Here is a 230,686-nt window from a genome sequence, read left to right as displayed (position 1 = left end):
ACACATCGAAGTTGACTGCCAACTGGTAATAGGTGCGCTCCAGCAGCGGATAGTCGAACAGCCACATCGTCTGCGGCACCTCGCCGATCAGGCCTTTGGTCACCGAGGCGCTGTCGAAGTGGCGGAAAATGCTCAACAGCGCGTTGTCGTTGCCGGCCCACAGGGTCGACCAGCTGGGCGCCGGCAAATCAGCGTAGCTGTCGCGGCGCAAGGCTTCGTATTCGTTTCGTTTGTCACGGTAGTTGCGCCACAGGCTCRGTACGCTGCCGACGTCATCGTTCTGCCCGGGCATGGCCAGCAACGGCGTGGCCTGGCCGCGATAGTTCGGGTCAGTGATATAGAGGTCATGTTCCGGCGCCTGGAACAGCGCCCAGAAGTTGTCACGGATCACGTCGGTGGCGATCTGCCCACGGCACACCGGGCCGCGAATAAACGTGCGGACGAAGTATTCGGCGTTATCGAGCATGAACTGATAACGCGCCTGCGCCGGGATCGCTTCAAATGTGGCGAACGGGTTGGCGCGGCTCTGCGGGCCGTAGCCCGGCAAGGCATTAACCTGCCAGTTACCGCTATAGAACAGACTTTTGACCCGCGCCATTTTCGCCGCGCTCAACGGATAGGTGATGTGGGTCTTGTGCACGATCACCCCTTGCACCGGCCACAAGCGGTAATACACCTGAGTGCCCGGATCATCGTTGGGGCGACGGGTGGCGATCAGGTCGATTGGCTGCCCGGTCGGCGTGCGCGAACGTACCCACTGGAAATAATGGCCCGGCTCGCCGTCCTTGAAATAGATATGCGCAAGGTACCAATGCTCGTACAACCAGCGACCGACCAGACTTTGCCGTGCGCCGGGAGTGTTGAGCAGGTTTTCCCACTGGACGATCTGCAGCGCCTCTTTGGTGCTTGGCGCCAGGCCTTGTTCGTCAATCGGCGCACCCGAGGCCAGCCAGCGTTGCAGCGTCTGATATTGCTGATCGGTCAGCCCGGTGACTGCCAGCGGCATGCCTTCTTTCGGATGCGCGCCGGCATAGCCTTCGAACTCGGCGGGCATCGCGCACAGGTTTTCGCGGTTCAGACCCAGCACGATGTCTTCCGGGAGCTTGGCGTTCGGCGTCAGTGGCGTCTTGTGTCCAAGTTCTAGCATGCGCGCCATCAGCGCAGCCTGGCTGCCTTGGGCATCGAGCACCGAATAGAAGTCTTTTTGCTGCCAGGCACGTTTACCGAAGGCATCGTAAAACAGTCGGGTGGTGGGTGCCGCTTGTGTGCGCTCGCCGTCGTAGACCGGCATTTTGCTCGCACCACGGGCCGCGCCCTCACCGCTGCCCAGATTCAACTGGCAGGCCGAGTCGTAACAAGCATGGCAGGCCACGCACTTCTCGGTGAAGATCGGTTGGATATCACGGCTATACGAGATCGTGGGTTCCTGCGCAACGGCGCCCCAGCTTAGAAGCAGCAATAAAATGCTGATGACGCGGTACGACATGCCCTTGATCCCGATCCAGAAAAAAACGCCGCGATTCTACAGTATGACGTTCGTACCAACATGAGCGATATTCATGCAAAAGTCCCATATGCTCTAAAAGCGCACAGGTTTGCTATGATCCCGCTCCTTCGTAATGGTCTTTCCGAGTAGTCCAAATGTCCGATCGCAGCGTCCGCCTTCAAGCTCTCAAGCAAGCTCTCAAAGAGCGCATCCTGATACTCGATGGCGGTATGGGCACGATGATCCAGAGCTACAAGCTCGAAGAGCAGGACTATCGCGGCAAACGCTTCGCCGACTGGCCGAGTGACGTCAAGGGCAACAACGACCTGCTGGTCATCAGCCGTCCGGACGTGATCGGCGGCATCGAGAAAGCCTATCTGGATGCCGGCGCCGACATCCTCGAAACCAACACGTTCAACGCCACGCGCATTTCCATGGCCGACTACGGCATGGAAGAACTGGCGTACGAGCTAAACGTAGAAGGCGCACGTCTGGCGCGCAAGGTTGCCGACGCCAAGACCGCCGAGAACCCGGCCAAGCCGCGCTTCGTCGCCGGCGTGCTCGGCCCGACCAGCCGCACCTGCTCGCTGTCGCCCGACGTCAACAACCCGGGCTACCGCAACGTCACCTTTGATGAACTGGTGGAAAACTACACCGAAGCCACCAAAGGCCTGATCGAAGGCGGCGCGGATCTGATCCTGATCGAAACCATTTTCGACACCCTCAACGCCAAAGCGGCGATCTTCGCCGTGCAAGGCGTGTTCGAAGAGCTGCACATCGAACTGCCGATCATGATTTCCGGCACGATCACTGACGCCTCCGGCCGGACCCTGTCGGGGCAAACCACCGAAGCGTTCTGGAACTCCGTGGCGCACGCCAAGCCAATCTCGGTCGGTCTCAACTGTGCGCTCGGCGCCAGTGAGCTGCGTCCGTACCTGGAAGAGCTGTCGAACAAGGCCAGCACCCACGTATCCGCGCACCCGAATGCCGGCCTGCCGAACGAGTTTGGCGAGTACGACGAACTGCCGTCGGAAACCGCCAAAGTCATCGAAGAATTCGCCCAGAGCGGCTTCCTCAACATCGTCGGCGGTTGCTGCGGCACCACCCCGGGGCACATCGAAGCCATCGCCAAAGCCGTCGCCGGTTACGCGCCGCGTCAGATTCCGGACATTCCGAAGGCCTGCCGCCTCTCGGGTCTGGAGCCGTTCACCATCGATCGCAACTCGCTGTTCGTGAACGTTGGCGAGCGTACCAACATCACCGGTTCGGCCAAGTTCGCCCGTCTGATCCGTGAAGACAACTACACCGAAGCCCTCGAAGTCGCCCTGCAACAGGTCGAGGCCGGCGCGCAGGTGATCGACATCAACATGGACGAAGGGATGCTCGATTCGAAGAAGGCCATGGTGACCTTCCTCAATCTGATCGCCGGTGAACCGGACATCTCCCGCGTGCCGATCATGATCGACTCGTCGAAATGGGAAGTGATCGAAGCCGGCCTCAAGTGCATTCAGGGCAAGGGCATCGTCAACTCGATCAGCATGAAAGAAGGCGTCGAGCAGTTCATCCATCACGCCAAACTGTGCAAACGCTACGGCGCGGCCGTAGTGGTGATGGCGTTTGACGAAGCTGGCCAGGCCGACACCGAAGCGCGCAAGAAAGAAATCTGCAAACGCTCCTACGACATTCTGGTCAACGAAGTCGGCTTCCCGCCGGAAGACATCATCTTCGACCCGAACATCTTCGCCGTCGCTACCGGTATTGAAGAACACAACAACTACGCAGTGGACTTCATCAACGCCTGCGCCTACATCCGCGACGAACTGCCGTATGCGCTGACCTCGGGCGGCGTGTCCAACGTGTCATTCTCGTTCCGTGGCAACAACCCGGTGCGTGAGGCGATCCACTCGGTGTTCCTGCTGTACGCGATCCGCGCGGGCCTGACCATGGGCATCGTCAACGCCGGGCAGTTGGAGATCTACGACCAGATCCCGCAGGAACTGCGCGACGCCGTGGAAGATGTGATTCTCAACCGCACGCCAGAAGGCACCGACGCCCTCCTCGCCATCGCCGACAAGTACAAGGGCGACGGCAGCGTCAAGGAAGCCGAGACCGAAGAGTGGCGCAGCTGGGAGGTCAACAAGCGTCTGGAACATGCGCTGGTCAAAGGCATCACCACGCACATCGTTGAAGACACCGAAGAGTCGCGCCAGTCGTTCGCCCGCCCGATCGAAGTGATCGAAGGCCCGCTGATGTCCGGCATGAACATCGTCGGCGACCTGTTCGGCGCCGGCAAAATGTTCCTCCCGCAAGTGGTGAAATCCGCGCGAGTGATGAAGCAGGCGGTGGCGCACTTGATCCCGTTCATCGAACTGGAAAAAGGCGACAAGCCGGAAGCCAAAGGCAAGATCCTCATGGCAACCGTGAAAGGCGACGTGCACGACATCGGCAAAAACATTGTCGGTGTGGTACTTGGTTGCAACGGCTATGACATCGTCGACCTTGGCGTGATGGTCCCGGCGGAGAAGATTCTGCAGGTCGCCAAAGAACAGAAATGCGACATCATCGGTCTCTCCGGCCTGATCACGCCGTCGCTGGACGAAATGGTTCACGTTGCCCGTGAAATGCAGCGCCAGGACTTTCACCTGCCGCTGATGATCGGTGGCGCGACCACTTCCAAAGCGCACACGGCGGTGAAGATCGAGCCGAAGTACAGCAACGATGCCGTGGTCTACGTGACCGACGCCTCCCGTGCAGTGGGCGTGGCGACGCAGTTGCTGTCGAAAGAATTGAAGGCCGGTTTCGTCGAAAAGACGCGTCTGGAATACATCGATGTGCGCGAACGTACCTCGAACCGCAGCGCCCGCACCGAGCGCCTGAGCTACGCAGCGGCCATCGCCAAGAAGCCACAGTYCGACTGGGCCAATTATCAGCCGGTCAAACCGACCTTCACCGGCAGCAAGGTACTGGACAACATCGACCTCAAGGTCTTGGCCGAATACATCGACTGGACGCCGTTCTTTATCTCTTGGGACCTGGCTGGCAAGTTCCCGCGCATCCTCGAAGATGAAGTGGTCGGTGAGGCCGCCACCGCGCTGTACAAGGACGCGCAGGAGATGCTCGCCAAGCTGATCGACGAGAAGCTGATCAGCGCCCGTGCGGTGTTCGGCTTCTGGCCGGCCAATCAAGTACATGACGACGACATCGAACTGTACGGCGATGACGGCAAGCCATTGGCCAAGCTGCATCACCTGCGCCAGCAGATCATCAAGACCGACGGCAAACCAAACTTCTCGCTGGCTGACTTCGTAGCGCCGAAGGACAGCGAAGTGACCGACTACGTCGGTGGTTTCATCACCACCGCCGGCATCGGCGCCGAAGAAGTGGCCAAGGCTTATCAAGACGCTGGCGACGACTACAACTCGATCATGGTCAAAGCCCTGGCCGACCGTTTGGCCGAGGCCTGCGCCGAGTGGCTGCACCAGCAAGTGCGTAAAGAGCACTGGGGTTATGCCAAGGACGAAGTGCTCGATAACGACGCGCTGATCAAAGAGCAATACAGCGGCATCCGCCCTGCTCCGGGTTACCCGGCGTGCCCGGATCACACCGAGAAAGCGGCGCTGTTCGCCTTGCTCGATCCGCAAGCCGAAGAAATGCGCGCCGGTCGCAGTGGTGTGTTCCTCACCGAACACTACGCGATGTTCCCGGCGGCTGCGGTCAGCGGCTGGTACTTCGCCCACCCGCAAGCGCAGTACTTCGCCGTGGGCAAGGTCGACAAGGATCAGGTGCAAAGCTACACCTCGCGCAAAGGCCAGGAGCTGAGTGTGACCGAGCGCTGGCTGGCGCCGAACCTCGGCTACGACAACTGAAACCCGCCACGGATCTGGGAGCTCAGTCCCAGGTCCGTTCAGGCATTCATTGGCGTCTTGAGGGCCCCGGTTGCGGTGATGATGGCGCGGGTGGTGCATCGATAACCACCGTCGCCAGCTTTTGCAATTCCGTTCGGGACAGTTCCTTCAGCCTGTCGGCGCGTGCCAGCGCCAACTCGATCTCCAGCAGGTTCATGGCCTCTAGATAGCGCTCGCGCGACGCTTCATCGCCGTGTTTGTCCGGATGGGCGTCCTCGACCTCTTCCAGGCGTTGTGTGGCGTTGCGTTCCAGTTCGTCGAAAACGTCAGGGTAAATATCTTTCAGGTAACGGCTCCAGTAGTCACGCGAAATCAGATCGTCCAGAAACAGGCTGGACGCCTCATCCGCCAATACCGCAGCCCGAGCATTGATCAAGCGCTGCCCGCTGATCGGCGTGTCGTATAGCGAGTGTTCTGGCTGACCCGGCAACTCCAGCCCGTCCGGCCAGCCGCGAGTCATGCCAAGCCGGTAACGCAGGCGGATTTGCGCCCGGTCTTGATGGCGTCCGGCGACTTCTGCCAGCCTGTCGACCCGTTCCAGTCGAAACAGCCGCCGAGTCAGATCGAGCAAGGCTCGCCCGCGAAGGTCCGGACGGTCGTGCGGAATATCGCGCAGTGCGGTGTATTCATAAGCGCGAACCTCCAGCTCGCTGAACGTCAGGATTCGGCCATCCGGACACGCACCGTGCGTCTCGGCGTTGTGGAACATCAATTCGCGCAGTTCGCTGTTCTCACTGGCAGCCTCCATGACACGCCACAACCGATGGGTCAGTTCGGCGCGCGCAATCCGGAAGTCCTGGGCATAACGCAACAGGTAGATCAGCTGAAAAAAGCGCTCGTGATTGGGCTCTTCCGCCAACCGCGTCCAAAGGGTTGTTCGCGTGGAGGCCAATGCCGGCGGAGCACCCGCAAGCCAGGGATTCAATGCTTCAGGCGATATAGCCAGAGCCGGATTAGAGACGGGTTCGACGGGCGCCACCACGGCATATATGTCAACGCCGACAGCCCCCTCAGCAGAACCGTTGCTGTCACTGCCCGACTCTGAAAAACCGCTTTCGTCGATGCCGAAGACGTGCGCGTCAATCATGCCGTCAATGTCCTCACGCGCAATGCCCAGTATCTCTGGAGCGTGGTTGACGCGGCTTTGGAACCTGAGTCGCTGTAACGCGTGAAGTGACAGTTCAGTGTTCTCAGACAAGTCCGTGCCCGCGATCAGTTGCGCGTGACTACCGTCGAAGAGTTCATCGGGAATCTCGGTAATGTCGTTGCCACTGAGGTTCAACGTCCGCAGGTTTGGCGCCTCGAGTGCTCCACCGGGCCAATCAATCAGCTGGTTGAAGCGCAGATCAAGCGTTTCGACAGCACCTGATCCAGGCGGGTTGAAAACCTGAAGTTCGTTATAACTGAGGTCGAGCCAGCGCAACCGGATACTACCGAGCAACGGATAGACGCTGGTGGCGCTGGACAGGTCGCAATATTGCATTTCCAGACGTTCCAGCTGACTCATGCGCAGCAGTGGCTCTGGAACAGCCGTCAGCCCATTGCCACTCAGTCTCAATGTCCTGAGATTGGCAAAGGCTCCCAGAAAACCGGATGCGCCGGCGGAGGTCATACCCACACCACTCAGATCCAGCGTGGTGACGCTCGCAAGCGGCACCGTCAGGCTTGGCAAGTCGCCAGTCTGCAAGCCCTCAAGGCCAAGTGTCAGCCCTTCTGCACCGGGGCTATGTCCGAGTCCCGCACGCCAGGCTTCGCGGATACGTACCGCCGCGCGGGAACGGCTTTGCGCAGATACTCGGCGCTCGCCCGTGGGTACACCCCGCGTAAACAGCCAGCCATTCAACTGCCGGGTCAGCCCTTCGCAAGCCTGATGCCATTGAGCGATCTGCACATCTATTTGCCCACTGTTCAATCCTGTTTCACGCAGGTTCTGCAATACCTGCACGGCGCGCTCCTGCGTCATGCCCGGATGCAGGCGCTGCAGATCCGTAAGTCTCCCGGCTTCGCCCGGGGATGCGATACGCTGTTCGGGAAGCACCAATAACAGGCTCGTCAACGACCAGCCCGACTGGCTCGGCAAAATGTTGTCCGGGACGGGCTCCTCGGCAAAACGTGCGAGTGTGCCTTCGGGTAACACAAAGCTGTGTTCGATGCGCTGCAACGCGGCGTTCAGGGCAACCGCACCGGCAGGACTGAAAGCATTGCCGCTCAGATTGACTTTCATCAGCGCGTGCGGATCGGCCAAGGCTTGTGGCGGGAGCGCTGCGATCGCGTTGTCACGCAAGTCGAGCCAGTACAACCGCTCGAGACGCTCGGCACCGGCAGGCCAGGCTTGCAACCGCGTCGCCCTGAGGTTCAGCGCCTGAAGGTGGCGGAAGGCGCTTACATCCAATTGGCCCAGCGGGTTTGCTTGCAGGTTCAGGCTGCCGAGTCGTTGCAAGCCATTGAATTGTGCCTGCACCGCCGGGGTGATCACGATGCTGTTGGCCGATAGGTCGAGTTGTCTCAACGCTGGCAGATCAGCGGCAGCGAACGGCAACTCGGTGAAGTTGTTCCCCGTCATGACCAGCGTTTCGGTTGCACTGAACCCCCGGATAAAGGCGCGCGCCTGTTCGACGGGAACGTCCAGTTGCCCCAGACGCAGCGTGCGGACATGGGCAAAGCTGCCGGCCGGCAATGCTGGCAATTCGATGATCTGCTCCACGCCTGCCTGTTCAATCAGCCCCACTCTCGATACAGGCAATTCAAACGTGGCAATGTCGCCGGGCACGCCATAACGTTGGCGGATGGCGGCATTCCAGCTTTGCTTGAGGGCGCGTAAAGTCCCCGCGTTGCGCCCCGTTGCCCATTGCCAGCGAAGCCCTGCAGAGCGCATCGCCTGCGGATGCGCCGGCATATGAAATTGGGCAAAGATTGCGTCGTGTTCAGCCCTGAGTCGGGTAATCGCCGTCATTCTCGCCTCGGGCGTTGTCCATGCGGCATCGAAGCTCGCCGGTAAGGGATCGAGCAGATCGGGCAAGGTCGCCATGAAGTCCAGCTCCGCCCGGCAATACTGGCTGACCATCTGATTCAGATCGACCAGATGGCCGAGTTCACCGGAGTAGTTGCGGACATATTCGTAAGCACGCATGAACTGCGCCGGAGCCAGCGCCGCCCAGTCCAGCGACAGTCCGGCCCAGAGCCGCTCTTGTCCGCTATACAGGGATTCGGGCAACGCGCGTATCGCGCTGTGCGTCAGATCCAGACGTTCCAGTTGCGCGAGCCGCTCGACGTACGCCGGCCATTGCCATAACGCATAGGGCGCGTCGATGCGCAAGGAGCGCAAGTACCGCAAAGGGCTCAGATCCAGCGCATGCAGGCTTCTGGCGTCGAAGCCGGCATAGTCGAGATGTAGCGTTTCCAGCGACGTAAGCGTACCCAGCGTTGCCGGAAAGTCCGCTGCCAGTGCTGGCGCATGGGTGGAAAAGCGCAGACTGACAAGCCGGGGCAACCGGGCGACCGCCGACGGCACTGAAGTGAGCGGCCGGGTTCTGGACGATAGATATTCCAGACCACGCTCAAGGTTGCCTATCGACAGATGGGTCACCTCGGGAAATTGCGCCAGAAAGGCATCCGCATTGGCGTCCGTCAAGCCGCTGCCAGCCACCGACAGCTCACGTATGTGTGCAAAAGAAGTGTTCAGCTCTGGCAACGGCGCATCACACACCAGCGCCAAGCGTGCCGCGTCCGGAACCTGCGCGGCGAGCGGCGCATTGCGCCATGCGTCGCGCACGGCCTGGGCAAACCGCGCCCTGCCCTGTGCAGCCTCGCTGCCGGACGGACCGGCCTGCCACTGGTCAAGCGCAGCGTTGAGCCCTTCCCACTCACGTTGGCGCATCTGCAACACCGAGAAGATTTGCTGGTCGGTCCGGCCACGTTGCTGCTGGAGAAATGCCTCCGCCTGTTGCGGGCCCGGATAGAGCTCCATCACCCGCACCCAAAGCGAGGGAAGCAGGCCGGAGCCACGCCCGCTCGCGTAATAGCCCTTCAGCGTGGCGCCGATTCGGCTCGGTGCTTTGAACCGCTTGGCCTGTGGCGCCAGCAATTGCGCAACGCCCTCACGGTGCTTGAACGCAGACTCGATAACCTTGCGCTGCAACGCATGACTTCGGCTGCCATCGCTCAATCCCATCGCGGCGGCATTGTCATCGGACAGCACGCGCATGATCGCGCGGTAAAAGCTGTCAGCCGGTCTGGGCGTGCTGTTGAGCGGTTGCCCTCGATCGTCGAAGGCCTGGTAAAACAGCCCGTCCTTGATTAGATACTTTCGGTTGGCTGCGGTGTTTTCACCGAGGCTGTCGAGCAACGCGCCAGTCGGACTGCCCGCGCGAATTTCCAGACGTAACGACTGCGGCCAGCCCGGTAACTTTGACATCGCATGTAAGGCGAGGCGGCGGCTATCCGCCGACGCGAGGTTTTCGCTGTGCAAACCGGCAAATGCACGCGTCTGGCGGCCGCGACCGGCATGCCAGCGCGCTTCTTCAAGCATGTTCAGCGGTGCCCGCCTGGTTGTGTCCAGACGCACCCGTTCCGCCGGTGTGGCGTGATCGAGCACATCCTGCGCGGCGGCCTCGCTCAGACCAGGCGTTTCGCGCCGCAGGATACGCAGGCGAACACTGTCCGGCTCACTGCTGCGGTACAGGCTGTCAACAATCGAAGCCTGGCGCGTATAAACATGCTCCGTCAGCTGCTGGCCGAACGCCTCGGGCCGCGCTACACGAAATTGCGCGGTTTCCCTGCCAAGCAAATAGTTGATCTCATTCTCTTCCAGTGCCGCAAGAATCCGTTCGGGCATTTGCCCATTCAGCACCTGTGTGCGCGTGAGCTGGATCGCTGGCATGATGCTGACTCCGGGCACGGCTTTTTCGCTGCCATAGCGAATCGACGGCCCTGACAGCTCGGGGCCGGCGAAGACCTCCAATACCCGATCGTAGGGCCAGCGCGGCATTTGCGTGACCAGCGGCAAAGCCAGCAAATAACGGTCATCAATCGGTGTCGCGCCGCGCAATTGCTCGATCATTTGCACGGCTTGTGCATCAGCTTTGAACAAGCGCAGGGCGTCGCGCAACTCGGGCGGCGCGGACGCGTGATCCAGGTGCATCTTGCGTAAGCTGTTTTCGCTGACGCCGCTGACATCGGCCAGCGTCAGCAACATTTCATCAGAGAGCCCATCGGTCACATGCCCCATGCGCCGCAACAGCGTCAGGCGATTCCAGCTCATCGGTTGTTCCAGCGTATGGCGCCAGGCACCCTGGCCATTGTGTTGCAGCACTGGCTGGTAAGCGTTGGGCTCAGCGGGATGTTTGATCCGCCACTGCGCTGTGCTCGGATCGACAATCAGTTCGTAGACCTTTTCGCCCTGACGCAGGTAAGTCTTGCCGTCGAGTTGATACCGGCCCGACTGATCCGGCCCGGTCGCGTCACTCAAGCTGATGTCTTGCTGGTAGCTGCTGAGGTCGGGGTTCCACAGGCGTGTTTCGCCGTTGGGCAAGGTCACCGGGTGCAAGTCCTCGATCACCGGCTCCGGCTTGACCGCGCCGAGCTTGCGAAGACCTGCCCCGGCGGCGCTCATTACACCGAGGAGTGCGAGGTTTTCCGCGACATCGATCAAATGCGCCTTGGCTGCGTGCTTGTCGCCCTCACTCCATTCGAGCGCGCCCTCGAAGGTTTCGTACAGCAGTTGCCCCGCCATGATCGCCAGCATGACCTCGCCGAGTACCGGCACGAACATGGACACCAGGTTGAGCACCAGCAGCCCGACTTGCAGCAGGGCCGCAAGTTTTGCATCGCGCACCTTGGCGTCGATGTCACTCGACGGCACCGCATGACTACGGGCATCGGCCAGCACTTTTTCGCAATGCTGCGTATAGAGCCTGGCCCAGAGGTCGCTGTTTTCAGCCCATGGATCGCGCTCATTGTGCGCCATGATCGAGACGGCAATATAAGGATCAGGCTCTGGTTCCATTGGCGGGTACTCAGGTGGCAACTCCTTGAAATCGACAAAAGCCGACAACATACCGAATGCCGCCGGAACTCTGCGCCAGGGCGACGAAATGATATTCGGCGGCGAATCGGCTGACTCGCGCACGAACTGACTGAAATAGTAAGGGCGCTGGTCATAATCCAGGAACTGGCTGATGAATTGCTGGTACGGCGTCGGCCCGGCACTCTGCTCCGCTTGTGCATCCCGGGCGATCAACCGACGCTTGAACGTCTCCTCCATTTGCGTACCGGTGTAGCGCTTCAGCGGATGCTCGGGATCATTGGGCACGTAGACAATGACTGCTTCAGGGGCGCGGCGCCTCTGGCCAATAGCAAAAGCGACGCAGCCGGTCAGTCTGTGCCGCATCAGACTCAAATCATGAAACCAGACCTGCCTGCCGCTCACCTCAGGATGTTTTTCACCGTCGATGACCGAGACGATCATCGCGTGTTCCTCAGACCGAATATCCTTGGTCAGCAACGCTTGCTCGGCCGCCGCCCGCATGGCGGCTTTCTGGCTGGCAATGAACTGCGAGCGCAATGTCTTTGCCAGGTCTGGGTCGGCAGTGTGGAAAAACGCCTTGAGATACGCCTGGTACTTCGCGCCAAGATCCAGATGACGGCACAAACGCAGAAACTCCATGACGGTCAGGTTGACCGTTACGGGCGCAAAAGTACCAGCCGTGGTGGTTTCTTCCTCAAAACCCGAACTGTCGTGAAAGGCACCGGGCAGGCATTCGCGGATTTCGAAATTATGCAGTGCAGCCTGAAGCATCGTCAGGTTCAAGACTTCGAACGAGCCGATTTCCACACTGAAAATACCCATGGTCAAAGAACGCCGGAGGCTGAGGAACGTCTTGTCGACATCGACAGTGACCTTGCAGCGCTCTTCCAGCGCTTGCGTCAGTAGCGGGCGGGCAAACGCGTCGATGTCCTTGAGCGGAGACATTGTTTTGTCCAGTGCAGACTGGGCCAGGACACTGTTCCTGAAACTGCTGTCCAGCGCCTGGCGTTGCTGCGACGACGCTTGTCTGTACCAGGCCGGTATCACTGGCCTGGCCTGTCTGATCTCATCCTTCCTTTGCGCAGCAGCGTCGACCAGCCATTGCGGAACCGCGCCTTCGAGATACTCAGCGTGGAGACTGCCCGTGACCACAGGTTTGGCTGGTTTGTCGTTGACCTGCTGGGGGCTGGAATCGGGGGACATACATCGCTCCTGTAAATGGAGCGTCAGCAGACCATCCCGGGCGAACGCCTCTGCGGTACATAGTTATCGCCCCATGACGCAGTTGTAACGATATGTCTGGGCGACCACCTCAGGCGCATGCGCGTATGTTGACTATGCTTGTAAGGCACGACTATCGAAGAGGGATTTATGGACGATCCAGTCGACAACAAACCGCCGACCTTCTGGCAGATGCTGCACAGCGTGATGGCGGCGGCGTTCGGGGTGCAGAGCGGCAAGAACCGGGCAAGGGACTTCACCCATGGCAAACCCAGCCATTTCGTGATGCTGGGCATTCTGTTCACGGCGGTGTTTGCGCTGACGCTGTTTGCCATCGTCAAACTGGTGCTGCATTTCGCCGGGGTCTGACGCGGTCAGCGCATCAGGGTCTGCAAGGTGAAGGGGTAGCGATACGACGCCGGTTGCCCCTTGGCCGAGAGCTTGCGGAAATTCACGCCGTAGTCAGGCGACGTGCCCATGGCCAGCATTTGCCGGGCGTGCGCTTTGTCGATCAATTGCAACAAGGGAATCTGCCGGTCACGGCCGCCGTAGTGATTCAAATCGACGCCCTGCTCAACATCATGCAACTCGACCAACGCCCAGCCGCCCAGGGTGAAATGCCCGCCGACCAGCGCGCTCAAACGCCCGTCAACCAACGCCTGCAAGGCCGCCGGTGAGGTATTGACCGCACTGAACAAGGCATCTTTGCCGGGGACTTTGCCGGTCTCGGCGTAAGCGCGCATCGCGCCGAAGGCCATTTCATCATTGGCCGACCACACCAGCGACACCTTCGGGTAGCGGGCAAACAGCTGTTTGGCCTGCTCATAGGCGCGCTCTTGGGTCCAGCCGCTGTAGACCAATTGGCGCAGACGCATCTGTGGGTGTTCGGCCAGCGCTCGCTGCATGCCGCGCTCCCGCAATTGCGCCGAGGGGGTGACCTTCAACCCGGAGAACGCCAACACTTCAATCGGCTCAGCAGCGGGCGTCGACGGGTGCAGGCGGATCAGTTCCTTCATCATCAGGTAACCACCCTCCTCGTCGTTCGGCACTAGGCTGCCGATGCGGTCGTTCCGCTCACCGACCAGCGCTTGCTGGTCAGGTGTCAGCGCCGCGTTGACCATAAACAGCTTCACGCCGCTGTTCTCGGCCAGACGCAGAATTTGCGGGGCGACGTATTGTTCGTTGACGAACACCAGGTACTCGGGACGATTCGGCCCCTGCAACGCGATGCGCGCCTGAGCCAGGGTCAGTTCGGGCTGACGTTGGGAATAGAGAATCTGCAGATCGATGCCCAGATCATGGGCGGCCGCCTGCATGAACTGCGAATAGCTGACCCAGAATGCTTCCTGCGTCGAGCCCGGATTCAAAAACAGCACAGACTCTGCCCGCGCGCTGGTCTGAAACAGCGCGCCGAACAACAGAAGACTGATGTGGACAAACTTGAACATGAAGCATCCAGGCCCAAGGAAAAATGGCCGCGCATTATAGCCCTCGTTCCACCGGCTATTGATGCCTGATCCCGTTTTTTGTCCGACAATCTGTCGGAAGCGGGCCCGGATGGGTCGTTTACTGATGACTGACCCAGAATACCGCTGTCCCTACTACGAGAATGATCAGGAACAAAATGGCCCACGCATCGACACTGCTGTCGCTTTTTCTTGCCTTGGTCGGATTGCTCATTGCATCGCCTCTTGTCGGTTTTATCGGTGATTGCAGAAAGACTCGACCACAGTTAAGACGATGATTGTCCGCACGACAAATGTGGGTTAGTTGACAGCCATTCTCGTTAGGCGATTTGGTTCTTTACATATACTCAAACATCACTTTTGCGCATAACTGCAAACGGGTATATTGCCCCGGCTCCGTTAGGGAGTGCGCGGCCGTGCGCGCAGAATTGCAGAGGCACAATCGGACTCCAGCAAGCGAAAACGCAGTGCTACTCCGAATGGCCCAAGCCTGAGAACAGGACTTATATGTACGTATACGACGAGTACGATCAGCGGATCATCGAGGACCGCGTCAAGCAGTTCCGTGATCAGACCCGACGCTATCTGGCAGGTGAGCTGAGCGAAGAAGAATTCCGCCCCCTGCGCCTGCAAAATGGCCTGTACATCCAGCGCTTCGCGCCGATGTTGCGTGTGGCGGTGCCTTACGGCCAGCTGACTTCGCGTCAGGTGCGCATGATGGCCAAGATTGCCCGCGACTACGACAAGGGCTACGCCCACATCAGTACGCGGCAGAACGTGCAGTTCAACTGGCCCGCGGTGGAAGACATCCCGGACATTCTGGCTGAACTGGCCACCGTGCAGATGCACGCGATCCAGACCAGCGGCAACTGCCTGCGCAACGTCACCACCGACCAGTTCGCCGGTGTCGCTGCGGACGAAGTGATTGATCCGCGCCCATGGTGCGAGATCGTCCGTCAGTGGACCACGTTCCACCCCGAATTCGCCTACCTGCCGCGTAAGTTCAAGATCGCCGTCAACGGTTCGACCGCTGACCGTGCGGCCATTGAAGTTCACGACATCGGCCTTGAGCCGGTGCACAACGCCGCTGGCGAACTGGGCTTCCGCGTGCTGGTCGGTGGTGGCCTCGGTCGTACTCCGGTGGTTGGCGCGTTCATCAACGAGTTCCTGCCGTGGCAGGATCTGTTGAGCTACCTCGACGCCATCCTGCGCGTGTACAACCGCTACGGCCGTCGCGACAACAAATACAAGGCGCGGATCAAGATCCTCGTCAAAGCCCTCACGCCGGAAGTGTTCGCGCAGAAAGTCGATGCGGAAATGGAACACCTGCGCGGTGGCCAGACCACACTGACCGAGGCTGAACTGCATCGCGTCGCCAAGCACTTCGTCGACCCGGACTACAAGGCGCTGGACAACCAGACCGCGCAACTGGCCGAGCTGGACAAAGAGCATCCAGGCTTCGCTCGCTGGCGCACCCGCAACACCCTGGCGCACAAAAAGCCGGGCTACGTGGCCGTGACCCTGTCGCTGAAACCGACCGGCGTTGCCCCGGGCGACATCACCGACAAGCAGCTCGACGCCGTCGCCAATCTGGCCGACCGCTACAGCTTTGGTCAACTGCGCACCTCGCACGAGCAGAACATCATTCTTGCCGACGTCGAGCAAAGCCAGTTGTTTGCTCTGTGGGGTGAGCTGCGTGAAGGCGGTTTCGCCACGCCGAACATCGGCTTGCTGACCGACATCATCTGCTGCCCTGGCGGTGATTTCTGCTCGCTGGCCAACGCCAAGTCGATCCCGATTGCCGAGTCTATCCAGCGTCGCTTCGACGACCTCGACTACCTGTTCGACATCGGTGAGCTGGACCTGAACATCTCCGGCTGCATGAACGCTTGTGGTCACCACCACGTCGGCCACATCGGCATCCTCGGGGTGGACAAGAAAGGCGAAGAGTTCTATCAGGTCTCCCTCGGCGGCAGCGCCAGCCGTGATGCGAGCCTGGGCAAGATCCTCGGCCCGTCCTTCGCCCAGGAAGCCATGCCGGACGTGATCTCGAAGCTGATCGACGTGTACGTTGAACAACGTACTGAAGACGAGCGCTTCATTGACACCTACCAGCGTATTGGCATCGACCTCTTCAAGGAACGCGTCTATGCAGCGAATCATTAAGAACAACGCGGTCGTCGACGAAACCTGGCACTTGCTGCCCAAGGATTTCAACATCGACGAGATCAGCAACTGCGACGACCTGATCGTGCCGCTGCAACTGTGGCGTGAACACAGTCGCATGCTCAAGGCTCGCGACGGTGGTCTGGGTGTGTGGCTGGACGCCGACGAAGAAGCCGAGGAAATCGGTGAAGACGTCGCCGAGTTCCAGGTGATTGCCCTGAACTTCCCGGCGTTCACTGACGGCCGCAACTACTCCAACGCCCGTCTGCTGCGCGACCGTTACGGTTTCAAAGGTGAACTGCGGGCGATTGGTGACGTGCTGCGCGATCAGCTGTTCTACATGCACCGCTGTGGTTTCGACGCCTTTGCCGTGCGTGCGGACAAAGACCCGTACGAAGCTTTGGAAGGTCTCAAGGACTTTTCGGTGACCTATCAGGCCGCCACCGACGAACCGCTGCCGCTGTTCCGTCGCCGCTGAAGGTTTGCTGCGGACAAAAAAACGCCGGTCATGTGACCGGCGTTTTTTTATGCCTGCTCGAATTACCAGAAGCGCTGCTGGGTCAGACGACTCCACCAGCTCAGCAGTACGCGGTCGACCGAGCCGCTGGCGGCCATGCCAATACGTTCCTGCAAGCTTTTGCGCTCGGCGTAGTGCAGGTGGTAGACCTCAGCCTTTTTCGCCCGGTCGGCCAGGTATTCATCGCTGGTCTTGAGTTCATCGACCAGTTGTTTATCCAACGCCGCGACGCCGAGCCAGACTTCACCGGTGGCCACATCGTCAATGGCCAGTTGCGGGCGATAGCGGGCCACGAAGTTCTTGAACAGTTGATGGGTGATGTCCAGGTCTTCCTGAAACTTCTCCCGGCCCTTCTCAGTGTTTTCGCCAAACACGGTCAGGGTGCGCTTGTACTCACCGGCGGTGAGGACTTCAAAGTCGATGTCGTGTTTCTTCAGCAAGCGGTTGACGTTGGGCAGCTGTGCAACCACGCCGATCGAGCCGAGAATCGCGAACGGCGCGCTGATGATCTTCTCGCCGATGCACGCCATCATGTAGCCGCCGCTGGCCGCGACCTTGTCGATGCACACGGTCAACGGTACGCCGGCCTCGCGGATACGCGCCAGTTGCGAGGACGCCAGACCATAGCTGTGAACCATGCCGCCGCCGCTTTCCAGACGCAGGACCACTTCGTCCTTTGGCGTGGCGAGTGTCAGCAACGCAGTGATTTCGTGGCGCAGGCTTTCGGTGGCGGAAGCTTTGATGTCGCCGTCGAAATCGAGGACGAATACGCGGGATTTGGCGTCAGGTTGTTTCTTCTGCTTTTTCGCGCTTTTTTCGGACTTGGCTTCGCCTTTGCGCAAAGCCTTGAGCTGATCCTTGTCGAGCAACGTCTGCTCCAGGCGCTCACGCAGGCCCTTGTAGAAATCATTGAGTTTGCTGACCTGCAACTGACCGGCCGATTTGCGCCGGCCCTTGCTGCGCAATGCGGCAAAACTGGCAAGCACCACCAGAATGGCAACTACCAGGGTGACGGTCTTGGCCAGGAAGCTGGCGTATTCGGTGAAAAACTCCACAAAGACTCCTTAAACGATGCGCGGATGTGAGACACACGCGGGATGGCTCCAGCATACCCATGCGTCGGCTTGTCGGCCAGCCGTGAAACCTCTGGCAACACCCCTGTAACGGGCATTTCAAACAAGCGTATGTTTTTTCATTGACAGCTACCCGTCATCCTCATAACCTCGCCACAACCTTCAACGTACCGGGATGACGCGGACGTGGGCAGCATCTACTTGATACGACATGGCCAGGCCTCCTTTGGTGCAGACGACTATGACGTCCTGTCGCCGACCGGTGTGCGTCAGGCAGAAATCCTCGGTCAGCACCTCGCTGAACTGGGCATCAGCTTCGATCGCTGCCTCGCCGGTGACCTGCGTCGCCAACAGCACACGGCCACCAGCGCGCTGGCGCAATACGCCGCCAAAGGCCTGCCGGTGCCGACCCTGGAAACCGATTCTGCGTTCAACGAATTCGATGCCGACGCGGTCATTCGCGCGCTGCTCCCGGACATGCTGGCGGACGAGCCGGAAGCCCTCGACATCCTGCGCAACGCCGCACAGAACCGTGGCGAATTCCAACGGATTTTCGCCTTGATCATCGAGCGCTGGCTGGCCGGCACTTTTGACACGCCGGGGCTGGAAAGCTGGCTGGGTTTCGTCGAACGGGTTCAGGCCGGACTGCAGCGAATTCTTGAACAGGCTGGCGACAAACAGAAAATCGCCGTGTTCACCTCCGGCGGCACCATCACCGCCCTGCTCCACCTCATTACGCAAATGCCTGCCAGACAGGCCTTTGAATTGAACTGGCAAATCGTCAACACCTCGCTCAACCAGCTGAAGTTCCGCGGTCGCGAGGTGGCTTTGGCCTCCTTCAACAGTCATGCACACCTGCAGCTGTTGAAGGCTCCGGAACTCATCACTTTCCGTTGAGTCCGGTTAACTGTGAACCTTGCTGTAATCAACCTCATAAGGATCGAACCATGACCTCCGTAGCCGATGCCGTAAAAGCAATGCAAGCCAAGTTCAACCCAGCCGCTGCTGCCGGTCTGGATCTGGTTTTCGGTTTCAACATCACTGACGAAGACAAGCAGTACTCGCTGATCGTCAAAGACGGCACCTGCGATATCCAGGAAGGCGAGAACCCGGACGCCAACTGCACGCTGGTACTGGATAGCGAAACCCTGAAAGGTATCGTCAGCGGTGAAACCGACGGCATGCAGGCTTTCATGGGCGGCAAGCTGCGCGTTGAGGGCGACATGATGCTGTCGATGAAACTGTCCGAGCTGTTCCCGTCGTAATAGCGACGTTCAGCGGCATAAGAATCCCGCCTTCATGGCGGGATTTTTTCATTCGCGCGCTCAAATTTACTGCGCATTCCCGCTCTCACATTCTGTTGCCATGCCGTCGGCGGCAATGGCCGGCAGCGTGTTGATGGCCAGCCGCAAGGCCAGGCTCAAAGGTAATTTGACGGGTAAAAACTGAATCATGAACAGCATCTTTGCTTGTCAGGCCAATGCCATGTCCTTCAACAACCGGGTATCCAGGCCAAACCTTTCTTGAGAGACCATCTTGAACTGCCCCTCTGCCAGCTCGCAGCTCACCAGCAGATTCCAGGAATACCGAGTCGCCGCCGAGGGGATCAGCACAAACGGATGTTCGGCCAGCAGCGCCTCGGCAAACAACTGCTGATTGGGTGAAGGTCGGGCAGGGCTTAACCAGTACGGATTCGGCACCTCTTCCGGCTGCACGATTCTGACCTTGGCATCGCTGATGACTTCAAAGCACGTCAGCACGTACGGCTCACTGTCGAGCGCATCAAAACTGTTGTTGGCTGCCACCTCCAGAATGGCCGAAGACGGATCGACTGATGCATAAACGACTCGCCGGCCAGGCACATTCCATCGACCTCCATTCAGTTCTGAGCCTATCCCGCTGTCCCACGTAGTCCCGTAAACCTCGGGATCCAGCCGCCAGGCATACCAGTGCTCGTCCCAAGGCAAGGGATTCATGGGTAAACCCCGGACATGATCTGCCACAAATATTGTTCCACCATCTGGAAACCCAGTGGATGTCGGATAAATTCCAATGGCACGCGGCCGCTCAGATAAGGGCTGGGTTTCTGCATCCATACCTCCGCCCGCGATTGCCCGGCGAATGCCCGAGTGGCCATCTCCAGCACCAGCGCATATTGGTAGGCGACGACACTCTGTTGCGGGTCAAGCCGTACCGGTTTGCCTTCCTTCATGAGCCGGCGCACGGTTCTTACAGACTTGCCGGTGATACGTTTGACCATGTCTTCGCGCAGATACAACTCGCAAGTTGAAAGCATGTTGACGACATCGCTCAGCTCAAAGCCCTCGTCGGTAAGGCGGATGATCAGCAGGGCATCGTCACCGATGTTCTGGCCGTTCACGAGCAGATCGACAGGCTTGCCCGCGACCTTCTTCAGCCCCGTCAGCCGGGGCGCTTTGGGTGTGGGCATCGCGATATCCTCCATGGGGCATCTGGCGCGATCGTCGATCCAGAAATTGCGCAGGGAATAAACAGAGGTTTCATGCTCAATGTGTGGGGTACGCATAATTGATCCTTGATCTGGGAGCCTGAGCGTTCAAGCCGCTCAGCGACTTCAATGTCAGGACCGATGCTATAGATCGCGCTTCCGACGACCAACCTGAAAAGGTCGTCGGAAATATCCCCTGCTTGCCGCAAAACCCTGCATTTTCCGTAGGACGTAAACACAAAAATCCTGCCAGCAGCTGCCGCAGTGATCACTCACATCCAGCCACCACTGCCGCCCGCCTGGCTCTAAGCCAGGCGCGACTGTGCAGCAGCCTCGGCGACACTTTAAGCAATAAAAAATCACCACATTCAAACCACTGAACATAAGGCGCTTGGTCGCCGCAGAAACATTGGCTGACAGAACGTTGACCTCGATCACTGGCGCGTGGGTGGTCACTGATTAATCTCGCGGCTCAATCGAAGGCCAGGGACGGCTCAGCGAGAGCCCACGGCCGAATCCACTCAAGGAAGAGCAATCATGCGATCACTCAACATCATTCTGCTGTCGTCAGCGTTCAACGGCCTGACTCAACGCGCCTGGCTGGAACTGCGCGAGGCCGGGCACTCACCCAGCGTTGTGCTGTTTACCGATGAACAGGCCGTGTGCGAACAGATCGAACACAGCGGCGCGGATCTGGTGATCTGCCCGTTCCTCAAGGACCGCGTGCCGCAGGCGCTGTGGAGCAACACCGAACGGCCGGTGGTGATCATCCATCCGGGTATCGTCGGCGATCGAGGCGCCAGTGCCCTCGACTGGGCGATTACCAATGAACTGCCAAGCTGGGGCGTCACCGCGTTGCAGGCAGTTGAGGAAATGGACGCCGGCCCGGTGTGGGCCACCTGCGAATTCAACCTGCCGGCGGGCCTGCGCAAATCCGAGCTGTACAACGGCCGGGTCAGTGATGCGGCGATTCGTTGTATTCGCGAAGTGGTGGAGAAATTCATCGAAGGGTTTGAACCGGTTGCCCTCGACTATGCCGACACGAAAGTACGCGGACGCTTGCAGCCGAACATGAAGCAGGTCGACCGCAGCTTCAGCTGGCACGATTGCGCACGCTTTATCAAACGCTGCATCGATGCTGCCGACGGCCAGCCCGGCGTGTTGGCGAGCCTCGCCGGCGGTCAGTATTACGTGTACGACGCGCACCTGGATTCGCGTAGCGGCATGCCCGGCGAGATTCTCGCGGTGCATGACGATGCGGTGCTGGTCGCCGCCGGTGATCAAAGCCTGTGGATCGGCGCGCTACGGCGCAAACCGCAACCTGGCGAAGAGACCTTCAAGCAACCGGCGCGGCACGTGCTGGCCGGGCAACTGGCCGAGGTGCCTGTGCTGGACTGGTCGATCGCCACGCAGCCGTTCAGTAACGAAGCTTATCAACCGATCCGCTACCGGGAATCCGGCATCGTCGGTGAGCTGACCTTCGAATTCTACAACGGCGCCATGAGCACCAAGCAGTGCCAGCGCATGGTCGCCGCGCTGCGCTGGGCCAAATCCCGTGATACCCAGGTGTTGTTGATCAAGGGTGGGCGCGGCAGTTTTTCCAACGGCGTGCATTTGAACGTGATTCAGGCCGCGCAGGATCCTGGCGCCGAAGCCTGGGCGAATATTCAGGCAATCGATGATGTTTGCGCAGAACTGCTGACGGCCCGGCAACTGGTGGTCAGTGGCGTCACCGGTAACGCGGGCGCCGGTGGTGTGATGCTTGCGCTGGCGGCCGACATTGTCTTTGCCCGCGCCGATATCGTGCTCAATCCGCATTACAAGAGCATGGGCTTGTACGGCTCCGAATACTGGACCTACAGCCTGCCCCGCGCCGTCGGCCCGGCAATGGCCGAGCAATTGACCCAGGCTTGCCTGCCGGTAAGCGCGGTACAGGCGTGGCAACTGGGCATGGTTCAGGAAATCGGCCCGCGCTGCCCGGACGAGTTTGCCCTGTGGTTGCTGCAACGGGCCAACAGCGTGGTGAGCGATCCGACTTACGCGGCGGTACGCGAGCGCAAGGTGCGGGTTGATCAGGTATTGATCCAGCAATGCCGCGAAACCGAGCTGCAGGAGATGCAGGAAGACATGCTCTACAACCGTAATCAGTTTGCCGAGAAGTGCCGAAATTTTGTCTTCAAGCGCAAGGTGTGTGGCACGCCGGCGCGGTTGATTGAAGAGTGGGCGCGGGTGCGTTCGGTTGAGTTGGCCAGTTGATTTCGCGGTGACTGCTTTCCCCTCACCCTAGCCCTCTCCCTAGCCCTCTCCCAAGGGAGAGGGAACCGAGACGGGGATATTGGCGATCTTCACCGACCTGAGGGTCTTGCTTTGAATCCATAATCGACGCGATCTTTCAGGTCGATGTATGACGCCAGACACCTCGGTCAGTCCCCTCTCCCTCCGGGAGAGGGTTAGGCGGGCGGCGATCCGATGAGGGGCTTTTGCCTTTACAATGCCCGCCACCTCAAACACCGGCCCGCCCATGGACATCGATCTCGCTCGCACCTTTCTGGAAATCGTCCGCCACGGCAGCCTCGCCGCGGCGGCGCAGAAGCTGTTCGTCACGCAAACGGCGATCACCGCTCGCGTGCAGAAACTCGAAAGTCAGCTGGGCAGCACGCTGTTCGTGCGTAACCGCGCCGGGGCGAAACTGACGCCCAATGGCGAGGCTTTTGTGGTTTACGCCAATCAACTGGTGCAAACCTGGGAAGCCGCGCGCCGCGACCTGCCGCTGCCCGAGGGCTATCACAACGTGCTGCACATCGGCGGCGAAGTCAGCCTGTGCAACCCGTTGATGCTCAGTTGGGCGGCGGAACTGCGCGAGAAGATTCCCGGGCATGCCCTGCGCATGGAAATTCGCGACGGCGAAAACCTCCTACGCCAACTCGAACTCGGTGTGCTCGACGCCGCACTGGTCTACCAGCCGGAATACTGGCCAGGCTTGCAGGTCGAGCAAGTGCTGGAAGAAAAACTGATCCTGGTGCGAGCCCCCGATCGTCCCGATCCCTACGTCTACATCGACTGGGGCCCGGACTTCCGCCGCCAGCATGACGCGGCCCTGCCGGAAAAAGCCAAAGCCGCGCTGAGTTTCAACCTCGGCCCGCTGGCCCTGCAGTACATTCTCGAACACGGCGGCAGCGGCTATTTCCGTACCCGAGTCGTGCGTACTTACCTGGAAAGCGGCGCCCTGGAAGCGGTGACCAAAGCCCCGGAGTTCGGCTATCCGACTTACCTCGTGTACTCACGCGATCGCGATTCGGCGACGCTGCAGCAAGCCTTCCATCTGCTGCGCGAAGTGATCCGCACCGATGATGACTGGTCGCAACGCTGGAACCCGCTGAGCTGACGCGGCGGCTTCACAGCCGATCATGGCGCATGTGCCATTGAGGTCCGGCCTGCACATACGGCCGGATCGGCTAATCTGCCGGGTATAACAACAATCCCGCAGGTGATGCAGTGAGGCAGACCACCGAGGCATTTCGCAGCCGCTATCGTGCGGCCATTCATCCGCTGTACAACCCGTGGCTGCACGGCGCCTTCGTGCTGCTGTTCGGTGTGTTGGCCATTGGTGGTTTCTGGAGCAGCGTGCACCAGGTCAGCCTGCTGGAATGGCTGACGGTGCCGTTGACCCTGTTGTTTTTCAATTTCGCCGTGTACATGGTCCATCGTCATCTCGGCCACCACAAAAAGACCTTCGCGAAAATGTTCTACGCCCGGCATGCCGGCGATCATCACAGCTTCTTCACCCCCGGCCACATGACCTACGACAGCGCCCGCGACTGGCGAGTGATTCTGTTCCCCGCGTGGCTGATCGTGCTGCACACACTGCTGATCACCCTACCGTTGTGGTGGCTGCTCGCACAGGTAGACGCCAACGTGGCCGGGTTGTTTGGCGGCTGCATGGTCCTTGGTTATCTGACTTACGAGATATTCCACGCCTGCGAACACCTGCCGCCGCACAACCCGCTGACCCGCCTGCCGTGGATCCGCCAGATGCGCCACTTGCACGAGCTGCATCACCGCCGCGAGCGCATGCAGGAGCGCAATTTCAACATCGTTTTGCCGCTGATGGACTACCTGTTCGGCACCCTTTACCGGGAGCCGGAAATCACCCTTTTGAGCGATTCGAAAATGCCCATGACCCGCCTGCAACACCCGATCGATATCGCTGGTGAACCCATCGCCGTGCTGGCCTATGCCGCCAGTGTCAGTCGCTGGCCGGAGTGGCACCCCTCGTCGCTGAAAATCGATGGTGCGCAAGGCCCGTTGCATGCCGGCGCGCGCTTCGAAGAGGACATTCATGCCGGCGGGCGCGCGGGCCATTTGCGCTGGGAAGTCACCGAATACCTGCCCGGCCGGCGCTGGTGCGCGCGGGCGCAGGGCGATCATGGTTTGTCGCTGCTGCTGACCTATGAATGCAGCCCCGAGGGCAGCGGCACGCGTTTTGTGCGCACGCTGGATTATCGCTTCGACGGACTGGGCATGCGCATCGCCAATCGCTTGCTGCTCAAACGGCGCATCGAGCGCGAATCCGCCGCATCGATGCTGGCGCTGCGCGACATGGCCTCAGCGAGGGCCAGCGCGTGAAGCTGAGACATCTGCTGTTGTTGCTGGTCCTCATCGTCATCGGCTTTTTATTGTTGATGCCCACCAGGGTCGAACCCGTGGCCTGGACGCCGCCGCCAGCGCCATCGCTGACAGAAGGTCTCTACGCCGAGAACCAGAAACTCAAAGGCGCAGCGCAGGTCGGGCCGAGCGACATCGAAGGGCCGGAAGCCTTGCTGCTGGAAAGTGACTTCCTGATCACCGGGCTGCACGACGGCCGACTGATCCGCACCAGCCTCGACGGCCAGCAACGCAAAGTACTCGCCGACACCGGTGGCCGCCCGCTGGGCCTGGCCCGGCATCCGAACGGCATGCTGGTGATTGCCGATGCGATCAAGGGTTTGCTGTCCCTTGATGCGCAGGGTCAGCTGGTGCCTTTGACCACGGCGGCCAATAGTCTGGCCTTCGGTTTTACTGATGACGTCGCCATCGACAAGTCCGGGCATTACGCCTATTTCAGCGATGCTTCCAGCCGCTGGGGTTATGGCCATGACGGCGAAGCAATCATCGAGCACGGCGGCGATGGACGCCTGCTGCGCTATGACTTCCAGAGCGGCAAAACCAGTGTCCTGCTGGACAAGCTGGAGTTCGCCAACGGCGTGACCCTCGGCCCGGATGACGCCTATGTGCTGGTCAACGAAACCGGCGCCTATCGCATCAGCCGCTATTGGCTGACCGGGCCGAAAGCCGGCACTCACGACCTGTTTATCGATAACTTGCCGGGGCTGCCGGACAACCTGGCGTTCAATGGCAGCAATCGGTTTTGGGTGGCGTTGTATGCGCCGCGCAACAAGCTGCTAGACACCACCGCAGGGCATCCATTCGTGCGCAAGATGATCGTGCGGGCTTTGGCGGTTTTGCCTAAGCCGGTGGAGAAGCGCGGGTTTGTCCTGGGGCTGGATCTGGAGGGCAAGGTAATTGCCAATTTGCAGGATGCCAGCAGTGGCAACTATTCGCCGATTACCACGGTGCGCGAGTATGGGCCGTGGTTGTATTTCGGCTCGTTGAAGGCGACGCATATGGCGCGGATGCCGTTGGATGTGGCCCTGAAGTGAATCTGGCAACTTTGTGGTGAATGCGCTGACGCATTCGTCGGAACGCCGCCCGGAGCAGGCTCGCTCCCACAGGGTTATTTGCTGACCACAGCATTTGGGCTCAACGCAATCCACTGTGGGAGCGAGCCTGCTCCGGGCGGCGTTCCGACGAAGACGGTCTGTCAGTTGCTGGACTTGTCGAACTTGTCCGGATCTTCGTCTTCGGGCAGATCCTCATCCGGCTCTTCGGGATTGGCCGTGGTATGCGCCGGGCTGTTCGGTTCGGGATGCGTGGGAACCGGGTCGAATGCGCCCTGCTCTTCACTGGGGAATTTGGGATCGTTCATAAGGCACCTCGCAATGAGTCGGATGGAAGACTCTGTACATTCGAGGTGCCGGTCGTGGCTGTCGTTCCCGTCAATCCGCAACCGCAGGTCGGCGGGTCAACCGGGCTTCAGGATCGCGCCTGTAATTGCTCGACGATCTTGTCTTTGACCTGCAAGCGCTTCTCTTTGAGTTTTTTCAGCGTGTCGTCGCTGGGAGCATCCGAGGTGGCAGTCTCGGCCTTGACTACGTCGGCGTCCGCCTGGGAATACTTGTTGATCAGTGCGTCCAGATGTGGATCCGCGGTGCGTTTTTGCTGGATCTCTTCCTTTGTAAGCTTCAAGTCCTGAAACAGGTCATGGGGAACCGGCATGGAACACCTCCGTCAGTTGATCGGCTGGCCAACGCGACCGATTGCGCTGGCCAGTTATCAGAATGGCCTCGGTTGCACGGTTCTGTCGACCACCTGTCAGACCAGCGGTGTCCGTTCGTCGCCCTGTCGCAAATGCGATCAAACCTTTGCTCGTCGTGTTCCCTCCATTGGTTAACACCAACAAAAACTGCGTGGAGATACACCAATGGACGGATTCAACCTGCGTCATCTGGTTCTGGCTGTCGCGTTGAGCAGCGGCATGGGCAGCGCTTTCGCTGCAACTGACAATGACTTCGTCGATAACGCCGCGGCCGGTGGTATTGCCGAAATCGAAACCAGCCGCCTCGCCCTAGAAAAAAGCCAATCGGCTGACATCAAAGCGTTCGCCAACATGATGATCACCGATCACGGCAAGGCCAACGATGAGCTGGCGACTATTGCCAAGGCCAATGACATCGAAGTGCCGGACGAAACGACGCTGGTCAAACAGGCCAAGGAAAAGATCCTCGATATGCGCGATGAGTCCTTCGACGCCGCTTACGCCAATAATCAGGTGAAGGCTCATGAAGAGACCATCGAGCTGTTCAAGAAACAAGCCAATACCGTGACGGATGACAAGGTCAAAGGCGCCCCTGAACTGAAGGCATTTGCACAGAAAATGTTGCCGGCGCTGGAGAAACATCTGGCAGCGGCGAAAGAGCTGCAGGCCAAACATCCTAGTAAGTAAAAGCTTTACCCTCACCCCAGCCCTCTCCCGGAGGGAGAGGGAGCCGATCGAGGTGGATGTTCGAGTTACGCCGACCTGAAAGTCTTGCGTCGAACTCAGGTTCTGAATAGACCCCGATCGGCTCCCTTTCCCCCTCGTCTTTCCGGAGAGCGAGACGGAGCCGATCGTGTTGAATGTTCGAGTCACACCGACCTGAAATCCAGAGTTGAACCTGGCTTTTGAAAGGCACCGAGATCAGCTCCCTTTCCCCTCGCCCCCTTGGGGGAGAGGGCTGGGGTGAGGGGGATCGATGTCAGCAACACCACAAACCCAAAGCAAAAAAAAGGCCGCATCCAGATAGATGCGGCCTTGTCATATCCGCCGAAATCAACCGCCATCGGTATCAATATCGGCATCCGTCTCCTCCCCCGGCTTCGCCCGATCCGGTTGCGGTTCGAAGCCCGGACTGAACTCGTTGTCGTTGTCCGTGTGCTTGTTCTTCTGGTCCACTGCCGGGTCTGCGCTCTGCGCCTGACCATCCTCGCCCTGCTGCTGCGTCGGCGCCGGCTGCCCCTGCACCTGCGGGTCAATCGCTGGATCATTGCGGTTAATCGGTTCGCCAGATTGACTCTGTTGCCTGGTTTGCTCGTTCATGGCCACCTCGTTGGTCAAAACACCCCCGACACACATCCGTCGGGTGTCAAAGATTCGAAGCCTGGCCCGCGCCAACGTTCAAAACTTCGCCGCCCGCTTGAGGGTGCCAGTCGGAACGCCGCAATTACCGGCTCAAGGCCCGCGCGAGAAACGGCGCGGTTTTGCTTTTCTTGCTCGCCGCAACCTTCTGCGGTGTACCCGCCACCACGATTCGACCACCCTGATCCCCCGCGCCCGGCCCGATGTCGATCACCCAGTCACTCTGCGCGACCACGCGCATTTCGTGTTCGACCACAATCACCGTGTGCCCCGCCGTCACCAGCGTATCCAACTGCTCCAGCAACCGATCGACATCACGCGGATGCAGCCCGGTGGTCGGCTCGTCCAACACATACAAGGTCGCGCCGCGCTGATTGCGCTGCAACTCGGTGGCCAGTTTGATCCGCTGCGCTTCGCCACCGGACAACTCCGTGGCCGGTTGACCCAGGCGCAGGTAACCCAGGCCAATATCGCGCAGCACTTCCAGTGACCGGCGAATCCCCGCTTGCTCGGCAAACACCGTCACCGCTTCCTCGACGGTCAATTGCAGCACCTGCGCAATGCTCAAACCCTCCCAGAGAATCGCCAGGGTCTGCGGGTTGTAGCGCGCGCCATGGCAAGTCGGGCACGGCGCATAAACACTGGGCATGAATAACAACTCGACACTGACAAAGCCTTCACCCTCGCAGGTGGCGCAACGGCCCTTGGCGACGTTGAAGGAAAACTGCCCGGCGTCGTACCCAGCGGCTCGTGCCGCGTCGGTCGCGGCGTAGAGCTTGCGCACGCTATCGAACAACCCTGTGTAAGTGGCCAGATTGGAGCGTGGCGTGCGGCCGATGGGTTTCTGGTCGACCTGCACCAGTCGCTTGATCGACGCCAGCCCCGACGTCACCTGGCCGCTGCTGATCTGCGGCGCGTCGTCCTCGAGGCTGAGTTCTTCCGGCTCGCTGTCCACCGTCGGCCGCCCTAACTGCGCGCCGACCAGTTCCAGCAGGGCCTGACTGACCAGACTCGACTTGCCCGAGCCGGACACGCCAGTCACCGAGGTGAAGCAACCCAGCGGAAATTCGGCGCTGAGGTTATTCAGGTTGTTGCGGGTGATGCCATCAAGTTTCAGCCACGCCGTCGGTTTGCGCGCGGTGCGTGCCTGGCGCTGCGCTTCGGCAAACAGGTAGGCGCGAGTCTGCGACTGTTCGATCTCGGCCAGACCTGCCGGCGGGCCGCTGTACAGCACCTGCCCACCCTGCTCGCCCGCCGCCGGGCCGACGTCGATCAGCCAGTCGGCGCGGCGCATGGTTTCCACATCGTGCTCGACCACAAACAGCGTATTGCCGTCTGCCTTCAAACGCTGCAACGCCTCGAACAACGCCTCGCCATCGGCCGGGTGCAAACCGGCGGAGGGTTCGTCGAGCACGTAGATCACCCCGAACAATTGCGAGCCCAGTTGCGTCGCCAGTCGCAAGCGCTGCAACTCACCGGACGACAGCGTCGGGGTGCTGCGCTCCAGCGCCAGATAACCGAGGCCCAGATCGGTCAGGGTGCTGACCCGCTCCAGCAGATCCTCGGCGATGCGCTGCGCCGCCAGGCGTTTCTCCAGCGACAGGTTTGGCGTGTGGCGCACGTCTGGCGCGCTGCCGTGGCCGCTGGCGCCGTGGGCCACGCGTTGCTGGCGGGCCTCGCGGGTTTGCGCGTGACTTAAGGTCTCGCCGGTTTCTTCAGCGTGTTCGAGGTAGCTGGCCGCCGCCACCGGCCGCAGCACCTCGGCCACTTGCAGCAATGGCATCTGCGACAGCTCACCGATGTCATACCCGGCAAATGTCACCGACAACGCTTCACGTTTCAGGCGTTTGCCATCGCATAACGGACAAGAACTGCCGAGCATGAACTGCGAAACGCGCTTTTTCATCAGCGCACTTTGCGAGTGAGTAAACGTGTGCAGAATGTAGCGCCGGGCGCCGGTGAAGGTGCCCTGGTAACTAGGCTCCATCTTGCGTTTGAGGGCGACGCGGGTTTCTTCCGGGGTCAGCCCGGCGTACACCGGCACGGTCGGGGTTTCTTCGGTGAAGAGAATCCAGTTGCGCTGCTTTTTCGGCAGTTTTTTCCACGGGATGTCGACGTCGATGCCCATGGTCACGAGGATGTCGCGCAGGTTCTGCCCCTGCCACGCCAGCGGCCAGGACGCCACCGCGCGCTGGCGGATGGTCAGGTTCGGGTCCGGCACCATCAGCGCTTCGGTGACCTCGTACACCCGGCCGAGGCCATGGCATTCGGGGCACGCGCCTTGCGGGGTGTTCGGCGAGAAGTCCTCGGCATACAACATCGGTTGCCCCGGCGGATAACTGCCGGCGCGCGAATAGAGCATGCGGATCAGGCTCGACAGCGTGGTCACGCTGCCCACTGATGAGCGCGTACTCGGCGTGCCGCGTTGCTGTTGCAGGGCCACGGCCGGCGGCAGGCCTTCGATGGAGTCGACATCCGGCACGCCGACCTGATCGATCAGCCGTCGCGCGTACGGCGCCACCGACTCAAAGTAACGGCGCTGGGCTTCGGCATACAAGGTCGAGAACGCCAGTGACGACTTGCCAGACCCGGACACCCCGGTGAACACCACCAGCGCATCGCGGGGAATGTCGACATCAACGTTCTTCAGGTTGTGTTCACGGGCGCCACGTACCCGGACCATGCCGGTGGGCGCTTTGGAGGTGCGTTTGGAAGTCATCGACCTGCCTTTGTGAAGGAATGTTCTACGCTCAGCTACCGAGCACCACCCGAATCATCTGCAACATGGCCTCCGGGCTGTACGGTTTGCCAAGCAAGTGCGTGTCAGGGCTTAACTGGTGATTGCGTGAAATGATGTCGCGGGTGTGCCCGGAGGTGAACAGCACCGCCACCGGCGGTGTCTGCACCTTGGCCCAAGCGAACAGGTCGGAGCTTTTGATCAGCCCCGGCATGACCACGTCAGTGAAGATCAGGTCCACCTCGACACCTTCGAGGAGCATTTGCATGGCCGCATCGCCATGACYGGCGGTCAGCACGCGATAACCCTCCTCGCGCAACAATTCGACCGCCGAAGCGCGCACGGCGTCATTGTCCTCGACCACCAGAATCGTTTCGTGGCCGCCGCTCTGCTGCCTTTGCAGGCCGGGCGCCTCATCAAGGATCGGCCGCAGACTGCGCGGGAAGTACAACTGCACCCGCGTGCCCTCGCCGAGGGTGCTGGTGATCTCGACATGCCCGCCGCTCTGTTTGACGAAGCCAAACACCATGCTCAAGCCCAGCCCGGTGCCCTGACCGTCAGCCTTGGTGGTGAAGAACGGCTCAAACACTTGCTCGAGAATATCTGGCGGGATGCCGGCGCCGGAGTCACTGACCGCGACGCGGACAAACTCACCGGGAACGATGCCTTTACCGGCACAGAACTCGCGTTCGAGTCGCACGTTGGCAGCGCTGAGCGCAATGGTGCCCTCGCCCTTCATCGCATCGCGAGCATTGATCGCCAGGTTGAGAATGGCGTTTTCCAACTGGTTGCGGTCGACGTTGATGTGCCACGGCTTTTGCGGCAGTTGCACGTCGATCTGAATAGTCTCACCCAGCGCACGCTGCAGTAATTCGCCGACACCTTCGAAAATCTGCTGCGGGTTGCACACCGCCGGCGACAGAGGCTGGCGCCGGGCGAACGCAAGCAATTGCGAGGACAGCTTGGCGCCGCGCTCGACTGCTGCCAGCGAGGCGCTGACGCGGCGCTGCACGTTGGCATTGTTCGGTTCATGGCGCGCGAGCAGATGCAGATTGCCGGCGATCACTTGCAACAGATTATTGAAATCGTGGGCGACGCCGCCGGTCAGGCCACCAATCGCTTCAAGCTTCTGTGACTGGCGCAACTGCTCTTCAGCCGCCAGCCGCGCCTCGACTTCTTCGCCCACGCGCTGTTCGAGGTTGCGGGTAAATTTGAGCAGGGATTCTTCGGCGATCTTGCGTTCATGAATGTCGATCAGCACGCCGGGAAAGCGCAACGGCGCACCGTGTTCGTCGAACTCACAGGCGCCACTGGCCAACACCCAGGAATAACTGCCGTCACTGCGCCGCACGCGATACTCGGCGTTATACGGCTCACCGGTCTGCACGGAATGGGCGACGCGCTCTTGTACCCAGGCGTGGTCATCGGGATGGATGCGCGACTCGGCGATGTCCTGGGCCAGATTGCTCAGGTCATGCTCCGGCGGATAGGAGAACGTGCGAGCGAATCGCTCGTCTGCCGACAACGTGTTGTTTTTCACGTCCCAGACAAACGAGCCGAGCAAGGCCCCGGCATTCAACGCCAGACGCACCCGCTCGTTGTCGGCGCGGTAAGCGCTTTCGGCTTCCTGACGCCGGCGTTCGGAGTGCATGAACTCGGTGGTTTCCACCACCATCGCCATCACCCCGGCCGGCTTGCCGTCATCATTGGCCACCGGGCTGTAATACAGGTCCATCCAGACGTCTTCGGGGACGCCATCGCGCAACAGCACCAACTCTTTATTGCGAAACGACAAGGTGCCGCCGGCCAGGCAGGTATCGACCACATGCCGGTTGAAATCGGCGACTTCCGGCCAGCCCAGCTCCACCGGCGCACCGAGTAGATACGGGTGCCGACCACCGGCAAATTTCGAATAGGCATCGTTGTAGATCATGTACCCGGCATAGCCCCAGAGCATGACCATCGGCAGCGGCGACGCCAGCATCAGTTGCACCGCGCTGCACAGGCTGGCCGGCCAGCTGTTCAGCGGACCGAGTTCAGTATGGCTCCAGTCGAACGCACTGATGCGCCCGGCCATTTCGCCTTTCCAGCCGTCACAACCATGGCTATCGGATAAAAACTGCATCGACTGACTCAGTGTCCTGTGGTGATTGCCCGATAAATCGCGACGCCATAACGACGCGACGCCCGTCTGTTTCGAGCGCCTCCAGTCGCATTGGTTTCATATGATATATAGCCGATTTCATCCGCGCCCGGAACCTAAACCCCGATCAGGTGCTTGAGCGGGTGGTAGCCGGTTTTCATTTTGGCGGCGGCGTCGAGAATGGCCTTCTCGATGCCGTTCAGATGCGTGCAGGTCAGCTCGATGGCGGCGCTCTGATTGCCGGCCTCGATGTATTCGATCAGGCGCAGGTGTTCGTTGTCGCGGCAGACTTCATGGCTGTCGTCGTCCAGCGCTGCAGCGTACAGCGAAGCGCGGGAGATCAGTTTCTGGAACCAGTCGAGCAGCACCGGGTTATTCAGGCTGCACGCCAGTTTGATGTGGAACTCACCGAGCAGATGGATCAGCCGTTCGTGATCGCCCGCCGCGTGGGCTTCATCTTCCAGCAGCAGGTGTTCGCGCAAATCCTGCATCGCCGCGCTGTCCTTGCGCCGGCACAGTTCGGTAACGATGCCGATCTCGATCAGCCGGCGGGTTTCAAACAGCGAGCGGAGCTCTTCATTGCTCGGCAGCGACACCGATGCCCCTTTATTCGGCTCGGTGGTGACCAGTCCATCGGCCTCCAATTGCTTCAATGCCGCGCGCACCGACGTGCGGCTGACCTTGAATAATTCGGCCAGCGAGGCCTCACCCAGTTTCATCCCCGGGCGCAACGAACGCTTGCTGATCGCCTCGTAAACCCCTTGGTAGACGCGGTCGACCGTGGTTTCCGGTTTCTTTTCGGTCATTTGGGCACTCCTTTAACGTCGAGCAACTGAGTGCCACGCAGGATATAGCCTTCGGCTTCGAGATGCAGGGTCTTGATTGCACGTTGAGTGCGGATCAGCCATCGAGGCGGTGTCGCGCTACTTGTCTGCTCGTTGCAAGCAGGACATATGTGCCGGGAGGGGGCGGTGAGCAGGCTCACGCGTACATTTGATCTTTCCCACGCAGCGCGTGGGAAAGATCTTACCGGGCTCAGTCAGTGCCGTACTTCGGCGAGCGCGGGCCGTATAGCAGGCCTGCCCGGTGTCCGGCCGAGAGCAGACGATTGCTCGCCACACCGGCAATCGGGTAGCCGGCATCGGTGGAGCTGTTGATGATCTGCTTCACTGCCGCCGAGATCAGCATGCCGACGATACCGCCGGCATTGCTATTGCCACCCTCTTCGCTCGACGCCCGGGCCGAACCGGTCCACAGCGTCGTGCCACTTTTCAGGTCGACCAGTTTCGCCGTCGCGGTCACTGCCGTTTCGCTGCTGATCACCATGTAGCGCGTACCGTATTCGGTCACGGTGATGTACAGCGCAGCGTCCGCACCGAAGATTTCCTTCAGTTTGCCTGGCGGTGCCTGGTGGATGTCGTCCGGGGTGCTCAGACCGTTCTGGCGGAACGTCTCATCAACCAGCGCAATCGGCAGCACGTAGTAACCGGCTTCGGCCAGTGGGAAGGTCACCTGCGACAACAGGCTGTACGACGCCTTCACATCCGGCGAAGTGTTCAGCGGAGGCAGCACCAGAATGGTTTTCGGCCGCGCCTGTTTGTAGGCCGAGTAATCCACGGTCTTGGGCGCAACGCAGCCGCCCAGCACGGTCAGGGCCAGACCGGCGACCAGCAGTTTCAAGGTGCGCGCGATCATTTCGCGTCTCCGGTCTTGGCGTTTTTGAGCAGGAAATCCATGTACGTCCCAGACTCGGGGAACAGGGTTTTCTCGGTTTTGAACTGCTGCACCATCTGGTCGTCCTTGCCCATGCTCAGATAGAGCAGGCCAAGGTGCGCGTGGTAACCCGGCGGCACAGCCTTGCCGGTGGAGCGGATTTTCTGCAGGTCACGTTCCAGCGCTTCGGCCTGGGCTTCTTTCGGCTCTTCGCCTTTGAAGTATTCGTAGACCTGGGGCTCGTAACCTTCCCACTGGTACAGGGTTTGCGGGCCGGAGGCACAACCGGCCAACAAGGCGCTGGCGGCCAGCGTCAGCGCCATCAGCGCGCGCGACAAAGTCAGATTCATGGGTGTTGCTCCTTGCAAGGGGCGTCGATCAGTTGCCCGGTTTCCAGGCACCGGCGTTCATGCCATCGACCAGACGATTGATCGCCTCGCGCATGGCCAGATCCAGTACTTTGCCGTTGAGGGTGGAGTCGTAGGCAGCGGTGCCGCCGAAACCAATGATTTCGCGGTTGGACAAGGCGTATTCGCCGGCGCCCTGGGTCGAATAGACCACTTCGGAGGTACTGATATTGACGATATTCAGGTTGACCTTGGCGTAGGCCACCTGAGTCTTGCCACGGCCGAGGATGCCGAACAGTTGGTGATCGCCGGTCTCTTTGCGGCCAAACTCGGTGACGTCGCCGGTCACCACGTAATCAGCACCTTTCAGACGCTGAGCCTGGCCCTTGATCGCCGCTTCCTGCTGGATTTCGCCCATGTTGTCGCGATCCAGCACGCTGAAGCGGTTGGTCTGCTGCAAATGGGTGATCAGGATGGTCTTGGCCTGACCGCCGAGACGGTCGACGCCGTCGGAGAAAATCCCGCGCATATAGCTGGAGCGGTTGTCGAACTTGCCCACGGCCATTGGCACGCGAACGCCGGTCCAGACTTGTGTGGCGCTTTCAACCTTGGCCACCGGCAGCGCGCGGGAGCTTTCAGTGGCGCAACCGGCGAGTGTGCCGGCAATCGTGCCGAGCACGGCAATCGCAACGCCTGAGACCAGCATCCGGGAGATCATTCTCACTGAGTATTCCTTTTGAAAAACGGGGATGCCCCGACACGGCAAGGCGCTCGGGAGCTGAAAAGGGGCGGCATTATGACAAAGTGCCATCATTCGTGACAGGTTTTTTTGACGCCAGTGAATTGGCTGTTCCGGACTTGATCGTTCCCACGCTCTGCGTGGGAATGCAGCCACGGACGCTCCGCGTCCGCTGTGACGCGGAGCGTCACGGGAGGTGTTACCACGCAGAGCGTGGGAACGATCAGATCAGGGCGCGCTAATGGAAATCGCGGCTCTGCACGCGGATGCCATTGAGCAGCGAGCTGAGGTCGCTCAGGCGGCCGGCGATCAGGTGGCGCACTTCGCCTTCGCGCTCCCAGCGGCCGTCGACTTTCAGCAGTTGCGAGCCCACCAGCACTTGCCGTTGACGCTCGGCCAGATCCCGCCAGACCACCACGTTGACGTTGCCGAACTCATCTTCCAGCGTCACAAAGGTCACGCCACTGGCGGTGCCCGGTCGTTGCCGTCCCGTCACCAGCCCGGCGATGCTCACCGGTCGGCCATGTTCGACTTCAAGCAACTCCTGCGAACTGCGGCAGCGCCGGGCTTTGAGTTCGCCGCGCAACAGTGCCAGCGGATGCGGCCCCAACGTGGTGCCGACGGTGCTGTAATCGGCGTGCAGATCCTCGCCAACGCTGGGTTTGGGTAGTACCACCTCCGGCTCCTCCTGACTCGGCAACCCGGCAAACAGGCCCAGCTGTTTCTGCACCCCGGCGACTTCCCAGCGCGCCCGATGCCGATGTCCGGCCAGGCCACGCAACGCCCCGGAATCGGCGAGCAACGCCTGCGCCCGACTGTCGAGCGCCGCCCGCTCGCCCAGGTCGGCGACATCGGCAAATGCCCCGCGCGCGCGCGCCGCTTCGATGCGCCGGGCATCGTCCTCGCGAAAACCCTTGATCATCCGCAGGCCCATGCGAATCGCCGGTTGCGCCGTCGTGGTGGTTTCCAGGCTGCAATCCCAGTCACTGGCGCGCACGTCGACCGGGCGGATCTGCAACTGATGGCGGCGCGCATCCTGGAGAATCTGGTCCGGGCTGTAGAAGCCCATTGGCCAGCTATTGATCAACGCGCAGGCGAACGCCGCCGGTTCGTGGCACTTGAGCCAGCAACTGGCGTAAGTCAGCAAGGCAAAACTGGCGGCGTGGGACTCGGGAAAACCGTAGCTGCCGAAGCCTTTGATCTGCTCGAAAATCTGCGCGGCGAACTCCGGCGTGTAGCCGTTCTTCTTCATGCCGGCGGCGAGGCGTTCCTTGTGCGGTTCCAGTCCACCGTGGCGTTTCCACGCAGCCATCGAGCGACGCAACTGATCAGCCTCGCCGGGGCTGTAATCGGCGGCGACGATGGCGATCTGCATCACCTGTTCCTGAAACAGCGGCACGCCGAGGGTTCTTTCCAGAACAACCTTGAGTTCTGGTGACGGGTAGGTTTCCTCTTCTTCCTTGTTCCGGCGACGCAGATACGGATGCACCATCCCGCCCTGAATCGGTCCCGGGCGGACGATGGCCACCTCAATCACCAGATCGTAGAACTTCGCCGGTCTCAGGCGCGGCAGCATCGACATCTGCGCCCGCGACTCGATCTGGAACACGCCGATGGTGTCAGCGCGGCTGATCATGTCGTAGGTCGGTTTGTCTTCGGCTGGAATCGTCGCCAGGCTCAGATCCAGATTGCGATGGTGGCGCAGCAGGTCGAAGCAGCGGCGAATCGCGCTGAGCATGCCGAGGGCGAGAATATCCACCTTGAGCAGGCCGACTGCATCGAGGTCATCCTTGTCCCACTGAATGATCGTGCGCTCGGCCATGGCGGCGTTCTCCACCGGCACCAGCGTGTCCAGCGGCTGCTCGGAAATCACAAAGCCGCCGGGATGCTGCGACAGGTGCCGGGGGAAACCGATCAACTGCCCGGTCAGGCTCAGCACCCGGCGCAGCACCGGGCTGTCCGGGTCGAAACCGCCTTCGAGCAAACGCGCGACCGGCGGTGTTTCATCGCTCCAGTGGCCGCAGCAATCAGCCAGTGCGTTGATCTGATCCGGCGGCAGGCCCAAGGCCTTGGCCACGTCGCGCACCGCGCCGGCAGCGTGGTAGGTGCTGACCACCGCCGTCAGTGCCGCACGACCACGGCCGTAACGGCGAAACACGTATTGCAGGACTTCTTCGCGGCGCTCGTGCTCGAAATCGACGTCGATGTCCGGCGGCTCGTTGCGCTCCTTGGACATGAAGCGTTCGAACAGCAGCGTGGTGCGATCCGGATCGATTTCGGTGATGCCCAAGGCAAAACACACCGCCGAGTTGGCTGCCGAACCACGGCCCTGACACAGAATCTTCTGCTCGCGGGCGAAGTGCACCACATCGTGCACGGTGAGAAAGTAGCTTTCGTAACCGAGTTCGGCGATCAGCTTCAGTTCATCGTCGATCTGCTTGAGCACTTTGCCTTGCGGCCCCTGTGGCCAGCGCCAGGCGATGCCCTCTTCGGTCAGATGCCGTAGCCAGGAACTGGCGCTGTGCCCCTCCGGCACCAGTTCTTTCGGATACTGATAACGCAACTCGCCCAGGTCGAAGGTGCAGCGCCGGGCCAGGCTCATCGACTCATCCAGCAGAGCCTGCGGATACAACTCGCGCAACACTTCGACACTGCGTAAATGCCGTTCGCCATTGGGATGCAGGCGTAACCCCGCCTCGGCCACCGGCACGTGATGACGGATCGCAGTCATGGTGTCCTGCAAGGCACGCCGGCCACGGGCATGCATGTGCACATCGCCGCTGGCCACGGCAGGAATCTGCAACTCGGCGGCCAGCCCCGACAATGCCGCCAACCGCTGCTGATCGTCCTGGCCACGATGCAATTGCACTGCCAGCCACAACCGTTCGCCAAAGGTCTGCTGCAGCCATCGCCCCTCCTCCACGTCATCAAGCGAGTCCGGCACCCACAACACCAGCAACCCCGGCAACGGCTCGGCGAAGTCTTCGCGCAGCACCTGATACTGGCCTTTCTGCGTGCGCCGTCGGGCGCGGGTGATCAGGCCGCACAGCGCTTGATAGCCCGCCAGATTCTCCACCAGCAGCACCAGTTTCGGGCCGTTTTCGATACGCACTTCGCTGCCGATGACCAGCGGCAGCTCCACCGATTTCGCCGCTTGCCAGGCCCGAACGATCCCGGCCAGCGTGCATTCATCGGTGATCGCCAGTGCGTGATAGCCGTGCTTTTTTGCACGCTGGAACAGTTCCAGCGCACTGGACGCACCGCGTTGAAAACTGAAGTTCGACAGGCAGTGCAGTTCGGCATAACCGTCGTTCATGCAAACCAGCCCTGCAGCCACAGCGGACCGCCCTCACCTACCGCCCGATAAGCCCAGCCCTGCTGACCGGCGCGGTTCTGGATCAGGTAATAATCGCGACGCACGTCGTCACCGTCCCACCAGCCGGACTCGATGCGCTCCGGGCCCATGAGAATCCGCGCCGAACCTTCCGCCACGCTTTGTGGCTCGCCGAGCAACCAGCCCGGACGATGCACGTTCGGCAAGCCTGCGCAGCGTTGTTTATCAACGCCGTGCTGCCACGCGCACTCGGGACGATGATCGGCCTGAAAACGCAACCCCTGCACCGCGTCATCGCCCAAGCGCGCACGCAGGCGTTCGCGCAACTGCTCCCACGGCAAGGTCTGCTGCGGACGGTCGTCGAACAGTTGCTGAAACTGCGGCACGAAACTCGGCAGGTCCTCGGCGCGCAGACGAAAGCCGCGCACGGGCGCCTCGACTTGCACTTGTTCCAGCCGGCCACGGGCCAGTTCGAAGAGCATCGCCGGATCACGTTCGGCGCTGAGCAGGCCGACCTTGATGATGCTGTCCGGCAGCCCGGCGTGTTCCAGGTGCAGATCGAAACGCTGCACGCCGCTGTCACGCCCGCAGAGGAACGCCGACAGATCGCCGGTCAAACGGCGTAACGGGAACAACAGTGCCTGATGGGACTGCACGTCAAAGTTGAGTTCGATGCGTACGTCGAAACGATCCGGCGGCAGGTAAAACGCCAGCGCCAATGGCCGCGCGCCGAACAGCGTGTCGAGATGCTTGAGCATCTGCGCTTCGAAGCGCCGGGCCAGCGCCTGACGCGGCAGGCTCTGCACCTGACTGAGATTGCGCAGGCCCATGCGCGACAACGCCGTGGCCACTGCGGGTTCCAGACCGACACGGTCGACCGGCAACTGACCGAGATGATGCTGCAAGGCCTCGCCGTCCGGCACCACCAAGCCGTCATAGGCGTTGGCCAGCACCCGCGCCGCCACGGGATTCGGTGCCGCGACGATGCGATGGCGGAAGCCCAGGTCGGTCAGTTCCCGGCGCAGTCGTGCTTCGAACTGCGCCCACGAACCGAACAGACCCAGGCTGGATTCGATCTCGAACACCACGGTACGCGGGTAATGCACGCTGACCTGCGAACTGAAACGGTAGGCCCACGCAGCGAGAAACTGCTGCCAGTGTTCGACCTCGGCGGCCTCGTAATCAGCCGTGGCAAAGCCTTTGCTCATCGCCTGCGCAGCGGTCATCGACTGGCCTGCGCGCAAACCAAGCTTGCGCGCCGCCGGGTTGACCGCTTGCAACACCCGGCGCTGGGCCGGTCCGTTAAGCAGCACCAACGGTTCATCGGGATCGGGACGCTGACGCAGCACGGCGTCCAGGGCCAATTGCGGAAACAGGATACACACCCAGCGCATGCTGACCTCAGTGCCCCACAGCAAAGGCAATCGGTGCCGTACGCGCCAGCCCGCCACGGCACTTGAGTACGCGCAACTGTGCAGGTCTGGCGTCGATGGCAATGCGTAACGCCGCCGGTGACGGGTTGATCGCTTCGCTCAACGGGCGCCAGGCAAACGCCAGGGTCTGACCGGTTTCCGCCGCCACCTGCAAACGGCGCAACGCGCGATCATCAGCCTTGTGCGGCCAGCACAGCACCGCGCCGCAACTGCCCGAACGTAAACATTGTTCCGCCGCCCACAAGGCATCGCGCTCGGTGGCCTGGATCACCGACAACTGGCGCAGATCGACCCCGGCGCTTGCCCACGCCTGCGGGTACGGCACGAACGGCGGCGCCACCAGCACGATGCGCTCGCCCGCCGCCGACAACCGCGCCAGCGTCGGCCAGACCAGCTGCAGTTCGCCGACACCGGGACCGGCCAGGAGGATTTCGCTCAACGCCGCTTCCGGCCAGCCACCGCTGGGCAGTGCCGCGTCCAGCGCGGCGTGGCCGGTCGGCTGCGGGCTGGCGGCCGGTGGCGCAGGCCGGCCTTTCCAGACCTGGCCGCCATTGAACAGCGTATCCAACGCAACGACGGCGCCCATCAGCCTTGCCTCACCAGACCGCAAAACACCCCTTCGATGGCCAGATCCTGATCGTCACGCACGACAATCGGCTGATACGCCGGGTTGCGCGGCAACAGGCGCACTGCATCGCCCAGCCGTTCGAAACGTTTGATGGTGACTTCACCGTCGAGGCGCGCTACGACGATCTGGCCGTTGAGCGCCTCGGGATTGCGCTTCACGCCGACCAGATCGCCGTCGAGAATGCCGTCCTCGATCATCGAATCGCCCTGCACCCGCAGCATGTAATCGGGCGTACGGGAGAACAGCACCGGGTCGAGCAGCAAGCGGCTATGGATGTCGGCATCGGCGCCAATCGGCGCACCGGCAGCGACGCGGCCGAGCACGGGAATGTCGAGCAATTCCGGGCGCGCCGGCTGCCCGAGCAGGCGAATGCCACGGGCCTGATGCGGATTGACCTCGATAAAACCGGCTTCGGTGAGCGCGAGTACATGCTTGCGCGCCACGCTGCGCGAGGCAAAACCAAAAGCCTCGCTGATTTCAGCGAGGCTTGGGGGCTGACCGTGTTCGGCGATTCGATCGCGGATAAAAGTCAGAATGGCAGTACGGCGGGGAGTCAGGTTCGTCATGGAGTACATTTGTACTCCTGTAGGATTTTCCTGACAAGCACCGCAGGTCGGCCCAGGCCGACGCAGGAGTTGCCGAAGGTTCGGCAGCGCCTGCATTGATCTTCAATGGTCACTTGATCAGGGTGAAGTGGCCTGCCGATACTCGCGTGGGGTAAACCCGGTCGACGCCTTGAACTGGCGCGTGAACGCGCTGTGATCGGTGTAGCCGCATTGCAGCGCCACGTCCGTAATCGGCAGATCGGTGTGCAGCAATCGATGCGCATGCTCCAGGCGTACTTTCTGGATCATCTGCCGTGGCGTCAGGTGGAATACCCGTTTGCAGTAACGCTCCAGTTGCGCCACGGAAATGCCGGCGATGCGGGTCAGTTCACCGAGGGTCACGCGGCGATTGAAATTCGCGCGAATATGCTCATCGACAGCCGCCAGCCGCTCGAATGCCGGGTGGGTTTCGCTGGCCGATTGCAGGTCCACCGAAATCCCCGCCAGACCAATAATCACCCCGTCACGGTTATACAGTGGCTGCTTGTGCGTCAGGCACCACCCCGGTTCGCGGCTGCCGTACAGATGCAGTTCGAGCTGATCCTCCAGCACAAAACCCTCCTCCAGCACCTTGCGATCCTGCTCGGTGTAGCCCGGCCCGAGTTGCGCCGGAAACACCTGCGCGCTGGTCTTGCCCAGTAACGGACGCAAATCCTTCAAGCCACAGCGCTGCACCAGCGTGCGGTTGGCAAGCACGTAACGGGCCTGCACATCCTTGATGAAAATCGCCGCATTGGGGATCACATCAAGCATCGGCAACAACAGCGCTGCGCCGGCCAAGAGTTCCTCCAGTGTCTGCGGACGCTGGCCATTCATGCCTTGAGCGAGGATCGAAAACGCCTGCTGCATCAAAGATTCCCCTCGTAACGTGGACAGACCAAATGCCCGTCATGCGCCGTTCGCCCGCAGATTGCAGCATCGTTCGCGGCGTGTCGAGGGCCATGTTTTATCGGCGTCATTGTGCTGATTTCGTCATCGAAGCCAGCAAAAAACATCAATCGCCGCGAGGTCGATGAGTTCAAAGTCTGGCCGTCCCAGTGACACAACTGCCTATCCAATAACTCACAAGAAGGCGATGCCATGTCAGGCCAAGGCAAGTTCAAAAAACAGCTTTCACTGATCGACCTCACATTTATCGGGCTGGGGGCGATCTTCGGTTCCGGCTGGTTGTTCGCGGCCAGTCATGTGTCCGCCATTGCCGGCCCGGCGGGGATTTTTTCCTGGCTGCTGGGCGGCTTCGCCGTGTTGTTGCTGGGCATCGTCTATTGCGAACTCGGCGCTGCACTGCCGCGTGCCGGCGGCGTGGTGCGTTATCCGGTTTACTCCCACGGGCCGCTGCTCGGCTACTTGATGGGCTTCATCACCCTGATTGCGTTTTCCAGTCTGGTCGCCATCGAAGTGGTCGCTTCGCGCCAATACGCAGCGGCGTGGTTTCCCGGCCTGTCCAAAGCTGGCACCGGCGATCCGACGATTCTCGGCTGGCTGGTGCAGTTCGGGCTGTTGTGCGTGTTCTTCCTGCTCAACTACCGCAGCGTGAAAACCTTCGCCAAGGCCAACAATCTGGTCAGCGTGTTCAAATTCATCGTGCCGTTGCTGGTGATCGGGGTGCTGTTCACCTTCTTCAAACCGGCCAACTTCGAGGTGCAAGGCTTTGCCCCGTTTGGCCTGTCCGGCGTCGAGATGGCCGTGTCGGCGGGTGGCATCATTTTCGCGTATCTGGGCCTGACGCCGATCATCTCAGTGGCCAGTGAAGTGAAGAATCCGCAGCGCACCATTCCCATTGCGTTGATCCTCTCGGTGCTGCTGTCGACACTGATTTACGTGCTGCTGCAAATGGCCTTTCTCGGCAGCATCCCGACGGAAATGCTCGCCAACGGCTGGGCCGGAATCAGCAAGGAATTTGCCCTGCCGTACCGCGACATTGCGCTGGCGCTGGGCGTGGGCTGGCTGGCGTATCTGGTGGTCGCCGACGCGGTGATCTCGCCGAGCGGCTGCGGCAACATCTACATGAACGCGACCCCGCGAGTGATCTATGGCTGGGCGCAGACCGGGACCTTCTTCAAGGTCTTCACCCACATCGATGAAAAGTCCGGCATCCCGCGCCCGGCGCTGTGGCTGACCTTCGCCCTGTCGGTGTTCTGGACGTTGCCGTTCCCGTCGTGGGAGGCGCTGATCAACGTGGTCTCCGCTGCGCTGGTGTTGAGCTACGCCGTGGCGCCGGTGTCGGTGGCTGCGCTGCGCCGCAATGCGCCGGACATGCCTCGGCCGTTCCGGGTCAAGTGCATGGGCGTGCTCGGGCCGGTGTCGTTCATCATCGCCGCGCTGATCGTCTACTGGTCGGGCTGGAGCACCGTGTCGTGGCTGCTCGGTCTGCAGATCCTGATGTTCGTGGTCTACCTGCTGTGCGGTCGATTTGTACCAACCGCTCACCTGAATCTGGCCAGCCAAGTGCGTTCCTCGGCGTGGCTGATCGCCTTCTACGCGGTGACCATCGTGCTGTCGAAACTCGGCACCTTCGGCGGCCTCGGCATCCTCGCCCATCCATTCGACACCCTTGTCGTCGCGGCGTGTGCCACCGGCATTTACTACTGGGGCGCGGCGACCGGTGTACCGGCGCATCTGCTGCGCCTGGAAGAGGACGACGAGGACAGCGAAATCGCTGCCCCCGCCTCGACCGTCTCTGCGCGCCCTGCTGGCGCCTACTGAAATCATCCAACGGGACATGTTCATGAAACGAGTACACGTGATTGATTCCCACACCGGCGGTGAACCGACGCGCCTGGTAATGAACGGCTTCCCCGAGCTGCCCGGCAACAGCATGGTCGAGAAGCGCGATGCGCTGCGCACTCAACATGATCAATGGCGCCGCGCCTGCCTGCTGGAACCGCGCGGCAATGATGTGCTGGTCGGCGCGTTGTATTGCGAACCGGTCTCGGCGGACGCCACTTGCGGGGTGATCTTCTTCAACAACGCCGGCTACCTCGGCATGTGCGGCCACGGCACCATCGGCCTGATCAACTCGCTGCAGTACCTGGGGCAAATCGAACCGGGCGAGCACAAAATCGACACCCCGGTCGGCCCGGTCAGCGCCACGTTGCATGACGACGGAACCGTCACCCTGGGCAACGTCCCCGCTTATCGCCATCGCCAACAGGTGCCGGTGGATGTGCCGGGTTACGGCCGCGTGTTGGGCGACATCGCCTACGGCGGCAACTGGTTTTTCCTCGTTTCCGAGCACGGTCAGACGCTGACCATGGACAACGTCGAACACCTCACGGCGTACACCTGGGCCATGCTCAAGGCCCTCGAAGACCAAGGCATTTACGGCGAGGACGGCGCGGTGATCGATCACATCGAACTGTTCGCCGATGACGATCAGGCCGACAGCCGCAACTTCGTCATGTGCCCCGGCAAAGCCTACGACCGCTCCCCGTGCGGCACCGGCACCAGCGCCAAACTCGCCTGTCTGGCCGCCGACGACAAGCTGCAACCCGGCGCAACCTGGGTGCAGGCAAGCATCACCGGCAGCCAGTTCGAAGGTCGCTTCGAATGGCAAGGCGAACGCATCCGCCCGTACATCACCGGCCGCGCCTACATGACCGCCGACAGCACCTTGCTGATCGACGAAGCAGACCCGTTCGCGTGGGGCATCTGAACCGCCACGCTGACTTTTCACCTCAATTTGAATGATGTGCCAAGGAGTTAAAACAATGAGCGACAACATCTTCACCGGTTGCATGCCGGCCCTGATGACCCCGTGCACCGCCCAGCGCAAACCGGACTTCGACGCGCTGGTGGCCAAGGGTCGCGAGCTGATCGATATCGGCATGAGCGCCGTGGTTTATTGCGGCTCCATGGGTGACTGGCCGCTGCTGACCGAAGCCGAGCGTCAAGAAGGCGTGGCGCGTCTGGTCGCGGCAGGCATTCCGACGATCGTGGGCACTGGCGCGGTGAACTCACGCGAAGCGGTTTCCCACGCGGCCCATGCGGCGAAAGTCGGCGCGCAGGGTTTGATGGTGATTCCCCGCGTGCTGTCTCGCGGCGCTTCGGTCACCGCGCAAAAGGCCCATTTCGCCGCGATTCTGCAAGCCGCGCCAAATTTGCCGGCGGTGATCTACAACAGCCCTTACTACGGCTTTGCCACCCGCGCTGACCTGTTCTTCGAACTGCGCCGCGAGTACCCGAACCTGATCGGCTTCAAGGAATTCGGCGGTGGCGCCGACCTGCGTTACGCCGCCGAAAACATCACCTCCAAGGACGATGACGTGACCTTGATGGTCGGCGTCGACACGCAAGTGGTGCACGGTTTCGTCAACTGCAACGCCACCGGCGCCATCACCGGTATCGGCAACGCCCTGCCCCGCGAGGTGCTGCAACTGGTCGCGCTGAGCAAGCAAGCGGCCAAAGGTGACGCCAAAGCCCGGCGTCAGGCGCGGGAACTGGAATCGGCGCTGGCGGTGCTGTCGTCGTTCGATGAAGGCTGCGACCTGGTGCTGTATTACAAGCACATGATGGTGCTCAACGGCGACAAGGAATACACCCTGCATTTCAATGAAACCGATGCGTTGAGCGACTCGCAGCGGCGGTATGCCGAGAAGCAGTATTCGCTGTTCCGTCACTGGTACGAGAACTGGTCGGCGGAACAGAACTTCGCCTGATCACGTCCCCCTCACCTGCCGCGAAGCCTTGTGATTCGCGGCAGGCCTCCCTCTTTTTATCAGGAAGACACCATGACTTTGACGGGCCACATGCTGATCGGGCAGCACATGATTGCCGGCAATCGCAGCGCCATTCGCGGGATCAATCCGGCTACGAATGAAACGCTGGAACCGGCGTACGCCGGTGGAGCGGCCGAGCATGTCGAACAGGCCTGTGCGCTGGCCTGGGCAGCGTTCGATGTTTATCGCGAGACAACCCTGAATGTCCGCGCTGAATTCCTGCAATCCATTGCCGAAGAAATCGAAGGCCTCGGCGATGAACTGATCGACCGTGCCCACGCCGAAACCGGCCTGCCGCACGCGCGTCTGCTAGGTGAACGCGGGCGTACTTGCCAACAATTGAGAATGTTCGCTCGCACGGTCCGCGCCGGTGAATGGCTGGATGTGCGTGTCGATAGCGCGCAACCGCAACGTCAGCCGTTGCCGCGCGCCGACCTGCGTCAACGGCAGATCGCGCTGGGGCCGGTCGCGGTGTTTGGCGCGAGCAATTTCCCGCTGGCGTTCTCCGTGGCCGGCGGTGACACCGCAGCGGCGCTGGCCGCCGGTTGCCCAGTGATCGTCAAGGCGCACAGTGCGCATCCCGGCACCAGCGAACTGGTCGGCCGCGCCGTCGCTCGGGCGGTAAAAAACTGTGGTTTGCCGGAAGGCGTGTTCTCGTTACTGTACGGTTCCGGCCGCGAAGTGGGCATTGCGCTGGTCACGGATCCACGGATTAACGCAGTGGGTTTCACCGGCTCGCGTAGCGGTGGTCTGGCGCTGATGCAAGCGGCGCAAGCGCGGCCCGAGCCGATTCCGGTGTACGCGGAAATGAGTTCGATCAATCCGGTGTTGCTGTTTCCGGCGGCGCTGGATAAACGCACGCAAGCATTGGCGGAAGGGTTTGTGGCTTCGCTGACATTAGGCGCGGGCCAGTTTTGCACCAATCCGGGCTTGGTGATTGCCTTGAAAGGACCGGCGTTGGACAAGTTCATCGCCGCCACCGCCGAGGTGATTCAAAGCAGCCCCGCGCAGACCATGCTGACACCCGGCATCTTCAGTGCTTACGAGTCTGCCGTGAATGCACTGGCCGAAAATGCCGCTGCACGCATCACTGGCATCGGTCAGACCGGCAACGGCCCGAATCAATGCCAGGCCCATGTATTCGTGACCGAAGCCGCCGACTTTCTCGCCGATCAGCGCCTGCAAGCCGAAGCCTTCGGTGCGGCGGCGCTGATCGTGCAATGCAGCAATGAAGCGGAAATACGCCAGGTCGCCGAACACCTGGAAGGCCAGTTGACCGCGACGTTGCACCTGGATGAGCCAGACCTGCAACAGGCCCGCGCTCTGCTGCCGACGCTGGAACGCAAGGCCGGCCGGTTGCTGGTCAACGGCTGGCCAACCGGCGTCGAGGTGTGTGACGCGATGGTGCATGGCGGGCCTTTCCCGGCCACCTCCGACGCCCGCACGACTTCGGTCGGTACCGCGGCGATCCTGCGGTTCCTGCGCCCGGTGTGCTATCAGGACTTCCCGGACAGCTTGTTGCCTACCGCACTGAAACAGGCCAATCCGCTGCAATTGCGCCGTCTGCTCGATGGCCAAAGGGAAGCGCAGCACCATGGCGAATAACGGCTCCCACGACATCGCCGTGGTCGGCGCCGGCATCATCGGCGTCGCCTGCGCACTGCGTCTGGCTCGCCAAGGGTTGCGCGTGGTCGTGATCGATCAGCAGCAACCCGGCCACGGCGCCTCGTTCGGCAACGCCGGGCATCTGGCGACCGAGCAGGTGTTTCCGATTGCCGACGTGTCCATCCTCAAGCGCCTGCCGGCCATGCTGATGGACCCGATGGGGCCGTTGCGACTGGACTGGAAATACCTGCCGCGCGCCCTGCCATGGTTCACCCGCCTGCTGCTGAATCTGCGCCCGGTGTCTTTTCAGAACACCGTGGCGGGTTTGCGCGCGCTCAATGAAAACAGCCTGGACGCCTGGCAGCGCTTGCTCGCCGACATCCAGAGGCCGGACTTGCTGAAGATCGATGGTTCGCTGCTGGTGTTCGAACGCCCCGAATCGCGTCAGGCCATCCAGGCATTACAGGCTCGCCTGCATCAGCAGCAGGTACCGGTCGATTACTGGCAGGCCGGCGCCATCCGCGAAACCGCGCCGCAACTCAGTGAACAGATCCAGGGCGGTTTGTTCTTTCCACGCACCGGGCACTTTATCGATCCCTTCCGCGTGGTGTGCGAACTGGTCGAAGCGGCCAAGGCCAGCGGCGTGAGTTTTGTCCAGCAACAGGTTCAGGGCGGCTACGTGCAGGAGCACGGGGTTACGCTGACCACTGGCAATGGCGGCCTGACTGCCAGCCGCGTGCTGATTGCCTGCGGCGCACATTCAGCAAAACTCACCGCCGCCCTCACCGGCAAAAAAGTCCCACTGGACACCGAGCGCGGCTATCACCTGATGCTGCCGCAGGAACACGACCGACTGCCCTTCCCCGTGACCTCGCTGGAGCGCAAATTCATCATGACGCCAATGTCCGAAGGGTTGCGCCTGGCTGGCACGGTTGAATTCGCCGGACTGGAGAAACCACCGAACATGGAGCGTGCGTGGCAATTGCACCGGTTGAGTCAGGGCTTGTTTCGCCAGGATCTGAATGCTGAAGCAGCGACGCCGTGGATGGGTTTTCGACCGTCATTGCCCGATTCATTACCGGTGATTGATCAGGTGTGCGGGGGCAAGGTGTTGCTTGCTTTTGGGCATCAGCATCTGGGGCTGACGCAGGCGGCGGTGACGGCGGAGATGGTGGTGCGGATGGCTTTGCCTGCGACTGCAAAAGAGGCCTGCTGGCTACCACTCAACGAACATTACAGGCTCGATCGTTTCTGAAAGGAAGTCTCTGACCCACCAGCCTGCTTTCCGGCGCAGGCTGATGGCCGCGCACTGGCAGATCGGCAGGCGTTACAAAGGCATTAACCAGTGCCGCTCAATGGTCCATCCCAGAAAAACCCTCGCGCCCTCTTCTTTCTGGCGACTCAACGTCAGCCGATGCCCGGCAGCGGCAACACGCAAGCCAATCATGGCAGGCAGAAACCTTTCGCGGAATTCGCTGGATTGCGCTGCAAAATGCGACTCGACGCTGTTGAGTGCAGCACGCAAGAGCTCGCCATCCAGCATCGACAAGTAAAACATCATCTGACGCCAGGCATACGCCGTGTTCTTCAACATCACCAGACGCGCATGGTAATGCGTGATGTGCATTTGTTGTCGCTTGCAAATCCACTCGAAGCACGCCAGCGCCAGCGCGCTCAAACGATGATGCAGCAGTGTTTTCAGGTTCAATTCGCCGAACAGGAGCGCGAGGTTTTGCGTCGTCAGAATCTGCTGCTGCTCGAGTATCGTGCCGTTGACCGCTGGCCGCCACGTGCCAAAGGTGGCGTTTGCACGCTGCGCGCACAGCGTCGCCAATGCATCACGGCTGTTGCTTCTGCGCCGCGATCGGCGCTGATCGGGAAGGCCTGCCAGGCCATCCGTATCAATGTCGTAATAACGAGCGTAAAGCGTTCCGGCTACAAATCTGGCCGTTTGCCTGGCCGCTCTCGTGAACTTGTTGGAGAACGCGCCCATAAAAATGTCAGCCGCCACCTCATCGACGAAAGGAAGATCCAGCTTCGCCGTTTCAGCTAGTGAAACAAACTCCTGCAGTAGCTTGTTCGGAAGAATGGCCTGCGGAAACGCCGACAGGGTCATTGCAGAGGCCTCGACCAACGCCTGCCTGGCACCCGTGGCGGAGATAGCACTCGCCTCACGCTCACCCTCTAAAGCCGCGACCCATGGTAGCTCGGCAATTTTGACCTGACTTTGCAGGTTGAGCAGCAGCAACGAGCGCCGACGACGGAAAGCACGATACGTCGCCCCCGCCAACGACTGCAGCATCCCGTCCCGGTATACGCTGCTACAGATTTGCGCTGTCATTGCAGGCAGAACCTGCGCCACGGTATCGGCGGATGAGATCAAGCCATGATCAATCAACTCGGCGATGGTTCCCTTGCGGCAACGCTCGAGGCGGCGGCGAACCGCAGGCGGAATTATCACCCCAAGGGGCAGCCGGTGACGATTCGCCTCCTCATCGGTGATCGGTTCAAGCAACGGCGAAAAGTCACTGATGCCGTCCGAACCCGGGTAATTTGCCAGACGTGCCGAGACAGCCCGGGCGATCAAATGATGCCCGGGGGCCGCCACATGTTGGCGCTGCTCTGCTCGTTTAAGGGAATGTGCGGCGGATTCGGGATGCCCGTGTTTGGCCACAAAGTCATCAACAATGCGCCGGATGCGACCGACCTGGCGGCCCGTCAATGATGCTTGATCACGCAAACACTGACCGAGCAACGCAAACAGTTCCGCGGCCCGGGTCTTGAAGGGACCGTTGCTGCGGTGTTCAGCACTACAGGTCCGATCGATCTGCGCGCCGAGTGCCGTTGCGCGTTCGAACCAGCCTTCAGGAAAATGTCTGCAAGGCCAGCCATCCTGACAGGTCAAAAGAAACAGTGAGACTGCAGCGTCGTAGAGAGGCAGACGATTTTCAACTACATGCTTCTGGACGGCCAGACGCGGTTGAGCCAGTTGCCGGTTCAGCCGCTGCCTGACACTGGCACTATCAAAAACATGTACCTCAGCCGTGGAAATCGGCGGCTCGTCAACGGCAGTCGGGAAGAAACGCAGGCGATCGAAGAAAGGCGCGATCTGCTCGATCAGCGTTCGCGCCTCGTCAGCACGCTGATGCCGCAAAAGCCATGACACTGTCAGCAGTGCGGCTTCCTCCGGAACGTCAATCTGATAGGTTCCGTTCGCCAAACGCTCTTGCAGCGTTGCGACGCCCACATCCGACAGATGCCAGATATTGAGATCGAACCGTTCATGACCAGCGCGAATACCGGGGATCGACGCGGCCAAGTGACGTTCATAGGCAGTCAAAGCACCACCGGCCAGAAGTTGCCCGGTGGCAAATCCACCCGTCGCCACGTCCAGCGTGACCCACTGCGGCAAATCGGCGAACGGCACACGTGAACCGTACTGTGCGCTGCCCTGCATCAGGTGTTCGACCACCCGCTGCCAGCGCTCGACCCGGTTGCGTGCCTGCGGGTCAGCGTCGCGCTGTGTAGCGGCCAATGCTCGTGAGAGCTGGAACACCGCATAACCTGCATTCACGCCATCGTGCTCGCCGAACTCACCGTCGTCCCTGGACATACTTCCTTGTGACCCTGCAATGTAATGGGTCCGGGGGCTGGATTCGAACCAGCGCCCACCCGGTTAAGAGCCGAGTGTTCCACCGCTGAACTACCCCGGAACAGAGCGCGCATTGTCGACCAGCCACGAAGGAATGTGAAGCCCGGTGTCTGTTGCGAGACAATTCGCGCGCACGAGCTGAAACGAGCACGCCGTTACTATCTTCGGGGAGCGGTCCTGTCACTCTTGACCTCGTATCGAGGCGCGTCCGTCATGGCAGTCTTTTTCTGTTTAATGGCGTCCGTCGTCGAAGTTCAGCCAGATAGGAATAGGCAATGCTCGAAGATAAACCGGCATAGGTGCCCCGTTTGCTGATCGCTACCATGGACTCAGACCTGACCCAATGGGAGCTCGACATGACTCACGCTAAAACCCTGTTCATCACCGGCGTCAGCAGCGGTTTCGGCCATGCGCTGGCCAATGAAGCCATTGCCAACGGCCACCGTGTCATCGGCACTGTGCGCAATGAAACCGACCTGAAAAACTTCCAGGCACTGTCCCCGGACAACGCTTACGGGGTGGTGCTGGACGTCACTGATTTCGAGCGGATCGACAGCGTCGTTATGCAGGTCGAAGCCACTCACGGCCCCGTCGACGTTTTGGTCAACAACGCCGGATATGGCCACGAAGGCATTTGCGAAGAATCACCGCTGCAAGACATGCGTCATCAATTCGACGTCAACGTGTTCGGCGCGGTGGCGGTGATCAAAGCGTTTCTGCCCTTCTTTCGCCAGCGTCGTGCGGGGCACATCCTCAATATCACCTCCATGGGTGGCACCATTACCATGCCGGGCATCGCTTACTACTGCGGTAGCAAATTTGCGCTCGAAGGGATCTCCGATACCCTGAGCAAGGAGCTGCAGCCGTTCAACATCTTCGTCACTGCCGTCGCACCGGGTTCGTTCCGCACGGATTGGGCGGGCCGTTCGATGCAACGCACCGCGCGCAGCATTGCCGACTATGACGCCAGTTTCGATCCGATCCGCAAAGCCCGCGAAGAGAAAAGCGGCAAGCAACTCGGCGACCCGCAAAAGGCTGCCCAAGCGATGCTGCAGATCATCGCCAGCCCGACACCACCGGCCCATTTGCTATTGGGCAGTGACGCCTTGCGTCTGGTCCGTGACAAACTGAAAAATGCTGCCAGCGAGATTGACCAATGGGAAGCGCTGAGCCGGTCCACCGATCATTGAGAGAGGATGTGATGACGCAGGTCGATGCAGGCACCGCGCGCATGGTGCAGCTCATGAAAGCCCTCGCACCGATCGAGGGCTACAACCTCAGCGCCCTCGAAGGCGTGCGCTTCCTGCGTTCGAATCGCCCCCTGACGCGCACCCCGGTGCTGTATGACCCCGGCATCGTGATTCTCTGCCAGGGCCGCAAACGCGGCTATCTGGGAGAGGACACCTACGTCTATGACGCCCAGCACTATCTGGTGGTCTCGGTGCCGATCCCTTTCACCATGGAGACCGATGCCACTGAGACCGAGCCGATGCTCGCGATCTACATGCACCTCGATTTCCAGTTGGCCAGCGAGTTGATGCTGCAAGTGGATGACGTGCATGGCCCAAGCGATGCCCCGCCCAAAGGTATGTATGCCTCGCCGATGGACGTTTCACTGCGGGCAACCACCCTGCGTTTTCTGGAAGCGATGAGCGTTGCCGGCGAAGCGCAAATCCTCGGGCCGGCACTGTTGCGGGAAATCTATTACCGCATCCTGACCGGCGAGCAAGGTGGCTCCATGCGCGCCGCGCTCAACCGGCAGGGACATTTCGGCAAAGTGAGTCGTGCGATCCGCAAGATCCATAGTTGTTATCAGCAGCGACTCGACGTCGAGCAACTGGCCCATGAAGCGAGCATGAGCGTGCCGAACTTCCACCTGCACTTTCGCAGCGTGACCGACACCTCACCCATGCAGTATTTGAAGTCGACGCGTTTGCATCAGGCGCGCCTGTTGATGTTGCGCCAGGCCATGAGTGCCTCGGCAGCCGCCTTCAACGTTGGCTATGAAAGTGCTTCGCAATTCAGTCGTGAGTTCAAACGCTTCTTCGGCAGAACGCCACAGGCAGAGATCGAATGGATGAAGGCAACGTATGCACTGCCATTGCCAACCACACCGTCGGAGTATGTTTCGTCGCATTGACGGTCACGCCACAAACGAAAAGCCTGCTTTTCAGGGCAGGCTTTTTTCGTTGTGTGTAGCGGTGAGCGCTGAAGGTGCACTAGTCGTAAAACGCCTCAACCAACACCCGACTGCCGACAAAAAAACTGTCCGCCACCAAGCGCAACGGCTGCACATCCAGGTCACTGGCCTTGTCGCCAATCAACTGCTGAAAATGCCGATACACCGCTGCGTACTCACCCTCCTCCGACACCGCTTGGCGCACACCGTCAATGCTCAACAGCGCGCCGCCGTTATCCAGGCGCAACACGCCTTCAGCGCAACGCACCTCAATGCTCCACAGCTCATCATGCCCATGGTCAAAATCAAACTCTGCGCGCACATCGAGGCAGCGCGGGTCGGACATTTTGATCGACGCGGCAATTGGCGACTGGCAGTTGCTTGGCACGCGCAGTTCAGCCGATTCGACAAACAACGGCAGCGCCAGCAAATGAGTGACGATCGACAAGGCATTGATGCCCGGATCGAATACGCCGAGGCCGCCGGGTTGCCAGATCCAGGCCTGACCGGGGTGCCATTTGCGCACGTCTTCTTTCCAGTCGATCTGCACGCTTTGCAGGGTGCGCGAGGCGAGCCAGTCGCGGGCGGCTTCGATGCCGGGCGCGTAGCGTGAGTGCCACGCAAACAAGGCGCTGACGCCCTGCCCGGCAGCCTGATCGACCAGCGCCAGCGCCTCGCCCAAGGTGGCGCACGGCGGTTTTTCCACCAGCACGTGTTTGCCGGCGGCCAGTGCCTGCTGCACCAGCGCAAAACGACCTTGCGGCGGCGTGCAGAAGGCAATCGCATCCACCGGCGGACCGTTTTCCAACAACTCGCTCAAGGACTGGAAGTTCTCCACGCCCGCGCAGGGTTTGCCTTGAGTGGCGACGGAGACCAAGTGGAAAGCGGGATTGGCGTTGATCGCCGGGACGTGTTGATCCTGGGCGATCTTGCCGTAGCCCACCAGACCGAGACGGATTGGTTGCATCAATGACTCCTGTTTTGATTTTGTTGTCGTCAGTGAACCGGGAGATTACCTGCAAACGCCACGAGCGTCTGTCCGCGCAATGTCACAACGACGCACAGGATCAGGCAAGGATTGCACAGGAATGCACTACTGCCCGCAGCGCTGAACAAGCAACAATGCCTTACGACAAACCGATTGAGGATGTTCCCATGCTTGTTCAAGCCTACGGTGCCCACGCTGGCGACAAACCCCTTGAGCCGATGCAGATCAACCGCCGCGCGCCGGCCGCCCATGATGTGCAGATCGACATCGCGTTCTGTGGTATCTGCCATTCCGACCTGCACCAGGTACGGGCGGAATGGGCCGGTACGCAGTTCCCGTGCGTACCGGGGCACGAAATTGTCGGTCGCGTTTCGGCCGTCGGCGCGCATGTCGCCGATTTCAAGGTCGGTGATCTGGTCGGCGTCGGTTGCATCGTCGACAGCTGCAAACATTGCGATGACTGCGAAAGCGGGCTGGAAAACTACTGCGACGGCATGATCGGCACCTACAACTTCCCGACCCCGGATGCACCGGGCTGGACGCTGGGCGGCTACTCGCAAAACATCGTCGTGCATGAACGCTACGTGCTGCGCATCCGTCATCCCGAAGCGCAACTGGCCGCCGTCGCACCGCTGCTGTGTGCCGGCATCACCACCTACTCGCCGTTGCGCCACTGGAACGCTGGCCCGGGCAAAAAAGTCGGTGTGGTCGGCATCGGCGGCCTCGGCCACATGGGCATCAAACTGGCCCACGCCTTGGGCGCCCACGTTGTGGCGTTCACCACCTCCGAATCCAAACGCGAAGCGGCCAAAGCCTTGGGTGCCGATGAAGTAGTGGTATCGCGCAATGCCGAAGAAATGGCCGCCCACGCCAAGAGTTTCGACTTGATCCTCAACACCGTCGCCGCGCCGCACGATCTCGATGCATTCCTCGTGCTGCTCAAGCGAGATGGTGCGTTGACGCTGGTGGGTGCGCCGGCCACCTCGCACCCTTCGCCGAACGTGTTCAATCTGATCATGAAGCGCCGCACGATTGCCGGCTCGATGATCGGCGGCATTCCGGAAACCCAGGAGATGCTGGATTTCTGCGCCGAGCACGGCATCGTTTCCGACATCGAACTGATCCGCGCCGACCAGATCAACGACGCCTACGAGCGCATGCTCAAGGGTGATGTGAAGTATCGTTTCGTGATCGATAACGCCACGTTGGCCGGCTAAGCCTCAGCGCCCATTGGCCATTAAGTGCGGCCAATGGGCCATTGAATTCCGTCGCCGGGATTTGACAGGCCCGACGTTGCTCGCCAGAGTCGCACCCCTTTGCCTGCCATCAAGGGGTTGCCGTTGAACGAACAGACATTGTCCATGCGCCTTGAACGCGTGGCCGCCCACGTGCCGGCCGGTGCGCGACTGGCCGATATCGGCTCGGATCACGGCTATCTGCCGGTGGCGCTGATGCGTCGTGGCTCGATCACTGCGGCAGTGGCTGGTGAGGTTGCGGCGACGCCGTTCCAAGCGGCTGAACGCACCGTGCGCGAGAACGATCTGCAACAGCACATCAGCGTACGCCGGGCCGATGGTTTGGCAGCAATCAAACCTGACGACGGCATCACCGCCGTCAGCGTCTGCGGCATGGGCGGCGAAACCATCCGCGACATCCTCGACAGCGGCAAGGCTCACCTCAGCGGCCAGGAACGTCTGATCCTGCAGCCCAACGGCGGTGAACAACCCCTGCGCCAGTGGCTGATGGAAAACGGCTACCGCATCCTCAGCGAAGAAGTGCTGCGGGAAAACCGCTTCGACTACGAAATCATCGTCGCCGAACGCGCCGAACCGGTGAGCTATTCCGACCAGGAACTGTACTTCGGCCCCTTGCACCTGCAGACCCGCAGCCCCGCATTCCTGACCAAGTGGCAGCACAAACTCCGCCACAAGCAAAAGACCCTGAGCCATCTCGCTCGCGTGCAGCACAATCTGCCTGAGCAAAAGCTGCAGGACATCACCCGACAAGCACGCTGGATCAACGAACTGCTGGCCTGAGCGCCAGCGTTTCGCGCCAGGATCACCTGAGTCCTCACGCCCTCATTTGATACACCACATCACAAATGATGTACCTCAAGCCCCATTTATCAATTCCCGCCTGCCTCTTAAAGTCCTCTCCAACAGCCGCCCATCACTCCGACGGGCCAGCGACTGGAGATACCCCAAATGCCTTTCATCAGCGTACGTATCACCCGTGACGGCGTGACCCGGGAGCAGAAAGCCCAGGTCATCAAGGAAATCACCGAAACGATGCAGCGGGTGCTGCACAAGGATCCGAAACTCACCCACATCGTGATCGAAGAAGTCGACACCGATAACTGGGGTTATGCCGGCATTACCACCACCGAATATCGCCAGCAGTTGGCGGACTCGCAGTCATGAGCCGGGCCGTGAAAATCGATTTCGTCTCGGATGTCGTTTGCCCCTGGTGTGCGTTGGGCGCCACCGCTCTGGAGCAAGCGATCCGCAACCTGGCAGGCGAAGTCGACGTGGATTTGACCTACAAACCGTTCGAACTGAATCCGGACATGTCCGCCGAAGGTGAACACGCCATCGAGCACATGATGCGCAAATACGGACGCAGCGCCGAGCAAGTGGCGGATCGCAACGCGATGATCGTCGAACGCGGCGAGCAGATCGGTTTTCACTTCGACCTGGAAAAACGCAGCCATTTCCACAACACCTTCGACGCCCATCGACTGCTGTTCTGGGCCGCCRCCCAAGGACGTCAGCGTGAGTTGAAGCAGGCCTTGCTCAAGGCCTACTTCACTGACGGCAAGAACCCGAATGACCACGCCACGCTGGTGACGCTGGCAGAAGCAGTCGGACTCGACGGCCCGCGTGCGCAAGCGCTTTTGGCCACCGCTGAGTTCAGCCAGCCAGTACGTGAACTCGAACGGTTTTATCAGCAACGCGGCATCGATTCGGTTCCGGCCATGGTCATCGATAACAAACAGGTCATCCCCGGTTCCCAATCCGTTGCTTATTACGAGCAAGCGCTACGTCAGGCAGCACAGGTTGCGGCTCACGCCTGACCTTCGAAATCCGTTTATTCAAACCATCCAGATTGCATGAGGAAACATCATGAGCACGTCCAAGAAAGTTGTAGTGATTACCGGCGCCTCGCAAGGCATTGGCGCAGGCCTGGTCAAGGGATTCCGTGAGCGCGGCTATCAGGTTGTCGCGACCTCGCGCTCGATCAAGCCTTCCTCTGACCCGGACATTCTCGCCGTCGCCGGTGACATCGCCGACCCGCAGACCGCCGAGCGCGTGATCCGCGAAGCCGTTGCACGTTTCGGACGTATCGACACGTTGGTCAACAACGCCGGGATCTTCGTCGCCAAGCCTTTCACTGAATACAGCCAGGAAGACTACGCACAAGTGGTGGCGACCAACATGAGCGGCTTCTTCCATATCTCGCAACTGGCGATTGCCGAAATGGAGAAAAACGCCAGCGGCCATATTGTCAGCGTCACCACCAGCTTGGTCGACCACGCGATTGACGGCGTGCCGTCGGTGCTCGCTTCGCTGACCAAGGGTGGCATCAACGCGGCAACCAAGTCTCTGGCCATCGAGTACGCCAAGCGCGGCATTCGGGTCAACGCGGTATCGCCCGGCATCATCAAAACGCCGATGCACGGCGAAGAAACTCACGCCGCCCTCGGCAGCCTGCACCCGGTCGGACATATGGGCGAGATCGATGACATCGTGCAAGCGATCCTCTACCTGGACGGCGCGAACTTCGTCACTGGCGAAATCCTCCATGTCGACGGTGGTCAAAGCGCTGGCCATTGATACCTCCCTGCTGCATCGTCGGTGTGTACCGGCGGTGCCGCTTCATGAGATAAGCCTGAAGATGAACCGTCAGTTGATCCTCAGGCTTATCCCATGAAGCGCCACTTTGAAGACTTGCAGTTAGGCAGCATCGAACTCTTTTGCCTCGCCGCTGAAGCCGGCAGTTTCACCGCCGCCGCCCAGCTCGCTGGGGTTACACCGGCCGCCGTGAGTCGGTCGATTCTTCGCTTGGAAAAGCGCTTGGGTTCACGCTTGTTTGCCCGCACTACCCGCAGCATTCGCTTGACCGAGGCCGGTAGAAACTTTTTCCTGCAGTGCAGCCAGGCCCTGACCCAACTGGTCGAAGCGCAACAAGAAGTCATGGGCGCACAGACCTCACCGTCCGGTCAGTTGCGCATCAGCCTTCCCACCACTTACGGCCATCACCGTATCCTTCCGCTGCTGCCGAAATTCCGTGCGCTCTATCCCGACGTCACCGTCGACATCCACTTGGGCAACCGCAATATCGACTTCGTCGGCGAAGGCTACGATCTGGCGATCCGCGTCCGCGCCCAACCGGACTCGACCATGGTCGCGCGCCTGTTGGAGGATGCAAAACTGGTAGTGGTCGCGTCTCCCGACTATCTGAAAAAGGCTGGCACACCGCAGACGCTGGAGGATCTGCTGCAACATGAATGCATTCAGTTCGAACTGCCGAGCAGCGGACGGCGAATATCTTGGCTGTTTCAGGAACACGGGCAGGATCGTGAAGTGTATTCCGACGGCGGCTACTCCTGTTCCGATGATGTGCTCGGTGGCGTGACCTTGGCCAAGCATGGCGCCGGGGTCTTTCAGACCTACAAATTCATTGTCGAAAAAGAACTGGCCGACGGCAGCCTCGTCGAGGTTCTGCAACCTTACGCCGGGCGCTCGCGACCTTACACCTTGCTCTACCCGCACGGCCGGTATGTGCCGCAACGGGTCAGGGCGTTTGTYGATTTTCTGCTGCAGTTTCGTGATGAGTGGGCCGGTTAACGCGGATTAAATCGGCGCAACAAATGACAAAAGCCTGCTTTTCAGGGCAGGCTTTTGTCCGGATCGCGCAGGCTTACTTCTGCTGAGCGGTCAGCGCCGAGTAGCTGTTCATCAGGTTGCGGTAGTTGGGGATGCGCTGCGACAGCAGGTTGCCCAAGCCTTCAATGTCGTTGCGCCAGTCGCGGTGCAGCTCACAGGCTACCGAGAACCAGTTCATCATCTGTGCGCCGGCCTGGGTCATGCGGCTCCACGCGGCTTGCTGCACGGTGGTGTTGAAGGTACCGGAAGCGTCGGTGACCACAAACACATCAAACCCTTCTGCCAGCGCCGACAAGGTCGGGAACGCTACACAGACATCCGTTACCACACCGGCAATGATGATCTGCTTGCGGCCGGTGGCTTTGATCGCCTTGACGAAGTCTTCGTTGTCCCAAGCGTTGATCTGGCCTGGACGAGCGATGTACGGCGCGTCCGGGAACATCTCTTTCAGCTCTGGCACCAGCGGGCCGTTCGGGCCTTGTTCGAAACTGGTGGTGAGGATGGTCGGCAGTTCGAAGAACTTCGCCAGATCGGCCAGGGCCAGCACGTTGTTCTTGAACTCGTTTGGCGAGAAGTCCTGCACCAGAGAAATCAGGCCGGTCTGGTGGTCGACCAGCAGCACAATGGCGTCATCTTTGTTGAGGCGGTTGTAGGTTGGAGTGGTCATGATTTGCTTCCCTTTTGAGTTTTTGAAGTTGTTGTTGCGTTCAAGTTGGGTACAGATTACTGACGCACAGGGACGGGATAAATCGGCTGAAAAGCGTTTATCCGTCAACTCAAAAAGGACAATCTCTAGCGACCACAATCGCGCCACTTCGCCCACGAGCGCGTGCTGTTGAGCAAGAAATTGCGCGCCGCGTGCATCCTGATTTCGAGCACTCGCTCACTAACGGGCATGTGCCGAAGCAGCTGCCCTCACCCTAGCCCTCTCCCTCAGGAGAGGGGACCGATTGGGGGAGATTGGCGATGAACGCCTACGTGCAATAGCGCCGGTGAATCCAATACCGCCAAGCATTGCCGATGCCCGCGTAATCGACGCGACCTTTCAGGTCGATGCATAACGCAAGACACCTCGGTCGGCTCCCTCTCCTTCCGGGAGAGGGCTGGGGTGAGGGGCTGCGGTTGTAGCGTCGAGCTCGGCTTACAAGGTGTAGGAAATCCCCACCTGCACGGTTCTTGGTGCACCTGGATAGGCGTAGACGTTACCAAAGGCGCCCTCTTCATAATCGCGGTCAAACAGGTTTTTCAGGTCAAGGTTGAGCCGCACTTTCTCGTTGACCTTGTAGAAGCCGAGCAGGTCGACAACGGTGTAACTGTCCATCGAGAACGCGGTATTGGCGGTTTGCCCGGCACGCTGATCGACGTACTTGAGTCCGGTGCCCAGGCCCAGGCCTTTTAGCGCACCGTCCTGAAACTCGTAGACGTTGAGCAGACTGAAGCTGTTTTGCGGAATGTTCATCAGGCGCGTGCCAGAGCGGATCACATTGTCCTTGGTCACCTCGGCATCGACGTAGGCGTAGCCGCCGATCACCCGCCATTCGGGTGTCAGGTTGCCGGCGACGTTCAGGTCAAAACCACGGCTGCGCACTTCTCCGGCGGCGACGCTGAAGGTCGAGTCAACCGGGTCAGTGGTCAGCACATTGCGTTTTTCGATCTGGTAGATCGCGGCATCCACGCTCAACTGATGGTCCAGCGCTTCCCACTTGATGCCCATTTCGTAGGACTTGCCTTTCTCCGGTGCGAAGCCTCCGCCCGTACGACTCGCGCCGGTATTGGGCTTGAACGAGCGCGCCGTGTCGGCATAGATCGCCAGGGTCTCGGTCAGGTCGTAGGTCACGCCGAGGCGTGGAGTCACCGCGTTGTCACTGGCCTGCCAGTTTTTGCCGCCCGGCACATAGGTTTCATAGTCGTGCTCGAAACGCTCAAAACGTGCGCCGGCCAAGACCTTCAGACGCTCGGTCAGCGCGACCTGATCCTGCACAAACGCGGCGTAAGTCTTGAGGTTTTCCTTGTCGTGGGTTGGCGTGCGCGTCAGTGCCGGACGCGACTGGCCGTAGACCGGATCGAAGATGTCGATCGGGTAGGCGCCGACCGCGCCGCTGGAGCGCTGAATGATCGACTTGTAGTCATAATCTTCATACTCAATGCCGGTCAGCAAAGTGTGCTGCAGGCCACCGGTGCTGAAATGCCCGGTCAGATTGAGCTGCGTGTCCTTGTCGGTCCACTCCAGTTTGCGATAGTTGAAGTTGCGCCCCAGGGTTCGACCGTCATCGGCAATGCCGTTGGCCTCGATCGCATTGCCCTCAAGCGAACCGTCGAGCCACTGGAAACCACCGCCCAGCGTCCAGTCATCGTTGAGCAGATGTTCGAAGCGCAGTTGCGCCATGTTGTTGTCGTTGTGCAATTTGCCGGCGTCTTTTTCGCCGAAAAACGTGTCACGCGAGGCGGTGCCGATCTGCTTGGCGTAACGCGTCACGCCGCGATCCAGCGGATGATTGTTGCGCATGAAATCACCCTCGAAGATCACCCGGGTGGCATCGCTGGCCTGCCAGGTCAGCACTGGCGTGATGCCGTAGCGCTCAGTCTCGACGTGATCGCGGAAGGTATCGCCGCCCTCACCCACCACGTTCAGTCGATAGGCCAGGCGCCCCTCTTCATCCAGCGGGCCGGAGGCGTCCAGGGTGCCGCGCTTCATGCCTTGATCGTTCAACTGGCTGCCCAACGTGACCGTACGCTCGGCCAACGGCTGCTTGGAAACGACATTGAAGGTGCCGCCCGGATCGCCACGGCCGTAGAGCATGGTTGCCGGCCCGCGCAGCACTTCCAGACGCTCGATGGTGTTGGCGTCGGGCATGTTCGGGTAGCCACGATTGATCGGGAAACCGTTGCGATAGAACTCGCCCGTGGTGAAGCCACGCACAGTGAACGTCGTCAGCCCCTGCCCGCCGAAATTGTTCGCCCGGCCCACACCGCCGGCATAGTCCAGCGCATCTTGCAGACGCGTGGCGCCGAGGTCTTCGACAGCATCCCTGGTCACTACGCTGATCGATTGCGGGGTTTCATGAATCGAGGTGTCGGTACGGGTAGCACTGGCGGAACGTGTGGCGCGGTAACCCTGCACCGGGCCGTCGGCCCGTTCGTAATCCGCTGTACCGACCACGTCGGTCGCCTCCAGCTCTAGCGCTGCGGGTGTTGATTCGGCCTGTTCGGCCCATGAGGAAGGGGACAACGCCTGCAGCACGCAAATTGAAAGCAGAGTACGACGCATGAAATGAAAACCTTACGAATAGGCCAGAACGAAGGGTAAAACCGCCAGCAAAACGCGGCGATGGTATACCAAGCGCTCCGTTATTGAAACTTATTCCCATTCGTATATTTAACCGATCGAGTGCCGACAGGTAGGTCACCCATTGCGTCGCACAAAAATCTTGGTCAAACGTGCAATAGTTGTTTCGTCATCGCCATCGAGGTCTCCAGCGACTGCCCGGTACGCTGCAACTTGTTCAGCAAACTCGCGCCCAACCACAGCTGATACAAGGTTTCCGCCAGATGCCGGGCATCGCCTTTGGGCAGGCTGTCTTCGGCCTGACCCTGTTCGATGCAAAGCGCAATGCGCGCCACCACTTGCTCGGCGCCATCGCGCAAGGTGAGGCGCATCGACTCCGACAGGTCGGCGACTTCGGCACTGAGTTTCACCACCAGACACTCATCGCCGTGGCCTTCGAGGGTGCAGCGGTTCTGCCAGCCCTGCCAGTAATCCATCAGCCGCTCGTACGCGCTCAGTCCTGGCAGCGTCAGGCGCCGCTCCATGTCGGCGAGGTAATCGACGAAGTAATCCGCCAGCAATGCCTGGCCGTACAGTTCTTTGGATTTGAAGTAGTGATAGAACGAACCCTTGGGCACACCGGCGGTTTGCAGGATCTCGTTGAGGCCGACACTGGTGAAGCCCTTTTCGGCCATCATCCGGTGGCCGGTGTCGAGCAAGTGTTGGCGGGTGTCGTCGTAGGTCGGTTTCATGGGGCGCGAATTACCAGGCAATAGACCAGTCGTATTTTCGGAGGAACGGAAGTTTGCCATACCTGTCGATGAAAAACCTTCGGATAAAAAATTACTAGACGACTGGTCTAATTGGAATCTATGCTGCGCCCCGACAAACGTTTTCTGACCGGTGTGGCCGATGCGCGAATGTTTCGCCCAATCGAAGACGCCCAACCTACGCAAGGTGCTCTATGAAAATCTTGATGGTTCTGACTTCCCACGATCAACTCGGCGACACCGGCAAGAAAACCGGCTTCTGGCTGGAAGAGTTCGCCGCGCCCTACTACGCGTTCAAGGACGCCGGCGCCGACGTCACCCTGGTTTCGCCAGCCGGTGGCCAGCCGCCGCTCGACCCGAAAAGCGATGAGCCTGATGCTCAAACCGCCGAGACCGATCGCTTCCGCCAGGATCCGGCCGCACAACAGGCACTGGCCAACACCGGCCGCTTGGCCGACGTCAACGCTGATGACTTTGATGCCGTGTTTTACCCGGGTGGCCATGGCCCGCTGTGGGATCTGGCCGAAGACAAGCAGTCGATCGCGTTGATCGAAGCGTTTGACCGCGCCAACAAACCCCACGGTTTCGTCTGCCATGCGCCTGGCGTATTGCGTCATGTCCTTACCGCTGACGGCAAACCGCTGGTGCAGCATCGCCAGGTCACCGGTTTCACCAACGCCGAAGAAGAAGCAGTCGGCCTGACAAAAGTGGTGCCGTTCCTGATCGAGGACGAATTCCAGCGTCTCGGTGGTTATTACTCGAAAGTCGCTGACTGGCAGGTTCATGTGGTCGCCGACGGGCAACTGGTCACTGGCCAGAATCCGGCCAGTTCCGCCGCCGTCGCCGAGAAACTGCTGAAGATGCTCGGCTAAAACCTCGTACAACCCTTCCAAACGCCGGGTGCGTCTTGCCCGGCGTTATTTTTTCGCCCAACCAATAGACGACTGGTCTAATAAGCCACAAACAAGGTCATCCATGAACCACAGCAGTTTCTTCACCCCCGCCAAACTGGGTCATCACACCCTGAAAAACCGTATCGTCCTGCCGCCCCTCACCCGCCAGCGCAGCACGCAACCGGGCAATATCGCCAACGAGCTGATGGCCGAGTATTACCAACAGCGCGCCGGCGCCGGTCTGCTGGTCACCGAAGGCACACAAATCGAACCTCGTGGCCAGGGTTATGCGTGGACGCCGGGTATTCATACGCCTGAGCAAATCGCCGGATGGCGCGAAGTCACCGACGCCGTGCACGCCGTGGACGGGGTGATTTTCGCCCAGTTGTGGCACGTTGGCCGTGTCTCGCACACCGCGTTGCAGCCCAACGGCGCAGCTCCGGTTTCAGCCTCCGCCGTGGCTACCGACCGCGTCAGCGTGTTTATCGAAACCACGCCCGGTGCCGGTGAACTGGTCACCCCGTCGGCACCTCGCGCACTGAGCACTGATGAAGTTCAGGAGCTGGTTCAGCTGTATATCCAGGCTGCGCGCAACGCGATGGATGCCGGTTTCGACGGCATCGAACTGCATTGCGCCAACGGCTATCTGGTCAACCAGTTCATCTCGGCCCACAGCAATCTGCGCACCGATCAGTACGGCGGCTCGCTGGACAATCGCCTGCGTTTTCTGCGCGAAGTGGTGGCCGGTGTTGCCGAATGCATCGGCAAGGAAAAAGTCGGCGTGCGCTTCGCCCCGCTGTTCACCACCACTGATGAAGCGCGGACCTATTTGGGCATGGTCGAGGAAGACCCGCACACGACTTACATCGAAGCGATCAAAGTGCTGCAGGACGTGGGCATCGCCTATCTGTCGATCGCCGAAGCCGATTGGGACAACGCCCCGGCGATGCCATTGACGTTTCGTCAGGCAGTACGCGCAACCTTCAGCGGCGCGATCATTTACGCCGGGCGCTACACCGCCGAATCCGGGGCGCAACTGCTCGACTCCGGGCTGGCGGATCTGATCGCTTTCGGCCGCCCGTTCATGGCCAACCCCGACCTGCCGGCGCGCATTGCCAATGACTGGCCGTTGAACGCGCTGAACCCGGCGACGGTGTATGGCGGCACCGCCGAGGGCTATGTGGATTACCCCGTTTATCCCGGCTAACCCTTTCCACGCGGCGTCAAGCGCTCCCGCAACAGCGGGAGCGTTCATCCGAGTCAGAGTGCAAGCCCTTGTGGGAGCGAGCCTGCTCGCGAAAGCGGCGTGTCAGTCAGCCAAAATGTTGAATATGACGCCGCCTTCGCGAGCAGGCTCCCTCCCACAGGGGAGATCTGAATATCACGCAATTCACCGCACAAAAACCTATACACAAACTACAATCTGTACAACTATCTGGATTTAGCACTTAAACGTCCACGCGGCAGCCTGCTGCCTTTACGCTGAATTCGTGAAATGAACAAAACCCGTCGGTTGTGCCTGGTGCTGGGTGACCAGTTATCGTTTGATCTGGCGTCATTGGCCGGACTGGATAGCGAACACGACCGTGTGCTGATGGTCGAGGTCATGGAAGAAGCCACCCATGTCGCCCATCACCCGCAGAAGATCGCGCTGATTTTCAGTGCCATGCGTCACTTTGCTCAGGCGCTGGAGAACCAGGGCATCCACGTGCATTACGTGGCCCTCGACGACCCGCAGAACAGCGGCTCGGTGCTCGGCGAGCTGAAGCGCTGGCAGGCTTTGTTGCAGGCCAGCGAGTTGCACGTGACGGAGTGCGGAGACTGGCGCCTGGAGCAATCGCTCAAAGCATGTGGTGTGCCGATCCACTGGCACGCCGACGGCCGCTTCCTGTGCAGCCGCGATGAGTTTCGCGCTTGGGCCGCAGGCAAAAAACAGTTGCGCATGGAATTCTTCTACCGCGAGATGCGCCGCAAAAGTCGCCTGTTGCTCAACGGTGACGGCACGCCGGTCGGCGGCGCGTGGAACTTTGACGCCGAGAATCGCAAAGCTTTGCCGAAAACCGTCAAGGCACCCTACCCGGCCGGTTTTGCCAACGATGCAATCACCGTCGAAGTCCTCGCCTTGGTAAAACACCGTTTCGCCAGTCATTACGGCAGTCTGGAGGACTTCAACTATCCGGTGACGCACGCCGATGCGCAGGCGCTCTGGGCGTACTTTCTCGACTACGCCTTGGCCGGCTTCGGCGACTATCAGGACGCCATGGCCAGCGACGAGCCGTTTCTGTTCCATGCGCGCATCAGCGCGGCGCTGAACATTGGCTTGCTCGACCTGCGCCAGCTCTGCGCTGATGTGGAGTCGGCCTATTGGTCCGGCAGCATCGCGCTGAATGCTGCCGAAGGTTTCATCCGCCAACTGATCGGCTGGCGCGAATATGTCCGTGGCGTTTACTGGCTGCACATGCCCGAGTACGCCGAGGGCAATGCATTCGCCAACCAGCGGCCATTGCCGGAGTTCTACTGGACCGGTGCTACCAAAATGAATTGCATGCGCCAGGCCATCGGCCAAAGCCTCAAACACGCCTACGCCCATCACATCCAGCGCCTGATGGTCACCGGTAATTTCGCCCTGCTCGCCGGCATCGCGCCGAAGCAGATCTGTGAATGGTATCTGGCGATCTACATGGACGCGTTCGATTGGGTCGAACTGCCCAACACCCTCGGCATGGTCATGCACGCCGATGGCGGTTACCTCGGTTCCAAGCCTTATTGCGCCAGCGGCCAGTACATCAACCGGATGTCCGACTACTGTCGCGACTGTGCTTACTCCGTGCGCGAAACCACGGCCGACAACGCCTGCCCGTTCAACGCCCTGTACTGGCATTTCCTGATGCGCCACGCCGACCTTCTACGGAGCAATCAGCGCATGGCCATGATGTACAAAAACCTCGACCGCATGCCGCCAGCCAAACAACAGGCACTGTGGCAACGCGGCCAACAGTTGCTCGACACGCTGGATAACGGCGACTCGTTATGAAAACGCACGCACCCGTGCCCCGCGTGCAACTTAAACAGGGCGCCCCGGGTCAATGGCTCACAAAGCTTACGAAGCAACCTGGGTGTTCGCTTGAAACACGCCTATTTAACGCAGACCAATAATCAAGGCATGAGGGGTGGATATCCTGAAACAGCTTACTCGCGAGGAGCTTGAGTCCGAGGTCACGCGCCTGCGCCTGGCCGTCAAAGCGACCTGCGACGCCGTCTGGGACTGGAATCTGACAACCCATCAGATTGTCTGGAACGACGCGTTGGAACAGGCGTACGGCTATGCCCCCAGCGCCATCGAACCGACGTGTGACTGGCGCTTTGCGCAGATCCACCAGCAGGATCGCGCGCGGGTCGAGACTTCGATTCGGGCGGCGATGGCGGGCACAGGCACCACCTGGAGTGCCGAGTACCGCTTCCGCTGTCAGGACGGATCCTACGCCGAGGTGCTCGACCGCGGGCATCTGATCCGCAATGCCGACGGCAAAGCCGAACGCATGATCGGGGCCATGCTCGACCTGACCCGTTCGCGAAGTGCCGAAACCGCACTGCGCAAGAGTGAAGAGCGCTTCAGTACCATTCTGGAAACCATCGAAGCCGCGTTCGCCATCGTCAAAGTCAAATTCGACGCCGACGACTACCCCATCGATTACTGCTTCGTTGAAGCCAACCCGGCGTTCGAGCGTCAGGCCGGGGTCAACCTGCGGGGCAAGTGGGTCACCGAGTTTGCGCCCAACCTGGAGAAATTCTGGTTCGAGACTTACGGCCATGTGGCCAAGACCGGCGAGCCGGCAAACTTCGAGAACTACGCCAATACCTTCGAACGCTGGTTCGACGTGCGCGCCGTCCGTGTCGGTGACCCGGCCGATCGGCAGATTGCGATCTTCTTCAGCGACGTCACCGAGCGCCGCGACGCGCAGGAACGCTTGCGCGTCAGCGAGGCGATCGCTCGGGAAAACGTCGAACGGGTCCAACTGGCCTTGGCCGCCGGCGCCATTATCGGCACTTGGCACTGGCACTTGCCCACCGATCGTTTCTACGTCGACGAAGCTTTCGCCCGGGTCTTCAACCTTGACCCGGCACTGGGCCGCGACGGTCTGAGCCTGGAGCAAGTGGTAGTCACCGTGCACCCCGATGACCGCGAGGGGCTGACAATGGCAATCAATGACGCCCTTGCCCGCGGTGGCGCCTATTCGCATCAGTACCGAGTGCGCGGTGCGGATGGCAAATACACCTGGATCGAAGCCAACGGACGCGTCGAATGCGCCGAGGACGGCACGCCTTTACGCTTTCCCGGCGTGCTGATCGATGTCGAAGACCGGCGCAATGTCGAAGACGAACGTGACCGGGTCACCGCCGCTTTAAAAGCGCTCAACGACACACTGGAACAACGGGTCTCGGCGCGCACCGCAGAGCTGATGCAGGCCGAAGAGAAGTTGCGCCAATCGCAGAAAATGGAAGCCGTCGGGCAACTCACTGGCGGTCTGGCCCATGACTTCAACAACCTGCTGGCGGGGATCTGTGCCTCTCTGGAGCTGATGGAAAAACGCATCGCCCAAGGTCGTCTGAAGGACATCGACAAATACATGCTGATCGCCCAGGACGCCGCCAAACGCGCGACTGCCCTGACCCATCGCCTGCTGGCGTTCTCCCGCCGGCAGACCCTCGATCCTCGGCCGACTGAAGTCAACGCACTGATTGCCGGCATGACCGAACTGATCCAGCGCACCGTCGGCCCGAGCATTCGCCTGAAGACGGTCGTTGCCGCCGATCTGTGGCCGGCGCTGGTCGACGCCAGCCAACTGGAAAACGCTTTGCTCAACCTGTGCATCAACGCCCGTGATGCGATGCCCGATGGCGGCAGCATTACCGTTGAAACCGCGAATCGAACCTTCGATGCTGAATCGGCGCGCATCAGGGAGATGCCCGAAGGGCAATACCTGTGCCTGTCGGTTGCCGACACCGGTACCGGTATGAGTGCGGAGGTCATGGCCAAGGCGTTCGACCCGTTTTTCACCACCAAACCGCTGGGCCAGGGCACCGGGCTGGGGCTGTCGATGATCTACGGTTTCACCAAGCAATCCGGCGGCCAGGTGCGGGTGCAGTCGACCGTGGGGCAAGGCACCATCATCTGCATTTACCTGCCGCGCTACCGCGGCGAAACGCAGCGCAATCACGATGACACGCACAACTCGGCAACCTTACCGGCAAAGGCCGGTGAAACCATCCTGATTGTCGACGACGAACCCACCGTTCGAACGCTGCTCAAAGACGTGCTGAACGACCTCGGCTACAACCTGCTCGAAGCGGCCGACAGCGTTGAGGGACTGGAAGTATTGCGTTCCAGCGCGCACATCGATTTGCTCATCACCGATGTCGGCTTGCCGGGCGGCATGAACGGCCGGCAGATGGCCGATGCGGGCCGGGAAATCAGGCCGAGGCTGAAGACTTTGTTCATCACCGGGTACGCGGAAAACTCAGTGATCGGCAACGGTCAGCTCGGCCCGGGCATGCAGGTACTGACCAAACCGTTTGCCGTCGACACGCTGGTGTCAAGGGTCGGTGGCCTGCTGTCCATCGACGTTGAGTGAGGGTTGCGCAGCGGATGTCATGAACCTGTTGCGCCCTGCCGTTTTCGCTTGATACAGCGCTTGGTCGGCGCACTCGATCAGAGCGCTCACCGGCTCCAGGTGCGCACCGCGCGCAGCGGCGATGCCGATGCTCAGGCTCACACGAGCCACCGGACTGGTGGGGTGGGCAATGTTGGCTTGCTGCAGGCGCTCGATAATCAGCTGCGCCACCACCGCAGCGCCGCCCATATCGGTGTCGGGCATGATCACGGCGAACTCTTCGCCGCCGTAGCGCGCCACCAGGTCCGACGGTCGCCGCACACACTCATCCAGCACGCTACCGACGGTTTGTAGACAAGCGTCGCCGGCAACATGCCCGAAGGCATCATTGAAGCGCTTGAAATAGTCGATATCGATCATCAGCAAGGCCAGTGACGATCCGTCGCGCTTTGCCCGACGCGCCTCTGTGGCCAGGGTCTGGTCGAAGCAGCGCCGATTCGCCAGCCCGGTCAGCGCATCCTTCATGGCCAACAACTCAAGTTGCCGATTGGAGCCGAGCAACTGCTGCTGAGCGATGCGCAGTTCGCCTTCAACCTGGGTCCGACGGCGGATGTCGAGGATCAAGAACCAGCCGATCAGACCGGTGAGCCCCAACAGCCCCGCCACCACCACCGCCGACAGCAGTGCCTCGGTTCGCCACGCCTTGAGCGCTTCACGCTTGCCGATGGCGACCGTGGTGATCAGTGGCAACTTCTCACTTTTGCGGAAGGCGTAGAGGCGTTCGACGCCATCCAGGCTGGAGGTATAAGACGCGGTGCCGACCGATTGATCGACCAGGTACTTGGCGTAGATCGGCGACTTGGAAAAGTTGCGGCCCATGTCCTGCTCGCGGAAGGGATAGCGCACCAGCAACGTACCGTCGGTATAGGACAAGCCGATGGCGCCGTCCTGGCCGATGTCGAGTTTGCCGAACAGGCGCAGAAAGTTTTCCACGCCCAGGGTCACGGCCACAACCCCGGCGAACTCGCCGCGATCATTATTGAAACGGCGGCTGACGGTGATCACCCACTCCTGATTGGAACGGCTGCGGATCGGTGGCCCGATAAAGGGTTCGCGGCTCGGATCGGCGCGATGATGAATGAAATAGGCTCGATCACTGCTGTTGGCACCGACCGGAATCGGCCGGTTCGACGACATCAGCCAATGGCCATGGCGGTCATAGATGGTGATACCGCTCAGTTGTGGCATCAGCGGTTGCTGGCGGTTGATCAGGGCACTCAGGCGCTGAATCTGCGCGGGGCCACTGCCTTCGGTCTCCAGGCGTTCGACCAGCCCGAGCAACAGCAGCGAACTTTGCCGGACAATGCCTTCGGAATAGGTCTCGAGTGCTTGGGTCAGGTTCAACCCGTGCACGTTGACTTCCTCCAGCGCGCGATCGCGCGAAGACAGCACTTTCCAGATGGTCAGCGACGCCAGGGAGCAGCCGATGACCAGCAGCAAGAGGATGACGAGGTGTGTATCACGCTTCACGAAAGTACCTAATGGAAAGTCCGGTTTCCGGTTCCGGCCGTTACTGATTCAAGGCAATAACAGCGGTCGTATGTCCTCGACCGGCGCAAGGATACAAGTAGCGCGTCGAACGTGCAGCAACCGTATGACGGAACGTCGTTTTCAGCCCCTTGGTGTTGTTTCGCAACGACACGGCAGCGGCCTGCAACTTATATTCACGGGCGCAGGTCATTAGGCTTGCTGAGGTTGAATCCATCCGCAAACCTCGAACATTGAAGACACCGCCGTGGCCGCTGACCTCGATCGCCGCAACAACCTGTCCCTGGACAGCCTGAACTTTTTCCTCGCCGACGTGCGCGACGGCCTCGGCCCCTATCTGGCCATTTACCTGTTGGCGGTGCATCACTGGGAGCCGGCCAGCATTGGTCTGGTGATGACCATCGCCGGGGTCGCTGCGCTGATCACCCAGACACCCGCCGGCGCCTGGGTCGACAACAGCCGGCGCAAACGTGCGTTGATTGCGATCGCCGCGCTGGTGGTGACCGGAAGCTGCCTGGTGCTGCCATTCGTGACGTCGTTCACTTGGGTGGCGCTGACGCAAACCTTGAGCGCAATGGCCGCCTCGATATTCGCCCCGGCCATTTGTGCGATTACCCTGGGCATGACCGGGCCACGGGCGTTCACTCGGCGAACCGGGCGCAACGAAACCTTCAATCATGCCGGCAATGCCTGCGCCGCACTGCTGGCCGGTATATTTGCCTACCTGTTCGGCCCGGTGGCGGTGTTCTATCTGATGGCGGCCATGGCCCTGGCCAGTGTCATTGCCATCGCCTGCGTTTCGCAAGCAGCCATCGACCATGATCTGGCGCGCGGACTGGATCCGGCCGACGCCAGCCACCGCCAGCCTTCCGGTTTGTCGGTGCTGCTGAGCAACCGGCCGCTGTTGCTGTTCGCCATTTGCTGTGCGCTGTTCCACCTCGCCAATGCGGCGATGTTGCCGTTGGTCAGTCAAAAACTCGCGCAAGCCAATTTGCAGATGGCCACCCCGCTGACCTCGGCCTGCATCGTCGCCGCTCAATTGGTGATGGTGCCGGCGGCATTACTGGTCGGGGCGAAAGCCGATCTGTGGGGGCGCAAGCCGCTGCTGCTGGCCGGATTTCTGATCCTGCCCTTGCGCGGCGTGCTCTACACGCTGTCAGACGATGCCTATTGGCTGGTCGCGGTGCAACTGCTCGACGGCGTCGGCGCAGGCCTGTTCGGCGCCTTGTTTCCGATCATGGTCAAAGACCTCACCCAGGGCACCGGTCACTTCAACATCAGCCTCGGTGCACTGACGACAGCCTTCGGACTGGGCGCAGCGCTGAGCAACGGCCTCGCCGGGTTCGTTGTGCAGGAGGCTGGTTACAGCGCGGCGTTTCTGACCCTGGCCGGTATTGCGGCGGTGGCGGTTGTGTTGCTTGGGATCGGGGTGCCGGAAACTCAGCGCAGTGGCGGGCGGGCTGAGACCGGGGTGGTCGAAGCCAGCGCTGAATCCTCAGCGTAATCCATATCCCGTCCCTGCCCTCTCATCGCCGTCAAATCGTGTTTGCGCGGCATTAAAAATCCAGGACTCAGTGGATCAGGCAAGCAATCCAGAGGAATGCACTTCGGCGCCGAGGCGCTGACCGAGAGAATGTTCGTGCACAGGCTCAGACGAATAAACCCTCAATCGCAAGGACATTCCAGTGAAAGGTTTTTGCTTGGCCTTCGGGCTGCTCTTCAGTACTTTTTCAGCCATGGGAGCCGATATGTCGAACGGCGCAGACAACTTCTACACCAGCGATAAAGTGACCGTGGAAAAGGTCACCTTCAAGAACCAGTACGGAATGAAGGTCGCAGGCAATCTGTTCAGCCTGAAGAACCTTGACCCACAGTCAAAAAATGCCGCGATCATCGTCGGCCACCCGATGGGCGCAGTGAAAGAGCAAAGCGCCAATCTCTACGCGACCAAAATGGCGGAACAGGGTTTCGTCACGCTGTCGTTCGACTTGTCCTTCTGGGGCGAAAGCGAGGGCCTGCCACGCCAGTCGGTTGCGCCGGACATTTATGCCGAAGACTTCAGCGCAGCGGTGGACTTTCTCGGCACTCGCCCACTGGTCGATCGCGAGCGTATCGGCGTTATCGGTATTTGCGGCAGCGGCAGCTTCGCCATCAGCGCCGCCAAGATCGACCCACGTTTGAAGGCGATTGCCACCGTCAGCATGTACGACATGGGTGCTGCCAACCGTAACGGTCTCAAACATTCGCTCACGCCAGCGCAACGCCAATCGATCATTGAACAGGCGGCGCAGCAGCGTGACGCGCAGTCCTGGGGCGGCCCGGTCCGCTACACCGGCGGCACACCGCTCAAACTCACTGGCAATGCCGTGGGTGACGAGTTCTACGATTTCTACCGCACCCCGCGTGGCCAGGTCACCCCGGCCGGTGCTTCGCCGCAGACCACCACCATGCCGACGCTGATCAGCAATGTGAAGTTCATGAACTTCTACCCGTTCAATGACATCGAGAGCATCTCCCCGCGCCCGCTGCTGTTCATCGCCGGTGCTCAGGCGCACTCCCGCGAGTTCAGTGAAGACGCGTACCAGCGCGCGGCCGAGCCCAAAGAGCTGCTGATCATTCCAGGGGCCGGCCATGTCGACTTGTACGACCGGGTCAACCTGATTCCCTTCGCCAAATTGACCGAGTTCTTCAGCCATAACCTGAAGTAACGTCATCGCAACGCAGCCAGCGCTTTAAAGTGCAGACACGACAAAGCCTGCTTTTCAGGGCAGGCTTTTCGTTTGCAGCACGTCGGCTTACTTCTGCTGAGCGGTCAGCGCCGAGTAGCTGTTCATCAGGTTGCGGTAGTTCGGGATCCGCTGCGACAGCAAGTTACCCAGCCCTTCAATGTCGTTGCGCCAGTCGCGGTGCAACTCACAGGCCACCGAGAACCAGTTCATCATCTGTGCGCCGGCCTGGGTCATGCGGCTCCACGCGGCTTGTTGCACGGTGGTGTTGAAGGTGCCGGACGCATCAGTCACCACAAACACATCAAACCCTTCCGCCAGCGCCGACAAGGTCGGGAACGCTACGCAGACATCCGTCACCACACCGGCAATGATGATCTGCTTGCGACCGGTGGCTTTGATCGCTTTCACAAAATCTTCGTTGTCCCAGGCGTTAATCTGGCCTGGACGAGCGATGTACGGCGCGTCCGGGAACATCTCTTTCAGCTCTGGTACCAGCGGGCCGTTCGGGCCTTGTTCGAAACTGGTGGTCAGGATAGTCGGCAGTTCGAAGAACTTCGCCAGATCAGCCAGGGCCAGCACATTGTTCTTGAACTCGTTTGGCGAGAAGTCCTGCACCAGGGAAATCAGGCCGGTCTGGTGGTCGACCAGCAGCACGATAGCGTCGTCTTTGTTCAGGCGGTTGTAGGTTGGAGTGGTCATGGTGTGCGTCCCTTTTCAATGTTGGAAGTTGTTGTTGCGTTCAAGTTGTGTACAGGTTACTGACGCATCAAAAAGGGATAAATCGGTTGAAATGGGTTTCACCGTCAACCTGAACAGGACAATTCAATGACGGTATTCTCTTTGTTCCCACGTTGAAGCCAGCAAATTCAGGGTTATTAGCTAATAACACCTTCATTAAACCGTCGCTCAAACGTTGTACTAGGATAGGATCCAAGTCTGCGGTTTTTCGTCGACCAAGGAGATCGTCGACAGGGCTGCAGACGTTTTTGAATTAACGCCTCTCAGGGATGACACGCATATGAATTCACACTTGTTCCCCCACATCGGCAAGGTCATCGCCAGCACCGGCAGCCGGCACTTTCCGCGCATGCTGCATGACCTGATCCTGACGCAACTGGCGGTCGACGCCACGCACATCCGGCAGATGCGTGTCGAACCGGTGAGCCGCGCGTCGAGCCGCAGTGAGCCGGAGCCACTGAAAGAGCCGGCCCTGCTCGCCGAAACGGTGTTTTCCGAACACAGTGCGGCGGCTCACCATTTACAGAATCCGCCGGCCGCGACCAGTGCGGACGCCTCGCAACTGCACCTGACCCGGCGCAAGGACGGCTATCGCTATGTGATTTCGGTGTACCGCAACGGCGAGTCGCAGCGCTTTTCCGCGCAGGAGCGCAGCCTGTTGCAGGACATTTCCCCGGTGCTGCTGCCGATGGTGGAAAAACACATCAACGCCCTGCAACCGGCCACCCCTGATCCACAAATTCCCTCCGAAGCAGCCGAAGGCAGCGGCCTGGAAACCTTGCGCCTGCGCTTTGACGAGCGCCTGGAGCAACTGGGACTGAGCCTGTCGAACCGCGAAACCGAAGTGTGTGTCGGCCTGCTCGCCGGCCGCACGGCGCCGGAACTGGCGGAGCAATTGGCGTTGAAGGTCAACACCGTCGAGAGTTATCTGAAACGCGCGGCGATCAAGTTGGGCATCAGCGGGCGGCATTCGTTGATGCGCTGGATGTATTCGCCGTTGGAGGCGTTGGCGTCGAGTGCGGCTTGATACGCCGGGATTAGCGAAGGCTTGGCTTTTTTGGTGGTGTCAGTGAGATTCCCCCCTCACCCCAGCCCTCTCCCCCCAAGGGGGGCGAGGGGGAAAGGGAGCCGATTTTTGTGGTTTTCAAAACCTGAGTTCGACTCGGTAGTTCACGTCGGTGCATCTTCAGCAAACACCGCGGTCAGTCCCCTCTCCCACTGGGAGAGGGTTAGGGTGAGGGCAATCCTGCGACGTGCTCCAATGCCTGATTCACCGCCAATTCCCCCAACATCACCACTTGCGCAATACCCAGCAAGGTATTGCGATGCGGCCCCTCCAGCATCCCGGCAAAATCAGACAACATGACCGAGGCGGATGCCAGCGATTCACAGGCGTTTGCCAGCAGGGATTCGGTATCAATTTGCGGGTTGACCCGGAACATAACATTGGGCGTATAGGGCGTGGCCATGATGTTGGCCGCAGTCACCGGCGGATCGGGTGTCTTGGACATCGGCTCAAACTCCTTCTGCGCAGCGAGGGAGCAGGCTCCCTCACGCGGCCGTTTCGCAATTAATTGGGCAAGCGCTGATTGTCGAGGACGCGACTCACCACCAATTCACTCAACATGATCACCTGTTGCAGGATCAGCATCTTCTTGCGGTGCGGGCTGTCGATCGAGTCGGCAAGGTCGCGGGCCATGTCACTGGCCGATGACAGCGATTCGTAGGCTTCAACCAGCAGGGTTTCGTCGTCGACGGTGGGGTCGATCAGGTAGATCTTGCCGGTTTTGCGGGTGGGCTTTGAGGTTTTGAGCGCGGACGGATTGAGGTAGAAATTGATCGCCCGTTCTGTGGCCTCTTTGATGTTTTGAGGTTCCAGTGCGGCGTCGTAGGGGATCGGATCGCTGTCCGGAGGGTTCGGCGTAACTTTGAACATATTCATCTAATTCCTGAAATAGGGCCGCGACCGTTCTCTACTAAAAGAAGGGTGGCGGCTGTGCACAGGTTAGTAGACCGGTGGAATTAGCAAGACCGGCGCGCCCGAGGGCGCCCTGCGCACAACCACCATTGAGTGCAGGCAGAGACGCACCTGACTAAATGGAACTCATGCACTTACTAATACCAATCGGGCTACTAAACCCGACCACTGATAGGCAGTGGCAGGGAAACGATAGAGCCCATGGGATAAGCGCACAAGCCGGCGGATTCTGGCGTACGCGTAGGTAACGACGCAAGGTGTTGTAGGCGGTATGACGTAACGGGTCGTGTAATTTAAACGCGCTCACGGCGTGGTGTTTATTGATGGAAAAACTGGATCGTGGTGGTTTCAGGTTTTGCGGTGTGTCAGTTGGATCTACCCCCTCACCCCAGCCCTCTCCCCCAGGGGGGGCGAGGGGGAAAGGGAGCCGATCTTTGTGCTGTTCAAAACCTGAGTTCGACTCGGTATCCCACGTCGGCGTATCTCCAGCAAACACTGCGGTCAGTCCCCTCTCCCTCTGGGAGAGGGTTAGGGTGAGGGCAATCCCGCGACGTGCTCCAATGCCTGATTCACCGGCAATCCCCCCAACATCACGACCTGTGCAATGTCCAGCAGGTTTGATGAGGGGCCGCTTTTAATCCCGCGCCAACGCCTCGATCGGATCAAGCCGCGAAGCATTCCGCGCCGGCACAAAGCCAAACACAATCCCGATCAACGTCGAGCACACCACCGCCGTCAACACCGACGCCAGCGAGAACACCATCTCCCACTCCTTGATAAACACCGAAAACAAATGCCCGATGGCATACGACAGGGAAATGCCGATCGCCCCGCCCAACAGACAAACCATCACCGCCTCCACCAGAAACTGTTGACGAATGTCCGACTGCCGCGCCCCCACTGCCATGCGAATACCGATCTCGCGGGTCCGTTCGGTCACCGACACCAGCATGATGTTCATCACCCCGATACCGCCGACCACCAGAGAAATCACCGCAATCAGCGACAGCAGCAACGCCAGCGAGCGGCTGGTTTTCTGCACGGTCTGCAAGACGCTGTCGAGGTTGTTGGTGAAGAAATCCTTGGTGCCGTGGCGTTGCAGCAGCAGTTGGGTGACGTGCTCTTCCACCACTTTGCTCGGCTGGCCGTCCTTCATGCGCACGCTGATGCTGTCCAGATAACGCTGGCCCAACACCCGCCCGGCCGCCGTTTCGTAGGGCACCCAGACGTTGAGGGTCTTGCCCGAGGCAAACAGGCTTTTATCCTGCGCGGCCACGCCGATCACTGTGCATGGCAGGTTGCCGATCAGGATCACCTGGCCCAACGGGTCGACATCCTGGCCGAACAGGCGCTGCCGGGTGTTGTGATCGATGACCACCACCTGCGCCTGGCGCCGCGCATCGCTTTCGCTGAACGGGATGCCCGCGGCCATTTTGATCCCGCGCACCTTGAAGTACTGATCGCTGACGCCGTTGACCTGCGCATCCAGATCGATATTGCGATAACGCAACAACAGGCTGCGGCCGATCATCGGCGTGGCGCTGTCGACGTAGTACAACTGATTCAGCGCGGTGACGTCGGCCGGCGTCAGGGTTTCAATGGCGGCGGCACGTTTGTCGCCATAACTGCTGCCGGGGTAGACATCGATGGTATTGCTGCCAATCGCGGCGATGTCCTTGAGCACGTAGTTTTTCGCGCCCTCCCCGACCGCCGAAATCGACACCACCGACGTGATGCCAATGACGATGCCGAGCATGGTCAGCAAGGTACGCATGCGGTGCGAGATCAACGCCACCCACGCCATGGCGAACGCCTCTTTGAACAGCCCGAGACTGGCGACCAGGCGACGCGAAGCGGTGGCTTTCGGTGCCACCGGTTCTTCGCTGAGCAGGTGCGTGGTATCGCGTTCGTTGCTGCGGTCGCTGAGGATTTCGCCGTCGCTGACTTCGATGATGCGCTCGGCATTGGCCGCCACTTTCGGGTCGTGAGTGACCAGAATCACCGTGTGCCCCGCCGCGTGCAGCTCCAGCAGGATGCGCATGACCTCCTTGCCGCTGGCCGTGTCGAGGGCGCCGGTCGGTTCGTCGGCGAGGATCACTTCGCCGCCGTTCATCAAGGCGCGGGCGATACTCACGCGCTGTTGCTGACCGCCGGAGAGCTGGCTCGGCCGATGCGTCAAATGGCCTTCCAGACCCAGTCGCGCCAACAACTCACGGGCACGGGCATGGCGTTGAAGCTGTGGCGTACCGGCGTAAATCGCCGGCATCTCGACGTTGTGCATTGCGCTCAAATGCGGCAGCAAGTGGTAACGCTGGAAGATGAAACCAAAGTAGTCGCGACGCAGCTCGGCCAGGGCCTGATTGTCCAGATCGCGGGTTTCCTGGCCGTTGATCCTGTAGCTGCCGGCGGTGGCGTAATCGAGGCAACCGAGAAGGTTCATCAGCGTCGATTTACCGGAACCGGAGGCACCAATGATCGCCACCATTTCCCCGGCATTGATCGTCAGATTGATGTTGTTCAACGCGAGAAACTCGCGGTCGCCAGCGGTGAAACTGCGGGTGATGCCGCTCAGCTGTAGCAGTGGCTCAGTCATGCTCAGGCCCCCGCCACATTGGTCAGCGGATCACCGATCACCACGCGGTCGCCTTCTGCCAGACCGGCGTTGATCTGCACTTTGACGTTGTTGTTGATCCCGGTCTGCACGTTGCGCGACTGCGCGTGGCCCTTGGCGTCGAGTACGCGTACCGGGAAACTGCCGTCGGCATTGCGCGGGCCGAGCGCCGCCACCGGCACGGTCAGCACCGACTTGGCGGTGTCGAGGATAATGCGCACCTGCGCGGTCATCGAGATGCGCAGGCGATGGTCGGGATTGGGCACCTCGAACAACGCGTTGTAAAACACCGCGCTGCTTTGCTTAGGCGTGCCGGCGGGCGGTGTTTCAAGAAAGTTCTGCGGCGCCGGGTCCGTGCCGCGCAGTTTCGCGTAGTAGCGTTTGTCCTCGCCGAGAATGGTGAAATACACCTCTTGCCCCGGGGCGATGTGAATCACGTCGGCTTCGGACACCTGCGCCTTGACCGTCATGGTGTCCAGATCTGCCAGTTTCAGCAGGACCGGCGCCAGTTGGCTGGCAATCACCGTTTGCCCTTCCTGCGTGACCACGCCGACCACGTCGCCATCAATCGGCGCGACAATCCGCGTGTACGCCAGATTGACCTTGGCCGTGTCGATCTGGATATGCGCACTTTTGATCTGCGCATCCAGCGACATCAGGTTGGCCTGCTGCACCTGATAGTCCGACTCGGCGGTTTCAAAATCCTGGCGCGAGATCGACGCGTCGTCCTGCAAGTTCTTGTAGCGCTCGTAAATCGCTTTGGTTTGCCTGAGCTGAGCCTGGGTCGCGCGTTTTTGCGCTTGCAGGTTTTCCTCATCAACCTGGGCCTGACGCAAAGTGTTCTGCAACACCAGCGGATCGATTTCCGCCAGCCACTGCCCTTTCTTCACCTTGTCGCCAACCTTGACCTTGAGCGACTTCAATTGCCCCGACACTTGCGCGCCGACGTCCACTTGTTTGATGCCTTCGAGCAACCCGGTGGCGAGAACCGCGTTTTCAATGTCACTGCGTTCCACCGGCGCGGTCAGGTATTGCGGCGCCTCGGCCGGTGCCTGCACCGTGTAGAAAGCCAATCCCGCTACTGCCACTAACGCTAAACCCATACCGACTTTGCGCAACTTCGACTTTTCCATAAATAACCACAAGTCCGTTCAGGGGTGAGCCCGGCCAGCAGCCGGGCTCTGGTAGATAAACAACAATCAGGAAACCACTTGGCCGGCCGGCACTTTCAGGCCGTCATGCCACCACGCCGCGAGACTGAAAACGTTGGGCGTCTTGAGAATCGTGAAGTGGTTGCCCGGCCCGTACCACACCGCCAGATCCGTCACCTGGCGTTGCCAGCCTTCGACCATCGCCGCTTGCTCACGCTGATTGCCCCACGCATCCAGCGTCGGGTCATCGACCAGCGCCAGCCGCACCGGCCCGGTGTAGGCCAACTGCGGTTGATAGACCGTGCGCAAGGCTGTGGCGAAGGTGCGGACCGGGCCGTGCATGGCCTGCGCTGACGAACGCGCAGACAACACACCGGCGCGCACCATGCCCTCGTGCAACAGGCGCATTTGCGTGGTGTCGTCAGCCTCGGCGAACGCCAGCGGGTCGATGCCCAACGACTTGCCGCTGGACAGTTGCAGCGTCTCGATCAAGCGTTCCAGCGCGGCAGTCGTGGTGTACGGTTTGCCCGCCGTACCGTTGCCGCCGGGCGATTCGCTGTCGATCAGGGTCAACGACGCCACCTCACGCCCCGCCGCCTGCAACTGCGCGGCCATGGCATGCGCGACCCAGCCGCCGAAGGAATGGCCGATCAGGTGCACCGGACCTTGCGGATACAACTGCTCGACCGCTTGCAGATAGCACTTCGCTGCCGCTTCAACCTGGCTGTGCGGCACGCCGCTGCCATCGAGCCCGCGCGGTTGCAGGCCGATGATCGGCCACTCCGGGCCCAAGGCCTCGGTCAGGTGAATGAACCCGGTGACACTGTCGCCCGCCCCCGGCACGCAGAAGATCGGCGCATGCCCGGCGTGCCCGCTCTGAATGGTCAACAGCGGCTGATAGGCCTCTGGCTCCGGAACCTGCGCAGCGGCCATAGCCTGACTCAAGGCCTGACCGAGCGCCTGAATATCCGGAGCTTTCATCATGCTGCGGTGATCACCCGGGACATCGATGCAGCGCAGCAAACCTGTACTGATCTTGTTTTCCCAACCACGGGTCGGACTCGGCTGCGCCTGCCCCGGCATCAGTGCCTGAGCGCGGAACAAGTGCACCGGCTGACTGGCCGGGCTGACCCGGTAATGCGCCAGCGCCAGGCCATGAGCGGCCTCACGATCGAAGTAACTCCAGGCATCCGCTGCACTCAGTGCGGCCAGTTCCGGGTCAGGCAATTGCTGTTCGCAGCAGCGCTGGAACAGCTCATCGAACGCAATGCGTTCGACTTCAGCCTCAAGCCGCTCGACCTCAGCCAACGCCGGCAGCCCTTCTGCACCGCGCATCTGCGAACGCGCGCGGCAGTGCTCCAGCAACTGATGCTTGTCGCGATGCGCGCCGCTCCAGCGGGTTTTATCCTGACTGGCCGGATGCGGCGCGTAGGTATCGAGCAGGGCGACAAACGCCACCGTCTCATCGAGACCCAGCAACTGCTGAGCGATTTCATACGCCAGCAAGCCACCAAACGACCACCCGGCCAGACGATACGGCCCATGCGGTTGTACCGCCCGGATAATCCCGACCATCCGCGTGGCCATGCACTCAAGCGTGCGCAGCTGCGGCTGCCCCAACGGCACACCGGGCAAACCGTAAATCGCAAACTGCCCCTCGATGTGCATCGCCAATGCCGGGAAATACACCTCCCTGCCGCTGAACTCATGGATCAGGAACAGCGCATCGCCGCCCTCGCCCGGCCGCACCACAACCAGTCCTTCCGGCTGTTCGGGCGCGGCATGGCGTTGACCGAGCAATGCGGCCAGCGACTCGACACTCGGACGCTGGAACAGCTCCGCCAGCGTCACCTGTTGCCCCGCACGCTGCAGCAGGTTGACCAGACGAATCGCCAGCAGCGAATGCCCGCCTAATTCGAAGAAGTTGTCGTGGCGTCCGACCTGATCGACATTCAGCACCTCAGCCCAGACCCGCGCCAACACGGTTTCGACCTCGCCTTCAGGTGCTTCGTAATGTCGGCTGAGTACCGCGTCGAGGCCCGGCGCCGGCAGCGCCTGACGGTCGATCTTGCCGTTGGGACTCAAGGGCAGGACGTCGAGCGCAACAAACGCACCCGGCACCATGTACTCGGGTAACTGCTCAAGAATGAACGCGCGCAGCATGTCGATAGCCGGAGCAGCGCTGCCCTCGCGCACTGTGAAATACGCGACCAGACGCTCGTCGCGCATCAGCACGACCACCTCGCGCACACCCGGGTGCTGGATCAACCGCGCTTCGATTTCACCGAGTTCCAGGCGCAAGCCGTGCAGCTTGACCTGGAAGTCATTGCGCCCGAGGAATTCGAGGTTACCGTCCGCGCGGTAACGCACCAGATCGCCGGTGCGGTACAAGCGGTCCCCGGGCACAAACGGACTGTCGATAAAGCGCTCGGCCTGCATCTGTGGCAGTCCCATATACCCTCGCGCCACGCCGATGCCGCCGATGTGCAACTGGCCAATGACGCCGAGCGGTACCGCTTGGTCATGCGCATCAAGCACGTACAAACGGGTGTTACAAATGGCCTTGCCAATCGGTAATTCGGTGGATGGCACGGGCATGTGCGGTTCCAGTGTCCACGCGGTGCTGTCGACCGTGGCTTCGGTCGGGCCATACACGTTATGCAGGCGTACCCACGGCAGTTGCTGGCGCACTTCGCGGGCCAGGGCCGCCGTGAGTTCGCCGCCACCGCAGAACACATCGGTGAGGCTGGTGCATTCACTGACGTCTTGCAGCTCGAGAAATTGCTGCAACAGCGCCGGCACGAACTTGACCACCGTGACCCGCTGCTGACGAATCACTTGCGCCAGGTATGCCGGTTCCCGGTGACCTCCCGGCCGTGCCAGCACCAGACGCACACCGGCCGTCAGTGGCCAGAAGAATTCCCACACCGAACCATCGAAACTGAATGGGGCTTTCTGCAACAACGCGCCCTCTGGAGCTGGCGGGCAAATCTGCGAGCCCCAATGCACCAGATTGCACAAGCCACGATGTTCGAGCATCACGCCTTTTGGTGTGCCGGTCGAACCTGAGGTGTAGATCATGTACGCCAGGTTCGAAGGACTCAGACCTGGCACTTGCGGATCGTTTTCCGACTGGTCGTGCCAGGTGCATTGGTCAAAGTCGATCAGCACTGCCCCGGCCTCGGCAAACAGCGATCGCGTGGCCGTCTGCACCAGCACCGCCACCGGCGCGCAATCCCTGAGCATAAAGTCCAGGCGCTCCGCCGGATAAGCCGGATCCAGCGGCACGTACGCGCCGCCGGCCTTGAGAATGCCGAGCAGCCCCACCACCAGATCAAGCCCACGCTCGACGCACAGCGCCACCCGCGCATCCGGCCCGACGCCTTGCTCACGCAGGTGATGCGCGAGGCGGTTGGCACGGACATTCAGCTCGCGATAGGTCAGGCTGTGTTCGCCCGACTGCACGGCGATGGCGTCCGGCTGACGCCGCACCTGTGCTTCGAACAGGCTCTGCACCGGTTGCTCGACCGGGCAATCAAGCGCCGTCGCGTTGAAGTCGCCGAGCAGGCGTTGCTGCTCATCATCGGCAAGCAACTCGACTTGCGCCAAAACCGCCTGGTCATCACTGACCAGCGCCGCCAGCAAGCGCTGGAAGTAACCGACAAAACGCTGCACGGTCGACTCATCGAACAGCGCGGTGGCGTAGCGCAGCGAGCCACGAACCCCGTGCTGGCTTTCGCCCAGACTCAGCGACAGGTCGAACTTCACAAAGTGATTTTCCCCGGCCAGGCCTTCCAGCGTCAGCTCGTCGAGTGCCAGGGCTGGCGCCACGCTGCTGTCCCAGCTCAGCAAAGTCTGGAACAACGGTGTGTGGGAAAGGCTGCGCAGCGGTCGGGTGACTTCCACCACGTGTTCGAACGGCAGATCCTGATGCGCCTGCGCGGCCAGCGTCTGGGCCTTGACCCGCGCCAGCAGCGCTGCCCCCGTCAGATCACCCGAGGTATCGATGCGCAGCGCCAGGGTGTTGACGAACATGCCGATCAACCCTTCGATTTCGGCGCGGGTACGGTTGGCGACGGGCGAGCCGATGACCACATCGGACTGCCCGGACAGACGCGTAAGCAGCATCGCCCAGGCGCTCATGATTACCATGTACGGCGTCACGCTGTGGCGCTGACACAACGCCTTGAGACCGGCGCTGGTCTGCGCGTCCAGTACGATCTCGACACTGCCGCCGCGGTGATCCTGTTGCGCCGGCCGTGGTCGGTCAGTCGGCAGGCTCAACAATGCCGGGGCGCCGGCCAGGGTCTGCTGCCAGTAATCACTCTGGCGCTGCAACACCTCGCCGCTCAGCCAGCGCCGTTGCCATACCGCGTAGTCGGTGTATTGCAAGGCCAGCGGTGGCAGCGGATCGTCCTCGCCACGGCTGAACGCCTGATACAGCGCCATCAATTCATGGGTCAGCACGCCCATCGACCAACCGTCGGAGATGATGTGGTGCATCGTCAGCAACAGCACATGGTGATCATCGGCCAACTGCACCAGCCGTCCACGGATCAATGGATCGTCCTGCAAATTGAATGGCCCGCGCGCTTCAGCGTCGACCAAAGCACGCAAGGCCTCCTCGGTCTGTGGCTGTTGCCGCCAGTCTTCCACAATCAGCGGCAGACCACTGTCGACCGGGGCAATCAGCACCTGTGCTTCGTCGTTCAGTTGGGTGAACCGACTACGCAGGGTTTCGTGACGAGCGACGATTCGCGCCAATGCCCGTTGCAGTGCCACGGCGTCGAGTCGGCCACGCAGGTGCAAGCCCAGAGGAATGTTGTAGGCGGTGTTGCCGCCATCCATTTGCGCGAGGAACCACAAGCGTTGCTGGGCGAACGACAACGGCAGTGCCTGATCGCGCGGCGCCGGCAGAATCGGCGGCAAGCTGCTGCGTTCGGCCTGACTCAACACTTCGGCGACCGCCGCCAGTTCCGGGTTGGCAAACAGATCGGCCAGCGCCAGCTCCACGCCCAATTGCTGGCGCACCTGAGAGAGCATGCGCATGGCCAGCAATGAATGGCCGCCGAGCTCGAAGAAGTTGTCATAGCGACCGACCTGCCCGACCTGCAACACCTCGGCCCAGACCTGCGCCAGGCTTGCTTCCAGAGGATTGGCCGGTGCCTCGTAGGCCCGACTGAGCAGTGCCTCCTGCGTCGGTGCCGGCAGCGCCTTGCGATCGACCTTGCCGTTGTTGTTCAACGGCAATACATCGAGTTGCACCCACGCGGTGGGCACCATGTATTCCGGCAGTCGCGCGTGCATTTGCGCGTGCAGCTCAGCGCTGTCCAAGTGTTCATCATGCGTCGTGTAGTACGCCACCAGACGCGGGGAATCCTGTCCGTCGCGGCGCGCCAGCACCACCGTTTCCTTGATCCCCGGGCAGTTCAGCAGGCGATTCTCGATTTCTCCCGGCTCGATGCGGAAACCGCGAATCTTCACCTGATCGTCGTTGCGCCCGATGCAATCGAGTTGCCCCGGTGCCAGCCAGCGCGCGAGGTCGCCGGTGCGATAGAGCAACGCGCCCGGCATCTCGCTGAACGGATCGCAGAGGAATTTCTCGGCAGTCAGCTCCGCCCGGTTCAGATACCCCAGCGCCACGCCCTGCCCGCCGATATACAGCTCGCCGGTGACGCCCATCGGCACCGGCTGCTGATACGCATCGAGCACGTAAACCTGCGTGTTAGCAATCGGCCCGCCAATCGGCACGCTCTCGGCGTTTTCTGCCACTTCGCGCACTTCAAAGGTTGTGGCGTAGGTGGTGGTTTCGGTCGGGCCGTAGCAATGCACGATGCGCAATGTTGGCGCCTCGGCCAACATTCGACGAAACGCCGCCGGATCGCCACGCTCACCGCCGCACAGCAGAATCCGCAGGCCCTTGAGCGCCTGCGGAATCAGTTGCACGTATTGATTGAACAGCGCGGTAGTGACGAACAGGATCGTTGCGCCACTGCTGCTCAGTTCACGGCCGAAAGCATGCGGATCGAGCAAGGTTTGATGGTCGATGATCACCACGCGACCGCCATTGAGCAGTGGCCCCCAGATGTCCATGGTGCTCGCATCGAACGCCGGGTTCGAGGCGAAGACCACACGATCCTGCGCATTGAAATCGGCGTAACCGTTGTTGAGCACCAAGCGGCCGATGCCCCGGTGCGGCACCATCACGCCTTTCGGCGTGCCGGTGGAACCGGAGGTGTACATGATGTACGCCAGCGACTCGGACGACTGCAGCAGGTTCGGGTTGTGCGTCGGCAGGCCGTTGAGGGTCAGCCTGTCGAGGTCGATACGCGGCGCGGCGTAGTCGATGACCTCGCCGCTCAAGGTCAACAACGCCACCGCGCGGCAATCCTCGACCATGAACGCCTGGCGCTCGCTCGGTGCATTGATGTCCAGCGGCACATAAGCGGCCGCGCATTTGGCAATGGCCAGTTGCGCGACCAGCAACTCCAGCGAACGCGGCAACAGGATCGCCACGTGATCGCCCGGCTGCACGCCGTGAGCGATCAGGTGATGGGCCAGGCGGTTGGCTTGCGCGTTGAGTTCAAAGTAGCTCAGCGATTGCGCGCCGTGCACGGCCGCCACAGCTTTGGGATGCGCCGCCGCCTGCTGCTGGAAAACCCCGTGTACGGTCAGTGTTTGCGGGTAGCCACGCGCCGTGGCGTTGAAGTCGTACAGCAAGCGCTGGCGCTCATCGTTTGCCAGCAATGGCACACGTTCCAGCACCGCTTGATCATCGGCAACCATCGCCTCGAGCAGACGTTCGAAGTAGCCGATGTACCGCTTGATCGTCAGCGCATCGAACAGCGCCGTGGCGTAGTTCAGCGTGCCGCGCAGCACTCCGTTGACCTCGCCCAGTGTCAGCGTCAGGTCAAACTTGGCGACATCGCCGGTCCCGGCAACACCCTCCAGCGTCAGCTCGCCCAAGGCCAGTTGCGGGCCAACGCTGCCGTCCCAGCTTAACGTGGTCTGGAACAACGGGCTGTGCGCCAGGCTGCGCACCGGGCGGGCGATTTCCACCACTTGCTCGAACGGCAGATCCTGATGCGCCTGCGCTTCCAGTGTCCGCGCCTTGACCTGTGCCAGCAGCGCTTCGACGCTCGGCGCGCCTGAGGTGTCGATGCGCACGGCGAGCGTATTGACGAACATGCCGATCAGGCCTTCGATTTCAGCGCGGCTGCGGTTGGCCACCGGCGCGCCGATCACCACATCGGATTGCCCGGACAGCCGACTCATCAGCAACGCCCAGGCACTCATCAGGGTCATGAACAGGGTCGCGCCATGACGCTGGCTCAACGCTTTGAGGCCAGTACTCAGGCGCTCGTCCAGCAACACCTCGACGTTGCCGCCGGTGTAATCCTGCTGCGCCGGTCGCGGGCGATCGGTGGGCAGCGTCAACAAGGCCGGCGCACCGTCGAGGGTCCGCTGCCAATATTGGCTTTGCTGCTGCAGCACTTCACCGCTGAGCCAGCGCCGTTGCCATAGGGCGTAGTCGCCGTATTGCAGCGTCAGTGCTGGCAGCGGATCCGGTTGGCCTTGGCTGAACGCCTGATACAACGCCATCAACTCGCCGGTCAGCACACCCATCGACCAGCCATCGGCAACGATGTGATGCACGGTCAACAGCAGCACATGATGATCGTCAGCCAGACGCACCAACCGTCCACGAATCAACGAATCGTTCTGCAAATCAAACGTTGTCGAGGCTTCCTGCGCCAGCAATATTTGCAAGGTGTGCTCGGCCTGCGGCTGTTGGCGCAGATCTTCTACGCGCAGCAGCCAACCGTTATCGACCGGGGCAATCGACACCTGTGCGCTGTCGTCGAGGCGGATGAAACGGCTGCGCAGGGTTTCGTGGCGGGCGACGATCCGCGCCAGCGCCGATTGCAGGGCATCGACGTCGAGGTGACCGCGCAGGCGCAAGCCGAGAGGAATGTTGTACGCCGAGTTGCCACCCGCCATTTGCGCGAGAAACCACAGGCGCTGTTGGGCGAAGGACATCGGCAGCGCCTGAGCACGCGGTGCCGGCAAGATCTCCGGTAACGCGCTGCGCCCGGCGCGGTTCAATACTGCAGCGATTGCGCTCAATTGCGCATCGGCAAACAGATCACTCAGCGCCAGTTCGACGCCGAGGCGCTGACGGATCAGCGAGACCATGCGCATCGCCAACAGCGAATGACCGCCCAGTTCGAAGAAGTGGTCGTGACGGCCGACCTGCCCGACTTGCAGCACTTCGGTCCAGATCTGCGCCAGCGCGGTTTCCAGCTCGCCTTGCGGAGCCTCGTATTCGCGGTTCGGCAGCGCGGCCAGGTCCGGTTTCGGCAATGCCTTGCGGTCGACCTTGCCATTGGCGGTCAGCGGCAAAGCCTCGAGCCGGACAAACGCTGCCGGCACCATGTAGTCCGGCAACTGCGTCAGCAGATGCTCGCGCAACTCGCCCACTGCCAGTGGCTCGACCCCCGCCTGTTCGGTGAAATAGGCCACCAGTCGCGGCTGGCCGGGTTGGTCCTCGCGGGCCAGCAACACCGCTTCGTTAATACCAGGGAGCTGATTGAGGCGAGTCTCGATTTCGCCCAATTCAATGCGCATGCCACGAATTTTCACCTGGTCGTCGTTACGCCCCAAGTAGTCGAGCGAGCCGTCTTCGCGCCAACGGGCAAGGTCACCGGTGCGGTACATGCGCGCATTCGGCGTGCGGCTGAACGGGTCGCGCAAGAAGCGCTCGGCAGTCAGGTCGGCGCGGTTCAGATAACCCCGGGCCACGCCCGCGCCACCGACGTACAACTCGCCCATGACGCCCATTGGCACTGGCCGTTGCTGCTCGTCGAGCAAATAAACCGCCGCGTTCGCCACCGGTTTACCGATGTGCAACGCCGCGCCAACGTCGATACGCCCGGAAGTCGCGACCACGGTGGCCTCGGTCGGGCCGTAGTTGTTAATCACGGCGAAGCGCTGCTGACGGCTGAACTGGCGCAAGCGATCGCCACCGATCAGCAAGGTGCGCAAGGTCGGATGATCGAGGTTCTGACTGAACGCATATTCGGCGACCGGTGTTGGCAAAAAGCTCACGTCCAGCGGCTGCGCACGCCACCAGTCGAGCAACCCATCGATGTCTTCAGCGCCGTCATGGGTTGGGGCCAGGTGCAGGGTCGCGCCCGCGCACAGGGCCGGCCAGACTTCCCACGCCATCGCATCGAAACCGAATCCGGCAAGGCTTGAGGTGTGGCTGCCGGCGCGTAAATCGAACGCTTCACAGTGCCAGTCGACCAGATTGGACAACGTCTGATGTTCGACCATGACCCCTTTGGGCAGACCGGTCGAACCCGAGGTGTAGATCACGTACGCCAGATGCGTAGCGCTCAGGCCCGGCACTGCAGGGTTATGCTGCGCCTGCGCCGGCCATGCGCACAGATCGACATCAATCACTGGCACGCTCAACAGCGGCAGTCTCTGGTGCAGATCGCTTTGCGTGAGCACCGCGACCGGTGCGCTGTCGCTCAGCAAATAACTGATCCGCTCGGCAGGATGCGCCGGATCGATCGGCACATAGCCGGCGCCGGCCTTGAGGATGGCGACCAGCCCGACCAAAGTATCCAGGCCCCGGCGGGCGACGATGGCCACGCGGTCATCGGCTTTCACCCCGATGGCGATCAAGTGATGCGCCAAGGCATTGGCCTGGCGATTGAGCTGCAAGTAAGTCAGTGGCTGTCCGGCAAACACCGCTGCAATAGCCTGCGGACGCTCGGTGACCTGCGACTCGAAGCGCTGGGCAATCGTCAGCTCACGCGGGTAGTCAGCCTCGGTCGCATTGAAATCCACCAGCAACTGTTCGCGCTCAGCTGCCGGCAGGATCGACAACCGGTCAAAGCCCACGTGCGGCGTGTGTTCCAGTGCCTCCAGCAACGTACTCAACGCCCCCTGCATGTACCCGCAGATACGCTGCGCATCAATGCCGGCCCCGGCCAATACCTTCAGGCGGAAGTCTTCACCGAGATCATCAACGCTGAGAGTCAGGCGATAGTTGGTGTGTTCCTCGGCAGCGAGCAATTGCATGCCGTGCCACGCCGCTTGCACCTCAGCGGATATCGGCCCGACCGGCACGCTGTGACGATAGTTGAGCAGCGTGCTGAACAGCGGCGTGCCCGCCGGCATGGCGCTGCATTGCTGCACCTGCGCCAGTTGCGCATGTTCATGGGCCAGCAACTGACTCAGGCGTTCGTGGGTCGCCAGTGCGGCGCCTTTGACGCTATGGGCGTTCAGCTCGATGCACAGCGGCAAGGTATTGATGAACACACCGAGTGCGCGCTCCGATCCTTCACCGCCCTGCAATCGCCCGAGCAACACCGTGCCAAACACCACGGCGTCGCGTCCGGACAATTGCCCCAGCACCTGCGCCCAGGCGAGGTGCATCAGGCTGGCGGCGCTGACCCCCAAACGCCGGGCCTGCTGACGGATGCTGTGGCTCAGCGCGTTTTCCAGGTCCAGTTGCGCCTCTTGTGCAGGGCCGTCGCTGGCCAGATTCTGCCCGTAAGGCAAGGTCGGCTCATCAACAGCGCCGAGCATCTCGCCGAAGAAACTGGCGTGCGCTTGCTCGGTCAGGCCGGAACGGGTGTGCGCCACGTAATTGCGGTACGGCACCGGTTCGCTCAGCAGCCCGTCGTTGCCCAGCAGAAACGCCTGCATCTCGTGCTGCAACACCTCCAGCGCCACGTGATCCATCACCAGGTGATGGAACAGCAGCAACGCCACCACGCGTTGATTGGCCTCATCGCGGCCGTGCACCACGCGCATCAGCGGCGCCTCGGTGACGGGCATGCGGTAGTTATCGATGGTGAAGCGTCTGCGCAACTGGCTCAGCGCATCGCCCGCTTCGGCGTCTAGCGGCAAGGCCTCGCAGCCCAGAGAAGCCTCACGCCAGACCACTTGCACCGGCTCTTCCAGCCCCTCCCAGAACAGCGACGTGCGCAGAATGTCATGGCGTTCGATTACCCGTTGCAGGGCATCAGTGAACACTTGCAAACGCTGTTCATCGGCGAAGGCAAACTGCGCCTGCAGCACATATGGATCGCCGTGCGCGGCCGACAGATGATGGAACAGGATGCCGGTCTGCAATGGTGCCAGCGGGTAGATGTCCTGAACATTGCGCACACCGCCGGGGACGCTTGCAACGATACGGTCGATCGTCGCTTGGTCCAGCGCTACCAGCGGCAACAATTCGGGGGTGATGCGCGGGCAATCGGCCGCAATGAGGTTTGCCGGCACCGCCGCATCGGGTTCGCCGCCCACAGCCGCAGCGAGCGCGGCCAATGTCGGCTGGCCAAAGAGCACACGAATATCCGCCGACAGGCCGGCCCGACGCATGCGCGCAACCAGATTGACCGCCAGCAACGAGTGACCGCCCAGTTCGAAGAAATGATCGAAGCGCCCTACCCGCTCGACCTTCAGCAACTCGGCCCAAATCCCGGCAATCACGGTTTCGACTTCACCGATCGGAGCTTCGTATTCCCGGCTCAGCAGCGCAGTCTGGTCAGGAGCCGGCAAGGCCTGGCGATCCAGTTTGCCGTTGGGGCTCAGTGGCAACGCCGGCAGATTCACAAACACGGCAGGCACCATGTAGGCCGGCAGATGCTTGAGCAATTGGCTGCGTAGCTGATCTGTTTCGACGAGTTCGCCGCTGTAGTACGCGACCAGACGCTGATCGCCCGGCACGTCTTCACGGGCCAGCACGGCCGCTTCGCGGACACCGTCGACCTGCGCCAGATGCGCCTGAATCTCGCCCAGTTCGATGCGTAAACCACGGATTTTGACCTGATCGTCATTACGCCCCAGGTACTCGATATTGCCATCGGCCAGATACCGTGCGACGTCACCCGTGCGGTACAAACGTGCGCCGGGCTGATCACTGAACGGATCGTCGAGGAAACGTTCGGCGCTCAGCTCAGGCCGATTCAGATAACCCCGCGCCACCTGCACGCCGCCGAGATACATCTCGCCGACCACACCCAATGGCGTCGGTTGTTGGTGAGCATCAAGGATGTACACGCGGGTATTGCACAGCGGTTTGCCAATCGGTGGCGCGCCTTGCGGTACCGGCGAATTCGCCTCCAGCGTCCATACGGTGCTGTCGACGGTGGCTTCGGTCGGGCCATAAACGTTGTGCACGCGTACCTGCGGCAGATGTTCGCGCACGCTGCGCACCAACGCGGCCGTCAGCGCACCGCCACCACAGAACACATCGGTAAGACTGCTGCACTCGCCCACCTCTGCCACTTCAAGGAATTGCTGCAACAGCGCCGGTACAAACTGAACGACGTTGACCTGTTGCTCACGAATCAGTTGCACCAGCGCGGCTGGATCGCGGTGGTCGTCCGGGCCAGCGAGGATCAGACGCATGCCGCAGCTCAACGGCCAGAACAGCTCCCATACCGAGGCGTCGAAACTCAGCGGGGTTTTCTGCAACAGCGCGGCACCGGTAGAAAGCGGACACAGGCTGGCGCTCCAGTGCAGCAGATTGCCCAGGTTGCGGTGCTCGACCATCACGCCCTTCGGCGTGCCGGTGGAGCCGGAGGTGTAAATCACATAGGCCAGGTTCGCGGCGCTCAGGCCTGGCACCTGCGGATTGCTTTGCGCAAGGTCTTGCCAGGTGCAATGGTCGAAGTCGACCAACACGCCGGCCCACTCGCCGATCAGCGCACGCGTCGGCGCATGCACCAGCACCGCCACTGGCGCGCTGTCCTCAAGCATGTAGGCCAGACGCTCAGCAGGATACCCCGGGTCCAGCGGCACATAAGCGCCGCCGGCCTTGAGAATCGCCAACAGACCGACCAGCAACTGCGGCCCGCGCTCGACGCAGATCGCCACCCGCGCATCGCTGCCCACGCCACACTGGCGCAGGTGATGGGCGAGTTGGTTGGCACGGCGGTTCAACTCGGCATAACTCAAACGCAATTCACCGGCCACCACGGCATCCGCGTCTGGCGTGCGCAACACCTGCGTCTCGAAGCGAGCATGAACAGTCTGCTCAAGATCGTGGGTGACAGTGGTTGCGTTCAGATCGACCAGCAGATGCTGACGCTCATCGTCCGCCAACAACGTTACCTGCTCCAACACCGCTTGATCGTTGCTGACCATGGCCTGCAACAGGCGCTGGAAGTAGCCGACGTAACGTTGAATAGTCGACTCATCGAACAAGGCAACGGCGTACTCCAGCACACCGCGTATCCCGTCCGGCGCGTCTGCCAGCGTCAGTGACAGATCGAATTTGGCAAAGTGGCTCGGTTCGGCAACGCTTTCCAGCGTCAGCTCGCCGAGACTCAGGCTGGCACCGTGGCCACTGTCCCAACTGAACATCGCTTGAAACAACGGGCTGTGCGCCATGCTGCGTGCAGGCTTGGTGATTTCCACCACTTGTTCGAACGGCAGGTCCTGATGCGTCTGCGCATCCAGCGTCCGCGCCTTGACCCGCGCCAGCAGCGCCTCGGTGCTCAAAGCGCCCGAGGTATCGATACGCAGGGCCAGGGTATTGACGAACATGCCGATCAGGCCTTCGATCTCGGCCCGACTGCGGTTGGCCACGGGCGAACCGACGACCACTTCCGATTGCCCGGACAACCGACTCAACAGGCTCGCCCATGCGCCGAGCATGAGCATGTACATCGTCACGCCGTGACGCTGGGCCAAAGCCTTGAGCCCGGCGCTCAGGCGTTCGTCGAGCACCACCTCGACGGTGTTGCCGGCGTAATCCTGCTGCGCCGGGCGCACGCGATCAGTCGGCAGCGTCAACAGTGCCGGAGCGCCCGCCAACGTTTGTTGCCAATACTCGCTTTGACGCTCCAGAACCTCGCCACTGAGCCAGCGCCGCTGCCACACTGCGTAGTCGGTGTATTGCAGCGCCAGCGGCGGCAGTGGATCTGGTTGACCGTGGCTGAACGCCTGATACAACGCCATCAGTTCGCGGGTCAAAACCCCCATCGACCAGCCATCGGAGATGATGTGGTGCAGGGTCAGCAACAGCACATGATGATCGTCGGCCAGCCGCACCAGGCGTCCGCGAATCAGTGCATCATCCTGCAAGTCAAACGGTCCCGAGGCCTCGCCCTGAATCAGCGCCGCCAAGGTCTGGTCGGCTTGCGGATGCTGGCGCAGGTCTTCAACGCGCAGCAGCAGACCGCTGTCGACCGGGGCGATCAGCACTTGCGCCTGGTCATTGAACTGGGCGAAACGGCTGCGCAGGGTTTCGTGACGCGCAACGATACGCGCCAAGGCTTGTTGCAGCGCATGCTCATTCAGTTGCCCACGCAGGCGCAGGCCGATGGGAATGTTGTACGCGGTGTTGGCGCCTTCCATTTGTGCGAGAAACCACAAGCGTTGCTGGGCGAACGACAGCGGCAACGCGCCGTCACGAGCCACCGCGACAATCTCCGGTTGCGTGCTGCGCCCGGCTTGCGCCACCGCCTCGGCAACCGCTGCCAGTTCGGCGTTGGCAAACAGGTCGCCCAGCGCCAGCTCGACACCAAGACGCTGGCGAACCTGGGACACCATGCGCATGGCCAACAGCGAATGGCCGCCGAGTTCGAAGAAATGGTCCTGACGCCCGACTCGCTCGACTTGCAGCACCTGCGCCCAGATCTGCGCCAAGGCGCTTTCCAGTTCGTTGTGCGGCGCCTCGTATTCGCGGGTGAACAGCGCCGCTCGCTCGGGTTTCGGCAGGGCCTTGCGGTCGACCTTGCCATTGGCGGTCAACGGCAGCGCGTCGAGTCTGACGAAGGCCACCGGCACCATGTACTCCGGTAACTGGGTCAGCAGGTGCGCGCGCAACTCGGCCACGGCCAACGGTTCGACCTGGCTCTGCTCGGTGAAATACGCCACCAGCCGCGGCTGGCCGGGTTCATCTTCACGCGCCAGCAGTACGGCTTCCTGAATGCCGGGCAACTGATTGAGGCGGGTTTCGATTTCCCCGAGTTCGATGCGCACGCCACGGATTTTCACCTGATCGTCGTTACGCCCCAGGTACTCGATCGTGCCGTCCGCGCGCCAGCGTGCGAGATCGCCGGTGCGATACATGCGCGGGTTCGGCAAAGGGCTGAACGGGTCATGAAGGAAGCGCTCGGCGCTCAGGTCGGCACGGTTCAAATAGCCGCGAGCGACCCCGGCACCGCCAACATACAACTCGCCCATGACGCCAATCGGCACCGGACGCTGCTGTTCGTCGAGCAGATACACCGTGGCATTGGTCACCGGTTTGCCGATGTGCAAGGCATCGCCTGCCTCGATTCGCCCAGAGGTCGCGACCACGGTGGCTTCGGTCGGGCCGTAGTTGTTGATCACGTCGAATTGCTGGTTGCGGCTGAACTGGCGCAAGCGGTCGCCACCGATCAGCAGTGTGCGCAGCGTCGGGTGTTCAAGGTTCTGGCTGAAGGCGTATTCGGCGACGGGCGTCGGCAGGAAACTGACGTCCAGTGGCTGCGCGCGCCACCACTCGAGCAACGCATCGATGTCCTCGGTGCCCTCGTGAGTCGGTGCCAGATGCAGGGTCGCGCCGGCACACAGCGCCGGCCAGACTTCCCAGGCCATGGCGTCGAAACCGAACCCGGCAAGGCTTGAAGTGTGGCGACCGGCGCACAGATCAAACGCTGTGCAATGCCAGTCGACCAGATTCGACAAGGTGCGGTGTTCGACCATCACGCCTTTGGGCAGCCCGGTGGAGCCGGAGGTGTAGATCACGTAGGCCAGATGCGCGGCGGTCAGGCCCGGCACCTGCGGATCAAGGGTCTCGCTCAGCGGCCAGGTGCGCGGGTCAAGATCGATCACCGGCACCGCCAGCGTCGGCAAGCGCTCCCGCAGATTATTTTGGGTCAGCACAGCAACGGGGGCGCTGTCGCTGAGCAAGTAGTGCAGACGTTCGGCCGGGTGCGCCGGGTCGACCGGTACATAACCGGCACCGGCCTTGAGAATCGCCACTAGCCCGACCAGCGTATCGAGGCCACGGCGGGCGACGATGGCGACGCGATCATCGGGTTTCACACCCAGTGCGATCAGATGATGAGCCAAGGCGTTGGCATGCCGGTTGAGCTCGGCGTAACTCAATTGCTCACCGAGGTATTGCGCGGCAACGGCTTCGGGCCGCTGCGCCACTTGCGCCTCGAAACGCTGGGCGATGGTCAACATTGCCGGGAATTTGGCGTGGTTGTCATTGAACGCCAACAGCACCTGCTCGCGCTCGGCCGTCGGCAGAATCGGCAACTGGTTGAGCGCGGTGTCGGGTGCCTGCTCCAGTGCCAGCACCAGACTCTCCATGGCGCAGTGCAGGTAATCACAGATGCGCTGTGGATCGACCTCGGTGGTGGCCAGCAACGTCAGGCTGAAGGCATCGCCGAAATCGTCGATGCTCAGGGTCAGCGGATAGTTGGTGCGTTCTTCGGAGCTGATCGTGCTGATGCCTTCCCACGCCGCCAGAGTCTCGGCACTGGCCGTCGCCGCCGTGTGGCTGTGGCGGTAATTGAGCAAGGCACTGAACAGCGGCGTGGGTGCGACCACGCCACTGCAACGCTGGGCCAGCGCCAGTGGTGCGTGTTCATGGCGCATCAGCGTGGTCAGGCGTTTGTGCGTCGCCTCCACCGCCGCACGCACGCCCTGCGCATCGACATCAACCCGCAGCGGCAAGGTGTTGATGAAAATCCCCAGCGCCCGCTCGGTGGCTTCGGCACCTTGCATACGGCCCATCAGCACCGTGCCGAACACGACGTTTTGTTTGCCGGTGAGCACCGCCAGTACCTGCGCCCAGCCCAGATGAAACAGGCTCGCGACACTCACGCCGAGCTGCCGCGCCTGTGCGCGCAAACGCTGGCCGAGCAATGGGTTGACCGGCAGGCTCAGCTCGGCGATACCGAGGCCGTCGCCCTGCACATCCTGCAAACCGTAGGGCAGGGTCGGCTCGACTATGTCGCCGAGCATCTCGCGGAAAAACGCCTCGTGTTCGGTTTCGCTGATGCCCAGTCGCGCTTGCGCCACGTAATTGCGAAACGGCACCGGACGCCCGAGCGATTGAGCCTGGCCAGTGAGGCAGGCGAGCAGTTCGTGACGCACCACGTCGAGCGCCGAGTGGTCCAGCGCCATGTGATGGAACAACAACGTCGCGACCACGCGCTGACCGCCCTCATCCCACGCGTAGGCCAGACGCATCATCGGCGCGCACCGGACGTCCAGACGGAAATGCCGCGCATCGAAACGCTCGTGCAATTGCTGCAGCGCATCACTTGCGCCGTCTGCCAGCACGATCTCTTCCATCGGCAACGGTGCCTGACGCCAGACCACTTGCAGCGGCACGTCCAGCCCTTCCCAATGCACCGCAGTACGCAAGATGTCGTGGCGATCGATGACCTTTTGCAAGGCTTGAGCGAAGTCCTGCAGACGCTCGCGGCTGCTGAACGCAAAGTACGATTGCATGACGTACGGATCGCCCTGCTCGTTGCTCGCGTGGTGATAGAGGATGCCTTCCTGCAACGGCGCCAGTGGGTAGATGTCCTGCACATTGGCGGCGCCGCCTGGTACCTCGGCGAGCAAGCGGTCGAGGGTCGCCTGATCCACGTCAGCCAGGGTCACCATCGCTGGCGTGATGCGCGTGGTGCCGGGGAGGATGCCGTTGGCCGGAACGTCGATCTGGCCGACGCGGCTGGCCGAGTATTGGCCGGCCTTGATCAGTTCGATCAGCGCCGGTTTGTGCTCGCGCAGCGCGGCCAGCAGCGCCGGATCGCTCAACGCCTGTTTGTTGCCGTTGACGCGCAATTGCTCATCGGTCACCGCCAACTGAATGTCTTTTGTCTTCAGGGTTGCCAACAGTTCGAGCACATTCACAGGACGATCTCCATTCTTTCCGTAATTGCGGCGTAGCCGGCCAGGGTCGGTTGTTCGAACAACGCCCTGACATCGGCTTCCATGCCTTCCTGACGTAACCGGCCGATCAGACTGACCGCCAGTAATGAGTGACCACCCAGTTCAAAGAAATGGTCGTGACGCCCTACCCGTTCGACGTTGAGCAGTTCGGCCCAGAGCCGTGCCAGGGTGATTTCGACGTCGCCGACCGGGGCTTCGTATTCGCGGGTTTTCAGCGATTGCTGATCCGGCGCCGGCAAGGCCTTGCGGTCGAGTTTGCCGTTGGGGCTCAGCGGCAAACTATCGAGATGCACAAACACCGTAGGCACCATGTAATCCGGCAAGTGCTCGAGCAAGTGACTGCGCAGCAGGTCGATTTCCAGGCGTTCGCCGGTGTAATAGGCGACCAGACGTTTGTCGCCGGGCACATCTTCGCGGGCGACCACCACCGCCTCCTGCACAGCTTCGATCCGGGCAATGCCGGCCTGAATTTCGCCCAGTTCGATACGCAAGCCACGGATCTTCACCTGATCGTCGTTACGCCCCAGGTATTCGATGTTGCCGTCCGCCAGATAGCGGGCGACGTCACCAGTGCGATACATCCGCCCGTTGGCCTGGAACGGATCGTCGAGGAAGCGCTCGGCACTCAGCTCAGGTCGGTTCAGATAACCGCGCGCCACCTGCACGCCAGCGATGTACAGCTCGCCGATCACGCCTTGCGGCACGGGTTGCTGTTGCGCATCGAGGATGTACATGCGGGTGTTGGCGATCGGTTTGCCAATTGGCGTGTTGTCCGGGGTCTGCTCGATCGTTCCCGCGCAGTCCCACGCGGTGACATCGACGGCGGCTTCGGTCGGGCCGTACAGGTTATGCAACGCGCTGCCCGGCAATTGCAGTTTGAAACGCCGCACCACACGGCCCGGCAACGCCTCGCCGCTGCACATTACCTGCCGCACGCTGTCGCAGCGTGTGGTGTCGCTGTTGGCGAGGAACACATCGAGCATCGACGGCACAAAGTGCAGCGTGGTGATGTGTTCGCGCTCGATCACTTCGCTCAGGTACTGCGGATCCTTGTGCCCGCCGGGCTGCGCCATGACCAGGCGCGCGCCGGTCATCAGCGGCCAGAAGAACTCCCATACCGAGACGTCAAAACTGAATGGGGTTTTCTGCAACACCGAATCGGCAGCGGTCAGGCGATAGGCGTCCTGCATCCACAGCAAGCGGTTGACCACCCCGGCATGTTCGTTGACCACGCCTTTCGGTTGGCCGGTGGAGCCGGAGGTGTAGATCACGTAGGCGCTGTGCTGTGGTGTCAACGTCGGGATTTGCGGATTTTCGGCGGACAAGGAGTGCCAGCTGTTCTGGTCAAGATCGACCACTGCCGCCGTGATATCTCCCAGCAACTCGCTGGTAGCCCCGTGCACCAGCACCACGGCCGGCGCGCTGTCCTCGAGCATGTAGGCCAGACGCTCCGGCGGATAGGCCGGATCGAGCGGCACATAACCAGCACCGGCCTTGTTGATTGCCAGCAGGCCGATGACCATTTCCAGGCTGCGCTCGACGCAGATCGCCACCCGCGAATCCACTTGCACGCCGAGACTGAGCAAGTGCCCGGCCAGGCGGTTGGCGCGTTCGTTCAACTGCGTGTAGCTCAATGCCTGTTCGCCGGCGACGACGGCCACAGCCTGCGGCGTACGCTGCACCTGCTCTTCGAACAAGCCGTGCAGCGTCTGCTGCAAGTCGTAATCGACGGCGGTATCGTTGAGGCCGAACAGCAACGCCCGGCGCTCTTCGTCCGGCAACACCGTCAGGCCGTTCAACGGTTGCTGCGGTGTGTGCTCCAACGCTTCAACCAGCACGATCAGCGCGTTGTGCATGTACTGGCCGAGACGTGCCGCGCCAATGCGCGACGGCGTCATCACCGTCAGTTCAAAACCGCTGCCCAGATCGTCGACGTTGAGGGTCAACGGGTAGTTGGTGCGTTCCTCGCCAGCAAGGGATTCGATGCCCTGCCAGGCCTCGCGCTTGGTATTTTGCTGAGCTTCGCTGTCGCTATGGCGGTAATTGAGCATCGCGCTGAACAGTGGTGACGGCGCCGCGACACCGCTGCAACGCTGGGCCAATGCCAGCGAAGCATGTTCGTGTGCCAACAGCGCACTGAGCCGCGCATGCGTTGCCTTGACCCCGGCGCGCACGGCGGTTTCGTCGACATCCACGCGCAATGGCAAAGTGTTGATGAACATGCCCAGCCCGCGATCTGCGCCCGCGCCGCCCTGCATGCGGCCCAGCAGCACCGTGCCGAAGACAACGCGCTCCTGGGCCGACGTTGCCGCCAGCACCTGCGCCCAGGCGAGATGAAACAGACTGGCGACGCTGACGCCGAGCAAGCGCGCCTGACTGCGCAAACGCTGCGCCACCGAGGCAGGCAGTGGCTGGCAGACTTCCTCGATGTCATTCCCGTCGCCATGCACATCCTGCAAACCGAACGGCAGTGTCGGCTCGTCGATGTCGCCGAGCATCTCGCGGAAGAACGCTTCGTGCTCGTGTTCGCTGACGCCGAGGCGGGTCTGCGCGACATAATTGCGGTATGGCACGGCGGACACAGGCAGTCGCTCATCACCGTGCAAAATCGCCTGCATTTCTGCGCTGACCACCGCCAGCGCGGTGTGGTCCATGGCGATGTGATGGAACAACAGCATGGCGACGACACGCTGATTGTCCGGATCGAGGGCATACACCAAACGCAGCAACGGTGCCTGATCCAGTTCCAGACACCAGTGCCGCGCATCGAAACGTGCGCGTAGTTGATCGATGGCTTCGCCCTGCGCGGCTTCAAGCACCACCGCTTGGACCGGCAACTCCGCACGGCGCCAGACCACTTGCACCGGCGCCGCCAAGCCTTGCCAGACAATCGATGTGCGCAGGATATCGTGGCGCGTCATGACCTGACGCAACGCCGCCGCGAACCCTTGAAACCGTTCAATACTGTCGAACGCCAGACACGATTGCAGCAGGTACGGATCGCCCTGAACCGCACTGAGGTGGTGATACAGAATCCCTTCCTGCAACGGTGCCAGCGGATAAATGTCCTGCACGTTGGCCGCGCCGCCCGGCACCGTGGCGACGATGCGCTCGATACTGGCCTGATCCAGTTGCACCAGCGGCAGCATTTCCGGGGTAATGCGCGTGCAATCGGCAGGAATCAGATTGTCCGGCACGGCGACCTCGCGGCCACTGCCCACCGCCGCCGCCAGCGCAGCCAGGGTCGGTTGGCTGAACAGCACGCGCACGTCGGTGCTCAGATCGACCTGACGCATACGTTCGATCAGCGTTACCGCCAGTAATGAATGCCCGCCCAGTTCGAAGAAGTTGTCGTGACGGCCGATCTTTTCGACCTTGAGGACGTCCGACCAGATTTGCGCCAAGGCGATTTCCACCGAACCTTGTGGCGCGGCATATTCACGGCTCAGCCACGCCATTTGATCCGGTTCTGGCAACGCCTTGCGGTCGAGTTTGCCGTTGGCGGTCAGCGGCAGTGCTGGCAGGCGCACGTAAGCGGCAGGCACCAGGGCTTGCGGCAACTGCGCTTGCAAATGACTGCGCAAATCCTCGATCTCGACGTTCAGGCGTTCGGTAAACCACGCCAGCAACTGGCCGTCGCGCACCAACACCACGCAATCCTGCACAGCCTCGTGAGCGCTCAACGCCGCTTCGATTTCGCCCAATTCGATGCGCACGCCGCGCAGTTTGACCTGATCATCGTTGCGCCCCAGGTATTCGATGTTGCCGTCAGCCAGCCAGCGTGCGAGGTCGCCGGTGCGGTACATGCGCGCCTGCGGTTCATCGCTGAACGGATCGCCGAGGAAGCGTTCGGCAGTCAGCTCGGGGCGATGCAGATAACCGCGCGCCACGCCGGCACCGCCGACATACAACTCGCCAGCAACGCCAACCGGTACGGGGCGCTGCTGGTCATCGAGCAGGTAAATCTTCGCGTTGGCCATCGGCCGACCGATATGCAGCACCCGCCCGGCCTCGACCGCGCCGCAGGTGGCAACCACCGTGGCTTCGGTCGGGCCGTAGTTGTTGATCACCGCGAACGTCTGCTGACGCGGGAACTGGCGCAATTTGTCGCCACCGATCAGCAGCGTGCGCAAGGTCGGGTGGCCGAGGTCACGACTGAAGGCGTATTCGGCGACGGGCGTGGGCAGGAAACTCACCTGCAACGGCTGCGCGCGCCACCACGCCAGCAACTCGTCGAGGTGCTCATTGCTCACCGATTGCGGTGGCAGATGCACGGTCGCGCCGATGCACAGCGCTGGCCAGACCTCCCACGCCATGGCATCGAAACCAAACCCGGCGACACTCGACGTGTGACTGCCGGCGTGCAGGTCAAAGGCGCCGTTGTGCCAGTGCACGAGGTTTTCCAGCGTCGCGTGTTCGACCATCACGCCTTTCGGCTGGCCGGTGGAGCCCGAGGTGTAGATCACGTAGGCCAGATGCGCCGGGGTCAGCGTCGGCACCTGCGGATTGCGGTCCGGCAGATGCGCCCAGTCACTGCCATCGAGATCGATCACAGACGCAGCACCGAGCAAATCACGCGTCGAAGCCTCGGCCAGAACCGCCAACGGCGCGCTGTCCTCAAGCAAGTAAGCAATGCGTTCCGCCGGGTAGGCCGGGTCGACCGGCACATAACCGGCGCCCGACTTGAGGATCGCCAGCAGCGCCACCAGCATCTGCGGGCTGCGCCGCACGCACACGGCGATGCGGTCGTCAGGCTGCACGCCAAGGCTGAGCAGATGGTGAGCCAGGCGGTTGGCGCGTTGATTGAGCTGGCCATAGGTCAGCGCTTGCCCGCCCTGCACCACCGCCAGCGCATGCGCCCGTTGTGCCGCCTGAGCCTCGACCAGCGCATGAAGGGTTGCGCCACGGCGAAACGCGACGGCACTCCGATTGAAATCGACCAGCAGTCGCGCCTGCTCCGGCAGCGACAGAATCGGTAGCTGATTGAGTGGCATTTGGGGCTGCTGCTCCAGCGCTTGCACCAGTTGCTCCAGTGCGGTGTGCATGTAACTGCAGATCCGCTGCGCACCGATCTCGGCGAGCGCCAGCACGTCCAAGGCAAAACCGTCGCCCAGATCATCCACCGACAGGGTCAGCGGATAGTTGCTGCGCTCCTCGCCACCGAGCATGCGCACGCCTTGCCAGATCCCCTGGCCGTCGCGCGGCTGTTGTGCGGCGGCGCTGTGCCGGTAATTGAGCAAGGCGCTGAACAGCGGCGCCGAACCCGGCATGCCGCTGCAGCGTTGAGCCAGCGCCAGTGACGCGTGTTCATGAGCGAGCAGCGCCGTCAGCCGCGCGTGGGTGGTTTTCACCCCGGCGCGCACACTTTCAGCGAGCCCCACCCGCAGCGGCAGGGTGTTGATAAACACCCCCAACGTGCGGTCGGCGCCCTCACCGCCCTGCATGCGCCCCATCAACACGGTGCCGAAGACCACGTCGCGACGGCCGGAAACGACGCCCAACACTTGCGCCCAGGCCATGTGCATCAGGCTCGCCGGGCTGACGCCCAACTGCCGCGCCTGTTCACGCAGGCGCAGATTGAGCGTGGCATCGACCGCTTGCAGCGCTTCTTCGATGCCACGCCCGTCGCCCTGAACATCCTGCAGACCGAAGGGCAAAGTCGGCTCGTCGATGTCGCCGAGCATCTCGCGGAAGAACGCTTCATGTTCCTGCGCATCGGCGCCCAAGCGTGCCTGCGCCACGTAATTGCGGTACGGCATCGGCGGCGTCAGCGTGTCGAGCTGATCGAACATCAACGCGTGCATTTCCCGGCCGATCACGTCCATGGCGGTGTGGTCGAGAATCGAGTGATGGAACAGCACGATGGCGACCACTTGCTGGTTCAACGGATCCTCGGCGTAGACCATGCGGATCAACGGAGCTTGATTGAGGTCGAGGCGGAAATGCCGGGCATCGAAACGCGCGTGCAGCTGTTCGAGAATGTCGCCGTCCTGCGCATCCAGCAGCACCTGCTGGACGACCATCTGCGCCTGCCGCCAGACTACTTGCTGCGGGCTCGGCAAGCCTTGCCAGACCACGCTGGTGCGCAGAATGTCGTGACGGGCGATGACCTGCTGCAAGTGTTCAGCGAAGCTGTGCAAACGTTCAAGGCTGTCGAAGGCCAGACGCGATTGCAGCAGGTACGGATCGCCCTGTTCGGCACTGAGGTGGTGATAAAGAATGCCTTCCTGCAACGGTGCCAGCGGATAGATATCCTGCACATTCGCAGCACCGCCCGGCACCGTCGCGACGATACGATCAATGCTGGCCTGATCCAGCGTGGTCAGGGTCAGCATGTCCGGGGTGATGTGCGTGCAATCGGCCGCAATCAGATTGGCCGGCACTGCGATTTCCCGGCCACTGCCCAAGGCTCGCGCCAGTGCGGCCAGACTCGGCTGGTTGAACAGCACGCGCACATCGGCGCTCAGACCGGCCTGACGCATGCGTTCGATCAGGCTCACCGCCAACAGCGAATGGCCGCCGAGTTCGAAGAAATTGTCGTGACGGCCGATCTGATCGATGTTGAGGACGTCGGCCCAGATCTGCGCCAGCGCCATTTCGACCGGGCCTTGGGGCTTTTCATATTCACGGCTGAGCCACGCGTCCTGATCCGGTTCGGGCAAGGCCTTGCGGTCGAGTTTGCCGTGGGCGGTCAGCGGCAGGCTGTCCAGACGCACGTACGCCGCCGGCACCAACGTGTCCGGCAAGAGTGCTTGCAGATGCTGGTGCAAATCGCCGATCTCGACAGACTCGATGGCGGTAAACCAGGCGACCAGACGGCCGTCGCGCACCAGCACCACGCATTCGCGCACCGCGGCGTGAGCGCTCAGCGCCGCTTCGATTTCGCCGGGTTCAATGCGCACGCCGCGCAGTTTGACTTGATCATCGTTACGCCCCAGGTATTCGATATTGCCGTCCGCCAGCCAGCGCGCGAGGTCGCCGGTGCGGTACATCCGCGCATGCGGTTCATCGCTGAACGGGTCGTCAAGGAATTGTGCTGAGGTCAGTTCCGGACGATTCAGATAGCCGCGCGCAACCCCGGCGCCGCCGACATACAACTCGCCTTGTACACCGGTCGGCACTGGTTGTTGCTGACGGTCCAGCAAATAGACTTTGGCATTGGCAATCGGCCGGCCTATGTGCAAAACCCGCCCGGGCTCGATGCGCCCGGACGTCGCCACCACCGTGGCTTCGGTCGGGCCATAGTTATTGATCACGGCAAATGTCTGATCACGCGGGAACTGGCGCAACTTGTCGCCACCGATCAGCAACGTGCGCAGGGTCGGATGGCCCAATTCACGACTGAAGGCATATTCGGCCACCGGGGTTGGCAGAAAGCTCACCTGCAACGGCTGCGCGCGCCACCATTCGAGCAGTTCATCAAGATGTTCGTTTTTGATCGAAGACGGTGGCAGATGCACGGTCGCGCCAACGCACAACGCCGGCCAGACTTCCCAGGCCATGGCATCGAAACCGCAACCGGCGACGCTGGCAGTGTGGCTGCCGGCATGCAGATCGAAGGCCTCGGCGTGCCAGTGCACGAGGTTTTCCAGGGTGCGGTGCTCGACCATCACGCCTTTCGGCTGCCCGGTAGAACCCGAGGTGTAGATCACATAGGCCAGATTCGCCGGGGTCAGCCTCGACAGCGCTGGGTTGGTGTCAGGCAAGTGCTGCCAGTCGGTGGCGTCCAGATCGATCACGGGGACAGCGCCAAGCAGGTTACGCGTCGACGCCTGCGCCAGCACCGCGATCGGGTCGCTGTCCTGCAACAGGTAGGCGATGCGTTCAGCCGGGTAATCCGCATCGATCGGCACATAACCGGCGCCGGCCTTGAGAATCGCCAGCAGCGCAACCAGCATGTCCGGGCCGCGACGCAGGCACAGCGCGACACGGTCATCGGTTTGTACGCCGAGGCCGATCAAGTGATGAGCGAGACGATTGGCGCGCTGATTCAGTTCGCGGTAGCTGAGCCGTTGCTCGCCCTGCACCACCGCCAGCGCTTCGGGATGTGCCGCCACTTGCGCTGCGAACAGGCGCGGCACGGTCTGCGCCGGCGGGAATTCACGACCGCTGATGTTGAAGCCGACCAGCACGCGCTGCCGCTCACTCGGCGACACGATCGACAGTTGCTGCAACGGTGCCTGCGGCGTGTACTCCAGTGCCGTGACCAGACTGTGCAACGCGGTTTGCAAGAAATCGCAGACCCGCGCGCCGTCCACCTGTGGCACAGCTTGCACGCTCACACGGAAGCCTTCGCCGAGGTCGTCGACGCTGACCACCAACGGATAATTGCTGCGCTCGCGGGAGCTGAGAATCTGCACGCCGTCCCACGCTACAGCGGCCGACTCGGGCGCGCTGTGGCGGTAGTTGAGCAAAGTGCTGAACAGCGCCTGCGCACCGCTAACACCACTGCAACGCTGGGCCAGCGCCAGCGAGGCTTGCTCATGGCCGAGCAATTGCGCCAGACGCGCATGGGTACCCCGCACGCTGCTCTCTACCGAATCCGCCCCGACGCTGACGCGCAGCGGCAAGGTGTTGATGAACATGCCCAACGCCCGATCTGCGCCTTCGCCGCCCTGCATGCGCCCGAGCAATACCGTGCCGAACACCACGTCCTGCTGGCCGGACACCTGCGCCAACACCTGAGCCCAGGCCTGATGCACCAGACTGGCCACACTGACACCGAGCCGCCGCGCCTGCTCACGCAGACGTTTACCGAGGTCGGCATCGAGCTCGGAATGACTGTCGAGAATGTCGCTGCCGTCGCCGTGCACGTCCTGCAGACCGAAGGCCACGGTCGGCTCGTCGATATCGCCAAGCATCTCGCGGAAGAACACCTCATGGGCCTGATCATCAACGCCGAGCCGCGCCTGGGCGACAAAGTGGCGGTATTGCACCGGCGGCGGCAGATCCTCGCTGCGGCCAAGCATGACGTCATTCATTTCCGCGACCAGCACGTCCAGTGCGGTGTGGTCGAGGACGATATGGTGCATCAGGAGAATGCCGATCCAGCGCTGGTTTGGCTGATCTTCGGTGTAGACAAAACGCATCAGCGGCGCGCGATTGAGGTCCAGACGATAGTGGCGTGGATCGAAACGCGCCTGCATCTGCTCGAGCACGTCGCCGTCGAGTTCGTCGGCATCGACGCGTTCCAGCGCCAGCGGCGCCTCGCGCCAGACCACTTGTACCGCCTCTTCAAGCCCCTCCCAGAAGATGCCGGTGCGCAGAATGTCGTGGCGCGCGATCACGCCGTTCAAGGCGCGAACGAAGGTTTTGATCTGCGCCAGACCGTCGAAGGCAAATTGCGCCTGCAACACATACGGATCACCGGCACTGGTTGCCAGATGGTGATAGAGAATCCCCGCCTGCAACGGCGCCAGGCCATAGATGTCCTGCACATTGGCGCTGCCGCCCGGCACGGTTGCTACGACACGGTCGATCGCGGCTTGATCGAGATTGCTCAGCGGCAGCATGGCCGGGGTGATGCGCATACAACCCGGCTCGATCAGGTTGTCGGGAACGACGATGCCGCGTTCGCTGCTCAAGGTCGCCGCCAGCGCGGCCACACTCGGCTGACCGAACAGCACGCGCACATCACAGTGCAGATCCTGTTGGCGCATGCGTTCGATCAGCTTCACTGCCAGCAGCGAATGACCGCCGAGCTCGAAGAAATTGTCATGACGCCCGACCTGCTCGACACCAAGCAATGTCTGCCAGAGACCAGCGATCAGATTCTCTACCGCTCCGACCGGCGCTTCGAAACCGCGCCGCGCGAATGCATCGCTGTCCGGTGCCGGCAAGGCTTTGCGGTCGAGCTTGCCGTTGGTGGTCAGCGGGAAGGCCTCCAGGCGCACGAAGGCGCTCGGCACCATGTAGTCAGCCAACCCCGCCAACAGATGATCACGCAATTGCGCCACATCCGGCGCCGCACCTTCATCGGCCAGCCAGTAGGCGACCAGACGCTGATCGCCGGGGCTGTCCTCCCGGGCGATGACCACGGCTTCGCGCACGCCTTCGCAACTAGACAGACGTGCCTCGATCTCGCCCAGCTCAATGCGGAAGCCGCGAATTTTTACTTGATCGTCATTGCGACCGAGGTATTCGAGGCTGCCATCCGCAGCCCAGCGCGCAAGGTCTCCGGTTTTGTACAGCCGCGCATCGACATTTTCAGTGAACGGATCATTGATAAAACGCTCGGCAGTCAATGCTTCACGATTCAGATAACCGCGCGCCACCCCGGCCCCGCCGACGTACAACTCGCCGACCACGCCGACCGGAACCGGTTTGCGCTGAGCATCGAGGACATACAGTTGCAAATCGGGAATGCGCACGCCAATCGGGCTGACGCCGAGCAACTGCGCGTCGGCGGCTTGCAGCGGCCGATAGGTCACGTGCACGGTGGTTTCGGTGATGCCGTACATGTTCACCAACCGCGTGCCGGCATTGCCGACCCGCGCATACCACGGCTTGAGCAAGCCCGGTTCCAGCGCTTCGCCGCCGAACACCACTTCCCGCAACGAGTGTTGCAGCTGACTGCGGCCCTGCGCGGCGATCAGTTGGCGGAAGGCGCTCGGCGTCTGGTTGAGTACGGTCACGCCGGTCTGGCAGAGCAATGCATAGCAGTCGTCCGGCGAACGGCTGACGGCTTGCGGGATCAGCAGCAATTGCCCGCCGAACGCCAGCGCGGCCCAGATTTCCCAGACCGAGAAGTCGAACGCGAAGGAATGGAACAACACCCCGATGTCTTGCGGGTTGAACTGGAACCAATCGTGGGTGGCGGAAAACAACCGCGCCACGTTGCAGTGCTCGACCATCACGCCTTTGGGTAAACCGGTGGAACCGGAGGTGTAGATCACGTACGCCAGATGCGCCGGGGTCAGCTCGGGGATCTGCGGGTTGCTGTCGAGTTCGGCCTTGAGGTGAGCGCTGTCGAGGTCGATCTGCGGCACTTCGAGAGCGGCCACGCGCTCGCGCGTCGCCGCCTGCATCAGCACCGCTGCCGGGGCGCTGTCCTGCAAGGTGAAGCTGATTCTGTCGAGCGGATAGGCCGGATCGATCGGCACGTAACCGGCGCCGGCCTTGAGCACACCAAGCAGGCCGATGATCATTGGCACGCCACGCTCGACGCAGATTGCCACGCGGTCGTCGGGACGAATGTTCAGGGCCAGCAGATGATGCGCCACCTGGTTGGCACGGCGGTTGAGTTCGCCGTAACTGAGGGTTTGTCCGTCGAATATCAGCGCCGTGGCCTCAGGCTGGGCCTGGGCATGGGTTTCGAATTGCTGGTGAATCAACAGGGTTTCCGGGAACTGTGCCAGCGGCGAATTGACGCCGTACAGCAAGTGTTCGCGTTCGCTGGCCGGGAGGATGCGCAGCGTTTGCAGCGGCACATCGGCGCTGGTTTGCAAGGCTGCGAGCAGACTCTCCAGCGCCGTGTTCAGGTACGCGGCCATGCGCTCGGCCCCCAGCGCTGCATCCGCCAGCGCGGTGATGCGCAAATCGGCGCCGAGGTCATCGATGTTGATGGTCAGCGGATAGTTGGTGCGCTCGCGGGCACCCAACACCTGCACACCGGGGGCGATGTCGATCACCTCCGCCACTTCCTCAACGCTGCTGTGTCGGTAGTTGAGGATCGCGCTGAACAGCGGCGTCGGCACCGCAACGGCGCTGCAGCGTTGCGCCAGGGCTAGCGAAGCCTGCTCGTGCGCCAGCAGCGCGGTCAGGCGCCGATGGGTCGCCAGCACGCCGGCGCGCACGCTTTGCTCGCCAACATCAACGCGCAGCGGCAAAGTGTTGATGAACATGCCCAACGCCTGCTCACCGCCCTCGCCCGCGTCCATCCGCCCCAGCAGCACGGTGCCGAACACCACCGCCGTGCGCCCGGACAATTGCCCGAGCACCCGCGCCAGCGCCAGATGCGTCAGGCTCGCGACGCTGACGCCGAGCTGCCGTGACTGCTCGCGCAACTGCCGGCTCAAGCGGCTGTCGAGCATCAGCGAGGCTTCCTCGATGGCGTGGCCATCGCCCTGCACATCCTGCAAACCACAGGGCAGTGTCGGCTCGTCGATATCCGCGAGCATGTCGCGGAAAAACGCTTCCTGTGCCTGCTCATTGCCGGCATTGCGTGCCCTGGCCAAGTGATCGCGATACGGCACTGCGGCAGGCACTTGCGCGGTCTGCCCGAGTAGACAGGCCTGGATTTCCCGACGCAGCACATCCAGCGCCACGTGATCCATGATCATGTGATGAAACAGCAACAGCGCGACCACGCGGCCCTGCGCGGGATCCTGCGCATACACCAGACGCAGCAAAGGCGCTTGCTGCATGTCGAGACGGAAGTGCTGCGGGTCGTGGCGTGCGAGCAGTTGCGTGAGCACGTCGGCGCCACTGTCGACGGGGACTTCCTCACACACCAGCGGCGCCTCGCGCCAGACCACTTGCAGCGCTTCGTCGAGGTATTCCCAGACGAACGAGGTGCGCAGGATGTCGTGACGGTTTACCACCCAGCGCAGCGCGTCGGCGAAGGCATCCAGCCGTTCCTGACTGTCGAATACGAAGCGCGCCTGCGAGATGTAAGGGTCACCGGCAGCGGCCGAGAGGTGGTGATAGAGCATGCCTTCCTGCAACGCGGACAACGGATAGATGTCCTGCACGTTGGCGGCGCCACCCGGCACCGTGGCGACGATGCGGTCGAGGGCATCCTGCTGCAGATCCACCAGCGGCAGCATGTCCGGGGTGATGCGAAAGGCCGGGCTCAGCCAGTCGCCGCCGTGTTGGGCGACCAGCTCCAGCAGTTGCGCCTTGTGCGCCGCGAGGCTGTCCCACAACGCGTCATCCAGCGCGTCGTCGCTGCCCAGAATGACCAGGTCTTCATCTTCCTGTTGAAGGCGGATCGCACGGGTGGAAATGGCAGCCATCAGTTCGCTGAAATGCATGAGGTAACCTGCTGTAAATTCGAAAAAAATGAGCGCGCAGCAGCGAGTCCATGCAGGCGGCGCGCAGCCTGGAAAAACTAAAACATCGGGGCGTGGGTGTCTGACATGGGAAGCGGGGACAAGCCGCCAGCGTGAGCACCGCAAGTCCCCTGTGGGAGCGAGCTTGCTCGCGAAGGCGGTATATCAGTCACCAGCAACATTGACTGAGCCAGCGCTTTCGCGAGCAAGCTCGCTCCCACAGGTTTCGTGTCCGACGATCAGAGCCGGCGTTTGCGGTTGAGGCTCGGGATGGTGGTCTGGGCGATCTCGACCTGCTTGGCCTGCCGCGAGGTCTGAGCCGCCAGCGCGGCCAGTGTCGGCTGGCTGAACAGCGTGCGCGCGTCGACATGCAGACCGGCCAGACGCATGCGCGCGACCAGACTGACCGCCAGCAACGAATGCCCGCCCAGCTCGAAGAAGTTGTCGTGCCGGCCCACCTGCTCGACCTTGAGCACCTGCGCCCAGATCTGCGCCAAGGCGGTTTCCACATCGCCTGCGGGGGCCTCGTAAGGACGGCTGAGCAGCGCCTCCGCCCCCGGTTCCGGCAACGCCTTGCGGTCGATTTTGTCGTTCGGCGTCAACGGCAACGCCGCCAGCCTCACGTAGGCGCCAGGCACCATGAACTCCGGCAACTGCGCCAACACATGCGCTCGCAATGCTTCCAGCGTCGGTGCAGCCAGTTCGGCGCGCAGGGTGTAATAAGCCACCAGTCGCTCATCGCGTACCAGCACCACCGCCTCGCGGATGGCCGGGTGTTCCAGCAGGCGCGCTTCAATCTCGCCCAGCTCAAGACGCACCCCGCGCAGCTTGACCTGAAAGTCGTTACGACCGAGGAATTCGAGGTTGCCATCGGCGCCATAACGCACCAGATCACCGGTGCGATACAAGCGATCACCAGCCACAAACGGACTATCGATAAAACGTTCGGCCTGCAATTGCGGCAGTCCCAGATAGCCCCGCGCCACGCCCACTCCGCCAATGTGCAAATGCCCACTGACGCCAAACGGCACAGGCTGATCAAAGGCATCGAGGACGTACAGCCGCGTGTTGCTCAGGGCCTTGCCGATCGGCACCAGTGTCTGCGGCACCGGTTCGCCGGGTTGCAGCGTCCAGCCACTGCTGTCGACCGTGGTTTCGGTCGGCCCGTAGACGTTGTGCAGGCGCACCCACGGCAGGCGCTCGCGCACTTGCCGGGCCAGCGCAACGGTCAACTCGCCGCCACCGTTGAGCACGTCGGTCAGGCTGGTGCACTGGCTGACATCGTCCTGTTCAATGAACTGCTGCAACAAGGCCGGCACGAACTTGACCACGGTGATGTTCTGCTCACGGATCACTTGCGTGACATACGCCGAATCGCGATTGCCATCGGCTCGCGCCAGGACCAGGCGCATGCCCGAGCACAGTGGCCAGAAGATCTCCCACACCGAACTGTCGAAACTGTACGGCGCCTTTTGCAACAACGCCCCGTGTTCAGTCGGCGGCGACAACTGCGAACCCCAGTGCACCATGTTGCAGGCGCTGCGGTGCTCGATCATCACGCCTTTCGGCGTGCCGGTGGAGCCGGAGGTGTAGATCATGTAGGCCAGATTCGTCGCACCGAGACCAGGCATCTGCAGATTCTCGTGCGGTTGGTCCCGCCATACACCGAAATCGAGATCGATCAGCGGCACGCGGGATTCGCCGAGCAAATCACGCGTTGCGGCATGCACCAGCAGCGCGACCGGGGCGCTGTCCTGCAACATATAGTTGAGCCGTTGCTGCGGATAATCGGGATCGAGCGGCACATAAGCACCGCCGGCCTTGAGAATGCCCAACAGACCGATCACCAGTTCCGGCCCGCGCTCGACGCAGATCGCGACCCGCGAATCCGGTTGCACGCCGAGCCCGCGCAGATGATGGGCCAGGCGGTTGGCCTGCTCGTTCAACTCGCGATAGCTCAGGCGTTGCTCGGCGAACTGCACGGCGATGGCATCCGGCTTGCGCTGTACCTGTTGTTCAAACAGCGCCTGAAGTGGCTGATCCAGCGGGCAGTCGACTGCCGTATCGTTGAACTCGATCAGCAGCCGTTGCAGTTCTTCCTGCGGTAACAACGGCAGGCTATTCAGCGGCCGCTGCGGCGTGTTCTCCAGCGCTTCGACCAACACGCTCAGCGCTGACTGCACATAACTGCAAATCCGCTGCGCGCCGATGCTCGACAGGGTTCGGGTGGTCAACCGCAAGCCTGTGCCGAGGTCATCGACACTCAGGGTAAACGGATAATTGGTTCGCTCCTCATTAGCCAGGGTCTCGATGCCCTGCCAGGTTTGCCGGGAGGTTTCTTGCTCGACATCATCGCTGTGCCGATAGTTGAGCAAGGCGCTGAACAGCGGTGCCGGCGCAGCAACGCCGCTGCAACGCTGGGCCAGCGCCAACGAAGCGTGTTCATGGGCAAGCAACGCGCTCAGGCGCGCATGGGTGGACTTCAGCGCTGCGCGCGCGCCCTCGCCGACATCGACCCGCAGCGGCAAGGTGTTGATGAACACCCCGAGCGCCCGGTCGGCACCCGCGCCACCCTGCATGCGGCCCATCAACACCGTGCCAAATACGACACTTTGCTGCGCGGAGGTCGCCGCCAATACTTGCGCCCAGGCGAGGTGGATCAGGCTGGCGATGCTCACGCCCGCCAGGCGTGCCTGCTGCTGCAGGCGCTGATACAGATCGCTGGCCAGCGCCTGCTCGGCTTCTTCGATGTTGCTGCCGTCGCCCTGCACGTTCTGCAAAGCGAACGGCAACGTCGGCTCATCGATGTCGCCGAGCATCTGCCGGAAGAACGCTTCATGCTCCTGCTCGCTGACACCCAGGCGCGTCTGCGCCACGTAGTTGCGATACGGTACTGGCGGCGCCAGCGTCTCCGAGTGCCCGGACAGGCTGGCGTGGATTTCTTCGCGCATCGCCTCCAGCGCAATGTGATCCATCGCCAGGTGATGGAACAACAAGATGCCGACCACCCGATTGTGCGCGGGATCACGGGCATACATCAGGCGCAGCAGCGGCGCCTGACTGACATCGAGGCGATAACGCCGCGCGTCGAAACGCTCGTGCAATTGATCGATGATCGCGCCACGGGCAGGATCAAATTCAACCTCCTGCACCGGCAAAATCGCCTCGCGCCAAACGACCTGAACCGGTGACGTCAGCCCTTCCCAAACCACCGCCGTACGCAGGATGTCGTGCCGCGCCATGACCTGACGCAGCGCAGCGGCAAAGGCCTCGACCCGCTCGAGGCTGTCGAACGCCAGCAGCGATTGCAGCAAATACGGATCGCCCTGCGCAGCGGTGATGTGGTGATAGAGAATGCCTTCCTGCAACGGGGCCAACGGGTAGATGTCCTGCACATTGGCGGCACCGCCCGGCACGGTCGCGACGATGCGTTCGATCATCGCCTGATCCAGTTGCACCAATGGCAACAGGTCCGGCGTGATGTACGTGCAATCGGGCGCAATGCGGTTAGCCGGCACCTCGACTTCGCGGCCGCTGCCCTCTGCCGCCGCTAACGCCGCCAGTGTCGGTTGATTGAACAGCACGCGAACATCGCTGCTCATGCCAATCTGGCGCATGCGTTCGATCAGGCCTACGGCGAGCAAAGAGTGGCCGCCCAGCTCAAAGAAATGGTCGTGACGCCCTACCCGTTCGACCTGCAAGACCTCGGCCCAGATCTGGGCGAGAGCGATTTCGACGTCACCTTGTGGCGCCTCGTATTGACGGCGGATCAACGCTTCCGGCCCCGGCGCCGGCAACGCCTGGCGATCGAGCTTGCCGTTGGCGGTCAGCGGCAAACTCGCCAATTGAATGTAGGCGGCCGGCAGCATGGCGGCTGGCAAACGCGATGTCAGGTGCGCATGCAGTTGCTGGATGTCCAGTGCTGCGCGCTCGGTGAACCATGCCAACAATTGACCGTCGCGCACCAGCACCACGGCTTCCTGCACCGCGTCATGGCTGGCGAGTGCGGCTTCGATTTCGCCCAGCTCGACACGCACCCCACGAACTTTCACCTGGTCATCGTTGCGACCGATGTACTCAATATTGCCGTCGGCGCGCCACCGCGCGAGGTCGCCGGTGCGGTACATGCGCGCATCAGTCTGCGCACTGAACGGGTCGTCGAGAAAGCGTTCGGCGGTCAGGTCCGGACGATTCAGAAAACCCCGGGCCACCCCGGCGCCGCCGACATACAGTTCGCCAATGATGCCGATCGGCACCGGACGCTGCTGATCATCGAGCAGATAAGTCGTGGCATTGCTGACGGGTTTGCCGATGTGCAACGCCTGCCCCGGTGTGATCAACCCCGACGTGGCGACCACCGTGGCCTCGGTCGGGCCGTAGTTGTTGACCACCGCGAACGACTGCGCGCGGTTGAACTGGCGCAGACGATCGCCGCCGATCAGCAAGGTGCGCAAGGTCGGATGATCGGCCTGTTGGCTGAAGGCGTATTCGGCAATCGGCGTCGGCAGAAAGCTGACGTCCAGCGGCTGCGCCCGCCACCAGGCGAGCAGCGCATCGATGTCTTCGCTGCCTTCGCTCGCGGGTGCAAAATGCAGCGTTGCCCCGGCACACAGCGCCGGCCACACCTCCCACGCCATCGCGTCAAACCCGAAGCCGGCCAGGCTCGAGGCGTGCTGCCCAGGGCCAAGTCCAAACGCCGCGCAGTGCCAGTCGACCAGATTGCCCAGCGTGCGGTGCTCGACCATCACGCCTTTGGGCAACCCGGTGGAGCCGGAGGTATAAATCACATAGGCGAGGTGGCGGGTGTTCAGCCCCGCCACGTCGGGATCGGTCAAGTTTTCGAGCGGCCACTGGCGCCGATCCAGCTCGATCACTGGCAGCGTTGTGGCGGGCAGACGCTCACGCAGATCGCTTTGCGTCAGCAGCGCCACCGGCGCACTGTCGCTGAGCAGATAACTCAGGCGCTCGGGCGGATGCGCCGGATCAATCGGCACATAAGCAGCGCCAGCCTTGAGAATCGCCAACAGCCCGACCAGCGTGTCCAGGCCACGGCGGGCAACGATTGCCACACGATCGTCAGGGCACACGCCGAGGCCGATCAGATGATGGGCCAACGCATTGGCTTGCCGATTCAGCTCGGCATAACTCAGGGTTCGTCCCTGATAGGTCGCAACCACAGCGTCCGGCTCTTCGGCCACTCGCGATTCGAAGCGCTGATGAATCAGTCGGCCTTGCGGATAACTGACCCGGGTGTCGTTCCACTCATTGAACAGGGCCAGTTCTGCCGGGCTATTGAGGTTGAAATCGGCGATCGCCAGCGCCGGGCATTCCAGACCTTGCTGCAGAATCAGCAGCAAGCGCTCGGTCAACGCCGCGATCTCGTCAGCCGTGAAATAGGCTGGCGAGTACACCAGATGCAGCCAGGCTTTGTCGGTGTAACGGTTGCTGCGCAGGTGAATGGCCAGCGGAGTCGCCTCGTGCTGGTTGGAGACCTTTACCGAGTGCCCCGACGCCTCACCGTAACGATAGTCATGGTCGTCCTGCTCGTAGGACAGCGACAGCTCGAACAGTTGCGCACGATCTTCACGCAACAGCCCCAGCGCGCGGTTCATCTCGCTCAGCGGGTAGCGTTGATGGCGGAAATCCTGCTTCAGGTCAGCGCCGATCGCCTTGATCAATCCAGCGAATGACAACGTTCGACCGAAGCCCATGCGCATTGCACTGACCTGGGTGAACAAGCCCAAGGTGCTTTTGAAGCGGGCACCGGAGCGATTGAGAATCGGCAAACCGACCACCCACTCGTCACGTTGCGCGGTACGACTGAAATACACGTGCAGCGCCGCCAGCAATACATGAAAGGCCGAACCGCCGAGGTGCCGCGCAGTGTCTTTCATGCGCTCGTGCAGCACGGCTGGAAAAGACTCGACGTGGATGCGACTTGGCGCTGCTTCAACATCAAGGAATTCGCGATGACGGGGCGTCAACAAGGGCTCGGGCAAGCTACGGTACTTGTCCAGCCAGTAACGTTGATCGCGCTCATAGCGAGGTGACTGATGGTAGCGCGCGTCTTCTTCGATAAAGCCGACATAGGACGGTGCCGCCCTGCGCGGATGCTCGCCACGGCACAACGTGCTGTAGATCTCGCCCACCGACTTGAACAGCAGCGCGAACGCCCAGCCATCAATGATCAAGTGATGGGCCTGGGCTGCCAGCCAGTGAAGATGGCGATCGAGGCGAATCAGACTGAAGCGGAACAACGCCTGCCCGCTCAACACAAAGGCCTGCGCCATCTGTGCTTCAACCAGCGTCTGGGCCGCCGACTGTGGATCGGCTTGCCCGCTGAGATCAAACAGCGGCATGGCCACCGGCAGCGCCTGCGCAAACCCTTGCAACGGCAGCCCGTCGTGACCAACGTCCGATCGCAGAACAATGCGCAAGGCATCATTCGCTTCCACCAGACACTCAAGCGCCGATTGCAGCAATGCCGGATCCAGCGGCCCGCTCAGCTCCACGTAACCGCCAATGTTGTACAGCGGCGAATCGCCGCGGCTCAGTTGGTCCAGCCAGATATCCCGTTGGGCGGCAGTCAGCGCAAATGTCTCGACAGGCACGGACACATCGTCCGCCACGTTGGCAGAAGTAGGCTGCATAAGATCCATCTCATGAAATTTTGCCGGTATTCAAGCATCGGCCCCGGCGCCGACATGACACCTGAAACCCGGACAACCACCAGGCTCGTACACCCCTGTCTGACCTTGTGGGCGTGTTTACCGTAGGCACTGTCGAAAAGTTCGGAGAGGAAATACTGAAAAGCTTGTAGGAAAAAAACCACATAGCAGCGCCGCCATTTACCCGAGCGCTGCCGATCAGAATTCCCCTTCGCCAGGTTTTCCGGGGCTTGAGCGTGACTGAACAGTCACTCTCGCCGTTACGCCGGCGTTTAACAGCGTCAGAACCCCGGCGCCAATATTCAGAAATAGTGGCACTTTGTGTCCCTGTTTTCCCCTACAGACGTAGGACAAATCCATAGGCTTAAATCCCGCTCCAGATCATGTTCAAGGAGAAATGACTGCGTGGGCGGCTTTTACAGAGACGGCAGACGATTCAGTGATGGCTCTGAACCAAGGATGAAGGATATGAATCTGACCGGCAGCATTCGTAATATGGAAAACCCACACTTCTACTGGCAACTGGGTGAGTTGATTGCCAGCACCGGCGATGATCACTTCGCCACGAACATGTTCCAGTTGGTCGACACCTTGGTGCCGGTCAACCGCGTGGATCTCAGTGAGTGGACGCTGGATGAACGTCAGGCCAGTGTGGTCGACATCAAACCGTTGGGCAGCGCCGGTTTGACGCAGACCTGTGCAGCGCCCGATCCGCTGGAAAGCCCCGACGATCATCCGCTGCTGCAGAAGATGATCGAGATGAACGACTCGCTGCTGATTCAACTGAAAGCCTCGCTCCAGCCTCGCCATCCGCAACACAGTGCGCATCAATGCAATCTGGTTTCGCGTACGTCCAACCGCCGTTGCGTGATTTCGTTTTACCGACCGCATACCCAACGGGTGTTTTCCCTGCCGGAGCTGTCGTTTCTCAAGAGCCTGTCCGACACCCTGCTGCCACTGATCGAACGTCACGCGCAGATCAGTCGGCAAATCCTCGCCCGGCAACCGCGCCAACCATTGGCCGAACTGGATCAGGCGCCGCTGGCGCAGGTGTTCGATGAGCGCCTGGCATTAAGCGACATCGCCCTGTCGGTGCGCGAGAAAGAAGTCTGCCTGGGCCTGTTGACCGGCGGCACCGTGCCGCAAATGGCGGAAAAGCTGCGGGTCAAAAACAGCTCGATCGAGACGTACCTGAAACGCGCCACGGCCAAACTCGGCGTGAGTGGCCGCCATGGCCTGGCGAAATGGATGGCCGGCGCCTGAGCACAAAGCTCTCTAAATGCATGAGGCAGTTCGATGTTGACGTTGCGACTTTCCCTGCTGTCCATCGCGGTGCTGATGGCCGGTTGTTCATTGATTCCCGAGTATCAGCGCCCCGCGTCCCCCACCGCCGCGCAGTATCCGACAGCAACGCAGCCCGCCACGAGCGCTGAGGACTGGCGCACGCTGTTCACCGATCCGGTGCTGCAACAACTGATCGAAAGCGCGCTGGTCAACAACCGCGACCTGCGCGTGGCGGCACTCAACGTCGAAGCCTTTCAGGCGCAATACCGCATTCAGCGCGCCGACCTGCTGCCGGCGGTGTCGGCCAATGCCAATGAATTGCGCCAGCGCATGCCGCCGAGCGTGACCCAAGGCAAAGCGCTGATCAATTCGACGTACTCGGTCAACCTCGGCATCAGCGCTTATGAGCTGGACTTCTTCGGTCGCGTGCGCAGCCTCAGCGAGGAGGCCTTGCAAACCTGGCTTGCGACTGAAGAAGCGCGGCGCAGTGCCGAGCTGAGTCTGGTGGCCAACGTCGCCAACGCCTACCTGACCTGGCGCGCCGATCAGGAGCTGCTGGAGCTGACCCGCGACACCCTTGCTGCCGATGAACAGAGCCTGCACCTGACCACCCGCAACCGTGAGGCCGGCAAATCGTCAGCGCTGGAGCAGGCGCAGGCCAGAACCAGCGTCGACAGTTCCCGGGCCAATCTGGCGCGCTATCAGCGTCAGGTCGCCCAGGACTTGAACAGCCTGACCTTGCTGGTCGGCGCGCCGGTGCCCGAGTCGCTGCCCGCCCGTCCACTGGCCAGCGAGCTGGTGCGGCAACTGCCCGCCGGCCTGCCCTCGGATCTGCTGCAACGGCGTCCGGACATCCTTCAGGCGGAGTACAAACTGAAAGCAGCCAACGCCAATATCGGTGCGGCACGGGCGGCGTTTTTTCCCAGTGTCAGCCTGACGGCGAATGCCGGGACGTCGAGCCGCGATCTGTCCGGGCTGTTCGGCGGTGGCTCTGGCGCCTGGACCTTTCAGCCGCAGATCAGCCTGCCGATTTTCAATGCCGGCAGCCTGCGCGCCAGCCTGGATTATTCGAAATTGCAGAAAGATGTGGCGGTGGCCGAATACGAAAAATCGATTCAAACCGCATTTCAGGAAGTCGCCGACGGCCTCGCTGCGCGCAGCACTTATCAGCAGCAATTGCAGGCGCAGCGCGATCTGGTCGCGGCCACACAGACTTACTACAACCTGGCGCAAAACCGTTATCAGAATGGCGTCGACAGCAGCCTGACGTTCCTCGATGCGCAGCGTTCGCTGTTCAGTTCGCAGCAAGGCCTGATCACCGATCGCCTCGCGCAACTGGTCGCCGAGGTCAACCTTTACACCGCGCTGGGCGGGGGCTGGAGCGCCGCTGAATCAAGCGTCCAGTAAGCTGTAGTCACTTTTTCTTACACCTTTTGTCGCGCGATCCTCTGCCGTGCGGCGATCCGTGGCCGGCGTCTGCCTGCAGTTTGGTATCATGCGCCGCTTTTACGGTTAACCCCCCGCCAGTCCTGCTGACTGACGGGCTGCAAAAGGCGGTATTAGATGACGGCTTTGTTGACTCGCCGCAAGGTGCTTGCGGGAATGGGCGTACTCGGGCTCGGCCTGCTCGCCGGCTGCGACACCCGCGGCCAACTGTCGTACAAGTACGGCAAGGATCTGAGTAACAAGATCATGGGGCGCACCTTCAAACTGAAGAACACCGATGGCGAAACCATGACGCTGTCGAGCTTTCGCGGCATGATGCCGATGGTCTTCTTCGGCTTCACCCAGTGCCCGGCAGTCTGCCCGACCACCCTCGCCCGCGCGGCGAAAATCAAGAAACTGATGGGCGCCGATGGCGATCGTTTGCAGGTGATCTTCATCACCCTCGATCCCGAGCGCGATACCCCGGAAATCCTCGACGCCTACATGAAAGCCTTCGACCCGACGTTCGTTGCGCTGTACGGCACACTCGAGGAAACCGCGGCCACCGCCAAGGAATTCGACGTGTTCTACGAGAAAGTCCCGGCCGGCGACACCTATACCATCTCGCACACTGCCACCAGTTACGTTTACGACTCCAACGGCGGCTTGCGCCTGGGTCTGTCCACCTCGCTTTCGGCAGAACAATGCACGGAAGATTTGCTTACTGTTATGGAGGTTTGCTGATGCAACCTGTTCTGAACCACATCAAACGCGCTGTCATCGGTCTGTCTCTGCTGGGCCTGGCGTTCCAGGTGTCCGCGCAGACCAAAGTCGACGACGCCTGGGTCCGTGCCACCGTGCCGACCCAGTCCGCCAGCGGCGCGTTCATGACCCTCACCGCCGACAGTGACAGCAAGTTGCTCAGCGTCGCGACGCCAGCGGCCAAGGACGTGCAGATCCATGAAATGACCATGAAGAATGACGTCATGAGCATGGGCCCGGTGAAGTTCGTCGAGCTGCCGGCCGGCAAAGCCGTCAAGCTTGATCCGAACGGCTATCACGTGATGCTGATGGGCCTGAACGGTCAGCTCAAAGAAGGCGAAAGCGTACCGCTGACCCTGACCGTGGAAAACGCCAAGGGCGAAAAAGAAACCATCGAAGTGAAGGCACCGGTTCGTGCGCTGACCAACATGGAAGGTCACGATCACAGCAAAATGCACTGATCTGACTGAGCGGCAATAAAAAAGGGGCGGCCTGATCGATAATCAGGCCGCCCCTTTTTTGTCTTTGATGGGCGCCGCATTAACGCCTGCGGGCCAATGCCTTGCGCACACTTTCCCGTGACATTCCCGAGCCGGAACGGGGCACGGCCTTATCTACGGGTGCCTTGGCCAACTGTCCCTTGCGCTTTTCCACCTCACGCCACTGGTAACCGAGATATCCGCCTGCCGCCACAATCCCCAGCCAACCGAAAACCGAACTGACGAAGAACCACAGCCCGAGGGTGATCCACACGTTTTTCGAGGTGAACAACTTCAAGCTGTCATCGGCACGCACCGGTTCAACCGGTTCAACCGCTGCCTGCGTCACCGGTACTCTGTGCACCCCATCCAGATCAATGCGCCAAGCGAAGTCCGCCCCGGCCACCGGAATGTCTAGCTGATTGCCTTCAGCACGATGCACCCGAATTTCGCCATCGACGAGCGACATGGAGCTGAAACTGATATGGGTTTCATGGTGAATCTCGCCGTTGACCAAGGTCACGACGGTTCGTTGTGGGTCATTGGGGGTCTCGCGCATGTCGATTCCTTGAGCGTTGCACGTCGGACGACGTGCGAAGGGATAATCCGTTGAGTTCGAATGCTACTGAGTGGTTATTACGCTGTCCAGAACGCGTGCCCCTACGCTGCAACTGCTCCGACACCAGCATGTTCGAGGCGACCAGCGTGATGGAAAGCGTGCTTTACATCGGATAAATCTTCGGCGACCATGTAAAGGGTCTTTTACATAGGAAGTGAAGAATGAACCGGTACTACCTCGAATTGGGCGCAGCATTAATCATCTACATGCTGGTGCTGACAGCCTCATTGGTTGCCTCGCAATATCTGATGGACGCCCCCATCGTGCTGCGCTCGGCCGTCGCAGTGACGCCGGTCATTCCGGCGGGACTGATGTGCTGGGCCATCGTGCGCAATATGCGGCGCATGGACGAAATGCATTTGCGCATCCAGTTTGAGGCGTTGGGTTTTGCCTTCGCCGCCTCGGCACTGCTGACCTTCAGCTACGGTTTTCTGGAAAACGTCGGCGCCCCGCATATTCCGTGGACGTGTGTATGGCCGGTGATGGGGCTGATGTGGATTGTCGGCCTGCACATTGCGCGACGCCGCTACCAATGAAAAACCGCCTCAAGGAATTGCGCGCCGAGCGCAAATGGTCGCAGGTCGATCTGGCTGAACGCCTGAGCGTGTCGCGTCAGACGATTAACGCGATTGAAAACGAACGCTACGACCCGAGTCTGCCACTGGCCTTTCAGATTGCTCGGGCGTTCGAGATGCCGATTGAGAACATTTTTGATGATGGCGAACCTTGAATGAAAAAAGGGGCAACAGACGTTGCCCCTTTTCTATCAACTCCCCGCGCCACCATGCGCCTCTTCAAAAAAGTAATCCTTCCAGCTCTCAGCCTTGTTCTTCAGCACACCCAGTTCCTGCAACTTCTCGGCATAGATAAAGGTGCGCTGCGGCACCACGGTAAAATCGATTTCCGGGTCTTTGACGATTTGCTCGACCAGGGCCAGCGGCAACTTCGACTGTTCGACACGAATGTACGCCTGAGCCGCCGCCGGCTTGTCAGCCTTGATAATTTTCTCGGCTTCGGCCAAAGCGTCGTAGAACGCCTTGTAGGTTTTCGGGTTTTCGTCGTGGAATTTTTCTGTGGTGTAGAGCACGTTGAACGTTGCCTGACCGCCGAGCACGTCATAGGAGCTCAGCACTTTGTGCACGTTGGGATTCTGCAAAGCCTGGTACTGGAACGGCGGGCTGGAGAAATGCGAGTTGATCTCGGAGCCGCCGGCGATCAGCGCGGCGGTCGCATCGGGGTGCGGCAGGCTGACTGAAATATCGTCGAATTTCTTGTACTGCCCGTCACCGAATTCCTTGGCGGTTTCGATCTGCAAGGTGCGTGACTGGAAGCCCACGCCGGCAGCCGGCACGGCAATCCGGTCCTTGTCGGAGAAGTCCTTGAGCGTCTTGATGTTTGGATTGTTGGTCAGCAGATAGTTGGGCATCGAACCCAGCGCGGCGATGGCTTTGACGTTCTGTTTGCCTTTGGTGCGATCCCACACGGTGAGCATCGGCGGCACACCGGCGGACACCACGTCGAGGGATCCGGTTAGTAATGCTTCGTTCATCGCGGTGGCCCCGGAGATGCTGTTCCAGTCGACCTTGATGTCGAGGCCCTGCTCCTTGCCGTGTTTTTCGATGAGATTCTGGTCGCGCACTACATCGAGAATCAGGTAACCGATGCCGAATTGCTGGGCGATGCTGATCTTGCCTTCGGCCTGGGCGCCGGTGCTGAACAACGCACTCGCGGCCAGGGAGGCGGCCAACAGAGTCAGTGCAGAACGTTTGAACGGTGTGGCCATGACAACCTCGCAGCATGGGGGTGGTGTGCTGAAAGGCCTGACTTTATAGCTATAAAAAATAGAAATTAAATATCTTTATCGCATATCGATAGCACGGGTTGTCGAGCGAAAGGAGGCTGCAATCTTTTGATTCCGGGTTTCGATAACAAGATCAAAAGATCGCAGCGTGCCGCAACTCCTACATTGGAATCCGGTGGCGGCTCGACGGGTTAAACAGCCTGAAACAATAAATCCACCAGCCTCAATATCGTCGATTGCCGGGCCACGCGAAGGCGGGTCAGGCCTGCAGACACTCCATCACCTTCAGAGGCCACCGCACCAGCGCATCAGATGAGGGTTTAAAAGGGCGATCAGACAGCTCACCCTTGGTATCATCGCGCACACTTTTATGACGATTTAATGGCTGGAAGGTCTTTTTTTGTGAGCGCTCTTTTTAACCGGTTGCGGCAGCCGCATGCCCGCCTCTTTTCCCTGATTGTTCTGGTGCTGGTGGTGCCGCTGTGCCTGCGTGCGGCACTGGGTTGGTCGGCACCGCTGGGCTATTTGTCGGATCTGGCCATCGGCAGCCTGTTGGTGGTGTTGCTGCATCGCCGGGCGTGGTGGCTGGCCTTGCCGGTGTTGCTGTTCTGGGGATTGCTGGCGGTGGCAACCGCTGAACTGGTCAGCGCGGTCGGTCGGCTGCCGACGCCTTCGGACATTCATTACCTGATCGATCCGCAGTTCGTGGAAAACTCCACGGGTGGCGGCCTGGCCCATCCTGCACTGGGCATCACTTTGCTACTGGCCCTGCTGTTCTGGCTGCTGACCCGGTTTGCCAACCGCAACCTGCCACGTCCGCCCCTGCCACGCGCAGCCTGGAGCGCACCGCTGGTATTGTTCGCCGCCCACTGGGGCGCGCAGAACCTGTGGCCGAGCGAAACGGATCCGTGGCGCCAGTACAACCTGCCGCACCAATTGCTGGCCAGCGAGGTCGCCGATCTGCAGATCCAGGCCGAGGAATGGCTGGACGGCGATGTCGAAGAACCCGCGCCGGCCATGGCCGGGCTCACCGACGTCGACCTCAACGGGCAGAAACTGCTGGCCGCGCCGGGACAAGCACGCAACGTGCTGATCATCGCGCTGGAAGGCATTCCCGGGGCTTACATCCGCGCCAACCGCGAGGCGATCGGCAGCCATTATCAGGAAGACCTGATGCCCAACCTCAGCCGCTGGGCCGAGCGCGGCATGAACACCCCGGACTACGTGCTGCATACGCACCAGACCATTCGCGGTCTGTACGCGATGCTCTGCGGCGATTACGACAAACTCAACAACGGCACGCCCAAAGGCGTGGAAATGCTCACCCTCAACGAGCGCAATCAGGCCTGCCTGCCGGCGCAGCTGCGCGAACACGGCTTCAGCACCCACTATCTACAGGGTGCCGGGCTGCGCTTCATGGCCAAAGACAAGATCATGCCGCACATTGGTTTCGATGCGACGCACGGTCTGGAATGGTTCAGCAACAGCAATTATCTGGAATTCCCGTGGGGCAAGGATGACAAGGCGTTTTTCGAAGGCGCGCTGGATTATGTCGGCCAACTGAAAAAGCAGAAGAAGCCGTGGATGCTGACATTGCTGACCGTCGGCACCCATCAGCCCTACTCCGCGCCCGAGGAATACCTGGAGCGCTACGAAACGCCGAAACAGGCCGCCGTCGGTTATCTCGACGATGCGCTGGAGCAATTCCTCAGCGGCCTCGAGCACCAGGGCGTCCTGAAAGACACGCTGGTGGTGATCACCTCGGACGAATCCCACGGCATCGACGGCGTGCGCCTGGCCTCTTCATGGGGCTTCAACCTGACCCTGGCGCCGGAGCATGAACAACTGCCACGGCTCAACAAAGGCGTGTATGGCCACGTCGATCTGAGCACTTCCATCCTCGACTACTTCGACCTGCCGGTGCCTTCCGCGCTGAGCGGCCGCTCGCTGTTTCGCGACTACGACAGCGGCCGCGAAATCATGTCGTTCACCAACGGCAAGCTGCGCTATCACAACGGTCAGGGGATTTTTTCCGAGTGCGACATGCCGCGCCGCTGCCGCTATTACGAAAGCGCCGGGTTCATCGCTGAAAGCGCCACGTACAAAGGCAACTACAGCGGTCACCCGGCCCGGCAGATCGCCGCCCGCGCCAACGCTCTCGACCTGTCGCTGCTGCGCACGCCGCTCAATCATCGCTATCAGTTCGGCAGCACCAACGTCATCCCGCTGCAAGCGCAAATCAAGGATGACTGGGCCGACAACCTGATCGGCGCGCAGTACCTGGAAATGCCCAAAGGCTCGCACACCCGCGTGCGCCTGACCGTGCGCTCGGTCGATCCGCAACAAGCGGCGTACATTCAGCTCAAGGCCAAAGAGTTTGAACAGGACGTGCAGATTGGCCTGCCGCAGGAGATGGTGGCAACCGCCGAGCAGCCACTGGAAATGAACTTCAGCTTCGACAACCCGCAAGAGCGCAAAGCGTTTTCTTTCCATTTGCTGGGGTATGGATTGGGCGCGGTTGAGGTGACGGATTTCAGTGTGATTACCGAGTTGCCAGGGCAAGAGGACATCCTTGACGACGTGCCGGAGGACGACACGGCCCAATCCACCTGATCAAGGTCCTATAGGGGCGAGCGCGCAGTAAAAGGTTCTGACTATCAACGTCCAATAGTCGGCCTATTAGCTGACTTCCCCAGTCGGGTCTAGCCTTACTAGTCCGAAGTCGGCACGAGCCGGCCGTAGCAGACCTGATAAGGACCCGAACATGGCAAACGAATCGAAATGCCCGTTCAACCACGCCGCCGGTGGTGGCACGACGAACCGTGACTGGTGGCCGAATCAACTCAACCTGAAAATCCTCAGTCAGCATTCGCCAAAGTCCGATCCGTTGGGCAAGGATTTCGACTACGCCAAAGCCTTCAAAAGCCTGGACTTCCAGGCGCTGAAACAAGACCTCAATGCGCTGATGACCGACTCTCAGGACTGGTGGCCAGCCGACTTTGGCCACTACGGCCCCCTCTTCATCCGCATGGCCTGGCATAGCGCCGGCACCTATCGCACCGCCGATGGCCGTGGTGGCGCCGGCTCCGGGCAACAACGCTTTGCACCACTGAACAGCTGGCCAGACAACGTCAGCCTCGACAAGGCCCGGCGCCTGCTGTGGCCGATCAAGCAGAAATATGGCCGCAATATTTCCTGGGCCGACCTGATCGTTCTCACTGGGAACGTCGCGCTGGAATCCATGGGTTTCAAAACCTTCGGATTCTCCGGTGGCCGCCCCGATGTGTGGGAGCCGGACGAAGACGTTTACTGGGGTTCGGAGCACGAATGGCTGGGCGGCGACAGCCGTTACGGCAAGGACAAGTCCGCCATGCAGGAACCCGGTGACGGTACGTTGGTCGCCGAGCCGGATTTGCATGGCAAAGAAGAGAGCCGCACCGATCAGGGCGAACGCAATCTGGAAAACCCGCTCGCCGCCGTGCAAATGGGCCTGATCTACGTGAACCCCGAAGGTCCGGAAGGCAATCCAGACCCGGTCGCTTCAGCCCACGACATCCGCGAAACCTTCGGCCGTATGGCCATGAACGATGAAGAAACCGTCGCGTTGATCGCTGGCGGTCACGCCTTCGGTAAAACCCACGGCGCCGGCCCAGCCGATAACGTCGGGCCTGAGCCGGAAGCGGCCGGCCTCGAAGAACAGGGCCTCGGTTGGCGCAACGCGTTCGGTACCGGCAAGGGTGGCGACACCATTACCAGCGGTCTGGAAGTGACCTGGACCACCACACCGACGAAGTGGAGCAACAACTACCTGGAAAACCTGTTCGGCTTCGAGTGGGAGCTGACCAAAAGCCCGGCCGGTGCGCATCAGTGGATTCCGAAAAACGGCGCCGGTGCCGGTACCGTTCCCCACGCCCATGATCCGAACAAGAAACTCTCGCCGACCATGCTCACCTCTGACCTGGCGCTGCGTTTCGATCCAGCCTACGAGCAGATCTCCCGGCGCTTCCTCGCCAATCCGGATCAGTTGGCCGATGCCTTCGCCCGTGCCTGGTACAAACTGATCCACCGCGACATGGGCCCGCTGTCGCGCTATCTCGGACCGGAACTGCCGAGCGAAGAATTGCTGTGGCAGGATCCGATTCCCGCTGTCAGTCATCCGCTGATCGACGAAAGCGACGCGGCTGCGCTGAAAGGCAAAATCCTCGCGTCAGGCCTTTCGGTGTCGCAACTGGTCTCGACCGCATGGGCCGCTGCCTCGACCTTCCGTGGTTCGGACAAGCGCGGCGGCGCCAACGGTGGACGCCTGCGTCTGGCACCGCAAAAATTCTGGCAGGCCAATCAGCCTGAGCAACTGACCAAAGTGCTGCAAACCCTTGAGGGCATTCAGAACGACTTCAACAGCGGCGCTGCTGGCAAGAAAGTCTCGCTGGCAGACCTGATCGTATTGGCCGGGAATGCCGGGGTCGAGCAAGCAGCGAAAAACGCTGGCCACTCGGTCACGGTGCCGTTCACACCGGGGCGTACGGATGCAACCCAAGAGCAAACCGATGTTGATTCCTTCGGTTTCCTTGAACCGATTGCCGATGGCTTCCGCAACTACAGCAAAGGCAAATACACCGTCTCGGCCGAGGCGTTGCTGATTGACAAGGCGCAACTGCTGACGCTTACCGCACCGGAGATGACTGTGCTGCTGGGCGGTTTGCGGGTGTTGAACACCAACGTCGGGCAAACCCGGCATGGTGTGTTCACCTCGCAGACGGAAGCGCTGACCAATGACTTCTTCACCAACCTGCTGGACATGGGGGTGGAGTGGAAGCCAACGTCACGGGATGCGGATGAGTTCGAGGGGCGTGACCGTAAAACCGGCAGCGTGAAGTGGACGGCGACGCGGGTTGATCTGGTATTCGGCTCGAATGCGCAACTGCGGGCTTTGGCTGAGGTGTATGCCAGTTCGGATGCGAAGGAGCAGTTTGTTAAGGACTTTGTTGCGGCGTGGACGAAGGTCACCAACCTGGATCGTTTCGACCTGAAGTAACTTTTAGTCAATAAAAACGCCGCATTGGTTAATGCGGCGTTTTTTTATGTGTACGGCTTGGGGTTTGTGGTGATGCGTGAATCCTACCCCCTCACCCCAGCCCTCTCCCCCCAGGGGGGCGAGGGGGAAAGGGAGCCGATCTTCGTGCTTTTCAAGTCCTGAGTTCGGCTCGGACTTTCAGGTCGGTGTAACTCAACCATCCACCTCAGTCAGTCCCCTCTCCCACTGGGAGAGGGTTAGGGTGAGGGCCGGTCCACAGCTCGAACACCGACGCCAATACACCATCAAGCCAGGCTCTTGCTCACCACCTCATACACATCACTCGACAACTGCCCAGACGCCCGAATCCGCTCCAGCTCAGCCTTCATCAGCGCCTGACGCGCACCGTCGTATTTACGCCAGCGAGTCAGCGGCGCCAGTTGGCGCGAAGCGATCTGCGGGTTGAAGCCGTTCAACTCAATCACCAGATCCGCGAGGAAGCGATAACCGGAACCGTCCGCCGCGTGGAAGTTGATCAGGTTCTGCCCGGCAAACGCGCCGACCAGTGCACGCACCTTGTTCGGGTTCTTGATGTTGAACGCCGGGTGTTGCATCAACGCTTTCACCCGTTCCAGACCGCCCGGCAAGGTGCTGCCGGCCTGCACGCTGAACCACTGATCCATCACCAGCGGATTGTCCTTGAAGTGCTCGGCGAAACTGGCCAGCGCCAAGGCTTTCTGCTCTTCGAACGGCGAATTGACCAACACCGCCAGCGCGGTCAGGCGCTCGGTCATATTGTCGGCTGTTTCGAACTGTTCCAGCGCCGCCGCAAGTACTTCCGGCTTGCCACTGAGCATCAGGTACGACAGCGCGATATTCTGCAGCGCGCGACGGGCGAAATGCTCGGCTTCGGCCACATACGGGGTTTGCTTCGACAGATCACGGTTGGCCTGATACCGCAGCCACAGCGCTTCGAACAGACCTTCCGCCAGTTGCTGACGAGCGAACTCTCGGGCGATATGGATCGCGTCGACGTCAGCCACTTCGCTGATTTCAGTGAGGTACGCCTCACCCGGCAACGAGAGCATTTCTGCGACCATGGCCTGATCCAGCGACTCATCCGACAGCACCGTACGCAGCGCCGAGACCAGACGCGGGTCGAGCTTCAGGCTCTCGCCTTTCTGTTGCTGGCCGATCAATTCCTGCAGGACTTGCACCGACAGTTGCTGACCAGCATCCCAGCGGTTGAAGCCGTCGCTGTCGTGCTGCATCAGGAACATCAGCTGATCGCGGTTGTAGGGGAAGCTCAGTTTCACCGGCGCGGAGAAGCCGCGCAGCAGCGATGGCAGCGGCTGTTCGGCGATGTCGACGAAGGTGAAAGTCTGTTCGGCTTCGGTCACCGAGATCACGCGGGTGGGGCCTTGCGCCGATGCTTCGCCGCTCAGACGCAAGGCAATTTCGTTACCTTGGCTGTCGAGCAGGCCGAGTTCGACCGGAATCACGAACGGCAGTTTTTCAACTTTATCCGGGGTTTCCGGGCAGCTCTGGCGGAAGGTCAGGCTGTAGGTTTTTGCGGCAGCGTCGTAAGACTCGCTCACCGCCAGACGCGGCGTGCCGGCCTGGCTGTACCAGCGCTTGAACTGGCTCAGGTCGACACCGTTGGCGTCTTCCATCGCTTTGATGAAGTCGTCGCAGGTCACCGCTTGGCCGTCATGGCGATCGAAGTACAGATCGCTGCCCTTACGGAAGCCTTCGGCACCGAGCAAGGTGTGGATCATGCCAACCACTTCCGAACCCTTCTCGTACACGGTCAGGGTGTAGAAGTTGGAGATTTCGATAAAGCTGTCCGGGCGCACAGCGTGGGCCATCGGGCCGGCATCTTCGGCGAACTGGTGGGTGCGCAGATAAGCCACGTCCTGAATGCGCTTGACCGTGGCCGAGTTCATGTCAGCAGAGAAGCCCGAGTCACGGAATACGGTGAAACCTTCTTTCAGCGACAGCTGGAACCAGTCGCGGCAAGTCACGCGGTTGCCCGACCAGTTGTGGAAATATTCGTGGGCGACGATCGCTTCAACGCGCTGGTGCGCGGCGTCGGTCGCGGTTTCGGCGCGGGCCAGTACGGCGCTGGAGTTGAAGATGTTGAGGCCCTTGTTCTCCATTGCGCCCATGTTGAAGTCGTTGACGGCGACGATCATGAAGATGTCCAGATCGTACTCGCGACCGTAAACCTCTTCGTCCCAGCGCATCGACTTCTTCAGGCTGTTCATCGCGTGCTGGCACTTGTCGATGTTTTCCGGCTCGACGTAAATGCGCAGTGCAACATCGCGGTTGGTCATGGTGGTGAAGCTGTCTTCAACGCACCACAAATCACCGGCCACCAACGCAAACAGGTACGCCGGTTTCATGAACGGGTCTTCCCAGGTTGCCCAGTGCCGGCCGTCTTCGCCCGGGCCACTGGCAATCGGGTTGCCGTTGGAGAGCAGCACCGGATAGCTGTGCTGTTCGGCGACCACGGTGGTGGTGAACTTGCTCATCACGTCCGGACGGTCGAGGTAATAGGTGATCTTGCGGAAACCTTCGGCCTCGCACTGGGTGCAGAACATCGTGCCGGACTTGTACAAGCCTTCCAGTGCGGTGTTGGTTTCCGGATGGATCTTCACGCTGGTGTCGACCGTGAAGCTTTCGCTGGTCGGCTGCAGGGTCAGGTGGTTTTCGGTGAGCTGGTAGTCGCCGTCAGACAGTTCCTGATCCGCTAGCGTTACCGAGAGCAACTCCAGCTGCTGGCCATCGAGCACCAGCGGCGGCAGGCCCGGGCCACGTGCCGGATTGCGGCGCATGACCAACTGCGCGTGGACCAGGCTGTGATCCTCGAACAACTCGAAGGTCAGGTGTGTTTCGTCGATCAGGTACTCGGGCGCCTGATAGTCCTTCAGGTAAATCATCTTCGGTTGTTCGGTGCGCATGCTGGCGTCCTTATTGATGCACGGCGAGCTGATAAGCCGTGTACTTGCGAATATTGATCACGCCGGTGTCGAAGATCAGGTACTGGCCCTTGATCCCCAGCAGCGTGCCTTCGGCAATCGGGTTCTTGTCCAGGTTGAAGCTGACGATTTTGGCCGGGTATTGCTCGACCGGATAGCGGATTTCCAGCGGTTCTACCTCGGCAATCGTCTGAATAGCCTGTAGGCCGAATCGCTCCTGCAAACCTTGCAGGCCTTCGGCGCAGCTTTCGAATAACTGATCACGTACCTGCGCCAGATCGACCGCCGCCGCATCGCCCTTGAGCAGCGCGCGCCAGTTGGTTTTATCCGCGACCTGACTGCGGAACAGGTCTTCAACGAAGCCCGATTGCTGCCGTGTCGAGACGCGCATGATCGGCAATGCCTGACATGCGCCCTGATCTATCCAGCGAGTCGGCAGTTGCGTAGCACGAGTGATGCCAACCTTGATCCCCGACGAATTGGACAGGTAAACCACATGGTCGGTCATGCAGAATTTCTCGCCCCACTCCGGCTCGCGGCAGGTGCCGGCGTCATAGTGGCAGCGCTCCGGGCTCATGATGCACAGGTCGCACTGCGCCAGTTTGGTCATGCACGGGTAGCAGTAACCCTGACTGAAACTGGTTTTGGTCTTGCGCCCGCAATGGGTGCAGTGAATCGCCCCCAGGTATTCCAGACGCACCGTGCTGCCGATCAACGGGTTGACCGGCACCTCGACGTCATCCAGACGAAACGCGTATTGCACGTTCGGCCCGTCCAGGCGCGCCGACATTTTGCTGATTGCACCGCGGCCAATCTCGATCAATGGATGGCATCCGATTTGAACAGAATGTTCGGCACTTCGATCGACTTCGATGCACATTCCTGCGGGCCCATGTAACCGGTGCGCTGGTCTTCAGGCAGGTTCTGGATTTCCCAGGCGATCATCGCCTGCAACGACAGCTCGCGCTGTTCGGCGGTGAGCTTGCCACCGTCGGACCACTTACCGATTTCCACGGCCAGTTTCAGGCTCTCGTAGATGTCCGGGGTGATGTTGTTGATCATGTCGTTAAAAGAGGACATCAGGGTCTCCGTGCTCTTTATCTACTGAAAATTTCAGGCGGCCAGTTTACGGCGGTTATACAAACCGCCCAACAAACCGGTGAAGCATCCGATGAGTAACCCGCCGACGTGGGCGGCGTTGGCGATTTCGCCGAAACCGATCATCGAGATCAGCCCGGACATGCACACCAGCAACCACACCAGCATCATCACCAGCACGCCACGCGGCAGGCGATAGGCCGGGTTCGGCGCCAGCAGCTGGAAGATCCAGCAATGTCCAAGCAAACCGTACAGCACGCCGGACAGACCGCCGAACAACGTCGCGCCGCTCCAGGCAAATTGCGCGTAGTTGGACACCAGGCTGAACAGCAGCGTCAGGCCGATCAGGTTGATACTGCCCTGACGCGACTCGATACGCCGGCCCAGCTCCCAATACCACATGCCGTTCATGGCCAGATGGAGGATGCCGAAGTGGATCAGCATCGGCGTGACCAGACGCCACCACTGCCCTGCCGCCAGGCTGTCGGCCAATGGCGTGAAATGGATGTACTCGCCTACAACTTGAAAATCGAGGAAGGTCAGCCAGCGCAGGGTTTGCAGGTTTTCACCAAGGTAGGTCAGCCCGCCAACGATCAGGCACAACAACAGGATGAACCCGGTGGCCTTGGCGTATTTCAGTTGCTCGGCGAAGCTCGGCCGCTTGAAGGTCTGCGCGACGGGGATGTCCAGTGTTTGCTCGGGATCGCCCGCCGGGAAGCGTTCGTACAAGGAGCGCACGTCTTCGCTGATTTCCGCCGGCGCCCACAACACCTGCTCGCCCGCCTCTTCGCTGACCCGATGCGGGACCTGCATGCGTTGCAGCAGTTTGACGAAACCACTCAAATCCACCGCCAACGGCAGACGCAATACCGCTACCGCACTCATTGCAGCACCTCCGGCCGCTCGACATCGACCCAGACAAATTTATGCGGATCCAGACGTGTTTCCTGATCCAGACGATAGGCGACCAGTTTGCCGTAAAGCACCGCGCTGTAATCCAGGCACGCGAGGTTCGGGCGGATCGGCGCTGGTTTGCCGCTGCGCCAGTAATGGCCGACGAACAGCAGTGGCTCGTCGACGCCGTAGCGCAGCAGGTTGTTTTTTTCGCTGGACGTCAGCGGCTTCTGCGCCACCGGATCTGGCAGTGCATCAGGCTGGAAAACGATATCGCCGTAAGTCTTCGGATCGTCTTCCCAGAACTTGGTGCGGAAGAACGACCGCACCAGACCATCGCCGCTGGTCATGGTCAGACCATCCGGCAGGCGCATGTCGGTGCCGCGCAACAGACGGTCGAACACGGTGCAGGCAAAGCTGTCCGGCACCGCCGAAGCCTGGAGGAAGTGTTCGTCGATACAGCCATTGGGGAACAGCGCGCGCAACGGCTCGATCAGGCCGGCATCCCAACAGGCATGCACGACGCGGAAGCGGCCGGCGTCGACAAACAGCGGCAACTCATAGAACCAGCGCTGGAAATCGTGCCAGTCACCGGGATGGTCTTCGAACTGGGTCAGGGTTTCGTGCAGCAGACGCGCGTGGCGCGGCGTGTGTTCGCGAACGAACTGCTTGCCACTGCCTGGCGGCGCCGGCGTGCTCCAGCCCAATGCGTTGAATTCGTGGTTGCCCATGATGCACAAGGCCTGACCGGCCTCGACCATGTCGTGGACGATGTGCAGCGCCTCGCGGATGCGCGGGCCACGGTCGATGATGTCGCCGACGAACACGGCCATGCGCGATGGATGCCGCCAGACCCCGCCCTGCTTGTGATAACCGAGACGGTCCAGCAAGTGTTCAAGGGTCAGGGCGCATCCGTGCACGTCACCAATCAGGTCATAACTGCGCGCGGGATCGAGCATCAGTCGCCTCCACCACCCAACTTGCTGCCCCAGCCGAGCTTGGTGCGGCAGACTTCGTAGTAGTTGTGGTCGAGCGGATGAATCAGCCGCAGCTTCTGTGCTTTCTTGCTGACGGTGATGGTGTCGCCCGGCGCGCAGGTGAAGTGGTTCTGCCCATCGCAGGAGACTTGCGGGTAAATCTGCATGTTTTTCGACACGACGATTTTCAGCTCACTGTTGCCATCGACCACAATTGGCCTGCTCGACAACATATGGGGGTACATCGGCACAATCACAATGGCATCGAGCTTGGGATGCATGATCGGCCCGCCGGCAGACAGCGCATACGCGGTGGAACCGGTCGGCGTCGCGACAATCAGGCCGTCGGCTTTCTGGCTGCAGACGAACTGACCGTCGATGTACAGCTCGAACTCGATCATCCGGGTCGATTTGCCGGGGTGCAGCACCACGTCGTTGAGCGCATCGCCCTGACCAATGGCCTCGGCGTGGCGGCGCACTTCGGCTTGCAGCAGGAAGCGGTTTTCCACCAGATAGTGGCCGTCGAGCACCTTGGCGACTTCGACTTCCAGCTCGTCCGGGCGAATGTCGGTGAGGAAGCCGAGGCTGCCACGGTTGATCCCCAGCACCGGAATATTGTGTTTGGCCAGCGCTCGTGCGGCGCCGAGCAGGCTGCCGTCACCGCCGACGACGATGACCATGTCGCAGACTTCGCCGAGCATTTTGCGCGACGAGGTTTGCAAACCGTGGCCCGGCAGGACTTCGGCGATGGTGTCTTCGAGGATCACATGCAGGTGACGATCGAGCAGAAACCGTTTCAGTCGGCGGACGGTATCCAGCACCTGGGAACTGCCCAGGCGACCGATGATGCCGATATTACGAAATTGCTCCATGGGACCTCTGCGGACAATCGAAAACGCGAAAAGCACGATTATGGGCGAAAGCGCCGGTTAGACAAAATCCTTTCAGCCTCAAGGGTGCGCTCATGTTTCAGGCTATGCTCGCAAGATGATCCTGTTTCCCGATTTGCTTCAGTTGCCCCACCAATTACGCCACCCGGAAGTGCGGGATCTGGCGTGGGTGATCCTCGCCCCGCCGATGCTCGCCACCACGCCATGGCCGCAGCGTCATCCGCTGGCGGGCAGCGATTGGGTGCATGACCCGCAGCGGCTGGAGCACTGGTTGCGCCAGCTCGACCGCGACAGTTATGGCTTGTTGCATTGGCTGTCGCAGGCGCGCACGCGGCGTCTGGGCCTGTATTACGAACGGCTGTGGCAGTTTGCCGTGGAGCATGCGCCGGGCATTGAGCTGATCGCCGCCAACCTGCCGATCCGCCGCGAGGGCCACACCCTCGGCGAGCTGGACATGCTGTTGCGTGACCGCGACGGCGTGCATCACCTGGAACTGGCGATCAAGCTTTATCTCGGCCCGCAAAATGGCGACGGTCGTGATCCCGCGCAGTGGCTAGGCCCGGGCTGTCATGATCGGCTGGATCGCAAACTGGCGCATCTGGCCGAGCATCAATTGCCGATCTCGGCGCGCCCGGAAAGTCGCGAAGTGCTGGCGGCGCTGGATATCGAGGTGTTCAGCGCGCAGCTGTGGCTCGGTGGTTACTTGTTGTATCCGTGGCCCGGGCCGGCTGGATCACCGAGCGGTGCGCACCCGCAGCATTTGCGCGGCAGTTGGTTGCATCAGAAGGATTGGCCGGCATTCGTCGCTCAACGTCCGGCGGGACGCTGGCAACCCCTGCCCCGCCACGCCTGGCTGGCACCGGCGCATTATCCGGCGGACCAGACGTGGACCATGGAGCATTTACGCATGTGGCTGGAGGATCTTGAGCCGCTGGCCCCGGCACAGCTGATGGTGCGCCTGACCGAGAACGCGCAGGGGGAATGGGAAGAGGCTGAGCGGTTGTTTCTGGTGTCGGATCTTTGGCCGAATGTCCCGGGCCAGGCCTGAGTTTGTTGGTGTTTGATATGACGCCTTCGCGAGCAAGCTCGCTCCCACATTTGGAATGCATTCCCCTGTAGGAGTGAGCCTGCTCGCGATGGGGTCACCTCGGTCTAAAGTGAAAGCCGCAAAGCCAAAGCCGCCAACGTCACCAACAACACCGGCACCGTCAACACAATCCCGACCCGGAAGTAATAGCCCCAGCCAATATGAATCCCCTTGCGCTCCAGCACATGCAGCCACAACAACGTGGCCAGGCTGCCAATCGGCGTGATCTTCGGCCCCAGGTCACTGCCAATCACGTTGGCATAGATCATCGCTTCCTTGACCACTCCGCTGGCCTGACTGGCATCAATCGACAACAAACCAATCAACACCGTCGGCAAATTGTTCATGATCGATGACAGCAACGCGGTCAGCACACCCGTGCCCATTGCCGCGCCCCAAACGCCATGACCGGCAAAGACATCCAGCCAACCGGCCAGATACCCGGTCAGCCCGGCATTGCGCAGGCCATACACGACCAGATACATGCCCAACGAGAAAATCACGATCTGCCACGGTGCCTCTTTCATCACCTTGCGCGTGGAAATCTTGTGGCCGCGGGCGGCGATGCCCAGCAACAGCGCGGCGCACACGGCAGATATCGCACTGATCGGAATGCCCAGCGGCTCCAGCGCAAAGCAGCCGATCAGCAGAATCACCAACACCGCCCAACCGGCGTAGAACGTGGCTTTATCGTGGATCGCGGTTTCAGGATGTTCGAGTTGCTCAGGGTCGTACGCCGAGGGAATATCGCGGCGGAAAAACCACAGCAGCATGCCCAGCGTCGCCGCCACGCTGACGAAGTTGACCGGCACCATCACCGCTGCGTAGCGGTTGAAGCCGATGTGGAAGAAGTCTGCCGAAACAATGTTGACCAGGTTCGATACCACCAGCGGCAGGCTCGCCGTGTCGGCAATAAAACCCGCGCCCATGACGAACGCCAACGTCGCCGCCGGGGAAAACCGTAGCGCCAGCAACATCGAAATCACGATCGGCGTGAGGATCAGCGCTGCACCGTCATTGGCAAACAACGCCGACACCAATGCGCCAAGCAGCACCATAAAGGCAAACAGCTTGCGCCCACTGCCTCGCCCCCAACGCGCCACGTGCAACGCGGCCCAGTTGAAGAACCCGGCTTCGTCGAGCAACAGGCTGATGATTATCAGCGCGACAAAGGTGCCGGTGGCGTTCCAGATGATCTGCCACACCAGCGGAATGTCGCTGAGGTGGACGACGCCGAAGATCAGCGCCAACACCGCGCCAAGCGTCGCACTCCAGCCGACGCCAAGGCCTTTGGGTTGCCAGATGACAAGGGTAATGGTCAGCAGGAAAATCAGTGACGCAGCGAGCATCCGCAACAGCCTTAAATTAAGTAGAAGAGCTAAACACTAAAACCTGTGGGAGCGAGCTTGCTCGCGAAGACGGACTGTCAGTCACCCATGATGTGTGGCTGATGGCCTCTTCGCGAGCAAGCTCGCTCCCACAGGATGTCTGTTGTGCCAGGGATTTCGGTGAGCTTATTTTTTGTGTTGCTCTACGAATTGTCCGTAGGCATTGATAAAGCTTTGCAGAAAAGGTTTCACCGACTCGCTCAACTTGCCCGCCTCATCAAACGCCGAACCCGCGCCGCCCAGATACGCTTCCGGCTGCTGCATGCACGGCACATTGAGAAACACGAACGACTGGCGCAGATGCTGGTTCGCCCCGAAACCACCGATCGCACCCGGCGATACACTGATCACCGCCCCCGGTTTGCCACTCCAGACAGCCTTGCCATAAGGCCGCGAGCCAACATCGATGGCATTCTTCAACGGCGCCGGCACCGAACGGTTGTACTCGGGCGTGACAAACAGCACCGCGTCGGAAGAACCCACTTTTTGCCTGAAAGTGCTGTAGGCTGCCGGCGGTGAATCGCCGTCGATGTCTTCGTTATACAGTGGCAGATCGCCAATTTCGACAATCTCAAGCTTGAGGTTCGCCGGGGCCAGCTCCGCCAGTGCCAGGGCGACTTTGCGATTGATCGAAGCTTTGCGCAGGCTACCGACCACTACAGCGACGTTGTAGACATTGCTCATGGAAGAACTCTCGATGGTCCGTGGGAGGAGCCACTAGTTATAGATGATCCGGTGACGATTCCACCAGCACACAATGGGAAATTCCCGCGCGCTGATTATTTTTTTCCTGTAGGAAAACTTACAGGCCTTGATGGCGGTCTACCAAGCCGCAAATCAAGCGTTTTATCTCCAGAGGTTCTAAGCAGATGGCAGCAGTACTGGTCGGTCAGTTCCATGCAAGAGATGCGGAAGGCCGCGTTTATTCCGTGCATGAGTTCCAGGAATCCAACCCGTCGGCAGACGGTTCCACTGGCTCGGAGCCGATTTACAAACTGGCCATTGGCGATCGCGTCAACAAGGTCAACGACAATGAGTTTCTCCTGGTTCAGTCAGGCATCACCCTGACCCGAGAGCCTGAGACCACCGTCGCTTCATAACTGGCCGTTATGAGCAGAAGTCATATGCGCAGAGTTGGGGTAGGATTCAGCCACTGACCCCACCTGCTGAACATGGACTTCACGCATGCGTTTACGTCATATCGAAGTGATTCAGGCGCTCTTGCAGACCGGTCACCTGGGCACTGCCGCCGAATGGCTGGAGTTGCCGCTGGCCGAGGTCGAAGAGCGTTTGCGTGAAGCCGAGAGTCAGCTGGGGTTCATGCTGTTCGCCAGCGTGCGCGGGCGCCTGCAATCGACCCCTGAAGCGCGGGCATTGCAGGTCGAAATCGCCCACGTTTATGAAGCGCTGGAGCCGGTGCAGCGTCTGGCCAGCAGCCTCAAGCAATACCTCGCCCCACCCTTGCGCATCATCGGCACCCCGCCGCTGGCGCAACAATTACTGCCACAAAGCCTTGCCGCCCTGCGCCGACGCCTGCCCGATGCACCGTGCAGCCTGCTCAGCGCGCCAACCCGCGATATCGTCCGCAGCCTGTTGTTACGTGAAAGCGATCTCGGCTTGAGCCTGCACGATCCCGAACACCCCGACATTGATTGCCGGTCATTGGCCCAGGGCAAGCTGCAACTGCTCGCCCCCCATGGCTGGCTGCAACCGAAACAGAAATACATTTCCCTGCAGGATCTCGCTGGCCAGGCCATGGTCGGCCTCGAAGGCCAGGACCCGCTGAGCCCGGCGCTGGAAAACAAACTCCAGGCGTTGCGCCCGGCACCGAGCATCCAGACCCGCGTACAAACCCATCAGATGATGCGCAGCATGGTCGAGGCCGGCGAAGGCCTGGCCATCGTCGATCCGTTCACCGCACTGGGCGCGCGTCCGGCAGGGCTGGATGTCTGCCCGCTGTCGCCGGCCGTGCCGATCAGCCTCTATGCCCTGACGTTCAAGCACACCGCGCCGGCATCGGCGATTCAGACGTTACTGGCGATCATCACGGAACAAGCCGAGGCGATGCTGGCGAGCTGAGCGGGTTTTCCAGCGGATTATCGAACAATCGATACCAGAACAGCGCCACTTCGGCGGTGTTCGGATCAATTCCGCGATAGCGCAACTGGTCCACGCCGCCAATCACGTAGCCGCAACGCTCATACAACCGACAAGCGCCGAGGTTGTTGTTCTGGGTTTCGAGCATGATCCCCGGCAGTTTTTTCTTGCGACTCCAGAACTGCGCGACATCGAGCAACGCCTTGGCCACGCCATGGCGCCGCGCCGGCGCATGCACCGCCAGCTCATCGATATGGGCGAAGCCGTTCCAGTTGGTACTGATCACCAGATGGCCGACCGGCTGATCATCCAGATACGCCATGAAAATCGCGCTGTCCGGCGCGTTATGAAAGGCGCTGAACTCTTCCGGATCGATGCCGTAGCACTTGCGGTACGGCACGATCGGCGTCACCCGCCATTGCTCGACAGGCTCTCCGATCACGGCAGCGCCATAGGCGGCGACCTCGAAACTGAAGTCGCTGCCCCAGATATACGGCGCAAAGCCTTCATCGGCGACACGCACCGACAGCCCTGGGTATTTCGGATTCATGACCGGTTGCATACTGGGAAAAGTCCTCATTCCTTGACGCAATCGACGGTGTATTGCCGCCCATTGCCTTCATCTTCGTGCTGCAATCCATGCACATCCGCGACAAAACCGGGGAAGCTGCTATCGAACGTGCGAGCAAATTTCAGGTAATCAATGATCGAGCGTGTCGACTCGGTAAAGCGTTCGCCGGGCATGATCAGCGGAATCCCCGGCGGATACGGCACCAGCATCACCGCGGCGATGCGCCCTTCCAGCTCATCGATCGGCACCGCCTCGACTTCGCCACGCACCAGATGATCGTAGGCGTGCGCCGGTTTCATGGCAATTTCCGGGAGCACGGTGTACATGCGCTTGAGGTGTTTGGCCGTGGCATTGCTGCGGTAACAGGCGTGCAGTTGATCACACAAATCCCGCAGGCCCATGCCGCGATAACGCACGATGTCTTGCTGAGCAACACACGGCAGGCAGGTGTCGAGGCGCACATTGGCGTCGTAGCTGCGTTTGAATTCCAGCAACTCGGTGAGCAGCGTGCTCCATTTGCCTTTGGTAATGCCCATGGAGAACAGCACCAGAAATGAATACAGACCCGTCTTCTCCACCACCAGCCCCCGCTCCCAGAGGAATTTACTGACTACCGCCGCCGGGATGCCCTTCTCGCTCAGCGCGCCGCCGGCGTTCAACCCCGGCATGACCAGCGTGACTTTGATCGGATCGAGCAACACGTAATCGTCGCTGACCTCCCCAAAACCATGCCACTCGGCATCCGGTTGCAATAACCAGTCTTCGGTCTGCACGCGGTCGATGCCCTCGACACCCGGCGGCTGCCAGATCGAAAACCACCAGTCATCAGCGGCGATGTGCTGCCGCAGATTGGCCAGCGCGCGACGGAAGCTCAGCGCTTCGTCAAAGGTTTCCTGCAACAGCGAATGCCCGGCCGGGCCTTCCATCATTGCCGAGGCAACGTCGAGCGAGGCGATGATGCTGTACTGCGGTGAAGTCGAGATGTGCATCATGAACGCTTCATTGAAACGGTCACGGTCCAGTTGCCGCGCACCGCCGTCCTGCACATGAATCATCGAGGCCTGACTGAAGGCGGCGAGCAGTTTGTGCGTGGAATGCGTGGTGAATACCAGCGGGCTGTCTTCGCTGCGCGAGGTGGCCATGCCGTAGCGCCCGGCGAAGAATTCGTGAAACGCCGCATAGGCGTACCAGGCCTCGTCGAAATGCAGCACCTCGACGCTGTTGCCGAGACTTTGCTTGATCAGCTCGGCGTTGTAACAGAGACCGTCGTAAGTCGAATTGGTGACCACGGCGAGTTTGACTTTCGGCGCGCGGCCCTTGGTCAGCGGGCTGGCGTCGATCTTGGCCTGAATCGACTCGCGGCTGAATTCGCTCAGCGGGATCGGGCCGATGATCCCCAGCTCATTACGCTCAGGGCACAGATACAGCGGGATCGCCCCGGTCATGATGATCGCGTGCAACACCGACTTGTGGCAATTGCGGTCAACCAGCACTAGATCGTCGCGCGCGACCATCGAATGCCAGACAATCTTGTTGGCGGTCGAGGTGCCATTGATCACGAAAAAGGTGTGATCGGCGCCGAAATTGCGCGCGGCGCGCGCTTCGGCTTCGGCGAGCGGCCCGGTGTGATCGAGCAGCGACCCGAGCTCCGGCACCGACACCGACAAATCCGAACGCAGGGTATTTTCACCGAAGAACTGGTGAAACGCCTGCCCGACCGGACTCTTGTGATACGCCACACCGCCGCCATGGCCAGGGGTGTGCCAGGAATAATTGGAGTCGGCGGTGTGCTGCACCAACGCCTTGAAAAACGGTGGCAACAAACCATCGAGGTACTTGCGCGCCGCACGGGCCACTTGCCGGGCGAGGAACGGTACGGTGTCTTCGAACAGATAGAGAATGCCGCGCAGTTGATTGAGCTCGGCCATGGCATCGGCCGGCGCGTTTTCCAGGGTAACTTGCTCGCCGAGGGCAAAGATCGGCAGATCCGGTGCGCGTACCCGCGCCAGACCGATCAGCTCGGCCATGTTCTGCAACAGATGCGAGTGGGTGCTGGCGTCCTCGGCGGCAATCAGCATGCACGCCAGACCATGATGGGTCGACGCGACCAACCGCCCTTCGGCGTAGTCGGTGGCCGACACGATACTGAAACCTTCCTGCTCCAACTCTTGGGCGATGCCACGGACACGGTCACCGGCGACCGTGTCGGCCTTGATGTCGCGATGAACGATCAACACCGGAAACTTCAAATCTTTGTACATGAGGCTCAGTGTCCTGAGGCGGCCGAATTGAATCGGCCAATGCACTCAGGGTAGAGGGTTGCAGCGAATGTGGCGAGGGTGGCCAGTTGGCTTCATGCCGCCAAAAGCAAAGATCGTCCGATCCGTTGATCTTCAAGCCTGGGCGTCAGCTTCCGCGATCTGCGTCCACATCGCCGGGCCACCGGCGGACTTGGCAATAATTTCCAGCCGCACCAGATGCGCCGCCAGTTCCTCTTCGGTTGCACGAATGATCCGCGCTGGCTGACGATCAGCCGGCAAGCGGCGAATCTCGGTCGCCGAGTTGTCCGCGCCCTCGCCCGTGCCATTGCCGTCGGAAGCGTTGCCGGCCAGTGACAGGCTGGTCTGGCCACCGGTCATGGTCAGGTAGACGTCGGCGAGAATCTCCGAGTCGAGCAAGGCGCCGTGCAGTTCACGGCCGGAGTTGTCGACGCCATAACGTTTGCACAACGCATCGAGGCTGTTGCGCTGCCCCGGGTGACGTTCCCGAGCCATCATCAGGGTGTCGAGGATTGAGCAGTGCTGGGTGATGTCAGCGCGATCGTGCTGACCCATCAGGGCGAATTCGTTGTTGATGAAGCCAACGTCGAACGCCGCGTTGTGGATGATCAGCTGCGCGCCTTTGATGAACTCGAAGAACTCATCGGCCACTTCGGCAAAGCGCGGCTTGCCGACGAGGAATTCGTTGGTGATGCCGTGGACGCCGATGGCGCCTTCATCACTCTCGCGATCCGGCTGCAGGTAAACGTGAAAATGCCGGCCCGTCAGGCGCCGACCGATCAGTTCGACACAACCGATTTCAATGATCCGGTGACCATCGGTCACCGGCATGCCGGTGGTTTCGGTATCGAGTACAACGGATCTGGTGGCCATCAGTGTTCAGCTCTCAACGGGTCGATCTTGCAAAAAGCGCGGATGTTAACACGCTCGGCGGGGTGTTTCAGTCAGACCGTGGCGCGCGCTTCGCGAGCTAGCTCGCTCCCACATTGGAATGCATTCCAATTCAGGGAAGGGCATCAGATCTGGAATGCATTTCCCTGTGGGAGCGAGCTTGCTCGTAAATGGCCGCACCACGGTTCAGAAGCGAAATCAGCTTTGCTTGTAGCCGCGCACTTCGTCAACGCCACGGTTAGCCAACTGGTCGGCCCGCTCGTTACCGTGATGGCCAATATGCCCACGCACCCATTTCCAGGTGACCTTGTGGCGGTTGACCTGCTCATCCAGCTCCTTCCAAAGATCAGCGTTCTTTACCGGCTCTTTCGCGGCGGTTTTCCAACCGCGCTTCTTCCAGTTGGCCATCCACTCGTTGATGCCCTTCATCACGTATTGCGAGTCGGTCACCAGCAGCACTTCACAGGGGCGCTTCAAGGCTTCGAGGCCACGGATCGCGCCGAGCAGTTCCATGCGGTTGTTGGTGGTGTTGGTTTCGCCACCCCACAGTTCCTTTTCGACGCCCTTGCACACTAGCAAGGCGCCCCAGCCGCCGGGGCCGGGGTTGCCTTTGCAGGCGCCGTCAGTGAACAGCTCTACGGTGTCGACGCTTTCAACGCTTTCGCTCATGCCAATCTATCCAGAAAAATGCCTGTCCTGCCGATCACGGATCGACAATGACCGAGGCCGGGACACACCCGGCCACAAATAAAAGAAAGTTTTACGGTTCGATGCGGCGGCGGTTGACCTTGGCCATCGGCAGCGGAATCAGCTTGCCCATCGGCTCGCGCCGTTCCTGACGCAACGGTCGCAGTCCGACCACAATCTTGCGCGCGACCAGTAAATAGAAGCCGCCACCCGACAGTTGCCAGTCACCGGCCTTGCGTTCCCAGCCGGCCAGACGGGCCTGCCACTTGGGTGACGCGAGCGGCGGACGATAGCACCCGAAGCGGCGTTTCTCCAGCGCGAAGCCCAGCAGATTGAGCCAGTCGGCGACCCGCGACGGCGAGATGCAGCGCGCCTGGCGCAAGGCGTCGTGGGCGAACACATGGCGCAGGCCCCAGGTGCTCCAGGGGTTGATGCCGATGATCAGCAAATGCCCACCGGGACGCACGCTGCTCGCTGCTTCACGCAGCAAACCGTGGGGCGACAGGCAGAAATCCAGACCGTGCTGCATCACCACCACATCGGCGGCATGCTCGCTCAGCGGCCAGGCCTGCTCCTCGCAGACAATCTCGACCCCGGGCAACGGTGCACCGAGGCGCACATTGCGCTGCACTTGCGGTGCCGACGGCGGGGTTTCGGCCGATGGCCCGTAGTGCACCAGATAACCGCCAAAGAAACGGCCCAACTCGTCTTCGAGCATGCGCCGCTCTTCATCGAGCAGAAATTGCCCGAGCGGGCCGGACAGCCATTCACGGGCTGCACCGATCAGGGCCAGCCAGTCAGGATCAGCCTGTGCGAACGCTTTATCACTCATCGCATTCTCCAAAGCGCCAGGAACTACTAAGATGCGCCAATGTTTTCCGCTTGGCGAATTCCGACGATGATACAGATCAGTGCCCTGCCCGCGTTCACCGACAACTACATCTGGTTGTTACAGGATCACCGCACCCAGCGCTGCGCCGTGGTCGACCCGGGCGATGCCCCGCCGGTGCAGGCGTGGCTTGCAGCGCATCCGGGCTGGGTGTTGAGCGACATTCTGATCACCCACCACCATCATGATCATGTCGGCGGCGTCGAACGCCTGAAAACGCTGAGCGGCGCAAAAGTCTACGGCCCGGCCAGCGAAAGCATCCCGGGGCGCGACGTGGCGCTCGAGGACAACGACACCGTCAGCGTGCTCGGCTGGGACTTCGACGTCTATGCGGTGCCCGGTCACACCTTGGGACACATTGCCTATTACCACCACGGCCTGCTGTTTTGCGGCGACACCCTGTTCGCCGCCGGTTGCGGTCGCCTGTTCGAGGGCACGCCGGAGCAAATGCACCACTCGCTCAGCCGCCTCGCTGCTCTACCGGAAGATACCCTGGTCTACTGCACCCATGAATACACCCTGAGCAATCTGAAATTTGCCGCTGTCGTCGAGCCGGGCAATCCGGAGATCGCCGCCCGTCTGGAAAAAGTCACTCAGCAGCGGCAAAACGGCGTCATGACCCTGCCTTCGACCCTGGCCCTGGAAAAGCTCACGAACCCGTTCTTGCGTACCTCTGAAACATTAGTTACACAAAAAGTGGACGAACGGGCAGGCGCTCAAAACCGGGCGCCGAGTGAGGTATTTGCGGCTCTGCGGGCTTGGAAAGATAAGTTCTAAGCCCCCCACTACTTGGTACAAAAATTCTGAATGGTTGACCGCAGGGGGTGCGCTTTCTAGAATCGCCCGACATTTTTGCCCGGAACTTACTTCCAGCCAATGTCGTCATCCATACGTAAGTCCGTCAATTCAGACGCATTGACCCGCCTGGCGCAAGCCATCGCGGTGGCTGTGTCCGCCACGCTGGCGGGCTGTTCCAGCCATGCTCCGCAGACTGAAGCGACCCATACGCCGAACATTGCTGCGCGAGCCAAGCAGAAGCCGATCTGGCTGTCCGAAAAGCCCAGCCCACAGGTTCCCCAGGACATCTGGGAGCGCATGCGCCAGGGCTTTCAGCTGCAGGAAGGTCTCGGCGTCAACCCGCGCATCGAGCAACAGCGCCTGTGGTTCGCCAGCAATCCCTCTTTCCTCGAGAACGCCGGTGAACGCGGCAGTCTCTATATTCACTACATCGTCGAACGCCTCGAAGAACGCAACATGCCGCTGGAACTGGCCCTGCTGCCAGTGATTGAAAGCGCCTACAACCCGATGGCCTATTCCCGGGCCGATGCAGTCGGGTTGTGGCAATTCATTCCGTCCACCGGGCGTTACTTCAACCTGCGTCAGACGCGCTTCTATGATGGCCGTCGCGACATCACCGCCTCGACCACCGCAGCGATGGATTACCTGACCCGCCTGCACGACATGTTCAACGGCGACTGGTTGCTGGCCCTGGCGGCGTACAACGCCGGTGAAGGCACGGTCAGCCGTGCCATCGAACGTAACGAAAAGCTCGGCCTGCCCACCGACTACTGGAACCTGCCGTTGCCGGCGGAAACCCAGGCCTACGTGCCGAAGCTGTTGGCGCTTTCGCAAGTGGTGCTGGCGCCGGAAGCCTACGGCGTGAACCTCAACCCGATCGCCAACGAACCGTACTTCCAGGTCGTCGAAATCAACCAGCGCATGGACCTGTCCAAGGTCGCTGCGGTGGCCAACATCGACGAAGACGAACTGTTCCAGCTCAACCCGGCCTTCAAGCAACGCACCACCATCGACGGCCCTCAGCATTTGCTGGTGCCGACGTCGAAGGCGCAATTGCTGACGGCCAGTTTGCAGACCATGCGTCCGGAAGAGCTGATCAGCCCGCGTTCGCTGAAACCAGTCTTCGAAGGCGCCGATCCGTCGGAAGTGGCGCAGCTCAAGCGTGCCTATCGGGTGAAGCGTGGCGACAACCTCGGTTCCATCGCCAAGGCCAACAAGGTCGAAGTCAAGGATCTGCAGCGCTGGAACAAGCTGACCGGCAAGAACCTCAAGGTTGGTCAGACCCTAGTGATGCAAGACACCACCAAGCGCGCGCCGGCGCGCAAATCCGGCCGGGTCAACACGGTGATTGCGGCCAACAGCAAGAGCAAAGGCAAGGACGACAGCGCGCAGCAAACCCAGTACAAGGTCAAACGCGGCGACACGCTGTACGTCGTGGCCAAGCGCTTCAACGTTGAGATGCAGCATCTCAAGCGCTGGAATCCGGGTGCGGGCAAAGCACTGAAGCCGGGGCAGATGCTCACGGTTTATCAGCCGCACTGACAGAAGAGCCCCTGAGATTTCAGGGGCTTTTTTTGGTCCGGATTTTGTGGTGTGCTTTAGATCGATCCCCCTCACCCCAGCCCTCTCCCCCACGGGGGCGAGGGGGAAAGGGAGCCGATCTCCGTGCTGTTCAAAATCCGAGTTCGACTCGGTATCGCACGTCGATGCAATTCGCCCAGACACCACAGTCAGTCCCCTCTCCCTCCGGGAGAGGGTTAGGGTGAGGGGCTTTTCAAAACGTAAGTTCGGCTCGACAGTTCAGGTCGGCGCAGCTCGAAGAAACAACTCGGTCAGTCCCCTCTCCCCCCGGGAGAGGGTTAGGGTGAGGGGCTCTTCGCGCAAACGATTAACCCTGCATTAACTCCCGTCTTTTTCCTGTCCAGACAAGCTGTTACTGTACGGCCCACTAAGCCCAAGCCGCCTGGATCGGATCTGACTTGAAGCGTCCCCTCCTCCTGCTCCTGATCAGCCTGGCCTTGAGCTCAACCGCAAGCGCGACGATTACCGAAAGTCACGGTTATGCGCAGTTCGGCACGCTCAAGTACCCGGCCAGATTTACCCACTTCGACTGGGTCAACCCGCAAGCGCCCAAGGGCGGTACGTTGCGGGTGATGGCGTTCGGCACCTTCGATACGGTCAATCCGTACACGTTCAAAGGCACCAGCCCGGTGACCACCGCGAATTTCCTCCAGTACGGCATCAATGAGCTGAACGAGCCGCTAATGGTCGGCACCGGCCAGTATTCGCCGTCCGGTGACGAGCCGGCGTCGAGCTATGGTTTGATCGCGCAATCGGTGGAGTACAGCGAAGATCGCAGCTGGGTCGTCTTCAACCTGCGTCCCGAGGCGCGTTTCCACGACGGCACGCCGATCACCGCTTATGACGTGGCTTTCTCCTATCGAACGCTGCTCAAGGACGGCCATCCGCTGTACCGTACCGCGTTGCAGGAAGTGCTGCGGGTCGACATTCTCAACAAGCAGCGCATTCGCTTCGTGCTCAAGCGCTCGGGCAATCCGCTGCTGATCCTGCGCCTCGGCGAGTTGCCGGTGCTGCCGCAGCATTACTGGAAAGACCGCGACTTCAAGGCCACCACCTTCGAACCACCGTTGGGCAGCGGCCCGTATCGCATTACTTCGGTGACGCCGGGCCGGCAGTTGATCTTCGAGCGGGTCAAGGATTACTGGGGCAAGGACTTGGCGGTCAATCGCGGCAAGTACAACTTCGATCGCATGGAAGTCGAGTTTTACCGCGACAGCGACGTGGCCTTCGAAGCGTTCAAGGCTGGCGAGTTCGACATTTACATCGAGCATCAGGCGAAGAACTGGGCCAACGGCTACAACTTCCCCGCCGTGCGCCGTGGCGACGTGATCAAGGCGCAGATCCCGCATCAGATCCCGACCCAGACTCAGGGCCTGTTCATGAACACCCGCCGTGCGACGTTCTCGGACGTTAAGACCCGTGAAGCGCTGGGCCTGATGTTCGACTTCGAGTGGACCAACCGCGCACTGTTCAGCGACGCCTACAAACGAACCACCAGTTACTACCCCAACAGCGAGTTCACCACCTCCGGCCTGCCGGTCGGGCATGAATGGCTGATGCTCAAGCCGTACAAGGAACAACTGCCGGCCAAGCTGTTCACCGAGCCGTTCACCCTGCCAAAAACCGATGGACGCGGCATTCCCCGGGAAACCATGCGCAAGGCATTGGCATTGCTCGCCGAAGCCGGCTGGAAGCTCAACGGTCAGCGCCTGCAAAACGCTGACGGCCAACCGCTGCGGTTCGAGCTGCTGCTGGTCAATCCGAACCTGGAGCGCCTCTACCAGCCCTATATCGAGAACCTCAACAGCATCGGCATCGACGCGCGCCTGCGCACCGTGGATCGGGCGCAGTACAAACAGCGCCTCGATCAATTTGATTTCGACATGATCTCGATGACGCTCAACCAGACCCTCAGTCCGGGCCTGGAGCAGTGGCAGTACTTCCACTCCAGTCAGGTCGGGGTCAAGGGCAGCAAGAATTACGCAGGCATTGCCAACCCGGTAGTGGATCACCTGCTCGAACAATTGCTCGCCGCGCGCACCCGCGACGAGCAGGTCGCCGCCGGCAAGGCGCTCGACCGCGTGCTGCTCTGGCAGCACTACAGCATTCCCAATTGGTACCTCAATTATCACCGTCTGGCCTACCGCAACCGGTTGGCCTTCGTCACCACGCCGCCCTACACCCTGGGCCTGAGCGCGTGGTGGCTGAAGTCTTCGGAGAAAGATCAATGAAACCGATCCGCGCCCTGCTCGTCCAGGCCAGCGGTTTGCTGTTCGCCGGGCTGGCTTTTGCCGCTCCGCAACACGCCGTGACCCTGTACAACGAGCCGCCTAAATACCCGGCCGATTTCAAGCATTTCGATTATGTGAACCCCGATGCGCCCAAGGGCGGCATCTTCCGTCAGGCCGGTTTCGGCGGCTTCGACAGCCTCAACCCGTTTATCAGCAAAGGCGTACCGGCCGATGACGTCGGGCAGATCTACGACACTCTGACCAAACACAGCCTCGACGAACCCTTCACCGAATACGGCCTGATCGCCCGGCAGATCGAAAGAGCCCCGGACAACAGCTGGGTGCGTTTCTACCTGCGCCCGGAAGCGCGCTTCCACGACGGCCACCCGGTACGCGCCGAGGACGTGGTGTTCAGCTTCAACACGCTCACAAAAGAAGGCTCTCCACTGTTTCGCGGCTATTACAGCGACGTTTCCGAGGTAATCGCCGAAGATCCGCTGAAAGTGCTCTTCAAGTTCAAGCACACCAATAACCGCGAACTGCCGCTGATCCTCGGCCAGTTACCGGTGCTGCCCAAACACTGGTGGGCCGATCGCGATTTCACCAAGGGCAACCTGGAAATTCCGCTGGGCAGCGGCCCTTACAAGGTCGCCGAAGTGAAGGCCGGACGTTCAGTGCGTTACGAGCGGGTCAAGGATTACTGGGGTAAGGACCTGCTGGTCAACCGTGGTTTCTACAACTTCGACACGATGACCACCGATTACTACCGCGACAACACCGTCGCCCTCGAAGCGCTGAAGGCCGGACAATTCGATTACTGGCTGGAAATGACCGCAAAGAACTGGGCCAACGCCTACAACATCCCAGCGGTTACCGAAGGCCGTTTAATCAAGGAACAGATCGCCAACAGCAACCCGACCGGCATGCAGGGCTTCGTCTTCAACCTGCGTCGCCCGGTGTTTCAGGATGTGCGGGTGCGTCAGGCACTCGGTCTGCTGTTCGATTTCGAGTGGACCAACAAACAACTGTTCAACAGCGCCTACTTCCGCACCCGCAGCTATTTCGAGAACTCGGAAATGGCCGCCACCGGCCTGCCCGATGCCGATCAAGTGGCGATCCTCGAACCGTTCCGCAGCAAACTGCCGGCGCAGGTGTTCAGCGAAGCGTTCGAGAATCCGAAGACCGATGCCAGCGGCATGATCCGCGCGCAGCAGCGCGAGGCCTATCAACTGCTGCAAGAGGCCGGCTGGAAGATCGTCGACGACAAAATGGTCGACTCCACGGGCAAACCGGTGGTGATCGAGTTCCTGCTCGCGCAGACCGAATTCGAACGCGTACTGCTGCCATTCAAGCGCAACCTCAGCGACCTTGGCATCGATCTGGTAATCCGCCGCGTCGACGTTTCGCAGTACATCAACCGCGTGCGTTCGCGGGACTTCGACATGATGGTCGGCAGCTTCCCGCAGTCCAACTCACCGGGTAACGAACAGCGCGAATTCTGGATGAGCGCCGCTGCCGACAAACCGAGCAGCCGCAACACTATCGGCCTGAAGGATCCGATTGTCGATCAACTGGTCGAAAACCTGATCAACGCCGACTCACGCAAAAGCCTGGTGGCCCACGCCCGCGCACTGGATCGCGTGCTGCAATGGGGTTACTACGTGGTGCCGAACTGGCACATCAAGACCTGGCGCGTGGCGTACTGGAACCACATCGGTCACCCGAAAGTCTCGCCCAAATACGACATCGGGATTAATACCTGGTGGGTCAAGCCCGACGCCAAACCGGCAATAGAAGTCGAAACCAAACTGCAAGCCGACCCTGTGGGCACGGAGTAATCAGATGCTGGCGTATATTTTTCGGCGACTGCTGCTGATCATCCCGACCCTGTTCGGCATTCTGCTGATCAACTTCGTGATCATCCAGGCCGCGCCCGGTGGCCCGGTGGAACAGATGATCGCCAAGCTCGAAGGCTTCGAAGGCGCCACCAGCCGGATTGCCGGCGGCGGTGCCGAGGTGTCGGTGGCCGGCTCGTCCTATCGCGGCGCGCAGGGTCTGGACCCAGCGCTGATCAAGGAAATCGAACACATGTACGGGTTCGACAAATCGGCCCCGGAACGTCTGTGGATCATGGTCAAGAACTACGCGCAGCTGGATTTCGGCGACAGTTTCTTCCGCGACGCCAAGGTCATCGACCTGATCAAGGAAAAGATGCCGGTGTCGATCTCGCTGGGGCTGTGGAGCACGCTGATCATGTACCTGGTGTCGATCCCGTTGGGGATCGCCAAAGCAACCCGGCACGGCAGCCATTTCGACGTGTGGACCAGTTCGGCGATCATCGTCGGCTATGCGATCCCGGCGTTTCTCTTCGCGATCCTGCTGATCGTGGTGTTTGCCGGCGGCAGTTATCTCGACTGGTTCCCGCTAAGGGGTCTGACCTCAAACAACTTCGATGAACTGAGCTTCGGCGGCAAGATCCTCGATTACTTCTGGCACCTGGCGCTGCCGGTGACCGCACTGGTGATCGGCAACTTCGCGACCATGACCCTGCTGACCAAAAACAGCTTCCTCGACGAGATCAACAAGCAATACGTGGTCACCGCCAAGGCCAAAGGCCTGACGCGTCATCGCGTGTTGTACGGCCATGTGTTCCGCAACGCCATGCTGCTGGTGATTGCCGGTTTCCCGTCGGCGTTCATCGGCATCTTCTTCACAGGATCCTTGCTGGTGGAAGTGATCTTCTCCCTCGACGGCCTCGGCCTGATGAGTTTCGAAGCGGCGATCAACCGCGATTACCCGGTGGTGTTCGGCACCCTGTTTATCTTCACCCTGCTGGGGCTGGTGGTGAAACTGATCGGCGACCTCACCTACACTCTGGTCGATCCGCGCATCGACTTCGAAAGCCGGGAGCATTGAGATGAACCTGTCCCCTCTCAACCGCCGCCGCTTCGAACTGTTCAAGGCCAACAAGCGTGGCTGGTGGTCGCTGTGGCTGTTTCTGGTGCTGTTCGGCCTGAGCCTGGGCGCCGAGCTGATCGCCAACGACAAGCCGCTGGTGGTGCATTACGACAACAACTGGTACTTCCCGGCGATCAAGCGTTACCCGGAAACCACCTTCGGCGGCGAATTTCCGCTGGAAGCCAACTACAAGAGCCCGTACATCCGCGAACTGCTCAAGGCCAAGGATGCGTGGGTGTTGTGGGCGCCAATTCCCTACAGCTACCAGAGCATCAATTACGACCTGAAAGTCCCGGCCCCGGCGCCGCCCTCGGCGGATAACCTGCTGGGCACCGACGATCAGGGCCGCGATGTGCTGGCGCGGGTGATCTACGGTTTCCGCATCTCGGTGCTGTTCGCGCTGACGTTGACCGTGCTGAGTTCGATCATCGGCGTGATTGCCGGTGCTTTGCAGGGCTTCTATGGCGGCTGGGTCGATCTGGCCGGGCAGCGATTTCTGGAAATCTGGTCAGGGCTGCCGGTGCTGTACTTGCTGATCATTCTCGCCAGTTTCGTCCAGCCGAATTTCTGGTGGCTGCTGGGGATCATGCTGCTGTTCTCGTGGATGAGCCTGGTCGACGTGGTGCGCGCCGAGTTCCTCCGTGGCCGCAACCTTGAATACGTACGCGCGGCGCGGGCGCTGGGCATGCAGAACGGCGCGATCATGTTCCGCCACATCCTGCCCAACGCGATGGTTTCGACCATGACGTTTATGCCGTTCATCCTCACCGGCGCCATCGGCACCCTCACCGCTTTGGACTTCCTCGGTTTCGGCTTGCCGGCCGGCAGTCCGTCGCTGGGTGAACTGGTCGCCCAGGGCAAATCCAACCTGCAAGCGCCGTGGCTGGGCATGAGTGCCTTTGCCGTGCTGGCGTTGATGTTGAGTTTGCTGGTGTTTATCGGCGAGTCCGCTCGCGATGCCTTCGACCCGAGGAAGTGAAATGAATCAGGACAATCTGATCGAAGTGCGTGACCTCGCCGTCGAATTCGGTTTCGGCGAGCGCGTGCACCGGGTCGTCGAAGGCGTGAGTTTCGACATCAAGCGTGGCGAAACCCTCGCGCTGGTCGGCGAATCCGGCTCGGGCAAATCGGTGACCGCGCACTCAATCCTGCGCCTGCTGCCCTACCCGATGGCCCGCCATCCGGCCGGCAGCATCAACTATGCCGGGCAAAACCTGCTGGGCCTGAGCGAGAAGACGATTCGCCACATTCGTGGTAATCGCATCGCGATGATCTTTCAGGAGCCGATGACCTCGCTGAATCCGCTGCATTCGATCGAGAAGCAGATCAACGAAGTGCTCGGCATCCACAAGGGCCTGACCGGCAAAGTCGCGACCAAGCGCACGCTGGAGCTGCTGGAGATGGTCGGCATCCCCGAGCCGCACAAGCGCCTCAAGGCTCTGCCCCACGAGCTGTCCGGTGGCCAGCGCCAGCGTGTGATGATCGCCATGGCCCTGGCCAACGAGCCGGAATTGTTGATTGCCGACGAACCGACCACGGCGCTGGATGTGACCGTTCAGCTGAAAATCCTCGATTTACTCAAGGAATTACAGGCCAGATTGGGCATGTCGCTGTTACTGATCAGTCACGATTTGAACCTGGTGCGAAGAATTGCGCATCGTGTATGTGTCATGCAGCGCGGTTGCATCGTCGAACAGGCATCGTGCGCAGAGCTGTTCCGTTCGCCGCAGCATCCGTACACTCGGGAATTGCTCGGTGCGGAACCCAGCGGAGGCCCGGCGAGCAATAAAATCGGCGCGCCGCTGCTTGAGGTCGAGGACCTGAAAGTCTGGTTCCCGATCAAGAAAGGCCTGCTCAAGCGCACGGTGGATCACGTCAAGGCAGTGGATGGCATCAATTTCAGCCTGCCCCAGGGTCAGACCCTGGGGATTGTCGGCGAAAGCGGTTCCGGCAAATCCACACTGGGTCTGGCGATTTTGCGGCTGATTGGCAGCAAAGGCGCGATCCGCTTTGAAGGCAAGCAGCTAGACTGCCTGACGCAGAACGAGGTTCGCCCGTTGCGGCGGGAGATGCAGGTGGTGTTTCAGGACCCGTTTGGCAGCCTGAGCCCGCGCATGTGTGTCAGCGACATCGTTGGCGAAGGCCTGCGGATTCACAAGATGGGCACCGCTGAGGAACAAGAGGCGGCGATTATTGCGGCATTGAAGGAGGTAGGTCTGGATCCGGAAACCCGGCACCGCTACCCCCACGAATTTTCCGGTGGGCAACGGCAGCGAATCGCCATTGCCCGGGCTTTGGTGCTGAAACCGGCGCTGATCCTGCTGGACGAGCCGACGTCGGCACTCGACCGCACGGTGCAGCGGCAAGTGGTGGAGCTGTTGCGTTCACTGCAAGCCAAGTACAACCTGACGTATTTGTTTATCAGCCATGATTTGGCTGTCGTCAAAGCGCTGAGCCACCAGCTGATGGTGGTCAAGCATGGCCAAGTGGTCGAACAGGGAGACGCGCAAAGTATTTTTGCCGCCCCCCAACATCCGTATACACAGCAGTTGCTGGAAGCCGCTTTTTTGGCACCAGCCACTGCGCAATAACCTGAAAGAGGAGCAACACATGGGTTTTCTCGCCGGTAAGCGCGTACTGATCGTCGGTGTCGCCAGCAAGCTGTCCATCGCATCCGGCATCGCTGCCGCCATGCATCGCGAGGGCGCTGAGCTTGCCTTCACTTATCAGAACGACAAACTGAAAGGTCGTGTTGAAGAATTCGCCCAAGGCTGGGGTTCGAGCCCTGAGCTGTGCTTCCCGTGCGACGTGGCCAGCGATGAAGAAATCGCCAAGGTCTTCGAAGCACTGAGCAAGAAGTGGGACGGCCTGGACTGCATCGTCCACTCCGTTGGCTTCGCCCCGGGCGACCAACTGGACGGCGACTTCACCGAAGCCACCACCCGTGACGGTTTCCGCATCGCGCACGACATCAGCGCCTACAGCTTCGTGGCCCTGGCCAAAGCCGGCCGCGAAATGATGAAAGGCCGCAACGGCAGCCTGCTGACCCTGTCGTACCTGGGCGCCGAGCGCACCATGCCGAACTACAACGTAATGGGCATGGCCAAGGCTTCGCTGGAAGCTGGCGTACGTTACCTGGCCGGCTCCCTGGGCCCGGACGGCACCCGCGTCAACTGCGTATCGGCTGGCCCGATCCGTACCCTGGCAGCCTCGGGCATCAAGAACTTCCGCAAGATGCTGGCCGCCAACGAAGCGCAAACCCCACTGCGTCGCAACGTCACCATCGACGAAGTCGGCAACGCCGGCGCCTTCCTGTGCTCCGACCTGGCGTCGGGCATCAGCGGCGAAATCATGTACGTCGACGGCGGCTTCAACACCACCGCCATGGGCAACATCGAAGAGTGATCTTCGCCTAGCCAATAAAAAAACCCGCCGATCTGGCGGGTTTTTTTATGCCTGCAACACTGCCCCCTGTGGGAGTGAGCTTGCTCGCGAAGGCGTCCATTCAGTCAACTGATCATGGCCTGATCCAGCGCCTTCGCGAGCAGGCTCGCTCCCCACATGGATTTGTGGTGAACCGGGATGTTTTGAACACCGAAGGACCYGTGGGAGTGAGCTTGCTCACGAAGAGGCCAGCACGTTCAACGGAGATGTTGCCTGACCGGACGCCTTCGCGAGCARGCTCGCTCCCACATGGATTTGTGGTGAACCGGGATGTTTTGAACACCGAAGGACCYGTGGGAGTGAGCTTGCTCACGAAAGCGTCCATTCAGTCAACTGATCATGGCCTGATCCAGCGCCTTCGCGAGCAAGCTCGTTCCCACATGGATTTGTGGTGAACCGGGATTTGAGAACACCCGACCCCCCTGTAGGAGTGAGCCTGCTCGCGATAGCGCTGGGTCAGGCAATGAAGAGGTTGATGGCCGGACGCTATCGCGAGCAGGCTCACGCCTACAAGCGATCTACGGTGCATTCGCTAACAACGCTTCAAGGCCTGCTTGTGCACATACATCGCGCTATCGGCATCCGCCAGCAGCCGATCCACGGTCTCATGGCGCTTGGCGTCATATTCGATCTGACCCACGCTAAAGCGAATCGCATAGCCCCGGTGCAACGTGGCATTGCGCTCTTCGAGAATATCCTTGAGCCGCGCCATGATCGCTGTGGTTTCGACATGGCTGGAGCCGGTCAGCAGCGCAACGAACTCATCGCCACCGAGCCGCCCGACCACATCACTCTCGCGGAAGGCGATGCGCAGCACGTCGGCAAAAGTCTTCAGCGCACTGTCACCCTCGGCATGCCCATACAGATCGTTGATCTGCTTGAAGTCATTGAGGTCGAAAAACAGCAAGGTCGCCGGCCGTTCCAGCCGTGCGCAGGCGTCCAGTGCATGCTGCGCCAGTTGCTTGAAACCACGGCGATTGGACAGCAACGTCAACTCATCCATGCTCGCGATCTGCACAGCAGCCAACTCTTGCTCGGCCATTTCCGCCAGATCACGCAACAACGCACGCTCTTCCTCGTCGAGGTCGCGGGGCCTGGTGTCGATCAGGCACAGCGTGCCCATTTTGTTGCCATTGGGCACGGTCAGCGGATAACCGGCGTAGAAACGAATGTTCGGCGCGCCCGTCACCAACGGGTTGTCATGGAAGCGCACATCCTCGCGAGCGTCCGGCACCAACAGCAGGCCGTCGTTAAGAATCGCATGACCGCAAAACGAGACATCCCTCGGTGTCTCGCTGACATCCAGGCCCACGCACGACTTGAACCACTGCCGATTGGTGTCGACCAGCGTCACCAGTGCAATCGGCACATTGAACAGGCGTTTCGCCAACCGTGTCAGTCGGTCGAAACGTTCTTCAGGGGCGGAATCGAGCAGCTCAAGACCGTGCAACGCTTGAACGCGCGCCGTTTCATTCGCAGGTTTTCCTGGAACCAGCATCAGCACACTCCATTGGCAACAATGCTTCCAAGCGTAGCGCTAATTTGGCAATGGCTCACATTTGCGCCACCGGGCATGGCCCGCCCGCATCGGCCCAGAGCTTGAATTGCGTGACAAAAATATCGTGCGGCACTGGCACCGGCGCGCGCCCTGCCCCGGGATTCCAGCCCCACAGCACCAATTTGTCTTCGCTGACATGCTTGATCAGCGCAGCAAAGTCGCGATCGCCATTGCTCGAACGGTCCTTGATCATCGCGCAGAGCTTGTCCGGTGGCAGGCCGATCCAGGCCATTTTGTGCGCCGCCGGCGGCAGGCTCCAGTGCGGCGCACCCGGTGGTGCATGCGGGCCGTAACTGGCCGGCGGATTGTTTTCCGCGTGGCAGGTCGCGCAAGGCAGACCGGCCGCGCCCTTGCCGTCCATGCCGCGCACCACGTTCATCGCATGGGGAATGCCGGCGTCGAACTGCAACGGCGAATCACCGGGAATGTGGCAGTTCTGGCAGCGCGGACTCTGGAAGACTTTCTGTACCGTGGTGAAGGCTTTCAAGGCTTCCTGATCATCGGCAAACAGGTCCGAGGCATAACCGCCCAGCCCCAGTAGAACCACCGTGCCCAACACTAGATGTCGTTTCATCTCACACCCCCGACAGTTGCAGCGGCAACTCGCGCAGGCGTTGCCCGGTCAGGGCGAACACCGCGTTGGCCACCGCTGGCGCGGTCGGCGGCACACCGGCCTCGCCGATGCCGCCGGGTTTGTCGCTGCTGGGCACGATGTGCACCTCGACTACCGGCATCTCGTTGAGCCGCAGCACCTGATAATCGTGATAGTTGGATTGCACGACCCCGCCGTCCTTGAGCGTCAGTTTGCTGTGCAGCGCCATGCCCAGACCGAAGGTGATGCATGACTCCATCTGCGCGGCGATGCTCTGTGGATTCACCGCGATCCCGCAGTCCACCGCGCAGACCACGCGATGCACGCGAATTGCCAGATTGTCCTGCGACACCTCCGCGACCTGCGCCACGTAACTGCCGAATGACTCATGCACCGCCACGCCCAGCGCATGGCCGTCCGGCAACGGGGCTTTCCAGTTGGCCTTTTCCACCGCCAGATTTAAAACGCCCAAATGCCGAGGATGATCCTTGAGCAAGGTGCGTCGGTACTCGACCGGATCCTTGCCCGCCGCCGTGGCCATTTCATCGATCAGCGATTCCATGACAAAACCGGTATGGCTATGACCCACCGAACGCAGCCACAACACATTGATGCCCGTTTGCGGCGAATGCAGATCAACCTCATGATTGGCCAGGCCTTTGACGTAAGGACTGTCGGCCACGCCTTCGACCGAGGTCGGGTCGATGCCGTTTTTGACCATCGTCGCCTCCATCAACGTGCCGGTCATGATCGATTGCCCGACCAGTACGTGCTGCCAGCTCGACGGCAAGCCATCAGCACCGAGGCCGATCTTCGCCTGATGCAGAAACATCGAGCGGTAGTACCCGCCGCGAATATCGTCTTCGCGCGACCACACGGTTTTCACCGGCATGGCGGCGGCTTTAGCCACTTGCACCGCCTCGGCGACGAAGTCTGAAGTCGGGTTGGCCCGGCGCCCAAAACCACCGCCAAGGAATTCGGTGTGGATTTCGACCTGCTCCGGTTTCAGCCCGGTGATCTTGCCGGCGACCATTTGATCCAGCGTCTGAAACTGCGTACCGGTCCAGATTTCGCATTTCTCGGCGCTGATCTTCACCGTGCAGTTGAGCGGTTCCATCGGCGCATGAGCCAGATAGGGCACGCTGTATTCGACGTCGATCTTCTTCGCCGCTTTGCCAAAACTGCCCTGGGCATCACCGGCCTGACTGGCTGACGTGCCTTGCGTGGCGGCCAGTTTGCGGAAACTCGCCAGCAAATTCTCGCTGCTCAGATCGGCATGCGGGCCCAGATCCCAATCGATCTTCAGCGCATCGCGACCCAGTTTCGCCGCCCAGTAATGCTCGGCAATCACCGCCACGCCCGTCGGTACCTGCACCACTTTGTGTACGCCCGGCACCGCCAGCGCTTCAGCGCCTTCGAAAGATTTAACAGTGGCACCGAATACCGGTGGGCGCGCGACCATTGCGGTCATCAAGCCTTCAAACTGCACGTCCATGCCGAACTTGGCGCGGCCGGTGATTTTCTCCGGTGTGTCGAGGCGTTTGGTCGGTTTGCCAATGACTTTCCAGTCCTTGGCTTCCTTGAAGGTAATCGACTTCGGATCCGGCACCGGCAATTGCCCGGCGGCATCCGCCAGCTCGCCATAAGTTGCACGTTTGTCACCGGCAATCACCACACCCGATTCGGTGCGAATGGCCGACGGCGCCACCTCGAAGCGTTTCGCCGCCGCCTCCACCAGCATCTGCCGCGCGGTCGCGCCTGCCAGCCGATAACGATCAAACTCCATCCACGTCGACGTTGAGCCGCCGGTAATCTGCATGCCGCCAAAACCGGGCATGCCGTAATCCGCCGCCGACGCGGGTGAGTGCTCGACGCGGATCTTCGACCAATCGGCGTCCAGCTCTTCGGCAATCAACATGGTCAGGCCGGTCCAGATGCCTTGGCCCATCTCCGAATGCCCCAGCAAAACGGTGACGCTGTTGTCTGCTGCGATGCGCAAAAACGCATTCGGCGCGAAAACCTTGCCTTCATTCTCGGCCGCATAGGCAAACTTGTGGCCGCCAGGGACGACAAACGCCACCACCAGACCGCCGCCCAACACGGCGCTGCCCTTGAGAAAACCCCGACGCGATACAGGACTGTTCATCGCCTATCTCCCACAGAGTGAATCAGCCGATTTCCGATGCACGCTTAACCGCTGCGCGAATGCGGGGATAGGTGCCGCAACGGCAGATATTGCCGGAGAGCGCCTGATCGATATCGCTGTCGGTAGGTTTGGGGATTTTCGCCAGCAGTGCCGCCGCAGACATGATCTGCCCCGACTGGCAGTAACCGCACTGCACCACGTCGAGTTCGGCCCAGGCTTGCTGCACCGGGTGCGAACCGTCGGTGGACAGCCCTTCGATGGTGAGAATTTTCTGGCCATGGGCCACGGCGGTCGCGGGCGTAATGCAGGCGCGCAACGGCGCCCCGTCAACGTGCACGGTGCAGGCCCCGCACTGGGCCATGCCACAGCCGAATTTGGTACCGGTCAGGTGCGCAACATCGCGCAGGACCCAGAGCAACGGCATGTCCGCAGGGACATCGAGCTCCTGATCCTTGCCATTGATATTCAAGGTCAGCATCGCGGAAATTCCTCAGACTCACGGTGTTCTGAAGGGGCGCCGCTGTGGCCAGCAAAGCCTACGCGCGCCTCGGCTTATCCCTTTCAGCAAAGCCTAATTTGCGTACGAAGCCAGACGTTGCGACCACCGGTCATGCAGATGTCGACTTTAATCCTACAGTTGATAACGGCTCGCACTGAGCCTGCACTGTAGAAAACTCGTCATGAGCGAAACCGGTCCGCGATCACCGCGCGGGTTATCCATCAGATTGGTCTGGAGTTGCGAACATGGGATTTGTCACCAGCAAAGACGGCGTCGAGATTTTCTACAAAGACTGGGGCCCGAAAGACGCGCCAGTGATCCACTTCCACCACGGCTGGCCGCTCAGTTCCGACGATTGGGATGCGCAGATGCTGTTCTTCCTGGGCAAAGGCTTCCGTGTGGTTGCCCATGATCGCCGTGGGCATGGGCGTTCGAGTCAGGTCTGGGATGGCCACGATATGGATCATTACGCCGACGATACGCTGGCGGTGGTCAATCATCTGGGTCTGAAGAATGTTGTCCACGTTGGCCACTCGACCGGTGGCGGTGAGGTGATCCATTACATTGCCCGGCATGGTCAGGCCAACGTCGCCAAAGGCGTATTGATCAGTGCGGTGCCACCGTTGATGGTGCAGACCGAGAGCAATCCGGGTGGGCTGCCGAAATCGGTGTTCGATGATTTTCAGGCGCAACTGGCGGCGAACCGGGCGCAGTTCTATCGGGACATTCCGACGGGGCCGTTTTATGGCTACAACCGGCCGGGTGCCACGCCATCGGAGGGGATTATTGCCAACTGGTGGCGTCAGGGCATGATTGGTGGGGCGAAGGCGCATTACGACGGGATCGTCGCGTTTTCACAGACGGATTTTACTGAGGATTTGAAGAAGGTCACGGTACCGGTGCTGGTGATGCATGGCGAGGATGATCAGATTGTGCCGTACGCGGATTCGGGGCCGTTGTCGGCGAAGTTGCTGCCCAATGGCACGCTGAAGTCTTATCCGGGATTCCCGCACGGGATGCCGACGACGGAGGCCGAGACGATTAACGCCGATCTGCTGGCGTTTATTCGCGGTGAAGATCTGTAAGTTTATGCACTGCACCCTGTGGGAGCGAGCTTGCTCGCGAAAGCGTCATTACTTTCAATATTGATGTCGACTGACACGACGCCTTCGCGAGCAAGCTCGCTCCCACAGGGACTATGTGACATGCCAAAAATCCTCACTCCATTCCAAGTCCCAGAAGTTTTCTGCCCCCTCTACTCCTCTGTACGCTCCGTGCTCTCGCGATCACGCTCGTAGTGGTGAGCCAGTGGCAGCGCCGGCAGCCACGACTCGCGGCGGATGGTCCAGAGTTCGTAGGTGGGTTTGAACTGATTAGGCTCATCCAGCGATCCGACGTTGACCTCTACTTCATCTGCCGAACGCGTGAACACCGGAGAGCCGCAGCGCGGGCAGAAAAAGCGCCCGTTGTAGTCGCGGGTTTCGCCAGTGACTTTCAGCGCATCCTCGGGAAATATGGCCGAGGTGCCGAACAGCGCGCCGTGGCGTTTGCGGCAGTCGAGGCAGTGGCAGATGCCGACGCGGTAGGGCTGACCTGTCACTTCGAAACGGACATCGCCGCATAGGCAACCGCCAGTCAATCGATCCATGTCACACCTCCTCTTCAGATCCGAAATTACCGATAACCCAGACGACAGCCCTCACCCTAACCCTCTCCCAGAGGTAGAGGGAACTGACCGCGCTGAATGTGCAAGTTGCACCGACTTGAAATACCGAGTCGAACTCAGGTTTGAAGAGCACAAAGATCGGCTCCCTTTCCCCCTCGCCCCCTTGGGGGAGAGGGCTGGGGTGAGGGGGAAAAATCTCCCAGACTCACGCAAAACCGAAAGCCGCCACCAACCGACATTGCCCATGTGTAAACGTCATCCAGTGATCACGTTTAAAGCACACAAACCGTTACGCCATCCTCCCTACAACACCTTGCGTCGTTACCTACGCGTACGCCAGAATCCGCCGGCTTACACGGCTATGGGCCGGGCTATATCGTTGGCCTGTCACTGCAAAACAGTGATCGGGTTTGGTAGCCCGTCTGTAATAGCCGTGTGACGACACCCTGTGCTTTCTCTTTGTGGAGGCTCAGTTCAATGGTGGTCATGCGTGGGGCTCACTCGTGAGCGCCGGGTTCCTATTGCAGCCGGTCTACCAACCCGCGTATGGCCACCACCCACTCGTTTGGTAGCGAGAGTGATGGCTCCTTAAACTGCGATAGGAGTTTCATCCATGTTCAAAATCACGCCAAATCCGCCACCCACCGATCCAATCCCTCACGACCCCGCGCTCAACCCGCAAAAGCTCAAAGAAGCAACCGACCGCGCCCTCGACTACTACCTCCGGCCCGAAGCACTAGGGGCGCCGCCAAGCTCACCCAAGTTTCGCCCCGTCTACCTCGTCGACCCCACGCTGGATGACGAAACCCTGTTGGTCGAAGCCTGTGAGTCGCTTTCCTACGCCCACTCCATGGCCGGTAACATCGCCAACTCGATAGGCGGCCCGGAGCGCAAACCGCTGCTGGCGCTGCAACAGGTGATCATGCTGAACGAGCTGCTGGTCAATCGCCTGCTGGACAAGCTGCGCGTACCAAAGTAGTCACCCAAACGAATGAGTGCAGGGATACCCCTTCACTCATTCCGTGGATTGATGAGCAGAACTCATCAAGCCATCCCGATTTACCCGTCTAGTCCTCACCAGCCACCTCGCCTACTGTTCTCCCCACGCCCAAAGGGAGATCGACATGCACAAGCGCACACGCGGCAACCGTCCACTCGAAGTATCCGCCCTCGGCGTTGGTTGCATGGGCTTGAACCATGGTTATGGCCCGACCACGGATACTCAGGACATCGCAGCACCGCAAAGGATGGAGCCTTTCACGATGGCCACTGACACACGCAGCAGCGCTGCCCTCCCCGCACTCATGGCGTTCTGCCTGAGCGTTGGGTCGATGTTCAGCGCTACCACTCAAGCAGCCGAGACACCGCAATCCATGACTACTCCGCAAACCACCGCACAAGCCCTGTCGAGTAAACAACAGACGATTCCACTGATGGCCGCGTTCATGGCGACCAGCGACATGCCCAACCTCAACTCGGCGCTCAACCAGGCACTCGACGCCGGCCTGACCATCAGCGAAACTCGGGAAATTCTCGTGCAGCTCTACGCTTACGTCGGGTTCCCGCGCAGCCTCAATGCCTTGAACGAGCTGATGACCGTGGTGCAGGCACGCAAACAACGCGGCATCGAAGATGCGCCGGGGCGTGAGCCGGGCCGGGCGATTCCAGTTGGGGATGAACTGCTGGCCAGCGGCACCGCGAATCAAACGAAAATTTCGGGCGCCCCGGTCAAAGGCCCGGTGTTCGAGTTCGCCCCGGTTATCAACCGGTTCCTGCAAACCCACCTGTTCGGCGACATCTTCGAGCGCGACAACCTTGACTGGCAAAGCCGTGAACTGGCGACTGTCGGGGCCCTGGCAGCGACGCCGGGCGTGGAATCGCAACTGCGCGCACATATGGCGGCAAGCCTGCGCGTCGGGCTCAGCGCGGCACAGTTGGCCGAGGTCACTGAGCTGCTGAAAAAGCACGGTGATGCGCAAACCGCCGAGCGTGCAAATGCAGCGCTCAAAGAGGCTTTGGCGGCTTCGAAAAAATGACCGAAAAATGAGCCTGATATCGATTTCTCAAAGAAATCGGCGTTCGGAGTTGTGTGGGTGCGCTGATCTACAAACCCTGGCTTGCGATCAGCGTCCATACTGTGGTTTTTCAGAAGTCGGGACACCGCCATGCCTTCCCCCGAGTCCAGCCTTTTGCAGAGCTGGCACGACAACGCTGATGCCTGGATCGAAGTGATCCGCAGCGGCGCCATCGAAAGCCGTCAGCAGGTGACCGATCAAGCGATTCTGCTGGCGATCATGAGCCGGCAGCCGCAGCGTGTGCTCGACCTCGGCTGCGGCGAAGGCTGGATGTTGCGGGCGCTGGCGGATCGCGGGATTGAGGCAGTCGGTGTGGATGGCGATGCGCGGCTTATTGAAGCGGCGCGTTTGGCGGGGGCGGCGCGGGTGCATGTCGCCTCTTATGAAATCCTGGTCGATGGCAAGATCGACATCGGTCGCGACTATGACCTGATCTGCGCCAATTTTTCATTGCTGCATCAGGACATCATTCCGTTGCTTGCGGCGATGAATACGCTGCTTGTTCCCGGCGGGGTTTTAGTCATTCAGACACTGCATCCGTGGGCTGTGGCGGCTGGGGATTATCAGGATGGCTGGCGCGAAGAATCCTTCGCCGGGTTCAAGGGCCAGTGGCAGCCGATGCCGTGGTATTTCCGCACGTTGTCGAGCTGGTTGAATGCACTTGATATGGCCGAGTTCCAACTGGCCAGCCTGCAAGAGCCACAACACCCGCAAAGTCCGCTGCCGCAGTCATTGCTGATGGTTGCCGAGCGCCGCTAAATTTTGAAAACACCGCCCTCACTGTGGGAGCGAGCTTGCTCGCGAAAGCGGTGTGTCAGGCAACGCAGATTCCGACTTTGCCGACGCCTTCGCGAGCAAGCTCGCTCCCACAGGGGTTGGAGTTGACCCCAGATAGTAGAAACAAATTTAGGCGGTTTGCGGGATCACCTGCGGACCACGGATGCGGTATTGCGCCAGCAGGCGCATGACGTAGCCGATCTTGATCAGGGTCGGGCCGAGGATGGTCAGCGAATGCATCGCCACCAGCAGCGCAATCGGCATGTGGCCGTTGTAGAGATATGCGCCGTAGATGCCGGCCAGCAACATGAGCAGACCAGCAACGAGGATTTTGCTCGAAAGGTGCAGAACGTTCAGCGGGCTTTCAAAGAAAGTGAGCATGGTGGCGTACTCCTGAGCGGTTCGTTTAGGTCAGTTGAGTACATCAAGTCTCGTGCCAAATTTTTAATTCAATAGAATCAGTTAGTTGCACGATAACAAGTCAATTTGACACAAACCGGACGCAGTCAATTCGACCCGAAACCTTGTCATTACGACTACAGCAAGGCACGAAAGGAAACGCCGATCTGCGGCTCGGTGTCTCCGTCGTCGGGATTTCCAATGCTCGGCAATTGTCGATCTACGGCATCGGCAATCGACCAAGGACTGACTACGCTGTAAATCCTGCGTGTCTAACCTGCCGAGGATGACTGCCATGCAACGCTTTCAAAAGCTCACGCCCTGCCTGTGGTTCGACGATCAGGCCGAAGCCGCCGCGAAGTTCTATTGCTCGATCTTCGATCACTCGAAAATCACCGGCCTGACCCACTACAGCAAGGTCGGCCAGGAATTTCACGGCAAGCCGGAAGGTGCGGTGATGACCGTCAGTTTCGAACTCGATGGCCAGACCTTCACCGGCCTCAACGGTGGGCCGATGTTCAAGTTCAGCGAGGCGATTTCATTTCAGGTCAATTGTCAGAATCAGGAAGAAGTCGACCATTTCTGGGGCCGTCTGTCCGAGGGTGGCCCTGTCGAAGCCCAGCAATGCGGCTGGCTCAAGGACAAGTTCGGCGTGTCGTGGCAGATCGTGCCGGTGGCGTTCATGCAGATGATGCTGGATGCCGACACCAGCAAATCGCAGCGAGCGATGCAGGCCATGTTCACGATGAAAAAACTCGACATTGCCGAACTCGAACGGGCCTTTGCCGGCCAGAGCTAATACACTGGCGCCCTGGCCTGCCGGGAATAACAACGATGAAACACGCTGCCGCCAAACACCCTGAAAAAGCCCCGCGCTTCTGGCGCGACGCGGCGCTGCCGTTCATTGAAGCGCGGGCCATCGCCGATGGCCGCGAGGTCTGCTACGCCCGGCATTCTCACGCGCACTTTTCCATTGGCGCGATCACCGCCGGGCGCAGTACGTATGTGCACGAGCAGGCGCAGTTCGAGGTCGCGGCGGGCACCGTGGTGCTGATGAACCCCGGCGATGTGCATGCGTGCAATCCGATCGATGATCAGCCGTGGTCGTATGTGATGCTGTACGTTGAGACGCCGTGGCTGACGGACTTGCAGCATCAGTTGGGCTTTGCCAGTGATCTCGAGTTTCGGCGCTTTTCCACCACACACCTTGATGACACTGCGCTGTTCAACGAACTGAACGGGCTGTATCAAACGTTGGTCGACCCGCAACAGGATGTGCTGCGCAAGCAAAGCGCTGCGGTAGAGTTTTTCAGCGATCTGCAACTGCGTTTGAACCCCGCCGGCCCCTCTCTGCGCGAGCCGAATTTCAAACTGGAACGCGCTGCCGATTTCATCCGCGAGCACTGCACCGAGGTACTGAACCTCGACGACATCTGCGCCGCCGCGCAGCTGTCACCGTCGTACCTGATCCGCGCCTTCAAACAGCATTACGGCATGACGCCCCACGCGTTTCTGGTCAACCAGCGCATCCAGTTTGCCCGCGAGCGTTTGCGCGGCGGGCAGTTGATTGCGGATGTGGCGCTGGAAGCCGGGTTTGCCGATCAGGCGCATTTTCAGCGGGTGTTCAAACAACATCTGGCGGCAACGCCCGGCCAGTATCGCGGCTGACACTTCATCTGAAACACAACACTGCCCCCTGTGGGAGCGAGCTTGCTCGCGAATGCGGTTGAACAGTCAGCACATCCATTGACTGACACAGCGCCTTCGCGAGCAAGCTCGCTCCCACAGGGTCAGATGACACGTCGCTGGCCAACACATTCAGATATTGACATATCGGTAAATTCCGATATCGTCGCGGCATGGAACTACTCGAAATCTTCAAAGCCCTCTCGAACCGCACGCGCCTGGAAATCCTCAAAGGCTTGAAGGATCCCGAGAAACACTTTCCTCCCCAGGACGAAGGTGACGTGCATACGGTGGGCGTTTGCGTCAGCAGTATTCAGGAAGGCGTCGGGCTGTCGCAGTCGACGGTGTCCGATTACCTGGCGACGCTGCAACGCGCCGGCCTGGTCGAAGTCAGGCGTATTGGGCAGTGGACCTATTACAAACGCAACGAAGCAGCGATCAGCGCGCTGGCCGAGATCATCGGCAGCGAGCTGTAATTTTTTACCCCATGATATCGAGAATTCCCGATATCCCTTTTTACCGAAACGAGGCAATGCAATGAAAGCGATGATCCTTACATCATTTGGCGGCGCGCAATCGTTCGAACTGTGCGACGTGCCCAAACCAGAGCCACAAGCCGGAGAAGTACTGGTACGGGTGCACGCGACCTCCATCAACCCGCTGGATTATCAGGTGCGCCGTGGCGACTATGCCGATCTGGTGCCCCTCCCCGCCATCACCGGGCACGACGTCTCTGGCGTTGTCGAAGCGGTCGGCCCGGGGGTGACGGCGTTCGTGCCGGGTGAAGAAGTCTGGTACACCCCGCAAATATTCGACGGTCCGGGCAGTTACGCCGAGTACCACGTGGCGGCCGAAAGCATTGTCGGGAAAAAGCCTGCCACGTTGAGCCACCTTGAAGCGGCAAGCCTGAGCCTGGTTGGCGGAACGGCGTGGGAAGCGCTGGTCGTGCGGGCGGCGCTCAGAGTCGGTGAGAACATTCTGATTCATGGCGGTGCGGGCGGTGTCGGTCATGTCGCAATTCAACTGGCCAAAGCCATCGGCGCGAAGGTGTTCACCACCGTGCGTGAAGGCAACTTCGAGTTCGCCAGGCAGATGGGCGCCGATGTGCTGATCGATTACGAAAAGGAAGATTACGTCGAAGCGATCCTGCGGGAAACCGATGGCCGCGGCGTCGACGTCGTCTTCGACACCATCGGCGGCAACACCTTGACGCGCAGCCCCGACGCCCTCGCACAGCTTGGCCGCGTGGTATCGATCGTAGACCTTGCCCAGCCACAGAACCTGATTCAAGCCTGGGGCAAGAACGCCAGTTACCACTTCGTTTTCACCCGACAGAATCGCGGCAAGCTCGACGAGTTGAGTGCGTTGATTGCGAACGGGCAGTTGCGCCCACACGTTGGCGCAGTCTATGCGCTGGCCGACATCGGCCTCGCCCACACCCGGCTGGAGACGCCCAACAACGGCGTTCAAGGGAAGATCGCGATTGCCGTCGCGCCGTCGCCCGAACTCGCCAATCGCTGAATTCAGTCCCGAGGAGAACATCATGGTTTACGAGATCGCTCTGCTACCCGTTCACAAAGAACAAACTGAAGCGTTTCGGCGTGCGTTTACCGAGGTCGAGCCACTGCTCATGCGCGCGCAGGGTTACGGCGGCCACATGCTCGCGCCAGGAATCGAAACGCCGGAGGTGTTCAATCTGATCGTGCGCTGGCAATCGCTTGAGGATCACACGCCGGGGTTTGAAGCGAGTGAGGACCATCGGTTGTTCATGCTGGGTCTGGAGAACTATTTTTCCGAGGAGCCGAAGGTTTATCACATTGAGGGCGGTGCCTTTCAGCAGCCGTTCAACTAATCTGCGGCAGTGACGCCCAATCAATGTGGGAGCGAGCTTGCTCGCGAATGCGGTGGAACAGTCAGCACATCCATTAACTGACACACCGCTTTCGCGAGCAAGCTCGCTCCCACAGGGTCAAGTGAACAACAAGTAAATTGCACTGAGTGCCAACAACCCCGCCATCACCCGATTGAACCAGCGCATCCCTACCGCATTGCTCAAATACCCACGCAAAAACGTCCCGGCATACGCCCAGCAGCCGACCGACAGATAACAGATCACCAGATACACCGCTGCAAACTGCCACACCAGCCGCGCCTCGCCATCGGCGACAAACGCGCCCATACCCGCGACGCAAGCCAGCCAGGCTTTCGGGTTGAGCCATTGCATCACGGCGCCATACAGCATCGATGGCGCCCGCCCTGACTCACCGGCATTCAACTGCCCGTCATCCATGGCCAGTTTCCACGCCATGAACAGCAGAAACGCCACGCCGGCCAGTTGCACCACACGGGTCATGAATGGCCAGAGTTTCAGCACCTCGTGCAGACCCAGGCCCATCAACACCAGCAACAGCACAAACCCCAGCGTCGCTCCGGCAACATGCCGCTGACTGGCGCGAAAACCGAACTGCGCCCCGGAACTCAACGCGACAATGTTCACCGGCCCCGGCGTGATGGACGCCGCCAGCGCAAACGCCGCCATGGAAACAATCAGACTCATCGCACACCTGCTTCAAATCGAGGAACAAGGTGCTCACGGTAGCGAGCACCCGGTCTTCGGTATTGAAGAAAATGCCCCTGTGATCCTGATCGTTCCCACGCTCTGCGTGGGAATGTAGCCCGGGAGGCTCCGCGTCCCTTCCAGAGCCGAACGCAGAGCGTCCGTTGAGGCATTCCCACGCAGAGCGTGGGAACGATCAAACGACACAAATCCCCTGTGGGAACGAGCCTGCTCCGGGCGGCGTTCCGACGAAAGCGGTGGGTCATTCATCACTGCATTGCCAGGACGACCCCATTCGCGAGCACGCTCGCTCCCACATAAAAGCTGTGTTCAGTCCAAACGCGGCACGGTGAAGCGGAACTCGCTGCCCTGCCCCGGTTCGCTCTCGGCGAAGATCCGCCCGCCATGAGCTTCGACGATGCCTTGGGTGATGTACAAGCCCAGACCGGTGCCGGTCGGATTGCCCTCTTTCACCGTCCAGTAACGGTCAAAGACGTGCGGCAGATGTTCCTTGGGAATGCCCTCGCCGCTGTCGCGCACGGTGAAAACGATATCATCGCCGACCGACGTGGCATGCACGCCCACCGTGCCCAGGCGCGGGGTGAACTTGATCGCGTTGCCGACCAGATTGGACAGCACCTGAAACAGCCGCTCGGGGTCAGCGTGGATGCGCAGATCGGGGTCAGCGGCGAAAGAAATGCTGATGTCCTTGTCCAGCGCCAGCGGCGCGAGCAACGCCTGCGCCTCCTCGAACATCTGCCCGACATCGAGTTTCTGCGGGGTGATGGAGTAGCGCCCGGCATCGATTTTCGAGGTATCGAGCAAGTCCTCCAACAGCGTGTTCATGCGCCCGGCGGCCTGCTGCATGGTGTCGATCGCCGTGGAGATCCTGCGCGAAGTGTGCGGGCCGTCGGAGCTGAAAGCCTTCTGCATCATGCCGCAGAGCATCGAGATCACGGTCATCGGGTTACGCAGATCGTGCGACACCACCGCCACCAGCTCATCGCGGGCGCGCACCGCCTCCTGCTCGCGGCGCACTTGCCGGGCCAGATCGTTTTCCAGCGCCGAACGGCGCAGATCGTTGGCGGCAAACAGATCACCGTGGCTCCACTTGGTGGAGATTCCGGCCATCTCGACCTTCCAGATTTCGAACGAAGTGCGCGGGCGCAAACGCAGGCCGGCGTCGGAGTTTTCCAGGTCCAGCGGCTTGCGCGGGTCGCCGCTCCAATTGATGTTTTCCTTGACCTCGGGGCGGAACCAGAACACGCCGTTGTCCACCGGTTTCGGCAGGCTCATGGCGAGCACGCCGCTGGCCACCTGCTGATACTGCGCGGCCGGCGGGTAGACGCTGGACAGGTGATGACTGGCAAACACTGGCTCGCCGCTGTCCTGCAGCCACTTGTGCAAGGCGCGAATGTCTTCCGGTTCCGGGCAGTTGCCGTAACGGTGCAGTTGTTTGTCTTCGATGATCGCGATGCCGCCGGCATTGGTCAGCGCCATCAACGTCTGCGGCTGATTGGCCAAGCCGTCGAAGACATTCTGCGGCGAGTCGATCATCGCTTGATTGAGCAGCGCCAACGCTTCGACTTTTTCTTCGCGCTGACGGCTAATCTCCAGCGCTTCCATGGCGCTGATCTGCAGCGACAGTACCTGGCCGATGGTCTGACACGCCGCACGCAATTCGTGCGGCACGTGCAGTGGCTGACGATTGCCGCAGCTGATAAGGCCCCAAAGCTTGTCACCCTTGAGCAGGGAAATGCTCATCGACGACAACACGCCCATGTTTTTCATGTACTGGCAGTGGATCGGCGACACACTGCGCAGGGTGGCAAAACTCAGGTCCAGCGGCGTGTTCGTGTCCGGGCGCAACTTCGGCACCAGCGGCACCGGTTGGTAGTCGGCATTGGGGATGATCCGCAGCCAGTTGGTGCGATACAGCTCGCGCGCCTGTTCGGGAATGTCCGACGCCGGGAAAAACAGGCCATTGAACACTTCCATCGACGGGTCGGAGGCTTCGGCGATCACCTGACCGTGGCCCTCCTCCTCAAAACGATAGATCAACACCCGGTCGTAACCGGTCATGGCCTGAATTTCCTTGACGCTGATGTCATACAGCGCCTGCAACGTGGTGGCCCCTTGCAGACGCTGGAGCATGCGCCCCAGATGCGTTTGATTGCCGGCGATATTGCGCGGCTGGAAATTTTCCACGTGGATTTCCAGCTCCAGAATCAGCACACCTTGATGGCGGTGCAGCAAACCCTCGAATGCCGTGCCGTTGAGCCTGAAGCGCAGCGGCTGCACATCGGACAGCGACGGTTGCAGTAAAGCTTCGCGCACTTGCGCCGCTTCGGCGTCGCCGATCAGGCTTTCCAGTGGCTGGCCGATCAGGCTTTGCGGCACCCGGGCCAGCAGGCTTTCGACGTTGGCGCTGACCTGAATGATCGCCAATGCAGGCTCGCTCAGGGTCAACAGCAAGCCGTGGGGCTGGATCGCACCGGGGAAACGAATCGGCTCGTCGGCACAGTTGGCCAGCAGTTCTTCAAAGGCTTCTTTGTCTTGCGGGTTCATGCCAGTACCTCCCGGCTTTCGAGCCAGCGCTCGAAACAGCTGAATGTGGTTTGTGCGGCGGTGACGACAGCGCCGCGCTCGGCGGCGCTCATTGGCCGACTGCCGAGGTATTCGATAAAGTCACGCCAGCGCCGGCCCGTGGCGGCGCCGTAGATATCGAGAAAGGCCGCGCCGTTATCGGCTTCCAGGCCTAACCGCGTCGAGATTTCCCGGCGCAGAATCTGCCCGCCGAGCGTCGCCCCCTCGAGGACGTAGAGCACGCCAAGGCAGGCAGCGCTTGAGTCGATGCCCGGCAACTGCTCGCACTGCGGCAGGTTTTGCAGCGCTTCGGCAGATACGCCCAGCGCGTGCAGATCAGTGCGCAAGGTTGGCGCTTTGAGTCGAGGCGTCAGATCAAAATCGGCTGGAATTGCATCACTGCGGAGCAAGGCGTTTTCCAGCGGCAGATAGAAGCCGTAATAAGCCTGCATCAACCGCACAAAAGCCTGGGTATCGAGGGTATCGGAGAAAAAAGGAAGGCGTTTTTCCAGTGCGATGTGCAGTTCGGCAGTGCCGGCTCGCAGATCTTGCAGCACCGGTGGCACATAAACTTCACGGGCCTTTGCTTGCATGTAGATCGCTCTTGGTGGGGCCGCCGGGGGCCAAACGGGGTGAATGCAACGTCGGCGAAATTTTACACGGCTATCGCGGTTTCTGACCGGCCGGATAGATATTTCTGCCGAAACTATCACCCTCTGAGTCTTTCAGAGTGAAGGCATCTGCAAAAAGTTCGACCGCGTTGCCCAACGGCGCCGGGCGCTGTACCGCGACAGCGCCGCGTGACTGTATGGGTCTGAGCGCCCGGAGGCTGTGCTAAAAATATCGCTCTCGTTTCTGGAGTGCCGTCATGGATCTCGCCACGCTCATCCTGTTTCTTCCGGCCTGCTTCGCCCTGAACATGGCCCCCGGGCCAAACAATCTGCTGTCGGTCAGCAACGCCACGCGTTATGGCTTTCGCCGTGCCTGCACGGCGGGTATCGGGCGGATTCTGGCGTTCGCCGGGATGATCGCACTGGCCGGTGCCGGTCTCTCAGTGGTGTTGCAGACTTCGGAATGGTTGTTCCATGCGATCAAGATCGTCGGCGCGGCGTATCTGTTGTACCTGGCCTGGCAGTTGTGGCGGGCCAATCCCGAGGCCGAGCAGCAAGTAACAGGCGGGACCGTTGGCTTCTTTGCTTTAGCACGACAGGAGTTTCTGGTTGCGGCGGGCAATCCGAAGGCGATTTTGCTGTTCACCGCGTTTCTGCCGCAATTCGTCGACCCGGCGCGCCCGGTGGCGGCGCAATTCGCCGTACTCGGCGTGCTGTTCCTTTTATTGGAGTGGATCGCCATCAGCGCCTACGCGTGGATGGGCCTGCACATGCGCCGCTGGTTCGCCGAGCCGCGCGGCAAACGGATCTTCAATCGTTGCTGCGCAGGCCTGCTGTCGGCAGCGGCTTCGGTGCTGTTGCTGGCCAAACGCGCTTAAGCCTCGGACGGGCCTTTGAGCTCGACCTGATTGCCGTCCGGGTCGAAGCAGTACAGCGACAGCCCTTTGCCCTCGGCGCCGAAGCGTGACTCGGCTTTGGCCACGCTCAAGCCGAAGGATTGCAAGTGCGCGCGCAGTACTTCTTCGTCGAACGGCTCGATGCGCAGGCAGAAGTGATCGACGTTACGCCGCTCGCTGCCGGCCGCCCCGCCGCCCTTGCGGCCGAGTTCGCCTTGCAGGTCGACGAGGTCGATCATCGAGGTGCCGGCGCGCAGGTGTATCAGGCCCAACGGTTCGTTGCGCTTGACCACTTCGGCGCCGAACACCTGGCCGTAGAAGTCGATGCTGCGTTGCAGGTCGGCGACGCGCAAGACGATGTGATCAATGTGTTGGATGGAAAACGGATGCATCGGGCACACCTCAACAAACGGTAGGAGCTGCCGATAGCGGCGATCTGGGATTTTGGGACGCGGAGCGTCCCGGGCTGCATTCCCACGCAGAGCGTGGGAACGATCAAGATCGCAGCCTGCGGCAGCTCCTACACGGTAGTTCAGGGGATTTGAAAATTCACTGTCGATTTTTCGGTGGAGCCATCGAGTATCTGGTTTTACTCTCGAACCATGAACATACAAACCGCTGTCCTGCCGCCCCACGCCGAAATGGTTCGCGCCATGCTCGAACGCGACACTGCCTACGAGGGCGTGTTCTTCACGGCCGTGAAAACCACCGGGATCTTCTGCCGCCCCAGTTGCACGGCGCGCAAACCGAAACCGGAGAACGTCGAGTTCTTCGCCCACGCCGACGACTGCCTGTCGGCGGGCTATCGCGCCTGCCTGCGCTGCAAACCACTGGATGCCGCAGCCATCGCCCCGGACTGGGTGCAACGGCTGCTCAACGCCGTGGACGCCGATCCGGAGGTGCGCTGGAGCGACGCACAATTGCTCGCTGAAGGCATCGAGCCGCTGAAGCTGCGGCGCTGGTTCAAGCAGCATTTCGGCATGACCTTCCATGCGTGGCTGCGTACGCGCCGCTTGGGCGTGGCGCTGGGCGGGATCAAGCAAGGCATCTCGATTGATCATGCTGCGTTTGATTCAGGCTACGAATCGCTCAGCGGTTTTCGCGATGCCTTCCAGAAGTCCTTCCACATCACCCCGGGCCGCGCCGGACACAGCGAGCCGCTGCTGTTCACCCGGTTGACCACGCCGCTGGGGCCGATGATCGCCATGGCCGAACGCCGCGGCCTGGTGTTGCTGGAATTTCTTGATCGCCCGGCACTGACCCGCGAAGTCGAGGAATTGCAGAACCGCTACGGTTACGCGGTGGCGCCGGGGCACAACGCGCATTTGCAGCAGATCGAGGCGCAACTGGCGCAGTATTTCGCCGGCCAGCTGAATACCTTTACCGTGCCATTGCACCTGCCCGGCAGCGAGTTCGCCCGGCAGGTCTGGTCGGCGCTGCTGCAAATCCCTTACGGCCACACCAGCACCTACGGCGCCATCGCCGCCGGTTTGGGCAAACCCGGCGCCAGTCGCGCGGTCGGCCTGGCCAACGGGCACAATCGGCTGTCGATTGTGGTGCCTTGTCATCGCGTGATCGGCGCGGATGGCTCGCTGACCGGCTATGGTGGTGGGCAGCCGCGCAAAGCGTTTCTGCTGCGACTGGAAAACGCCGCCGTGCAGCTCACCCAACAACTGGCATTCTGACGAATCGAATCAACTGACAAGAAGGATTTTTGATGAACGCGCTCGCTACGCAGTTTCACCAGTTGCACCAGCAAGGCCTGTTAATGCTGACCAATGTCGGCGACGCCACCGGTGCGCGACTGGTCGAGCACCTGGGCGGTAAAGCCGTGGCCACCAGCAGTGCGGCGGTGGCCTGGGCCCACGGTTATCCGGACGGCAACGCTCTGCCGCTCGAACGGCTGGTATCGACCGTGGAATCGATCGCCCGGGTGATCAGCGTGCCGTTGACTGTGGACGTTGAAGCCGGTTACTCCGATGACCTCGGACGCGTGGCGGAAGTGTTGGATGCGGTGATTGCGGCGGGTGCTGTTGGCATCAATATCGAGGATGGTTCTGCGGATCCGGAGGTGCTGGTGCGCAAGATCGAAGTGGCACGTCAGGTGGCCAACAAGCGCGAGGTGCAGCTGTTCATCAATGCGCGCACTGACGTTTATCTGAAAAGCCTTGTGCCGGCCGAAGATCGCGTCGCCGAAACTCTGCACCGCGCGGCGCTATATCAAGCGGCCGGAGCGGATGGGTTGTTCGCGGCGGGCGTGACGTCGGCCTATGAAATCGAGGCCATCTGCAAAGGCTCTGCGCTGCCAGTCAACGTGCTTGGTTTCGCTTGCCTGCCTTCGCCCGAAGAACTGCAAGCACTGGGCGTACGCCGCTTGAGCGCCGGCTCCGGCATTGCCGAATTCCTCTATGGCGCGATGGGCGGGCTGGTGAAAAGCTTTCTGGCCAGCGGCAAACTCGACAGCCATGACCTCAAGGCGTTCACCTACGGCGAAGTCAACGGCTTGCTGAAATAAATGGCTGACGACTATCAAGCGGCCAGCGTGTTTCTGGCCGCGCTTGATCCGGACTGGCAGCGCCATGTTGCAGCGGTCGGCCCGTGCCTGCATCAGCCGCATCCGGCGCGTGATCCGTACGAGTCATTGGTGCGGGCGATTGCTTATCAGCAGCTGCATGCCAAGGCCGGGGATGCGATTGTCGGGCGCCTGTTGGGATTGTTTCCCGGTCAGACGTTTCCTCGTCCCGAGCAGATTCTGGCGACGGAGTTTGATCGCATGCGCGGTTGCGGGTTTTCGGCGAGCAAGATTGCGACGATTCAGGGGATTGCTCAGGCGACGCTGGATGGCGTGGTGCCGGATTACGCCACGGCGTTGGCGATGGATGACGAGGCACTGATCGAACGTTTGGTCAGTTTGCGCGGGGTCGGTCGCTGGACGGTGGAGATGTTGCTGATTTACAGCCTGGAACGCATGGATATTTTGCCGGCGGATGACTTTGGTGTGCGTGAGGGTTATCGGCGCTTGAAGGGGTTGGAGGTGCAGCCTACGCGCAGGCAGATGGTTGAGATTGGTTTGGCGTGGAGCCCGTATCGGACGGTGGCGGCTTGGTATTTGTGGCGGGTGCCGAAACCGCTGCCCTCACCCTAGCCCTCTCCCAGAGGGAGAGGGGACTGATTGGGGGAGATTGGGGATTTACGCCGACTTGAAATAGCGCCTGTGAATCCGTGATCGCCAAGACTCGATGGATGAGTCCGTAATCGACTCGGTCTTTCAGGTCGATGTATAACGCAAGACACCTCGGTCGGCCCCCTCTCCCTCTGGGAGAGGGCTGGGGTGAGGGTCAGCTTTTCACAGCCCGGACTTCAACCGACTGAACGCCCGGACCAGCGCCCGATTGAACGCCTTGCCATTATCATTTTTGCTGTACAGCGTGGCCCTGACATCGGCCGACGGATACGTCCCCGGATCATTGCGAATCGCTGCCTCGACCAAACCATCCGCCGCCGTAATAGCGTTGGCGTAATGAATGGTGTCAGTGATCGGCGCAATCACCTCCAGCGTCATCAGATAATCCATCAGCGCCAACCCGGCCTGCGGATGCGGCGCGTCCTTGGGCACGACCATGGCATCGAACCAGATCAACGTACCCTCCTTCGGAATCCGGTAACTCAGCGTGAACGGTTTCTTCGCCGCCTCAGCCTGCCCCGCCGCGATCGCCACATTGCCATTCCACGACATCGCCACACAGGTGTTGCCGTTGGCCAGATCGCTGATGTTCAAGTCGTTATCGAAGTAACGAATGTACGGCCGGATCTTCGCCAGTTGCTGCTCGGCGAGCTTCAAGTCATCGAGGTTCTGCCGGTTGATGTCCAGCCCCATGTACTTCATGACGGCGGCAAATACCTCGTTGGGATCGTTGAGCAGACTCACCCCGCAGTCAGCGAATTTCGAAACCACTGCCGGATCGAACAACATCGCCCAACTGTCCGTCGGTGCATCGGGCAAACGCTGCTTGATCGCCTGTTCCTGATAGCCCACACCGGTGGTGCCCCAGGCGTAAATCCCGGCATAGCGATTGCCCGGATCGAACACCGCCATGTGCTGGCGAAACTCCTCGCCAACCCCGGCAAAGTGCGGCACCCGGGCCTTGTCCAGCGGCTGGATCGCGCCGCTTTCGATGGCCCGCGACAGATGCTGCCCGGCGGTCAACACGAGGTCGTAGCCGCTGCGCCCGGTGAGCAATTTGGTCTCGACGGTTTCCAGCGAATCGAAGTGATCGGCGACCACATGAATACCGGTCTTCGCCTCGAAATTCTTCAGCGTATCCGGCGCCAGATACTCGCCCCAGATGTACAGATTAACCACCGGTTTGGCGGAGTCAGCGGCCTGCACACATAGGGGTGCAAGCACCAGCAATAACGCTTGAGTCAGTTTGTGCAGGCCCATGATTAGACTCCTTTGCCGGCGTATTGCGGCATGGTGATGCACGCAACGTTGCCGCCGCCAAGGAGGATTTCCCGGGAGTTTTCGATGCCGACGATCTTGTGCTGCGGGAACAGTTCGGCCAGCGTCGCCATGGCAACCTTGTCGTTACGATCACCGAACAGCGGCACCACGATCGAGCTGTTGCCGGCGTAGTAGTTGATGTACGACGCGCAGATTTTCGTGCCGGCCTGACGGGTGTGAGTGCTGTCCTGCTGATCAAGGCCTTCGGCTTCTTCGGCGGTCCACTCGAGCACATCCGGTTGCGGCAATTTGTGCACGATCAGCTCACGACCACGGCTGTCGCGGGTGCTGCGAAGGATGTCGAAGGCCTCTTGGTAGATTTCCCACTGCGGATCGTCGCGGTTATCGGTCCATTGCAGCACCACTTCGCCGGGACGGACGAAACAGGCGAGGTCATCGACATGGCCATCGGTTTCGTCGAACTTGCAGCCGCGTGGCAGCCAGATCACTTGCTCGGCACCGAGGTAATCGGTCAGGCGTCGGGTGACTTCGTCCTTGCCCAGATGCTGGTTGCGATTGCGGTTGAGCAGGCATTGTTCGGTGGTGAGGATGCTGCCCTGGCCATCGCTCTGGATGCCGCCCAGTTCGGCAATCAATGGCGCGCGGTAGCGGTCGAAACGCTCGATCTCGAGGATTTTGCTGGCGATCTGATCGTCCTTGTCCCACGGGTAATAGAGGCCGCCGTCGAGGCCGCCATAGGCGTTGAACTCGAAGTCGACGCCGCGCACTTCACCGCTCTGGTCGTTGACCACAAAGCACGGGCCGCTGTCGCGAAACCAAGTGTCATTGCAGGTCATCTCGACCACGCGCACCTGCGGTGGCAACTGCCGACGCGCCGTGGCGAATTGCGCGGCGGAGGCACAGACAGTGACCGGTTCACTGTGGGAGATCGCGGTGACGATTTGCACCCAGACTTTCTGCGCCGGTTTTGCGCCGTTGCGCCAGACGTCGGTGCGCTCCGGCCAGCCCAGCCAGCAGCCGGATTTGGCTTCGAATTCGCCGGGCAGACGAAAACCGTCGTGTTTCGGGGTGGAGTCGAGCAAACGTGCCATGGTCAAACCTCGTCTTCGCGATGGGATTGGAATGACCACAGGCTAAGGGCGCGCGCACTGCGCCCGCCAACGATGATTATTACGGAATAGTTGAATTCAACTCATCAATCGACCAGTTGATCGTTGAACCATTCGAGCATCTGCGCCACCGCCGGACGCTCCAGCCGCAGCCGCTCGCAGACCAACGCATATTGGCCGAGCGCGGTCATGCTCGATGCGAAGGGACGCACCAGTCGACCACTTTGCAGATCTTCCTGCGCCGTGAGGTTGTCGCCCATGGCCACGCCCTGCCCTTGCGCCGCCGCTTCCAGCGCCAACCCGGCGTGGGCGAAATACAACTGACGCTGCGGGCGTAGATCGCCGGCGTGGCTGGTCAGCCAAGCGGTCCAGGTCTTGCCGTCCTGATCGTCGTGCAGCAGGCAGTGGCGAGCCAGATCCTTCGGGGTTTTCAAAGTGCCTTGGTTGAACAGGCCGGGGCTGCACACCGGGAAGAACTGCAAGGCTGGTAGCGGCCGAACGAAGTAAGCACTGCTGTCCACCGGGCCGGTGCCGTAGGTGATCGCCAGGTCGATGTCTTCGCCGGGCGCCGTGGCATCGATTGGTTGTTCGTAGAGGTGCAGGGTGATGTGCGGATAGCGCGCGTAGAAATCGGTGAGACGACTCATCAGCCACTTCTGCGCGAGTTCGGCAGTGACGGCCAGTCTGAGCACGGCCAGCGAGGATGGATCTCGCAGCTCATCGCAAGCATCGCCGATCAGTTCGAAGGCTTGTTGCAGGCTTTGCATCAAGCGGCCGGCGGCGATGGTCGGGCGGATTTGTCGGCCTTCGCGGATGAACAGTGAGACGCCGAGTTGCTCTTCGAGCTGGCGGATCTGATGGCTGACGGCGCTGTCGGTGACGCACAGTTCGGCGGCTGCACGGCCGAAATGCGCGTGGCGGGCGGCGCATTCGAAGGTGCGCAGGGCGGCCAGGGAGGGAAGTCGTCGCATGGGGGTGGTCCGTTTTTTTGGTCATGCTGACTGGGCTTTGGGGGCGCGTCCAGCCTTGTCACCCTCACCCCAGCCCTCTCCCGGAGGGAGAGGGAGCTGACCGAGGTGTCTTACGTCATCCATCGACCTGAAAAATCCAGTCGATTATGGATTCAACAAAACAGGTTCACGTCAGCGTACCTCTTCAATATCCCACGGTCAGTCCCCTCTCCCTCTGGGCGGTCCGACGTTTCGGGAGGGTTAGGGTGAGGGGCCTTTGACTGTATCGCTCTGTATACCCCGAAGCCGCAGACACACCAAAAGCACAATCCCCCACCCCGCCGACACATCCCCGATACACCCCAACGCTGAAATACCCCGGTCGATTTCACTCAACTCACCGGAGCTGCATCATGACCGCCACCCTTTCAACCGCCGTCAAAACCCTGCACCTGAACCTCGACCGCGCCGGCACCTGGCTCGCCCCTATGACGCTGCGCCTGTTCATCGCCTGGGAATTCTTCGAGTCCGGGCTGGAAAAATTCAACGGGCAGAACTGGTTCGAAGACATTCAGGAGCGATTCCCCTTCCCCTTCGACCAACTGCCGGCAACGTTGAACTGGGAACTGTCGATGTGGGCCGAACTGATCTGCGCACTGGCGATTCTGCTTGGCTTCGGCACGCGAATTTCGGCGGTTTCGCTGATCGTGGTCACCGTCGTCGCGACCGCCGCCGTGCACTGGCCCGCGGACTGGTCGTCACTGAGCGAGCTGGCGCAGGGGTATGCGATCACTAACAAAGGCTTCGGCAACTTCAAGCTGCCGGCAATTTACCTGGCGGCGCTACTGCCACTGGTGTTCGCCGGGGCTGGCAAGTTGAGTGTCGATGCGTGGCTGGCGCGGGTGTTCTGGAACCGAAGCACCCGCTGAGGCTCAATGCGCTCGATCAAGCCCCACCAACAACGCGCTGTCGCGACTGTAGATGTCCGGTGAGTAACGCACGCGGCCACTGCTGTCGACCTGTGCCGTCCAGTAAGTCATCAGGATCGGCACCGGTTCCGACAAGCGAAATTCGTGGGTGGTGCCGGTAGCAAGCAAGGTCTCGGTGCGGGCCTTTTCCGCCGGGGTGAGCAGCAGATCACGCAATTGCATCGGGTGCTCGACCCGCACACAGCCGGAGCTGAAAGCGCGTGGGCCTTTTTCGAACAGCGCCTTACTTGGTGTGTCGTGCAGGTACACCGAGAACGGGTTGGGGAAGCGGATGACCATTTGCCCCAACGGATTACGCGGCCCGGCGTCCTGACGCAGCATGATGTTGCCGGGGTTATCCCAATCGATGTCCGCCGCCGCCAGCGGCTGCCCGTTGGCGTCGAGCACTTGCAGGTTCTGCCGGCTGAGGAAGGTCTGGTCCTTGCGGATTGCCGGCAGCTTGTCTTCTTTCCAGATGGTCGGCGGCACGGTCCACGTCGGGTTCAGGGTCAGGCGCGTGACTCGCGATTTGAGCAGCGGCGTCTGCCGTTCGGCGCGGCCGACCTGAGTGCGCGTTTGCCACACCGGAACACCGCCCTGATACAGCGTCAGCTCGGCAGCGGCGACGTTGACCAGCAAGCCATTGGGCTCCAGATCCTGGGCCATCCAGCGGAAACGCTCGAGGTTGACCCGCAGTTGTTCGCGGCGGCTCAGCGGACTGATGTTGAGTTCGGCAATCGTTCCCGGCCCGACGACACCGTCAGCCTGCAGCGAGTGGTTGGCCTGAAAACTCTTCACCGCGTCGACCAGCACGCCGTCATAAGCATTGCCGGGCGTACCAATGATCTGAGTCAGATAACCTTCGTTGTAAAGACGCTGGGCCAGTTCCGGCACGCGTTTGTCTTCCATGGCCGGGCGCAACAGCGGCCCGCTGCCCACCGACTGCCATTGCGGCAAGGCTTTAAGCCGTTGCGCGGCGTAGAGCTGACGCAGGTCCTGATATTGCGCCAGACGCGGCCGGGCCAGATCGAACGCGGCGGGAATGTCGTGCATGCCCGGTACCGCGATGGCCAACAATTCCGCCTGACGGTCGCGTGGGGTGGCGTCGGCATGCCACAGCGGTTCGAAGTGCGATTGCAAAAGGCTTCCGTAATGCAGATCCTGCAGGGCCTGGAGGTAGTTGCGGCTGATGTCGATGTCGGCACACAACTCGCCATCCTGAGGCGCCGTGGTTGCGACCGGATAGCGTTTTGGATTGAGACCATCATCGGCCAACAGCTGCAATTGCGCCTGCAAGGCCGGCAATCGTGCCGAGTCACCGGCCCACACCGGCATCCAGTCCTGCTGCTGGTAGAAGGCCTGCAATTGCGTCAGCGCCGGGCCATTGAGATGCGCGGCAATCGCCGGGCATGACTGCGCCAGACTGATCAAAACCGCCTGCAACGGACTTTGCGGCTCGACCGGCATTTCTGCCGGTGGCGTCGGCAGTGTTTCCAGCGGCGGCAGCGGTTCATCGGCACAAGCGACAAACGGCGCAGCGAGCAAACAAATGCTCAAGTAGCATGCGTACTTTTTGAACAACTGCTTTACTCCAATCCATGGCCGTCTAGATGATGGCCAACCTTACATCAGGTGCGCTGAACAGTCAGGCTCGATCAACGGGCTTGCCGGTATTGACTGGGAGTCAGGAGCCAAAGTGCCAAATAAGTAGCAAGTGAGGACACTTTATAAAATGTTGACGTTTTTGCGCCGACTTCTGTTGACCACCGCGACCCTTGTCGCCGTGTCCAGTCCCGTTTTTGCCGCCGGCAAACCATCGCCGGTTCTCTACACCAGCCTCGCGCACGCCGCGCCAGAACTCAATCCCCAGGCGCTGAAAGGTGCCCTGAACGCCATGCAATGCGCGGTCAACAGCGGTGCGAAACCGTCGCGTCACCTGGCGATCATCGACTATTCGCAGCCGTCCACCGAACGCCGTCTGTGGATCTTCGACCTCAACAAAAAGAAACTGGTGCTGCGTGACCTGGTTGCTCATGGTTCCAACTCCGGGGAAAACTTCGCTACGCAGTTTTCCAATGTCGAAGGCAGTTACCAGTCGAGCCTTGGCCTGTTCCGCACGCAGGAAAGCTACAGTGGCACCCACGGTTATTCGCTGCGCATGGACGGTCTGGAGCCGGGTTTCAATGACATGGCCCGCGATCGCGCGATCGTCATTCACGCCGCCAGTTATGTGAATCCGTTGTGGAGCAAGAAACAGGGACGCATCGGCCGCAGCCAAGGCTGCCCGGCAGTGCGACCGCAGATTGCCAAGCAAGTGATTGATCGCCTGAAGAATGGCCAGTTCATGTTTTCGTGGTACCCGGATCAGCGCTGGCTGAAGTCGTCGCCGTACCTGAACTGCCAGCCGCAGCAGGTGGCGAGCATCCTCAACACCCACGCGAGCTGACGGCCACCACAAATCCCCTGTAGGAGCGAGCCTGCTCACGATAGCGGTGTGTCAGTCTCTGRAGATATTGGCTGTGCCGGCCCCTTCGCGAGCAAGCTCGCTCCCACATTTGATCTCGGTTCGGTTGAAGATCTCTGATCAACTCGATTCCCTGTGGGAGCGAGCYTGCTCRCGAWAGCGGAGTGTCAGTCTCTGRAGATATTGGCTGTGCCGRCCTCTTCGCGAGCAGGCTTGCTCCTACAGTTGAACTGCGCTCGACTGATGATCAAAGCCATAGCCATCAATGCCACCGCGACGCCAAAAGTGATGTGCAAACCGCTGGCAATCGATGTTGCCGGCGCCTGCGTCGGATCGCCCGCCGCCAGCGCAAACACTGCGCCCATCACCGCCGCCCCAGTGATCAACCCCAGATTACGTGCCAGTCCGAGCATCGCCGAAACCACACCGCGTTGCTCCTGACGAACTCCGGCCATCAACCCGGTGTTGTTCGCCGCCTGAAACAGCGCATAGCCGACGGCGACCACTGCAATCGGCAGCAAATAGGCGGGCAACCCCAGACTCATCGGCAACAGCGCCAACAAGCCACAACCGCAGGCCATGGCGAGCAACGCGCCCGGCACGATGCGCCGCGCGCCGAAGCGGTCCACCAGACGCCCGGCCGGCACACCGCCAAACGCAGACAACAACGGCCCGACCGATAACGCCAAGCCGACCACGGCACTGCTGAGGCCCAATCCGCGACTCAGGTAAAACGGTCCCACCACCAGCGTGGTCATCATCACGGTCGTCACCAGCAAGGTCAGCGCCAGGCTGCTGCTCAATCGCCGGTCAGCGAACAGTGACAAGCGAATCAACGGCGCCTTGGCCTTCTTCTCGATCATGAAGAACAAGCCAGCGCCACCCAGGCTGGCCAGCAGCAACGGCAACATGAAACCGTCGAGCGTCATTGCCAGCGCATAGGCCGCCAGCGTGAAGACCAGCACCGCGCTGCCAGAATAATCGAACGTCATTCGCGGCCCAGCTGCGCGATCCGCCGGCAGAAAGCGATACACCAGCCAGACATTGAGCAAGCCCAGCGGCACGTTGAGCAGGAAAATCGCCTGCCAGCCGACATGCGTCATCAACAACCCACCGAGCGACGGCCCAAGACTGGTGCCCGTCGCCGACATCGTCGCCAGCAAGCCCATCGCACTGCCAGCCCGCGTCTTCGGCACCGCATCGGCCACCAACGCCACTGTCAAAGCGAACATGATCGCCGCGCCGACGCCTTGCACCGCCCGTGCGCCGATCAGCCAACCCAGTCCGGGAGCCAGCGCACAGGCCAACGAAGCGCTGGTGAAAATGCCGATCCCGATCAACAGCAGTCGACGTCGACCAAAACCATCGCCCAGACGCCCGACGCTGACGATCAACGTGGTGATCGCCAACAGGTAAGCGAGCACGATCCATTGCACCTGTTGAAACGTCGCCTCGAACGCCGCCGCGAGGATCGGCAAGCCGGCGTTGGCGATGCTGGTGTCCAGGGAAGGCATCAACATCGACAAGGCCAGACTGGTCAGCGCCCAGCGGGCGGGAGTGCTCAGGGGTTCTTGGGGCATGGCAGGCTCGCAGTGCAAAGGTCATGCGTCATAGCCTGAGCCTCGACAACACACGGCGCAAGACGCATGCTTTGCACTCAATACCTGCATGGAACGCCATGTCATGACTGCACCGGATCTGAACCTGCTGATCACCCTCGACGTCTTGCTGCGCGAAGGCAGCGTCGCCCGCGCCGCCAAATGCCTGCGGTTGAGCCCGTCGGCCATGAGTCGCGCCCTCGCCCGTTTGCGCGAAACCACCGGGGATCCCTTGCTGGTGCGAGCAGGTCGTGGCCTGGTGCCAACGCCGCGTGCACTCGAATTGCGCGAGCGGGTCAGTCATCTGGTGCAGGAAGCCGAGGCGGTTTTACGCCCTGCTGAGGTGCTCGACCCGAGCCGCTTGCAACGCACCTTCACCCTGCGCAACACCGACGGCTTTGTTGAAACCTTCGCCGCCGCCCTGCTCGCACGCATCGCTGAAGAAGCGCCGGATGTACGCCTGCGCTTTGTGCAGAAAGCCGACAAGGACAGCACGCCGCTGCGCGAAGGCCGCGTCGATCTGGAAACCGGCGTGGTCGATGACAGCACCGACCCGACACTGCACAGCCGCATCCTGTTTCAGGATCAATGGATTGGTGTGGTGCGTGAGGGGCATCCTTTGAGCACGGGAAAAATCACCAGCAGGCGCTTTGCCGGCGGCGAGCACATTCTCATTTCACGACGCGGGCGCAGCAGTGGCCCGGTCGACGAAGCGTTACTTGCGCTAGGGCTGACACGGGACATCGTCACCTCATTCGGTGGATTCTCGGCGGCGCTGACGCTGGTGCGTGAGTCAGACCTGATCGCCACGGTCCCGCAGCGTCATACCAGCAAACTGCGCACAGGCCTGCACAGTTTCGCCCTGCCCTTCGCGATGCCGGACATCAGTGTGTCGATGCTCTGGCACCCGCGCATGGACGCTGACCCGGCGCATCGCTGGTTGCGTGATTGTGTGCGGCAGGTCTGCGCCTAACGCGCGTCACCACCGGCAGGTTTGTAGAAGAGAAATTTTTTCGTTTCCGCGGTCTTGCGATATTCCTTGGCCCAGCTCGGATGCACATTGCGGTCGTGGAAATACAGCGCGCCGTTGGTGCGATCCTTGAGCTGGCGGTTCAGCGCTTTGCGGGCGATATCCTTGGCCAGCGTGTATTCGGCATCTTCCTTGACCTGATCCGGACGCCCGTCGCACCACCAGGAAAACTGGCAGCTCTTGGTTTCCGAGCCTTGTTTGACGACAGCGCAGACCGTGTCGGGGAAACCTTCGTGGCCGAGGCGATTCATCACCACACTGGCCACCGCTTCCATTTCCGGCGTGTCTTTGCCTTTGGCTTCCCAATAGATACTGCGCGCCAGGCAAGTGATCGGATCGTCCAGCGGCGCAGCGCCGGCCGGGTCGACCGCTTGCACTTCGGTCGGGGTGATGGCTTCGGCTTTCGGTGCCGGTGCGGCGCTGACCTTGTCCGCCGCTTTCTCTTCCAGCACTTGGGCTTTTTCTTCAGCCTTCGCTTTGATCGGGGCCTGATCGGTGGCCCATGCAGAGCCTGCCAACAGGGTGAATACGAGACAACCCGCCCAGCCTTTCAATCCCATGTCTGTTCTTCCGGCAGCGCCCGAGTCGGGCAAGGTGTTACGTCGGGGAGACACCCGTATCCCGGGGTCTTCGGTGAGTGTAGACGGCAAACCCAGAGACAAAGTTGCGCAGAAAAACCGCTGAATGAAGAAAAAAGACATTGCACTCACAGGGTGCCTTTCGCGCATCATGGGCGCATTCAGCTCAAGGGAGATTTCCATGCGCTTCATGCCATTCGTTTTGCGTCTTGCCGCTTTGTCCGTGGGCGTTATGTTTGCCATTCCGGCGCTGGCTGGCGATGAGTCGCAATTGATCGAGTCGATCAACAGCTACCGCAGCCAGCCACAGCGTTGCGGGTCGCAGGCATCGAATGAACTGTCACCGCTGTCGGCTGATCCCCGGCTGAGATTACGCGCCAGCGGTGCTGTCGATCTGCAACAAGCCATGGCCAGCGCCAGTTACCCGATGGTCAATGTGCAGGCAATCACCCTTAACGGCCCGCGCGATGCGGCGTCGGCGATGAAGGCGATTCAGGAAAGTTTCTGTCAGGTGGTGCTTGATCCGCAGTTCGTCGATGTCGGTGTCAGCCGCGATGATCGTGACTGGCGCATCGTGTTGGCGCGGCCGCTGCTGTCGGCCAAGCTGGGGGATGCGCAAAGTGAGGGGCAGAAGTTGCTCAGTGAACTCAACGCCGCGCGCAGCCAGGCGCGTCAGTGTGGCGGTCAGGCGTTCGCCGCTGCCGCACCGCTGGCCTGGAACGCGACGCTGGGCACGATCGCCCAGGATCACAGCCGCGACATGGCCAACAACAATTACTTCGATCACAAGGACCGCGACGGCCGCACCCCGGGCGATCGCGCGGAACTCGCTGGTTACAGCGGCCAACAGGTCGGCGAAAACATCGCCGCCGGCCAAGACACCGTGCACAAAGTCGTCGAAGGCTGGCTCGCCAGCCCCGGCCACTGCGCCAACCTGATGAACCCGCAGTACCAGGAACTCGGCGCCGCCTACGCGACCGACCCGAAAAGCAGCGCCGGGATCTACTGGACCGCGATGTTCGGCGCCCAGTAAACCCAATCTCAAGTTCCCCCCCCTGTGGGAGCGAGCTTGCTCGCGAAGAGGCCAGTACATTCAACATCAACGTTGTCTGTCCTGACGCCTTCGCGAGCAAGCTCGCTCCCACAATGTTCGGCGGTGTTTACATATTCTCCAACCACCACAAATCCCTGTAGGAGTGAGCCTGCTCGCGATGAGGCCATTACATTCAACATCAATGTTGTCTGACCTGACGCCTTCGCGAGCAGGCGAAGGCCTACTGGGGGTAGTCAGTGACCTCAAGATCGGCGGCAATAAAAAACCGGAGCCAGGCTCCGGTTTTTTTGGGGTCAATGGGCTCTCATGCCCGCTGCATACATCGCCAGTTTCAGCACACTGGCGACAACCGCCAGCGACACCACGCTGCCCAGCCAGATCAACAACAACCAGCCCAAACGCTGGTACCAGCGACTGCTTTTCACTTCGCGCGAATCAATGGTAGCCATCGCCAATCCTCACTTTGCCGCGGAACACGTAGTAGCTCCAGAAGGTGTACATCAGGATCACCGGCAGGATGAACAGTGCGCCGATCAGCGCGAACAACTGGCTCGACGGTGGTGACGCGGCGGCCCAGATGCTCACCGACGGCGGGATGATGTTCGGCCAGATGCTCAGCGCCAGGCCGATGTAACCGAGCAGCATCAGCACCAGCGTGAACACGAACGGCCAGTGCGTATGCCGCTGACGCAACGTGCGCAGCAGCCCGAACACCGCCAGCAAGGCCAACACCACCAGCCCGGCAAACACCTGCAGATGCCCGTGCGTCGACCAACGTGTCACCAGTTCCGGATGCAGTTGCAGGGTCCACACGCCAATCACCAGCACCATCGCCATCAACAGCAAGGCCAGCGGCCGGGTGAACAGGCGCATCCGCGACTCAAGCATGCCTTCGGTCTTGACCAGCAACCACGTGCTGCCAAGCAACGCATAAGCCACCACCAGCCCCACGCCACACACCAGCGGAAACGGCGCCAACCAATCCAGACCGCCACCGGCAAATTGCCGATCGACCACCGGAATCCCGGACACATACGCACCAATCACCACGCCCTGGGAGAACGTCGCCAGCAGCGAACCACCGATAAACGCCTTGTCCCACCAATGGCGTTTTTGCGGCGAAGACTTGAAGCGAAACTCAAACGCCACGCCACGGAAAATCAAACCGCACAGCATCAGGATCAGCGGCAGGTACAGCGCTTCGAGAATCACCCCGTACGCCAGCGGAAACGCGCCATACAACGCCGCGCCACCGAGCACCAGCCAGGTCTCGTTACCGTCCCACACCGGCGCGACGGTGTTCATCATCACATCGCGTTCCTGCTCATCCGGGATCAGCGGAAACAGGATCCCCAGGCCCAGATCGAAGCCGTCCATGATCACGTACATCATCACCCCGAAGGCAATGATCACTCCCCAGATCAACGAGAGATCGATACCTTGAATACCCATGACTCAATGCTCCTTCATAGGGGCGATAGCCGCCGAAATCGGTCGACGCGGCGTCTGCAATTCATCGCCCGCAGGCGGATGTTCGTGATGCGGCTGCGGACCTTTTTTCACCAGTTTCATCATGTAGCCGATGCCCACGCTGAACACCGTGAAATAGATCACCACGAACAGCGCCAGCGACGTGCTCATCTGCGCCACCGAGTGATGCGACGCCGCGTCATGGGTGCGCAACAAACCATAAACCACCCACGGCTGACGCCCGACTTCCGTGGTAATCCAACCGGCCAGCAGCGCAATCAAGCCGCTCGGCCCCATCAACAACACCAGACGCTGGAAGCCGCGATGCTGATAAAGCTTGCCGCCCCGGCGCAACGCCAGACCGAGCAAACCAACGAGGATCATCAACATCCCCAACCCGGCCATGACGCGGAAGCTCCAGAAAATCACGGTCGAATTCGGCCGGTCTTGTTTTGGGAAGCTCTTCAGCGCCGGGATCTGCTTGTCGAGGCTGTGAGTGAGAATCAGGCTACCGAGGTACGGAATTTCCAATGCGTATTTGGTCTTCTCCGCCTCCATATCAGGAATACCAAACAGCACTAGCGGCGTCGGGCCGTTGTCGGCGTTTTCCCAGTGGCCTTCGATGGCGGCGATCTTCGCCGGTTGATGCTCCAGCGTGTTCAAGCCATGGGCGTCACCGACCACCGCTTGAATCGGCGCAACGATCAGCGCCATCCATAAAGCCATGGAGAACATCTTGCGCACCGGCGCGGTGTTGTTGCCGCGCAGCAAATGCCAGGCAGCCGAGGCGCCGACGAAGAACGACGTCGCCACAAACGCGGCAATCGCCATGTGCGCCAGACGGAACGGGAACGACGGGTTGAACACAATCGCCAGCCAGTCCAGCGGCATCACCCGACCATCGACAATCTCGAAGCCCTGCGGCGTCTGCATCCAGCTGTTCGACGCAAGAATCCAGAAGGTCGAAATCAACGTACCGATGGCGACCATCACCGTGGCGAAGAAGTGCAAGCCACGGCCGACGCGGTTCCAGCCAAACAACATCACCCCGAGGAACCCGGCCTCGAGGAAGAATGCGGTCAGCACTTCATAGGTCAGCAGCGGCCCGGTGATGCTCCCGGCAAAGTCCGAAAACCCGCTCCAGTTGGTGCCGAACTGGTACGCCATGACCAGTCCCGAAACCACGCCCATGCCAAAATTGACCGCGAAAATCTTCGACCAGAAATGGTAAAGATCGCGGTACGTGTCGTTATGGGTTTTCAGCCACAGGCCTTCGAGTACCGCGAGGAAACTCGCCAGGCCAATGGTGATCGCCGGGAAAATAATGTGGAACGAAACCGTGAACGCGAATTGAATTCGCGCCAGGTCCAGTGCCTCCGGATTGAACATGATGATGTCCTCATCAGGACTGAAAAGCGGCAGCACGAACCCGGGCCACCGCCAGGCGCGAACGCCTGCAGCCAGTAAAATTGCCAGTGTTTTTATGAGTCGCGGGTTACGCCACCGACGACGGGATCAGGTTGCTGACCTTCGCGGCTTCGAGGCGGATCGCCACGAATTTGGAGGTCGGCGTATACGTGCGGTCGCCGTAGCTTTCCAGCGGCACCAAAGGGTTAGTCTCCGGGTAATACGCCGCTGCCTGCCCTGGCGGAATGTCGTAGGCGATCAGGGTAAAACCGCTGACCCGACGCTCGCGCTCGTCATCCCACAGCGCCACCAGATCGACCTTCTGCCCCGGTTCAAACCCCAGGCGCTGAATGTCCTGTTCGTTGGCGAAGATCACATCGCGCATGCCATAGACCCCGCGATAACGGTCATCGAGGCCATACAGCGTGGTGTTGTACTGATCGTGGGAACGCATGGTTTGCAGAATCAGATGCGGTTTCACCGGCAGGTTGCGCACGCCTTCGCTGATCAAGTGCTCGGGCAGCACGCACGGCGTGAACTGGGCTTTGCCACTGACGGTGTTCCAGACCCGATCCGAGGCGTCGTTGCCGAGGTGAAAACCACCCGGAATCAGCAGTTTTTCATTGAAGTTTTCGAAGCCCGGAATCACGTCGGCAATCAGGTTGCGGATGCGCCCGTAGTCGCCCACCACCCATTCCCAATCGATCGGATGCTTGCCCAGGGTCGCGGCGGCGATCCCGGCAATGATCGCTGGCTCGGATTTCAACTGCGCCGATTTCGGCTTCAACTGACCGAACGACAAATGCACCATGCTGAACGTGTCTTCAACGGTCACGCCTTGCGGACCTTCAGCCTGGATGTCGATGTCGGTACGCCCGAGGCACGGCAGGATCAGCGCGTCGCGACCGGTGACCAAGTGGCTGCGGTTGAGCTTGGTCGCGATGTGCACGGTCAGGTCGAGTTTGCGCATGGCGGCGTGGGTGCGCGGGGTGTCCGGCGTGGCTTGGGCAAAGTTGCCGCCCAGACCGATAAACACCTTGGCTTCGCCACGTTCCATGGCGCCGATCGCCATCACCGTGTTGTGCCCGTGCATGCGCGGCACGTCGAAGTTGAAACGCTTTTCCAGCGCGTCCATCAAGTCTTTCGGCGCGAGTTCGTTGATGCCCATGGTGCGGTCGCCCTGCACGTTACTGTGACCGCGAACCGGGGAAAGCCCGGCGCCCGGACGGCCGACGTTGCCGCGCAGCAGTTGCAGGTTGATGACTTCCTGCAAGGTCGCCACCGAGTGCACGTGTTGGGTCAGACCCATGGCCCAGCACATGATCACGCTTTTGGCACGGCCATACATGCGCGCGGCCAATTCGATGTCATGCAGCGGCACGCCGGACTGCTCGACGATGTGCTCCCAAGTGGTTGCATCGACTTCGGCCAGATAGCTGTCGAGGCCCGAGGTGTGCTCGGCAATGAAGGCGTGATCGAACACCGGTTCGCCGCCAGTCGCCTGCGCCTCGCGTTCCCACTGCAACAGAAATTTGACCATGCCGCGAATCATCGCCATGTCGCCACCCAGCGCCGGACGGAAGTAGGCGGTGTTGGTCGCTTCCCAGCCGTTGCTGAGCATTTCCAGCGGGTTCTGCGGGTTCTGGAAACGCTCCAGGCCACGCTCTTTCAGCGGATTGATACACACCACTTGGGCGCCACGTTTCACCGCTTCACGCAGCGGTTCGAGCATGCGCGGGTGGTTGGTGCCAGGGTTCTGGCCGATAACGAAAATCGCATCGGCGTGATGCAGATCCTCGTAAACCACGGTGCCTTTGCCGACGCCGAGGGTCTCGTTCATGCTCACCGCACTGGCCTCGTGGCACATGTTCGAGCAGTCGGGGAAGTTGTTGGTGCCGAACGCGCGGACGAACAATTGATAGAGAAACGCCGCCTCGTTGCTCGCGCGGCCCGAGGTGTAAAACTCGGCTTCGTGTGGCGACTTGAGGTTTTTCAAGTGATCGGCGATCAGCGCGAACGCGTCGTCCCAGCTGATTTCCACGTAGCGATCGACCCGCGCGTCGTAGCGCATCGGGTGGGTCAAACGGCCCTGATACTCCAGCCAGTAGTCGCTCTGCTGGGCCAGGCTCGACACCGTGTACTTGTTGAAGAATGCCGGGTCGACCAAACGCCCGGTCGCTTCCCAGTTCACCGCTTTCGCGCCGTTCTCGCAGAACTTCAACATACTCGCGCCGGGTGCTTCACCCCAGGCACAACCCGGGCAGTCGAAGCCGCCGTTCTGGTTGGTCTTGAGCATGGCGCGGATGTTTTTCAGGGCGTTTTCACTGCCCAGCCAGCTCTTGGTCAGGCTGATGACAGCGCCCCAACCGGCAGCGGCGCCTTTGTAGGGTTTGTAACGGTCGACTTGTGACATGGGACTCTCCATGACGATGCACACAGGCATGAACCTGATTCGGTTAAACAGCGACGGCCGACTTTCAAGGTTGAAAAGTGGTCGTTGGGTTTGCCGGGGCAAGGATATGAACCGTTACAAAACGTTGTCTAATCGCTATTAATGACCGCTTTATCGAAAGCATCTATCACGGCTAAAAAACCCTTATTTACGGGGCCTTGCGAAACTAACGGAGCAACTTTCAGCGAAAAATAATTCATCATCGACGGCATCAATCAGCTGTTCATTAAGAGTGATTGGACGGCACTTAAAGTTAGCCATAACCTGCGCTGACCAAACTCCTTCAACCGGGGTTTTCATTCTTGCGAGGCTGTCATGTCAGAGCGTGTCTTGATCGATGGTTACAACCGCCGCGTCGACTATCTGCGCATGTCGGTGACCGACCGCTGCGACTTCCGCTGCGTCTATTGCATGGCCGAAGACATGCAGTTTCTGCCACGCCAACAAGTGCTGACGCTGGAGGAAATCTATCAACTGGCGCAGAGCTTCGTCGCCCTCGGCACGCGCAAGATTCGTCTCACCGGCGGCGAACCGCTGATCCGTCCGGGCGTGGTCAAGTTGTGTGAGCAGATCGCCGCCCTGCCCGGCTTGCGTGAACTGTGCATGACCACCAACGGCTCACAACTGGGCAAACTCGCCGCGCCGCTGTTCGACGCCGGGGTCAAACGCCTGAACATCAGCCTCGACAGCCTCGATCCGCAGCGCTTCAAACAGATGACCCGTACCGGTGATCTGGCGCAGGTGATCAACGGCATCGATGCCGCGCGCAAGGCCGGTTTCACGCGCACTAAACTCAACGTCGTGGTGATGCAGGGCCGTAACGATCAAGAGATCAATGATCTGGTCAGCTTCGCGATCGACCGGCAGCTCGACGTCTCTTTCATCGAAGAGATGCCGCTGGGGATCATCAGCGAACACAGCCGTGCCGAGTCGTTTTTCTCCAGTGCGCAGGTGCGCGAAAAGATTGCCGAGCGCTACACCCTGATCGACTCGGCGGAATCGACCCAAGGCCCGTCGCGCTACTGGCGGCTGGCCGAGGCGCCGGAGATTCGCCTGGGCTTTATCTCGCCGCACAGCCACAACTTTTGTGGCACCTGCAACCGCGTGCGGCTCACCGTCGAAGGGCGCCTGCTACTGTGTCTGGGTAACGAGCATTCGGTGGATCTGAAAGCGGTGCTGCGCGCGCATCCGGGGCAACCGCAGCGGCTGGAGAAAGCCATTGTCGAGGCGATGAAACTCAAGCCGTATCGGCACAATTTCGAAGTGAACGATGATGTTCAGGTCGTGCGCTTCATGAACATGACCGGCGGCTGATCCCGCCAGTTTCATCGGTTATCGGAACCGCACAGCATGATCATCAGACCCAAGGTCAATCAGTTCGCCATTCTCTTCACCCTCAAGGGTTCGATTGCCAAGCGCATCGCCCTGCGCACGTTGATGGTCACCCTGCTCGCTTCGGCTATCGTGCTGGTGGAAATCCTCCATCCGAGCAACTTCACCAAGGTCAACGCCACGCCGTTTACGTTGTTGGGTTTGTCGCTGTCGATCTTCATGAATTTTCGCAACAACGCCTGTTATGACCGCTGGTACGAGGCGCGCAAGGCCTGGGGCGAAGTGATCGTGCACATTCGTTCGGTGATTCGCGAAACCCATGTGATTCGTGAATCGGCTGAGCGCAAACCGTTGCTGCTCAATCTTTGTGGTTTTGCTCATGCGTTGAATGCGCGGCTGCGCAAGGAAAGCGAAGCGGACGCCAGTAGCCAATGGATCATGCCGAAACCCGATCCGCAGACGCCGGATTACAGCGGGCGCATTTTGCAAACGGTCGGCCAGCAGTGTTCCGATCTGCATCAGAACGGTGAGCTGACTGAATGGCGCTACATGCTATTGGCCAATCACCTGACCAGCCTGACCCAGGCGCAAGCGGTGTGCGAACGGATCAAAACCACGCCGCTGCCGTTTCCTTACACACTGTTGTTGCACCGCACGATCTACCTGTTTTGCATACTGCTGCCGTTTGCCATGGCCGAGCCGCTGGGCTGGCTGACACCGTTGTTCACGGCGATTGTCAGCTATACGTTTTTTGGCCTGGATGCGATTGCCGATGAACTGGAAGACCCGTTTGGCCGCGACGAAAACGACCTGGCAACCGACTCGCTGGTGCGCACCATCGAACGCGATATCCTCGCCGAACTCGGCGCCGAAGTGCCGCCGGCGCTGAAGCCGGTGGACTATGTGCTGAGCTGACCCTTAGCTCTGCAGACACCTCAAAACCCTGTGGGAGCGAGCCTGCTCGCGAAGAGGCCSTRTCAGCCAACATCAATGTCGACTGACACTCCGCCTTCGCGAGCAAGCTCGCTCCCACAGGTTTTGCGTACACCRCGGATATTGATGACCACCACAAAACCAATGTGGGAGCGAGCTTGCTCGCGATGGCGCCGGCCCAGTCAACATCTTCGTCGACTGACCCTCCGTCATCGCGAGCAGGCTCACTCCTACAAGTTTTGCATTCACACCCGGATATTGATGAGCGCCATAAAGCCATTGTGGGAGCGAGCTTGCTCGCGAAGGGGCCCTATCAGCCAAAATCAATGTTGACTGACACTCCGCCTTCGCGAGCAAGCTCGCTCCCACAGGTTTTGCGTACACCGCGGATATTGTTGAGCACCACAAAACCATTGTAGGCCTTCGCCTGCTCGCGATAGCGGTTGACCAGCCAACGCAGATGTTGACTGTGCCACCGCCTTCGCGAGCAGGCTCGCTCCCACAGTTTGATTGGTGGTGAGGTCAGAACAGTTCGTTGAAGGGGATGAAACGCAGCGGGTCGCCGAGGTTGTGCGTGCTGTTCTCGGGGATTTCCACCAGGCCGTCGGCCCAGGTTGCGCCGAGCAGGACGCCGGAGCTTTGATTCGGATAAAGCACCGCACGCCCCGCCTCCAGCTTCACCCGCAGGTATTCACGGCGGCCGCCAGCCTTGTGCCAATCGAAGCCCGCGCTGACCGTAAAACTCAGCGGCATGACATCTTCCACGCCTTGAATGCGCAGCAGATACGGCCGCGCCAACAAGCCAAACGTCACCAGTGCTGAGGTCGGATTACCCGGCAGGCCAATCACCGGCACCGTGCCGAAATGGCCCACGGTCAGTGGTTTGCCAGGCTTGATCGCCAGTTTCCACAACAGCGGTTTGCCGTTGTCGCGCAACACCTGTCCGAGGCAATCGGCATCGCCGGCAGACACCCCGCCCGTGGTCAGAATCAGGTCGGTCGCCACTTGCAATTGCTCAAGCTTGAGCCGCGTCTGCGCCGGGCGATCCGGGAGGATGCCGGCGTCGATCACTTCGCAGCCCAGCTCACGCAACCAATGGCCGAGCAATACGCGGTTGCTGTTGTAGATGCTGCCGGGGCGCAACGGCTGGCCCGGCTCGACCAGTTCATCACCGGTCGACAGCAGCGCCACACGCGGGCGACGCACCACGTGCAGTTGCGCCAGCCCTTGCCCGGCAGCGACCGCCAGTTCGAAAGGTCCAAGTCGCTTGCCAGCGCGCAGCAGGATGTCGCCGACGCGATTTTCCTGACCTTGCGCGCGGATGTTCTGCCCCGCTTTCAGCGGCTGCAAAAAACGCACGCGGCCGTCCTCCAGCACTTCGACGTTCTCCTGCATCTCGACACAGGTGGCCCCGGGCGGCAGTGGTGCGCCAGTAAAAATCCGTGCGCAGGTGCCGGGCAGCAACGTGTCCGGCGCCAGCCCGGCGTAAACCTTTTGCGAGACCTTCAGCGGCTGACGGTGCAGATCGGCGAGATTGAGCGCGTAACCGTCCATGGCGCTGTTCGGCCACGGCGGCAGGTCGAGTGTCGCCACCAGATCACTGGCCAACACCCGCCCACGCGCATCGTCGAGCGCCAGCACTTCGCCGTCGGCCAGACGTTGCTCATTGGCCATGCCGAGCAATTGGTCGAGAGCGTCTTCGACCGGCATCAGCGGTGCTTTGCTCATCCGCGTGGCCCGCAGGCTTGCACGGCTTTCAGGTGCGGGACGAAGTTGCACGGGCGATGACGGTTATCCAATTGTTCGGCAAGAATGCCTTCCCACGCCGTGCGGCAGGCACCGGTCGAACCCGGCAGGCAGCACACCAGCGTGCCGTTCGACAGCCCGGCCAGCGCGCGGCTTTGCACGGTGGATGTACCGATATCCAGAATCGAAATCGCCCGGAACAGTTCGCCAAAACCATCGATCTGTTTGTCGAACAGGCAGGCCACCGCTTCCGGTGTGCTGTCGCGACCGGTGAAACCAGTGCCGCCAGTGATCAACACCACCTGAATGCCTTCGTCGGCGATCCAGTTCGCTACCTGAGCGCGGATTTTGTACAGATCATCCTTGAGCAGATTGCGCTCGCTCAACGTGTGACCGGCCTCCAGCAAACGACTGACCAGTAATTGGCCGGACGTATCGCTGGCGTAATCGCGCGTATCGCTGACCGTCAACACGGCAATATTCAGGGGGACAAACAGGGCATCGGCTTTTGCGCTCATGGCAGTTCTCCGGCAGCAGTCAATCAACATTGCCGAGCAGCCTAAGTGCCACTTATGAGTACTGTCTAATCACTCTGGCCAACCACATTATCGACCGCCTCTATCGGTGCCTTTCACTTTGCTCAAGGCCAGTAAAACCGGGCGTGATAGAGCTGATCGATAGTCCCTTAAACACTTCCGATTGGACGAACAACCGTTCAGATGAGATCGTCGCACCCTGCGCTTTTCGTGCGACTCGCGCATCCGCGTCAATACTCAATCAAAAAATTCCCATCGAGCAGGTGCCATCGTGGACATCAAACAACTCAAGTTCCTGATCGCGCTGGACGAAACCCGCCACTTCGGCCAGGCCGCCGCACGCTGCCACATCACCCAACCGACGCTGTCGATGCGCCTGCGCAATCTGGAAGACGAGCTGGATCTGGTGCTGGTCAACCGTGGCCAGCGCTTTGAAGGTTTCACCCAGGCCGGCGAGCGTGTGCTGGCCTGGGCGCGCACCTTGCTCGCAGCGCATGACGGATTGTTCGCCGAAGCGGCGGCGTGTCGCGGGCAATTGGTGGGTAGCTTGCGGTTGGGACTGGTGCCGCTCAGTAGCTTCAACCCGGTCAATTACATTCAGGGGTTGTCAGGGACGTATCCGGAGTTGAAGTTCAGCCTGTCGTCGCTCAGTTCCGACGAGATCATTGCCGGGTTAGGCAATAACCAACTGGACTTGGGCGTGTGCTATCTGGATCACGTCAACCCGAACTATTTCGAGTTTTTCGAGATCGGTGAAACCCGCGTCGGCCTGCTCTACGACAACCGGCATTTCCAGTTCGAAGGCTCGGAAATGAGCTGGGAAGACGCCGCCGAACTGCCGCTGGGGATGATTACCGCCGGCATGCATTACCGTAAATCCATCGATTTGAGCTTCCGCAGCCGTGGCCTCAGCCCGCAGCCGATCATGGAAAGCGACTCCACCTATCAGCTGTTGCAGGCGATTCACCAAGGCTTCTGCTGCGCGATCATGCCGCTGGACAGCGGCCTGGAAGAGCCGATCGAGCACTTGTCGTTCATGCAGTTGCCGGATGCCAGTGTGCTTGCGCCATTGGGCCTGGTGATGCGCAAGACCGAACCGCGCTCGGCGATTGCCGAGAAGTGTTTTGCCGAGGCGCGGAAGTTGTTTGGGGTTGAGGTTTCTGCCGAATAAATGATGGTGAATGTAAGGCCGCCTTCGCGAGCAAGCTCGCTCCCACAGTTGAAATGCATTCCCCTGTGGGAGCGAGCTTGCTCGCGAAGAGGCCCGAACAGTCGATACAAATCCTGGTTGATCGAGCAAAGCAATCACCACATCAGAACAAGCGATTGGACGCACTTTTAACGCCCCCGTAGCCTGAACACTCTTCAGCGCTTCGGGACTTTCAAGATGCTCTGCCACGTCGAAACCCTCACAGAATCCGCCACCGAGCCCAACGCCCCCGCCCCGCAACCGGCGCAAGTGGCGTTTCGCGAATACCTGCCCGACGCCACCATCACCCACGCCGCGCTAGCCTCGGAAATCGCCCTCGCCATCACCTACAACAGCCTCAGCCAAGCGGTGATGATGGTCTCGCCCGGCAACCTCGAAGACTTCATCCGTGGCTTCAGCCTGAGCAACGCGATCATCGACAGCGTCGACGAGATCTACGATATCCGCCTCACGCATTTCGATCAGGCCTGTCAGGCCGATGTGCAGATTTCCAGCCGGGCGTTCTGGGCCTTGAAGGATCATCGTCGGCAAATGACCGGCACCAGCGGTTGCGGCATCTGCGGCGTTGAAGCGCTGGAGCAGGCGCTGCCGCAACTGCAGATTCTGCAACCTTCACCGCTGCCGCCGGCAGAGCATTTCGACGGCATTCGCCAACGCATCGAAGCCGCTCAACAACTCGCCCGAAGCAGTGGCGCCCTGCACGCCGCGCTGTACTTTGACGCCAACGGTGAAGCGCTGCTGTGCCGCGAAGACATCGGCCGCCACAACGCCCTCGACAAGCTGATCGGTGCGATGCAATTCGACGACATCAATGCTGCTGAAGGCTTCGTCGTGGTGACCAGCCGTTGCAGTCTCGAACTGATCCACAAAGCCGTGCGCGCCCGCCTCGGCACCCTCGTCAGTCTGTCCGCGCCAACCGCTTTGACTGTGCGGTGGGCACTCAAGCACCGGCTTAATCTGATCCATGTGCCGCACCGCAACGCCCCGCGAATTTACAGCCCGATCCAGGAGCATTCCGCATGAGCCACACCCTCACCCACCTCGACGATCAGGGCCGCGCCAACATGGTCGACGTCAGCGACAAAGCCGCGACCCGCCGCGAAGCCAGCGCGCAAGCCTGGGTGCAGATGCGTCCGGAAACCTTGCAGATGATTCAGGCCAACGGTCACCCGAAAGGCGATGTCTTCGCCGTGGCGCGGATCGCCGGGATACAAGCGGCCAAGCGCACTCACGAACTGATCCCGCTGTGCCATGCGTTGCTGCTCAGCTCGATTCAGGTCGAGTTGAAGGCTTGCGAACCGGATCGCGTGCAGATCAACAGCACCTGCCGCCTGACCGGCCAGACCGGCGTCGAACTCGAAGCCCTGACCGCCGCCAGCGTCGCCGCGCTGACCATTTACGACATGTGCAAAGCGGTGGATCGGGCGATGGTTATCGGTGATATCCGCTTGCTGAGCAAACAGGGCGGACGCTCCGGCCACTTTCAATCGGAGGACGCGCGATGATCCTGATCAACTACTTCGCCAGCTACCGCGACCGGCTCAATCTGGGCGGTGAAAAAATCCCGCTGACCGAGGCTTTGGGCAGCGTTGAAGATGTCCGGCAAATGCTCATGCAGCGCGGCGATCTGTGGCGCGAAGTGCTCGGTGCCGGGAATCTGATGTGCGCGGTGAATCAGGAACTGTGTCAGCCGAGCCAGGTGATTGAGGATTTCGATGAGATCGCGTTTTTTCCGCCAGTGACCGGGGGTTGATCGATGGCTATTCGAGTCCAGCACAAAAGCTTCGATGTCGGCCAGTTGACGGCTGATCTGCACGCGCGCAACCCACGAGTGGGTGCGGTGGTGAATTTCATTGGTTATGTGCGTGATCTGAACATTGGCCAGAGCGTGAATGAGCTGTTTCTTGAGCACTATCCGGGCATGACCGAAAAAGCTCTTGAGCAGATCGCCGCAGAGGCCCGCGAGCGCTGGCCGCTGTTGGGGGTGGAGATTGTGCATCGGGTTGGCGCGTTGTCGGTGAGTGAGCCGATCGTGTTTGTCGGGGTCAGCAGCAAGCACCGGCACATGGCGTTTGAAGCCTGCGCGTTCATCATGGACGTGCTCAAGACCCGTGCGCCGTTCTGGAAGCGTGAGACTACGCCTGTGGGTTCTCACTGGGTCGAGGGCCGTGAGAGCGATCGGGATGCGGCGTTGCGCTGGAGCCTGGCGCATGCCTGAAAAGCAAAAGCCCCTCATCGGAACGCCGCCCTCCTAACCCTCTCCCCGAGGGAGAGGGGACTGATTGGGGGATATTGCAGAAGTACGCCGACGTGAAGGAATTGTGGTGAATCCATGACCGACCAAACCTTTCAAGGTCGATGTGAAACGCAAATTACCTCGGTACGCAATCTCTCCCTGAGTAGCTGGCCGGCCGCTCGCCCTCAGGCGTCTGGCTGATGACCCAATCCATAATCGACTCGATCTTTCAGGTCGACGGATAGCACCAGACACCTCGGTCGGCCCCCTCTCCCTCTGGGAGAGGGCTGGGGTGAGGGTTAAAAGTCTGATTAGATAGCCGCTCCGCCAGGATTCAACTCCGGAGTCACGCGTGAACACAGCGCCGAACAACCTGCCCCGCCCCGATCCCGTCACCCTGCGCCAGGCCTGGCGCTTCTGGCTGAAACTCGGCTGCATCGGTTTCGGCGGCCCGGCCGGGCAGATCGCGATCATGCATCAGGAGCTGGTCGAGCGTCGGCGCTGGATCTCCGAAAAACGTTTCCTGCACGCACTCAACTACTGCATGTTGCTGCCCGGCCCCGAGGCTCAGCAATTGGCGACGTACATCGGCTGGCTGCTGCATCGCACCTGGGGCGGTGTCATCGCCGGAGCGCTGTTTGTGCTGCCATCGTTGTTCATTCTGATTGGCTTGTCGTGGCTGTACGTTGCTTTCGGTGACGTGCCAGCGGTGGCTGGAGTGTTTTACGGGATCAAACCGGCAATCACCGCGATAGTGCTGCACGCCGCGCATCGCATCGGCTCGCGCGCCCTGAAGAATGCCTGGCTATGGACGATTGCCGGGGCGTCGTTCGTGGCGATTTTCGCCTTCAACGTGCCCTTTCCCTTGATCGTCCTCGGGGCCGCGCTGATCGGCTATCTGGGCGGCCGATTCGCGCCGCAGCGGTTCAGTAACGCAGGTGCGCGCAACAGCGAGAAATCCTTCGGCCCGGCGTTGATCGATGACGATACGCCGGCCCCCGAACATGTCCGTTTCAGCCCGGCGAAGTTGCTGCGGCTGCTGTCGGTCGGCGCCGCGCTGTGGTGTTTGCCCATGGCGCTGTTGACGGTGCTGTTTGGCTGGGACGGCACGTTCACGCAAATGGCCTGGTTCTTCACCAAAGCCGCGCTGCTTACCTTCGGTGGCGCCTACGCGGTGCTGCCTTACGTCTATCAGGGTGCCGTCGGGCATTATGGCTGGTTGACGCCGACGCAGATGATCGACGGTCTCGCCCTCGGTGAAACCACCCCGGGCCCGCTGATCATGGTGGTGGCGTTTGTCGGTTTCGTCGGTGCCTACGTGCAACCGGCGTTCGGCCCCGAACATGCCTTTGCCGCCGGGGCGCTGGCGGCAACGCTGGTGACTTGGTTCACTTTCCTGCCCTCTTTTCTGTTCATCCTCGCCGGCGGGCCGTTGGTGGAATCGACGCACAACGAACTGAAGTTCACCGCACCGCTGACGGCGATCACCGCTGCCGTGGTCGGGGTGATTCTGAATCTGGCGTGTTTTTTCGCCTACCACGTGTTCTGGCCGAACGGTTTTGCCGGGAAACTGGATCTGTTTTCGCTGATGCTGGCGGTTGCGGCAGCATTGGCCTTGTTCGTTTTCAAACGCGGCGTGATCAGCGTGTTGATCGTTTGCGCCCTCGCCGGGCTGGGCTTTGAGCTGACGCGCTGAAGCGGGGCCTGTGAATCTCCCGTTTACAGGCCCGCGAATTCCCCCTTACTATCCGGGCACACCGGTCGGCGGGTCAGCCCGCCACCGACGTTTTCCGCCAACGGAAACACGCGTTATGAGTACGTCACCACAACAACGAAAATCGTTGAACGTCTCTACCCTGCGCACCCTCTCCCACAGGGGCGGCGTATGAATCGTATCGTCAATCTCCCCATGGCCCTGCGCCGTTCCAAGCTGCGTCACTCCGCACGCCCGCCGGATATCGCCCGGTCTGTCTGATCGCGTCCGTTAAAGAACCGCGACAGTCCCCTACTTCTTGATATCCCTGCCAGGACACCTACGCCTTTTTGTCGCGTCGTGTCCGGCCCGAATCTGCGCGCCTGCGCGGCGCCATCGTGAGTGATTGATTATGAAATTCGCAGCCATCGAAGACGCACGCCTGTTCCTTGAACAGAACTCCGATATCGACATGATCGAGCTGTTTATCCTCGACGCCAACGGCGTGCCGCGCGGCAAGCTGTTGCACCGTGAAGAACTGCTCGCCGTGTACCAAAGCGGTCGGCCACTACCCAGCACCATCCTCGGTCTGACCGTACAGGGTGAAGACGTCGAGAACTCCGGTCTGGTCTGGGACGTCGGCGATATCGACTGCCGCGCCTATCCGCTGGAAGGCAGTCTGGTGCGCCTGCCATGGCGCAAGATTCCAACCGCCGCCGTGCAGGTCAGCATGCACCCGACCGAGGGCATGCCCGCGAGCATCGCCGACCCGCGACACTTGCTGATCAAGGTTATCGACGGGCTCAAGGCCGAGGGTTATCACCCGGTGATGGCGTGTGAACTGGAGTTCTATCTGCTCGACGCCAAACGCGATCACAACGGTCGCCCGCAACCGGCGCTGGACGCTGACGGTGGTCGACCGCGACATACGCAGGTTTATGGTTTGCGCGAGCTGGAACAGATCGAACCATTCCTCGCCGACCTCTACAGCGCCTGCAAACTGCACGGTATTCCGGCGCGCACGGCGATCTCCGAATACGCGCCGGGCCAGGTGGAAATCACCCTCGAACATGGCGACGCGCTGGAGGCGATGGATCAGGCCGTGCGCTACAAACGTCTGGTCAAAGCCATCGCCCACAAGCACGGCATGCAGGCGACCTTCATGGCCAAGCCGTTCGATGATCTAGCCGGCACCGGCATGCACATGCATGTGAGTCTGGCCGATGGCGCGGGACACAATCTATTCGCCTCCGAAGACCCGGCCGGCACCCCGCTGCTGCGCACGGCGATTGGCGGCATGCTCGCGTCCTTGCTCGACTCGTTGCTGCTGTTCTGCCCGAACGCCAACTCGTATCGACGCTTCCAGGCCAACAGTTACGCACCGCTGGCGCCGACCTGGGGTGTCGACAACCGCACCGTCAGCCTGCGCGTACCCGGTGGCCCGGCCAATACCCGACACATTGAACACCGCATCTGCGGCGCCGATGCCAACCCGTATCTGGCGGCAGCGGCGATCCTTGCCGGGATTCATCGTGGCATTCGTGAAGACCTTGATCCGGGTGCACCGGTTGAAGGCAATGGCTATGCGCAGGCTAAGGAATTGCTGCCGACCGATTGGCTGACCTCGCTGCAGGCGCTGGAGAATTCGGTGTGGGCGCGGGATGCCTTGGGGCAGGAATTTCTCGGGGTGTATCTGGCGGTGAAGCGAGCCGAGTACCGGCAGTTCATGGCCGAGGTGGGTGAGCAGGATTGGCGCTGGTATCATGACACACCGCTATCGCGAGCAGRCTCACTCCTACAGGGACCGCGTACAACCTAAGAATTTGTGTGGACACTGACATGACCGAACGCTGCAATTCCTACTACACCGCCACCCTTAACCAGGACACCGACTACCCGACCCTGCAAGGCCGACACACTGTCGATGTGGTAATCATCGGCGGCGGCTTCACTGGCGTCGCCACTGCCGTCGAACTCGCCGAAAAAGGCCTGAAAGTCGCCATCGTCGAAAGCCACAAGATCGGCTGGGGCGCCACCGGCCGCAATGGCGGCCAAGTCACCAGCAGCCTTTCCGGCGATGGTGCGATGCGCAAACAGATGCGTCCGAAACTCGGCGATGACGTCGATGATTTCATCTGGCACCTGCGCTGGCGCGGACATGAAATCATCCAGCAACGCGTCGACAAGTACGGCATTCAATGCGATCTCAAACACGGCCATTTACACGCCGCGTACAAACCCAGCCACATGACCGACTTGCGCAAGGATTATGAAGAAGCCGTGCGTCGCGGATTAGGCGATGAAGTCAGCCTGCTCGACCGCAGCCAGGTGCGTGATCTGCTGCAAAGCGACCTCTATCACGGCGCAATCAAGAATACCCGCAACATGCATCTGCACCCGCTCAACCTGTGCATCGGTGAAGCACGGGCGGCGGAAAGTCTCGGTGCGCTGATCTTTGAAAACAGCGAAGTGCTGGAGATCATTCACGGTGCTACGCCTAGCGTAAGAACCGCCCACGGCCAGATCGACGCCAAGCAGGTGATGCTCGCCGGCGACGTCTATCACAAGCTCGAACCGGGACAGCTCAAGGGCAAGATTTTCCCGGCCATGGGCGGCATTGTCACCACCGCACCACTGGGCGATCTGGCAAAACAGATCAACCCCGAAGACCTCGCGGTGTACGACTGCCGCTTCGTCCTCGACTACTACCGCCTCACCGCCGACGGCCGTTTGTTGTTCGGCGGTGGCGCCAACTACAGCGGCAAGGATTCACGCGACATCGCCGCCGAACTGCGCCCGTGTATCGAGCAAACCTTCCCGGCGCTCAAAGGTGTGCAGATCGATTACCAGTGGAGCTGCGCGATGGGCATCGTCATCAACCGCATTCCGCAACTGGGCAAGCTCTCGGACAACGTCTGGTATTGCCAGGGCTATTCGGGGCACGGCATCGCGACGACGCACATCATGGGCGAAATCATGAGCCGCGCGATCACTGGGCAGATGGAGCAGTTCGATACGTTTGCCGCATGTCAGCACATTCGGGTGCCGATGGGGGATTTGCTCGGTAACCCGTTGCTGGCGGCGGGGATGTGGTATTACCAGATGCTTGAGCGCCTGCGCTGAAACATGTGTTGAATATACCGGCCCCTTCGCGAGCAAGCTCGCTCCCACAGTTGATCGAGTTCTATCTCAGAAACGCGTTCGAATGTGGGAGCGAGCTTGCTCGCGAAGGGGCCATCAAAACCACCGCAAAACCTCAATCCGGCAACTGCTCGACGACAATCCCCAACCGCCGATAATCCTCGACACTCCCCGACGCCACATGCCGCTCGGTAATCAGCGTATGCAGGCGCGTACAAGGCGCCACCACAAACGGCTCCACCGCTCCCAACTTGTCCGCCGAAGTCACCGCTATCACCCGCGTCGCGCCCTCCAGCATCGCCTGCTTCACCGGCACTTCATCGAAATGCAGCGAGGTAATCCCCACCTCCGGATGAATCGCGCACACCCCGGTAATCGCCAGATCCGCCTTGATCCCCGCCAGCAGCCGCAGCGCCTCATGCCCACCCGCCGCCATCGTTCGCGGGTTCAACTGGCCGCCAGCGAGAATCACTTTCACAGCCTTGAATTCGGACAAGGCAATCGCCGTCATCGGTGAAGCGGTCACCGCCGTGATGCTGATATCTGCACGTAACGAGCGCGCCACTTGCAGCGTGGTCGAGCCGGAATCGAACAGCACAATCTGCCCGTCCTCCACTTCCAGCGCCGCCCGTTGCGCCAAGCGAATTTTCACCTCATCCGTCTCGTCTAGCCGAGTGAAGTAATCCTTGCCGGAGTCTTTTGGACGCGGCAACGCGCCGCCGTGGACACGCTGCACCAGCCCGCCATTGTCCAGTTCGGCGAGATCGCGGCGGATGGTGTCTTCGGACACCGCAAAGTGCTGACTCAATTCGGAGGCCATGACCTTGCCGTCACGCTCAAGGAGCAAAAGGATTTTCTGCCGGCGCAGGGATGGCAGTTCAGCCGCGGAATGATCGTGCATGGTTATGCCTGTTTATGCTTGTAGTTGCAGGTTCTTGCGAGATTAGCCAAAGCCCTGAGCAAACACAATCCGGCGGGGTATCAATCGTTTCGATCATTGGAATCAACAAGGCGAATTTTTTCTTTGCTTTCAACCTGTTCAGAATGGCCCCACTCTAAAAGGCTCAGGATGAACACCTCATGAATCTCAATTTTGCGTTTGCGTGCATGATCGTCGTGTCGTTTGCGATTGCCCTGGGTCATGCCTAAGGCCTCAGACCGAAGCCAGCAATTGCTCGCGCAGCCATTTGTGCGCCGGATCGCGGTGCGAACGTTCGCCCCAGAACATCGCCATTTCGTAACCGGGCACTTGCAGCGGCGCGTCGACCACTTGCAAGGCCGGGTTGCCACGCACCAGACGTGACGGCAGCATCGCCACCAGATCGGTGCTCGCCAACACCGACATCGCCATCAGAAAGTGCGGCACCGACAACACCACTTTGCGCATCAGCCCGACATCGGCCAACGCCCGATCGGTCACCCCGAAAAAGCCCCCGCCTTCGCGCGACACCATCACGTGCTCCAGCGCACAGAACTGTTCGCGGCTGGGCGCATGCATCAAACCTGGATGCCCGACTCGACCGGCCAGCACATAACGCTCGGAGAACAGCGGTCGTCGATGCAACTCAGGCGGCGCGTCTTCGCTGATGTGCAGCGCCAGATCGAATACACCCTGCTCGGCCTGTTTGACCAGATGCGCCGGCGTCAGATCGATCACCGCCAGCCGCGTGCCCGGCGCCTGTTCGCGCAAGCCGCTCAGCGCTGGCAACACCACCGTCGACTCGCCGTAATCGGTCGCGGCGATTTTCCAGGTGTGCGTCGCCTGCGCCGAGTTGAACGCACTGGCCGGCGCCACCGCCCTTTCCAATGCCTCTAACGCCTCGCGCAACGGCTCGCGCAACTCATCGGCGCGCGCCGTCGGGCGCATGCCGCGCGGCCCGGGCAACAGCAGGGGATCACCAAAGATGTCGCGCAACTTGGCCAGATGCACACTCACCGAAGGCTGCGACAGGTTCAGCCGCTGCGCCGCGCGGGTGACGTTGTGCTCCGCCAGCAGTACGTCGAGGGTCAGCAGCAGGTTGATATCCAGCCGTCTCAAATTATTCATGGCTATACCAGACATATCAGACATTCATTTCCAATATACCGGTTGAACGCCGATCCTGCAGTCACTCAGCTAACGGAGCTTCAACATGAACGTCTTACTCGTTTACGCCCATCCAGAACCGACCTCCCTCAACGGCTCGCTGCGCGACTTCAGCGTCCAGCGCCTGCAAGCCGCCGGTCACACCGTGCAGGTCTCCGACCTCTATGCAATGAACTGGAAAGCCAGCCTCGACGCCGACGACGCCCCGCAGCGCGATGCGACGAAACCGTTCCACGCCTCGCTCGACTCGAAAGTCGCCTACGCCGAAGGCACCCAGGCTGCCGACATCGCCCGTGAGCAGGAGAAACTGCTATGGGCTGACGCGCTGATCCTGCAGTTTCCATTGTGGTGGTTCACCATGCCGGCGATTCTCAAAGGTTGGGTCGATCGGGTGTACGCCTACGGTTTTGCCTACGGCGTCGGTGAGCATTCCGACAGTCGTTGGGGCGAGCGTTATGGCGAAGGGAAAATGCAAGGCAAACGGGCGATGTTGATGGTTACCACTGGCGGCTGGGAATCGCACTACGCGACACGCGGGATTAACGGGCCGATGGATGATTTGCTGTTTCCGATTCAGCACGGGATTTTGTATTACCCCGGTTTTGAAGTGGTGCCACCGTTTGTGGTGTATCGGACCAGTCGGATGGATGCGGCGCGGTATGCCGAGACTTGTGATGAGCTGGGGCGGCGGCTGGATGAGTTGTGGAGCGCGCGGCCGATCGGGTTTCGGCAGCAGAATGGTGGGGAGTATGAGATTCCTGCTTTGACGTTGAAGAGCGATATCGCGCCGGATAGCGAAGGCTTCGATGCACACATCCGCTAGCGCCGCATCAACCACGTAGAGCAAAAGCCCCTCACCCTAACCCTCTCCCAGAGGGAGAGGGGACTGACCGAGGTGTTTGGAAGAGGTACGCCGACCTGAAACACCGAGTCGAACTCAGGTTTTGAAAGCTTCCCCGTGACGTGAGATACCCGAGTCGAACTCAGGTTTTGAAAGCTTCCCCGTGACGTGAGATACCCGAGTCGAACTCAGGTTTTGAATGACATGAAGATCGGCTCCCTTTCCCCCTCGCCCCCCTGGGGGGAGAGGGCTGGGGTGAGGGGATTGGATCTAATTGACACACCGCAACACATTGGCATCAGCTCGAGTCAGGTTTCCTCCCGCACCCGCCGCACCTGCACCAACAACGCCGGTGCAAAATGCAGCAACACCATCCGGCTCAAATGATGAGTCAGAATAAACACCACATTCAGCCCGCCACCAAACGCAACAATCGCGATCGTCTCAATTGCCCCCGGCATATACGCCAGCCACAGCGACAGTGGATCACTGCCCAACCAGCGCGCCGCGACTTCAGCAAACACCGCCGCAACCACAATCATCAAACCAACCGAGACCAACGCCGTTCGCCCATGACGTCCCAGTTCCGCGAAGCCAAGCCCCTGAAACCTTGAACCGATCCGCACACCGAGAATCAGCGCCGCCAGATTCAGACTCCAATCCGGCATGTGAAAACCGTGCAACCATCCCGCTTTCACAAACACCGCCGTGATGATGATCGCGGTGAGCATGAACGGCGCCGGTACGCCGATCACCAGCAGCAAGCGCCCGAGCAGCACGCTCAACGCGATCACTGAAAACGCGGTCAGCGCCATGCCTGTCGTCAAAGGATCGCCATCGGCAACCGCCACCGCAGCGGCTTGACCGGGAATCAGGAAACTCACCAACACCGTGATCAACAGCAAGCGCATCAAGTGCACGATGATGACTTTGCTCGAGGCCTTTTCCGACTCTAGTAAATCGAACACCGCTGCCAGTGCACCGGGATAAACCGCTAAGAGCGCATCCGTGCGATTCCAGCCTGCGCCGCGCGTCAGCCACCATCCGGCGAGGGCGATTTGCACCGTCAGGCAAATCAACAACACGCCGAGGCTCGGCAACATCGTCGAGGCTGTCTCGCTGTCCCACGCTTCGAACATCAGCCCGGTGGCGATGCCCAGCGTGACCTGGATGTAGCCCAGACCATAGGGGGTTGCCGGGGCGATATCGTTTTTACTGGCGAACAATGCGGTGACGACAATCGAACCCAGTAGCAGACCATGGGGCACGCCTTCGAACTGCAACAGTGCGCCGAAACCGGCGGCAATCAACAAACAGAGAATGGATTTCATAGTCGCCTTCCTGGCTAATAAACTGACCCAACATCGTCGAATAATCACTTGTCACTGTGGGAGCGAGCCTGCTCGCGAAAGCGTCGTGCCAGTTGCAGATATGTAACTGACCTGACGCCTTCGCGAGCAGGCTCGCTCCCACAAGGATGTCCTTTCTATTACATATGCAGCCGTGCAATCGCCCGGCGGTATTTTTCGATCCGTTCGAGATCTTCCCAACTCGGCGAGGCAATTCGCGACAGGTCGCTGTTCTCTTCCAGATCCGCCAGCTTCACCACCCGACCGATCGGGTTCTGTGCGGCGCGATCAACAAAGTCTTCATAGGACTCGCCCGGCAGTTTGGTCACCGACTCAATCGCCGTCAGCACCTCTTCGCAGAAACCTTCCTTGCGCAAGTCATCGAGGCTGATGCCGCAATCCTCAACCACGTCATGCAGCACGGCGACGATGCGTTCTTCCAGCGTGCTCATGCGCAACATGACTTTCAGCGGATGCAAAATGTACGGCGAACCGCCCTTGTCGACCTGCCCGGCGTGGGCCGTGGCGGCGATGGCGATAGCGCGTTCCAGGGTCTGGGTCATGGGAGTCTCCGTGGATTAGACGCCGTAGCGGCCGCCGACGTGGATGTTGCGTTTGAGCCAAGCGCCAATGGCCTTCAAGCGACCGACAGGCTTCGCCGGCTCGGCGTGACGCTTGAGAATCATCGACACCAATGTCACTTGATCCGCACTAGGATGCGCGTCGATCAACTCAGCGACCCAGGCACAATCAGACTTCTTCAAGTGCTCACGCCACTCACCGGGCCAGGCTTCCAGCTCATCCAGCGCCAACCAGCGCGCACCGCCCTGCCCACCATGCCCTCCGGCCGTCGACTGTTCGAAACACAAAGGCGTGGCCGGTCGGGACAGGTCGATGTTGAAAATGTAGACGTCGTGGGTTGAATGCTGCGACGTGGGGGCGTTATTGCGGCTGCCGATTTCGATCATGGGCAATGTTCCATTCCTTGGGCGCTAATGTTTCCGATTGTTTCGCAGTGTACGCGACAGGAGCAAATCAAAAACCCGATGGAACCTCCCTCCTCCGCACAATCTCGAAACTGTATCAGCGCCAAATCATCGATCAGACACGGCGCCTTCGAAGAGGAAACTCCGATGAACATTCGCTTCCTGCTTCTGATCGCCACCTTCGCCATCATCCCCACCTGCGTCATGGCAGAGGGCTGCGACGTCCAGACCCAATCCTCCAGCGCCTCAGTGCCGTCGGTCGAAAGCCACAGTTGTTATGAATACGAAGGCATGCCGGTAAACTCAATCGACTGGTCGTGCAGCAACGAAAGCAAAGACATGCTCAGCAGCACCAAGAACAAAGTGGAACATTGCGCCGACCACTATCAGGCCTCGTGCATCGCCACGATCACCCAGGAATCCCTCGCCAACCCGCATTCCACCAGCAAGGACAAGAATGCCAAGGCATTGAACATCCCCGACAACGCACAAGTGACCACCTATTACTACGACGTAGAGCATTTGGCGCAGGCGCGGATTGATTGTGAGAATGGTGGCGGGCATTGGAAAACGAAGTAAGAGTCTGGCAGGCATTAAAAGCCCGGCTCAAGGCCGGGTTTTTCAAACGCACACCATTGACTAGCTGCCACCTCCGCTGCCGCCGTTGCCACCACCGCTGCTACTGCCTCCGCCCTGACCCGCGCCACTCGGCTTGGAACCAGCGGGCACTGGCCCATTGTCGGTTTTACCGCCATCCGCGCCTGGGGGCAGCGCATTGGCGTCCGGATCGGCATTCGTAGCGGGCGAAGCTGGCTCCCGCGTCTGGCTGCTGCCATCGTTCGCCGTCGGGGTGGACGTTTCGCCAGCCGCAATTGCATATAGCGAACTGCCGGAGATAAGCGCCGCGAGTGTAAACACCGCAATTTTATGGTTCAGCATGGTGCTTTTCCTTTGCTAGGTGAGTTACAGCATTGGAAGACCGGCTGGCGTGAAGGTGCGGTGTATCGGATGAATGGTCATGGTTTAGGCAAAAAAAACCGACGCCTGTTCAGGCATCGGTTTCCCCTATTGGTGACAGGTACCGGATATCAGCGCTTCATCGCTTCACACTGGCTGCGCAGAATCTTTCAATTGGCACTTATTCTTTGGGCGTACTGACCAAGCAGGCAGAGAAGTATTTGTTCTGGAATTCAGTGGTCGCGGCCGTTTGCTGCTCTGCGGTTTCGCGCCGTGGCTCTTCATATGCATCTTGAATGAGCCTCTGATACATCTTGGTGATCAACTTATTCTCATTTTTTTCCGATATATCCCAAAGCGTCGCCATGGGAGCACCATCCTGACGCGCCTGCATCACGACCATCGCGGCGTTTTCCAGGATCTTGCAGCCTTTCAGATATTCGGTTTTTGAGATGGCTTGTGCGGAAAAGCTGCAAGTAAGTAATGCAGCACATACAAAAAGACGATTACGTAGCACAGTGTTCTTCCTTGGAAAAATGGCCCGGGACTCTATCATTGATATCGTAATGCCATCAATTCGAACTGATCTGCAAGGTTCAACGTTTCAGGGCTTCGCAGCGGGTGCGCAGGTCATGGTTGTCGATATTCCCGCAACTGCTGCCGCCGGTCGTGGCGTTGCAATAGGCTCGTTGATCATGGTCATCGATGTTGCCGCAGGAACTGTTGCCCTGCTCCGCATTGCACCGCGCACGCAAGTCGTGATTATCAATATTGCCGCAACTGCTGCCGCTCTTCTTCGCGTTGCAGTAGGCGCGCTGATCATGGTCATCGATGTTGCCGCAGGAGCTGCCTCCCAACTCGGCGTTGCACGAGGCGCGCAAATCGTGATTATCGATATTGCCGCAACTGCTGCCGCTCTCCCTCGCATTGCAATAGGCCCGCTGATCGTGGTCGTCGATGTTGCCGCAACTGGCGAACGTGTAACTGCTGAACATCAACAACATGGCGAGTAATAGTCTCATCACACACTTCCTTGGGTTGCCAGGAAACAGCCTGGCACTGGTTGATCCTGTTCAATGAGCGTCGCGACACGCCATCAAATTGACATCGTTTTTTAGGAAAGTTCAAATTGAGGTGTGTGCGGATTTGAGTTCTGAAAAAGGCGCAGGAAAACGCGCCGTGTGGTGAGGGGATTCGTCCGTCGAGAGCATCGCCAGGATCCTGGTGCAGGATGTGAGTGATGTGTTTCGGATGATTGAGCAGCGGGGGTTTGAGCCCGCCTCTTAAAAAGAACAGGTAAGGAAAGCGCGGGCATTCCTACTCCACGCATTAGCGAAGTGATGCAGGCAAACCTAAAAAGAAATAATCCGCACTGGTGACAGATCACTTTATAAATAGATCTGTCACCTTTTCGTTTTTTCCTGGAAAAAACTGATTCTTCGGAAACGGCATGATTAAAAAATCTTGCATAGCCGTCTTCTATTCTAAATGACACCTGATGAGGGCAGCCTTATGGCTGCCCTCATTAATTAGAAATTCGCTGGCGTATTCGCACTAATAATCTCAGCCTCATCCGCCCCGATATTCCGAAACTTATGCGGTAGCGTCGTCGGAAAATAATACCCATCCCCCGCATTCAACACACTCACCGACCCATCCACAGTCAACTCGACCGTGCCACGCGTCACCAACCCGCACTCCTCTCCTTCAGCATGCACAATCGGCTCTTCCCCGGAACTCGCGCCCGGTGCGTATTGCTCACGCAGCAAGCGCATTTGGCGGCTGGGCACGGAGGCGCCGATCAGCAGCAGTCGCAAGCCATGGCGGCCGAGGTCGGGTTGTTCGTTGGCGCGGAAGACGTATTGGTGTTCGCGCGGGGGTTGGTCGAAGGTGAAGAAGTCGGCCAGGGACATCGGTATGCCTTCGAGCAGCTTTTTCAGTGAGCTGACGGAGGGGCTGACGCGATTCTGTTCGATCAGGGAGATGGTGGCATTGGTCACGCCGCTACGCCGGGCCAGCTCACGCTGGGAGAGTTTGTAGCTTTCGCGTACTAGTTTGAGTCGAGAACCCGTATCCATGACTGCCTTATGTAAGAACGACTTAAGGGCGATGGGGGTGGGTGGCGGGTGACGCGCCGAGGGCGCGGATCACGTTGCTCCCTTGTCCCGGAACCGTGAAAGGCGGCTATTAAATCACGTTTGCCGGTGTTGCTCAGCAGGTTCGATGGACGGTGCGGCAAAAGTCCTTCTGGCCTTGGTAATACGGACCTGTAGGAGTGAGCCTGCTCGCGATTGGGCGGCACATTCACCATTATTTTTGACTGGATAACCGCCTTCGCGAGCAAGCTCGCTCCCACAGGGTTTGTGGTGTTTCTGTGGGAGGGAGGGTGGCTGGGCTGGCCTCATCGCGAGCAGGCTCACTCCTACATTTTGATATTTGGTGTGTCAGGTAAAAAACCGGCGGGGTCTTGGGGCCGCCGCCGGGGAGGCAACTTAGATGCCGAAACGGTCGCGCAGTGAGTAGTAGACGGCGCCGAGGGCGGTCAGTGGCGCGGAGAAGGTGCGGCCGCCGAGCATTGGCATGTGCGGCAGCGATGCGAAAGCATCGAAACGTTCGGCGTCGCCGCGGATCATTTCCGAGATCAGTTTGCCGGCCAGGTGCGAGCAGGTAACGCCGTGGCCGCTGTAGCCTTGCATGTAGTAGGCGTTTTTCTCGATGCGGCCGAATTGCGGCATGCGTGACATGGTCAGCAGGAAGTTGCCGGTCCAGCGGTAGTCGATTTTCACGTCTTTGAGCTGCGGGAAGGTCTTGAGGATCTTCGGGCGGATCAGTTGTTCGATGTCGTCCGGTTCACGTGCGCCGTAGACCACGCCGCCGCCGTACAGCAGACGGTTGTCGGCGGTGAGGCGGTAGTAATCCAGCAGATAGTTACAGTCTTCGACGCAGTAGTTGTTGGTGATCAGGCTGCGCGCCTGTTTTTCGGTCAACGGCTCGGTGACGACGATCTGCGAGCCGCACGGCATGCTTTTCGCGGTTACGCGATTATCCAGACCTTGCGGCAGGTAGGCGTTGCCGGCGATCAGCAGGTACTTGGCGCGGACCTGGCCTTTGGCGGTGCGCACGATGTTGGGTTCGCCGTATTTGATTTCCACGGCAGCCGACTGCTCGTAGATTTTGCCGCCCAGACGCGTGATCGCCGCGGCTTCACCGAGGGCCAGGTTCAGCGGGTGAACGTGGCCGCCCTGCATGTCGAGCAGACCACCAACGTAAGCATCGGAGCCAACTTCACGACGGATATCCGCTGCGTCGAGCATCTTCAGATTGCGGTTGCCATAACGCTCCCAGCCGCGCTTCTGCTCAGCCAGACCGTTGAGTTGTTTCTTGTTCATCGCTGCGAAGATACCGCCCGGGCGGTAGTCGCATTTGATGTCGTATTCCTTGATGCGCGAACGGATGATGTCGGCGCCTTCGAAGATCATGCTGCCGAGAATTTCTGCAGTCTTTTCGCCGTAACGCTCTTCGATCACGTCGACGTCGCGGCTGTAGGAGTTGACCAGTTGGCCGCCGTTGCGACCACTGGCGCCGTAGCCGACTTTCGCCGCTTCCAGCACGGTCACTTTGTAGCCGGCTTCGGTGAGGAACAGCGCCGAGGACAGGCCGGTGTAGCCGGCGCCGATAATGCAGACATCGCACTCGACCGACTCTTCCAGAACCGGAAAGTCGATGACTTCGTTGCGAGTGGCGGCGTAGTAGCTGTTTACGTGTTGCTGTTTCATACGTTTCTCCGAGGGTCGCCAATAGAAGGCGACCACCGCTGTAATAGAGTCAGAGCTTGATCCAGGTCGCTTTCAGCTCGGTGTACTTGTCGAACGCGTGCAGCGATTTATCGCGACCGTTGCCCGACTGCTTGAAACCACCGAACGGTGCGGTCATGTCGCCACCGTCGTACTGGTTGACCCAGACGCTGCCGGCACGCAGGCCACGGGCGAAGGTGTGCGCCTTGCTCAGGTTGCTGGTCCACACGCCGGCGGCGAGGCCGAAGATGCTGTCGTTGGCGATCTGCAGCGCTTCTTCGGCGGTGTCGAAGGTGATCAGCGACAGCACCGGGCCGAAGATTTCTTCCTGGGCGATGGTCATCGCGTTGGTCACGCCGTCGAACAGCGCCGGTTGCACGTACAGGCCGCCGGTTTCTTCGAGGGTGCGTTGGCCGCCGGCGATCAGTTCGGCGCCCTGCTCGCGACCGATGCTGATGTAGCGCAGCACGTTATCGAGTTGACGCTGATCGACCACGGCGCCGACGGTGGTCGCCGGATCCAGTGAATGACCGGGTTTCCACGCTTGCAGCGCTTCCACCAACAGCGGAATGAATTGCTCGCGAATCGAGCGCTCGACCAGCAGACGCGAACCGGCGGTGCACACTTCGCCCTGGTTGAAGGCAATGGCGCCGGCCGCTGCTTGTGCTGCCGCGCGCAAGTCCGGGGCGTCGGCAAACACCACGTTCGGGCTCTTGCCCCCGGCTTCGAGCCAGACGCGTTTCATGTTGCTTTGCCCGGCATAAATCATCAGTTGCTTGGCAATCGCCGTGGAGCCAGTGAAGGCCAGCACGTCGACGTCCATGTGCAACGCCAACGCCTTGCCGACGGTGTGGCCGAAGCCTGGCAAGACGTTGAACACGCCTTTCGGAATGCCGGCATCCAGCGCGAGCTGGGCGATGCGGATCGCGGTCAGTGGCGACTTTTCCGAAGGTTTGAGAATGAACGAGTTGCCTGCTGCCAGCGCTGGAGCGAATTTCCAGCTGGCCATGATCAACGGGAAGTTCCACGGCACGATGGCCGCAACCACGCCGGAGGGTTCACGGGTGACCAGACCGAGTTGATCGTGCGGGGTGGCAGCAACTTCGTCGTAGATCTTGTCGATGGCTTCGGCACTCCAGCGGATCGCGTTGGCGGTCGCCGGGATGTCGATGTTCATCGAATCGCTGATCGGTTTACCCATGTCGAGGGTTTCCAGCAGCGCCAGTTCTTCCTGGTTCTGCAGGATCAGATCGGCGAAGCGAATCAGAATGCGCTTGCGCTCGGCCGGGGCCTTTTTCGCCCACACGCCGGACTCAAAAGACTGGCGCGCAACTTCAACGGCGAGGTTGGCGTCGGCTTCATCGGTGCTGGCCACGGAGGCGAGGAAACGGCCGTCGACGGGGCTCAGGCATTCGAAGGTGTCGCCACTGATGGCCGGGCGGTATTCACCGTTGATGAACGCGCGGGCTTCGATGGTCATGGACTGGAAGCGTTGTTCCCAGTCGTTGCGGGTCGTTGTCATTGTTGTGGCTCGACAAGGGGGGATTGGGGGTGTCGGGTTGCTGTGTCTGGGTTGAGATGGCTGCCCTCACCCTAGCCCTCTCCCGGGGGTAGAGGGGACCGACCGAAGTGTCTTGGGATCTGCACCGACCTGAACGACCGAGTCGAATATGGATTCGGCAAAAATCGTTCAGGTCAGCGGATTGCCCGAGCATCCCCGGATCAGTCCCCTCTCCCTCCGGGAGAGGGTTAGGGTGAGGGGCTCTTCAGCTTTTGAGGGCCTCAGCCAATCACACCGTATGCAGATACCAGTTGTACTCAAGGTCAGAAATCGAGTTCTCAAACTCGGCCAGCTCACTTTCCTTGCACGCAACAAACACGTCGATGTACATCGGGTCGATGTAGCGGGCCATGACTTCGCTGTCGTCCAGCTCGCGCAGTGCGTCGCGCAGGTTGTTCGGCAGGCTCTGTTCGTTCTGCTCGTAGCTGTTGCCTTCCACCGGGGCGCCCGGCTCGATCTGATTGGTCAGACCGTGGTGAACACCGGCCAGCACCGACGCCATCAGCAAGTACGGGTTGGCATCGGCACCGGCGACGCGATGCTCGATACGCACAGCGTCGGCCGAACCGGTTGGCACACGGACCGCAACGGTGCGGTTGTCGATGCCCCAGCTCGGCGAGTTCGGTACGTAGAACTGCGCGCCAAAACGGCGGTACGAGTTGACGTTCGGGCAGAGGAACGCCATTTGCGCAGGCAGGGTCTCCAGCACACCGCCGATCGCGTGACGCAGTGCGGCGTTCTGCTCGGGATCCTCGCTGGCAAAGATGTTGTTGCCCTCTTTGTCCAGGATCGAAATGTGCACGTGCAGACCGTTGCCCGCCTGGCCCGGATACGGCTTGGCCATGAAGGTGGTGTCCATCTCATGGTCGTAGGCGATGTTCTTCACCAGACGCTTGAGCAGGACGGCGTAGTCGCACGCCTTGATCGGGTCGGAGACGTGATGCAGGTTGACTTCGAACTGCGCCGGGGCGCTTTCCTTGACGATCGCGTCAGCCGGGATGCCCTGCTCTTTCGCGCCTTCGAGGATGTCTTGCAGGCAATCGACGTATTCGTCAAGGTCGTCGATCAGGTACACCTGAGTCGACACCGGGCGCTTGCCGGACACCGGCGAACGTGGCGATTGCGGACGACCGTTCACGTTGTCCTGGTCGATCAGATAGAACTCGAGTTCGAATGCCGCGCAGATGGTCAGGCCGAGGTCGTCGAATTTGCGCACGACGTTGGCCAGCACTTCACGCGGGTCAGCGAAGAACGGCTGGCCTTCGATCTCGTGCATGGTCATGAGTAGTTGTGCAGTTGGGCGCTTCTGCCACGGCTCGATGCTCAGGGTGCCGGGGATCGGGTAGCAGATGCGGTCAGCGTCGCCGATGTCCAGACCCAGACCGGTGCTTTCCACCGTGGAGCCATTGATGTCGAGCGCGAAAAGCGAGGCCGGCAGGTTGATACCTTTCTCGTAAACCTTATGAAGACTGGTGCGTTCGATGCGCTTGCCGCGCACCACACCGTTCATATCCGCAATCAGAAGGTCGACGTACAAAACCTCAGGATATTTCTTAAGGAATGCGTTTGCTTCGTTGAGTTGAACGGTACGCAGAGGGACCGACATGATGCACCTATTTAGCTGTTAATTATTATGTTCACTGCTGTTTCGCCGAGCCAGTCAACCCGAACGGCAAAGTGAAGTCAATAGCGAACAGATGGCCGCTCAGGGTTTATTTTTCGGGCTTTTTTTAACACTTGCGTGCCAATGCAGGGGTCGCAGCCCCGGAAATCATGAATATATGATGAACGGCGTTTAGAATTTTTTACATGGCAGTTGTTAATTAAAATCAACGAGGCTAAGCTCCGAAAAAGCTCGTTCAAGTGTCAAACTTCGAGGTGAATAAAAATGGCATTCAAGCCATTGATCGGCGTTACTGCGTGCGTCAAACAGATTGGCCTGCACCCCTATCACATCAGCGGCGACAAGTACGTACGTGCTGTCAGCGTTGGCGCTAACGGGCTGCCAGTGGTCATTCCTTCCCTTGGCAAGCTGACTGAAATCGAAGACCTACTCGGTCAACTCGACGGTCTGCTGCTGACCGGCTCGCCCTCGAACGTGGAACCTTTCCACTATCAAGGCCCGGCCAGCGCTCCCGGCACGGATCACGATCCGGCGCGGGATGCCACCACCCTTCCTTTATTGCGTGCAGCCATCGCGGCGGGCGTTCCGGTGCTCGGCATTTGCCGGGGTTTCCAGGAAATGAACGTGGCGTTCGGCGGCAACCTGCATCAGAAGGTGCATGAGCTACCGGGCATGCTCGATCACCGTGAAGCCGACAGCCCTGACGTGGCCGTGCAATACGCACCGGCTCACGCGGTGACGGTATTGAGCGGCGGCGTGTTCGAGGCACTGGGGTTGCCGAGTGAGTTCCAGGTCAATTCGATTCACAGCCAGGGCATCGATCGTCTCGCGCCCGGCCTGCGTGCCGAGGCCGTGGCGCCGGACGGTTTGATCGAGGCGATCTCGGTCGAGCACAGCCCGACCTTCGCCCTCGGCGTGCAATGGCACCCGGAATGGCAAGTACTGGACAACCCGAACTACCTGAAGATTTTCCAGGCCTTCGGCGCGGCTTGCCGGCAACGGGCGACGCGGCGCAACCAGCGCTGACTCAACCCAAGAATCCGTAACGATTTACTGCCCCCACGGACGTCGGGTGTGCCTTTGTGCATCCGTCATTCGTGAACAACAACACCCGTAATAACAACAAGTACGACCCAGGCAGCCAGGACGGCGGCGCCGACCAAGCCGGACGGCGGGAGCAAGACCTTCAGATCAATGCAATACCCTGTGGGAGCGAGCTTGCTCGCGAAAGCGGTGTGTCAGGCAACAACGACGTCGACTGACACGACGTTTTCGCGAGCAAGCTCGCTCCCACAGGGGGATGTGATCCGACCGGGAATGCACCTGCAGGCTTGCAATCCACTTAAGCCCGGCCACATTGGCCAGGCGAACGAAACCTGTTGGGAGTTTCACATGGCAAACGCCTCCAGCACTTACAGGAAGGCACTTGAAGGTCATCAGCAACCGAAAAAGGTGCTGGTGAAAGTCGATCGTGTCACCAAGAAGTTCGACGAAACCGTGGCAGTGGACGATGTGTCCCTGGAGATCCATCAGGGCGAAATCTTCGCCCTGCTCGGCGGCTCCGGTTCGGGCAAATCGACCCTGCTGCGCATGCTCGCCGGTTTCGAGCGGCCGACCGAAGGGCGGATTCTGCTCGACGGCGTGGACATCACCGACATGCCGCCGTACGAGCGGCCGATCAACATGATGTTCCAGTCCTACGCGCTGTTCCCACACATGACCGTCGCGCAGAACATCGCCTTCGGCCTCAAGCAGGACCGTTTGCCGGCCAGTGAAATCGACGCCCGTGTCGATGAAATGCTGCGTCTGGTGCACATGACCCAATACGCCAAACGCCGTCCGCACCAGTTGTCCGGCGGTCAGCGTCAGCGCGTCGCCCTCGCCCGCTCGCTGGCCAAGCGTCCGAAGCTGTTGCTGCTCGACGAGCCGATGGGCGCGCTGGATAAAAAGCTGCGTTCGCAGATGCAACTGGAACTGGTGCAGATCATCGAACGCGTCGGCGTAACCTGCGTGATGGTGACTCACGACCAGGAAGAGGCCATGACCATGGCCGAGCGCATCGCGATCATGCACCTCGGCTGGATCGCCCAGATCGGCAGTCCGGTCGACATTTATGAAGCACCGGTCAGCCGCATGGTCTGCGAGTTCATCGGCAACGTGAACGCCTTCGACGGCACCGTGGTGGAAGACCTTGAAGGTCATGCGATCATTCACAGCCCGGACTTGCAGCAGAAGATCTACGTCGGTCACGGCGTCAGCACTTCGGTGCAGGACAAGTCGGTCACCTACGCGATCCGTCCGGAAAAAATGCTCGTCAGCACCACTAAACCGGAATTCCGCTACAACTGGTCCGAAGGCAAGGTACATGACATCGCCTACCTCGGCGGTCACTCGGTGTTCTACGTCGAATTGCCCGGCGGAAAAATCGTCCAGTCGTTCATGGCCAACGCCGAACGCCGTGGCGCGCGTCCGACCTGGGACGACAAGGTTTACGTCTGGTGGGAAGACGACAGCGGCGTGGTACTGCGCTCATGAGAACCTTCAATCAGCAATTCCTGCGCCTGGTGCCCAGCGGGCGAAAACTGGTGATCGGCATTCCGTTCATCTGGCTGTTCCTGTTCTTCATGCTGCCGTTCTTTCTGGTGATGAAGATCAGTTTCTCGGAAGCCGCGTTGTCGATCCCGCCGTACTCGGAGATCTACACCTACGCCGAACAGAAATTCCAGCTGATGCTCAACATCGGCAACTACACCATGCTCGGCGAAGACGAGCTGTACCTGTCGGCCTACCTCGGTTCGCTGAAGGTGGCGGCACTGAGCACGATGATTTGCCTGCTGATCGGTTTCCCGATGGCCTACGCGATCACCAAGACCGGCAAGGAAACGCAAAACGTCCTGCTGCTGTTGATCATGATGCCGACCTGGACCGCGATCCTGATCCGCGTTTATGCGTGGATGGGCATCCTCAGCAACAACGGTCTGCTCAACGCGTTTTTGATGTGGACGGGGTTGACCGATCACCCGATCGAGATCCTCAACACCAACACGGCTGTGTATATCGGCGTGGTTTACGCCTACCTGCCGTTCATGGTGTTGCCGCTGTACGCCAACCTCGTCAAGCACGATGGCAGCCTGCTGGAAGCCGCGCAGGATCTGGGTTCGAGCAACTTCAACAACTTCTGGAAAATCACCGTGCCGCTGGCCAAGAACGGGATTATTGCCGGCTGCATGCTGGTGTTCATTCCGGTGGTCGGTGAGTTCGTGATTCCGGAACTGTTGGGTGGCCCGGAGACCCTGATGATCGGTCGCGTGCTGTGGCAAGAGTTCTTCAATAACCGCGACTGGCCGGTGGCGTCTGCCTTGGCGGTGGTGATGCTGTTGATCCTGATTGTGCCGATTCTGCTGTTCAACCGCAGCCAGGCCAAAGAGATGGAGGCACGGGGATGAAACGCTTCGGTTTTTCCAAGTTCATGTTGATCTTCGGCCTGATGTTCATTTATCTGCCGATGCTGATTCTGGTGATCTACTCGTTCAACGCATCCAAACTGGTGACAGTCTGGGGCGGCTGGTCGGTGAAGTGGTACGTCGGTTTGCTCGACAACACGCAACTGATGGGCTCGGTGGTGCGCTCGCTGGAAATCGCCTGCTACACGGCGATTGCTGCCGTGGCGCTGGGCACCCTCGCCGCTTTCGTGCTGACCCGCGTCACGCGCTTCAAGGGTCGCACGCTGTTCGGTGGTCTGGTCACCGCGCCGTTGGTGATGCCTGAAGTGATCACCGGTCTGTCGCTGTTGCTGCTGTTCGTGGCCATGGCGCAGTTGATCGGCTGGCCACAGGAGCGTGGCATCGTCACGATCTGGATCGCCCACACCACGTTTTGTGCCGCTTATGTCGCGGTGGTAGTCTCCGCCCGCCTCCGCGAGCTGGATCTGTCGATCGAAGAAGCGGCGATGGATCTCGGCGCGAAACCGTTCAAGGTGTTTTTCCTGATCACCATTCCAATGATCGCGCCGTCGCTGGCGGCGGGCGGCATGATGTCGTTCGCCTTGTCGCTGGATGACTTGGTGTTGGCGAGCTTCGTTTCCGGGCCGGGTTCGACGACCCTGCCGATGGAAGTGTTCTCGGCGGTACGTCTGGGCRTCAAGCCTGAGATCAACGCCGTGGCCAGCCTGATTCTGCTGGCGGTGTCGCTGGTGACCTTCCTGGTCTGGTACTTCGGCCGCAAGGCAGAAGCCAATCGCAAACGAGCGATTCAGGAAGCGATGGATCAGACCGCAAACGAGTCGTGGCAGCCTCAGCAATCCGCAGCAACCGCTTAACCTGTAGTCAGCCCCTCGGTCAGTCCCCTCTCCCCCTGGGAGAGGGTTAGGGTGAGGGGGCTTTGCGTAACGTGAATAAAAAGAATGGAGTTGTACCGATGAAAATGTTTGGCAGGACTCTGCTGACACTGTCCTTAATGGGCGCGATGGTCATGGGCGCCCAGGCCAACGACAAGGTGCTGCGTGTTTACAACTGGTCCGATTACATCGCGCCGGATACGGTCAAGAAGTTCGAAGACGAGACCGGTATCCGCGTGACCTACGACGTCTTCGACAGCAACGAAACCCTTGAGGCGCGTTTGTTGGCGGGCAAATCCGGCTACGACCTGGTCGTGCCGTCGAACAGTTTCCTGGCCAAGCAGATCAAGGCCGGCGTCTATCAGACGCTGGACAAATCCAAGCTGCCGAACTGGAAGAATCTCAACCCGGTGCTGCTGAAAAACGCCGCCGCCAGTGATCCGGACAACGCCCACGCGTTCCCGTACATGTGGGGCTCGATCGGCATCGGCTTCAACCCGGCCAAGGTCAAGGAAGTGCTCGGCGCCAACGCCCCGACCAATTCCTGGGACCTGCTGTTCAAACCGGAAAACGCTGAAAAACTCAAAGCCTGTGGCATCAGTTTTCTCGATTCGCCGACTGAAATGATCCCGGCCGCCCTGCACTACCTGGGCTACCCGGTGAACGACAAGGACACCGCGCACATCAAGGAAGCCGAGGCGCTGTTCATGAAGATCCGCCCGAACGTGGCGTACTTCCACTCCTCGAAATACATCTCGGATCTGGCCAACGGCAACATCTGCGTCGCGGTCGGGTACTCCGGTGATGTGCTGCAGGCCAAGGCCCGCGCGGTGGAATCGGGCAACAACGTGGTGATCGACTACAGCATTCCCAAAGAAGGCGCCGGCAGCTTCTACGACATGGTCGCGATCCCGCGCGATGCGGCGAACGTCGAGAACGCCTACCTGTTCATGGACTTTCTGATGCGTCCGGACATCATTGCCGAGATCACCAACAGCAACGGCTACAGCAACGCCAATGCGGCGGCGACGCCATTGGTGGATGAAGCGATCCGCAACGACCCGGGTTCGTACCCGTCGCAAGCGGTGATGGCGACGTTGTATGCGGTGCCGGATCAGCCGATTGCCACACAGCGAATCATGACCCGTGGCTGGACCCGGGTGAAACTCGGTAAGTAAGCCAGCGAAAATCAAAATGTGGGAGCGAGCTTGCTCGCGAAAGCGGTAGGACAGGCGCTGAAAATGTTGGATGTTCCGACGCCTTCGCGAGCAGGCTCGCTCCCACAGTAAAGCGATGCAGTGTAAAGATTTCCCGTTCACGCAGCGCCTTACCACCGCTGCACCCTGCAATGAACGGCCTCACCTGGCTTCCTCGGTCAAGGTGAATTTCAGGCGCCCTCGGGCGCCTTTTTTTGTGCCTCAGATCAGCGACCAGTCCTGCAGGATCCGGTAGCGCCCTTTGTGCGATTCGAACAAGGCAAAACGTTCAGCGCGCAGGAAAAACTCTGGCGGCGTAGCAGATTCCGGCTCTGCCGCACGGTAGTCTCGGGCCAGGGTCAGGTGCGGCCGAAACTCGCGGGGCGTCTCTTCAAAACCGAACGGCAACATCGCCTGTTCCAGCGCGTAGACCAGGCGCAGCAACGCCGGCGGTGCCTGCTCGGGCGCGAGCGACAACACCCCGGGGCGATGCCAGACCTGCAGTCGATCAAGCGGAATTCTCAAGGCCTCTCCCGGCGTACGCACTTGTCCGGCGGCCTCACAGACTTCGTTGATCTGCGCCAAGGGCACGGCGCCGATAAACAGCAGCGTCAGGTGAAAATTGTCCGCAGGCACCGGCTTACCGGTGCGTAAACCCAACTCCCCGCGCCACTGAGCAATTGCCTTGCGTTGCACCGCCGGGCAATCGAGGGCGAAAAACAGTCGCTTCGCTTCTTCGGTCATGGCCCTGCTCCCCTGTTCAAAGTGATCCGCCGGATTCTACACAGCCTGATCTGACGACTCGTGACAGGAAGCTATAGTTCAAGGATTGCCATCAACCGGAGGCCGCCATGCGCGCGATCCTCAGCAAAGAACCGTGGTGGGCCCGGCCACCGCATCCCGGTCAGGATGAGAAGGAACTGGAATGGGGCTGGCTGGTGCATTACAGCGAAGGTGAGCCGCGCTTCGAATTCGTCCGCGAACGCCCGACGGACGAGCAGATCCGCAACCGTAAAAGCTGTCGCATCACCCCCTCGGAGTGAACACAATACCTGTAGGAGTGAGCCTGCTCGCGATGGCGTTCGCACATTCAATGCTTCATTGACAGACCCACCGCGATCGCGAGCAGGCTCACTCCTACAAAAGATTTACGCTGGTTTCAGGGTTCGAGGATATTTTTAAAGCCACCAAAGATCATCCGCTGGCCATCAAACCCCATCGGGTTGACGTCCGGTTGCATGCGCGGATCTTCCATCATTTTGCCCATGCCAGCGTCGCGAGTGGCCTTGTCGGGCCAGATCAGCCAGCCGGATGAAACCGTCTCGCCTTCCTTGAGTTTGACCGCCATCGGAAATGACGTGACCTTGCCCTCCGGCACGTCATCGCCCCAGCACTGCATCACATCCTGTGCACCGTATTCCTTGAACAGCTTCGCGGCGATTTCACAGTGTTTTTTGTACTGCTCACGATTGGCGGTTGGCACCGGCGCTACAAAAATATCGATGTAAGCCATGATCACTCTCCTTGCACGTTGGGTTCGATCTGCTGGTTAGTCGATTGCGGCGGCTGCCATTCGACAGGATTCACGCCCAAGCCGACCGACGGTTCATCACCCCCACCCAGATTGCGCTCGACCTGCCCGGCCACGTGCAACGTGCCGGCCATAACCCCGGTCGTCGGGTTCTGCACCAGTTTCAGCCAGGCCTTGTCAAAGGTGCTGCCCAGACTGCTGCGAATCAGCGCTTCGCTGTCGGGCCGGTCATTGGCCTGGAGGATGGCGCGAATGCCGGCGACACCGACCGAGATCAGCCCTCCAGCCAGTTTCCCCGCCGCGGCCGCTACAGCACTGGCGGCCCCGCGCGGGGCCATTTCCGCTTCCATCCGCTGACTGGCGCGCTTGGCCACCGGGGCCATGCCAGCATCGGTCGAGGCAATGCCCTTGGCGCCGCCGTCAGTGTGGATCTTGTCGATCAACGCGGCATAGGCCGGCAAGGTGTTCAACGGTTCCGTGCTGATCACTTGAAACAACGAAGCATCCCGCGCTGGCGGCGGGCCCAGTGCAATGGCGGGGATTTTCTGCAAACGCCCGTTGAGCTGAGCGACAGGTACACCATGACGCTGGGCGATGAGCGGCATCTGCTGCGCCATCAACTGCGCATAGAACGCCGTCGCCTGCCCCAGAATTGCATCCGGATCGATCTCCACCGCCACCGGCGCCAGCACTCTTTCCTGATATTGCTCAAGCAGATAGGCCGCCAGCCGCTTGGCCGAGGGGTCCTGCTCACCGCCGGCATTGATCGTGTACCAACTGACCTTCATCGACAGCCATTCCTGGGTCCAGTAGCTGCTGAACCACGGAATGAAATTTTCTTCAGTTTGCTGATAGACCCGAGTGCGCCAATGTTCCATCGAGCCACGGGCAAAGACTTTGACTTGCTCGGTGGACTGCTGCGAAGCGCTGACAATTTCCCGGTCGATCTGCTGCCAGGTGGCCGGCGAGACAAACACGACTTGCGGCGCTGACACCGGCGCCCGCGCCGAAGTGGCGCAGCCGGCCAGCAACAACAGTGCGGCGACGAGCAGCGCACGCGAGTTCACGGTTGAGGTTTCCTTTCAATAAGGAGGAGTCAGATTTGAGTATAGGTGTGGGCGTCGGACCATTTGTCCGCTATCGCGAAAACACTGCAGATCCCCTGTGGGAGCGAGCTTGCTCGCGAATGCGGTGTATCAGACACATATGAATCGACTGGCTCGACGCCTTCGCGAGCAAGCTCGCTCCCACAGTGGTCTGCGACAACCATCACTGCCATCGATATTCACCATCGCCACGATTGCCTTCCGCCCGCCGCCCGTCAAAGGCACGATTAAGCCATCCGAAACACAACGAGGAGTTCACAACATGATTCACACCCACGTCACACTCTCCGTGAGTTTCCCGGTGTTCGGCAGCAACTATTACGACCAGCACGCCGTGTCGCACAAGGCGCAGGCACTGGTGTTCAACGAAGATTTCGAAGATCTGCTGATGCCCGCCGCCACCAATCATTTCAACAATGAAGTGGTCGGCATCAACGATCAGTTCCGTTTTCTGAGCGACATTCTCGCCATCCATTTGCTGGACATCGAGGCCTCCGTGCCTGCGCGATCCAGCGTCCGGGCGAGCGCTCACTTTTAATTGAGGGCTAATGACAGAGGGCGTTCCTTTTTGGGGAACGCCCTCTTTTTGTTCAATCAATCATCATCCCGATCACGGTAGTAACGACGCCCATCGCGGCGATCATCGCGATCATCCCAGCGCCGGTCKTGGTCGTAATTGCGGCCATGATCGCGGTCGTAATGCCGGCCATGGCGGTGGTCATCATCAAAATCCGCGACACAGCCGCCGAGCAATACGGCGGCGGTCACGGTCAGCAGCATCGTTGTTGCGCGCTTCATTCAACACTTCCCTAAAACCAAGGTCTTGACGACGGAATCGGCGACGCTGCCCGCGCCTTCAGGACGCGGTGCGCGCAGCCGCAGATACGACCGGGCAAAACGCCGTTGATTCACTGGCCACTATCGACCGTTTGTCGCCCCGCCCGCGCTGCCCGAGCAGCGGCGAAATGCCACCTATACTCCTTGCAACCAAGCCCCACGCAATGGATCTGCGCCCTCAATAACAACAAGCAGAGGTGGACCATGGTCTGGCAGCAAATTTACGACCCGTTCGGCAACCCGG

General features: G+C 60.7%; 175 protein-coding genes, 1 tRNA gene and 3 pseudogenes (2 of these 179 running past the window's edge). 89 read left to right on the top strand and 90 right to left on the bottom strand.

The window, feature by feature from the left end:
• Positions 1 to 1,486, bottom strand: the 5' portion of a protein-coding gene (locus tag AC1DVF_RS04265) for a fatty acid cis/trans isomerase (RefSeq protein ID WP_477782059.1). It extends 797 nt beyond the left edge of the window; only the first 1,486 of its 2,283 coding nucleotides appear in the window; it begins with the start codon at positions 1,484 to 1,486; its stop codon lies beyond the left edge, outside the window.
• A gap of 155 nt (positions 1,487 to 1,641) precedes the next feature.
• On the opposite strand from AC1DVF_RS04265, the gene metH reads away from it, so the two are divergent.
• Positions 1,642 to 5,352, top strand: a complete 3,711-nt coding sequence (gene metH / locus AC1DVF_RS04260; RefSeq protein ID WP_477782058.1) for a methionine synthase — start codon at positions 1,642 to 1,644, stop codon at positions 5,350 to 5,352.
• Positions 5,353 to 5,398: 46 nt separating this feature from the next.
• On the opposite strand, the gene AC1DVF_RS04255 is transcribed toward metH, so the two are convergent.
• Positions 5,399 to 12,619 carry a dermonecrotic toxin domain-containing protein gene (locus tag AC1DVF_RS04255; RefSeq protein ID WP_477782057.1) on the bottom strand — a complete coding sequence of 2,407 codons (7,221 nt, stop codon included), beginning with the start codon at positions 12,617 to 12,619 and terminating at the stop codon, positions 5,399 to 5,401.
• 168 nt (positions 12,620 to 12,787) lie between these two features.
• Between AC1DVF_RS04255 and AC1DVF_RS04250 the strand changes: the two genes are divergently transcribed.
• Complete coding sequence (locus AC1DVF_RS04250; protein ID WP_016983294.1) at positions 12,788 to 13,006, top strand: DUF2970 domain-containing protein; 219 nt, start codon at positions 12,788 to 12,790, stop codon at positions 13,004 to 13,006.
• A gap of 5 nt (positions 13,007 to 13,011) precedes the next feature.
• Here AC1DVF_RS04250 and AC1DVF_RS04245 read toward each other — a convergent pair whose 3' ends face one another.
• Positions 13,012 to 14,085 carry an ABC transporter substrate-binding protein gene (locus AC1DVF_RS04245; RefSeq protein WP_257355329.1) on the bottom strand — a complete coding sequence of 358 codons (1,074 nt, stop codon included), beginning with the start codon at positions 14,083 to 14,085 and terminating at the stop codon, positions 13,012 to 13,014.
• A 525-nt stretch (positions 14,086 to 14,610) separates the two neighbouring features.
• Here AC1DVF_RS04245 and AC1DVF_RS04240 point away from each other — a divergent pair.
• Entirely contained in the window at positions 14,611 to 16,269 is a 1,659-nt protein-coding gene (locus tag AC1DVF_RS04240; RefSeq protein ID WP_477782056.1) for a nitrite/sulfite reductase, read from the top strand.
• Positions 16,253 to 16,747, top strand: coding sequence for a DUF934 domain-containing protein (locus tag AC1DVF_RS04235; protein ID WP_093430863.1), 495 nt, complete (start codon positions 16,253 to 16,255; stop codon positions 16,745 to 16,747). Before AC1DVF_RS04240 ends, AC1DVF_RS04235 begins: the two co-directional genes overlap by 17 nt.
• 62 nt (positions 16,748 to 16,809) lie before the next feature.
• On the opposite strand, the gene sohB is transcribed toward AC1DVF_RS04235, so the two are convergent.
• Positions 16,810 to 17,841, bottom strand: a complete 1,032-nt coding sequence (sohB, locus tag AC1DVF_RS04230; RefSeq protein ID WP_093430860.1) for a protease SohB — start codon at positions 17,839 to 17,841, stop codon at positions 16,810 to 16,812.
• A gap of 204 nt (positions 17,842 to 18,045) precedes the next feature.
• Here sohB and AC1DVF_RS04225 point away from each other — a divergent pair, with 204 nt between their 5' ends.
• The gene (locus AC1DVF_RS04225; RefSeq protein WP_186624538.1) at positions 18,046 to 18,756 is read left to right on the top strand and encodes a histidine phosphatase family protein; all 711 of its coding nucleotides are present in this window, start codon (positions 18,046 to 18,048) and stop codon (positions 18,754 to 18,756) included.
• 50 nt (positions 18,757 to 18,806) lie between these two features.
• Positions 18,807 to 19,124: an SCP2 sterol-binding domain-containing protein gene (locus AC1DVF_RS04220; RefSeq protein WP_007912567.1), complete on the top strand. Its 318-nt coding sequence runs from the start codon at positions 18,807 to 18,809 to the stop codon at positions 19,122 to 19,124.
• Positions 19,125 to 19,190: 66 nt separating this feature from the next.
• Here the strand turns inward: AC1DVF_RS04220 and AC1DVF_RS04215 are convergent, their stop codons facing one another.
• From AC1DVF_RS04215 to AC1DVF_RS04205, 3 genes are read right to left on the bottom strand one after another with little or no spacing between them, the layout of a single operon-like run.
• A complete protein-coding gene (locus AC1DVF_RS04215) occupies positions 19,191 to 19,313 on the bottom strand; it encodes a hypothetical protein (protein WP_460091183.1) in 123 nt (40 codons plus the stop codon).
• 18 nt (positions 19,314 to 19,331) lie between these two features.
• Positions 19,332 to 19,835, bottom strand: a complete 504-nt coding sequence (locus tag AC1DVF_RS04210) for an RES family NAD+ phosphorylase (protein WP_093430855.1) — start codon at positions 19,833 to 19,835, stop codon at positions 19,332 to 19,334.
• The gene (locus tag AC1DVF_RS04205) at positions 19,832 to 20,308 is read right to left on the bottom strand and encodes an MbcA/ParS/Xre antitoxin family protein (RefSeq protein WP_175559577.1); all 477 of its coding nucleotides are present in this window, start codon (positions 20,306 to 20,308) and stop codon (positions 19,832 to 19,834) included. The genes AC1DVF_RS04210 and AC1DVF_RS04205 overlap by 4 nt, the downstream gene beginning before the upstream one ends.
• Before the next feature lie 555 nt (positions 20,309 to 20,863).
• Between AC1DVF_RS04205 and AC1DVF_RS04200 the strand changes: the two genes are divergently transcribed.
• The 4 genes from AC1DVF_RS04200 (at position 20,864) to AC1DVF_RS04185 (ending at position 26,025) form a co-directional block, all read left to right on the top strand.
• Positions 20,864 to 22,582, top strand: coding sequence for a hydrogenase maturation protein (locus AC1DVF_RS04200; RefSeq protein WP_477782055.1), 1,719 nt, complete (start codon positions 20,864 to 20,866; stop codon positions 22,580 to 22,582).
• A 265-nt stretch (positions 22,583 to 22,847) separates the two neighbouring features.
• A complete protein-coding gene (locus tag AC1DVF_RS04195) occupies positions 22,848 to 23,711 on the top strand; it encodes a LysR family transcriptional regulator (protein WP_007912548.1) in 864 nt (287 codons plus the stop codon).
• Between the two features lie 110 nt (positions 23,712 to 23,821).
• Positions 23,822 to 24,952, top strand: coding sequence for a sterol desaturase/SRPBCC family protein (locus AC1DVF_RS04190; protein WP_477782054.1), 1,131 nt, complete (start codon positions 23,822 to 23,824; stop codon positions 24,950 to 24,952).
• Positions 24,949 to 26,025, top strand: coding sequence for an SMP-30/gluconolactonase/LRE family protein (locus AC1DVF_RS04185; RefSeq protein WP_477782053.1), 1,077 nt, complete (start codon positions 24,949 to 24,951; stop codon positions 26,023 to 26,025). Before AC1DVF_RS04190 ends, AC1DVF_RS04185 begins: the two co-directional genes overlap by 4 nt.
• A 161-nt stretch (positions 26,026 to 26,186) precedes the next feature.
• On the opposite strand, the gene AC1DVF_RS04180 is transcribed toward AC1DVF_RS04185, so the two are convergent.
• Both AC1DVF_RS04180 and AC1DVF_RS04175 read right to left on the bottom strand, forming a co-directional pair.
• On the bottom strand, positions 26,187 to 26,351 hold the full coding sequence (locus AC1DVF_RS04180; RefSeq protein WP_007912545.1) for a hypothetical protein: 165 nt from the start codon (positions 26,349 to 26,351) through the stop codon (positions 26,187 to 26,189).
• A 107-nt stretch (positions 26,352 to 26,458) separates the two neighbouring features.
• Positions 26,459 to 26,701 (bottom strand): HP1242/YdcH family protein, encoded by a 243-nt coding sequence (locus AC1DVF_RS04175; protein WP_099756464.1) that lies wholly within the window; start codon positions 26,699 to 26,701, stop codon positions 26,459 to 26,461.
• Between the two features lie 205 nt (positions 26,702 to 26,906).
• Between AC1DVF_RS04175 and AC1DVF_RS04170 the strand changes: the two genes are divergently transcribed.
• The gene (locus tag AC1DVF_RS04170) at positions 26,907 to 27,428 is read left to right on the top strand and encodes a DUF4142 domain-containing protein (protein ID WP_186624531.1); all 522 of its coding nucleotides are present in this window, start codon (positions 26,907 to 26,909) and stop codon (positions 27,426 to 27,428) included.
• Between the two features lie 366 nt (positions 27,429 to 27,794).
• On the opposite strand, the gene AC1DVF_RS04165 is transcribed toward AC1DVF_RS04170, so the two are convergent.
• From AC1DVF_RS04165 to AC1DVF_RS04110, 12 genes are all read right to left on the bottom strand, one after another.
• Positions 27,795 to 28,061 (bottom strand): hypothetical protein, encoded by a 267-nt coding sequence (locus tag AC1DVF_RS04165; RefSeq protein WP_460091186.1) that lies wholly within the window; start codon positions 28,059 to 28,061, stop codon positions 27,795 to 27,797.
• A 124-nt stretch (positions 28,062 to 28,185) separates the two neighbouring features.
• A complete protein-coding gene (locus AC1DVF_RS04160; RefSeq protein WP_477782052.1) occupies positions 28,186 to 30,819 on the bottom strand; it encodes an excinuclease ABC subunit UvrA in 2,634 nt (877 codons plus the stop codon).
• A 31-nt stretch (positions 30,820 to 30,850) separates the two neighbouring features.
• Positions 30,851 to 32,962 (bottom strand): ATP-binding protein, encoded by a 2,112-nt coding sequence (locus tag AC1DVF_RS04155; RefSeq protein WP_477782051.1) that lies wholly within the window; start codon positions 32,960 to 32,962, stop codon positions 30,851 to 30,853.
• A 134-nt stretch (positions 32,963 to 33,096) separates the two neighbouring features.
• Positions 33,097 to 33,786, bottom strand: a complete 690-nt coding sequence (locus tag AC1DVF_RS04150; protein ID WP_093430824.1) for a GntR family transcriptional regulator — start codon at positions 33,784 to 33,786, stop codon at positions 33,097 to 33,099.
• Positions 33,787 to 34,015: 229 nt separating this feature from the next.
• Positions 34,016 to 34,675, bottom strand: a complete 660-nt coding sequence (locus AC1DVF_RS04145) for a DUF799 domain-containing protein (protein ID WP_093430822.1) — start codon at positions 34,673 to 34,675, stop codon at positions 34,016 to 34,018.
• Entirely contained in the window at positions 34,672 to 35,043 is a 372-nt protein-coding gene (locus tag AC1DVF_RS04140) for a DUF4810 domain-containing protein (RefSeq protein ID WP_093430820.1), read from the bottom strand. The genes AC1DVF_RS04145 and AC1DVF_RS04140 overlap by 4 nt, the downstream gene beginning before the upstream one ends.
• Positions 35,044 to 35,071: 28 nt before the next feature.
• Complete coding sequence (locus tag AC1DVF_RS04135) at positions 35,072 to 35,758, bottom strand: CsgG/HfaB family protein (protein WP_161986630.1); 687 nt, start codon at positions 35,756 to 35,758, stop codon at positions 35,072 to 35,074.
• A gap of 259 nt (positions 35,759 to 36,017) precedes the next feature.
• Positions 36,018 to 39,116, bottom strand: coding sequence for an error-prone DNA polymerase (locus AC1DVF_RS04130; protein ID WP_477782050.1), 3,099 nt, complete (start codon positions 39,114 to 39,116; stop codon positions 36,018 to 36,020).
• The gene (locus AC1DVF_RS04125; protein ID WP_220556363.1) at positions 39,092 to 40,507 is read right to left on the bottom strand and encodes a Y-family DNA polymerase; all 1,416 of its coding nucleotides are present in this window, start codon (positions 40,505 to 40,507) and stop codon (positions 39,092 to 39,094) included. The genes AC1DVF_RS04130 and AC1DVF_RS04125 overlap by 25 nt, the downstream gene beginning before the upstream one ends.
• A gap of 7 nt (positions 40,508 to 40,514) precedes the next feature.
• Positions 40,515 to 41,132, bottom strand: a complete 618-nt coding sequence (imuA, locus tag AC1DVF_RS04120) for a translesion DNA synthesis-associated protein ImuA (protein ID WP_093430813.1) — start codon at positions 41,130 to 41,132, stop codon at positions 40,515 to 40,517.
• Positions 41,132 to 41,749, bottom strand: a complete 618-nt coding sequence (gene lexA / locus AC1DVF_RS04115; protein WP_116254867.1) for a transcriptional repressor LexA — start codon at positions 41,747 to 41,749, stop codon at positions 41,132 to 41,134. Before lexA ends, imuA begins: the two co-directional genes overlap by 1 nt.
• A 108-nt stretch (positions 41,750 to 41,857) precedes the next feature.
• Positions 41,858 to 42,628 carry an AraC family transcriptional regulator gene (locus AC1DVF_RS04110; protein WP_093430807.1) on the bottom strand — a complete coding sequence of 257 codons (771 nt, stop codon included), beginning with the start codon at positions 42,626 to 42,628 and terminating at the stop codon, positions 41,858 to 41,860.
• A gap of 231 nt (positions 42,629 to 42,859) precedes the next feature.
• Here AC1DVF_RS04110 and AC1DVF_RS04105 point away from each other — a divergent pair, with 231 nt between their 5' ends.
• The 5 genes from AC1DVF_RS04105 to AC1DVF_RS04085 all read left to right on the top strand — a co-directional run bounded on the left by AC1DVF_RS04105 (position 42,860) and on the right by AC1DVF_RS04085 (position 49,357).
• A complete protein-coding gene (locus AC1DVF_RS04105) occupies positions 42,860 to 44,485 on the top strand; it encodes an APC family permease (RefSeq protein ID WP_095047859.1) in 1,626 nt (541 codons plus the stop codon).
• Positions 44,486 to 44,507: 22 nt separating this feature from the next.
• The gene (locus AC1DVF_RS04100) at positions 44,508 to 45,434 is read left to right on the top strand and encodes a 4-hydroxyproline epimerase (RefSeq protein ID WP_093431672.1); all 927 of its coding nucleotides are present in this window, start codon (positions 44,508 to 44,510) and stop codon (positions 45,432 to 45,434) included.
• Positions 45,435 to 45,489: 55 nt separating this feature from the next.
• Positions 45,490 to 46,437, top strand: a complete 948-nt coding sequence (locus AC1DVF_RS04095) for a dihydrodipicolinate synthase family protein (protein WP_477782049.1) — start codon at positions 45,490 to 45,492, stop codon at positions 46,435 to 46,437.
• A 72-nt stretch (positions 46,438 to 46,509) separates the two neighbouring features.
• Positions 46,510 to 48,102, top strand: a complete 1,593-nt coding sequence (locus tag AC1DVF_RS04090) for an aldehyde dehydrogenase (NADP(+)) (protein ID WP_477782048.1) — start codon at positions 46,510 to 46,512, stop codon at positions 48,100 to 48,102.
• A complete protein-coding gene (locus AC1DVF_RS04085; protein ID WP_477782047.1) occupies positions 48,092 to 49,357 on the top strand; it encodes an NAD(P)/FAD-dependent oxidoreductase in 1,266 nt (421 codons plus the stop codon). Before AC1DVF_RS04090 ends, AC1DVF_RS04085 begins: the two co-directional genes overlap by 11 nt.
• A 72-nt stretch (positions 49,358 to 49,429) precedes the next feature.
• Here the strand turns inward: AC1DVF_RS04085 and AC1DVF_RS04080 are convergent, their stop codons facing one another.
• Together AC1DVF_RS04080 and AC1DVF_RS04075 are read right to left on the bottom strand one after the other, a co-directional pair.
• Entirely contained in the window at positions 49,430 to 51,715 is a 2,286-nt protein-coding gene (locus tag AC1DVF_RS04080) for a hypothetical protein (protein WP_427119704.1), read from the bottom strand.
• A 25-nt stretch (positions 51,716 to 51,740) separates the two neighbouring features.
• Positions 51,741 to 51,815: transfer RNA gene (locus AC1DVF_RS04075), tRNA-Lys, on the bottom strand.
• 295 nt (positions 51,816 to 52,110) lie between these two features.
• On the opposite strand from AC1DVF_RS04075, the gene AC1DVF_RS04070 reads away from it, so the two are divergent.
• Complete coding sequence (locus AC1DVF_RS04070; protein WP_186624522.1) at positions 52,111 to 52,944, top strand: oxidoreductase; 834 nt, start codon at positions 52,111 to 52,113, stop codon at positions 52,942 to 52,944.
• 11 nt (positions 52,945 to 52,955) lie between these two features.
• A complete protein-coding gene (locus AC1DVF_RS04065; RefSeq protein ID WP_460129071.1) occupies positions 52,956 to 53,894 on the top strand; it encodes an AraC family transcriptional regulator in 939 nt (312 codons plus the stop codon).
• Positions 53,895 to 53,973: 79 nt separating this feature from the next.
• On the opposite strand, the gene AC1DVF_RS04060 is transcribed toward AC1DVF_RS04065, so the two are convergent.
• The gene (locus AC1DVF_RS04060) at positions 53,974 to 54,900 is read right to left on the bottom strand and encodes a Gfo/Idh/MocA family protein (protein WP_093430789.1); all 927 of its coding nucleotides are present in this window, start codon (positions 54,898 to 54,900) and stop codon (positions 53,974 to 53,976) included.
• 188 nt (positions 54,901 to 55,088) lie between these two features.
• Between AC1DVF_RS04060 and AC1DVF_RS04055 the strand changes: the two genes are divergently transcribed.
• From AC1DVF_RS04055 to AC1DVF_RS04030, 6 genes are all read left to right on the top strand, one after another.
• Positions 55,089 to 56,138, top strand: coding sequence for an NAD(P)-dependent alcohol dehydrogenase (locus AC1DVF_RS04055; protein WP_093431666.1), 1,050 nt, complete (start codon positions 55,089 to 55,091; stop codon positions 56,136 to 56,138).
• Between the two features lie 123 nt (positions 56,139 to 56,261).
• Positions 56,262 to 56,957, top strand: coding sequence for a tRNA (adenine(22)-N(1))-methyltransferase (locus AC1DVF_RS04050; RefSeq protein ID WP_302473220.1), 696 nt, complete (start codon positions 56,262 to 56,264; stop codon positions 56,955 to 56,957).
• Between the two features lie 168 nt (positions 56,958 to 57,125).
• Complete coding sequence (locus AC1DVF_RS04045; protein ID WP_016987787.1) at positions 57,126 to 57,341, top strand: tautomerase family protein; 216 nt, start codon at positions 57,126 to 57,128, stop codon at positions 57,339 to 57,341.
• On the top strand, positions 57,338 to 57,994 hold the full coding sequence (locus tag AC1DVF_RS04040; RefSeq protein WP_477782046.1) for a DsbA family oxidoreductase: 657 nt from the start codon (positions 57,338 to 57,340) through the stop codon (positions 57,992 to 57,994). Before AC1DVF_RS04045 ends, AC1DVF_RS04040 begins: the two co-directional genes overlap by 4 nt.
• 49 nt (positions 57,995 to 58,043) lie before the next feature.
• On the top strand, positions 58,044 to 58,754 hold the full coding sequence (locus AC1DVF_RS04035; RefSeq protein ID WP_320336628.1) for an SDR family NAD(P)-dependent oxidoreductase: 711 nt from the start codon (positions 58,044 to 58,046) through the stop codon (positions 58,752 to 58,754).
• 93 nt (positions 58,755 to 58,847) lie between these two features.
• Positions 58,848 to 59,768 carry a LysR family transcriptional regulator gene (locus AC1DVF_RS04030; protein ID WP_477782045.1) on the top strand — a complete coding sequence of 307 codons (921 nt, stop codon included), beginning with the start codon at positions 58,848 to 58,850 and terminating at the stop codon, positions 59,766 to 59,768.
• 73 nt (positions 59,769 to 59,841) lie between these two features.
• Here AC1DVF_RS04030 and ycaC (AC1DVF_RS04025) read toward each other — a convergent pair whose 3' ends face one another.
• The 3 genes from ycaC (AC1DVF_RS04025) to AC1DVF_RS04015 all read right to left on the bottom strand — a co-directional run bounded on the left by ycaC (AC1DVF_RS04025) (position 59,842) and on the right by AC1DVF_RS04015 (position 63,824).
• Positions 59,842 to 60,474, bottom strand: coding sequence for an isochorismate family cysteine hydrolase YcaC (gene ycaC, locus AC1DVF_RS04025; RefSeq protein ID WP_007916011.1), 633 nt, complete (start codon positions 60,472 to 60,474; stop codon positions 59,842 to 59,844).
• Between the two features lie 474 nt (positions 60,475 to 60,948).
• Positions 60,949 to 63,075 carry a TonB-dependent siderophore receptor gene (locus tag AC1DVF_RS04020; protein ID WP_477782044.1) on the bottom strand — a complete coding sequence of 709 codons (2,127 nt, stop codon included), beginning with the start codon at positions 63,073 to 63,075 and terminating at the stop codon, positions 60,949 to 60,951.
• A gap of 164 nt (positions 63,076 to 63,239) precedes the next feature.
• Entirely contained in the window at positions 63,240 to 63,824 is a 585-nt protein-coding gene (locus tag AC1DVF_RS04015; protein WP_093430772.1) for a TetR/AcrR family transcriptional regulator, read from the bottom strand.
• Positions 63,825 to 64,036: 212 nt separating this feature from the next.
• On the opposite strand from AC1DVF_RS04015, the gene AC1DVF_RS04010 reads away from it, so the two are divergent.
• From AC1DVF_RS04010 to AC1DVF_RS03995, 4 genes are all read left to right on the top strand, one after another.
• Positions 64,037 to 64,714, top strand: a complete 678-nt coding sequence (locus tag AC1DVF_RS04010; protein WP_116254878.1) for a type 1 glutamine amidotransferase domain-containing protein — start codon at positions 64,037 to 64,039, stop codon at positions 64,712 to 64,714.
• A 103-nt stretch (positions 64,715 to 64,817) separates the two neighbouring features.
• A complete protein-coding gene (locus tag AC1DVF_RS04005) occupies positions 64,818 to 65,942 on the top strand; it encodes an alkene reductase (protein ID WP_477782043.1) in 1,125 nt (374 codons plus the stop codon).
• Between the two features lie 288 nt (positions 65,943 to 66,230).
• On the top strand, positions 66,231 to 67,769 hold the full coding sequence (locus tag AC1DVF_RS04000; RefSeq protein WP_460129086.1) for a cryptochrome/photolyase family protein: 1,539 nt from the start codon (positions 66,231 to 66,233) through the stop codon (positions 67,767 to 67,769).
• A gap of 136 nt (positions 67,770 to 67,905) precedes the next feature.
• Positions 67,906 to 70,368, top strand: coding sequence for a PAS domain-containing protein (locus AC1DVF_RS03995; RefSeq protein WP_460129087.1), 2,463 nt, complete (start codon positions 67,906 to 67,908; stop codon positions 70,366 to 70,368).
• Here the strand turns inward: AC1DVF_RS03995 and AC1DVF_RS03990 are convergent.
• Entirely contained in the window at positions 70,330 to 71,877 is a 1,548-nt protein-coding gene (locus AC1DVF_RS03990) for a sensor domain-containing diguanylate cyclase (protein WP_099756483.1), read from the bottom strand. The genes AC1DVF_RS03995 and AC1DVF_RS03990 overlap by 39 nt on opposite strands.
• Positions 71,878 to 72,142: 265 nt before the next feature.
• On the opposite strand from AC1DVF_RS03990, the gene AC1DVF_RS03985 reads away from it, so the two are divergent.
• Together AC1DVF_RS03985 and AC1DVF_RS03980 are read left to right on the top strand one after the other, a co-directional pair.
• Positions 72,143 to 73,399 carry an MFS transporter gene (locus AC1DVF_RS03985; RefSeq protein ID WP_477782042.1) on the top strand — a complete coding sequence of 419 codons (1,257 nt, stop codon included), beginning with the start codon at positions 72,143 to 72,145 and terminating at the stop codon, positions 73,397 to 73,399.
• A gap of 181 nt (positions 73,400 to 73,580) precedes the next feature.
• Complete coding sequence (locus AC1DVF_RS03980) at positions 73,581 to 74,603, top strand: alpha/beta hydrolase (protein WP_250604624.1); 1,023 nt, start codon at positions 73,581 to 73,583, stop codon at positions 74,601 to 74,603.
• A gap of 87 nt (positions 74,604 to 74,690) precedes the next feature.
• Here AC1DVF_RS03980 and ycaC (AC1DVF_RS03975) read toward each other — a convergent pair whose 3' ends face one another.
• Positions 74,691 to 75,323, bottom strand: coding sequence for an isochorismate family cysteine hydrolase YcaC (gene ycaC, locus AC1DVF_RS03975; protein ID WP_007916011.1), 633 nt, complete (start codon positions 75,321 to 75,323; stop codon positions 74,691 to 74,693).
• 319 nt (positions 75,324 to 75,642) lie between these two features.
• Between ycaC (AC1DVF_RS03975) and AC1DVF_RS03970 the strand changes: the two genes are divergently transcribed.
• Positions 75,643 to 76,389, top strand: coding sequence for a response regulator transcription factor (locus tag AC1DVF_RS03970; protein WP_093430747.1), 747 nt, complete (start codon positions 75,643 to 75,645; stop codon positions 76,387 to 76,389).
• 202 nt (positions 76,390 to 76,591) lie between these two features.
• Here AC1DVF_RS03970 and AC1DVF_RS03965 read toward each other — a convergent pair whose 3' ends face one another.
• The 7 genes from AC1DVF_RS03965 to AC1DVF_RS03935 form a co-directional block, all read right to left on the bottom strand.
• Positions 76,592 to 76,873: a DUF6124 family protein gene (locus tag AC1DVF_RS03965; RefSeq protein WP_477782041.1), complete on the bottom strand. Its 282-nt coding sequence runs from the start codon at positions 76,871 to 76,873 to the stop codon at positions 76,592 to 76,594.
• A 59-nt stretch (positions 76,874 to 76,932) separates the two neighbouring features.
• Positions 76,933 to 77,298 (bottom strand): DUF6124 family protein, encoded by a 366-nt coding sequence (locus tag AC1DVF_RS03960; protein WP_477782112.1) that lies wholly within the window; start codon positions 77,296 to 77,298, stop codon positions 76,933 to 76,935.
• Between the two features lie 676 nt (positions 77,299 to 77,974).
• Complete coding sequence (locus AC1DVF_RS03955; protein ID WP_477782040.1) at positions 77,975 to 79,933, bottom strand: MacB family efflux pump subunit; 1,959 nt, start codon at positions 79,931 to 79,933, stop codon at positions 77,975 to 77,977.
• A gap of 2 nt (positions 79,934 to 79,935) precedes the next feature.
• Positions 79,936 to 81,084, bottom strand: a complete 1,149-nt coding sequence (macA, locus tag AC1DVF_RS03950; protein WP_414926479.1) for a macrolide transporter subunit MacA — start codon at positions 81,082 to 81,084, stop codon at positions 79,936 to 79,938.
• Positions 81,085 to 81,150: 66 nt separating this feature from the next.
• On the bottom strand, positions 81,151 to 98,994 hold the full coding sequence (locus tag AC1DVF_RS03945) for a non-ribosomal peptide synthase/polyketide synthase (protein ID WP_477782039.1): 17,844 nt from the start codon (positions 98,992 to 98,994) through the stop codon (positions 81,151 to 81,153).
• The gene (locus tag AC1DVF_RS03940; RefSeq protein ID WP_477782038.1) at positions 98,991 to 112,007 is read right to left on the bottom strand and encodes an amino acid adenylation domain-containing protein; all 13,017 of its coding nucleotides are present in this window, start codon (positions 112,005 to 112,007) and stop codon (positions 98,991 to 98,993) included. Before AC1DVF_RS03940 ends, AC1DVF_RS03945 begins: the two co-directional genes overlap by 4 nt.
• Positions 112,008 to 112,264: 257 nt before the next feature.
• A complete protein-coding gene (locus tag AC1DVF_RS03935) occupies positions 112,265 to 118,675 on the bottom strand; it encodes an amino acid adenylation domain-containing protein (RefSeq protein WP_477782037.1) in 6,411 nt (2,136 codons plus the stop codon).
• 486 nt (positions 118,676 to 119,161) lie between these two features.
• Between AC1DVF_RS03935 and AC1DVF_RS03930 the strand changes: the two genes are divergently transcribed.
• The 4 genes from AC1DVF_RS03930 to AC1DVF_RS03915 all read left to right on the top strand — a co-directional run bounded on the left by AC1DVF_RS03930 (position 119,162) and on the right by AC1DVF_RS03915 (position 122,625).
• Complete coding sequence (locus AC1DVF_RS03930; protein ID WP_095047888.1) at positions 119,162 to 119,956, top strand: helix-turn-helix transcriptional regulator; 795 nt, start codon at positions 119,162 to 119,164, stop codon at positions 119,954 to 119,956.
• Positions 119,957 to 119,989: 33 nt separating this feature from the next.
• Positions 119,990 to 121,384: an efflux transporter outer membrane subunit gene (locus AC1DVF_RS03925; protein ID WP_460129100.1), complete on the top strand. Its 1,395-nt coding sequence runs from the start codon at positions 119,990 to 119,992 to the stop codon at positions 121,382 to 121,384.
• A 156-nt stretch (positions 121,385 to 121,540) separates the two neighbouring features.
• Complete coding sequence (locus AC1DVF_RS03920) at positions 121,541 to 122,146, top strand: SCO family protein (RefSeq protein ID WP_007915980.1); 606 nt, start codon at positions 121,541 to 121,543, stop codon at positions 122,144 to 122,146.
• Positions 122,146 to 122,625 (top strand): copper chaperone PCu(A)C, encoded by a 480-nt coding sequence (locus AC1DVF_RS03915; RefSeq protein WP_093430737.1) that lies wholly within the window; start codon positions 122,146 to 122,148, stop codon positions 122,623 to 122,625. The genes AC1DVF_RS03920 and AC1DVF_RS03915 overlap by 1 nt, the downstream gene beginning before the upstream one ends.
• Before the next feature lie 79 nt (positions 122,626 to 122,704).
• On the opposite strand, the gene AC1DVF_RS03910 is transcribed toward AC1DVF_RS03915, so the two are convergent.
• Positions 122,705 to 123,202, bottom strand: coding sequence for a cupredoxin domain-containing protein (locus AC1DVF_RS03910; protein WP_093430736.1), 498 nt, complete (start codon positions 123,200 to 123,202; stop codon positions 122,705 to 122,707).
• A gap of 221 nt (positions 123,203 to 123,423) precedes the next feature.
• On the opposite strand from AC1DVF_RS03910, the gene AC1DVF_RS03905 reads away from it, so the two are divergent.
• Positions 123,424 to 123,798 (top strand): hypothetical protein, encoded by a 375-nt coding sequence (locus AC1DVF_RS03905; RefSeq protein WP_093430735.1) that lies wholly within the window; start codon positions 123,424 to 123,426, stop codon positions 123,796 to 123,798.
• Positions 123,795 to 123,992: a helix-turn-helix transcriptional regulator gene (locus AC1DVF_RS03900; RefSeq protein WP_477782036.1), complete on the top strand. Its 198-nt coding sequence runs from the start codon at positions 123,795 to 123,797 to the stop codon at positions 123,990 to 123,992. Before AC1DVF_RS03905 ends, AC1DVF_RS03900 begins: the two co-directional genes overlap by 4 nt.
• Positions 123,993 to 124,028: 36 nt before the next feature.
• Here the strand turns inward: AC1DVF_RS03900 and AC1DVF_RS03895 are convergent, their stop codons facing one another.
• Positions 124,029 to 125,045: an ABC transporter substrate-binding protein gene (locus tag AC1DVF_RS03895; protein WP_477782035.1), complete on the bottom strand. Its 1,017-nt coding sequence runs from the start codon at positions 125,043 to 125,045 to the stop codon at positions 124,029 to 124,031.
• Positions 125,046 to 125,465: 420 nt separating this feature from the next.
• On the opposite strand from AC1DVF_RS03895, the gene AC1DVF_RS03890 reads away from it, so the two are divergent.
• Positions 125,466 to 127,676: an LTA synthase family protein gene (locus AC1DVF_RS03890; RefSeq protein WP_477782034.1), complete on the top strand. Its 2,211-nt coding sequence runs from the start codon at positions 125,466 to 125,468 to the stop codon at positions 127,674 to 127,676.
• A gap of 151 nt (positions 127,677 to 127,827) precedes the next feature.
• Positions 127,828 to 130,098: a catalase/peroxidase HPI gene (katG, locus tag AC1DVF_RS03885; protein ID WP_477782033.1), complete on the top strand. Its 2,271-nt coding sequence runs from the start codon at positions 127,828 to 127,830 to the stop codon at positions 130,096 to 130,098.
• Positions 130,099 to 130,382: 284 nt separating this feature from the next.
• Here the strand turns inward: katG and pepN are convergent, their stop codons facing one another.
• Genes pepN through AC1DVF_RS03855 form a run of 6 tightly spaced genes read right to left on the bottom strand, consistent with a single transcriptional unit; the run spans position 130,383 to position 136,899 of the window.
• Complete coding sequence (gene pepN / locus AC1DVF_RS03880) at positions 130,383 to 133,040, bottom strand: aminopeptidase N (RefSeq protein ID WP_477782032.1); 2,658 nt, start codon at positions 133,038 to 133,040, stop codon at positions 130,383 to 130,385.
• Between the two features lie 10 nt (positions 133,041 to 133,050).
• Positions 133,051 to 133,881 (bottom strand): DUF2797 domain-containing protein, encoded by an 831-nt coding sequence (locus AC1DVF_RS03875; RefSeq protein WP_476336244.1) that lies wholly within the window; start codon positions 133,879 to 133,881, stop codon positions 133,051 to 133,053.
• The gene (locus AC1DVF_RS03870; RefSeq protein WP_007919229.1) at positions 133,878 to 134,138 is read right to left on the bottom strand and encodes a YeaC family protein; all 261 of its coding nucleotides are present in this window, start codon (positions 134,136 to 134,138) and stop codon (positions 133,878 to 133,880) included. The genes AC1DVF_RS03875 and AC1DVF_RS03870 overlap by 4 nt, the downstream gene beginning before the upstream one ends.
• A 33-nt stretch (positions 134,139 to 134,171) precedes the next feature.
• Positions 134,172 to 135,041 carry a rhomboid family intramembrane serine protease gene (locus AC1DVF_RS03865; protein WP_460091226.1) on the bottom strand — a complete coding sequence of 290 codons (870 nt, stop codon included), beginning with the start codon at positions 135,039 to 135,041 and terminating at the stop codon, positions 134,172 to 134,174.
• Positions 135,038 to 136,009: a metallophosphoesterase gene (locus AC1DVF_RS03860; RefSeq protein WP_093430727.1), complete on the bottom strand. Its 972-nt coding sequence runs from the start codon at positions 136,007 to 136,009 to the stop codon at positions 135,038 to 135,040. The genes AC1DVF_RS03865 and AC1DVF_RS03860 overlap by 4 nt, the downstream gene beginning before the upstream one ends.
• Positions 136,009 to 136,899 (bottom strand): NAD(+) kinase, encoded by an 891-nt coding sequence (locus tag AC1DVF_RS03855; protein WP_003224174.1) that lies wholly within the window; start codon positions 136,897 to 136,899, stop codon positions 136,009 to 136,011. The genes AC1DVF_RS03860 and AC1DVF_RS03855 overlap by 1 nt, the downstream gene beginning before the upstream one ends.
• 115 nt (positions 136,900 to 137,014) lie before the next feature.
• Between AC1DVF_RS03855 and AC1DVF_RS03850 the strand changes: the two genes are divergently transcribed.
• Positions 137,015 to 137,965 (top strand): DUF1853 family protein, encoded by a 951-nt coding sequence (locus AC1DVF_RS03850; protein WP_093430726.1) that lies wholly within the window; start codon positions 137,015 to 137,017, stop codon positions 137,963 to 137,965.
• 104 nt (positions 137,966 to 138,069) lie between these two features.
• Here AC1DVF_RS03850 and AC1DVF_RS03845 read toward each other — a convergent pair whose 3' ends face one another.
• The gene (locus AC1DVF_RS03845; protein WP_099756505.1) at positions 138,070 to 139,353 is read right to left on the bottom strand and encodes an arsenic transporter; all 1,284 of its coding nucleotides are present in this window, start codon (positions 139,351 to 139,353) and stop codon (positions 138,070 to 138,072) included.
• A gap of 165 nt (positions 139,354 to 139,518) precedes the next feature.
• The gene (locus tag AC1DVF_RS03840; RefSeq protein ID WP_038366013.1) at positions 139,519 to 140,076 is read right to left on the bottom strand and encodes an NADPH-dependent FMN reductase; all 558 of its coding nucleotides are present in this window, start codon (positions 140,074 to 140,076) and stop codon (positions 139,519 to 139,521) included.
• A 185-nt stretch (positions 140,077 to 140,261) separates the two neighbouring features.
• Between AC1DVF_RS03840 and AC1DVF_RS03835 the strand changes: the two genes are divergently transcribed.
• Entirely contained in the window at positions 140,262 to 140,492 is a 231-nt protein-coding gene (locus tag AC1DVF_RS03835) for a hypothetical protein (protein ID WP_093430724.1), read from the top strand.
• 85 nt (positions 140,493 to 140,577) lie between these two features.
• The gene (locus AC1DVF_RS03830; protein WP_477782031.1) at positions 140,578 to 141,471 is read left to right on the top strand and encodes a LysR substrate-binding domain-containing protein; all 894 of its coding nucleotides are present in this window, start codon (positions 140,578 to 140,580) and stop codon (positions 141,469 to 141,471) included.
• Here the strand turns inward: AC1DVF_RS03830 and AC1DVF_RS03825 are convergent.
• The 5 genes from AC1DVF_RS03825 to AC1DVF_RS03805 all read right to left on the bottom strand — a co-directional run bounded on the left by AC1DVF_RS03825 (position 141,437) and on the right by AC1DVF_RS03805 (position 146,749).
• Positions 141,437 to 142,051: a GNAT family N-acetyltransferase gene (locus AC1DVF_RS03825; RefSeq protein ID WP_477782030.1), complete on the bottom strand. Its 615-nt coding sequence runs from the start codon at positions 142,049 to 142,051 to the stop codon at positions 141,437 to 141,439. The two genes, AC1DVF_RS03830 and AC1DVF_RS03825, sit on opposite strands and share 35 nt — an antisense overlap.
• A 14-nt stretch (positions 142,052 to 142,065) precedes the next feature.
• Entirely contained in the window at positions 142,066 to 144,321 is a 2,256-nt protein-coding gene (locus tag AC1DVF_RS03820) for an Orn/Lys/Arg family decarboxylase (RefSeq protein ID WP_477782029.1), read from the bottom strand.
• Positions 144,322 to 144,453: 132 nt separating this feature from the next.
• Positions 144,454 to 145,212, bottom strand: a complete 759-nt coding sequence (gene dnaQ / locus AC1DVF_RS03815) for a DNA polymerase III subunit epsilon (RefSeq protein WP_093430720.1) — start codon at positions 145,210 to 145,212, stop codon at positions 144,454 to 144,456.
• 216 nt (positions 145,213 to 145,428) lie between these two features.
• Entirely contained in the window at positions 145,429 to 145,899 is a 471-nt protein-coding gene (gene rnhA, locus AC1DVF_RS03810) for a ribonuclease HI (protein WP_093430719.1), read from the bottom strand.
• Between the two features lie 91 nt (positions 145,900 to 145,990).
• Complete coding sequence (locus AC1DVF_RS03805; protein WP_093430718.1) at positions 145,991 to 146,749, bottom strand: class I SAM-dependent methyltransferase; 759 nt, start codon at positions 146,747 to 146,749, stop codon at positions 145,991 to 145,993.
• Positions 146,750 to 146,815: 66 nt separating this feature from the next.
• Here AC1DVF_RS03805 and gloB point away from each other — a divergent pair, with 66 nt between their 5' ends.
• The 8 genes from gloB to fabI all read left to right on the top strand — a co-directional run bounded on the left by gloB (position 146,816) and on the right by fabI (position 157,779).
• A complete protein-coding gene (gene gloB / locus AC1DVF_RS03800; RefSeq protein WP_477782028.1) occupies positions 146,816 to 147,583 on the top strand; it encodes a hydroxyacylglutathione hydrolase in 768 nt (255 codons plus the stop codon).
• Between the two features lie 99 nt (positions 147,584 to 147,682).
• Positions 147,683 to 149,146 (top strand): transglycosylase SLT domain-containing protein, encoded by a 1,464-nt coding sequence (locus AC1DVF_RS03795; protein ID WP_093430717.1) that lies wholly within the window; start codon positions 147,683 to 147,685, stop codon positions 149,144 to 149,146.
• A 437-nt stretch (positions 149,147 to 149,583) separates the two neighbouring features.
• Positions 149,584 to 151,416: an extracellular solute-binding protein gene (locus AC1DVF_RS03790; protein WP_477782027.1), complete on the top strand. Its 1,833-nt coding sequence runs from the start codon at positions 149,584 to 149,586 to the stop codon at positions 151,414 to 151,416.
• Positions 151,413 to 153,254 carry an extracellular solute-binding protein gene (locus tag AC1DVF_RS03785; protein ID WP_477782026.1) on the top strand — a complete coding sequence of 614 codons (1,842 nt, stop codon included), beginning with the start codon at positions 151,413 to 151,415 and terminating at the stop codon, positions 153,252 to 153,254. Before AC1DVF_RS03790 ends, AC1DVF_RS03785 begins: the two co-directional genes overlap by 4 nt.
• Before the next feature lie 4 nt (positions 153,255 to 153,258).
• Positions 153,259 to 154,332 (top strand): microcin C ABC transporter permease YejB, encoded by a 1,074-nt coding sequence (locus AC1DVF_RS03780; protein ID WP_007910584.1) that lies wholly within the window; start codon positions 153,259 to 153,261, stop codon positions 154,330 to 154,332.
• Position 154,333: 1 nt separating this feature from the next.
• A complete protein-coding gene (locus AC1DVF_RS03775) occupies positions 154,334 to 155,353 on the top strand; it encodes an ABC transporter permease (RefSeq protein WP_093430714.1) in 1,020 nt (339 codons plus the stop codon).
• A gap of 1 nt (position 155,354) precedes the next feature.
• Positions 155,355 to 156,965, top strand: coding sequence for an ABC transporter ATP-binding protein (locus AC1DVF_RS03770; RefSeq protein WP_095111844.1), 1,611 nt, complete (start codon positions 155,355 to 155,357; stop codon positions 156,963 to 156,965).
• Between the two features lie 19 nt (positions 156,966 to 156,984).
• Positions 156,985 to 157,779, top strand: coding sequence for an enoyl-ACP reductase FabI (gene fabI, locus AC1DVF_RS03765; RefSeq protein ID WP_007910591.1), 795 nt, complete (start codon positions 156,985 to 156,987; stop codon positions 157,777 to 157,779).
• A gap of 571 nt (positions 157,780 to 158,350) precedes the next feature.
• Here fabI and AC1DVF_RS03760 read toward each other — a convergent pair.
• From AC1DVF_RS03760 to AC1DVF_RS03745, 4 genes are read right to left on the bottom strand one after another with little or no spacing between them, the layout of a single operon-like run.
• A complete protein-coding gene (locus tag AC1DVF_RS03760; RefSeq protein WP_460129117.1) occupies positions 158,351 to 159,316 on the bottom strand; it encodes a GGDEF domain-containing protein in 966 nt (321 codons plus the stop codon).
• A gap of 55 nt (positions 159,317 to 159,371) precedes the next feature.
• Positions 159,372 to 159,950 carry a hypothetical protein gene (locus AC1DVF_RS03755; RefSeq protein WP_095047912.1) on the bottom strand — a complete coding sequence of 193 codons (579 nt, stop codon included), beginning with the start codon at positions 159,948 to 159,950 and terminating at the stop codon, positions 159,372 to 159,374.
• Position 159,951: 1 nt separating this feature from the next.
• Complete coding sequence (locus tag AC1DVF_RS03750) at positions 159,952 to 162,114, bottom strand: xanthine dehydrogenase family protein molybdopterin-binding subunit (RefSeq protein WP_477782025.1); 2,163 nt, start codon at positions 162,112 to 162,114, stop codon at positions 159,952 to 159,954.
• A 22-nt stretch (positions 162,115 to 162,136) separates the two neighbouring features.
• Complete coding sequence (locus AC1DVF_RS03745) at positions 162,137 to 162,592, bottom strand: (2Fe-2S)-binding protein (protein ID WP_003224136.1); 456 nt, start codon at positions 162,590 to 162,592, stop codon at positions 162,137 to 162,139.
• A gap of 266 nt (positions 162,593 to 162,858) precedes the next feature.
• Here AC1DVF_RS03745 and AC1DVF_RS03740 point away from each other — a divergent pair, with 266 nt between their 5' ends.
• On the top strand, positions 162,859 to 163,698 hold the full coding sequence (locus AC1DVF_RS03740) for an alpha/beta fold hydrolase (RefSeq protein WP_180699112.1): 840 nt from the start codon (positions 162,859 to 162,861) through the stop codon (positions 163,696 to 163,698).
• 170 nt (positions 163,699 to 163,868) lie between these two features.
• On the opposite strand, the gene AC1DVF_RS03735 is transcribed toward AC1DVF_RS03740, so the two are convergent.
• Positions 163,869 to 164,261 carry a GFA family protein gene (locus tag AC1DVF_RS03735; RefSeq protein WP_477782024.1) on the bottom strand — a complete coding sequence of 131 codons (393 nt, stop codon included), beginning with the start codon at positions 164,259 to 164,261 and terminating at the stop codon, positions 163,869 to 163,871.
• Between the two features lie 631 nt (positions 164,262 to 164,892).
• Here AC1DVF_RS03735 and AC1DVF_RS03730 point away from each other — a divergent pair.
• The 3 genes from AC1DVF_RS03730 to AC1DVF_RS03720 all read left to right on the top strand — a co-directional run bounded on the left by AC1DVF_RS03730 (position 164,893) and on the right by AC1DVF_RS03720 (position 167,113).
• Positions 164,893 to 165,258, top strand: coding sequence for a DUF6124 family protein (locus AC1DVF_RS03730; protein WP_460091238.1), 366 nt, complete (start codon positions 164,893 to 164,895; stop codon positions 165,256 to 165,258).
• Between the two features lie 145 nt (positions 165,259 to 165,403).
• The gene (locus AC1DVF_RS03725) at positions 165,404 to 166,315 is read left to right on the top strand and encodes a carboxymuconolactone decarboxylase family protein (RefSeq protein ID WP_460091240.1); all 912 of its coding nucleotides are present in this window, start codon (positions 165,404 to 165,406) and stop codon (positions 166,313 to 166,315) included.
• Positions 166,316 to 166,444: 129 nt separating this feature from the next.
• The gene (locus AC1DVF_RS03720; RefSeq protein WP_320336596.1) at positions 166,445 to 167,113 is read left to right on the top strand and encodes a class I SAM-dependent methyltransferase; all 669 of its coding nucleotides are present in this window, start codon (positions 166,445 to 166,447) and stop codon (positions 167,111 to 167,113) included.
• A 147-nt stretch (positions 167,114 to 167,260) separates the two neighbouring features.
• On the opposite strand, the gene AC1DVF_RS03715 is transcribed toward AC1DVF_RS03720, so the two are convergent.
• Entirely contained in the window at positions 167,261 to 167,512 is a 252-nt protein-coding gene (locus AC1DVF_RS03715) for a transmembrane sensor/regulator PpyR (RefSeq protein ID WP_099756519.1), read from the bottom strand.
• A 313-nt stretch (positions 167,513 to 167,825) separates the two neighbouring features.
• Between AC1DVF_RS03715 and AC1DVF_RS03710 the strand changes: the two genes are divergently transcribed.
• The 5 genes from AC1DVF_RS03710 to AC1DVF_RS03690 all read left to right on the top strand — a co-directional run bounded on the left by AC1DVF_RS03710 (position 167,826) and on the right by AC1DVF_RS03690 (position 171,068).
• Complete coding sequence (locus AC1DVF_RS03710) at positions 167,826 to 168,329, top strand: VOC family protein (protein WP_186625473.1); 504 nt, start codon at positions 167,826 to 167,828, stop codon at positions 168,327 to 168,329.
• A 35-nt stretch (positions 168,330 to 168,364) separates the two neighbouring features.
• A complete protein-coding gene (locus tag AC1DVF_RS03705; protein WP_460091243.1) occupies positions 168,365 to 169,198 on the top strand; it encodes an AraC family ligand binding domain-containing protein in 834 nt (277 codons plus the stop codon).
• A gap of 191 nt (positions 169,199 to 169,389) precedes the next feature.
• Positions 169,390 to 169,692: an ArsR/SmtB family transcription factor gene (locus AC1DVF_RS03700; RefSeq protein ID WP_077572353.1), complete on the top strand. Its 303-nt coding sequence runs from the start codon at positions 169,390 to 169,392 to the stop codon at positions 169,690 to 169,692.
• A gap of 61 nt (positions 169,693 to 169,753) precedes the next feature.
• Positions 169,754 to 170,737: a zinc-dependent alcohol dehydrogenase family protein gene (locus tag AC1DVF_RS03695; protein ID WP_460091245.1), complete on the top strand. Its 984-nt coding sequence runs from the start codon at positions 169,754 to 169,756 to the stop codon at positions 170,735 to 170,737.
• 22 nt (positions 170,738 to 170,759) lie between these two features.
• On the top strand, positions 170,760 to 171,068 hold the full coding sequence (locus AC1DVF_RS03690; RefSeq protein WP_460091247.1) for an antibiotic biosynthesis monooxygenase family protein: 309 nt from the start codon (positions 170,760 to 170,762) through the stop codon (positions 171,066 to 171,068).
• A gap of 117 nt (positions 171,069 to 171,185) precedes the next feature.
• Here the strand turns inward: AC1DVF_RS03690 and AC1DVF_RS03685 are convergent, their stop codons facing one another.
• From AC1DVF_RS03685 to AC1DVF_RS03675, 3 genes are all read right to left on the bottom strand, one after another.
• The gene (locus tag AC1DVF_RS03685; RefSeq protein ID WP_093442549.1) at positions 171,186 to 171,773 is read right to left on the bottom strand and encodes a LysE family translocator; all 588 of its coding nucleotides are present in this window, start codon (positions 171,771 to 171,773) and stop codon (positions 171,186 to 171,188) included.
• A gap of 330 nt (positions 171,774 to 172,103) precedes the next feature.
• Positions 172,104 to 174,341 (bottom strand): ATP-binding protein, encoded by a 2,238-nt coding sequence (locus AC1DVF_RS03680; protein ID WP_477782023.1) that lies wholly within the window; start codon positions 174,339 to 174,341, stop codon positions 172,104 to 172,106.
• The gene (locus tag AC1DVF_RS03675; protein WP_320336591.1) at positions 174,338 to 174,952 is read right to left on the bottom strand and encodes a biliverdin-producing heme oxygenase; all 615 of its coding nucleotides are present in this window, start codon (positions 174,950 to 174,952) and stop codon (positions 174,338 to 174,340) included. Before AC1DVF_RS03675 ends, AC1DVF_RS03680 begins: the two co-directional genes overlap by 4 nt.
• Before the next feature lie 275 nt (positions 174,953 to 175,227).
• Between AC1DVF_RS03675 and AC1DVF_RS03670 the strand changes: the two genes are divergently transcribed.
• Positions 175,228 to 175,848, top strand: a complete 621-nt coding sequence (locus tag AC1DVF_RS03670) for a LysE family translocator (protein WP_099756527.1) — start codon at positions 175,228 to 175,230, stop codon at positions 175,846 to 175,848.
• On the opposite strand, the gene AC1DVF_RS03665 is transcribed toward AC1DVF_RS03670, so the two are convergent.
• Positions 175,845 to 176,258, bottom strand: a complete 414-nt coding sequence (locus AC1DVF_RS03665) for a VOC family protein (protein WP_099756528.1) — start codon at positions 176,256 to 176,258, stop codon at positions 175,845 to 175,847. The two genes, AC1DVF_RS03670 and AC1DVF_RS03665, sit on opposite strands and share 4 nt — an antisense overlap.
• Before the next feature lie 210 nt (positions 176,259 to 176,468).
• On the opposite strand from AC1DVF_RS03665, the gene AC1DVF_RS03660 reads away from it, so the two are divergent.
• The 3 genes from AC1DVF_RS03660 to AC1DVF_RS03650 are packed head-to-tail and all read left to right on the top strand — an operon-like array spanning position 176,469 to position 179,011.
• The gene (locus AC1DVF_RS03660; RefSeq protein ID WP_460091255.1) at positions 176,469 to 177,551 is read left to right on the top strand and encodes a bifunctional transcriptional activator/DNA repair enzyme AdaA; all 1,083 of its coding nucleotides are present in this window, start codon (positions 176,469 to 176,471) and stop codon (positions 177,549 to 177,551) included.
• Positions 177,552 to 177,583: 32 nt separating this feature from the next.
• Positions 177,584 to 178,381, top strand: a complete 798-nt coding sequence (locus tag AC1DVF_RS03655) for an isocitrate lyase/PEP mutase family protein (protein WP_477782022.1) — start codon at positions 177,584 to 177,586, stop codon at positions 178,379 to 178,381.
• Positions 178,382 to 179,011 carry a DNA-3-methyladenine glycosylase family protein gene (locus AC1DVF_RS03650; RefSeq protein ID WP_093442579.1) on the top strand — a complete coding sequence of 210 codons (630 nt, stop codon included), beginning with the start codon at positions 178,382 to 178,384 and terminating at the stop codon, positions 179,009 to 179,011.
• A 201-nt stretch (positions 179,012 to 179,212) separates the two neighbouring features.
• Here AC1DVF_RS03650 and AC1DVF_RS03645 read toward each other — a convergent pair whose 3' ends face one another.
• The 3 genes from AC1DVF_RS03645 to AC1DVF_RS03635 all read right to left on the bottom strand — a co-directional run bounded on the left by AC1DVF_RS03645 (position 179,213) and on the right by AC1DVF_RS03635 (position 182,411).
• A complete protein-coding gene (locus AC1DVF_RS03645; protein WP_477782021.1) occupies positions 179,213 to 180,310 on the bottom strand; it encodes an extracellular solute-binding protein in 1,098 nt (365 codons plus the stop codon).
• 2 nt (positions 180,311 to 180,312) lie between these two features.
• Positions 180,313 to 181,422 (bottom strand): agmatine deiminase, encoded by a 1,110-nt coding sequence (gene aguA, locus AC1DVF_RS03640; protein WP_093442586.1) that lies wholly within the window; start codon positions 181,420 to 181,422, stop codon positions 180,313 to 180,315.
• A gap of 104 nt (positions 181,423 to 181,526) precedes the next feature.
• Positions 181,527 to 182,411 (bottom strand): LysR substrate-binding domain-containing protein, encoded by an 885-nt coding sequence (locus AC1DVF_RS03635; protein WP_460091262.1) that lies wholly within the window; start codon positions 182,409 to 182,411, stop codon positions 181,527 to 181,529.
• A gap of 392 nt (positions 182,412 to 182,803) precedes the next feature.
• On the opposite strand from AC1DVF_RS03635, the gene AC1DVF_RS03630 reads away from it, so the two are divergent.
• On the top strand, positions 182,804 to 183,319 hold the full coding sequence (locus tag AC1DVF_RS03630) for an HvfX family Cu-binding RiPP maturation protein (protein ID WP_099756533.1): 516 nt from the start codon (positions 182,804 to 182,806) through the stop codon (positions 183,317 to 183,319).
• Between the two features lie 3 nt (positions 183,320 to 183,322).
• Here AC1DVF_RS03630 and AC1DVF_RS03625 read toward each other — a convergent pair whose 3' ends face one another.
• Positions 183,323 to 184,939 (bottom strand): L,D-transpeptidase family protein, encoded by a 1,617-nt coding sequence (locus tag AC1DVF_RS03625; protein ID WP_460129141.1) that lies wholly within the window; start codon positions 184,937 to 184,939, stop codon positions 183,323 to 183,325.
• Between the two features lie 151 nt (positions 184,940 to 185,090).
• On the opposite strand from AC1DVF_RS03625, the gene AC1DVF_RS03620 reads away from it, so the two are divergent.
• Positions 185,091 to 185,804: a murein L,D-transpeptidase catalytic domain family protein gene (locus AC1DVF_RS03620; RefSeq protein ID WP_093442598.1), complete on the top strand. Its 714-nt coding sequence runs from the start codon at positions 185,091 to 185,093 to the stop codon at positions 185,802 to 185,804.
• Between the two features lie 185 nt (positions 185,805 to 185,989).
• Here the strand turns inward: AC1DVF_RS03620 and AC1DVF_RS03615 are convergent, their stop codons facing one another.
• On the bottom strand, positions 185,990 to 187,402 hold the full coding sequence (locus AC1DVF_RS03615) for an MFS transporter (protein ID WP_477782020.1): 1,413 nt from the start codon (positions 187,400 to 187,402) through the stop codon (positions 185,990 to 185,992).
• Between the two features lie 103 nt (positions 187,403 to 187,505).
• Between AC1DVF_RS03615 and AC1DVF_RS03610 the strand changes: the two genes are divergently transcribed.
• Entirely contained in the window at positions 187,506 to 188,393 is an 888-nt protein-coding gene (locus AC1DVF_RS03610; RefSeq protein WP_460129145.1) for a LysR family transcriptional regulator, read from the top strand.
• Here the strand turns inward: AC1DVF_RS03610 and AC1DVF_RS03605 are convergent.
• Entirely contained in the window at positions 188,390 to 189,010 is a 621-nt protein-coding gene (locus AC1DVF_RS03605) for a cell wall hydrolase (protein ID WP_034155563.1), read from the bottom strand. The genes AC1DVF_RS03610 and AC1DVF_RS03605 overlap by 4 nt on opposite strands.
• Positions 189,011 to 189,209: 199 nt before the next feature.
• On the opposite strand from AC1DVF_RS03605, the gene AC1DVF_RS03600 reads away from it, so the two are divergent.
• Complete coding sequence (locus tag AC1DVF_RS03600; protein WP_477782019.1) at positions 189,210 to 190,061, top strand: CAP domain-containing protein; 852 nt, start codon at positions 189,210 to 189,212, stop codon at positions 190,059 to 190,061.
• A gap of 314 nt (positions 190,062 to 190,375) precedes the next feature.
• On the opposite strand, the gene AC1DVF_RS03595 is transcribed toward AC1DVF_RS03600, so the two are convergent.
• From AC1DVF_RS03595 to AC1DVF_RS03580, 4 genes are all read right to left on the bottom strand, one after another.
• The gene (locus AC1DVF_RS03595; protein ID WP_186625518.1) at positions 190,376 to 190,531 is read right to left on the bottom strand and encodes a DUF2474 family protein; all 156 of its coding nucleotides are present in this window, start codon (positions 190,529 to 190,531) and stop codon (positions 190,376 to 190,378) included.
• Positions 190,518 to 191,534: a cytochrome d ubiquinol oxidase subunit II gene (cydB, locus tag AC1DVF_RS03590; protein WP_116254923.1), complete on the bottom strand. Its 1,017-nt coding sequence runs from the start codon at positions 191,532 to 191,534 to the stop codon at positions 190,518 to 190,520. The genes AC1DVF_RS03595 and cydB overlap by 14 nt, the downstream gene beginning before the upstream one ends.
• Positions 191,535 to 191,537: 3 nt before the next feature.
• Positions 191,538 to 192,941: a cytochrome ubiquinol oxidase subunit I gene (locus AC1DVF_RS03585; RefSeq protein ID WP_116255024.1), complete on the bottom strand. Its 1,404-nt coding sequence runs from the start codon at positions 192,939 to 192,941 to the stop codon at positions 191,538 to 191,540.
• Between the two features lie 106 nt (positions 192,942 to 193,047).
• Entirely contained in the window at positions 193,048 to 195,372 is a 2,325-nt protein-coding gene (locus tag AC1DVF_RS03580) for an FdhF/YdeP family oxidoreductase (RefSeq protein ID WP_460129151.1), read from the bottom strand.
• Positions 195,373 to 195,726: 354 nt separating this feature from the next.
• Between AC1DVF_RS03580 and moaA the strand changes: the two genes are divergently transcribed.
• A complete protein-coding gene (gene moaA, locus AC1DVF_RS03575) occupies positions 195,727 to 196,725 on the top strand; it encodes a GTP 3',8-cyclase MoaA (RefSeq protein ID WP_095124584.1) in 999 nt (332 codons plus the stop codon).
• Positions 196,726 to 196,761: 36 nt separating this feature from the next.
• Complete coding sequence (locus AC1DVF_RS03570) at positions 196,762 to 197,658, top strand: bestrophin family protein (RefSeq protein WP_477782018.1); 897 nt, start codon at positions 196,762 to 196,764, stop codon at positions 197,656 to 197,658.
• A gap of 540 nt (positions 197,659 to 198,198) precedes the next feature.
• On the opposite strand, the gene AC1DVF_RS03565 is transcribed toward AC1DVF_RS03570, so the two are convergent.
• Together AC1DVF_RS03565 and moaB are read right to left on the bottom strand one after the other, a co-directional pair.
• Positions 198,199 to 199,404: a molybdopterin molybdotransferase MoeA gene (locus AC1DVF_RS03565; protein WP_460091276.1), complete on the bottom strand. Its 1,206-nt coding sequence runs from the start codon at positions 199,402 to 199,404 to the stop codon at positions 198,199 to 198,201.
• Positions 199,401 to 199,940 (bottom strand): molybdenum cofactor biosynthesis protein B, encoded by a 540-nt coding sequence (gene moaB, locus AC1DVF_RS03560; protein WP_038365659.1) that lies wholly within the window; start codon positions 199,938 to 199,940, stop codon positions 199,401 to 199,403. The genes AC1DVF_RS03565 and moaB overlap by 4 nt, the downstream gene beginning before the upstream one ends.
• A gap of 289 nt (positions 199,941 to 200,229) precedes the next feature.
• Between moaB and AC1DVF_RS03555 the strand changes: the two genes are divergently transcribed.
• The 8 genes from AC1DVF_RS03555 (at position 200,230) to AC1DVF_RS03520 (ending at position 208,220) form a co-directional block, all read left to right on the top strand.
• Positions 200,230 to 201,129 carry a LysR family transcriptional regulator gene (locus AC1DVF_RS03555; protein WP_108226803.1) on the top strand — a complete coding sequence of 300 codons (900 nt, stop codon included), beginning with the start codon at positions 200,230 to 200,232 and terminating at the stop codon, positions 201,127 to 201,129.
• Between the two features lie 216 nt (positions 201,130 to 201,345).
• Positions 201,346 to 202,191, top strand: a complete 846-nt coding sequence (gene fdhD / locus AC1DVF_RS03550) for a formate dehydrogenase accessory sulfurtransferase FdhD (protein ID WP_477782017.1) — start codon at positions 201,346 to 201,348, stop codon at positions 202,189 to 202,191.
• The gene (moaC, locus tag AC1DVF_RS03545) at positions 202,188 to 202,673 is read left to right on the top strand and encodes a cyclic pyranopterin monophosphate synthase MoaC (protein WP_116254930.1); all 486 of its coding nucleotides are present in this window, start codon (positions 202,188 to 202,190) and stop codon (positions 202,671 to 202,673) included. Before fdhD ends, moaC begins: the two co-directional genes overlap by 4 nt.
• A complete protein-coding gene (locus tag AC1DVF_RS03540) occupies positions 202,670 to 202,921 on the top strand; it encodes a MoaD/ThiS family protein (protein WP_102899228.1) in 252 nt (83 codons plus the stop codon). Before moaC ends, AC1DVF_RS03540 begins: the two co-directional genes overlap by 4 nt.
• Positions 202,922 to 202,924: 3 nt before the next feature.
• Positions 202,925 to 203,386 (top strand): molybdopterin synthase catalytic subunit MoaE, encoded by a 462-nt coding sequence (moaE, locus tag AC1DVF_RS03535; RefSeq protein ID WP_108226806.1) that lies wholly within the window; start codon positions 202,925 to 202,927, stop codon positions 203,384 to 203,386.
• Between the two features lie 370 nt (positions 203,387 to 203,756).
• Positions 203,757 to 205,100 (top strand): chromate efflux transporter, encoded by a 1,344-nt coding sequence (gene chrA / locus AC1DVF_RS03530; RefSeq protein WP_477782016.1) that lies wholly within the window; start codon positions 203,757 to 203,759, stop codon positions 205,098 to 205,100.
• A 409-nt stretch (positions 205,101 to 205,509) separates the two neighbouring features.
• Positions 205,510 to 206,916, top strand: coding sequence for a glutamine synthetase family protein (locus AC1DVF_RS03525; RefSeq protein ID WP_477782015.1), 1,407 nt, complete (start codon positions 205,510 to 205,512; stop codon positions 206,914 to 206,916).
• A 20-nt stretch (positions 206,917 to 206,936) separates the two neighbouring features.
• Entirely contained in the window at positions 206,937 to 208,220 is a 1,284-nt protein-coding gene (locus AC1DVF_RS03520) for an NAD(P)/FAD-dependent oxidoreductase (protein WP_099756545.1), read from the top strand.
• A gap of 133 nt (positions 208,221 to 208,353) precedes the next feature.
• On the opposite strand, the gene AC1DVF_RS03515 is transcribed toward AC1DVF_RS03520, so the two are convergent.
• The 3 genes from AC1DVF_RS03515 to AC1DVF_RS03505 all read right to left on the bottom strand — a co-directional run bounded on the left by AC1DVF_RS03515 (position 208,354) and on the right by AC1DVF_RS03505 (position 210,285).
• Positions 208,354 to 209,139 (bottom strand): DeoR/GlpR family DNA-binding transcription regulator, encoded by a 786-nt coding sequence (locus AC1DVF_RS03515; RefSeq protein WP_116254933.1) that lies wholly within the window; start codon positions 209,137 to 209,139, stop codon positions 208,354 to 208,356.
• An 80-nt stretch (positions 209,140 to 209,219) separates the two neighbouring features.
• Positions 209,220 to 209,381, bottom strand: a complete 162-nt coding sequence (locus AC1DVF_RS03510; RefSeq protein ID WP_477782014.1) for a hypothetical protein — start codon at positions 209,379 to 209,381, stop codon at positions 209,220 to 209,222.
• A gap of 10 nt (positions 209,382 to 209,391) precedes the next feature.
• Positions 209,392 to 210,285, bottom strand: a complete 894-nt coding sequence (locus tag AC1DVF_RS03505) for a LysR family transcriptional regulator (protein ID WP_477782013.1) — start codon at positions 210,283 to 210,285, stop codon at positions 209,392 to 209,394.
• An 85-nt stretch (positions 210,286 to 210,370) separates the two neighbouring features.
• Here AC1DVF_RS03505 and AC1DVF_RS03500 point away from each other — a divergent pair, with 85 nt between their 5' ends.
• On the top strand, positions 210,371 to 211,147 hold the full coding sequence (locus tag AC1DVF_RS03500) for an NAD(P)H-dependent oxidoreductase (protein ID WP_477782012.1): 777 nt from the start codon (positions 210,371 to 210,373) through the stop codon (positions 211,145 to 211,147).
• 292 nt (positions 211,148 to 211,439) lie between these two features.
• Positions 211,440 to 211,508 (top strand): annotated as a pseudogene (locus AC1DVF_RS03495) (hypothetical protein); the annotation flags it as partial.
• Here AC1DVF_RS03495 and AC1DVF_RS03490 read toward each other — a convergent pair.
• From AC1DVF_RS03490 to AC1DVF_RS03480, 3 genes and pseudogenes are all read right to left on the bottom strand, one after another.
• Positions 211,480 to 212,496: pseudogene (locus AC1DVF_RS03490) on the bottom strand (AbrB family transcriptional regulator); the annotation flags it as partial. The pseudogenes AC1DVF_RS03495 and AC1DVF_RS03490 sit on opposite strands and share 29 nt — an antisense overlap.
• 158 nt (positions 212,497 to 212,654) lie before the next feature.
• Positions 212,655 to 213,077 (bottom strand): HD domain-containing protein, encoded by a 423-nt coding sequence (locus tag AC1DVF_RS03485; protein ID WP_414926442.1) that lies wholly within the window; start codon positions 213,075 to 213,077, stop codon positions 212,655 to 212,657.
• A gap of 15 nt (positions 213,078 to 213,092) precedes the next feature.
• Positions 213,093 to 213,482, bottom strand: coding sequence for a hypothetical protein (locus tag AC1DVF_RS03480; RefSeq protein WP_477782011.1), 390 nt, complete (start codon positions 213,480 to 213,482; stop codon positions 213,093 to 213,095).
• 165 nt (positions 213,483 to 213,647) lie between these two features.
• Between AC1DVF_RS03480 and AC1DVF_RS03475 the strand changes: the two genes are divergently transcribed.
• Positions 213,648 to 214,079 (top strand): hypothetical protein, encoded by a 432-nt coding sequence (locus tag AC1DVF_RS03475; RefSeq protein WP_477782010.1) that lies wholly within the window; start codon positions 213,648 to 213,650, stop codon positions 214,077 to 214,079.
• Positions 214,080 to 214,139: 60 nt separating this feature from the next.
• On the opposite strand, the gene AC1DVF_RS03470 is transcribed toward AC1DVF_RS03475, so the two are convergent.
• From AC1DVF_RS03470 to AC1DVF_RS03460, 3 genes are all read right to left on the bottom strand, one after another.
• Positions 214,140 to 214,439 carry a hypothetical protein gene (locus AC1DVF_RS03470; RefSeq protein ID WP_093440779.1) on the bottom strand — a complete coding sequence of 100 codons (300 nt, stop codon included), beginning with the start codon at positions 214,437 to 214,439 and terminating at the stop codon, positions 214,140 to 214,142.
• Between the two features lie 199 nt (positions 214,440 to 214,638).
• Positions 214,639 to 214,974, bottom strand: a complete 336-nt coding sequence (locus AC1DVF_RS03465) for a hypothetical protein (protein WP_093440784.1) — start codon at positions 214,972 to 214,974, stop codon at positions 214,639 to 214,641.
• A 79-nt stretch (positions 214,975 to 215,053) separates the two neighbouring features.
• Positions 215,054 to 215,479, bottom strand: coding sequence for a hypothetical protein (locus AC1DVF_RS03460; RefSeq protein ID WP_007919295.1), 426 nt, complete (start codon positions 215,477 to 215,479; stop codon positions 215,054 to 215,056).
• A 172-nt stretch (positions 215,480 to 215,651) separates the two neighbouring features.
• On the opposite strand from AC1DVF_RS03460, the pseudogene AC1DVF_RS03455 reads away from it, so the two are divergent.
• Positions 215,652 to 215,744: pseudogene (locus AC1DVF_RS03455) on the top strand (fructose-bisphosphate aldolase); the annotation flags it as partial.
• Positions 215,745 to 215,986: 242 nt separating this feature from the next.
• On the opposite strand, the gene AC1DVF_RS03450 reads toward AC1DVF_RS03455, so the two are convergent.
• The 4 genes from AC1DVF_RS03450 to AC1DVF_RS03435 form a co-directional block, all read right to left on the bottom strand.
• A complete protein-coding gene (locus AC1DVF_RS03450; protein ID WP_007950154.1) occupies positions 215,987 to 216,535 on the bottom strand; it encodes a cupin domain-containing protein in 549 nt (182 codons plus the stop codon).
• 414 nt (positions 216,536 to 216,949) lie between these two features.
• Complete coding sequence (locus AC1DVF_RS03445; RefSeq protein WP_257355433.1) at positions 216,950 to 218,233, bottom strand: NAD(P)/FAD-dependent oxidoreductase; 1,284 nt, start codon at positions 218,231 to 218,233, stop codon at positions 216,950 to 216,952.
• Positions 218,234 to 218,282: 49 nt separating this feature from the next.
• Entirely contained in the window at positions 218,283 to 219,773 is a 1,491-nt protein-coding gene (locus AC1DVF_RS03440; protein WP_477782009.1) for an aldehyde dehydrogenase, read from the bottom strand.
• A 268-nt stretch (positions 219,774 to 220,041) separates the two neighbouring features.
• Positions 220,042 to 221,418 (bottom strand): glutamine synthetase family protein, encoded by a 1,377-nt coding sequence (locus tag AC1DVF_RS03435; RefSeq protein ID WP_093440801.1) that lies wholly within the window; start codon positions 221,416 to 221,418, stop codon positions 220,042 to 220,044.
• A gap of 282 nt (positions 221,419 to 221,700) precedes the next feature.
• On the opposite strand from AC1DVF_RS03435, the gene AC1DVF_RS03430 reads away from it, so the two are divergent.
• From AC1DVF_RS03430 to AC1DVF_RS03410, 5 genes are all read left to right on the top strand, one after another.
• Entirely contained in the window at positions 221,701 to 222,462 is a 762-nt protein-coding gene (locus AC1DVF_RS03430) for a gamma-glutamyl-gamma-aminobutyrate hydrolase family protein (protein ID WP_477782008.1), read from the top strand.
• Between the two features lie 366 nt (positions 222,463 to 222,828).
• Positions 222,829 to 223,971 (top strand): ABC transporter ATP-binding protein, encoded by a 1,143-nt coding sequence (locus tag AC1DVF_RS03425; protein WP_077572275.1) that lies wholly within the window; start codon positions 222,829 to 222,831, stop codon positions 223,969 to 223,971.
• Between the two features lie 29 nt (positions 223,972 to 224,000).
• Positions 224,001 to 224,882, top strand: a complete 882-nt coding sequence (locus AC1DVF_RS03420) for an ABC transporter permease subunit (RefSeq protein ID WP_477782111.1) — start codon at positions 224,001 to 224,003, stop codon at positions 224,880 to 224,882.
• Positions 224,879 to 225,754, top strand: coding sequence for an ABC transporter permease subunit (locus AC1DVF_RS03415; protein WP_477782007.1), 876 nt, complete (start codon positions 224,879 to 224,881; stop codon positions 225,752 to 225,754). The genes AC1DVF_RS03420 and AC1DVF_RS03415 overlap by 4 nt, the downstream gene beginning before the upstream one ends.
• A 98-nt stretch (positions 225,755 to 225,852) precedes the next feature.
• Positions 225,853 to 226,950, top strand: a complete 1,098-nt coding sequence (locus tag AC1DVF_RS03410; RefSeq protein WP_034155530.1) for a polyamine ABC transporter substrate-binding protein — start codon at positions 225,853 to 225,855, stop codon at positions 226,948 to 226,950.
• 240 nt (positions 226,951 to 227,190) lie between these two features.
• On the opposite strand, the gene thpR is transcribed toward AC1DVF_RS03410, so the two are convergent.
• Entirely contained in the window at positions 227,191 to 227,712 is a 522-nt protein-coding gene (gene thpR / locus AC1DVF_RS03405) for an RNA 2',3'-cyclic phosphodiesterase (RefSeq protein ID WP_477782006.1), read from the bottom strand.
• Between the two features lie 107 nt (positions 227,713 to 227,819).
• Between thpR and AC1DVF_RS03400 the strand changes: the two genes are divergently transcribed.
• Positions 227,820 to 228,011 carry a hypothetical protein gene (locus tag AC1DVF_RS03400; RefSeq protein ID WP_116254946.1) on the top strand — a complete coding sequence of 64 codons (192 nt, stop codon included), beginning with the start codon at positions 227,820 to 227,822 and terminating at the stop codon, positions 228,009 to 228,011.
• Between the two features lie 116 nt (positions 228,012 to 228,127).
• Here the strand turns inward: AC1DVF_RS03400 and AC1DVF_RS03395 are convergent, their stop codons facing one another.
• Both AC1DVF_RS03395 and AC1DVF_RS03390 read right to left on the bottom strand, forming a co-directional pair.
• Positions 228,128 to 228,481 (bottom strand): DUF1428 domain-containing protein, encoded by a 354-nt coding sequence (locus AC1DVF_RS03395; protein WP_093440829.1) that lies wholly within the window; start codon positions 228,479 to 228,481, stop codon positions 228,128 to 228,130.
• 2 nt (positions 228,482 to 228,483) lie between these two features.
• Complete coding sequence (locus AC1DVF_RS03390; protein WP_477782005.1) at positions 228,484 to 229,566, bottom strand: hypothetical protein; 1,083 nt, start codon at positions 229,564 to 229,566, stop codon at positions 228,484 to 228,486.
• 301 nt (positions 229,567 to 229,867) lie between these two features.
• Between AC1DVF_RS03390 and AC1DVF_RS03385 the strand changes: the two genes are divergently transcribed.
• Entirely contained in the window at positions 229,868 to 230,143 is a 276-nt protein-coding gene (locus AC1DVF_RS03385) for a hypothetical protein (RefSeq protein ID WP_477782004.1), read from the top strand.
• A 56-nt stretch (positions 230,144 to 230,199) separates the two neighbouring features.
• Here AC1DVF_RS03385 and AC1DVF_RS03380 read toward each other — a convergent pair whose 3' ends face one another.
• Positions 230,200 to 230,403 (bottom strand): hypothetical protein, encoded by a 204-nt coding sequence (locus AC1DVF_RS03380; protein ID WP_477782003.1) that lies wholly within the window; start codon positions 230,401 to 230,403, stop codon positions 230,200 to 230,202.
• A 243-nt stretch (positions 230,404 to 230,646) separates the two neighbouring features.
• On the opposite strand from AC1DVF_RS03380, the gene AC1DVF_RS03375 reads away from it, so the two are divergent.
• A protein-coding gene (locus tag AC1DVF_RS03375; protein WP_257355441.1) for an L-lactate permease crosses the window boundary here: on the top strand, positions 230,647 to 230,686 show its start. 1,715 nt of this gene lie beyond the right edge of the window; 40 of the gene's 1,755 nt are visible here — the first part of the coding sequence; it begins with the start codon at positions 230,647 to 230,649; its stop codon lies off the right edge, out of view.

Source organism: Pseudomonas sp. P4_D7 (genome assembly GCF_056401755.1).
This window is presented reverse-complemented; position numbering and strand designations above follow the sequence as displayed.

What these genes read in the sequence shown, in the direction of transcription:
- AC1DVF_RS04255 (WP_477782057.1), bottom strand. Translation starts at nt 12,619, where the DNA reads ATGTCCCCCGATTCCAGCCCCCAGCAGGTCAACGACAAACCAGCCAAA.
- AC1DVF_RS04250 (WP_016983294.1), top strand. Translation starts at nt 12,788, where the DNA reads ATGGACGATCCAGTCGACAACAAACCGCCGACCTTCTGGCAGATGCTG.
- AC1DVF_RS04245 (WP_257355329.1), bottom strand. Translation starts at nt 14,085, where the DNA reads ATGTTCAAGTTTGTCCACATCAGTCTTCTGTTGTTCGGCGCGCTGTTT.
- AC1DVF_RS04240 (WP_477782056.1), top strand. Translation starts at nt 14,611, where the DNA reads ATGTACGTATACGACGAGTACGATCAGCGGATCATCGAGGACCGCGTC.
- AC1DVF_RS04235 (WP_093430863.1), top strand. Translation starts at nt 16,253, where the DNA reads ATGCAGCGAATCATTAAGAACAACGCGGTCGTCGACGAAACCTGGCAC.
- AC1DVF_RS04220 (WP_007912567.1), top strand. Translation starts at nt 18,807, where the DNA reads ATGACCTCCGTAGCCGATGCCGTAAAAGCAATGCAAGCCAAGTTCAAC.
- AC1DVF_RS04215 (WP_460091183.1), bottom strand. Translation starts at nt 19,313, where the DNA reads ATGATTCAGTTTTTACCCGTCAAATTACCTTTGAGCCTGGCCTTGCGG.
- AC1DVF_RS04210 (WP_093430855.1), bottom strand. Translation starts at nt 19,835, where the DNA reads ATGAATCCCTTGCCTTGGGACGAGCACTGGTATGCCTGGCGGCTGGAT.
- AC1DVF_RS04205 (WP_175559577.1), bottom strand. Translation starts at nt 20,308, where the DNA reads ATGCCCACACCCAAAGCGCCCCGGCTGACGGGGCTGAAGAAGGTCGCG.
- AC1DVF_RS04200 (WP_477782055.1), top strand. Translation starts at nt 20,864, where the DNA reads ATGCGATCACTCAACATCATTCTGCTGTCGTCAGCGTTCAACGGCCTG.
- AC1DVF_RS04195 (WP_007912548.1), top strand. Translation starts at nt 22,848, where the DNA reads ATGGACATCGATCTCGCTCGCACCTTTCTGGAAATCGTCCGCCACGGC.
- AC1DVF_RS04180 (WP_007912545.1), bottom strand. Translation starts at nt 26,351, where the DNA reads ATGAACGATCCCAAATTCCCCAGTGAAGAGCAGGGCGCATTCGACCCG.
- AC1DVF_RS04175 (WP_099756464.1), bottom strand. Translation starts at nt 26,701, where the DNA reads ATGCCGGTTCCCCATGACCTGTTTCAGGACTTGAAGCTTACAAAGGAA.
- AC1DVF_RS04170 (WP_186624531.1), top strand. Translation starts at nt 26,907, where the DNA reads ATGGACGGATTCAACCTGCGTCATCTGGTTCTGGCTGTCGCGTTGAGC.
- AC1DVF_RS04165 (WP_460091186.1), bottom strand. Translation starts at nt 28,061, where the DNA reads ATGAACGAGCAAACCAGGCAACAGAGTCAATCTGGCGAACCGATTAAC.
- AC1DVF_RS04160 (WP_477782052.1), bottom strand. Translation starts at nt 30,819, where the DNA reads ATGACTTCCAAACGCACCTCCAAAGCGCCCACCGGCATGGTCCGGGTA.
- AC1DVF_RS04150 (WP_093430824.1), bottom strand. Translation starts at nt 33,786, where the DNA reads ATGACCGAAAAGAAACCGGAAACCACGGTCGACCGCGTCTACCAAGGG.
- AC1DVF_RS04145 (WP_093430822.1), bottom strand. Translation starts at nt 34,675, where the DNA reads ATGATCGCGCGCACCTTGAAACTGCTGGTCGCCGGTCTGGCCCTGACC.
- AC1DVF_RS04140 (WP_093430820.1), bottom strand. Translation starts at nt 35,043, where the DNA reads ATGAATCTGACTTTGTCGCGCGCGCTGATGGCGCTGACGCTGGCCGCC.
- AC1DVF_RS04135 (WP_161986630.1), bottom strand. Translation starts at nt 35,758, where the DNA reads ATGATCTCCCGGATGCTGGTCTCAGGCGTTGCGATTGCCGTGCTCGGC.
- AC1DVF_RS04125 (WP_220556363.1), bottom strand. Translation starts at nt 40,507, where the DNA reads ATGCGCTGGGTGTGTATCCTGTTTCCGCAATTGGCCCTGGACGCCGTG.
- imuA (WP_093430813.1), bottom strand. Translation starts at nt 41,132, where the DNA reads ATGGGCGCCGTCGTTGCGTTGGATACGCTGTTCAATGGCGGCCAGGTC.
- lexA (WP_116254867.1), bottom strand. Translation starts at nt 41,749, where the DNA reads ATGTACTCCATGACGAACCTGACTCCCCGCCGTACTGCCATTCTGACT.
- AC1DVF_RS04110 (WP_093430807.1), bottom strand. Translation starts at nt 42,628, where the DNA reads ATGCAGCAGGCGTTTTCGATCCTCGCTCAAGGCATGAATGGCCAGCGT.
- AC1DVF_RS04105 (WP_095047859.1), top strand. Translation starts at nt 42,860, where the DNA reads ATGTCAGGCCAAGGCAAGTTCAAAAAACAGCTTTCACTGATCGACCTC.
- AC1DVF_RS04100 (WP_093431672.1), top strand. Translation starts at nt 44,508, where the DNA reads ATGAAACGAGTACACGTGATTGATTCCCACACCGGCGGTGAACCGACG.
- AC1DVF_RS04095 (WP_477782049.1), top strand. Translation starts at nt 45,490, where the DNA reads ATGAGCGACAACATCTTCACCGGTTGCATGCCGGCCCTGATGACCCCG.
- AC1DVF_RS04090 (WP_477782048.1), top strand. Translation starts at nt 46,510, where the DNA reads ATGACTTTGACGGGCCACATGCTGATCGGGCAGCACATGATTGCCGGC.
- AC1DVF_RS04085 (WP_477782047.1), top strand. Translation starts at nt 48,092, where the DNA reads ATGGCGAATAACGGCTCCCACGACATCGCCGTGGTCGGCGCCGGCATC.
- AC1DVF_RS04080 (WP_427119704.1), bottom strand. Translation starts at nt 51,715, where the DNA reads ATGTCCAGGGACGACGGTGAGTTCGGCGAGCACGATGGCGTGAATGCA.
- AC1DVF_RS04070 (WP_186624522.1), top strand. Translation starts at nt 52,111, where the DNA reads ATGACTCACGCTAAAACCCTGTTCATCACCGGCGTCAGCAGCGGTTTC.
- AC1DVF_RS04065 (WP_460129071.1), top strand. Translation starts at nt 52,956, where the DNA reads ATGACGCAGGTCGATGCAGGCACCGCGCGCATGGTGCAGCTCATGAAA.
- AC1DVF_RS04060 (WP_093430789.1), bottom strand. Translation starts at nt 54,900, where the DNA reads ATGCAACCAATCCGTCTCGGTCTGGTGGGCTACGGCAAGATCGCCCAG.
- AC1DVF_RS04055 (WP_093431666.1), top strand. Translation starts at nt 55,089, where the DNA reads ATGCTTGTTCAAGCCTACGGTGCCCACGCTGGCGACAAACCCCTTGAG.
- AC1DVF_RS04045 (WP_016987787.1), top strand. Translation starts at nt 57,126, where the DNA reads ATGCCTTTCATCAGCGTACGTATCACCCGTGACGGCGTGACCCGGGAG.
- AC1DVF_RS04035 (WP_320336628.1), top strand. Translation starts at nt 58,044, where the DNA reads ATGAGCACGTCCAAGAAAGTTGTAGTGATTACCGGCGCCTCGCAAGGC.
- ycaC (WP_007916011.1), bottom strand. Translation starts at nt 60,474, where the DNA reads ATGACCACTCCAACCTACAACCGCCTCAACAAAGATGACGCCATTGTG.
- AC1DVF_RS04020 (WP_477782044.1), bottom strand. Translation starts at nt 63,075, where the DNA reads ATGCGTCGTACTCTGCTTTCAATTTGCGTGCTGCAGGCGTTGTCCCCT.
- AC1DVF_RS04015 (WP_093430772.1), bottom strand. Translation starts at nt 63,824, where the DNA reads ATGAAACCGACCTACGACGACACCCGCCAACACTTGCTCGACACCGGC.
- AC1DVF_RS04010 (WP_116254878.1), top strand. Translation starts at nt 64,037, where the DNA reads ATGAAAATCTTGATGGTTCTGACTTCCCACGATCAACTCGGCGACACC.
- AC1DVF_RS04005 (WP_477782043.1), top strand. Translation starts at nt 64,818, where the DNA reads ATGAACCACAGCAGTTTCTTCACCCCCGCCAAACTGGGTCATCACACC.
- AC1DVF_RS04000 (WP_460129086.1), top strand. Translation starts at nt 66,231, where the DNA reads ATGAACAAAACCCGTCGGTTGTGCCTGGTGCTGGGTGACCAGTTATCG.
- ycaC (WP_007916011.1), bottom strand. Translation starts at nt 75,323, where the DNA reads ATGACCACTCCAACCTACAACCGCCTGAACAAAGACGACGCTATCGTG.
- AC1DVF_RS03970 (WP_093430747.1), top strand. Translation starts at nt 75,643, where the DNA reads ATGAATTCACACTTGTTCCCCCACATCGGCAAGGTCATCGCCAGCACC.
- AC1DVF_RS03965 (WP_477782041.1), bottom strand. Translation starts at nt 76,873, where the DNA reads ATGTCCAAGACACCCGATCCGCCGGTGACTGCGGCCAACATCATGGCC.
- AC1DVF_RS03960 (WP_477782112.1), bottom strand. Translation starts at nt 77,298, where the DNA reads ATGTTCAAAGTTACGCCGAACCCTCCGGACAGCGATCCGATCCCCTAC.
- AC1DVF_RS03955 (WP_477782040.1), bottom strand. Translation starts at nt 79,933, where the DNA reads ATGACTGAGCCACTGCTACAGCTGAGCGGCATCACCCGCAGTTTCACC.
- macA (WP_414926479.1), bottom strand. Translation starts at nt 81,084, where the DNA reads ATGGAAAAGTCGAAGTTGCGCAAAGTCGGTATGGGTTTAGCGTTAGTG.
- AC1DVF_RS03940 (WP_477782038.1), bottom strand. Translation starts at nt 112,007, where the DNA reads ATGCATTTCAGCGAACTGATGGCTGCCATTTCCACCCGTGCGATCCGC.
- AC1DVF_RS03935 (WP_477782037.1), bottom strand. Translation starts at nt 118,675, where the DNA reads ATGCAGCCTACTTCTGCCAACGTGGCGGACGATGTGTCCGTGCCTGTC.
- AC1DVF_RS03930 (WP_095047888.1), top strand. Translation starts at nt 119,162, where the DNA reads ATGAATCTGACCGGCAGCATTCGTAATATGGAAAACCCACACTTCTAC.
- AC1DVF_RS03925 (WP_460129100.1), top strand. Translation starts at nt 119,990, where the DNA reads ATGTTGACGTTGCGACTTTCCCTGCTGTCCATCGCGGTGCTGATGGCC.
- AC1DVF_RS03920 (WP_007915980.1), top strand. Translation starts at nt 121,541, where the DNA reads ATGACGGCTTTGTTGACTCGCCGCAAGGTGCTTGCGGGAATGGGCGTA.
- AC1DVF_RS03915 (WP_093430737.1), top strand. Translation starts at nt 122,146, where the DNA reads ATGCAACCTGTTCTGAACCACATCAAACGCGCTGTCATCGGTCTGTCT.
- AC1DVF_RS03910 (WP_093430736.1), bottom strand. Translation starts at nt 123,202, where the DNA reads ATGCGCGAGACCCCCAATGACCCACAACGAACCGTCGTGACCTTGGTC.
- AC1DVF_RS03905 (WP_093430735.1), top strand. Translation starts at nt 123,424, where the DNA reads ATGAACCGGTACTACCTCGAATTGGGCGCAGCATTAATCATCTACATG.
- AC1DVF_RS03900 (WP_477782036.1), top strand. Translation starts at nt 123,795, where the DNA reads ATGAAAAACCGCCTCAAGGAATTGCGCGCCGAGCGCAAATGGTCGCAG.
- AC1DVF_RS03895 (WP_477782035.1), bottom strand. Translation starts at nt 125,045, where the DNA reads ATGGCCACACCGTTCAAACGTTCTGCACTGACTCTGTTGGCCGCCTCC.
- katG (WP_477782033.1), top strand. Translation starts at nt 127,828, where the DNA reads ATGGCAAACGAATCGAAATGCCCGTTCAACCACGCCGCCGGTGGTGGC.
- pepN (WP_477782032.1), bottom strand. Translation starts at nt 133,040, where the DNA reads ATGCGCACCGAACAACCGAAGATGATTTACCTGAAGGACTATCAGGCG.
- AC1DVF_RS03870 (WP_007919229.1), bottom strand. Translation starts at nt 134,138, where the DNA reads ATGTCCTCTTTTAACGACATGATCAACAACATCACCCCGGACATCTAC.
- AC1DVF_RS03865 (WP_460091226.1), bottom strand. Translation starts at nt 135,041, where the DNA reads ATGAGTGCGGTAGCGGTATTGCGTCTGCCGTTGGCGGTGGATTTGAGT.
- AC1DVF_RS03860 (WP_093430727.1), bottom strand. Translation starts at nt 136,009, where the DNA reads ATGCTCGATCCCGCGCGCAGTTATGACCTGATTGGTGACGTGCACGGA.
- AC1DVF_RS03855 (WP_003224174.1), bottom strand. Translation starts at nt 136,899, where the DNA reads ATGGAGCAATTTCGTAATATCGGCATCATCGGTCGCCTGGGCAGTTCC.
- AC1DVF_RS03850 (WP_093430726.1), top strand. Translation starts at nt 137,015, where the DNA reads ATGATCCTGTTTCCCGATTTGCTTCAGTTGCCCCACCAATTACGCCAC.
- AC1DVF_RS03845 (WP_099756505.1), bottom strand. Translation starts at nt 139,353, where the DNA reads ATGCTCGCTGCGTCACTGATTTTCCTGCTGACCATTACCCTTGTCATC.
- AC1DVF_RS03840 (WP_038366013.1), bottom strand. Translation starts at nt 140,076, where the DNA reads ATGAGCAATGTCTACAACGTCGCTGTAGTGGTCGGTAGCCTGCGCAAA.
- AC1DVF_RS03835 (WP_093430724.1), top strand. Translation starts at nt 140,262, where the DNA reads ATGGCAGCAGTACTGGTCGGTCAGTTCCATGCAAGAGATGCGGAAGGC.
- AC1DVF_RS03830 (WP_477782031.1), top strand. Translation starts at nt 140,578, where the DNA reads ATGCGTTTACGTCATATCGAAGTGATTCAGGCGCTCTTGCAGACCGGT.
- AC1DVF_RS03825 (WP_477782030.1), bottom strand. Translation starts at nt 142,051, where the DNA reads ATGCAACCGGTCATGAATCCGAAATACCCAGGGCTGTCGGTGCGTGTC.
- AC1DVF_RS03820 (WP_477782029.1), bottom strand. Translation starts at nt 144,321, where the DNA reads ATGTACAAAGATTTGAAGTTTCCGGTGTTGATCGTTCATCGCGACATC.
- dnaQ (WP_093430720.1), bottom strand. Translation starts at nt 145,212, where the DNA reads ATGGCCACCAGATCCGTTGTACTCGATACCGAAACCACCGGCATGCCG.
- rnhA (WP_093430719.1), bottom strand. Translation starts at nt 145,899, where the DNA reads ATGAGCGAAAGCGTTGAAAGCGTCGACACCGTAGAGCTGTTCACTGAC.
- AC1DVF_RS03805 (WP_093430718.1), bottom strand. Translation starts at nt 146,749, where the DNA reads ATGAGTGATAAAGCGTTCGCACAGGCTGATCCTGACTGGCTGGCCCTG.
- gloB (WP_477782028.1), top strand. Translation starts at nt 146,816, where the DNA reads ATGATACAGATCAGTGCCCTGCCCGCGTTCACCGACAACTACATCTGG.
- AC1DVF_RS03795 (WP_093430717.1), top strand. Translation starts at nt 147,683, where the DNA reads ATGTCGTCATCCATACGTAAGTCCGTCAATTCAGACGCATTGACCCGC.
- AC1DVF_RS03785 (WP_477782026.1), top strand. Translation starts at nt 151,413, where the DNA reads ATGAAACCGATCCGCGCCCTGCTCGTCCAGGCCAGCGGTTTGCTGTTC.
- AC1DVF_RS03780 (WP_007910584.1), top strand. Translation starts at nt 153,259, where the DNA reads ATGCTGGCGTATATTTTTCGGCGACTGCTGCTGATCATCCCGACCCTG.
- AC1DVF_RS03775 (WP_093430714.1), top strand. Translation starts at nt 154,334, where the DNA reads ATGAACCTGTCCCCTCTCAACCGCCGCCGCTTCGAACTGTTCAAGGCC.
- AC1DVF_RS03770 (WP_095111844.1), top strand. Translation starts at nt 155,355, where the DNA reads ATGAATCAGGACAATCTGATCGAAGTGCGTGACCTCGCCGTCGAATTC.
- fabI (WP_007910591.1), top strand. Translation starts at nt 156,985, where the DNA reads ATGGGTTTTCTCGCCGGTAAGCGCGTACTGATCGTCGGTGTCGCCAGC.
- AC1DVF_RS03760 (WP_460129117.1), bottom strand. Translation starts at nt 159,316, where the DNA reads ATGCTGGTTCCAGGAAAACCTGCGAATGAAACGGCGCGCGTTCAAGCG.
- AC1DVF_RS03755 (WP_095047912.1), bottom strand. Translation starts at nt 159,950, where the DNA reads ATGAAACGACATCTAGTGTTGGGCACGGTGGTTCTACTGGGGCTGGGC.
- AC1DVF_RS03750 (WP_477782025.1), bottom strand. Translation starts at nt 162,114, where the DNA reads ATGAACAGTCCTGTATCGCGTCGGGGTTTTCTCAAGGGCAGCGCCGTG.
- AC1DVF_RS03745 (WP_003224136.1), bottom strand. Translation starts at nt 162,592, where the DNA reads ATGCTGACCTTGAATATCAATGGCAAGGATCAGGAGCTCGATGTCCCT.
- AC1DVF_RS03740 (WP_180699112.1), top strand. Translation starts at nt 162,859, where the DNA reads ATGGGATTTGTCACCAGCAAAGACGGCGTCGAGATTTTCTACAAAGAC.
- AC1DVF_RS03735 (WP_477782024.1), bottom strand. Translation starts at nt 164,261, where the DNA reads ATGGATCGATTGACTGGCGGTTGCCTATGCGGCGATGTCCGTTTCGAA.
- AC1DVF_RS03730 (WP_460091238.1), top strand. Translation starts at nt 164,893, where the DNA reads ATGTTCAAAATCACGCCAAATCCGCCACCCACCGATCCAATCCCTCAC.
- AC1DVF_RS03725 (WP_460091240.1), top strand. Translation starts at nt 165,404, where the DNA reads ATGCACAAGCGCACACGCGGCAACCGTCCACTCGAAGTATCCGCCCTC.
- AC1DVF_RS03720 (WP_320336596.1), top strand. Translation starts at nt 166,445, where the DNA reads ATGCCTTCCCCCGAGTCCAGCCTTTTGCAGAGCTGGCACGACAACGCT.
- AC1DVF_RS03715 (WP_099756519.1), bottom strand. Translation starts at nt 167,512, where the DNA reads ATGCTCACTTTCTTTGAAAGCCCGCTGAACGTTCTGCACCTTTCGAGC.
- AC1DVF_RS03710 (WP_186625473.1), top strand. Translation starts at nt 167,826, where the DNA reads ATGCAACGCTTTCAAAAGCTCACGCCCTGCCTGTGGTTCGACGATCAG.
- AC1DVF_RS03705 (WP_460091243.1), top strand. Translation starts at nt 168,365, where the DNA reads ATGAAACACGCTGCCGCCAAACACCCTGAAAAAGCCCCGCGCTTCTGG.
- AC1DVF_RS03700 (WP_077572353.1), top strand. Translation starts at nt 169,390, where the DNA reads ATGGAACTACTCGAAATCTTCAAAGCCCTCTCGAACCGCACGCGCCTG.
- AC1DVF_RS03695 (WP_460091245.1), top strand. Translation starts at nt 169,754, where the DNA reads ATGAAAGCGATGATCCTTACATCATTTGGCGGCGCGCAATCGTTCGAA.
- AC1DVF_RS03690 (WP_460091247.1), top strand. Translation starts at nt 170,760, where the DNA reads ATGGTTTACGAGATCGCTCTGCTACCCGTTCACAAAGAACAAACTGAA.
- AC1DVF_RS03685 (WP_093442549.1), bottom strand. Translation starts at nt 171,773, where the DNA reads ATGAGTCTGATTGTTTCCATGGCGGCGTTTGCGCTGGCGGCGTCCATC.
- AC1DVF_RS03680 (WP_477782023.1), bottom strand. Translation starts at nt 174,341, where the DNA reads ATGAACCCGCAAGACAAAGAAGCCTTTGAAGAACTGCTGGCCAACTGT.
- AC1DVF_RS03675 (WP_320336591.1), bottom strand. Translation starts at nt 174,952, where the DNA reads ATGCAAGCAAAGGCCCGTGAAGTTTATGTGCCACCGGTGCTGCAAGAT.
- AC1DVF_RS03670 (WP_099756527.1), top strand. Translation starts at nt 175,228, where the DNA reads ATGGATCTCGCCACGCTCATCCTGTTTCTTCCGGCCTGCTTCGCCCTG.
- AC1DVF_RS03665 (WP_099756528.1), bottom strand. Translation starts at nt 176,258, where the DNA reads ATGCATCCGTTTTCCATCCAACACATTGATCACATCGTCTTGCGCGTC.
- AC1DVF_RS03660 (WP_460091255.1), top strand. Translation starts at nt 176,469, where the DNA reads ATGAACATACAAACCGCTGTCCTGCCGCCCCACGCCGAAATGGTTCGC.
- AC1DVF_RS03655 (WP_477782022.1), top strand. Translation starts at nt 177,584, where the DNA reads ATGAACGCGCTCGCTACGCAGTTTCACCAGTTGCACCAGCAAGGCCTG.
- AC1DVF_RS03650 (WP_093442579.1), top strand. Translation starts at nt 178,382, where the DNA reads ATGGCTGACGACTATCAAGCGGCCAGCGTGTTTCTGGCCGCGCTTGAT.
- AC1DVF_RS03645 (WP_477782021.1), bottom strand. Translation starts at nt 180,310, where the DNA reads ATGGGCCTGCACAAACTGACTCAAGCGTTATTGCTGGTGCTTGCACCC.
- aguA (WP_093442586.1), bottom strand. Translation starts at nt 181,422, where the DNA reads ATGGCACGTTTGCTCGACTCCACCCCGAAACACGACGGTTTTCGTCTG.
- AC1DVF_RS03635 (WP_460091262.1), bottom strand. Translation starts at nt 182,411, where the DNA reads ATGCGACGACTTCCCTCCCTGGCCGCCCTGCGCACCTTCGAATGCGCC.
- AC1DVF_RS03630 (WP_099756533.1), top strand. Translation starts at nt 182,804, where the DNA reads ATGACCGCCACCCTTTCAACCGCCGTCAAAACCCTGCACCTGAACCTC.
- AC1DVF_RS03620 (WP_093442598.1), top strand. Translation starts at nt 185,091, where the DNA reads ATGTTGACGTTTTTGCGCCGACTTCTGTTGACCACCGCGACCCTTGTC.
- AC1DVF_RS03610 (WP_460129145.1), top strand. Translation starts at nt 187,506, where the DNA reads ATGACTGCACCGGATCTGAACCTGCTGATCACCCTCGACGTCTTGCTG.
- AC1DVF_RS03605 (WP_034155563.1), bottom strand. Translation starts at nt 189,010, where the DNA reads ATGGGATTGAAAGGCTGGGCGGGTTGTCTCGTATTCACCCTGTTGGCA.
- AC1DVF_RS03600 (WP_477782019.1), top strand. Translation starts at nt 189,210, where the DNA reads ATGCGCTTCATGCCATTCGTTTTGCGTCTTGCCGCTTTGTCCGTGGGC.
- AC1DVF_RS03595 (WP_186625518.1), bottom strand. Translation starts at nt 190,531, where the DNA reads ATGGCTACCATTGATTCGCGCGAAGTGAAAAGCAGTCGCTGGTACCAG.
- cydB (WP_116254923.1), bottom strand. Translation starts at nt 191,534, where the DNA reads ATGGGTATTCAAGGTATCGATCTCTCGTTGATCTGGGGAGTGATCATT.
- AC1DVF_RS03585 (WP_116255024.1), bottom strand. Translation starts at nt 192,941, where the DNA reads ATGTTCAATCCGGAGGCACTGGACCTGGCGCGAATTCAATTCGCGTTC.
- AC1DVF_RS03580 (WP_460129151.1), bottom strand. Translation starts at nt 195,372, where the DNA reads ATGTCACAAGTCGACCGTTACAAACCCTACAAAGGCGCCGCTGCCGGT.
- moaA (WP_095124584.1), top strand. Translation starts at nt 195,727, where the DNA reads ATGTCAGAGCGTGTCTTGATCGATGGTTACAACCGCCGCGTCGACTAT.
- AC1DVF_RS03570 (WP_477782018.1), top strand. Translation starts at nt 196,762, where the DNA reads ATGATCATCAGACCCAAGGTCAATCAGTTCGCCATTCTCTTCACCCTC.
- AC1DVF_RS03565 (WP_460091276.1), bottom strand. Translation starts at nt 199,404, where the DNA reads ATGAGCAAAGCACCGCTGATGCCGGTCGAAGACGCTCTCGACCAATTG.
- moaB (WP_038365659.1), bottom strand. Translation starts at nt 199,940, where the DNA reads ATGAGCGCAAAAGCCGATGCCCTGTTTGTCCCCCTGAATATTGCCGTG.
- fdhD (WP_477782017.1), top strand. Translation starts at nt 201,346, where the DNA reads ATGCTCTGCCACGTCGAAACCCTCACAGAATCCGCCACCGAGCCCAAC.
- moaC (WP_116254930.1), top strand. Translation starts at nt 202,188, where the DNA reads ATGAGCCACACCCTCACCCACCTCGACGATCAGGGCCGCGCCAACATG.
- AC1DVF_RS03540 (WP_102899228.1), top strand. Translation starts at nt 202,670, where the DNA reads ATGATCCTGATCAACTACTTCGCCAGCTACCGCGACCGGCTCAATCTG.
- moaE (WP_108226806.1), top strand. Translation starts at nt 202,925, where the DNA reads ATGGCTATTCGAGTCCAGCACAAAAGCTTCGATGTCGGCCAGTTGACG.
- AC1DVF_RS03520 (WP_099756545.1), top strand. Translation starts at nt 206,937, where the DNA reads ATGACCGAACGCTGCAATTCCTACTACACCGCCACCCTTAACCAGGAC.
- AC1DVF_RS03515 (WP_116254933.1), bottom strand. Translation starts at nt 209,139, where the DNA reads ATGCACGATCATTCCGCGGCTGAACTGCCATCCCTGCGCCGGCAGAAA.
- AC1DVF_RS03510 (WP_477782014.1), bottom strand. Translation starts at nt 209,381, where the DNA reads ATGACCCAGGGCAATCGCAAACGACACGACGATCATGCACGCAAACGC.
- AC1DVF_RS03505 (WP_477782013.1), bottom strand. Translation starts at nt 210,285, where the DNA reads ATGAATAATTTGAGACGGCTGGATATCAACCTGCTGCTGACCCTCGAC.
- AC1DVF_RS03500 (WP_477782012.1), top strand. Translation starts at nt 210,371, where the DNA reads ATGAACGTCTTACTCGTTTACGCCCATCCAGAACCGACCTCCCTCAAC.
- AC1DVF_RS03485 (WP_414926442.1), bottom strand. Translation starts at nt 213,077, where the DNA reads ATGACCCAGACCCTGGAACGCGCTATCGCCATCGCCGCCACGGCCCAC.
- AC1DVF_RS03480 (WP_477782011.1), bottom strand. Translation starts at nt 213,482, where the DNA reads ATGATCGAAATCGGCAGCCGCAATAACGCCCCCACGTCGCAGCATTCA.
- AC1DVF_RS03475 (WP_477782010.1), top strand. Translation starts at nt 213,648, where the DNA reads ATGAACATTCGCTTCCTGCTTCTGATCGCCACCTTCGCCATCATCCCC.
- AC1DVF_RS03470 (WP_093440779.1), bottom strand. Translation starts at nt 214,439, where the DNA reads ATGCTGAACCATAAAATTGCGGTGTTTACACTCGCGGCGCTTATCTCC.
- AC1DVF_RS03460 (WP_007919295.1), bottom strand. Translation starts at nt 215,479, where the DNA reads ATGAGACTATTACTCGCCATGTTGTTGATGTTCAGCAGTTACACGTTC.
- AC1DVF_RS03450 (WP_007950154.1), bottom strand. Translation starts at nt 216,535, where the DNA reads ATGGATACGGGTTCTCGACTCAAACTAGTACGCGAAAGCTACAAACTC.
- AC1DVF_RS03445 (WP_257355433.1), bottom strand. Translation starts at nt 218,233, where the DNA reads ATGAAACAGCAACACGTAAACAGCTACTACGCCGCCACTCGCAACGAA.
- AC1DVF_RS03440 (WP_477782009.1), bottom strand. Translation starts at nt 219,773, where the DNA reads ATGACAACGACCCGCAACGACTGGGAACAACGCTTCCAGTCCATGACC.
- AC1DVF_RS03435 (WP_093440801.1), bottom strand. Translation starts at nt 221,418, where the DNA reads ATGTCGGTCCCTCTGCGTACCGTTCAACTCAACGAAGCAAACGCATTC.
- AC1DVF_RS03430 (WP_477782008.1), top strand. Translation starts at nt 221,701, where the DNA reads ATGGCATTCAAGCCATTGATCGGCGTTACTGCGTGCGTCAAACAGATT.
- AC1DVF_RS03425 (WP_077572275.1), top strand. Translation starts at nt 222,829, where the DNA reads ATGGCAAACGCCTCCAGCACTTACAGGAAGGCACTTGAAGGTCATCAG.
- AC1DVF_RS03410 (WP_034155530.1), top strand. Translation starts at nt 225,853, where the DNA reads ATGAAAATGTTTGGCAGGACTCTGCTGACACTGTCCTTAATGGGCGCG.
- thpR (WP_477782006.1), bottom strand. Translation starts at nt 227,712, where the DNA reads ATGACCGAAGAAGCGAAGCGACTGTTTTTCGCCCTCGATTGCCCGGCG.
- AC1DVF_RS03400 (WP_116254946.1), top strand. Translation starts at nt 227,820, where the DNA reads ATGCGCGCGATCCTCAGCAAAGAACCGTGGTGGGCCCGGCCACCGCAT.
- AC1DVF_RS03395 (WP_093440829.1), bottom strand. Translation starts at nt 228,481, where the DNA reads ATGGCTTACATCGATATTTTTGTAGCGCCGGTGCCAACCGCCAATCGT.
- AC1DVF_RS03385 (WP_477782004.1), top strand. Translation starts at nt 229,868, where the DNA reads ATGATTCACACCCACGTCACACTCTCCGTGAGTTTCCCGGTGTTCGGC.